We start from the raw sequence: 220,608 nt of genomic DNA on the forward strand, positions 1-220,608 counted from the left end.
GCCGCGGCTGGTGGTGAACTGGCCGTCGACGCAGACCTCCTCGTCCACGACCTCGGCGCCGGCGTTGCGCAGGTCGGTGCGGATGCTCGGCCAGGAGGTGAGGCGCTTCCCGCGCACGCAGTCGGCCTCGGCGAGCGTCCAGGGGCCGTGGCAGATCGACGCGACCGGCTTCCCGGTCTCCACGAACGAGCGGACGAAGGCGACCGCGTCGGGGTCGGTGCGCAGCTGGTCGGGGTTCATCGTGCCCCCGGGCAGGAGCAGCGCGTCGTAATCGTCCACCGACGCGTCGGAGACCTGCCGGTCCACCGGGAACGAGCCGGCCGGATCGAGGTCCATCTGCCGGGCGGCGATCTCGCCGTCGTGGGTCGACAAGAGCTCGGTCCGGGCGCCCGCCCCGAAGAGCGCGCCGCGCGGGGCCTCGAGCTCCACGCGTTCGACACCGTCGGTGGCGAGGATCGCGACCGTGCGGCCGCGCAGTTCGTCCGTCATGGAGATCGTCCTTCCGTTCGGGGGACAGCACCGGGTGGTGTGGGCGAGGTGGTTGCCTCGCCGTCCGGGCCGCGAACGGGGGTCGGGCGATCTCGTGCGTGCGGGTGGACGCCCCGCCGGTGATTCCGTCCCGTCGGGTCGTGGTGCCCCCGGAGGGCCGACCCCGGTACCGCGCCGCGAGGGGCACGCTCACCGTCGTGAACGCTCAGGAGCGCGGGCCCGACCCCCGACACGAGACGCACACGAGCCTGGCGTGGGCGCTGGCCCCGACAGCCGTCCTGCTCGCCGTCGTCGCGGTGATCCTGTCCGTCGTGCTGCGCCGGCCCGCGCCGTGGCAGGAGACGGCGGGGACGTGACGTCCGGTGGGGCCTCGGCCACCGCCCGATGGTGCACCCGTGACGGGCGCGTACTCCCGCACAGCGCTGGGCACCCCGGTTCTCGTTCAGGATTCCGCCACCGCCACCCGGACCCCACGAGGGCGTTCGTGGCCGACGCGGCAGGCCGGACCCACCGAGCGCCGACCCCAGGAGTGGATTGATGAGCAACCGCGTGCCCGAACGGGCGTCGCCGCCCGCCGAGCCGAGCGTCGGGGAGCTGATGACCCGGCTCTCCGAGCAGACCTCACGGCTGGTGCGCGACGAGCTCGCGCTCGCCCAGGTGGAGCTGAAGAACACCGCCAAGCAGGCCGGGAAGGGCGCCGGTCTGCTCAGCGGCGCCGGCGTGCTCGCCCTCTACGGCCTCGGTGCCGCGATCGCGACGGCGATCATCGCGCTGGCCCTGGTGCTGCCGCTGTGGGCCTCGGCCCTGATCGTCACGGCGGTGCTGTTCGTCGCCGCCGGCATCGCGGCGCTGGTGGGCAAGAAGGAGGTCGAGCAGGTGTCGCCGACTCCGCAGCGCACCGTCGACAACGTCGCCCGCGACGTCGAGCAGGTACAGGAGGCCCGTCACCGTGACCACACCCGGTCCTGAGACCCCCACCGGCGCCCGCACCCCGCCTCCGGGCCCGGACGCGACGCCCGAGGAACTGGTCGCCGACATCGAGGCCACCCGCGCCGAGCTCGGCGACACCGTCGAGGCCCTGAGCCAGAAGCTCGACGTCAAGGCGCAGGCGCGCCACTCCCTCGAGGACGTCAAGCAGCGCGGCACCGAGGCGTTCGCGCAGGCCCGGGACGCCGCGACCGACGACCACGGCAACCTCACCCCTGAGGCGCGCGCGATCGCGGTGCGGGTCGCGGCCGGCGTCGCCGCCGTGCTCGTCCTGCGGGCCCTCTGGAAGAAGGTGCGGCGATGAGTCAACAGACGGACACGACGGCCAGCACGAGCGCGAAGATCCTCTACCGGCCGGTCGGGATCGTCAGCTCGATCCTGGGCGGCCTGGTCGCCAACCTGGTCTTCAAGAAGGTGTGGCAGCGCGCCGCTCCCCCGCAGGCGCCGGACGACCCCCCCAACGCCCTGGACAGCGGCACCGACCTCAAGACGATCCTGCTCGCCGCCGGCCTGCAGGGCGCGATCTTCGCGGTCGTGAAGGTCCTCGTCGACCGGGGCGGTGCGCGCGCATTCCAGCGGTGGAGCGGCGAGTGGCCGGGGAACTGAGCACGAGCGGGTAATCCCCGGTCATGGCACCCACCCGCGCACGCAAGACCGGCGTCCTGCTCCGCCGGATCGTGGTCACGATCCTCGGCGTCGCGCTCGTCGCGGTGGGGGTGCTGCTGCTCGTCCTGCCGGGGCCCGGGCTGCTGCTCGTCCTCGCCGGGCTGGTCGTCCTCGCCAACGAGTACCCGTGGGCGCAGCGCCGGGTCGCCCCCGTGCGCCGGCAGGCGATCGCCGCGGCGCAGTTCAGCGTCGCGTCGCGCCTGCGCATCGCGTGGACCGCGATGGTCGGGTTGACGCTGGTCGTGGCCGGCGTCGTGTGGATGGCGGTGCCCTCGCTGCCGTTCGGCGGCGTCGGCACCGGCTCCAGCCTCGTGCTGTCCGGGCTGGTCCTGCTCGGCCTGCTCGCCTACAGCGCCTGGCGCTGGGGCGGCCGGCGGGCGGCCGCGGGCCGCGCACAGAGCCGGGTGGTGTGACGGCCCCGCCCCTGCTGGGGGGCCGGCAGGAGCGGGGCCGCTGGCATCACCGACGGGCGGACCCTTCTGCGAACCAGGAACCACAGCGTGGCGTGCCCGCCGGCCCCGTCAAGCGGTGCGTTCCGCCGGGGCGAACGCGACACCCGACGGCGGCGGTCCTCACCACGCGGGGGCGATCGGGACGCGGAGCCTGGTGTCGTGCTCGCCACCGTGTGCAGGACGCACGTCCCGCGAGAGCTGCCCCGGTAGCCGGCGGGAGCAGCGAACACGCAGCCTGCAGCGCGCCCCGTGGCCGACCTCCCGACGCCGAGGCGGGTCAGTGCTGGTCGAGCAGGATGCCCGCGATCTCCTCCGGTCGTTGGATCGGCACGAGGTGCCGCGCGCCCTCGAGCACCCGGAACGAGGCGGTCGGGACGGCCTCGGCGATCTCGGCCATGTGCTGCGGGACCGCGACCCCGTCGTTCTCCGCGGCCACCACGTCGGTCGGCACCGCGATCCCGGACAGCTGCGACAGCACGTCGAAGGACGAGATCATCTGCAGGGCGTCCGCCCATCGGGCGGGGTCGGCGGACCGTAGCCAGCTCCGCACCGTCGCGGCGACGCCGCCCGGCTCGGCCAGCTCCTCCGGGGTGAACCACCGCGAGAGGCTGGCCTCCACGTCCGCGGTCCCGTCCCGGAGGCCGTGCGCAACCGTGGCGAAAGGCGGGAACGGTGACGCCCGGGTGCAGATCAGCGAGAGCCGGTTCACCCGCCCCGGGTGGTCGAGCGCGACTCGCTGCGCGGTCTGCCCGCCCCACGAGTGTCCGACGAGGTGGACGTCGGGGACGTCGAGACGGTCCAGCAACGCCACGACGTCGCCGCCGAGGCGGCCGTAGCCCGGGACGGGGACGTCGACGGCGGAGCCGTGGCCGCGCGCGTCGAAACACACCGTGCGGACCCGTCCGCCCAGGGCCCGCACGACCGGCAGCCACGCCCGCAGATCGAACGGGGTGCCGTGCAGGAGGACCACGACCCGGCCCTCACCGCTGTCGAGCACGCTCGTGCGGTAGCCGGCCGCGATCTCGACCGAGGACTCTGCACCACCGGCTATGCTCACGGCCCCGCCTCTCGATCACGTCGTCACGTCCTGGCCGTTCCCGCCCGTCGGCACCGCACCGTCGTGTCCTCGGGCGAAGAGCTCGGCGACCTTGACCTGGTCGTAGTATCCGATCACCTCGACGATGCGGTCCTCGACGACCCGCCCCGGGGCCCTCCAACGCCGCTCCGACCGGGGTGCGCACCCCTCAAGCCGAGGTCGACCTGTCGGAGCTCCTCGGTGATCGTCGTAGGGTCCGGACCGAGGGTCCGGACGGCGAGGAGGCGACGCGGTGAGCGGTCCACGGGTGTTGGTGGCGGGGGCGAGCATCGCGGGGCCCGCGCTGGCCCACTGGCTGCGCCGGCGCGGGGCCGAGGTGACCGTGGTGGAGCGGGCCCCCGGGCTGCGTCCCGGCGGCCAGGCGGTGGACGCGCGCGGGGTGGCCAAGGACGCCATCGCGCGCATGGGGCTGGACGCGGCGGTGCGCGCGGCCCGCACCGACACCGCCGGCGCGTACACCGTGGACGCGGACGGCGAGGTGCTCGAGACCTACCGCGCGGACGACGACGGCGGCGACGGGTTCATCGCGGACATCGAGATCCTGCGCGGGGACCTGTCGCACCTCCTGTACGAGGACACCCGCGACGGCGTCGAGTACGTCTTCGGTGACCGGATCGCCGAGCTCACCCAGGACGCCGACGGGGTCGACGTGGCCTTCGCGGGCGGCGACCGGCGGCGCTTCGACCTGGTGGTCGGGGCGGACGGGCTGCACTCGGGCCTGCGCGCAATGGTCTTCGGCCCGCACGAGCGGTTCGTCCGCCACCTCGGGCTCGTCCTGGCCTTCTACAGCGTGCCGAACGAGTTCGGGCTGGACCGCTGGCTGATCCAGTACCAGCACCGGGAGTCCGGCCGCTCCGCGCTCCTGCGGCCCATCCAGGACGCCACCCGGGCGATGGCCATGTTCTCCTTCCCCGACGCCGACTTCGACGTCGATCCCCGCGACGTCGCCGCTCAGAAGGCCCTGCTGCGCGAGCGGATGGCCGGCACGGGCTGGTGGACCCCGCGCCTCCTCGCGCACGTGGACGACACCCCGGACTTCTACCTCGACCAGGTCGCGCAGGTCGTGATGGACCGCTGGTCGGACGGTCGCGTGGGGCTGTTCGGCGACGCGGCGTTCAGCTCGTCGCCCATGTCCGGCGGGGGCACCGGGCTGGCCCTGGTCGGCGCGTACCTGCTGGCCGGGGAGCTGGCCACCGCCGGCTGGGATCCGGAGGCAGGCTTCGCGCGCTACGAGGAGCGCATGCGCCCGTTCGTCGAGGCCAACCAGGAGATCGGCCGGATGCACGTCGAGAGCCTGCGCGCTCCGGAGCCGGGCGACGCGCCGGCCCCGGAGCCCGACATGGAGGCGCTCATGGCGCTGATCGGCCGGGCCATCCACGGGGTCGAGCTCCCCGACTACGCCGGCGTGCCGGACTCCGGGCCCCTGACCGGCTCGGTGCGCCCGTAGCCCTCACTGCGACCCGGCCGCCACCAGTCGCGCGGTGAGGGGCTCGAGTGCGGCGGCCAGCTCGTCGAGCTCGTCGGAGGTCAGGGCCTCGTAAGGCGGGGCGGCGAGGTCGTCGGTCAGGTCCTCGATGCGCCGCTTGGTCTCGCGGCCGGCGTCGGTGAACCGGCCGTCGGCGTCCACGAGGCCACGCTCGCGCAGGCCGTCCATCGCCGCGGCCAGCCGCTTCTCCGGCAGGTGGTGGATGCGCCCGAACGATTCCGCCGGGTGGATGCCCATGTCCAGCGCGCTCAGCACGTGGGCCTCGGTGCCGCCGATGCCCTCCCCGACGAGGGCGGCGACGTGACCGTCGCCGCGGTGCTCGCGCAGCATCGTCGCGGAGTGCCACAGCCGGGCGACCGGGTCGCTCGGCACGGGGAGGGTGCGCATCCCGGCGTACATCACGCGGCCGTTCGTGGGTGCGCTCGTGGCGGCCTTCGTCGTCAGGTCGGCGGCGCGCACCAGGCCCGGGGAGCCGGCCAGCTCGTCGCCGAGGATCCGCCGGACCGACGCCGCGCTGCCCCGCTCCCGCGCGGCCACGGACGCCTCGGGCGGGATCGTCTCCCACGCACTCGGGATGTGCCGCGCGGCCTCCCCCTCGGCGAAGCTGTAGAACGCCGCGTGCACCACCTGCGCCGGCACCCACCCCAGCGGCGCGGCGCGGCTGGCGAAGTACCCGTCCCAGTAGGTGCGGTGACCCAGCGCGGCCAGCTCCTCGTTGCACTCGTCGGCGAAGTAGGTGACCAGGCAGATCGGCTCCAGGAGCTCGAACATGCAACGGGCCGTACGGTTCATGGCGGGGCGCCTCTCGGTCGGGTGTCGGGGCCCTTCACCGCGACGACGAACCGGGTCCCCCCGTTTTCGACATCGGCCGTCGAACCGCCGCGACCCGTCGGGCACGATCGCGGCATGTGCCGCAACATCCGGGTCCTGCACAACTTCGAGCCCTCCGCCACCGACGCCGAGGTGCACGAGGCCGCCCTGCAGTACGTGCGCAAGATCAGCGGGTCGGCGCGTCCCTCGAAGGCCAACGAGGACGCGTTCGCCCGGGCCGTCGCCGAGATCACGGCGAGCACCCGCACGCTCCTCGACGAGCTGGTGACCACCGCCCCGCCGAAGGACCGCGAGATCGAGGCGACCAAGGCCCGGGAGCGGGCCCGCGAGCGCTACGCCCGCTGACGCGCCGGCTCAGTCCTCGCGCAGCGCGCGGCGCAGGATCTTGCCCGTCGTGGTGCGGGGCAGCTCGGCCAGGAACGCGATCTCCCGCGGGACCTCGTGGGCGGCCAGGCGCGCGCGGACGTGCGTGCGCAGCTCGTCCGCCAGCTCGTCCGACGCCGTGACGCCGGGCCGCAGCACGACGAACGCCTTGGGCACCTGCCCGCGCCGCTCGTCGGGCACGCCGACCACCGCGGCCATCGCGACGGCCTCGTGCCCGCCGAGGCTCTGCTCGATCTCGCCGGGCCCGATCCGGTAGCCCGCCGAGTTGATGACGTCGTCCTTGCGGGACTCGAACCACACGTAGCCGTCGGCGTCCTGCCGGGCGAGGTCGCCGGTGAGCAGCCAGTTCCCGTGGAACTTCTCCGCGGTCGCCTCCGGGTTGCGCCAGTACTCGAGCATCGTCGCCGCGTGCCGCCGGTCCACCGCCAGCTCGCCGACGGTGTCGATCACCGGTTCGCCGTCCTCGCCGAGCACGACGGCCCTGGTCCCGGGCAGCCCCTTGCCCAGCGATCCCGGGCGGATCGGGTACACGGACGCGCAGTTGCCGATGCAGGCGTTGAGCTCGGTCTGCCCGTAGCCCTCGTTGACCGTCGCACCGAAGAACTCCTCGCTCCACTTCAGCAGGTCGGCGCCGAGCGCCTCGCCGCCGGAGCAGATCGCCCGGAACGCGAAGCCGCCGCCCTCGAGGCCGGACGCGCGGATCACCCGCAGCGCGGTGGCCGGCAGGAGGGTGAGGGTGACCGCGAACTCGCGCATCAGCCACACCGCCCGCTCGGCGGTGAACGCCGGCTCGCGGTCCACCACCACCGGCAGGCCGTGGAACCATGCCGGCACGAGGATGTCCATGATCCCGGCGATCCATGCCCAGTCGGCCGGCGACCACAGCACGTCGTGCGGCTTCGGGAAGAACTCGTAGACCGCCTCGAAGGCCGGCAGGTGCCCGAACACGATCCGGTGGGCGTGCAGCGCGCCCTTGGGGTCGCCGGTCGTGCCCGAGGTGTAGATGAGGAACGCCGGGTCCTCTGCGGCCGTGTCCACCGGCGTGGACTCCGGAGACGCCGCGGCCAGGGCGTCCTCGAACGACTCCGGGCCCGCGCCACCGATGACCAGCAGCGGGACCTGCTCGCCGCCGTCGTCCAGCGCTTCGCGCACCCGGTCGGCGTTGGCCGCGGCCGTCACCACGGCCTTCGCACCCGCGTTGCGCAGCCGGTAGCGCAGGGCGTCCGGCCAGAACAGCGCGGACAGGGGCAGCGCGATCGCGCCCATGCGGAACATCGCCACGAAGGCGACGCCGGTCTCGAAGGACGCGGGGCTGACCAGGCCGACGACGTCGCCGCGCCCGATGCCGAGGGCGGCCAGCGCGTTGGCCAGCCGGTTCGACGCCTCGGTCAGCTCGCCGAACGTGTGGTCGTGCGAGGTCCGGTCGACCTCGACGACGGTGAGCGCCCGCGCGGCCGGGTCCTGCCGGTCGGCACACGCGACGCCGAGGTTGAACCGCTCCGGGATGTCCATGGTGGCGAAGTCGACCTGGCGCCAGAGCTCGTCGTAGCTCGAGGCCGGTCTGAGCAGCGGAGGCTCCACGACGACTCCCGCGGGTCCACGACGATGGGGATCCTCCACGGTAGGGCGGGGACCGGTGGCGTGGGTAGCTCCGATCGGCCGGGCTCACGGCAAGCGCGAGGCCTGACGCCGCCGCACCAACACGACGATCTCCCGTACGGCCATCAGCAGCGCGACCGCCCCGAAAATGAGGCCTAGCACCTCGGTCTCGAGGGCCAGCCCGAGGACGGCGCCGACGACGACCCCGGGCACCGCGGTCAGCCCGAGCAGCCAGCCCCACCACGCGGACGCGGTCCCCTGACGGACGTGGACCCAGCCGCCGACGACCGAGTTGGGGATGAAGACCAGCAGTGATGTCCCCGCGGCGACGTGCAGCTCGACCCCGAACAGCAGGACCATCGCCGGCACGGCCAGCAGACCGCCACCGAGGCCCATCGCCCCCGACCACGCCCCCACCACGAGCCCGGCCAGGAGCGTCGCCGGCACGAAGAACCAGAGGTCGGCGAGCACCCCGGCCGGCACGACGGCGTGGTCGGACAGCGCCGGCCCGAACGCGTCCAGCGCGAACTTCGCGGCGGTCAGCACCAGGATCGCGATGAGCAGGACGCGGAGCACGGTGTCCCGTGTCCGGGCGAGCAACCAGGGCCCGAGCAGGCCGCCGAACGTCGCCCCGACGAGCATGCCGAGCCCGACGCGCAGGTCGAGCGCACCGCCCCGGACGGCGTAGGTGGCCACACCCGCCACGCACAGGCCGATCTGCGCGATGGTGGACGTGCCGTGCGCCCGCGCCCGGGACATGCCGGTGAAGCGGTCCAGCGCGGGGACGTAGAGCACCCCGGCGCCGCCGCCGATCAGGCCGCCGACGATCCCGCCGACGAACCCGGTGCTCGCGATCACCCCGCGGGAGCCGCCCTCACTCCCGGCCGGGTCGACCGGGGGCTCCGCGGTCCGGGCCTCGTCCTGCCCGCGGCGGTCCACGGTGGCGAAGGTAGCCCGGGGGCCGTCGCCGTGCGGAGGTCGGAGGCGCCCGTGGTGGTGCACGATCTGGCGTCTGCCGGTGCACTCGGTGGCGGCCGCGGAGGCGCGGGGCCTCCTACAGTCGCTGCACGGGCTCGATCGCGTGCTCGGCTCGGCGGACCGGGAGGTGACGGATGAGCGCACAGGCTCCGGAGGACTCCGCTCCGTCCGCCCGTCACCTGGTCGCGGTGGCGGACGCCGGCGACGGCGCCCGGTTCGCCGCGCTCCTCGCCCCGTCGGTCGCCCCGGTCCGGGTCCGCCCGCTCGCCGACGGCATCTTCCACAGCTCGGTGCGGAGCGCCGTGGCGGGAGAGGTGCGGGTCTCCGTGATGAGCGGCAGCCCGTGCGTGATCCCCCGCGACCCCGACCTCATCGACCCGGCCGATTCCGCGTTCCTCACCGTCACCCTGCACCGCACCGGGCGCGCCGGGGTCGCCCAGGACGGGCGGCACTGCCTGCTCGGCCCCGGCGACCTGGTCAACTACGTCACCTCACGGCCCTACGAGGTGACGTTCTGGGAGCCGTACGAGGCCGTCGTCGTCTCGGTCCCGCTCGCGGCGCTGGGGTCGCACGCGGACACGCTGGCGGGGCGCACGGCCGTCGCCGTCGGCACCGACTGCGGGCCCCGTGACGTGGTCGGTGCGCTGTTCGAGGGCCTCGCCGCCAAGGTGGACGGCTGCACCCTGGGCGCGGCGAGCCGCAGCAAGGAGTACCTCGCGGACGCGATCGTCTCCCTCGTCATCGCCGAGCTGGTCGACATCGCTCCGCAGGGAGCGGGCGACGATCTCGCGGACAGGGTGCTCGCCCACTGCCTGGCCTCCCTCGCCGATACGGGGCTCACCGTGGAGTCGGTCGCGCGGGCCCACGGCGTGTCCGTGCGGTACCTGCACAAGGTGCTCGCCCCCACCGGCAGCACCCTCTCGGCCTGGATCCGACGCCAGCGGCTGGAGCGGGTCCGCCGCGACCTCGTCGATGAGTCGCTCCACGGACGCACCGCCGCCGCGATCGCCGCGCGGTGGGGCATCACCGACACCGAGCACCTGAGCCGGGCGCTGAAGGCGGAGTTCGGCGTGACCGCCAACGAGATCCGCCGGTCCGGCCGGTGGGAGCGCGGCGGGCCACGGCCGCCCCGCGAGTAAACCCGGGTCTCCCGCCACCCACCGATCCCCCACCCCGAGGCCGCCCGAGCGGTCCCGTCGATGACGCACGTCCGAGGAGAGTCCCATGACCACGAGCAGCCAGAAGGTCGTCATCGTCACCGGCGCATCGCGCGGTATCGGGGCCGGTGTCGTCGAGGGCTACCGCAAGCACGGCTACGCCGTCGTCGCCACCTCGCGCTCCATCGCGCCGTCCGACGACCCGCAGGTGCAGACCGTCCCCGGGGATCTCGCCGAACCCGGGACCGCCGACCGCGTGGTCGATGCGGCGCTGGAGCGGTTCGGGCGCGTGGACACGCTGGTCAACAACGCCGGGATGTTCCTCGCGAAGCCCTTCACCGCCTACACCGACGACGACTTCGCGGCGATGGTCGGCCTCAACCTCGCCGGGTTCTTCGGCATCACCCGGCGAGCGGTCGCGACGATGCTCGATCAGGGCGCCGGCCACGTGGTCACCCTGACCACCTCGCTCGTCGACCATCCGCTCAAGGCGGTCCCCTCCGTCCTCACGTCCCTGACCAAGGGAGGGCTCGACGCCGCGACCCGGTCGCTGGCCGTGGAGTGCGCCGGCTCGGGCGTGCGAGTGAACGCGGTGTCACCGGGGATCATCAAGACCCCCATGCACCCCGTCGAGGCCCACGACGCCTACGCCGGGCTGCACCCGGTGGGCCGCATGGGCGAGATCGAGGAGATCGTCCACGCCGTCCTCTACCTCGAGGTCGCGGCGTTCGTGACGGGCGAAACCCTGCACGTCGACGGCGGCCAATGCGCGGGTCACTGAGGACCGGGAGGAACGCGCCGTGACCGTCACCGAACCCGTCCGCACCGAGCAGAAGACCCTGCGCGCCCAGGCGCGCGAGTTCGCCGGCGACGTCCTCGCCCACGTCCGCGACGTCACGGACCCCCTGCCCACACCCACCGAGCGCTACCGGGCGACCCGCCCCTTCTACCGGCAGATGGTGGAGGCCGGGTTCCTGCGCCGGCTCGTCCCGCAGGCCCTCGGCGGGGACGGGACGGGGGCGTCCACGACCGCGGTCCTGGCCGAGGAGCTGGTCGCCGGCGATCCGAGCGTGGCCCTGCACCTGTTCTCGACCGGGCTCGGGCTGACACCCCTGCTGCGGGCCGGCAGCGCGGCGCAGCACCGGCAGTTCCTCGCACCGTTCCTCGCGACGACCGGGACGCCGCTCGCCTCCCTCGCCCTGTCCGAGCCCGGCGGCACCGCCAACCTCGACCAGCCCGATCCCGGCACGGGGTTGGAGGTGGGGCTGCGGACCACGGCACGCCGCGACGGCGGGGACTGGGTCATCGACGGGGAGAAGCACTGGGTCTCCCACGCGACCGGCTGGGACGGCGACGGGCCCGACCTCATGACCGTGGTGTGCCGGGCCGGGGCCGACCCTGATCCGCGACGGTCAACGGCGGTGCTCCTCGTCCCGGGCCCGATCGGGGGCCTGACGGTCACCGAGATCCTCGAGCCGCTCGGCCACCGCGCGCACCTCCTTCCCCGGTTCTCCCTGGCCGACGTCCGCGTCCCGTCCTCTCACCTCCTCGGTGAGGTCGGCGACGGGCTCGGCATCGTCGCCACGTCCTTCGGCGGCGCCCTGATCGGGGCCTGCTCGGCCGGGGTCATGCGCGCCGCGTTCGACGTCGCCCTGCAGTTCGCGCGCACCGATCGCCGCGGCGGACTGGTGCCGGTCGTCGAGCACCAGGGCGTCGGGTTCCAGCTCGCCGACGTGAAGACCCGGATCGAGGCCGTCCGCAGCCTCACCCGGGCGGCGTGCGCGGCGGTGGACAGCGGCTCACCCGGCGCCGAGGAACTGTCCGTCCACGCCAAGATCTTCGGGTCGGAGGCGGCCGTCCAGACCCTGGTCGAGCTCATGCGGGTCGTCGGCGTGGACTCCTACGGCCACCACCTGCCCCTCGCCGGCCTGCTCCAGGACGCCCTCGCCTATCCGCTCTTCAGCGGCGGCAACACCGGGTTCCGCCGACGCCGGTTGCACGCCCTCCTCGCCGACCCCAGCTACGACCCGTGGAGCACCGTCGAGGACTGACCTCGCCGGCCGCTCCCGCCCATCGGAAGGACCAGACCCGCCATGGCCACCCCCACCCCGACCTCGTCCCCGACCTCAGGAGCGCTCCTCACGGTCGAGGACCGACTCGACATCGACGCCGCCCTCGCGCGCTTCGCCGCGGGCATCGACGAGAACGACCCCGTGACGCTCGGCGCGGTCTTCACCGCCGACGCCACCCTCGACTTCGGGCCCGCCGCCCGGGCCATGGGCATCGACTTCCCGGTCCTCGACGGTCGCCAGGGCATCGTCGACGGCGTCGCGGTCAGCGTCGGACCCATGGACACCGTGCACATGGCGACCAACGTCCGCGTGCTCCACGCCGAAGGGGGCGGCGTCCGCGTCACGGCCCTGGTGAACGCCATCCACCACCCGGCCGGCGTCCGTGACCGTCACTGCACGATGCACAACCGCTACGACATGACCTTCGTCCGTCCCGACGGGACCTGGCGCATGTCGCGGCTCCTGATCGAGAACCGGCTCTGGTCCGGCGACCCGCAGGTGATGCTCGGCGAGTGAGGTCAGCGCCGCGGGTCCTCCGGCCACGCGTGCTTGGGGTACCGGCCGCGCAGCTCCGCGCGCACCTGCGGGTAGCCGGTGTCCCAGAACGACGCCAGGTCGGCGGTCACCGCCGTCGGACGGCCCGCGGGCGACAGCAGGTGGACGACGACGGGGACCCCCGCCAGGACGGGCGCGCGCTCCCACCCGAACGCCTGCTGGACCTTCAGCGCCACGAACGGCGCCCCGGGGTCGGTGTAGTCGACGCGGACGCGGCGCCCGGACGGGATCGTGACCGCGGTCGGCGCGAGCTCGTCGAGCCGGCCGGCCTCCGACCACGGCACCAGGTGGCGCAGCGCGGCGGCCACCCCCACCCGCGCGAAGTCGGCCCGCCGGCGCACCCGCGTGAGGTCGAGCCACTCGTCGAGCCGGGCCAGCAGGGCCTCGTCGTCGACGGCGGGCCACGGGTCGCCCCGCGCCGCGTGCAGGAACGCCAGCCGGGCCCGCAGCGCCGTCGCCGCGTCGTCCCAGCGCAGCAGCCCGAGCCCCTCGGCGGCCAGCCCGTCGCGCACCGCGGCCGCGACCGCCGCCGGGTCGGGGCGGCTCAGGGGCCGGCGGGCGAGGACGATCGCGCCGAGGCGCTCGCGGCGCTCCGCCACGACGTCGCCGTCCTCCCAGGCCACCACCGCGTCGTCGTGCCACCAGCCCGCCGCGGCCTCCCGGGCGCCGTCCTCGTCGATCGGCACGGCGAGCCGCACCCGCGCCACCCGGTCGCCCGGCGCGCGCACGGCGTCGGCCACGGCGATCCACGGGCTCCCCCGCAGCCGCGAGCCGACGGCGAGCTCGACCCCGGTGCCACCGGTCGTCAGGTACTCCCGTGCGTCGTCGCCGCGGGCCCGGGCGAGCCGGTCGGGATAGGCGAGGGCGACGACCGGGGCTGCGCTCCGGGAGCCCACGCCCTCGCCCCGCCGACGGGGGCGGCCGTCCGGGCGCAGCCTCCGGACCTCGGCCCGCCACCGCGGATCGTTCGTGGCGCGGGCCGCGCGCCACCGCTCGTCGAGGTCGTCGGTGTCGCCCGGCACGTCGGCGGCGAGCAGCGCCACCACCTCGGTCGCGGCGTCCGTCCCGACGGCCTCCGCGCCGTCGATCAGCGCGCGCCCGAGCCGGGGGTGGACCCCGGCCGTGGCCACCGAGCGGCCCCGTCCGGTGATGCGCCCGTCGTCGTCGACCAGCCCGAGGCCCCGCAGCACCTCCCGCGCGGCGTCGAACGCCACGGCCGGCGGCCGGTCGAGCAGCGCGAGCCCCCCGGCGTCCGGCGTGCCCCACCGCGCGAGCTGCAGCGCGAAGCCGGCCAGGTCGGCGTGCGCCACCTCGGGGGCGTCGTCGCGGTCGCGGTGCGCGTGCTCGGCCTGCGACCAGCAGCGGAAGACCGTGCCGGCGGCCTCGCGGCCGGCGCGTCCGGCGCGCTGGGTCGCGGAGGCCTGCGACGCGAGCACCGTGACCAGGGCGTCGAGGCCGCGGGCGTGGTCGGTCCACGGCCGCCGCGAGAGCCCGGCGTCGACGACGACCCGCACGCCCGGCACCGTCAGGCTCGTCTCGGCGATCGACGTCGTCAGCACCACGCGGCGCTCGCCGGTCGGCCCGCCCAGCACCGCGTCCTGGTGCGCCGCGTCCTGCCCACCGTGCAGGGTGAGGACCTCGGCCCCGACACGGTCGAGGCGGCGCGCGACGTCGTCGATCTCCCGGCGGCCGGGCAGGAACACGAGCGCGTCGCCCGTGCGCTCGGCCAGCGCCCGCCGCACGACCGCGGCGACGTGGTCGAGGAAGGCGGGCTCCACCCGCATCCCGCGCGGCGGCGGGACGGGGCGCGGCGGCGGGCTCCAGACGACGTCGACGGGGTGCAGCGGGTCGGGGGCGGTGACGACGGGACCGTCGAGGGCGACCGCCAGGTCGTCGGCGGCCGCCGTGGCCGACGTCGCGAGCAGGCGCAGGTCCGGGCGGAGGGCGGCGCGCGCGTCGACGGCGAAGGCCAGCGCGAGGTCGGTGTCGAGGTGGCGCTCGTGGCACTCGTCGAGGACGACGGCGTCGACGCCCGCGAGCTCCGGGTCGCGCTGCAGCCGGGCCACGAGCAGCCCCGTCGTGACGACCTCCACCCGCGTGTCCGGGCCGGTGCGGCGCTCGCCGCGGATCGCGTAGCCGACCCGCCCGCCCACCGGCTCACCGAGCAGCCACGCCATCCGCTGCGCGGCGGCGCGGACGGCGACGCGACGCGGCTCGGCGACGACGACCCGCCCGCTGACCGCCCCGGCCAGCGCGAGCGGCACCAGCGTCGTCTTGCCGGTGCCGGGCGGAGCGACGAGCACGGCGGCCCCGTGCCCGTCCAGCGCCGCCCCGAGCTCCGGCAGCGCCGCGCGCACCGGCAGGTCGAGGTCGACCTCGTCGATCACACCTGCCGGTCTACCAGGCGCGGCGCGCGGGCCGCGATTGACAGCGGGATCCCGCGCTGGTCAGGGTGGGCTCCCGCGGGGACGGCCGGGGTCGAGGGAGACCATGAGCGAGCGCTACGTGATCGGCGTCGACTGCTCGACCACCGCGACGAAGGCGGTCGTCTTCGACGCCAGGGGCCGCGCGGTCGCCGAGGCGCGCCGCACCTTCCCGCTCTCACGGCCCCGTCCGGGGTGGCACGAGCAGAGCGCGCGGGACTGGTGGACGTGCACCGCCGAGACGATCACGGAGGTCGCTTCGTCGGTCGACGCCGACGCGATCGCGGCGATCGGGCTGACCCACCAGCGCGAGACGTTCGTGTGCCTCGACGGCGCCGGGCGGGAGCTGCGGCCGGCGATCCTGTGGCTCGACGGCCGGGCCTCCGAGCAGATCGCCCGGGCGGGCACCGACGAGGTGCACCGGCTCTCGGGCAAGCCGCCCGACGTCACCCCCGCCTTCTACAAGCTGCTGTGGCTGCGCGACCACGAGCCCGACGTCCTCGACGCGGCGTCCCGGGTCGTCGACGTGGCCGCCTACCTGGCCCACGAGCTGACCGGCGAGTGGCGCACGAGCTGGGCCTCGGCGGACCCGCTGGGGCTGGTCGACATGAGCGGGTTCACCTGGTCGCCGACCCTGCTCGCCGCGGTCGGGCTCTCGACCGGTCAGCTGCCCGAGCTCGTCGCGCCCGGCTCGTCGCTCGGACCGCTGCGCGACGAGGTCGCCGCGCGGCTGGGGCTGCGCGCCGGCATCCCCGTCGTCGCCGGCGCCGGGGACGGGCAGTGCGCGGGGCTCGGCGCCGGCGTGACCGAGGCCGGGCTCATGTACGCCAACATGGGCACGGCCGTCGCCGCCGGCACCTGGTCGGCGGACTACCGCTGGTCACGCGCCTTCCGGACCCTCGGCGGCCCGCTGCCGGGCACGTACACGCTGGAGACGCTGCTGTCGTCGGGGACCTACCTCGTCTCCTGGTTCCAGGACACCTTCGGCGCGCCGTCGGTGGACGACCTCGACCTGTCCGCCGAGGACGTCCTGGAGGCCGCGGCCGCCCGCCTGCGGCCCGGCGCCGACGGGCTGATGGTGCTGCCCTACTGGAACGCGGCGCAGACCCCGTACTGGGACCCGCACGCCCGGGGCGCGGTCATCGGGTGGTCGGGCTACCACCGCAAGCGCCACCTCTACCGGGCGCTGCTCGAGGCCGTCGCCTTCGAGCTGCGCCTGACCACCGAGGGCGTCGTCGCCGACACCGGCATCGCCATCGAGCGCTACCGCGCCATGGGCGGCGGGTCGCGCAGCCCGCTCTGGACCCAGATCGTCGCCGACGTCACCGGGCGGCACGTCGACGTGTGCGCCGAGACCGAGACGACCGCCCTGGGCGCCGGGATGCTCGCCGCCGCGGCCGTCGGGCTCGACGACACCGACGACATCGCCACCACGGCGCGCCGGATGGCCCACCTCGGCACCACCGTCGAGCCCGACCCGGCGACCCGCGCCCGCTACGACGACCTCTACGCCGTCTACGAGCGGATCTACCCGTCCGTGAAGGACCTCTTCGCGCCGCTGACGGCGGCCGCGACGGACGACGGGGAGACGGGTGCGTGAGCGAGGTGCTGACGATCCTCGGGGCCGGGGCGATGGGCAGCGCGCTCACCGTGCCGGCGCTCGACAACGGCCACGAGGTCCGGCTCTGGGGCACCCGCCTCGACGACGACCTGCTCGACGCGGTCGACGCCGGGCGCGCCCACCCGCGCACCGGGGTCGTCGGCGACCCCCGCGTGCGCACGTTCCGCAGCGACCGGCTCGCCGAGGCGCTCTCCGGGGCCACCGCGGTGGTGCTCGCCGTGAGCACCGAGGGCTTCGAGGACGTGCTCGCCGCGACCACGCCGCACCTGCGCCCCGGGCAGTTCCTGGGCCTGACCACCAAGGGCTTCGGCGAGGACCGCGACGGGCGGATCATCGTCCTCACCGACCGCGCCGACGCCGTCCTGGGCGAGGCCGGGTGCAGGACGCCCATCGTGGCGATCGGCGGGCCGTGCAAGGCCAACGAGGTCGCCGCCCGGCGCCCGACCGCCGCCGTGCACGCGGCCGTCGACCCCGCGGTCGCCGCGCGCTCGCACGACCTGTTCAGCACGCCCGTGTACGCGGCCGCGGCCCACCACGACCGGACGGGCGTGGAGGTCGCCGCGGCGCTCAAGAACGTCTACGCCATCGCCCTCGGCGTGTGCCACGGCATGGCCGACGCCGGCGGGGAGCCGTTCCACGACCTCAACGCGCTCGTCTTCACCCGGGCCGTCGCCGAGATGGCGGCCCTGTCGGTCGCCCTCGGCGGCGAGACCGACACGGTCACCGGCCTGGCCGGCGTCGGGGACCTGCAGGTCACCGCGCTGTCCGGGCGCAACCGGGTCTACGGCGCGCGGATCGGCGCGGGCGAGCGGCCGGACGAGGCGCTGCGGCTCATGCGCGAGGCCGGCCAGACCGTCGAGGGCGTCCCCGCCGCGACGTCGGCCGCGCGGCTCCGCGACCAGCTGGTCGCCGACGGGGCGGTCGACCGCGACGGCTTCCCGTTGCTCGCGGCGATCGAGGAGCTGGTCACCGACCCGGCCGTCGACACCTCGGTCGAGGCGCTCGCCCGGCGGCTGGTCGTCGTCCCCTGAGCGTGCTCAGGACCCGGCCGGTGGCCCGTAGGCCTCGAGCGCCGGGGCGGTCGACCAGTCGGGCCAGGTCACCTCGTGCAGGCGCAGGATCCGGCCCTCGCGGAACACCGCGACGAACACGACCTCGAGCGGTTTGCGCGGGCTCGCCGGGCCGGCGGATCGTGATCCAGAGTCGCCCGGCGAGCCGGTCCCCCGACTCGACCCACGCGTCCTCGTCGTACTCCACGCGGTAGGTGATCGCGGTCGGGTAGACCCGCTCGTGGCCGGCGCGGAACGCCGCGAGGTCCTGGGTCTGGCCGTTGGTGGTGAGCACGAACTCCGGGTCGTAGTAGGCGTCCACGAGCGCGACGTCCTTGGCCTCGACCATGCGCGTGAACATCTCCCGCAGGCGCTCCTGCAGCGACATCTGCCCTCCTCGGCGCTCAGCCCACCCGCGGGACCCGGACAGCTGGTCACCGCGACGAGAAGGTATCCGGCGGTCCACGGGCTACCGTCGGGCGATGGGCGAGCCGGGGACGCGCGGCGGTACGGAGATCACGAGTCTCGAGCAGCTGCGAGCGGTGATCGGCGAACCGGGTGACCGCGCCCGGGACAAGGTCCGCACGTCGCTCGACGAGGTCGACCGGGCCTTCATCGAGTGCTCGCCGCTGCACTTCCTGGCCACGTCGGGCGGCGACGGCCCGCTGGACGTGTCCCCCAAGGGCGACCCGGCGGGTGCCGTCCACGTGGCCGGCGACCGGACCCTGCTGCTCCCGGACCGTCCGGGCAACCGGCGGGTCGACGGGATGACCAACATCCTGGCCGACCCGCGCGTGGCGCTGCTGTTCCTCGTCCCGCGGCGCGGCGACACGCTGCGGGTCAACGGGCGGGCGCGGCTCCTGCTGGACCCCGACGACGCCGCCGCGTTCGAGCACCGGGGCCACCGCCCGCGCATCCTCGTCGAGGTGTCCGTCGACGAGGTCTTCTTCCACTGCCCCAAGGCCTTCATGCGATCCCACCTGTGGGACCCGCAGGCGTGGCCGGACACCGATCTCCCCAGCGTCGCCGCGATCGCGCACCGGACCAGCCCGGCGTCGTCGCTCGACGAGCTGGAACGCCGCTACGCGCCGGACAACTACCGGCAGCTCCTGTACTGAGCGCGTCCCTCGGGCGAGGACGTCCTCAGCCCACCCGCGTGATCTCGACCGTCGCCTCGGCGCCCTCGACCCCGGTCACCCGGTTGTCGAGCTGCGCCTGCTGCCCGTCCAGCGTGCCGGAGCACGTCGTGGACGCGTCGACCTGGGCCGGCAGGTAGCCGGGGCAGATGACGTCGGTCGCGCCGGTCTGGGCGCCGACCTGCTCGGCCAGCGCCTCGCTCGGTACCTCCGGGCCGTAGTCGCCGTCGGCGACACCCACCGTCGCCGTGCCCGCCGGCCCGGTCGCCACCGGCCCGGACGGGTCCGCGGGCTCGGTCGGGTCCGCCGGCGCGGAGACCGCGGGCTGGTCCGGCACGTCGACGGGGACCGACGACGCGAACTGCGCGGCGAGGACGGTGAGGTACAGCGTGGCCGCGACGCCGACGACGAGGAACACGACCGACAGCACCAGGCCGAACGTGGCCAGTCCCCGCCCCGGCTGGCCGGTGCGCCGGGTCTGGCCCCGCCCGACGATCCCGAAGACGATGCCCAGCGGGGAGAACACGAAGGCGAAGACCACCGACAGGATCGCCATCAGGTTGGTGCCGGTGGGCGGCCCCGCCGCCGCGCCCCCGCCGTGCAGGGGCGGCGGGGGGCCGTAGGTCGCCGAGGAGCGCAGGGACACCGTCGGCGCCTCCTGACCGCCGGGGGCGTGCGGGTGGGGCGGCTGCTGGCTCATGGGCGGCGTCCTCGTCGGGGGCGGTGGGGGGTGCCGCGCACGCTAGGACCGGGGCGATCACCGGCGAAGGGCTGGCCGGGCGAAGCAGTAGCCGCCCGGCGGAAGGCAGTAGTGCCGGTGCCGCGCGGTCAGCCGTCCGGGGAGGGACCGTCGTCGGTCGCCACCGCGACGAAGCAGTAGCGGTTGACGGTGAACAGGTAGTCGGTGCCGCGGGAGCGGAGGTCCTGGCGCCACCGCGTCACGTCCTGCTCGGTGAGCCCCTGCCGTCCGGTCACGTAGTCCCCGATGACGTCGATCGTCCCGGCGCTGTAGGTCTCGTCGTCGTAGCGCGGGTTGAACAGCGGGATGAGCACGCGGTCGACGACGCGGAAGCCGGCGCGCTCCAGCAGCCCGGGCAGCACCCGGGGCAGGCGGGGGTGGACCAGGTGCTCCTCCCACGCCGCCATCACCCGCAGGTGCAGGTCGCGGTCGGCGGCGTGCCACACCACCGAGTCCCAGTCGGTGTCGAGGACCACGACGCGGCCACCGGGCCGCAGCACCCGCCGCACCTCGCCGAAGGCGGCGAGGACGTCGGTCACGTACTCGTACACCTGGGTCGACACCACGGCGTCGAAGGCGCCGTCGGCGTAGGGCAGCGCCTCGGCGCCGCCCTCGTCGACGCTCACCCAGTCCCGGTCCGCGCAGTGCGCCGCCGCGACCGCGTTCATCGCCGGGCTGGGGTCCAGCCCGTGCGCCGACCCCCCGGGCCCGACGGCGTCGGCGATCGAGGCCAGGAGGAAGCCCGGCCCCGACCCGACGTCGAGGACGCGCTCACCGGGGCTCGCGTCCAGCAGCGCCAGCACCCGGTCCCGCTGCCCCACGACGTCGGGCGTCGAGTAGACGCGCTGGATCCGCCGGGCCGCGTCGTCGCCGAACGGCAGCAGGGTCGGTTGGTCGGGCATGGTCGCTCCGGTGCTCGGGCGAGCGGTGTCGCGTGACTTGTACCACGCACGACGACACCGGGGTCAGGGCGACGGCACGACCAGGACCGGCCGGTGCGCGTGGTGCACCACGGCACGGGCGACGCTCCCGAGCAGCGCCTCGCGGATCATCGACCGTCCGCGGGAACCGACGACGATGACGCCGGCGCCGTGGTCCGCGGCCTCCTCGGCCAGGGCGTCCGCGATGGCCCGCGGGCCGAACGCCTCGGCGTGGAGCGTCCTCGCCCCGGCGGGCAGCGCCTCCGCGTCGGGGCGGTCGGACGTGCCGGGCGACCGCAGGTCGAGGGGGGCCTCCACGCGGACGACCACCTGGCTCCGCCCGGGCAGCAGCGCCGTGGCGGCCTCGCGGGCCCGCTCGGCCCCGGCCGACCCGTCGTGGGCGATCAGCACGGGACCGGCGACCGTGGCCGCGCGTTCCTCGGCGAGCATCGGGGGCACGACCAGCACCGGCACCGGGCTGTGGTTCACCGTGAGGTCCGAGACGCTGCCGAGCAGCCCCCGGAGCCCGCCGAGACCGCGCGACCCCACCACCACGACCGCGGCGCCGTGCTGCTCGGCCAGGCGAGCGAGCTCGATGCCCTCGCCGCCGTAGACGCCGACCACGAGCGGCTCGGCGCTCCAGCCCGCGGCCTCGGCGAGGACGACCCCGGCGGCGGCGACGTTCTTCGCCGCCGCCGCCACCTCCTTCTCGACCAGCGTGTCGAGGTGCTCGTCGGTCGCGGCCCGGTGCGCGAGCCGGCGGTGCAGGGCCGACCCGCGATCGGGCGGGCACCACAGGTGCGCCACCCGCGCGTGGCCGGCCGGCAGCAGGTTCGCCGCGAGCGAGATGGCCGTGGTCGCGCCCGCGGAACCGTCGTAGCCGACGAGCACGGGAGCGGGCACGGAGCTCATCCTGCCCGCCCGGGGGCCTCCCGGTCGGGGATGTCGCTCGGTGTCGACACGAACTCGACGCTGCTGAGGAACACGTACTCGACGAAACCGGCGAGGGCGATCGCCGCCGGCAGGAAGATCCCGGCCTCGTTGATGTCCCACGCCCCGTCCGGGTAGTACACGCCGCCGGCGACGAACATCGCCGTCGCCACCGTCGCGGAGACGACGGCCGCGCGGCGCAGCGCAGCCCGCGAGCGCAGGGACGCGAGGATCAGCACCCCGATCCCGGCGAGGACCGCGAACTGGGGCAGCCCCAGGCGGAACCCCGCCACCGCGACGGTCGCGGTGGCGGCGGTCGCGGCAGCGACGACCCCGGCGCCACCGAGGGCCACGGCCAGCGCGCCCTCCACCGCCATCACCGCGCGCGTCCGGCGCGTGAACCGCCGGGCCTCCTCGTCGAGGTGCTGCGTCGCGATCGTCCGCACGTCGCGTCCTGCTGCCGCCGTCGCCATCTCCTCACGCTCCTCCTGCTCGTCGACCCGTTCGGCTCCATGGTGCGTCGACCTCGGCCCGCGGAGGTTGTAACTTCCTGACAAGCGCAGCGCTCGTCCTTGTCGTCTTCGACCGAGGCGGACATGATCACGCTGGACCGGCTGGTGAACGTCCTCGCCGGCAGCGGTGCGCGTCTCGCCACCGGCGCCCACACACGCGAGGCGATGCTGCGGAGCGTGGTCGTGCACGACGCGACGGACCGGCGCACCACCACCGGCGACGTCTTCCTGGCGGTCGGCGTCGAGGAGCCGGCCGAGGCCGTCCGGCTGGCGGCGCAGGCGCGGGCGAGCGCCGTGCTGGTGCGCGCGCCGGCGCCGCTGGAGCGGGAGGTGGCGTCCGCGGCCGAGGACGCGGGGATCGCCGTGGTCCTGGTCGACCCCGACGTGTCCTGGAGCCACCTGACCGGGCTGGCCTACGGGCTGGTGCTCGAGGGCCGGGAGACCGAGTCGGGGCGGGGACCGACGGACCTGTTCGCCCTCGCGGACACCCTCGCCGCCGCGCTCGGGGGCTCCTCGGTGGTGATCGAGGACCAGCTCTCCCGGGTGCTGGCCTACTCGAGCTCCGACGAGGTCGTCGACGCGGTGCGATCCCGGACCATCCTGGGGCGGCGGATGCCCGACCGGGCGCGGGAGGTGTTCGCCGAGCGGGGGGTGTTCGGCCACCTCGCCGGCTCCGACGAGCCGCTGTTCGTCGAGCCGTCCCCCGCCCACGGGTTCGGCGGGCGGATGGTGGTCGCCGTCCGCGCCGGCCGGGAGCTCCTCGGGTCGCTCTGGGTCGAGACCGCGACGCCCTTCGACGACGTCCGCCGCGGTGTCCTCGAGGACGGGGCCCGCACCGCGGCGCTGCACCTGCTGCGCTCGAGGGCGAGCGCCGATCTCGAGCGCCAGGTGGAGTCCGACCTGGTCACGCGGCTGCTCGAGGGCACCGGCGATCCCCGGGCCATGATGAGCCAGCTGGGCCTGCCCGCCGCGGGGCTGCGCGTCGTGGCCCTGCAGGCCCACGTCGAGGACGAGCAGCACGCCGGGGTCCTGCTCGCCTTCGACCACGTCACCACGGGGTTCGGGTGGTCCCGCCCGGGGCGCAGCGCCCTGTTCGCGAACACCGTCTACACCCTGCTGCCGGCCCGGGACGACACGGTGGACGGCGCCCGGCGGTGGGTGGCATCGGTGCGGGCGGGCCTGCCGCCGCACGTCGGCCTCGTGGCCGGCATCGGCGGCGCCGCCGACGCGACGTCCCTGCCGGCGAGCCGCCGCGAGGCCGACGAGTGCCTCGCCCTGCACGCCTCCCACCCGGAGCTCCCGCCCGTGGCGTACGACGAGTCGTGGGACCGGATCGTGCTGCGCCGGCTCCGCGCGGTCACGGCGGCCGGGCGCGTGCCGGAACGGGGCCCCGTCGCGGAGCTCCGGGGACACGACCGGCGCCACGGCACCCACTACGTGCCGACCCTGCGGGCGTGGCTCGCGGCGCACGGCGACATCGGCGTCGCGGCCGCCGCGCTCGACGTGCACCCGAACACCGTGCGCTACCGGCTCCGTCGGATGGACGCGATGACCCACCTCGCCACGGACCACCCCGACCAGCGACTCGCCATGATCGTGGCGCTCGCCGCCCTGGAGGGCGACGGCGACTGACCGGCGTCAGGCCGCCGCGGTGTCCGTCCGGGCGGGGCGACCCAGCCGCCGGATCATCCACGCGGACAGGCCGGCGAGCGCGGCGAAGAACACCGCGGGACCCGGCGCGCCGGCCACGACCATGAGCACGGCCATGGCCGTCCAGACGACCGCCGCCACGACGTGGAAGGCCGTCTCGTGGGCCCGCTGGCGCGCCACCCGCGCCGCCGTCACGTCGAACGCCCTCGCCCACGAGGGGTCGTCGGCGACCATCCGGGCCTCGATGTCGCGCAGCGCGATGCGCTCCTGGTCACTGAGCATGATCGACCTCCTCGCCGGCCTCTGCCCTGGACGATCCCTCGACGCGGCGTCGTCGGCGTTGTCCCCGACGACAGGTCGCCCGACCGACGTTGTCGTCGGGGAACAAGGCGCTTCTGCGGGTTCCCGTCGACGATCGACGCATGGCACGGGAAGCGGTCGTCGTCGGGGTCGACGCGTCGGTCGGGGTCCTCGCCGCGGTGAGCTGGGCGGCCGCCGAGGCCGCGCGACGGGGAGCCCGCCTGCACCTGGTGGAGGTCCGTCCGGCCGCCGTGGGGACGACGGACGCCCACCGCTCGGCTCCGCTGCGCCGCGCGCGGGCCGTCGCCGCGGCGGTCGCCCCGGTGGCCGCGATCAGCGCGGAGTCCCTGTGCGGGCCGGTCGGACCGGCGCTGCGGGCACGGGCCCGGGACGCCGACCTGCTCGTGGTCGGGAGCCGTCGCCCGACCGACCCGTCGACCGCGCCGGACGGGACCACGGCGTACCTGCTCGCGGGCGCCGCCTGTCCGACCGTCGTCGTGCCCGCGCGGTGGGCCGGCTCGTGGGCGTCCACGCCGTCGGCCCGGCCGGTGGTCGTCGGACTCGCGGGCACCGCCGACGACCGCGACGTCCAGGAGCTCGCCGCCCGGGTCGTCCGGCGCCTCGGGGTCGAGCTCGTCTCGGTGTGGCCGCGACACCGCTGCTCCCGCGGCCGGGAGCAGGGCGGCGCCGACCTCACGGAGGCGCTGCTCGACGTGGGCCGCTGGGCCCAGCTGATCGTCGTGTCGCCATCACCCGTCGTGCGGCTGGAGAGGTTGCTCCGGCGCAGCCCCTGCGCGGTGGTGCTCCCGCCGAGCCTGCGCACCGACCGCCGCCCGGCACCCCGTGCGGGAGCTCACCGCGCGAGCGGCGCCGTCGTCGCGACGTAGACCGTGTTGGTCGCCTCGCGTCCCTGCAGCGGGTTGGGGAAACGGACGGCCTCCGCCACGGCGGTCGCGAACACCTCGGCCAGGACCGCGGTGAACGCCTCGTCGGGCGGGTCGTTCGACCACAGCGCGAACACGCCGCCGGGACGGAGGCGGGCAGCGAGGCGGGCGACCCCGGCCGGCTCGTAGAAGTCGGCGTGGCTCGGGTCGAGCACGTGGCGCGGCGAGTGGTCGATGTCCACCACCATCGCGTCGAAGAGCCGGCCGTCGAACGGGTCGCCGGGTGCCCGGAGCATCGCGAAGAGATCGCCGTGGGTCAGCGCGCACCGCGCGTCCGTCGACTCCGACGTCGCGGCGGGCACGAGGCCCCGCCGGTGCCAATCGATCACCTCACCGAGCGCCTCGATCACCGTGAGGCGACCCACCCGCGGGTCCTCGAGCACCGCCCGGGCGGTGTAGCCCAGCCCGAGGCCGCCCACCAGCACGTCGAGGTCGGCGCCCGACACCTCGCGCAGGGCGAGGCGGGCCATCTCCACCTCGGCGACGGTGAACATGCTCGACATCAGGAACTCGTCGCCGAGCTTGACCTCGTAGATGTCCACGTCGGACGACGGGGTCCGCCGGCGCCGCAGCACCAGCTCGCCCATCGCCGTCGGCTGCCAGTCGAGCTCCTCGAACCGGGCGCTCACCGCCCTGCTCGCACGCCGAGCAGGTGCTCGAGGGCGAGCCGCTGGACCCGGGCGAACCCGTAGCCCTGGGTGCGCGCCCGGTCGATGTCGAAGTCCTCGTACGCGCCGCGGTCGGCCACCAGCTCGGCGTAGCCCTCCCCGTCGCCGAGGGTCGGCCGGCTGAGCTCGAGGACCCGGGCGGACTCGAGCGCCTCCTGCACCTCCGGGTCGGCGCGGAAGGCACGGGCCTTCTCCCGCAGGGCGAGGTAGAGCTCCATGTTCGCCAGGGCCGACTCCCACACCCCGTCCATGTTCTCGGTCCGCAGCGGCTTGTAGTCGAAGTGGCGGGGGCCGTCGTAGCCCGGACCGCCACCGGGCGCGCCGTTGTCGAGCAGGTCGACGGTGGAGAACGCCTGGAGCAGGTCGCCGTACCCGAAGACGAGGTCCTGGTCGTAGCGCGGACCCTTCTGCCCGTTGAGGTCGATGTGGAACAACTTGCCGGCCCACAGCGCCTGCGCGATGCCGTGGGTGTAGTTGAGGGTCGCCATCTGCTCGTGCCCGGTCTCGGGGTTGATGCCGACCATGTCGGCGTGCTCGAGCTCGTGGATGAACGCCAGGGCGTGCCCGATGGAGGGCAGGAGGATGTCGCCCCGCGGCTCGTTGGGCTTGGGCTCCAGGGCGAACCGCATCCCGTAGTCGTTGTCGATGACGTACTGCGCCAGGGTGTCGATCGCCTCGCGGTAGCGGTCCAGGGCGGCCCGGACGTCCTTGGCGAAGTCGACCTCGGAGCCCTCCCGCCCGCCCCAGAACACGTAGGTGTGGGCGCCGAACTCGGCGGCGAGGTCGAGGTTGCGCATGACCTTGCGGATCGCGTACCGGCGGACGCTGCGGTCGTTGCTGGTGAAGCCGCCGTCCTTGAACACCGGGTCCCCGAACAGGTTGGTCGTGGCCATCGGCACCACCAGCCCGGTCTCGTCGAGGGCGCCCCGGAACTCCGCGACGATCCGTCGCCGCTCGTCGGGGCTGCTGCCCGGCGGGATCAGGTCGTCGTCGTGGAAGGTGATGCCGTAGGCGCCGAGATCGCTCAGCCGGTGCACGGCCTCGACCGCGGCGAGCACCGGCCGGGTGGCCTCACCGAACAGGTCGCGGGCCTGCCAGCCGACGGTCCAGAGGCCGAAGCTGAACTTGTCCTCGCGGGTGGGCGTGGCCATGGCCGTCCTTCCGGGACCGGAGATGCACCGAGCCCTCAGTCTGACGACCGCAGGGGCCACGGAGAACCCGCCGCCGCGGCCGGCGAGACGATGGACCGGTGGACCGCCTGGGACCGATCGACGCGAGCTTCTTCCACCTCGAGAGCCGCACGACCCCGATGCACGTGGGTTCGGTGTCGGTGATGGAGGGGCCGGCGCCCCGGTACGAGGAGCTCACGGCACTCCTGGCGACCACGCTCCCCCGGGTGCGTCGCTACCGCCAGCGGGTCCGCACCGTCCCCCTCGGCCTCGGGCGCCCGGTGTGGGTCGACGACCAGGACTTCCGCATGGACCAGCACGTCCGGCAGGTCTCCGTGCGCGAGCCGGGTGGCGACGAGCAGCTGCGCGACCTCGTCGCGCGGGTCGTCGAGCAACCCCTGGACATGGCCAGGCCGCTCTGGGAGGTGTGGCTGATCCAGGGGCTCTCCGACGATCGATGGGCGATCATCGCCAAGGTCCACCACTGCATGGTGGACGGGATCGCGGGCGCCGACCTGTTGCAGCTGATCTTCGATCAGGACCCCGGGGCCGGCGGCGGGGAGCCGGAGCCCTGGGTGCCCGACCCCGAACCCTCCACCGCCGCCGTGATCGCCGGGAGCGTGCGCGACACCGTCACCGACGCGGGGCACCACACGGTCGCGCAGCTGGGCGCGCTCCGCGCGCTCGCCTCCCCGGCGGAGTGGGTCCGCCGCACCGACGCCGTGGCCGCCGCGGTCCTCGACCTCACCCGCCAGGCCACCGCGCGCACGGCGTCCGGCCTGAACGGTCCTCTCGGACGACGCCGGCGGTGGGCGTGGACCGCCACCGATCTGGCGACCGTCCGCCGGACCGCCCGCCGGCTCGGTGGCTCGGCCAACGACGTGGTCCTCGCCGCGATCACGGCCGGCCTCCGCGACCTGCTCGCCGGGCGCGACGAGCTCACCGACCACCTGGTCGTCCGCACCCTGGTGCCGGTGTCGGTGCGGCGTGCGTCAGAGCGCGGCGAGGTCGGGAACCGGATCACCACGGTCCTGGTCGACCTCCCCGTCGGTGAGGCGGACCCTCTGGCCCGGTTCGCCGCCGTGCAGCGGCAGATGGACGACCACAAGCGCCGGGTCCTCGCGGTCGACGCCCGGACGCTGCTCTCGGCGGGCGACCTCGTGGCGCCGGCGCTGCTCGCCCTGGGCGCCCACGCGACGAGGTCCGCGCAGCCCGTCGCCCAGGCCGTGGCCACCAACGTGCCCGGACCGCCGAAGTCGCTCTCCGCGCTCGGCCGGCGGATGATCTCCCTCCACGCCCACGTGCCGATCGCGATGGGGTGCCGGCTCGCGATCGGCGTCTTCTCCTACGCCGGCCGCATGACCTTCGGGATCAACGCCGACCACGACGGTGTGCCGGACGTCGACGTGCTCGCCACCGGCATCGAGCGGGGGCTCGAGGAGCTCGTGGCCCGGGCCGGCGACGCGTCCGACGCGTGACGTGGCTCGGGCCGGGCCGATTCTGGCGCCGTCTTCCGAGGGCTCCCGAGGGTGTTGATGGGCGGGCCCGACGCGAGCACGCTCGTCCCATGGCGACACGCCTCGCCCGGTTCGAGTCCGGGCTCTCCGAGCTGCGCTACTTCCCGACCGCGAAGCACGTGCGCGCGACCATCGACGGTGCGACGGTCGTCGACTCCCACCGGGCGGTCCTGCTCTGGGAACCGCGACGCGTCGTCCCGCAGTACGCCGTCCCGGCCGCCGACGTCGTCGCCGACCTCGTCCCGGGCGCCCCCGGCGACGGCGACACGCGGGGCGGGCCGGTCCGGATGGGCGAGGAAGCGGTCGAGGTGCTCACGCCGGAGGCCGGCTTCGGCCACCACACCGCCCCTGGCGAGGTGCTGACGGTGCGGATTCCGCAGCAGGAACGGGTCGGCGCGGCGTTCCGGCTCGCGGACCCCGATCTCGCCGACCACGTCGTCCTCGACTGGGACGCCTTCGACGAGTGGTACGAGGAGGCGCAGCGCGTCATCGGCCACCCGCACGATCCGCTGGCCCGCATCGACGTCCTGCGCAGCGACCGGCACGTGCGCGTCGAGCGCGACGGGACGGTGCTCGCGGAGAGCTCCCGGCCGAGCCTGCTGTTCGAGACCGGGCTGCCGGTCCGCTTCTACCTGCCGCCCGAGGACGTGCGCTTCGATCTGCTGCGTCCGAGCGACACCCGGACGACGTGCGCCTACAAGGGCGTCGCGTCCTACTGGGCGGTGCCCGCCGGCGACGCCGCCGGGGCGCCGATCGACGTCGCCTGGACCTACCCCGACCCGTCTCCGGACGCGGTCCCCGTCACCGACATGGTCTGCTTCTTCGACGAGCGGGTGGACGTCGTGGTCGACGGCGAGCGTCGGGACCGCCCGCTCACCCCCTGGAGCTGAGGCTCCCCGACGCTGGTCCCGACGGGGGGTGTAACAGCACCCGACCGCCCCGTCGCTGACCACACGTGACCGAACAGCGGCAGGAGCAGGGGCGATGACCCGGGCGTTGCCGGACCGGCGGGCCGGCGAGCGGGACGGTGCCGGTGGGGGACCGTCGGCCGGCGCCGCGGCGCCGACGAAGAGCGTCGACGCGACGACGCGTGCGGAGCTCGGGGAGTTCCTCGACCGCTTCGCCGCCGCGTTCGCGCAGGGCGACCTCGCGACGCTCGCCGGCTGCTACGTCACCCCGGTGCTGTTCCTGACGGAGTGGGACGCGGCGACCTTCGACTCCACCCGGGAGCTCGCCGAGGGGTTCCGCCACGTCGTCGCCGAGCACCGGGACCGCGGGATGGTGTCGCTGTCGTACCGGGTGGAGACGGTCGTCAAGCCGGCCCCGCGGATCGTCGAGGTCGGGGTGCGGTGGACCTTCCACGACGCGGAGGGGCAGGCACTGCTCCAGGACCGGTACCGCTACCTGCTGCGGCGGGTCGACGACGAGGGTCTGCGCATCAACGCGGTCGTGGTGCTCGGCGGGTCCTCGGTGCCGTCGCCGTGAACGGCGACACCCCGATCTACGACGCCGTGTGCCGGGCCGTGGGTCCCCCTCCGCACGAGGACGACAGGCACGCGGAGCAGACTCGCGTCGACGACCCGACGACCGCCGAGCTCTCGGTGCCCGCCGGCGACACGGCACGCGACGCCCCCGCGCCGTGAGCGGACGTCGGGGCCGGTCCGCGCGGCTCGTCGGGGGGCCGCGCGGGCCGGGGACGGCGGGAGGAGGCGCGCTGTGGTGACCGGCCCTGCGCGCACCCCGCCGGCCGGTCTGCACCCCGACGGCGGCGACCCCGTCGAACCACCGTCGGAGCCGGCCGTGGGCGAGCCGGCCGACCTCGAGAACGCCCTGCAGCGGGCGATGGGGGGCGACCCCGCCGGGTTCGTGACGCTCTACCGCGAGCTCCAGCCGCGGCTGTTCCGCTACGCGCGGGCGCTCGTCGGGCAGGACGCCGACGACGTCACCGGCGAGGCGTGGCTGCAGATCGCCCGCGACCTCCCGACGTTCTTCGGTGACCTGGACGGGTTCCGCGGGTGGGCGGCGAGCATCACCCGCCACCGGGCGCTGGATCTCGTCAAGGCACGCAGCCGACGACGCGCCGAGCCCCTCGGCCTGCAGGTCCTGCCGGAGCTCGCCGACCTCACCGCCGCGGGGGACACCGCCGAGGCGGCGATCGCCGCCCTGTCCACGGCCCAGGCGGTGGAGATCATCGCCTCGCTGCCGCGGGACCAGGCCGAGGCCGTGCTGCTGCGCGCGGTCGTCGGGCTCAGCGCGCAGGCGGCGGGCACCGTGCTGGGCAAGCGGGCCGGGGCGGTCCGGGTGGCGGCCCACCGGGGACTGAAGACGCTCGCCCGGCAGATCGAACAGGCACCGAGCGGGCCGGAGGAGCGCACATGACGGGCGACCGTGCGCGCGGGCTCCGTCCGTCCCGCGCGGAGTCGGAGGACCTGCTCGACGGCGGGGGCAGCGGACCGCTGCGCGAGCTGCTCGTCGCGGCGTCCGCGCCCGCCCACCGCGAGGAGACCGCCGGGGAGACCGCCGCCGCCAGCGCGTTCGTGGCCGCCCGTCGCGACGGCACCCCGGCCGGGACCGCCGGCGACGAGGTGCCGGCGCCCGGTCCGGGGTCGAGGGGCGTCGCTCTCCGGACCGCGGGGTGGTGGCGTGCGCCGAGCCGGTTCGCCGCCGCGCTGGCGCTCGCCCTGGCCACCACGGGGGTCGCGGTGGGGGCCGCGACCGTGGTGCTGCGGGACGCGCCCCCCGCCGTGGCGCCGCCCGCCGCGTCGGCCCCCGCCCCCGTGCCGGAGGGCGACGGACGGGTCGCTGCGGGCCTGCCCGAGGACGTCCGGGTCGCGACCTGCGGCGCCTGGGGGGCCGCGGGCGCGAGCACCACGCCCGACCGCACGACCGACCCCGCGTTCGGCCCGCTGATCGACGCGGCCGGCGGTGCCCCGAACGTCGACGGCTACTGCGCCGCCCCGCCGGCGGCGCCGATCGCGCCGACGGCCCCCGGGTCGGCGGCCGAGTCCGGCGCGGCCACGTCGAGCACGCTGCCCACGGCGACCGCCCCGCGCGACGGAGCCGGAGCCGGAGCCGGAGCCGCACCCGGCACCGACGCCCCCGGTGCGGCCCGGGAGAGCGCCGAGGTCGGCCGCGGCGAGCCGGCCGAGGGCCGTTCGGTCGGACCCCCGGCCACCCCGCCGGGACGGGCGACGGACCGGAACGGCCGGGCCGAGGGCCGGTCCGTCGGGCCGCCGGCGGATCCGCCGGGCCGGGGTCGCGGGTCCGCGGGCGACGACGGGTAGACCCGGCACGTCACGCCGCGAGCGGTCGACGCTCCGACGTCGCCGCGCCGTCGGTCGCCGCGGTGCGCCACCAGCGGTGGAACGCCAGGGCGGCCAGCCCCGCACCGGCGGTGTTGAGCAGGACGTCGTCCACGGACGACACGCGGTCCAGCCGCAGGACGTACTGCGCGACCTCGATGAGCACCGAGCAGCTCGCGGCCAGCGCCAGGACCCGGGGCACCGATGCGAGCGCCGCCCACCGCACCGGCGCGAAGAACCCCAGGGCCACGAAGACCAGCAGGTTCCCGGCGATCCCGGGCCACCCCATCGTCGGCAGGTCCTCCAGCGGCACCAGGCTCAGGCGCCCCGGCACGGCGCCGGCGTGGCTGCCGGGGAGCATGGTCATCCACACCCACGGCAGCGTCCCGTGGACCATCCCCACGTCGGCCAGCGATGACCGCCACGCCCACGCCGCCGACGCGCCACGCGACCGGCGCCGGACGGCCAGGGCCCACACCACGAGGGCCGAGAACGGCAGGGCGACCACCAGGAGCAGCGCCTGGCCGGTGAACGTCGCGAGCCAGAAGTACCACGAGGTGATCTCCACGCCGCCCAGTCAACGAGACGCCGTGTTGCCGGCGCGTCTGCGGATTCCGATACGGCGGCGATAGGTGCCGCTCCCTAGCATCGGGTGATGCGGGTGCTGGTCGTCGAGGACGAGCCCTGGCTGGCCGAGGCCGTCCGCGACGGTCTGCGTCTCGAGGCCATCGCCGCCGACGTCGCCGGGGACGGCGACACCGCCCTCGACCTGCTCGCCACCACCACCTACGACGTCGCCGTCCTCGACCGCGACGTCCCCGGTCCCTCCGGCGACGACGTCGCCCGCCACCTCGTCGCGTCCGGCAGCGGGACGCCGATCCTCATGCTCACCGCCGCCGACCGGTTCGACGACCTGGCCTCCGGGTTCGGGCTCGGCGCGGACGACTACCTCACCAAGCCGTTCGACCTGCGCGAACTGGTGCTGCGGGTCCGGGCGCTCGACCGTCGGCGCGCCCACCACCGCCCCCCGGTCCGCGAGATCGCCGGGCTGCGGCTGGACCCGTTCCGCCGCGAGGTCCACCGGGACGGCCGCTACGTCGCGCTGACCCGCAAGCAGTTCGCCGTGCTCGAGGTCCTCGTGGCCGCCGAGGGCGGCGTCGTGAGCGCCGAGGAGCTGCTGGCCCGGGCGTGGGACGAGAACGCCGACCCGTTCACCAACGCCGTGCGCATCACCGTCTCGGCGCTGCGCAAGCGGCTCGGCCAGCCCTGGCTGATCGCCACGGTGCCCGGCGTCGGGTACCGCATCGACGCCGGGGGCGACGGCCGTGGCTAGGGCGCCGGGCGTGAGCGTCCGCCTCCGGCTCGCCCTCAGCTACGCCGGCTTCCTCGTGCTCGCCGGCGCCCTGCTGCTCGCCGTCGTGTGGCTGTTCCTCCTGCGCTACATCCCCGACACCGCGCTGCTCATCGTCCCCGGCGACGGCGGGCTCTCCCCCGGCGTCTTCCCGGTGCGGTCCCAGCTCCTGGACGTCTTCGCGCCGCGGGCCGCCGCCGTCCTGGTGCTCCTGGTGGTGGTCGGCCTCGGGGGCGGGTGGGTCCTCGCCGGCCGGATGCTCGCCCCGCTGGCCCGCATCACCGACGCCACCCGCACCGCCGCGGCCGGGTCGCTCTCCCACCGCGTCGCGCTCGAGGGCCGGCAGGACGAGTTCCGCGAGCTCGCCGACGCGTTCGACGGCATGCTCGTCCGGCTCGAGGCGCACGTCGCCGAGCAGCGACGGTTCGCCGCCAACGCCTCCCACGAGCTGCGCACCCCGCTGGCGATCACGCAGAGCCTGCTCGACGTCGCCCGCGACGACCCGGCGCGCGACGGCGGCGAGCTCGACGAGCGTCTCCGCGCGGTCAACGCCCGGGCGATCCGCCTCACCGAGGCCCTGCTGCTGCTCAGCCGTGCCGACCAGCGCGCGTTCATCCCCGAGGACGTCGACCTCTCGCTGGTCGCGGAGGAGGCGACCGAGACCCTCCTGCCGCTCGCGGAGGAGCACGGCGTCACCGTCGAGACCTCAGGCGACGTCACGCCCACCCGCGGCTCCCCCGCCCTGCTGCTGCAGATGGTCACGAACCTGCTGCTCAACGCCGTCGACCACAACCTGCCCGCGCACGGCAGCGTCCGGCTGCGCACGGCCACCGTCTCCGGGTCGGTCCTGCTCACGGTCGAGAACACCGGCGAGGAGCTCGACCCGGACGTCGTCGAGACCCTCACCGAGCCGTTCGCGCGCGGCACCGGGCGGGTCCGCACCGGCCACGCCGGAGTCGGTCTCGGCCTGGCCATCGTCGAGAGCATCGTCCGGGCCCACGACGGCGAGCTCACCCTCACGCCGGGCGCCGGCGGCGGGCTCTGCGTCGCGGTGCGCCTCCCCGGGTGACCCCGGTCGGCGTAGCCTCGAGCCATCAGCGGAGTTGGCCCCGGACCCCCGGCGAGCCCCGCCCCTCCTCGTCGGGCGGAGTCCCCTGTGAGTGCCGTCATCATCACGATCGTCGTCGCCGCGCTGATCGTCCTCATCGTCGCCGGTGCGAGCGTCCGCCTCGTCCAGCAGTACGAGAGGGGCGTCGTCCTGCGCTTCGGCCGCCTCCTACCGGAGATCCGCCGGCCGGGGCTGCGCCTCATGATCCCCTTCGCCGATCGCATGTCGAAGCTGTCGATCCAGATCGTCGTCCTCGACGTGCCGTCCCAGAGCGCCATCACCCGCGACAACGTCACGGTCGGGGTCGACGCGGTCGTCTACTTCCGCGTCAGCGACCCGGTGCGCGCGGTGATCAACGTGCAGAACTACCTGCAGGCGACCTCGCAGGTCGCCCAGACGTCCCTGCGGTCGGTCATCGGCCGCGCCGACCTGGACACGCTGCTCTCGGACCGCGACCGGATCAACGGCGAGCTCAAGAGCGTCATCGACACCCCCACCGAGGAGTGGGGCATCACCATCGACCGCGTCGAGATCAAGGACATCTCGCTCCCCGAGGGGATGCGGCGCTCGATGTCCCGTCAGGCCGAGGCCGAGCGCGACCGGCGGGCCCGGGTGATCAACGCCGACGGCGAGCTCCAGGCCTCGACCAAGCTCTCGCAGGCCGCGGCGGCCATGGGCGACACCCCGGGCGCGCTCCAGCTGCGGCTGCTGCAGACCGTGAGCGACGTGGCCTCGGAGAAGAACAGCACGCTGGTGATGCCCTTCCCGGTCGAGCTGCTGCGGTTCTTCGACCACATGAGCGGCGGGCCCGCGGCCGCCACGTCCGCCCCGGCACCCGCCGTGGAGGCCGCGCCGACCAACGGCGCCGTCGTCCCGACGCCCGGCACCGCGGTGCCGGACGAGGGCGATCAGGGCGGCGCCGCCCGCAACCCCGACTGACCCGAGCGGCTCCCGGGGTCCTCGCGGTCGCACCCCACCAGCGCACCGCGGACCTCGGCGATCAGGGCGAGCTCCAGGATCGCGGAGTACTCGGTGCGCGTCTCGCGGCTCGTCGGCACGAACCCGTCGAGGGCGGCGAGCACGGCGCCGGGGTCCAGGGCGACCCCGACGACGTCGCCGTGGGGCCCGACCAGGCCCTGGGCGAACCCCCGGGAGAGGACCGCGGCGGAGACGCCGGGGCACGAACGGCCGGACCCGTCGATGGCCACGAACACGAGGACGTCGTCGTCGGTCTCCACGGAACGCTCCCGGAATCGGTGTGGTGCCACGCGACTCCGGGTCCGGGGGGTCGTCTGCCGGTGATGGTCCACGACGGCCGCTCCGGGCACCAGTGCCCGATCCGTGGAGGCCGCCGTGGCCGTCACCCGGCGCGAGCGGCGGCGCGCTCCCGGGCGCGGTCGCGCTTCTCCTCGAACCGCACGGCCTGGGCCTCCAGACCGGTCAGGAAGTCGGCGAGCTCGGTGCGCGCCTGCTCGCCCTCGGCGTCGAGCCCCTCGAGCTCGAAGACCCCCCACTGACGCAGCAGCGGCCAGATGACCTCGTCGTGGTGGACACGCAGGTCGTAGATGCCGGCGTGGGCGATCTGCACGGCCTTGCGGGTGAAGCCCGGGATCACCGCACCCGGCATCTCGAAGCCGACCACCTCGTCGGTGATCGCCCGCACGGTCGCGTTCGGCGCGATCTGCAGGGCCGTCTTCGCGAGGTTGCGGTAGAAGACCATGTGGAGGTTCTCGTCGGTGGACACCCGCGTGAGCAGCTTCTCCGCGAGGGGGTCCCCCGCCACCTTGCCGGTGTTGCGGTGTGACACCCGGGTCGCCAGCTCCTGGAAGGACACGTAGGTGAGCACGTTGAGGATCGCCTTCTCCTCCGAGTCGAACCCCGTCTGCATCACCTGCATCCGCGCCTGCTCCAGCTCGTCGGGATCGACGCCCCGGGTCACGAGGAGGTAGTCGCGGATGCAGTAGGCGTGCCGGGCCTCCTCGGCGGTCCACCGGTGCACCCACGTCCCCCACGCGCCCTCGCGCCCGAACGCCCGCTCGATCTCGCGGTGGTAGCTCGGCAGGTTGTCCTCGGTGAGGAGGTTGACCTCGAGCGCGGTGCGGGCCACCGGCGAGAGCGCCGACTGCTCGGGCGCCCAGGCGTCCCCGCCGAGGTCGGCGAAGTCGCGCCCGAGGCTCCAGGGCACGTACTCGTGCGGCATCCACTCCTTGGCGACCCCCAGGTGCCGGTCAAGGTTCTCGGCGACCGCGGGCTCGAGATCGAGGAGGAGACGGGTGCTGTCGGAGATCGTCATGGTGTCGCTCTCAGCCAGCGGTTCGGACACAGGACCGCGCGGATGGGTCCCGCGATCTCGTCGGCGATGGAGCCGCGGCGTCTGGCAGGACCGAGGGTAGCCGCCGGCGGGACCGCCGGACGGCGTCAGGCGCTCGGCGGCAGGACGACGACCCGGCCGCGCAGGGTGCCCGCGTCGGCCTCCGCGTGGACCGCGGCCAGCTCGTCCAACGGCACCCGCCGGCCGACGTCGACGCGCAGCTCGCCGCGGTCGACGAGCTCCACGAGGTGCGCCAGCTGCTCCCGGTCGCTGCGGACGAAGACGCCCACCGTGCGCACACCGCGCCCGTCGTCGGCGGGCGTCGGCGTCTGGACCACGGTGTTCACCACGACGCCGCCGTCGCGCACCAGGGCGACGAGCGCGTCGAGGTCCGCCGGGGCGAGGTTGAGCAGGACGTCGACCGGCTCGCCGACCGCCGCGGCCACGTCGGTGGTGGTGTGGTCGACGACCTCGTCGGCCCCCGCCGCCGTCAGCCCCTCGCGGCTGCGCGGGCTCCCGGTGGCGATCACGTGGGCGCCGGCGTGCTTCGCGAGCTGCACCGCGTAGCCGCCGACGGCCCCGCCCGCGCCGTTGATCAGCACGCGCTGCCCGGCCGTCAGCTCCGCGTCGTCGAACAGCGCCTGCCACGCCGTCAGCGCCACCATCGGCATCGCGGCCGCGTCGGCGAGCGCGACGCCCGACGGCGCGCGCGTCAGGACCTCGGCCGGCGCGACGACGTACTCCGCGGACGCCCCGTCGGCCACCATCGGCAGGAAGCCGACGACCTCCTCGCCGACCTCGAGCCCGTCCACGCCCTCACCCAGCGCGTCGACCGTGCCCGCCACCTCGATGCCCGGGACGTGCGGCAGCGTCACCGGGAAGGGCCCCTGCAGCCAGCCCCCGCGGATGCCGTCGTCGACCGGGTTGAACGTCGTCCCGGCCACGCGCAGCCGCACCTCGCCCGCCCCGGGCGACGGCTGCTCCGCGTCCTCGTACCGGAGGACCCCGGGGCCGCCGAACTCGTGGAACCGCACTGCCTTCACGTCCGTGCCTCCTGGGAGCGGCATGGTGCTTCCAACTCGAAGCACCTACCGCGACAGTACTGATGCTTCGAGTTCGCAACAAGTAGACTCCCCCGATGCCCGAACCGCCGCACGCCGTCGACCCCGTCCGGCTCGGCGCCTACTTCGCGCTGATCGAGGTGTCGAGCCTGCTGCGGTACGCCATCGAGCAGCAGCTCAGCGAGGCCGGCGACCTGACCTTTGTGCGGTTCCAGGTGCTCATGCGCCTCGCGCAGACGCCCACCGGCAGCCAGCGCATGACCGACCTGGCCGACGCCGTCGTCGTGAGCCGCAGCGGCCTGACCTACCAGGCGGGGCTGCTCGAGAAGGCGGGGCTGGTCTCCCGCGCCCCCTCCCCCGACGACGACCGCGCCGTCGTCGTCTCCATCACCGACGCCGGGCGCGCGCTGATCGCGGAGGTGCTGCCCGGTCACGAGGAGGTCGTCGGCGACCTGCTCTTCGAGCCGCTCTCGCAGGACGACGCCCACGCCCTCGCCGACCTCCTGACCCCGATCCGCGACCACATGCGCGCGGCCCCGCCCCGCTCGTCGGCGTCCCGCCGCCGCTCCCGGCGCGGCGTGGGGAACACCGGCGCCGGCGGCCGTGAGGACCGGTGACCGGCCTGGGCGCGCCGGCGCCGCTGTCGATCCGGGCGACCCGGGGCCGGCGGTTCATCGGCGCCCTGTCCGCGCGCGCATCCTGCTCGGGACCGCCGAGAGCGCCGGGCTCCCCGCCCTCGACGCCGCGACCTGCCCGCGTCCGGTCCCGGGCGCCGTGTCCTGACACCCTGGCCGGTGACGTGAGCCTGCCCCGCCGGCCTGGAGGAACCCCGTGAGCAAGCCCCTGGTCGACCGCGACGACGCGCCGCCGGACTCCGAGCTGGTGGAGGTCAGCGAGGGCGTCCACGCGTACATCCAGCCCGACGGCAGCTGGATGATCAACAACACGGGGTTCCTCGTGGCCCGCGACGGTGTCAGCGCGATCGACAGCTGCGCCACCGAGCGCCGGACCCGGGGCTTCCTCGACGCGATCGCCCGCGTCACCGCGGCGCCGGTGCGCACGCTGGTCAACACCCACCACCACCCCGACCACACGGCGGGCAACGGGCTCTTCACCGGCGCCGCGATCGTCGCCCACGAGCGGGCTCGCCCCGAGATGCGCGCGCTGGGGCTGCCCCACAACTCCGGCATCTGGACCGACGTCGACTACGGCGACCTCGAGCTGACGCTGCCCTTCCTGACCTTCGCCGAGCGCATGACGCTGTGGGCCGACGACCTGCGGTGCGAGCTCCTGTACGCCGGCGGGCCCGCGCACACCACCAACGACGTGGTGGTCTGGCTGCCCGAGCGCTCGGTGCTCTTCGCCGGCGACCTCCTCTTCCACGGCGGCACCCCGTTCCTGCTCTCGGGCTCGGTGCTGGGCGCCATCGATGTCCTCGAGGGCTTCCTGCGCCCCCTCGGCGCGCAGACGATCGTCCCGGGACACGGCCCGGTCGGTGGGCCGGCGATGATCGACGACGTGCTGGGCTACCTGCGGTTCGTCCGCGACGTCGCCCGCGACGGCCACGCCGCCGGCGTCACGCCCCTCGAGCTGGCCCGCGGCACCGACCTCGGCGCGTACGCGGAGTGGACCGACACCGAACGGATCGTCGGCAACCTGCACCGCGCCTACGCCGACCTGACCGTGCCGGTCGCCGAGCGCGGCGGGCCGATCGACTTCCCCGGCGCGCTCGGCGACATGGTCGCGTTCAACGGGGGCCGGCCCCTGACCTGCCTGGCGTGACCACAGCCCATCGGGCGAGAGAGGAGGAGCGGGCATGGACCTGGGCATCGCGGGGAGGACGGCGCTGGTGTGCGCCTCGACGTCGGGCCTCGGGCTCGCCACCGCGTCGGCGCTGGCCGAGGACGGCGCGACGGTCGTGATCACCGGGCGGTCCGAGGAGCGCGTCCGGGAGGCGGCCGCCGGGCTGCCGGGCGCGGTGGGGATCGCGGTGGACCTCGTCGAGCCCGGCGGCGCGGAGCGGCTGTACGCGGCCGCTGTCGAACGGGTGGGCGAGCCCGACATCCTGGTGCTCAACGGCCCGGGCCCCACTCCGGGCACCGCCAGGGACGTCGGACCGGAGGGCGTCCGGACGGCGGTCGCGACCCTCGTCGTCCCCCACCAGGTGCTGCTGGGCCTGGCGCTGCCCGGGATGGTCGACCGCGGGTGGGGCCGCGTGCTGAGCATCAGCTCCAGCGGCGTGCAGGCGCCCATCCCCGGTCTCGCGCTGTCGAACCTGGGGCGGGCGGCACTGGCCGCCTACCTCAAGACCCTCGCGACCGAGGTGGCGCCGTCCGGGGTGACCGTCAACTCGCTGCTGCCCGGCCGGATCGCCACGGCCCGCGCCGGGCAGGTGGACACGGCGGCCGCGGAGCGCACCGGGCGCTCGCGCGAAGAGGTCGAGGCGGAGGTCCGCGGGACGATCCCCGTCGGCCGCTACGGGGACCCCGCCGAGTTCGGGGCCGCCGCCGCGTTCCTCTGCAGCGCCCCGGCCGCGTTCATCACGGGCACGACCCTGCGCTGCGACGGCGGGATGCTGCCGATCCCCTAGGAGGGCTGCCACGGCGGCGCGACGCCCCACCCCCAGCGGGGCACGGGAGCCCGCTCCACCACCTCGGCGGCGTGCTGGGAGTTCTGCAGCGCGAGGCGGGTGCCCCACTCGACGTAGCCCACGAAGGCCGCGCGGAACTCCGGGTCGTCCGGGAGGCCGGCGTCGTCCGCGGCGCGGTGCATGGTCTCGGCGAAGCGCCGGCGCTGGTCGGGTGTGATGTGCAGCTCGAGGTGGTGGGCGAGCATGCGCTCGTACCCGCCGAGTTGGTCGGTGTAGTCGCTCGGCCCGCCGAACACCTCGATCCACCACAGCGTGACGTGCGCGCGGTGATCCTCGGTGACCCCGCCCGGGAACAGCGGGGAGAGCAGGTCGTCCCGCTCGACCCGGTCGTAGAAGGCGTCGATGAGGCGGCGGAAGGCCTCGCGCTCGCCGGCCCACTCGTACAGCGTCGGTGGCATTGCAACAGCGTAATCACACGGGCGGGCCGTGGAGACGCTGTTCACGTCCTCGGGCCGCGGACGGGTCACGGTCTCGATAAGGTCCGGGACCCGTCACCGGCGACGCGCTCGCGTCGCACGACGTCGAGGAGGGCGGTCATGGCGGACCCGGCGTCCCCACCGCGCAGGATCGCCGGCCGCTACGACCTGGGAGCACCGCTCGGACGTGGCGGCTCGGCGGAGGTCCACCGCGCCACCGACCGCTCCCTCGGGCGCGAGGTGGCGCTCAAGCTCTTCCCGGCGACGCTGGAGCCCGAGGAACGCGTGCGGCAACGCCGCGAGCTCACGCTCCTGGCCGAGCTGCACCACCCCAACCTCGTCGACCTCTTCGACGCCGGCGAGGACGAGGCGGGGCGGCTCTACCTGGTGATGCGGCTGATCCCGGGCGAGAGCCTCGCCGGGCGCCTCGGACGCGAGGGCGCGCTCCCGCCCGACGTCGCCACGGGCATCGGCGCCGAGATCGCGGGCGCGATCGCCTACATCCACGGCCACGGCATCACCCACCGCGACGTCAAACCGGCGAACATCCTGCTCGGCGAACGCCCGATGCTCGGCGACTTCGGGATCGCCCGGGCCGCCGACGGCGCCCAGGCCACCAGCACGGGCTTCGTCATCGGGACGCCGGCCTACATGGCACCCGAGCAGGTCCGGGGCGAGGTGGTGGGGCCGCCCGCCGACGTCTACGCGCTCGGCCTGGTCGTCCTCGAGATGCTCTCGGGCCGGCGGGAGTACGACGGGACGGGCGTCGAGGCCGCGATGGCCCGCCTGGCGCGTCCCCCGGCCGTCCCCGCGCTCCCGCTCGGCCTCGACGACCTCCTGCAGCGGATGACGCACCTCGACCCGACCGTCCGGCCGACCGCCACCGAGGTCGCCGGCACGCTCGCCGACGCCGGCGCCCAGGTCCGGGGCGCGGACACGGTGGCGGGTACGCGCCCGCAGACCCTGGTCGCGCCCCTGCCGTGGTCGGGCGGCGACGGTGGGGCGGCGACGGTGGCGGGAACGGTGCCGGCCGGAGCCCACGCCGGGCGTCCGGCGACGGCTCCGCCCGCGGCGCGGGGTCGTCTGGTCGCGGTCGGGGCGATCGTGGCCCTCGCCCTCGCCGTCGTCGTGGCGCTCGCGCTCTCCGGCGGCGACGGATCCGCGCCGGCCCCGGGATCGACCGGCGCCGAGCCCACCACGGCGTCCGCCACCGCCTCGTCCGACCGGTCCACCGGCCGGACCACCACCTCACCGGTGCCCTCCGGCGCGGCCCCCGAGGCCGTGGACGGCGGCGGGGGGCCGGGACGGGGCGGGGAGGGCGGCCGCGGTGAGGGCGGGGGCGGCGGCGGCCGCGGCGGTGGCGGCGGCGGCGGTGGCGGTGGTGGCGGCGGTGGTGGCGGCGGTGGCGACGCCGGAGGCGGCAGCAGCGGGGGCGGGGGTGGCTCGAGCGGCGGTGGCGGCGGGGAGGGCGGCGGCGAGGGTGGCGGCGAGGGTGGCGGCGAGGGCTGACGTCGCGGCGCCCTGCGAGCTCAGAGCAGCAGCGGGACCACGGCGCCGAGCAGCCCGAGGACGGCGCAGACGCCCAGCGTGCGCAGGACCGGCCAGCCGCGCCAGAAGATGAGCAGGGCGGCGACCACGGCGATGACGACGGCCGTGGGCTGGAGGCTGGAGAGCACGGGCACCTCGAGGTCGAGCACGCCGAGCCGGACGCGCTGGTGCGCGGCGAAGAAGGTGTGCCCGGCGAAGTAGACCGCCAGGTTCGCGATCACGCCGACGACGGCCGCGGTGATCCCGGTCAGCGCGGCGGACAGGGCACGGTTGTGGCGGAGCTGCTCGATGTGGGGCGCGCCGAGGAAGATGAACAGGAAGCACGGCACGAAGGTCACCCACGTCGTGAGCAGGGCCCCGAGCACACCCGCGACCCACGGATCCATGCCTCCGGGGTGGTGGTACGCGCCGAGGAACGCGACGAACTGCACCACCATGATCAGCGGCCCCGGCGTGCTCTCGGCGAGCGCGAGGCCGCGGACCATGTCGCCGGCGGTGAGCCAGCCGTAGGTCTGCACGGCCTGCTGGGCGACGAAGGCCAGCACCGCGTAGGCGCCGCCGAACGTGACCAGCGCGGTGCCGGAGAAGAACAGGCCCTGCGTGGTGAACACGCTCCCGGCGCCGGTGAGGACGACGACCGCGAGCAGCGGCAGCCCCCACAGGAGCGCGCCGACCGCGAGGATGCCCACCGCGCGGCGCACCGTCGGCCGGGTCGCGTGCAGCGCCTCGTCGGCCACCACCGGGGCGGGCCCGTCGTCGGGACCGCGCTGCTCCTCGGCGGGCGCGCGGGGCCGGACGCGGTGCAGGAGCCACCCCAGGCCGGCCGCGACGGCGATGACGACCGGGAAGGGCACGCCGAAGAGCGTGAGCGCGAGGAACGACGCCACCGCGAGCGCGACGAGCCCGGGCCGGGTCAGGGCCCGCCGGCCGACCCGCCACACGGCCTGCACCACCACGGCGACCACCGCCGGCGCGAGGCCCGCGAACAGTGCCGTGACCAGGACCGTGTCGCCGGCCGCGACGTAGATCGCCGACAGCACGAGCAGGGTGAGCACGCCGGGCAGGACGAACAGCGTCCCCGCGGCGAGGCCGCCGCGGACGCCGTTGAGCAGCCAGCCGACGTAGATCGCGAGCTGCTGGGCCTCCGGGCCGGGCAGCAGCATGCAGTAGTTCAGGGCGTGCAGGAACCGGCGCTGGCCGATCCAGCGGCGGCGGTCGACCAGCTCGCGCTGCATCACCGCGATCTGGCCGGCCGGACCGCCGAAGGTCTGCCACGAGATCGCGAACCAGGCGCGCAGCGCCGCGCGGAACGGGACGAGGTCCGGCGACGGCGCGGCCTCGTCGGGCGTGCGGGGAGAGGGACTCGTGGACACGGGGCCTCAGGCGGGGTCGCGTCCGAGCAGGGTGGCGCGGCGGTAGTACTCATAGAGCCCGTCGAACAGCGGGCCGGTGTGGGCGAGCAGGGCGTCGTCGTCGCACACCAGGCCCAGCGCCCGGACGACCACGTCGACGCCGGGCGCCTCCGGGGCGTCGAAGCGCTCGTCGTCGAGGTCGGCCTCGTGCACGATCTCGGCGATGCGCCACAGCACCGGGTCGGTGACCTCGTAGCGGCGCAGGATCGTCTCGAAGCTGCAGTCGCCGCCGTGGTGGGACAGCGCGACCCCGCGCATGTCGAACGGCGTGGCGTCGCCGGGCACGTCGGCCGGGTCGGTGACGAAGACGAACTCCGGCGCCGGGTCGATCACCCGCCGGATCAGCCACGCGCACGCCACCCGGTCGATGTGCATGTGCGCCCGCGTCGCCCACCTCACGGACGGACCTCCTCGTCCTCGCCCGCCACCGGCGCGTCGGCGGCGGCCAGCTCGTCCACCGCGTGGCGTGCCCGGGCGCGCTCGTCGGGCGGGAAGTGGTCGCGCCGCCCGATCCGGCGCAGCTCCCCGCGCAGCCGGCGCACCACCGCGGCCCGCCCGGCGCCGTCGCCGGCGCGCGCCGCGCGGGCCTCGTCGATCACCGCCCGGTACTCCGCGGCGCGCGCCGCGCTCATCGCGGCGGCGAGGTCCCGCTCCGCGTCGCGACTGGACGGGCGGGCGTCCCACACCGCGGCGCTGCCCCCGCCCTCGATGACCTCCTCGGCCAGCCACTCGAGCTGCTCGCGGGTGCGGGCGTCGGCGGGCAGCGCCACCACGCCGTCGGCGAGCTGGGCGACCCCGAGCCGCTTGAGCTTGCGCCAGAGCGCCACCCGCGCCGTCGAGGGCTCGCGCGGCAGCCGGTGGGTCAGCAGCACCCACGCGCCGGGGGCGTCGGGCGGGCTCACCGCCGGTCCTCCGGCAGGCGCTCGCGCAGCAGCCCGCTGAGCCACCACGCCGCCCCCGCGGCGCCCAGCCACAGCGCGGCGAGCAGCTGCGCCGCGTCGGGCAGCGCGAGCAGCGACAGCCCGGTCACCAGCACGACCAGCACGGTGAGACGCTCCGGCACCATGCAACCACCGTTGCACAGCAACCGCGGTTGCACCAGAGATCGGAGCCGGGGCGCTCAGCTCCCGTCGAGCAGGGGCAGCACGTGCCGGCGGAAGAAGCGGCCGTCGACGGGGTTCGACAGCGTCCTCGCGACCGATACCCGGTCCACCCAACGGGCCTCCGGGTTGGCGGGGTCGAGGGGCTGCAGGGTCGCCTCGGGGCTCCGGAAGAGGAACAGCGTGATCGTCTTGCGCTCGGGCAGGCCGTACCGGAACCCCGGACGCGTGTACGACCCCAGCTCGCGCACCAGCTCCAGGTCGGTGAGCCCGCACTCCTCGTGGATCTCGCGCCGGGCCGCGTCGAGCACGTCCTCGCCGTCCTCGACGTGGCCCTTGGGCAGCGACCACGTCCGGGCCCGCTGGCGGACGACGACCACCCGGCCGTGTGGGTCGACGACCACCCCACCCGCGGCCTCGCTCCGGAGCATGGGCGCAGTCTGCCCGGACGGACCGCCCGCCACTCAGGGCGGCGTGGAGCGCCGCAGGTGGACGATCGGGAAGGGCGCCCCGTCGGCGTCGGTGGCCGAGCGCCCGATCTCGACGAAGCCCCGCCGCCGGTACCACGCCCGCGCCGCGGGGTTCTGCTCGTTGACGTCGACGGTGAGGATCGCGTGGTGGGCGGCCACCTCCTCGAGCAGCGCCGTCCCCGCGCCCCGGCCGTGGGTGTCCGGGTCGACGAAGAGCATGTCGACCTCGCCCCCGCGCGACCCGAGGAAGCCGACCACCGCGGCGTCGTCGGGATCGCACGCCACCCGGATCGCGGCGCGCGGCAGGATGCCGTGCACCTGCTCCTCGAACCCGTCGACGTCGGCGGCGGTCAGGAAGTCGTGCGTGGCCTCGACGGCGCGGCGCCACACGCGCACGAGCGCGTCGTGGTCGTCGGGCACGGCGTCGCGGAGGGTCCAGGGTGATCCGGCGCGGGACACGCCGGACACGCTAGTCAGCCAGGGGACCGGGACGCGGCGTCCTCCGTCCTCTCGACCGCGTCGTTGCGCACCGCGTTGCCGGTCGGGTCGACGTCGGTCGCGGACAGCGTGTCGTCCTCGGCGTCGTCGAGGGCCTCGTCGCGGCGCGCGTCGGGGTCGTCGGGGTGCTGGCCGTCGTCCATCGCTCGCTCCGTCCTGGTGCTCCGGGTCCGCGGTGTACCCGCGGGACGACGTCGGGCGAACCGCTCCTCCCCCAGGTGTACGGCGGCCGCGCCCCCGGGCACCACGTCCGGATGCGGACGGACGGGAGGACCAGCGCGTGAGCCAGCAGACCCAGGACCTCGACGGCGCGGCCCGTCGCGCGCACCACGACTTCATCGGGCAGCCGCACACCCCTGACGAGGGCCCGATCGCCCGGGCCGAGGCGTCGGCCGACGGCCTGAGCACCCCGGACGCGCCGCTGGGGCCGCTGGGTCCGCCGCTGGACCGGCGGTCGACCTTCCTGCGGGGCGCGGCCGCCGCGGCCGGCGTCGTGCTGGTCCTGACCGCCTCCTGGCTGGTCTACCTGGCCCGCAGCGAGCTCGTCCTCATCGGCCTGGCGCTCTTCCTGGCCCTGGGCGCGGAACCGGTCGTGTCGTGGTTGGTCCGGCACCGGTGGCCGCGGTGGCTCGGGGTCCTCGCGGTGGTGGTCGTGGGCCTGGCGGCCGCGACGGGTTTCGTCCTGCTGGTCGGGCCGCTGCTCGCCGACCAGGCCGCGCAGGCCCCGGCCTACCTGCGGGCGGCGCAGGACCGCGGCACCCTCATCGGCGACCTCAACGCGCGCTTCGGGCTCCAGGAGTACCTCACCGGCGACCAGGCGTTCGCGGTCGGACGCACCGTGTTCGGCGCTCTCGGCTCGACGGTGGTCGTGGTCGTGCTCGCCGTCTACTTCGTGGCCGACCTGCCCCGCATCCGGCGCACCGCCTACCGGTTCGTCCCCGCCTCGCGGCGGCCGCGCGCCGTGCTCCTCGGCGACGCGATCGCCCAGCGCGTGGGCGGCTACGTCCTCGGCAACGTGCTGGTGTCGCTCATCGCCGGCCTCAGCAGCCTCGCGGTGCTGCTCGCGCTCGGGGTGCCCTACCCGTTCCTGCTCGCGACCGTCGTCGCCGTGCTCGACCTGGTCCCGGTGGCGGGCTCGGTCACCGCCGGCATCATCGCGAGCCTGGTCGCGTTCACCGTGTCGCCCACGGTCGGCGGGCTGACCGTCGGCTTCTTCGTCCTCTACCGCTTCCTCGAGGACTACCTGGTCTTCCCGGGCGTCGTCGGCCGGGTCGTCAAGGTGCCCGCGCTGCTCACGCTGATCGCGGTGCTGCTGGGCGGCGCCCTCTACGGCATCATCGGCGTCCTCATCGCCATCCCGATCGCCGCGGCGGCCCACCTGCTGCTCCACGAGACCGTCTTCCCGCGGCTCGACGCCGACGACTGAGCGGTCAGGTCTCGGCCACCTGCACGAGGTGCTCGGCCAGCGGCTCCGGGTGGACCTGCACGCCGAGGTGGGAGCTGGGCAGGTCGACGACGCGGAACGGGCGGTCGGGCACCGCCGCGTCGGCCTCGGCGACGAACCGGTCCTGCAGGGCGGGCGGCATGACGCGGTCGCGGCCGAGGCGGACGTACGTGTGCGGCACACGGCCCCAGCGCGCCGGGTCGACCCGCACGGCGTCCTCGTCGATCACGAGGGCCTCGTCGGTGTCCATGCTGCGCAGCATCGCCAGCAGCTCGGCGCGGGTGCCGTCGGCGAGCAGCGCCCCGTGCAGGCCGTCGACGAGCTCCGGGTCGTCCAGCCCCCAGTCGACCCGCAGCGCGCCGAGCTCGGCGGGCGGCGCCGCCACCAGCCGCGGCAGGAGCGCGTCGAGGTCCGAGGCGTACTCCGGGGCGCCCTGGTAGGCCGTCGGACCGCCGGTCACGCAGCACCAGGCCGAGACGTAGACGAGGTGGTCGACGAGCTCGGGGGCGGCGTTGACGCAAGCCGTGGTGGTCAGCCCGCCGCGGCTGTGCCCGACGAGCACGACGGGCCCGTGCTCGTGGGCCGCCCGGACGGCCTCGAGCACGACCTCGACGTCACCCGCGGTCGAGCGGGCGACCATCCCGCTCGGCGACGTGGCCGGGTCGCCGACGACGACGCGGGCGTCGAGCCCGTGCCCGGGCAGGTCGACGGCCAGGGCGCGGTGGCCGCGGCGGGCCAGCCCCCGGGCGACGGGTCCCCAGTGCGCGGCGCAGGAGAACGCGCCGTGCACCAGCACGAAGGTCGCCGGTGCGGTCACGGCGCGGGAGTCTGTCAGCCGGGCGCGGACCCGATCACGTCCCGCGCGGGCCCCGCTCGAGGTCGAACCAGACGCGCTTGCCGCCGTCGCGCTCCTCGGAGCCCCAGCGGTGGGCCAGCGACGCCACGATCTGCATGCCGCGCCCGCGCGAGGCGTTGGGGTCGAGCTCGCGCACCACCGGACGGATCGAGGAGCCGTCGGCGACCCCGACCCGTACCCACGCATCGGCGGCGACCACGTCGACCTCGAGGGCGACGTCGCTGCCGGCGTGGTCGACGACGTTGGCCACCACCTCGTGCACCAGCATCGCCGCGTCCTCGACGACGCCCGAGTCGACGGCCCACGCGTTGAGCAGCTCGCCGAGGACCACGCGCGCCGTGCGGGGCGCGGACAGCGTCGGGGGCAGCTCGAACGACGCCTGCAGCGTGGACATCCGGCGCTCGCCCTCCCGTGGTGCCCGTCCCGGCGGTGCCCGGCTGTGCACCGCCCTGCAGGCACCGTACGGCGGTCCCCTGGAGCAGTCAGCTCCGGCCCGGGTCCGCCGCCTCCCGGTCGCCGGCCGAGCGCTCGGGCGGGAAGGGCATCCGCGGGTGGTGGGGCACCTCGGGCGACGACGAGTCGAGGGGCACCGAGGCCGACCGGACCAGGCCCAGCTGGGTCGACTGCCGCCGCAGGACGGCGTCGAGGAGCCAGTCCGTGGCGGTGCGCAGCCGGTTGCCGGGCATCGAGAGCAGGTGGTAGCCCCGGGTGACCGTCTTGGCGGGCAGCCCGGACAGGCGCAGGTGCAGCGGGTTGGCGGCGGCGTCGGTGCTGCCGAGGTCGACGAGGAACCCGAGGTCGCGGTGGCGGTAGCGGCGCAGACGTCCGCCCCGCAGCGAGGCCGCGACGTTGCGGCCGGCCAGCTTGCCCTGGCGCTCGGCGTGCTGGGCGGTCATCGCCGTGTACTCGCCCGGCCGGCCGGGGTCGGGGACGGCCGCGGCGTCGCCGCACGCGAACACCTCGGGGTGCCCGGGCACGGTGAGCGTCGCGTCGACGACCACCCGGCCCTGGGCGAGCTCGACGCCGACGTCCTCGATCAGCGGGTCGGGGCGCACCCCGACGCACCACACGAGCGTGCGCGTGGGGACGACCTCGCCGTCGCGCAGCCGGACGCCGTCGGCCGTCGCCTCCTCGACCGTGTCCCCGGTGCGCACCTCGACGCCGCGGTCGCGCAGGACGCGGTCGGCGGTGGCGCCGAGGTGCTCGTCGAGGCCGGACAGCACCCGGCCCCGGCTGACCAGCAGCCACCGCACCGCGTCGTCGCCCAGCCCCCGGGCGCGGGCGAGGTCGCGGGTGAACAGCACGCCCTGGGCGGCCACCTCGGTGCCGGTGTACCCCGCCCCGACCACGACGAAGGTGCACCGGGCGCGGCGCTCCTCGGGGTCGTCGGTGATCGTCGCGAGGTCGATCTGGCGGATCAGGTGATCGCGCATGTAGAGGGCCTCGGGGATGCCGCGGAAGCCGTGGGCGTACTCGGCGAGCCCGGGGATCGGCATCAGCTTGTGGACGCTGCCCACGGCCAGCACGAGGCGGTCGTAGGTCGTGGTGTGGTGGCGGCCCTCCGGGTCCATCCACCGCACGCGCCGCCCCGCGAGGTCGATGTCGTCGACCTCGCCCTGGGCGTGCGACACCGCGCGCGGCAGCGTGTCGGCCAGCGACACGGAGATGCGGCGGGGCTCCAGCACCCCGCTCGCGACCTCGGGGAGCAGGGGCAGGTAGAGGAAGTAGTTGGTCGGGCTGACCAGCACGATCTCCGCCGTGCCGCCCACCGAGCGGGCCAGGGACCGGGCCGCGTTGTACCCGGCGAACCCGCCCCCCACGACGACGACCCGGGGCCGGGCCTCCCCGGACTGGTCCGTGCGTTCGGCGCTGGTCACCGCGCAGGCTTCCCCCGCGGGCGGGCGCGGCGAAACCGGGTGATCAGGCGACCTCCTCGGACAGCGCCACGATGATCCCGCCGGGGCCGCGCAGGTAGCAGAGGCGGTAGACGTCCTCGAACTGCGCGACCTCGCCGACGAGCTCGCCACCGTGGGGCCGCAGCCGCGCGATCACGTCGTCGACGTCGTCGACGAGGAACATCAGCCGACGCAGGCCCTGGGTGTTGGCCGGGGCGCTCGGCTCGGCGGTGGTGGCCACCGGGTGGTGGAACGCCGTCAGCTCGAGGCGGCCGTGCCCGTCCGGTGTCTGGACGAAGGCGACGTCGACGCGGACGTCGTCGAGCCCGACGACCCGGTCCACCCACCGCCCCTCGACCGGCATCACCCCGCCCGCCCGCTCCATCCCGAGCTCGACGAAGAACGCGACGGCGGCCTCGAGGTCGTCGACGACGACGCCGACGTGGTCCATCCGCTTGATCGCCATGGTGCTCGGGTCTCCTCTGCTCCGTCGCGCGGCCGGGCGCCGCGCTCCCGCCCCGGGACGGAGCCGCCGCCGCGATCTCGACATCGGCCTACGCTGGGCGTGATGCCCCCCGCCCCGCCCGTCGCCCCGTGCGACGGGACGACCTGAGGCCCCGGTGCTCCGCGCCCGGTCCCGCCCCGCGACCACCTTCACCACGGCGTCCGTCTGCCTCGTCGCGGTCTGCGCCGCGGCCGGGGTGCCGGCGCCGCTCTACGTCGTCTACCAGCAGACCTACGGGGTCTCGACGGTCGCGCTCACGGGTGCGTTCGCGATCTACATCCTGCCGCTGCTCGCCGCGCTCCTGTGCTGCGGCAGCCTGTCGGACCACCTGGGCCGGCGACGGGTGGCCGTGCCGGCGCTGCTGGTGGGCGCGGTGGCGTGCCTCGTGCTCGCGACCGTGGACTCGGCCGCACCCCTGATCGTCGGGCGCGCGGCGCAGGGGCTGTCGGTGGGGCTCGCCCTCAGCGCGCTCGGGGCGTTCGTCGTCGACCTCGCGCCCGCCTCCCGTCCGGGCCTCGCCGGGGCGGTCACCAGCGGCGCACCGCCCGGGGGCATCGCGATCGGCGCGCTCGCCTCCGGCGCGGCGGTGCAGCTCGCCCCGGAGCGCGCGCCGGTGCTGTCGTTCGTGGTCACCGCCGCCCTGCTGACCGTCGCCGCGGTGGCGGTGGGGCTGCTGCCGGAGACGGTGACGAGGAAACCCGGGGCGGTGCGGTCACTGCGCCCCGAGGTCGCGGTCCCGGCGGCCGCGCGGGCGGTGTTCCCCGTGGTCTGCGTGCTCGTCGCGGCCACCTACGTGCTCGGGGGCTTCACCCAGGCGCTGGCCCCGTCGGTGTCGGTGTCCGTGCTCGGGCGCACCGACCTCTTCAGCGGCGCGCTCACCGTGGCCGTCTTCCACCTCGCCGGCCCGGTGGCGGGGCTCGCCGCGAGCCGGTGGCGGACCGCGCCGGCGCTGGCGGGCGGGTCGGCCGTGCTCGTCGTCGGCACCGGCGGCTTCATCGCGGCGATCGCGTTCGGGAGCTTCGCCACGTACCTCGTCGCCGCCGTGATCGCCGGGACGGGGTTCGGGGTCGCGTTCGCCGCCGCCATGCGCGTCCTGCTCGAGCGCAGCCCCGCGGGCGTGCACGCCGCCACCCTCGCCGCGGTGTACCTGTTCTGCTACCTCGCGGCCGCCGTCTCGAGCCTCCTGGCCGGCGTGGCCGTCGAGATCTGGGGCCTGGCCCCGGTGGCGTCGGTGCTCTGCGCCCTGGTGATCGTGATGGTCGCGGCCGGCGCCACCGGCTCCGTCCTGCGCACCCGGGCCACCTAGCCTGATGCGGTGCCGATGACCGCGAAGTACGACACCACCTGCGGGGTCTGCGCCGGCGCCGTCCGGCCCGGCGAGGAGATCGCGCGCGCCGGCGAGCGGTGGGCGCACGCAGCGTGCGCCGGGACGAGCCCGGCGGCCTCCGGCAGCGGCAAGAAGAAGCCGGCCAAGGCACCCCGTCCGGACATGCCGGCCGCCGAGGGCGCGCTCGAGGTGTGGACCGACGGCGCGTGCTCGGGCAACCCGGGCCCCGGCGGCTGGGCCTGGGCCACCCGCGACGGCCGGCAGGACAGCGGCGGCGAGTCCCCGACGACCAACCAGCGCATGGAGATCCGGGCCGCCCTCGAGGCCGTGCGGGCCCTCGACGGCCCGCTCGTGGTGGTCAGCGACTCGACCTACGTCGTCAACTGCTTCCGCGACGGCTGGTGGAAGGGCTGGCTGGCCCGCGGCTGGGTCACCAGCGCGAAGAAGCCGGTGGTCAGCCGCGACCTCTGGGAACCGCTGATCACGCTCGTCAACGAGCGCGGCGACGTGTCGTTCCGGTGGACCAAGGGCCACTCGGGCGACGAGATGAACGACCTGGTGGACCGGCTCGCCGTCGAGGAGTCGAAGGCCTCGGCCTGACCCTCGACGGCGACGCCGGTCCCGCCCGGACGACTCAGCGACCGGCGACCCGGTGGGCGCCCTGCTGCGCGGCGGCGGTGCCGCGGGTGGCGCCGACCCCGAACAGGTGCAGGCCGCCGGCGACGACCACGCCGAGGACGCGGCCGGTGATGCGCACCGGGTTGAGCGAGTGGGCGAGCTGGTCGAGCGGCGCGGCCACGGCCTCGGTGATGGCGTGGATCTGCTGGCCGACGCGGTCGGCGGCGCCCTCGGCCTCGTCGCCGACATCGGCGCCCAGGTCGGCCACGCGGTCGGCGCCGGTCACCACGGTCTCGCCGGCCTCGCGGGCGCCGGCGTCGACGCGGGCGGCGGCGCGGCGGCCCGCGGCGCGGGTCTCGCCAGCCACCTCGCGGGCGGTGCCCTCGGCCTGGCCCGCGATCTGCCCCGCGGTGGTCTGGGCGATGCTCGCGGCGTCCTGGGCGGCGGCCTCGAGGCCCTTCTCGCCCCCGGCGACGGCCTGGGCCTCGTCGCGGACCCCGGACCCGGCGGCCTCGGCGGTGGCCTCGGCCTTCCGTGCGGCGGTGCGGGTGTGGCCCGCGACCTTCTTCGCGGTGGTCGACGCCTCGTCGGCGACGTCCTCCGCGGCGTCGCCCGCCTCCGCCGCGGCGGTCTCGGCGGTGTCCCCGGCCTCCTGCAGCGTGGCGTGGGTCGCCTCGCGGAGCCCCTCGACGGAGCTGCCGTTGCGGCCGGTGTCGCCGCTGTCGGTGGTGGCCTCGTCGGTGGTGTCGTCGGTCCCGCCCACCTCGTGCACCGCGCCAGGGGTGTGGCCGGCGAGGTCCTCGCCGGCCGCGGAGGTACCGGAGGCGCTGGTGGCGGTGCCCTCACGGACCGCCTCGACGGTCTCGACCGCGCCCTCGATGCCGACGTCCTCCGCGATCTCCGCCGCGGTGCGGCTGGCGTCGGGGGTGTCGGCGTCGACGCGCCGGGTCTCGAGGATCTCCCCGTCGTCGCCGTGCACCACGACGTCGCCGCCGCCCTGCGCGGCGATGATCGTGACGGCGCGCTCGACCGCTTCGACCTCGGTGGCGGTCCGGGCGGTCACCTGGTCGTCCCCGGGGACGGTGACGGTCCACTCCTCGCCGTGGGGCTGCACGTGGCGGTCGGGCATGTCGGGCTCCTCGGTCGTCGATGACGTCCCTCGGGGCTTGCCCACCCGGGGCCCGGGATGCACGTCCCGGGTCGTGCCGGTGCGGTGACGATCGCCTCCGCATCCACCACCGAGCACCGTGCCCGCCGCCGGACGGGGGCTGTCGCTAGGCCGGACCGACCGCGCGCAGGTGCCGGCCCCGCCGGTGCGCCCCGGTCGCCCGGGGTCGCGGCGCGGTCGGGGTGGCGCGGACGGCCCCAGCGCGACGATCGCCGCGCGGCCGTTCGGAGACCGTGCCCGGGGCGGTGCGGCTCGCCATGGCGCGGCGCGTCTGCTCCGGGGACGGGCCGCGCAGCGCGTCGGTGGCCCCGCCGGCCACCATGCCGACGGCGTTGATCGCGCCGAACGCCAGCAGCCCGAGGCCGCCGACGTCGTCGGGGCCGTCCGGGGCGGCGTCGTGCCCGAGCTGACCGCCGTAGGGCTGGGGCGCGCCGGCGTCCGGCCCGTCGACCGCGACGGGTGCGTCGTCGCCGGTGCTCGCGTGCGCGGTGTGCGGGACGAGGACCGCCGACAGCCCGGCGACCAGCGCCAGGGAGCGCGTGCGGCTCCTGCCCGGCCTCGCGTGGCTCGGTCTCACGCGTCACCCCCCCGACGACGATCGCGTGCCGGGGGCTACCTCGGGGCGCCGCCGGTCAACCCCCCGTAGGTTCGTCGGGGCCGACACGCCGGGAGAAGGGCTGCTCATGGGCGTACCGCTGATCGTCGACACCGACCCCGGCGTGGACGACGCCTACGCGCTCGCCGTCGCGCTCTCCGACCCCGCCGTCGACGTGCTCGCGGTGTCGACGGTGTTCGGCAACGTCGACGCGGACACCACCACCGGCAACGCGGGCCGGGTGCTGGGCCTGCTCGACCGGGCCGACGTCCCCGTGGGGCGCGGTGCGTCGCGCCCGTTGGTGCACCCCACTCCCGAGTCGGCGGTCGCGGTGCACGGCGCCGACGGGCTCGGCGGGCGGGCCGGCGATTTCGGCGAGCCCGGCGCCGTCGCGGTCGGGCGCGCCCTCGACGTCATGGCCGCGGCGCTGGAGGCGTCGGCCGAGCCCGTCACCATCGCCGCCATCGGCCCGCTGACCAACGTCGCCCTGCTCCTCGCGACGCGCCCCGACCTCGCGGAGCGCATCCGGCGGGTGGTGGTCATGGGTGGCGCGGTGTCGGTGTCCGGGAACGTCACCCCGGTCGCGGAGTTCAACCTGCACTGCGACCCGGAGGCCGCCCGCCGGGTACTGGTGGAGGAGGACGTGCCGATCACGCTGGTGCCGCTCGACCTCACGCACCGGTGCACGGTGGACGAGGCGTGGCTCGACCGCCTCGCCGTCACCGGCCCGATCGCCCGCGTGCTGACGGGGACCCGGGACACCTACCTGCACCACTACCGGCAGGCGCTCGGTGTGTCCGCGATCCCCCTGCACGACGCCGTGGCCGTCCTCGAGGCCGTCGCCCCGGGCGCGCTGCGCACCTCCCCGCTGCCCCTGGAGATCGACACCTCCACCGGTGCGGGCCGCGGGGCGGTGCTCGCCGACCGCCGCCGCACGCGGCCCGACCCCCCGGCGCACCGGCCCGTCGACGTGGCGCTCGACGCCGACGTGGACGCCGTCCGCGCCGCCCTGCTCGACCGGCTCTCGCGCGCCGGGAGCGCTGCCCGCTAACGCAGCGCGTGCAGCTTGGGCAGCACGTGCTCGGAGAACTGGTCGAGGAAGCGCTGCTGGTCGTGGCCCGGCGCGTGGAAGACCAGGTGGTTGAGCCCGAGGTCGAGGTAGGGCTTGACCTGGTCGATCACCTCGTCGGGGTCCGACGTGACGATCCACCGGCTGGCGATCTTCTCGATGGGCAGCTGCTCGGCGGCCTGCTCCATCTCGGTCGGGTCGTCGTAGCCGCTCTTCTCCTCGGCCGAGAGCGCCAGCGGCGCCCAGAACCGGGTGTTCTCCAGCGCGCGGTCCCGGTCGAGGTCGAAGGAGAGCTTGATCTCGATGGTGCGGTCGTACCCGACGCCGTCGCGCTCGGCCTTCGCCAGGCCCTCGTCGACGGCGGGCATGAGCTTGTCGGAGTACAGCTCCATCCCCTTGCCGCTGGTGCAGATCATGCCGTCGCCGGCACGGCCCGCGTACCGGGCCACCTGCGGCCCGCCGGCGGCGATGTAGATCGGCACCTCGTGCTCGGGCTTGTCGAACACGGTGGCGTTGATCGTGCGGTAGTAGTCGCCGTCGAAGGAGACGTTGTCCTCGCGCCACAGCGTCCGGATCAGGGTCACGGCCTCGCGCAGGCGCGCGAACCGCTCCTTGAACTCCGGCCACTCCACGCCGGTCACCGACGTCTCGTTGAGCGCCTCGCCCGTGCCGACCCCCAGCATGACGCGGCCGGGGTAGAGGGAGCCCAGCGTCGCGAAGGCGTGCGCGACGACGGCCGGGTTGTAGCGGAACGTCGGGGTGAGCACGCTCGTGCCGAGCTGCACGTGCGACGTGCGCTCCCCCACCGCGCTCATCCAGACCATCGCGAAGGGCGCGTGGCCCCCGGTGCGCCGCCAGGGCTGGTAGTGGTCGCTGACCAGGACGCTGTCGAGGCCGGCCTCCTCCGCCCGGACGGACATGTCCACGAGCTCGCGCGGGGCGAACTGCTCCGCCGACGCCTTGAGCCCGAACTTCAACTCCGACACGCCGTCCACCTTCCATGTTGGCCCGCGCGCCCGCGCGGCTCTCGGGCCGATCCTCCCCCGCGTCCGGCGGGGGCGATACTGCGGTGTGGGCACTCCCGCAGGCGGACGACGGACGGTGGCGGTCGTCGGCGCCGTCAACGTCGACATGGTGGTCGCGACGGACACCCTGCCCGGCCCCGGCGAGACGGTGGTCGGACCCGGCGTCGAGCAGCACGGCGGCGGCAAGGGCGCCAACGCCGCCGTGGCCGCCGCCCGCGCGGGCGCGACGGTCCGGTTCGTGGGCGCGGTGGGGGCCGACGACCTCGGGCGCGGGGCCCTCGCCGAGCTCGCGGCCGACGGGGTGGGCGTGGACGACGTCGAGGTGGTGCAGGACGCCACCACGGGCACCGCGCTGATCGTCGTCGACGCCCGGGGCGAGAACCAGATCGCGGTGGGCGCCGGCGCGAACGGCCGGGTGGACCCCGAGCGGGTGCGGGCGAGCCTGCGGGCCGCCGGCGACGTCGGGGTGGTCCTGGTCAGCACCGAGATCCCCGGGGACGCCGTGGCGGCGGCCGTCGAGGTCGCGGGCGAGCTCGGGGCGACCTGCGTGCTCGACCCCGCCCCCGTCGTCCCGGTCGTCACCGACCTCCTCGGGCGCGGTCCCCTCCTGACGCCCAACACCCGCGAGCTCTCCGCCCTGGCGCACGCGGTCGGCGTCCCGTCGGGGCCGCCCGAGGACGAGGCGCAGGGTCTGCGGGAACGGACCGGCGCACCGGTCGTGGTGACCCTGGGCGGCGACGGGGTCCTCGTCGTGGACGCCGAGCCGCAGCGCCTGCCCCCGGAACCCGCGACGGTCCGCGACACGACGGGCGCCGGCGACACGTTCACCGGCGTGCTCGCGGCCCGCCTCGCCGCGGGCGACGACCTGCTCACCGCGGTCACCACGGCCAACCGCGCCGCCGCGCTCTCGGTGGCCTCCGTGGGCGCCCGGGCGGGGATGCCGAGCGCCGCCCGGCTCGACGAGACGGCCGACCCATCCACGCGGTCGATACCACCCCAGCGATCAGAGTGATTTCCGCCGGGCTTCCCGGCTCCCGACACTGACGGCAGGTGAGACGCCCCGCGATCTCGAGCCGACGTTGCCGGAGGAGCCCGACATGACCGACCAGACCGCCGACCCGCCGCCCGCGGTCGCCACCCGCCCGGACGACGAGGTGCAGGCCGACCCGCGCACCGGGCGGCGCCCGGGTCTGCTGCAGGTCGCGGTCCTCATGCTCTCGAGCTGCCTGCCGATCCTCGGCGCGGTCCTGCTCGCCCCGGTCCTGCCGATCATGCAGACGGCCTTCGCCGGCGTCCCCGGGTCCGCGGCACTGGTCCCGCTGGTGCTCACCGCGCCGGCGCTGGTCATCGGCCTGCTCGCCCCGGTCGCCGGGCGCATCGTCGACAGCCTCGGGCGCAAGAACCTGCTGGTCGGGGCCCTGGTCGTCTACGCGTTCGTGGGCACCGCCCCGCTGTACCTCGAGTCGCTGCCGATGATCCTGCTCAGCCGCGTCGGGGTCGGCCTCACCGAGGCCGCGATCATGACGTGCTGCACCACGCTCATCGCCGACTACTTCACCGGCCACGCCCGCGACAAGTACCTGGGCCTGCAGGCCGTCTACACGACGCTCGCCGCCACCGTCTTCTTCGCGCTCGGCGGCGCGCTCGGGGCCGCCAGCTGGCGCGCCCCGTTCTGGCTCTACCTCGTGAGCCTGCCGCTGGCCGTCATGACGGTCGTCGCCATCTGGGAGCCGGTGCGCCGCACCGCCGAGCGCGGAGCGCGGGCGCTGCCGTCGGTGCCGTGGCGCCGGCTGGCCGGGCCGATCGCGGTCACCCTGTTCGGCGGCATCGCCTTCTACACGCTGATCGTCGAGCTCTCCTACGCCCTCGCCGGCGTCGGCGTGACCTCCACGGGCACCATCGGCCTGGTCAGCGCCGTCTCGTCGCTGGCCACCGCGATCGGCGCCCTGACCTTCCCGCGGGTCGCCCACCGCGGCCCGGCGATCCTGCTCCCGGTGGCCTTCACCGCCATCGGCGTGGGCCTCGCCGTCATCGCGGCCGGCAACGGCGTCCCGGTCGTGCTGATCGGCGCGGTCATCGCCGGCTTCGGCGGCGGGCTGCTGCTCCCGAGCCTGCTGACCTGGACGATCGCGTCGCTCTCCCTCGAGCAGCGCGGACGCGGCACCGGGTTCTGGACCGCCGCCCTGTTCCTCGGCGAGTTCATCTGCCCGCTCGTGGTGCTCGCCCTCGCCGCGACGCTGACCGGCCTGTCCTCGGCCCTCCTCGTGCTCGCCGTGGCCTCGGTGGTCGTGGCGATCGCGGTGCGGCTCGCCCGCCCGGTCCGCCGGCAGTCCGCCGTCGACTGATCCGGTCACGCCCCGGTCCCCGCGCTCCTCCCGCAGAGGAGGAGCGCGGGGACGTCCGCGTCGGGGGGGATCGCGCGCGGACGACGCGAGGTGCCCTACCGGGAGTGGCCCAGCCACCAGTCGACGACGTCGCGCTTGGTGTGGCCGGCGCTCCCCGTCGCGACGGCCGGGGCGCCGTCCCCGGCCATCGCGCGGCGCAGCCCGTCGGCGAGGTCCTGCGGGTCCCCCGGCGTCGTGAGCGTGACCAGCGGGTGCCCGCGCAGATCCTCCGCGAGGCCCGTCTCGGTCGTCGTGACGACGCGGCAGCCGTGCGTCAGGCCCTCCACCAGCGGCAGCCCGATCTGCTCGCGCCACCCCGGGCGCCGCACCGAGGGCATGGCCACCACGGCCGCGCGGCGGAGCAGCGCGTGCACCTCCGGCCGGCTCGGCGAGGTGACCGACACGCCCGCGGGCAGGTCCCGGCCGTCCCCGCCGCTCGGGTCGGCCACCACGAGGCGCCACCCCGCGTCGGCGGCACCGCAGCGCTGCCACGCGTCGGTGAGCACGCCGAAGCCCTTGCGCTCGCCGGGCGCTCCCAGGAACAGCACCGTCCGCTCGCGCACGGCCCCGCCCGCGACCCCCGGCCCGCACACCCGGCACGCGTCGAGGCTCGGGGTCAGGACGGTGTGCCGCGTGCGCCGCAGCGCCCAGCCGAACGTGCGCCGGTAGTTCTCCGACGCGCCCGTCGTGCCGAAGACGACCGTGTCCAGCGCCAGGAGGGAGAGCCCGAGGGCGATGGTGGCGAGCCGAGTCGCCAGGGCCCCCAGGACCGGCCGGTGCGCGAGCGACGGGAAGGCCAGGCGCTCGCGGACGTCGAGGTTGTCGATGGCGTAGGTCGCGATCCACACCCGGCGGCGCGGCCGCAGCACGCGCAGCGCCCTGACGACCGCGACGACGCGCAGCGCCCGCACCCACTCGCCCAGCCAGAGCGGCTCGGCGACCTCGACCAGCTCGAGGTCGGGGTCCCGCACCGCCCCGACCAGGGTCGCCCAGGTGAACGGCCGCACGGCCGGGAGCGCCAGCAGCGCGGGGTCGGCGTCGTCGCGCTGCGAGGTGAACAGCAGCACCTGCGACGCGGGGGCCTCCTCGACGACCGAGCTCCGCAGGTCCGGGACGATCCGCAGCGTCTGCACCGGCACAGGTTCCCCGACGCCCCCGCGCCCGCGTCGTCCAGGGTTTGCGGGCGGGCCCGGCTGCCGATCAGTGCGCGGTGGACCACGATTACGGGCACTGGCAGGACGTCACGACGCGCTGGAACGACAACGACCAGTACGGGCACCTCAACAACGTGGTGCACCACTCGATCATGGACACGGTCGTGAACCGGTGGCTGATCGAGAACGGGTGCCTCGACCCGCACGAGGGCGACACGGTGGGCCTGGTGAAGCAGGTGCACTGCGAGTACCGGGCGCAGGCCGGGTTCCCCGACGTGGTCTCGGTGGGGCTGCGGGTCGGCGAGCTGGGCAACACGAGCGTGCGCTTCGAGGTCGGGATGTACCGCGGCGACGGCGAGCTGTTCTTCACCGGGCACTTCGTCCACGCGTTCATCGACCGCGCCTCCGAGGAGACCGTGCCCATCGAGGGCGATCGGCGGGCGGCGCTGGAGGGCCTTCAGCGCCCCTAGCCGGGCGCCGCCCGCCGACGGACCAGCGCGGCGATCTCCCGCACCGCCATGAGCAGGGCGAACACCCCGAAGACGAGGCCGAGCACCTCGGTGTCCAGCGCGAGCCCGAGCACGGCCCCGGCCACGACGCCGGGGGCCGCGGTCAGCCCGAGCAGCCAGCCCCAGCGCGACGACGCCGTGCCCTGGCGCGCGTGCACCACCGACCCGACCACCGAGTTGGGGATGAACATCAGCAGCGAGGTCCCTGCGGCCACGTGCAGCTCGACCCCGAACAGCAGCACCAGGGCGGGCACGGCGAGCAGCCCGCCGCCGAGCCCCATCGCGCCCGCCCAGGCCCCGACGACGACACCGACCACGATCGTCGTCGGCACGACGAACCACGGGTCGGCGAGCAGCGCGGCGGGCACGAGGGCGTGGGTGAACAGCGGCGAGCCGAGCGCGTCGACCGTGAACTTGGCCGCGGTGAGCAGCAGGATCGCGATCAGCAGCACCCGCAGCACCGTCTCGGAGGCGCGGGCCAGCAGCCACGGGCCGAGCAGGCCACCGAGGGTGCCGCCGATGAGCATGCCGGTGCCGACCCGCAGGTCGAGCGCACCGCCGCCCACGGCGTACGCGGCGGCCCCGGCGACGCACACGCCGATGTTGGCCACCGTCGAGGTGCCGTGCACCCGGGCCCGCGACATCGAGGTGAAGCGGTCCAGGGCGGGCACGAACAGCACGCCGCTCCCGCCGCCGATCAGGCCGCCGACGACCCCGCCCACCAGCCCGATGGCGGCGATGCGCGCACGGGAGCCGTGCTCGGTGCCCTCGTCGGTGTGCATGTGCTCCTGGTGACGCGACGGTGAGAGTCCCGGCGGTACGGGCCGCCGCAGGGCAGACTGTTTGTGTACGCAACTACTCGGACGGAGGTACCCGATGGCGGAGGCCGCACGCCGACCGTTGCTGCAGATCATCGTGGCGAGCACCCGACCCAACCGGGTCGGTGAGCCGATCGCGCGCTGGTTCGCCGGGTACGCGCGGGCCCACGAGGGGTTCGAGGTCGAGATCGTCGACCTCGCCGAGGTCGACCTGCCGATGTTCGCCGAGCCGGAGCACCCGCGCCTCGGGCGCTACACGCTCGACACCACCAAGGCCTGGAGCACCACGGTCGCCCGCGCCGACGCGTTCGTGATCGTCCACCCCGAGTACAACCACAGCTTCACCGCGCCGCTGAAGAACGCGCTGGACCACCTCAACCGCGAGTGGGCGAACAAGCCCGTCGCGGTCGTCGGCTACGGCGGCGTGGCCGCCGGCGCGCGCGCCACCGAGGCGCTGCTGCCCGTGCTGCTCGGCCTGCAGATGGTGCCCGTCGCGGGCACGGTGCCGATCCCGTTCGCGGGCCAGCGCGTCTCCGGCGAGGGCGACGAGCGGGTGTTCACCCCGGCGCCCGAGACCGAGGCCGGTGCGAAGGCGGCCCTCGACGGCCTCGCGGGCTGGCTCGGGACCCTGGGGCTGCGCGGCGTCCGCTGACCCGCTCGCCCCGCACTACCCTGGGGGTCGAGGGGAGGTCGCCGTGCGGGACGAGGAGCTCGTCGTGGCGTTCGCGCTGACGCGGCTCGACCACCCCGGTCTCGACCTCGAGGAGGTCGCGGCCCTGCTGGTCCGCCGGGTCGGCCCCGAGGGGATGCTCGAGCTCGCGGCGCACAACCTGGCCGACCGCGGGGAGCTGCGCGGCGCGCTGTTCGAGGCGGCCGTGGAGCGGGTCGTGCGCGTGGTGCTCGCGCTGCGGGACGCCCAGGACTGACCGGCCGCCCGCCCGTGCGGCGCTGAGACCGGCCCCACAGCGCCGGAGCGGCCCGGAGTGGGCATCACTGAGGTCCGGGCGGCGGTGCACCTCGCCGCCCGCCTCCGAGCCGAGCCCGTGCTCGTCCCCTCGACAGGCCGCGAGCCCGCGCGCTCGCGGCCGGGACGCCCGTGCTCCGCGGGCGCGCGGAGGTCGTGATGTCAGCGCTGCTCCTCGCCGTGGTGGCCGCCCTGCTCGCCGCCCTGGGTGACGTGTTCCAGCGACGGGTGACCCGGGTCCAGCCCGACCACCTCACCGGCACGTGGCGCCTGCTCGGCAACCTCGTGCGGCACCCCGTGTGGCTGGCGGGGGCCGTCCTGAGCCTCGCCGGGCTGAGCACGCACGTGGTCGCCCTGTCGCTGGGCGAGATCACCGTGGTCCAGCCGGTGCTGGTGCTGGAGCTGCCGTTCGCCGTGATCATCGCGGCGTGGCTGTCGCGGGAGCGCCTCGCCGCGCGCGACGGGTGGGCGATCGTGCTCATGGCGGTCGGTGTGGCGGTCTTCGTCTCCTGTCTCGCGCCCACCGGCGGGGACCCGGGCTCGGTGTCGCCGGGGGCGTGGGCGGTGGGGCTGGGCGTCCTGCTCACCGGCGCGGGGGTGCTGACGCTCGCCGGGGCCCGGACCACGGCCAACCGGCGCGCCGGGCTGCTCGGCGCCGCGGCCGGCGTGGGGTACGGGGCGACGGCGGTGCTCGTGTCCGCGGTCGGCGCCGTCGCGCACCAGGGGGCCGCCGCGGTGCTCGGCGCGTGGCCGCTCTACGGCGCGGTCGCGGTGGGCGTCGGGTCCTTCGTGCTGCTCCAGAACGCCCTGGCCGCGGGCAGGCTCATGGCGACCGCGCCCGGGCTGACCCTGGTGAACCCGCTGGTCGCGGTGCTCTGCGGCGTGCTGCTCTTCGGAGAGACCCCGCGGCCCGGGGTGTGGGTCGTGGGTGCGGTCGCCGGGGCCGCGCTGCTGGTCGCGGGCACGGTGCGTCTCGCCGGGTCGCCGGCCCTCACGGACGGGAGCGGGGACCGCCGGGCGCACAGGAACGCGCGTTTCGCGACGGTGACGCCGAGGGCAGCCCGTGCCACTCCCCGGGTGGCCGGCTCGACACGAGGGCCCCACGCGCTCCCTCCGTCGGAAGGCCAGATTCGATGACCAGCCCTGCCCCCGGCTCCACCCCCGGAGCCACCGCCGCCACGCCGCGCCGTCGCCGGCCCGTCTGGGCCTGGATCCTGCTGGCCCTGGTCGCGATCGCCATCGTGATCGCGATCCTGCTGCTCACCGGGCGCTGCGGCTCGGGCAGCACCGCCGGCGCGCCCCCGGCGTCCCCGCCCGTCGGCGCCCCGGCGGGTGCTCCCGGTGCCGCCCCCGGCGCGGGTGCGCCCGGAGCTCCCGGAGCTCCCGGAACTCCCGGCGCGGGGGGTGCGGGCGGGGCGGGCACCGCCCCCGGCGCCCCGGGCGGCGCCCCGACCGATCCGGCGGCCCTGCAGAGCCGGATCGACGAGATCGTCGCGGCGCAGCCGATCACCTTCCGGCCGAACAGCGCCGAGCTCACCGACGCGGGCAGCGAGAGCCTCGACCGCGTCGCGCAGGAGCTCACCGCCGCGCCGTCGGCGCGGGTGACGGTCACCGGCTACTCGGCACCCCTCGGCGGCGCCGGCACCCCGGACCCGCAGCAGCTCTCGGACCAGCGCGCGACCACCGTCGCCGACGAGCTGGCGGCCGACGGCGTCGCCCGCGACCGCCTGCAGACGCGCGGGGCGTCGGACACCGAGCCGCGGCCCGACCCCGCCAGCAGCCGCCGCGCCGAGATCGCCGTCTCCTGACGGCCGCCCGGGGGCGGGGCTCAGAGGTGGTGCGTCAGGGCGAGGTGCGTGCCCTGCGGGCCGGACTCGATGACGACGTCGTCGACGAGCTCGCGCATCATCGCGAGACCCCGTCCCCGGACTCCGGGCTCCGTCGGCGCCTCCTGCCAGCAGCCGTCGTCGGCGACGGTGATGACCAGCGTGGCGTCGGCGGCGTGCGCGGTCAGCGTCATCGTGCCGCTGGCCGAGGCCCCGTGGAAGGCGTGGTCGCAGCAGTTCTCGAGCGCCTCGGAGGCGGCCATGACCAGGTCGTCCACCACGTCGGGGTCCAGGTGGTCACCCTGCAGCCACCGTGAGAGGCGGCGCCGCACGACGCGGACCTGGCTGCCGTGGGCCGCGGCGCTGACCCGCAGGGGGTCGGGCCACTGGGCGACGTCGGTGTCGCCGAGGCTCTGAGACGTCGGCATGGTCCGGCCCGGATGCCCCGCACGGCCCGGTCGCCAACCCCGACGGTGAGCAACCACTCCCCCGCGGGGCCGGCCCCCGCTAGCGTCGCGATCACCTCCCCCCACCACCGGCCGGTCCCGAGGAGGACGACGTGCCCGCTCGCCCCCGCCTGCCCCTCGCGGGCCGCACCGTCGTGGTCACCGGCGCGGCCAAGGGGATCGGCGCCGCGACCGCGCGGATCGCCCATGCCCGCGGCGCGACGGTGGCGGCGCTCGACGTCGACGGGGTCGGCGCCCAGCGCCTCGCGCACGACCTCGGCGCCCGGGCCCTCGGCGTGCAGGCCGACGTCCGCGACGCCGAGGCGCTGGACGCCGCCGTCGCCCGCGTCCGCGCCGACCTGGGCGGCGTCGACGTGCTCGTGGCCAACGCGGGCGTGGCGCCGCCGACCACCACCGTGCTGGCGATCGACCCCGCCGAGTTCGAGCGCACCGTCGAGATCGACCTGCTCGGGCAGTGGCGCACGATCCGCGCCGCCCTGCCCGAGTCGTCGCCCGCCGCGGCCACGTGGTGGCGATCAGCTCGATCTACGCCTTCTTCAACGGCGTGCTCAACGCCTCGTACGCGGTGAGCAAGGCGGGCCTCGAGGCGCTGGTGCGGGCGCTGCGGGCCGAGCTCGCGCCGCACGGCGCGACGGCGGGCGTCGCCTACTTCGGGTTCGTCGACACCGACCTGGTCGACGAGGCCTTCGCGCGCCCGCAGGTCGCGACCTTCCGGCGGTCGCTGCCGGCGTTCCTCACCCGCCCCATCCCGGTCGAGGTCGCGGCCCGGGCGCTGGTCGACGGCGTCGAGGCCCGCGCACCGCGGGTCACCGCCCCCGCCTGGGTCCGGCCGGCGCTCGCGCTGCGCGGGCTCACCGACCCGCTCGCGGACCGGGTGATCGCCCACCGGGCGGCGCCGGCGGTCCGGCAGGCCGAGGCGTCGGAGGACGGGGCCTGAGCCGCGCCTAGGTCGCCCGGCCCCGGCGCGGGACGGCGCGGATGACCAGCAGCGCGGTGTCGTCCAGCGCTGCACCGGCGGCGTGGGCGTCGACGGCCTCGAGCACCGCGCCGGCGGTGACGTGCCCGTCGGCGGCGGGGTCGAGGCCGGCCACGACGTCGAGGAGCCCCTCCATCTCGAACTCGCGGCCGCCGACGGGGCGGGCCTCGGTGACGCCGTCGGTGAACAGCAGGACGCGGTCGCCGAGGTCCAGGGTCACGCGCTCGAGGGCGATGCGCGGCTCCGCGCGCACCCCCAGCGCGCGCCCGCCCGCCTGCAGCGCGGTGATCGAGCCGTCGCGGCGCTGCACCACGCCCGGGGGGTGTCCCGCGCTCGCCACGAGGATCTCGAGCCCCTCGGCGTCGGCGCGCGGACCCATGGCGGCGTAGACCGCGGTGACGAAGCTCGGGCGCTGGTCGAACCACACGTGCAGCACGCCGTGCAGGGCGGTGAGCACGGCGACCGGGTCGTCGTCGGTGTGCCCGAGCGCGCGCACGGTGGAGCGGGCCAGCGCGGTGGTGCGCGCGGCCTTCGGGCCCTTGCCGCACACGTCGCCGACCACCGCGCCCCAGCCGCCCGGGCTGGGGAAGAGGTCGTAGAAGTCGCCGAGCACCGACGCGCCCGTCCCGGGCCGGTAGCGGGCGGCCACCTCGACGCCGGGGAAGTCCGGGAGCCGCGCGGGCAGCAGGCTCTCGCGCAGCGTGGAGGCGAGCTCCTCGGCCTCGGCCGCGTGCTGCTCCGCGAGCCGGGCCAGCCGCTGGGCCTCGGCGGCGAGCTGGTCGGACGTCGCGGCCTGCACGCTGGCCGAGCGGGCCTGCTCGCGGTAGTACCGGGCGGCGGCGCCGGCCTCCTGCGCCTGCTCGCCGGCCTCCCGGGCCTGGCGGTCGGCCTCCTGGGCCACGTGGTCCGACGCCGCGGCGCGCTGCGCGGCCGCGGACCGGTCGGCGCGCGAGTCGGCGAGCGCGACGCGCAGCGCGACCTCCCCGGTGGCCGCCTGGGCCAGGGTCGCCAGCACGTCGCGCTGGTGGGGCGACCAGGGCCGCGCACGCGAGTCGATCGCGCCCAGCACGCCGATCACGACGCCCGCGGGGTCGCGGATCGGGTAGCCGGCCCACGCGCCCGCGCCCCAGGTGGGGGCGTCCACGGCGTCGCGCGAGCGGGGATCGGCGTCCACGTCGTCGACGCACACCGGCTCGTCGTCGGCCACGACGGCACCGCAGAGGGCCTGCGCGACGGGCAGGTCGCCGCCGTGGACGCCCCGCGAGACCCCGAGCCCGTGCACGCTGCGCAGGAGGAGACGGTCGTCGTCGGCGAGCCAGACGACCCCGATCGGCGCGCCCGTCAGCGACGTCGCGAGCCGCGCGAGGCGGTCGAAGCCGGCGTCCGCGTCCGCGTCGAGCAGTCGCGCCCGCGACACCGCCCGTTCCGGGGCGTCGAGCGCCCTCGTCCTGCTCGCCACCCGCCGCTCCCCCCGCACCGCTCACGCGTGTGCACACCGGAGGACCCGGTGGTGCCCAACCATTCTGCCGTCGATCGGGCGCCACCGACACCTCGGGACCCCGGCCTGGCGTGTCCGGCCGGTGTCGTCCGCCTCAGCGCCCGGTCGCCAGCACGGCGACCCCCGGCCCCGTGAGCTCCCCGGACGCCACCGGACGGCCGGACACGGCGAGCAGGAGCGCCAGTGCGCTGCCCCGGACGTCGGAGCCCTCGGGACCTCCGCCCAGGGACAGGTCGGCGTCGGTGGCGGTCAGACGGACATGCGTCGCCGCCTCCTTCGCCCCGCCGAACGACGCCGGCGTGCGCACCTGGAGCCGCAGGGCCCGCCCGACCGCCTCGGCCGGGTAGGCGCGCCGCAGACCGAGGGGCCGGCGGACGTCCTCGCCGTGCACGACCTCCTCGACGAGGCGGCTGTCCCGCGGCCCCGGCGGGGTCGAGGTGCGACGGGCGACCGCGCGCAGCCGGTCGAGGGTCTGCGCCGGGGTCGTGCCGCGCTCGCGCGTCACCCCGTGAGCGTTCTGCCGATCGAAGTCGAAGCCCGCGCGGGCCATCGCCACGACGAAGCCGAGGCGGGTGGTTCGGGCGCTGTGCACGAGGTGGGCGACGACGTCGTGCACGCTCCACCCGGGACAGAGCGAGGGCTCGTCCCACCGCGCCGCGTCGACGCCCTCGAGGTCGGCGATCAGCGCCGCGCGCTCCTCGTGCACCATCGCCCAGACGTCGTCTCCCACGGTTCCCTCCCTGTGGTCCGGATGCTCTCACCGGTGGGACGGGCGGCGGGACCGGAACTCATCGCGGCTCGGCCGACCCGGCCAGGAACGGCAGCAGGCGGGCGTGGACGGTCTCCCGGTCGGTGACGTAGATGCCGTGGCCGGCGTCGGGCAGCTCGACGAGCTCGGCGTGCCGGAGCAGCTCCGCGGTGGGTCGTCCGGTGATCTCCAGGGGCGCCGAGGCGTCGGCCGTGCCGTGGAACAGCAGCACCGGCACGTCGACCGCCGTGACGTCGGCGGTGAGGTCGGTGAGGGCCACCGCACGCAGGCACGGGATCTGCACCTCGAGCGGTGTGGCGAGGATGGTGCGCACGCCGTCGTCGACCAGCTCCTGCGACACCCAGGCGCCCGAGCCCTGCCGGGCGAAGTAGGCGGGTGCGCCGGCGCGGAACCACCCCGGGCGGTCGCGGCGCAGGTCGGCGATCACGGCCTCGACGGCCCCGGCCCCGGCCGCGCCGGCGAAGTGCGGCGTCATGGTCCCGAGCAGCGCGACGCGGGCGATGCGCCCGGCACCGTGCCGGGCCAGCAGCCGGACGGTCTCGCAGGTGCCCATCGAGTGGGCGACGACCCCGACGTCGCGGACGTCGAGGTGCTCGAGGAGCTGGTGGAGGTCATCGGCCAGCGTCGTCAGGTCGTAGCCGCCGCGGGAGGGCGCGGAGCGCCCGTGCCCGCGCCGGTCGGGCGCGAGCACGCGGAAGCCGGCCTCGAGCAGCGCGTCGACCTGGTACTCCCACATCTCCGCGGAGAGCGACCAGGCGTGGACGAGCTGGACGACGGGGCCGGTGCCGAGGTCCTTGTAGTGGATCGTGGTGCCGTCGGTGGTCTCGAAGGTGGGCATGCGTCGAGCCCACCACCGGGGCGCGGCGGGGGCGATGACCTCCGAGGTCAGGTGGTCAGCGCGGCCGGTGCGGGCGGCTGCAGGTGGTCAGCGCCTCCAGCAGCGGGGCCAGCCGGTGCCCCTCGGCCGAGAGCTCGTACTCGGTGCGCGGCGGCCGGGTGTCGAGCACACGGCGCACGAGCAGCCCCGCCGCCTCGAGGTCGGCCAGGCGCGCCGCGAGGGTCGCGGGCGGCACCTGGCCGAGGGCCTGCTCGAACTCCGAGAACCGGGCCGCCCCGAGGTGCGCGGCGTAGAGCACCGAGAGCGACCAGCGTCGCTCCAGCAGTGCCGTCAGCGCGCGCACCTCGGGCGGCACCGGTCCTCGTGAGCACATCTCAGGCGGCCACCTGCAGCGCCTCGACGGGCTCCAGGGCCACGTCGAGGACCTCGGTGATCGTCATCGACGGGTGGAACTCCAGCTGCGCGGCCACGTCGGCGGGGACGTCGTCGAGGTCGGCGCGGTTGCGCTCCGGGACGACGATCTGCGTCAGGCCCGCCGCGTGCGCGGCCAGCACCTTCTGCTTCACCCCGCCGATCGGCAGGACCCGGCCCTGCAGCGTCAGCTCACCGGTCATGGCGACGGTGTGGCGCACCGGTCGCCCGGTCAGCAGCGACACCAGCGCCGTGGCCATGGTGACGCCGGCCGACGGCCCGTCCTTCGGGATCGCGCCCGCGGGGACGTGCACGTGGAACGACCGTCCCTCGAACGCGTCCTCGGCGATGCCCAGCTCCGCGGCGTGCGAGCGCACCCACGACAGGGCGATCCGGGCCGACTCCTTCATGACGTCGCCGAGCTGGCCGGTCAGGACCAGGCCCTCGGTGCCGACCATCGAGGCGGCCTCGATGAACAGGACGTCGCCGCCCGCGCCGGTCACGGCCATGCCGGTCGCGACGCCGGGCACCGCGGTCCGCTCGACGGCCTCGGTGAAGAACCGCTGCCGGCCGAGGTGCTCGCGCACGACGTCGGTGTCGACGACGACCGGACCCGAGCCCGACGCGATCCGCGTGGCGATCTTGCGGGTCAGCTTGCCCAGCGAGCGGTCGAGCTGACGGACGCCGGACTCGCGGGTGTACTCGGACACCACGAGCCGGAGCGCCGCCTCGTCGGCGGTCACGTCGTCGGCGGTGAGGCCGGCGCTGGTGACCTGTCGCGGCAGCAGGTGGTCGCGCGCGATGGCGACCTTCTCCTCGACGGTGTAGCCGTCGAAGGAGATGACCTCCATGCGGTCGAGCAGCGGGCCCGGGATCGTGTCGAGCTGGTTGGCCGTCGCCAGGAACACCACCTGCGAGAGGTCGATCTCGACGTCGAGGTAGTGGTCGCGGAACGCGTGGTTCTGCGCCGGGTCCAGCACCTCCAGCAGCGCGGCGGACGGGTCGCCGCGCCAGTCGGCGCCAACCTTGTCCACCTCGTCGAGCAGGATCACCGGGTTCATCGTGCCCGCGTCGCGCAGGGTCCGCACCAGGCGGCCGGGCAGGGCGCCGACGTAGGTGCGCCGGTGGCCGCGGATCTCGGCCTCGTCGCGGACGCCGCCCAGCGACATCCGGACGAACTCGCGGTTCATCGCGCGGGCCACCGACTCGCCGATCGAGGTCTTGCCGGTGCCGGGCGGTCCCACCAGCGTGAGGATCGTTCCCTGGCCAGAATTGGACCCCGGCTTGTCGCCCTCGACGCCCCGGTCGCGGCGCAGCTTGCGCACGGCCAGGTACTCGACGATGCGGTCCTTCACGTCCTCGAGGCCGGTGTGGTCGGCGTCGAGCACGGTCCGTGCCGCGGTCGGGTCGAGCTGCTCGTCCGAGGCCTTCGCCCACGGCAGGGCCAGCAGCCAGTCGAGGTAGGTCCGGATCATCGAGGACTCGCCGGACTGCTCGCCGGTGCGCTCCAGGCGGGCGAGCTCGCGCTCGGCCTGCTCGCGCACGTGGTCGGGCATGCCCGCCGCCTCGATCTTGGCGCGGTAGCCGTCGGGCCCGTCGGCAGCGTCGTCGGAGCCCTCGCCGAGCTCCTTGCGGATCGCCTCGAGCTGACGGCGCAGCACGTACTCGCGCTGCTGCTTCGCCGCGCCGGACTCGACGTCCTCGCGCAGCGACTTGCGGACCTGCATCTCGGCGAGCCGCTCGCGCTGCAGGCGCACGGCGAGCTCCAGGCGCTCGCGCACGTCCAGCGTCTCGAGCAGGCTCACCTTCTCGTCGTAGGGAATCTCCGGCGACCAGCCGGCGGTGTCCGCCAGCGCGCCGGGCTCGTCGATGCCGCGCAGGAACGCGGCCACGCGGCCGTCGTCCTCGCGCAGTTCGAGGATCTCGTCCACCACCACGCGGTACGTGCTCTCCAGCTCGCGGATGCGCCCGTCGCGCTCGGTGCTGTCCGGGTGGGGCGTCACGTCGACGCGCAGGTGTCCTGCGTCGTCGGCGCTGCCCGTCCCGGCCTTCCCGCGGTGCACGCCGGTCAGCTGCACGGCGGTGACGCCGTTCGGCAGCCGGGTGCGGCCCGTGACGTCGGCGACGGTGCCGACGCCGGCGAAGTGCCCGTCGTGGCGCGGGACGAGCAGCACCTGCTCGCCCTCCTCGGCGCCGACCTCGGCGGCCGGGACCACGACGGTCATGCCCGGGAAGATCACGTTGTCGTCGACGGGGACCAGCAGCAGGTCGGTCATCTCGTCACCCCATCACTCGTACTCGGTAGCAGCTACAAGCATTGAAGTGGCTACGGATATTCCGGCGTCGCCGAGCGACGGTCCGCGACCCCGTTCGCTGTCGGGGGATCCCGTTGTCCTCGCCGCCATGACGGCTGCCGCACACCGCGACCGGGCTCCGCACCCGCTCGTCCGGGGGGGCCTCGCCCGCGGTCGTCCGGCAGTGGCTGCTCCCGCGCGGCGCGGAGCGGTTCGTGGCCGAGTACGAGGCCGCCCTCGACGACGCCCGCTCCTCCCTGGAGCTCGGAGGGGTCCACGACGTCGTCGACGCTGGCGCCGCATCGCGGTCCTGCAGACCGATCCCGACGCCTATCGGCGCACGATCCGCCGTGCGGCCGAGCTCGCGACCGGCGAGCCGTCACCCGAGGACGAGCCCCTCGAGGTCACCGGCGCCAAGGCCGGCGTGTAGCCCTACGGTCGGGCCATGACCACGGCTCCTCCCCGCGGCCGATGAACCCACTCCCCCTCGAGGGCATCACCGTCGTCGCGCTCGAGCAGGCCGTGGCCGGGCCGCTGGCCACGCGTCACCTCGCCGACCTCGGCGCCCGCGTCATCAAGATCGAGAAGCCGGGCGAGGGCGACTTCGCGCGGCACTACGACGAGGCCGTGCGCGGCCTGGCGACCCACTTCGTGTGGCTCAACCGCGGCAAGGAGTCGCTCGAGGTCGACCTCAAGACCGACGAGGGCCGCGAGGTCGTCACGGCCCTGCTCGCCCGCGCCGACGTCTTCCTGCACAACACCGCGCCGGGCGCGCTCGCCCGCCTCGGCCTGGAGCCCGCCACGCTGCGCGCCGCCGACCCGCGTCTGGTCACGCTCGCCATCTCCGGCTACGGCACCAGCGGGCCGCGCCGCGACCGCAAGGCCTACGACATGCTCGTGCAGGCCGAGGCGGGGATGGTCGCGGTCACCGGCACCCCGGACACCCCGACCAAGACCGGCGTGCCCAACGCCGACATCGCCGCCGGCTGCTACGCCGCGATGTCGGTGCTCTCCGCCCTGTTCCGCCGCGAGCGCACCGGCGAGGGCGCGGAGATCGACGTGTCGATGTTCGACGCCGCGGTGGAGTGGATGGGCCACCCGCTGCTCATGCAGCTCTACGGCGGCCGGCAGGTGCCGCGGATGGGCCTGTCCCACGCCGCCATCGCCCCGTACGACGCCTACCCCACCCGCGACGGCCAGGTGCTCGTCGGCGTGCAGAACGACCGCGGCTGGCGAGCCCTGGTCACCGAGGTGTTCGGTGCGCCGGAGCACGCCGACGACCCGCGGTTCGCCACCAACGTCGCCCGCGTCGAGCACCGCGCCGCGCTGGACGCGCTCGTCGCGTGCCACACCCGCCGGTTCACCACCGCCGAGCTCGACGCGCGCCTCGCCGCCGCCGGCATCCCCGCCGCCCAGGTCAACGGCACCGCCGACGTCCTCGAGCACCCCCAGCTCGTCGAGCGCGGCCGCTGGCGCCCGGTGGCCAGCGAGGTCGGCGAGCTGCGCGGCACCCTGCCGCCGATGGTGTTCGACGACGTCGAGCTGCCGATGGGCGCGATCCCGGCGCTCGGCGAGCACACCGCGGCGATCCTCGCCGAGCTCGGGCTGGCGGGTCGCCCGCGTCACGAGTGAACGGACCGGTGAGTGAGTACTCCTCCCGGACCGCCCATCCCGCGAGGAGGACCCCGTGCCCGCCCTGGACCGCCCGCTCGTCGTCGGCGTGACCGGCATCGCCGGCCACGCCCTCGCCACCCGTCTCGTCCCGCGCGGAGGGACCGTGCTCGGGCTCTCGCGCCGCAGCACCTCGTCGGTGTCCGGCGTCGAGTCGCTGCAGGCCGACCTCACCGACCCCGACGCCCTGGCGCGGACGCTGGCCGGCACCCGCCCCACCGCGGTGTTCCTCACCGCCTGGGCCCGCCAGGACAGCGAGGAGGAGAACATCCGGGTCAACGGCGCGATGGTGCGCGACGTCCTGGAGGCGGCGTGCGCGGACGGCACCGTCGAGCACGTCGCGCTGACGACCGGGCTCAAGCACTACCTCGGCCCGTTCGAGGCCTACGGCCAGGGCGAAATCCCGGAGACGCCGTTCCGCGAGGACAGCCCCCGCGTCGACGCTCCGAACTTCTACTACGCGCAGGAGGACGAGCTGTTCGCCGCCGCCGAGCGGCACGGGTTCGGCTGGAGCGTGCACCGCGCGCACACCATGGTCGGCTACGCGGTCGGCAACGCGATGAACATCGCGTCCACCCTCGGCGCCTACGCCGCCCTGTGCCGCGAGACCGGCCGCGCCTTCCGCTTCCCCGGCTCGGCCCAGCAGTGGCACGGGCTGACCGACATGACCGACGCCGGCCAGCTCGCCGAGCAGATGCTCTGGGCGGCGACCACGCCCGCGGCGCGTGACGAGCCGTTCAACGTCGTCAACGGCGACGTCTTCCGCTGGCGGTGGATGTGGTCGCGGCTCGCCGAGCTGCTCGACGTCACGCCCGAGGGCTTCGACGGCGACCCCGCTCCGCTCGAGGGACAGATGGCGGCCATGGGGCAGGCGTGGGAGCGCCTCGCGGAGCGCGAGGGCCTGCGCGAGACGCGCCTCGACCACGTCGCGTCGGCGTGGCACACCGACGGCGACCTCGGCCGGGACATCGAGTGCGTCACGGACATGAGCAAGGCCCGGCTGGCGGGCTTCACGGGCTACGTCCGCACGCTGGACTCGTTCGCACGCGCCTTCGAGGTCCTGCGCGAGGAGCGGGTCATCCCCCGCTGACCCCGCTGCCCCCGTCGGCCTCCCCGGCGACGGCGGGCAGGGCGACCCGGCTCAGGACGACCGTGCCCGCCACGATCCCCGCGACGCCGGCCGCGGCGCCGAGGAGCCACACGTCGACGACGACGCGCTCCCCGAACACCACGAACCCCCACACGATCGCGACCAGGGGGTTGGCGAGCGTGATGCCGGGCTGGGCCCAGATCAGGTCGCCGGCCTGCAGCGCCTGCTGGAGGAACACGAACGACACGGTGCCGCCGACGAGGACGCCGTAGGTCTGCCACGCCGTCAGCAGGCCCGACCAGCCCTCGATCCACACCGGGCCCAGCGCGGCCAGCAGGGCGGCGTTGTAGCCGTAGGTGACCCCGGTGGCGATCCCGAACCACAGGGCACGCCGCCGCGATCTGCCGGCGCGGCCCAGGAGCACGAGCGCGGCGAGCAGCACCAGCACGACGGCGGTGCCGACGAGCCATGCCGTCGAGGACGTCGCCCCCGGGTCGCCGCCCTCGGGGACGAGGCAGAAGAGGAACACCGCCACACCGCCCGCCATCGCCGCGATCGCCACCCAGGCGCGGCGGCCCATCGGTGTCCGCAGGACCAGCGCGCTCAGCACCAGGGTCAGCGGCAGCTCGACGACCAGCACGGGCTGCACGACCGTGATCAGCGTCAGACCGAGTGCCACCCCCTGCAGGACGAACCCCAGGACGTGCGCGGCGACGCCCGCCGACCAGGCCGGGCGGCGCAGGAGGTTCACGAGCGCCTGCCAGCGGCCGGCTGCCGGATCGTGGTGACGGGACGCCGAGCGCTGCAGCACCGAGCCGACCGCGTTGCTCGCGGCGGCGGCGATCGCCACCAGCACCCCGGTCAGGAGCACGCCGGAACCTCATCCCAGGTCGTTCGTGCGGAACGTGTTGCAGCGGGTGGGGTCCCCACTCGTGAAGCCCGTACTCAGCCACCGCTTGCGCTGCGCCGAGGTGCCGTGGGTGAACGAGTCCGGGTCGACGGTGCCGCCGCCGAGCTGGCCCTGGATGTAGTCGTCGCCGATGCGCTGGGCGGCGTCGACCGCGGTTTCGAGGTCGGCCTGCGTGACGTCGGTGATGAACGCGGGGCGCCCGTTCACCGGCTGCGACGCGTGGTTCATCCACACCCCGGCGTAGCAGTCGGCCTGCAGCTCGAGGCGCACCGCGTCCGACGCGGCGCCCTGCCGCGTGCGCACGGCGGCCTCGGTGCCGAGCAGGTCCTGGACGTGGTGGCCGTATTCGTGGGCGAGCACGTAGGCGTTGGCCAGTGGCCCGCCCTGCGCCCCGAACTGCTGGCGCAGCTGGTCGTAGAAGGTCAGGTCGATGTAGACGAGGTCGTCGGCCGGGCAGTAGAAGGGCCCGGCGCTGGAGTCGGCGCTGCCGCAGCGGGTGTTCACCGCGCCGGTGAAGAAGACCGTGTCGACGTTGGTGTAGCGCGGCTGCGCGCCGCGCACGGTGCGGGCGACCGTGACGTATCCCCCGCTCGACCAGTACGCCTGGATCGAGTTGATGTCCGCGACGATCGCGCAGTCGGGGTTGGTGTTGGCGTCGGCGCCGGTGCGGCACTCGCTCGCGAGCTCCGACGCGCCCGCCTGCGACGGCCCGCCCGGCTCGCCGAACCCGCGCGCGACCGGTGACGACGTGCCACCGCCGAGGAACTGGACGGCGAAGAAGCCGACGACGACCACGAGGATCAGGACCCAGCTGACCTTGCCGCTGCGCCCGCGGAAGAGCAGCCCGAGCAGCAGCGGCAGCAGGCCGCCACCCCCGCCGCCTCCGAAGCCGCCACCCCCGAAGCCGCCGGAGCCGCCGCCCTGGCCCCGCTGGTCGGTGACCTCGGACGTGTCGAGCTGGGCGTCGTCGTCGTAGCGCATCCGGTGCCTCTCGGGTGGGCGTGTCCCGGACCATCCTCGCCCAGCGCCCTCGACGGCACACCTCCGCCCGGCGGCCGACACCGGTCAGCGGACGTGGAGCCGCATCGGCAGCGAGCCCCAGGCGCGCAGGGTGTTGTTGTGGTGGCGCTCGGGCTCGCCGGCGAGCTCGAGGCGCTCGACGCGGCGCGCCAGGGCGCCCAGCAGGGCCTCCGCCTCGAGCCGGGCGACGTGCTGGCCGACGCACTGGTGCAGGCCCATGCCGAAGCCGACGTGCCCCGACGGGTCGCGGGCGAGGTCGAAGGTGTCCGGGTCGTCCCAGTGGCGCGGGTCGCGGTTGGCGGCGCCGAGCAGCATGAGGATCTTGTGGCCCTCGGGCACCACGGCGCCGCTGATCGGCACGTCGACGTCGGCGGTGCGGAAGAACGTCTGCACCGGCGACTCCCACCGCACGGCCTCGTCGAAGGCCACCCGGGCGAGGTCGGGGCGGGCGCGCAGCCGGTCCCACTGCCCGGGGTTGGAGGCCAGGGCGTAGAGGCAGGCGCCGAGCCCGTGCACGGTGGTGTCGACGCCGGCGGTGAGCAGGGAACGCACGATCAGCGGGGCCTGCGCCGGGGTGATGTCGCCGCGGTCGGACGCCGCCCAGATCGCCGCCCCGAACCCGTCGTCGGTGAGCACGTCGCGGGCGCACTGCGACGCGACCCACGCGGAGAGCTCGGCGACGCGCGGCGCGCCCTTCGCCACGAGGTCGTTGGCGGGGCCGAAGGCGTTGAACGCGTGGTCGCCGTAGGGCAGCAGATGCTCGCGACCCTCGGTCGGCAGGCCCACGGCGTCGGGGAACACGCGCAACGGGAACGCCTCGGCCAGCGCGGCGACGGCGTCGAGCTCCACGGTGTCCCCGGCGCCGTCGAGCAGCCCCGCGACGAGGTCGTCGGCGTCGCCGCACCACCGCTCGCGCAGCCGGCGCAGGGCGCGCGGCGACAGGATCGGGGCGAGCACCGCGCGCGGCGCGTCGTGGTGCGGCGGGTCGGCCTCGAGCAGCAGCGACGGCGGGCGCCAGGGCTCCTCGTACCGGAAGTTCGACAGGCCCACCCCGGCGCTCGACGGGAAGCGCTGCCAGTCGACGAGCGTCGCGCGCACCTCGTCGTAGCGGGCCACGGCGTAGAGGTCGTAGCGCGGGATCCACGCCACCGGGCCCGCGTCGCGCAGCGCGGCCTGCACGGGCAGCGGGTCGGCGAGGACCTCGTGGGAGAAGGGGTCGACGTCGACGGTGGGGATGGCCGGGGCGGTGGTGGTCATCGTGGATCTCCTAGAGGTCCAGCACGAGGCGGTCGGTGCACGACCGGGACACGCACGGGAACATGCAGTCGCCCGCGGCGCGCTCGTGGTCGGCGAGGATCGAGTCGCGGTGGTCGGGGACGCCCGCGAGCACCGAGGTCTCGCACGTGCCGCAGACGCCCTGCTCGCACGAGGACAGCGCCGTGGCCCCGGCGCCGCGGGCGGCGGCGAGCACCGAGAGCTGCGGCGGCACGGTGATCGTCGTGCCGGTGCGCGCCAGCTCGACCTCGAACGGCTCGTCGCGCACGGGCGCGCCCAGCTCGGCGGCGGCGAAGCGCTCGGTGCGCAGCCGGTGCGGCGGCCAGTGCGCCGTCGCGTCGGCGATGGCGTCCAACAGGGGTCCGGGACCGCAGCAGTAGACGACGGTGTCCTCGCGGGGCTCCGCCAGCCAGGCCGCGAGGGGCAGCAGGCCCGCCTCGTCCTGGGGATGCAGGTGCACGCGGTCGCCGTGGCGGGCGAGCTCGTCGAGGAACGCCATCGACGACCGGCGGCGGCCGCCGTAGAGCAGCGCCCAGTCCGCCCCGATCAGGTCGGCCTGGTGGACCATCGGCAGCAGGGGCGTGATGCCGATGCCGCCGGCGACGAACAGGTAGCGCGGCGAGGGCACCATCGCGAAGTCGTTGCGCGGCCCACCGAAGGCCACGACGTCGCCCACCGCGAGCTCGTCGTGGACGTGCGCCGACCCGCCGCGGCCGTCGATCTCGCGCAGCACGCCGACCCGGTAGGAGTGCGCGTCCCAGCGGTCGCCGCACAGCGAGTACTGCCGGGTCGCGCCGGTCGCGAGGGTCACGTCGATGTGCGCGCCCGGCGCCCAGTCCGGCAGGCGGCCCCCGTCGGGCCGGGCCAGCCCCAGCGTCACCACGCCGTCGGCGACGACCTCCTTGGCCGTCACCACCAGCTGGTCGCCCTGCGCGTCCCCCACGTCGGCCTCCTCGGGTCCCGGGTGCCGTCGAGCATGCGCAGCCGGGGGTGGCCGGCGGAACGGCGTTCTCACTCAATGGGACGATCGTCGAGCCGGCGCCCGATGCGCCGCGAGGCGGCAGTGAGGGCCGGGAGGTGCCCGCGGGCACGGTCGTCGTTCGGGACGATCACCGAGACGGCCGCGACGAGCTGGCGCCCCGCGCCGCGGACCGGCACCGCGATGCCCGTGGCGTCGGGGTGGATGTACCCGGGGCAGAACGCGAACCCCTGCCGGCGGACGTCGGCGAGCAGCGCCCGCAGCGGACCGGGCTCGACCACCGTCGTGGGTGTGTACCGGTGGCGCGCGGCGGCGATGACCCGCTCCTGCAGCACCGCCGACCCGTAGGCCAGCAGCACCAGCCCCGACGACGACGCGTGCAGCGGCAGGCGCATCGCGATGCGCGTGTAGTTGATGACCGCGCGCTCGGCGCTGAGGCGCTCGACGAACAGCACCTCGTCGCCGTCGAGGATGCCGAGCTGGGTGTGGTGGCCGACCGCCTGCTGCAGCTCCTCCATCACCGGCATCGCGGTCTCGCGCAGCGACAGCGTCGGCGACGCCCGCGAGCCCAGCTCCCACAGCCGCGTCCCGACCCGCACCCGCCGGTCGGCGTCGCGGGCGAGCAGGCCCTGGGCGACGAGGTCGGCGATCAGGCGCGACGCGGTGGCCACGGGCAGCCCGGCGCGGCGCGCGACCTCGGAGATCTGCAGCGCGGGCGTCTCCGGCGTGAACGCCTCGAGGATGCGCACCACGCGCTCGAGCACCGACTCGCCCGACGTCGACCGCGCCACGCGCCGAGTGTGCGCCGTTTCCGGCGCGGGCGGTCCGGGAAACGCCGCCGGGTCCCGCGCACCCCCGCCCGAGGAGCGGCATGACCACCACGGACCCGCCCACACCCCCGCCCGGCCCCGTCGACCGGTTCCTCGACGCCACCGCGGGACGGCTCGTCGGGCCGGCGTTCGGCGTCGGGTCGTTCGTCCGCCGCGCCCGCGTGTTCCACCCCCGCGGGCGGACCTTCGCGGTGACGGTGGACGTCCCCGGCGACGAGCGCTGCGCCGGCACCGTGTTCGGGGAGCCCGCGACCCACCACGGGCTCCTGCGCCTGTCCCGCGGCGCGGGCGTGCCCGAGCCGCTGCCCGACCTGCTCGGCCTCGCGCTGCGCCTCGACCTCCTCGGCGGGCCGCAGGACCTCCTGCTGATCTCCTCCGCGCCGGCGCCCGGGGCGCGCCACGTGCTCGTGCCCGCCCGCGACTACGCCGGCACCCACTACTCCTCGATCAGCGTGTTCCGCCTCGCGGGGCGGACCGTGGTGCTGGGCGCACGCCCGGCCGAGGGGCACGGGCCGCTCGCCCGCCTCGACGAGGTCAGCGACGCCGCCCGGACCGGCCTGCGGATCGACCTGCTCGTGGCCACCCCGCTCGGCCCGTGGACGACGGTGGGCACGGTGACCGTGCACGACCCGGTGCCCGCCGAGCATAGCGAGCGCCTGCGTTTCACGCCCTTCCACCGCGCCGGGGGCGTCGAGCCGGTCGGCCTCACCAACGTCGTGCGCCGCCGGGCCTACGCCGACAGCCAGGCCGCCCGCCCGTCCTGAGTGCAGCGAACCCGGAACCGTGTTCAGAGCACCGGGAGGGTCTGCGCCCGGCCGACGAGCGGGCGCAGCGGGTCGCCGGCCTCGTGCAGCCGGTCGAGGGCGGTCCGCACCGTCCAGCGGTCGGGGGTCAGGTCGGGGTCGTCGAGCTCGTCCCAGGTCAGCGTCATCGACACCGGGGCGTCCGGGGACGGCCGCGGGCTGAACGGCGCCACGAGGGTCTTGTTGATGGCGTTCTGCGTGTAGTCTAGCCGCGCCAGCCCGCGGCGGCGGTCGGTGTGCCACTCCCACGACACCAGCTCCGGGCGGATCTGCCCGACCGCGCGCGAGAGCTTCTCCACCCACGCGCGGGTGTCGTCGAAGGTGTAGCCGTCGGCGATCGGCACCCAGATCTGCACGCCCCGCTTGCCGGTGACCTTGGGCGCCGCGTCGACCTGCAGGTGCGCCAGCGCCGCGCGGTAGAGCCGGGCGAGGGCCAGCACGTCGGCGAACCCCACCGCCGGCCCGGGGTCGATGTCGATGAGCGCCCAGGTGGGCTGGTGCACGTCGGGCAGCCGCGAGGTCCACGGGTGCAGCTCGACCGCCCCGTAGTTGGCCATCCACACGAGCGCCGCGGTGCTGTCGAGCACGAAGTAGTTCTGGGTCTCGTCCGGCTCGGCCTCGGGGTTGTGCCAGCGCCGCAGCCACGTCGCCGCGTGGTCGGGCACCTCCTTCTGCCAGAACCCGGCGCGCGCCGTCGAGTCGGGGAATCGGTGCAGGTTCACCGGGCGCCCGGCCAGGTACGGCAGCAGGTACGGGGCGACGCGGGCGTGGTAGCGGACGAGGTCCCGCTTGGTCACGGGCGGCCCGGCGTCGCCGGGGAAGAGCACCTTGTCGAGGTTGGTCAGCACCAGCTCGTGCCCGCCCAGCACCCACGTGCCCTTGGCGCCGAGGGCGTCCAGCGCCGCCAGCTCGTCCGCGGTGGCCGCGGCCTGCTGCCCGGGGTCGGCGCCCGCCAGCGGCACCTCGGCGGTCGCGGAGGGCGAACCGCTCTGCCACATCGCCGCCGGCGCCGCGGCCACCTCGTCGTTGGTGCGCCCGGAGATCACCGACTGCGGGTGCTCCTCGGGGTCCCAGCCCTCGACGGCGTGGTCGTCGTGCTTGTGCACGAGCATCCACTCCTCCTTCGACGACCCGCCGTCGCGCGAGCGGCGCCGGACGAGGGCGAAGCGGCCGGCGAGCTTCTCGCCGACCAGGTCGAAGTGCAGCTCGCCCGCGGCGACGGCGGCCGCCGGGTCGTCGGTGCGCGCCGGGTGCCACGTGCCGCGGTCCCAGACGATCACGTCGCCGCCGCCGTACTGGCCCTTCGGGATCACGCCCTCGAACCAGGCGTAGTCCATGGGGTGGTCCTCGGTGTGCACGGCCATGTGCCGCGCCGACGGGTCGAGGGTTGGGCCACGGGGCACCGCCCAGCTGGCGAGGGCGCCCTCGATCTCCAGGCGGAAGTCGTAGTGCAGCCGCCGGGCCCGGTGCCGCTGCACGACGAAGATCTTCTCGCCGGGGCTGGGGTCGCCGCCGGCGGGTTCCGGGGTGGCCGCGAAGTCGCGCATGGCCTGGTACTTCGCGAGCCGGTCCGCCGAGCCGGGAGCCGCCAGCTCCGCGGCGAGCTCGGGCAGCTCGATCCGGACCTCGTCGGGCTCCCGGTCGGGCCGCAGCCCCCGCCACGTCGCGTGCCGCAGGCGGCCGTCGGGGGTGACGTTGCGGTACTCGACCTCGCCGACCAGCTGCGGCGCCACCCACCGCGCGTCGCGGGAGTGCTCGCGGGGCACGGTCTCGTCGAACGGGCTGTCCGGGCAGCGCAGCGGCTCGAGCCGCTCCTGCAGCGCTGTGAGCATCGCGTCGGTGAACCCGGTGCCGACGTGGCCCAGGTAGCGCAGCCGCCCTTCGCCGTCCCGGGCGCCGAGCAGCAGCGACCCCACCGTCGAGCCCCGGCGACCCTTCCCGGGCGTCCAGCCGCCCAGCACGACCTCCTGGGTGTTCATCACCGCCGTCTTCACCCACGCCGACGACCGCCGCCCGGTCTCGTAGCGCGCGCTGCGGCGCTTGGCGACGACGCCCTCCAGGCCCTGTTTCCGCGCCACCTCGAGCACCGTGGCGGGCGGGACGTCGGTGAACGACGGCGACACCGCGATGCGCGGCCAGGCGTCGGCGCCGAGCGCCTCGAGCCGCGCGCGCCGCTCGTCCCACGGGCGGTCGCGCAGGTCCTCGCCGTCCTCGACGAGCAGGTCGAACAGGTACAGCGACACCGGCACCGAGGTGATCAGCCGCTGGTTGGGGGCGCGGACGTGCATGCGCTGCTGGAGCCGGCCGAAGCTCGGGCGGCCCTGGGCGTCCATCGCGACGATCTCGCCGTCGAGCAGCAGGGAGCGCCCGTCGCCGGCGTGGGCGAGCTCGGGGTAGGACGCGGTGACGTCGTTGCCGTTGCGGCTGGTGATCCGCACGCCGTCCGGCCCGGTCGCCACCAGGGCCCGCACCCCGTCCCACTTGAACTCCGCCGCCCAGCCCGAGCCGGTCGGCGGGTCGCCCGCGACGGCGAGCATCGGGAGCACCGCCTCGGTCCCGTCGGCAGCCACGTGGACCCTCCCCGCTCTCGTCTCGACTGGAGTACTACCCGACGCGGTGGGGTGGAGCGGTCCCGGACGTGTGACGCGTCCCGCCGCGGGAGACGATGGCCCCATGCCGCCCGAGGATCCCGTCGAGCACCCGGCGGGCGCCACCGATGACGTCGTCGCCGCGTTCGAGGACATCCCCGCCGTCCTCTGGGCCTTCGAGGGCCCGGAGCACCGGGTGGTGGCCGCCAACCGGGCCGCCCGGGCGAGCATGGGCTTCCGCCCCGGCATCGTCGGGCGCCCCATCCGGGAGGTGGCGCCCGAGCTCGACGGCCAGCAGGTGTTCGAGACCCTCGACGAGGTGTGGTCCCGCGGCGAGCCGGTGATCGGCGACGAGCGCCGCATCCTCGTCGACCGCGACGGCGACGGCCGCCTCGAGGAGGACTGGTACTCCTACACGTTCGTCCCCACCCACCACCCCGACGGCTCGGTGCGCGGCATGACCGTGCACATCGCGCGCGTGACCGACGAGGTGCTGCGCCGCCGCCGGGCCGAGCTCTCGGCGGCCGAGTCGGAGGAGCGGCGGCAGGCCGCGCAGGACGTCGTGCTCACCCTGCAGCGCTCGCTGCTGCCCGCGGGGGTCCCGGTGCTGCCGCAGGCGCGCCTGGCCGCCCGCTACGTGGTGGCCGAGCGCGAGCTCGCCGCCGGCGGCGACTGGTTCGACGCCGTGCCGCTGCCCGACGGGCGGGTGGCGCTGGTGGTGGGCGACGTCGTGGGCCACGGCGCCGCGGCGTCGGCGGCGATGGGCCGGCTGCGCGCCGTCGCCGCCAACGCGCTGGAGGCCGACCGGGGCGTGCTCGGCACGCTCGCCGACCTCGACCGCTTCGCCGCCCGCGAGCGCGCCACCCGCGCGACCACGGTCTGCCTCGCCGTGCTCGACCCCGCCACCGGCGACCTCGAGCTCGCGGCCGCCGCCCACCCGCCGCCGCTGGTGGTCACCGCGCAGGGCACCGCCCGCTGGATCGCGGTGACCGCGGGCGCGCCGCTGGGGACCGGGGTGGGCGCCCCCGTGCCGGCCCGCGACGTGCTGGCGCCTGGCGACGTGCTGGTGCTCTACACCGACGGCCTCGTGGAGCGGCCCGGCAGCACCCTCGACGAGGGCCTCGAGGCGCTGGCGCGCACCGCCGTCGCCGCCGGCCACGAGCCCGTCGAGGAGGGCACCACGGTGCCGTCGGCGCAGGTCGACCGCATCGCCGCGCTGACCGTCGAGCGGATGGGGTGGACCGGCGGCGGCCACGCCGACGACGTCACCCTGCTCGCGGTGCAGCGCACCGCCGACCCGCTGCCGCCGCTGACGCTCGAGATCCCGCCCGACGCCCGGCGCCTCGGCCGCCTGCGACGCGGGTTCGCGGCGTGGCTCGACGACGCGGGCGTGGGCGAGGACGACGCGATGGCGCTGGTGCACGCCGTCGGCGAGGCCGCCACCAACGCCGTCGAGCACGCCTATCCCGAGCCGCCCCCGGACGGCGTCGGCGTGCGCCTCGGCGCGGTGCTCGACGCGGGCGGGCGGGTGCACGTCACCGTGGCCGACTCCGGACGCTGGCTGCCGGCCGCCGACGACGCGGGCGGGCGGGGGCGCGGGCTGATGATGATGCGCGGCATGGTCGAGCACGTCGACGTCAGCACCGGCCCCGACGGCACCGTCGTGACCCTCGTGGCGCCGGTGCACCGGGAGGCGACCGTCGGCACCTACGGCGACGAGGCCGCGGTGACGTCGGTGCGCGGCGTCGTCGAGGAGCTGACCAGCGAGCTGGCCGAGCCCCACGTGCTCACGCTGCGCGGGCCGGTCGACGCGCAGACCGTGGACCGGTTCCGGCACCGCGTCCTCGAGGCGGGCCGCGGCGGCGCCCGCGAGCTCGGCCTCGACCTCGACGGCGTCACGGTGTTCTCCAGCTCGGCGGTCCAGGCCGTGCACGAGCTGCGCCACGAGCTGCCGGGCCTGCGGCTGCGGGCGGGTCCCGCGAGCGTCGCGCGCCGGGTCCTCGCGCTGACCGGGCTCGACGACCTCCTCGACGAGACGCCGGCCCGGCACTGACCGCCACGCCGGGGCGCCGCGCGGTGTTCTCCCGGACATGGAGACGCTGACGTCCCTCGACCACCTGCCCTGGGACGCCCTGGCGGACCGGCTGGACCGCGAGGGCTTCGCGGTGACCGAGCCGCTGCTCACGCCCGACCGGTGCCGGGAGGTCATCGACCTCTTCGACGACGACGCCGCGTTCCGCTCGACGGTGGACATGGCCCGGCTCTCGTTCGGTGCGGGCCGCTACCGGTACTTCGCCGACCCGCTGCCGGCGCTGGTCCGGGAGCTGCGCACCCGGCTCTACCCGCCGCTGGCCGCGATCGCGAACCGGTGGGCGGGGCTCCTCGGCGAGGACCCCTTCCCCGACGACCACGCCGGGCTCGTCGCGGCGTGCGCCGCCGCCGGCCAGCACCGGCCGACCCCGCTGCTGCTGCGCTACGGCCCGGCGGGCTACAACTGCCTGCACCAGGACGTCTACGGCGACCTGACCTTCCCCCTGCAGGTGCTGATCATGCTCAACACGCCCGACGTCGACTTCACCGGCGGCGAGAGCGTGTTCGTCGAGCAGCGCCCCCGCCAGCAGTCCCGCGCGATGGTCGCGCGCCCGGGGCTCGGGCAGGCCGTCGTGTTCCCGGTGCGTCACCGCCCCAAGCAGGGGTCACGCGGCCACCACCGCGTGCAGATGCGCCACGGGGTGTCGGCGGTGCACACCGGCGAGCGCCACGTCCTGGGCGTGATCTTCCACGACGCGCGCTAGTCGCCGGAGGCGATGCGCGCGAGCCACTCCCCCAGCAGGAGCCGCTCGGCGTCGCTGAGGACCTCGAGATCGGGCACCGCCTCGGCCAGGGCGAGCGCGGCGGGCACGGGTCCGGGCCGCTCGGCCGGGGGCGCGTCGGTGGTGATCGCGGCGATCACCGCGTCGCGGGCCGTGGCCGAGAGCAGCGGCTCGCGGCGGTCCGCCGGGGCGTCGACGAGCGTCAGGACCGTGCCCCGCCCAGCGGCGTGCACCAGCCCGACGGCCCGCTCGACCGGCACGCGGAGCCGGCCCGCCCGCGCGACACGGGCGACGTGCCCTGCCAGGACGTCGACGGCGGCCGCGGCGGCCGGCGACGTGGAGCCGCCGTCGACCGCGCGCTCGTACATGAGCCGGTAGAGCGCCGGCTGCGCGAGGCCCATCTCGATGTGCGCGTCCCAGCCGTCGCGCAGGTCCTGCACCGGGTCGTCGGTGGGCTCCCGGCTCGCCTTGTCGGCGAGGTAGCGGCGGAAGCCCTCGCTGGCCACCACGTCGAGCAGGCCCTGCTTGTCGCCGAACAGCCGGTAGATCGTCGGCGCCTGCACCCCCGCCGCGGCGCTGACCGCGCGGGTGGACACCGCGTCCGGCCCGCCCTCGACGAGGAGCCCGAGCGCCGCGGTGACGATGCGCTCCCGGACACCGCCCTCGCTCATGGTGCCGACGTTAGCGCTTCGTTTCTTCCACCGCTAATAACGGTGCTAACGTCGAGCCGTCAGCACCGACAGCAGGAGGAACACATGATCGTCGTCAGCGGAGCCAGCGGTGCGCTCGGGCGCCTCGTGGTGGAGCGGCTGCTCGAGCGCGAGCCGGCCGAACGGATCGCCGTGAGCGTGCGCGACCCCGCGCGGGTCGCCGACCTCGAGCAGCGGGGCGTGCGGGTGCGGCGCGCCGACTACGCCGACCCGGACAGCCTCGCGCGGGCCTTCGAGGGCGCCTCGCGGGTGCTCGTGGTCTCGGCCAACACGGTCGGCGACGAGGCGGTGCGGCTCAACCGCGCGGGCATCGAGGCCGCCGTGGCCGCCGGCGCTCAGCACGTGCTCTACACGAGCCACATGGGCGCCGACCCGTCGTCGCCCTTCCCGCCGATGATCACGCACGCGGCCACCGAGGAGATCCTGCGCGGGTGCGGGGCCCCGGCCACCACCGCCCTGCGCCACGGCTTCTACGCCGCGACCGTGCCGCGCCTGGTGACCGGCGCGCTCGCGACCGGCGAGCTCCGCGCCCCCGGGGACGGCCCGGTGGCGTGGACCGCGCACGCCGACCTCGCCGAGGCCGCGGCCGTCGCGCTGACCGCCGACGCCCTGGCCACCGACGCCCCGGCCGACACCGCCACGCCGCCCTTGACCGGCCCCGAGGCGTTGACGCTGGTCGACGTCGCCGCGCTGGTCGCGGAGCTCGCGGGTCGCGAGGTGCGCCGGGTCGTCGTGTGCGACGACGCGTACCGCGCGGGTCTGGTCACCCACGGCGTGCCGGCGGCGGGCGCCGACATGCTGGTGGGCATGTTCGCGGCCGCCCGGCAGGGTGCCTTCGCGCCCGCGGACCCGGCCCTGTCGGCCGTGATCGGCCGGCCGACGACCCCGCTGCACGACGTCCTCGCCGACCACCTGGCGCCCGCCCACTGAGCCGCGCGTTCATCGGGCCCCGCCCGACGGGTACCTGCGGGGCCATGACCGAACAGCAGCAGCAGAGTCCCCAGGCCGGCATCGCGGGCGCGTTGACCGACCTCTCGGAGCAGACGCGGATCCTCGTCCGCGGCGAGATCGCCGCCGCCCAGCAGGAGACCTGGGACAAGCTCAAGGCGACCGCGCCCGCCCTCGGGCTCCTCGGCGGCGCGGGGGTGCTCGGACTGGCCGCCTCCGCCTCGGCCTACCGCGCGAGCCTCCGTCTCCTCGAGCGGTGGCTCCCGCCGTCCGGGGCCGCGCTCGTGGCCACGGCCCTCTACGGCGGCGGGGCGGCCGCCGCGGGCGCCCTCGGCGTGCAGCAGCTCCGGACGCTGCCCGTCCCCTTCCCCACCGACACCGTCGCCGAGACCGGGGCGCTGGTCGAGGAGACCGCGGCCGAGGTGCGCGGCGGAGCCGACACTGCCACGGCCCGGGGCGTCCCCGGGCCGACGCTCCCCACGCCCCGCGACGTCCCGCGCCCCTGACCGGCTGGACGCGGAGGCCGGCGACCGCGAGGCCGGCTGCGCGGCCGCGCGGCCGGGTCGGTCAGTCCTGCTGCGCGGCCTTCTCCAGCGGCTGCTCGACGGTCTTCCGGTCGCGGTGCGCCCGCTCGTGCTCCAGGGCCTGCTGCGCGGTGCCCGGGTCCATGTCGCGGGTGGCCTTCTTCGCCTCGTCGGCCTTCATCTCGTCGAGCTGCGCGACCTTGCGGGCGGACTTCGCCTCGCCGGTGTTCGGGACGTCGCCCTGTCCCTTCTTCGAGGCCTCCCGCTTGCGCTTCCGGGTCTCCTCCTTCTCCTCGTCCGACATCTCCTCCCAGGCCTTCTTCGGCAGGTAGCGGTCGGTCTCGCCGTCGCCGCGGGCCTCGGTGGAGCCGTCGGCGGTCTGCCAGTCCTCGTCGGTCCACTGCTTCAGGCTGCGCTGGCCCTCGGTGGGCTGGTCGGGGTGCTCGTAGCCGCCGCCGTGGCGCTCGTACTCCTGGGTGAGCAGCTGGCTCTTGCGCGCCGACCACTTGCCCGGCGCCCCGCCCTTGTCGGACTGCTTGATCTCCTCCTTGAGCCGTTCGCGCAGCTCCGGGTGGGTGTAGTCCTTCTCGTAGTCCTTCGCGCCCTTGGCCATGGGTGCGGATACCCGCCAGGCGGCTCGGCTCTACAGCCCGCCGCGCTGCACCAGTTGGCGCACGATGACGTTGCTCTGGATCTCGTTCGTGCCCTCGCCGACGATCATCAGGGGCGCGTCGCGGAAGTAGCGCTCGACGTCGAACTCGGTGGAGTAGCCGTAGCCGCCGTGGACGCGGATGGCGTTGAGGGCCACCTCCATCGCGGTCTCCGAGCAGAAGAGCTTGGCCATCCCCGCCTCCATGTCCGACCGGTCGCCGGAGTCGTAGGCGCGGGCGGCGTGCAGCAGCAGGCTGCGCGCAGCGGTGATCTTGGTGCCCATGTCGGCGAGCAGGTTGCCCACCGACTGGTGCTTCCAGATCGGCTGCCCGAAGCTCTCGCGCTCCTGGGCGTAGCGCAGGGAGTCGTCGAAGGCCGCGCGCGCGACGCCGGTGGCCCGCGCGGCGACCTGGATGCGCCCGATCTCGAGGCCCCGCATCATCTGCGCGAAGCCCTGGCCCTCGACCCCGCCGAGCACCGCGTCGGCGCCGACCCGGGCGTCGTCGAACGACAGCTCGCAGCTCTCGACGCCCTTGTAGCCGAGCTTGGGCAGGTCGCGGGAGACCGTGACGCCGGGGACCTTCTCGACCAGCAGCACGCTGATGCCGGCGTGCGCGGGCTCGGCCTGCGGGTCGGTCTTGCACAGCAGGGCGATGAGGTCGCTGCGGCGGGCGTTGGTGATCCAGGTCTTGCTGCCGTTGACCACGTAGCCGTCACCGTCGGGCTTCGCGACCGTGCGCATCGCCTGCAGGTCCGAGCCCCCGCCCGGCTCGGTGAGGGCCATGGTCGCGCGCAGCTCGCCCGTCGCCATGCGCGGCAGGTAGCGCTGCTGCTGGGCCTCGGTGCCGTAGGTGAGCAGGAGCTTGGCCACCACCGTGTGCCCGCCCATCGATCCCGCGAGGCTCATCCACCCGCGCGCGAGCTCCTCGGTGACCATCGCGTAGCAGGGCGTGCTGACCTGCACGTCGCCGTAGGGCTCGGGGATCGCCAGGCCGAAGACCCCGAGCTCCTTCATCTGCTCGATGAGCTTCTCGGGATAGGTGTCCGCGTGCTCGAGCTCCCGGGCGACGGGCCGGACCTCGTGGTCGACGAAGTCGCGGACGGTGTCCACGATGGCCTGCTCCTCGACGTCGAGGCTGCCCAGCGACATGTCCGCTCCTCCCGACCGGTGGACCCCCATCATCGCTCGATCATCGGCTCCGGCGCGTCCGGCAGGGCCGCCGTGCGCCGCGGGGTCGGGCGGTGGCCCAGGAACGCCGCCCGGTGCGCGTGCCCGAGCAGCAGCGGGAGGACGTCGCGCGCGGTCACCGCGCCGTACCAGCCGGCGTGGGCGGGCGCCTCGCCGAAGGCCGTGACGCCGTCGCGGCGCACGGTCGGCCCGGCGACCACGAGCGGGGTCGGGTCACCGGTGTGCAGCACGCCGCCGGTCGAGGGCGTGGCGTGGTCGCCGGTCACGGCGACGACCGCGTGCTCCGCAAGGTCGAGGAGCCCGGCGAGCCCCGGGTCGAGGGCCTCGAGCACCGCGAGCTTCGCCCGCGGATCCTTGGTGTGGCCGGCGTCGTCGGTGGCCTTGGTGTGCACGTGCACGAACGCGGCGCCCCCGTCCAGCAGGCCGCGCGCCGCGTCCAGGCGCGCCGTCAGGTCGGCGCCGTGGTCGGGGTCGGGCGCGAGGTGCTGCGCCGGCATCCCGAGCAGGGCCGCGAGCCCCCGGTAGAGCCGCGTGCTCGTGACGGCGGCGCCCGTGGTCCCGACGTGCTCGGCGAACGGTGGCACGGCCCTGAGCGCGCCCGACCACTTCGTGGTCAGCACGTCGAGCGCCGGGCGGCCCCGGCGGCGGCGGTCGGCGTTCACGGGGTGCGCCACCAGCGCCGCACGGGCCTCGCGCAGCAGGGCCGTCAGCGCCTCGGCCGTCGGGGCGGCCTGCGGCGCCTCCGCGCACGGGAGCACCCGCAGCCAGGGGTGGCGGTCCTCGAAGAAGGGGTCGGAGTCGGTGACCGCGCCGGACGCGCAGCCCGGCAGGAGCAGCACCGCCTCGCCGCGCCCGCCGAGCGGCACGAGCCGGTGACCGTGCGCGGTGGCGAGGCCGCCCACCGCCGCGAGCAGGACCGCGGCCTCGTCGGCGTCCTCCCGCGCCGTCCGGCCCGTGATCCACACCCGCCCGTCGGGGTCGACCGACGACGTGCGCAGCGCCGCGTGGGTGACCGCGACGCCGGGCGGCACGTCGACGCCCGCACCGAGCGCCTCGAGCACCGCCCGGCCGGGGAAGGCCACGTCGGCGTAGCCGAACAGCGCCCAGTGCGCGAGCTCCGAGGAGGGCGCACGACCCCAGCCGAACGGCAGGTGCCAGCCGGAGGCCCCGCGGGCGGCGAGGGCGTCGAGCACCGGGGTGTGCGCCGCCTCGGACGGCGTCCGGTCGCCGAGCTCGGGGATCGGCCGGTCGCCCAGGCCGTCGAGGACGACGAGCACCACCGGCAGACGGTCGTCGTCGAGCCGGGGCTGCGTCTCGCCGTGGCCGGGCGGTCTCACCGCGCGGCGAGGAGGTCGGCGAGCACCGGCACCGTCGCCTGCGGGACGAGCCCGGCCCACGTGGCGTCGGCGAAGCCCGCGCGGATGGTGGCGGCGTCCAGCTTCGTCGCGGGGTCGCCCTCGACGAGCACCACGCCGTAGCCGCCGTCCGCGAGCCGCCCGGCCTTGTCCTTCTCCCACGGCGAGAACGCGCGCACGTACTGCACGGCGGCGAGGGGCACGTACTCCGGCCACAGGTGCGGGCGGGTGAGGTCGAACGGGACGACCGTGGTGCGGTCGACGAGCCCCGCGCCGGCCAGGGCCGCGGCGAGCAGCCGCGCGCGTTCGTAGAAGGTGAACGGGTTGGCCTCGTCGGTGTGGCGGTGGGCCGAGGTCGTCGCCGTGTGCCGGGCGCCGGTGTCGGGGTTGGTGACGGCGACGACGAGGTGGTCGTGCTCGGCGAGGGCGAGCGCGAAGAGCTCCAGGTGCTGGGCGTGGACGGGCTGGAAGCGCCCGGTCACCGCGGCGAGGCTCACCGGGCCCCCGCCCTTCATCGTGGGCCCCGGCGCAGCAGCCCGCGCGCGATCGCGTTGCGCTGGATCTCGACGGTGCCCGCCGGGATCTTGAGGTTGCGGGCGAGGCGGAACAGCTTCTCCTCCGGCGAGCCGATCCGCAGCCCCGTGCCGCCGTGCACCTGGACCGCGCGGTCGGCGACGCGGAAGAAGGCCTCGTCGTTGATCACCTTCACCAGGCTCGTGAGACGCGGCGCGTCGGGGTGCAGCGGGACGCCGAACGCCCCGCCGGGCAGCGCGTCGATCTCGGCCTGCGCCTGCAGCGACGCCGCCCGCGCCGTGTACACGTCGGCGTCCATGTCGGCGAGCATGTGCTGCACCGACTGCAGCTCGGCGATCGGCGACCCGCCCGAGGTGCGCTGCTGCGCCCGGTCCAGGGCGCGGTCGAGCAGCCACTCCCCCCAGCCGGCGCACATGCCGCCCCGGCACAGCCGCCGCCAGTTGATCCACGCCATGGCCAGGGCGAAGCCGTCGCCGACCTCCCCGACGACGTCCTCGGCCGGCACCCGGACGCCGTCGAGGTGCAGCTCGCCGGTGAGCCCGTCGTCGAGCATCGTCGGGATGTCGCGGCCCCGGGAGAAGCCCGGCGCGGACGCGTCCACGAGGAACATCGACAGAGAGCGCGTGCCGGCGCCGGGCTCGGTGACGGCGACGACCTGGACGACGTCGGCGAAGTGCGCGTTGGTGATCCAGGCCTTGCTCCCGTCGAGGATCCAGTCGCTCCCGTCGCGCCGGGCCCGCGTCTCCATGGCCAGGACGTCGGTGCCCACCGCCGTCTCGGTGTTGGCGAAGGCCGCGGTGATCTCGCCGGCCATCAGCGGCTCGAGCCAGCGCGCGCGGGCCGCGTCGGAGCAGTGCTCGATGGCGGGGTTGGCGCCCTCGGTCCACGCCAGCGCCGCGAGCCCCAGCCCGAGACCCGCGCGCCGGTAGACGAACTCCTCGACGTGCTGCATCTCGGCGCGCGTGAACCCGCCGCCCCCGACCCCGGCGGCGACGTGCGGGTTGTAGAGCCCCGCCGCCGCCGAGCGCCGCTGCACCTCGCGCCGGGCCTCCCACACCGCGGGGTGCATCCGGCCGGCCTCGTCGAGCCGCGGGTTCGCCGGGGTGCCGACGTCCCGCGCGGCGAGGTCGGTCTCGAGCGGCGCGACGACGTCGTCGAGGAAGGCGGCGAAGCGCTGCGTGTGGTCCGCGACGCGGTCGGTGCGTCCGGGCAGGGCGGGAGCGGTGGTCACCCGCCCGCCCTACGGGGCCGGGCGACCCCCCGTCAACCTCGCGCCGACCGCCTGCGGGCACCTACGGTCGGTCCGTGCCGCTGCTCTCCGCCGAGTCCTCGGTCCTGCTCGTCGTCGACCTGCAGGAACGGCTCATGCCCGCGATCGCCGAGGGGCCGGCGGTGCTCGAGAACGCGGGGCGCCTCGTGCGGGCGGCGACCCGGCTCGGCGTGGCCGTGTGCGCCACCGAGCAGAACCCGGACGGCCTCGGCCGCACGGTCGGCGCCGTCGCGGAGCTGCTGCCCGCGCCCGCCGTGGCCAAGACGTCGTTCGCCGCCGACGTCGACCCCGGGCCCGGCACCGTCGTGGTCGCCGGGTGCGAGGCGCACGTCTGCGTCCTGCAGACCGTCCTCGGGCTCCGCGCCCGCGGACGCGACGTCGCGGTGGTGGCCGACGCCGTCGGCAGCCGCCACCCGAGCAACCACGAGCGCGCCCTGGACCGGATGCGCGCCCACGGCGTCGACGTGGTCACCACGGAGATGGTGCTCTTCGAGTGGCTGCACGACAGCGACAACACGGCGTTCCGCGAGGTCCAGCGCCTCATCCGGTGAGGGGGCTCGCCAGCGGCTTGCGTTTGCGCTAACGTTCGTCCTTGCTGACGGAGGAGGTGCGACGTGGCCGAGGACGACGATCCGGCGGGCGTCGCCCTGCGCGCGCTGGTGGAGCCCCGCCGCCGCTCGATCCTGCGCCTGGTCGCCCACGACGAGCTGTCCGCGGGCGAGATCGCGTCGGCGTTCGACGTCACGCGCCCGGCGGTCAGCCAGCACCTGACCGTGCTCAAGGACGCGGGCCTGCTCACCGAGCGACGCGACGGCACCCGCCGGCTCTACCGCGCCCGCCCCGAGGGCCTCGACGGCCTGCGGGAGTTCCTCGAGGACATGTGGTCCTCGTCGCTGGACACCGCCCGACGCCTCGTGGAGGCCAGCCACGGGACCGACCACCGAGGGATCGACGATGACGCGCACCACGCGGCCGGCTGAGCCCGCCACCGTCACGACCCTGCGCCGCCCGCCCATCCGGCAGTCGACGCTGGTGCGCAGCGACCGCGCGCACACCTTCGACGTGTTCGTGGCGACGATCGGCCAGTGGTGGCCGCTGCAGCCGTACTCGGCCGGCAAGGACCGGGTCCGCGAGGTGTGCGTGCAGCGCTGCGTCGACGGCCGCGTCTACGAGCGCTGGGACGACGGCACCGAGTGCGACTGGGGCCGCCTGCTCGCGTGGGACCCGCCGGCACGGCTCGTGATGACGTGGAACATGACGCCGGCGCCGACCGAGGTGGAGCTGACGTTCTTTGCGCTGGGCCCGGCACTGACCCGCGTCGCGGTCGAGCACCGGGGTTGGGAGGCCCTCTCCCCCGAGCAGCTCGGCGAGGACTGCGCCCGCCCCGGCGGCTACGCCGGCGGCGCCTTCGTCCGCGGGTGGACCGAGATCCTCGGCGCGCTCACCGCCGCCGCCGAGGCCTGATGGCCGCCGACACGGTCCGGGTCGAGCACCGCGGCCCGGTGACGATCGTCAGTATCGACCGGCCCGCGAAGCGCAACGCCGTCGACCGCGCCACCGCCGAGCGCCTCGCCGACGCCTTCCGGGCGTTCGACGCCGACGACGACGCGGCGGTGGCGATCCTGCGCGGCGAGGGCCCCTCGTTCTGCGCGGGCGCCGACCTCGCGGCCGTGAGCACCGGCGAGGGCAACCGCGTCGAGCCCGACGGGGACGGGCCGATGGGGCCGACGCGGCTGCGGCTGGGCAAGCCGGTGATCGCCGCGGTCCACGGCCACGCGGTGGCGGGCGGCCTCGAGCTCGCATTGTGGGCCGACCTGCGGGTGGCCGACGAGACCGCGGTGTTCGGGGTGTTCTGCCGGCGGTGGGGCGTGCCGCTGATCGACGGCGGCACGGTGCGCCTGCCCCGGCTGATCGGGCGCAGCCACGCGATGGACCTCGTCCTCACCGGCCGTCCCGTCGCCGCCGACGAGGCGCTGCGGATGGGCCTCGCGAACCGCGTCGTGCCGGCGGGCACGGCGCTCGAGGCGAGCCTCGAGCTCGCGGGGCAGCTCGCCGCGTTCCCGCAGATCTGCCTGCGCCACGACCGCGCCTCGCTGCTCGAGCAGGAGGGCCTCGACGAGGAGGAGGCGATGCGCCGGGAGCTCGCGCACGGGCAGGCGTCGCTGCGCGCCGAGACGGTCGCCGGGGCGACGCGGTTCGCGTCCGGCGCGGGGCGGCACGGCTCCTTCGGGCAGGTCACGGAGGCCCCCCCGGGTGCGATGCTGACGCCATGAGCGAGCCCGCGCCGCAGCCGGCGCCCCCTTCGCCGCGCATCGGCACCGCGGAGCGCGAGGCGGCCATGGCGGCCCTCGACGCGCACCTCGAGGCGGGGCGCCTCGATCCCGAGGAGTACGGCGAGCGCAGCGCCCACGTCACCGAGGCGCGCACGGCCGCCGAGCTGGAGCCGCTGTTCGCCGACCTCCCGGAGCCCCGGCCCCATGTCGGCGCCGCCGCGGTGCCCGCGCCCGTGACCGGTCCGGCGCCGCCGGCGCAGCGTCCGGCGCCGGGGGCCCTCGCGCGGTACGGGCCGGTGATCAGCGGCGCCCTGCCGATCATCGCCCTCATCCTGTTCTTCACGGTGCCGATCCCGCACGCGTGGGTGTTCTTCCTGCTCATCCCGCTCGGCGGGGCGCTGTTCGCCGGCTCCCGCCGCGCCGACGACGGGGCCGACCGCGACTAGCGCCGCGACCGTGCAGGCCTGGATGAGCTGGTCGGGCGGCAAGGACGGCGCGCTGGCGCTGGCCGAGGCACGGGACACGCCGGGCACCACGGTCGTGGGCCTGCAGACGACGGTCGTCGCCGGCGAGGTGTCCGCGAGCTGGGTGCCGCGGGCGTGCGTCGAGGCGCAGGCCGCGGCGCTCGGGCTGCCGCTGGAGACCGTCGAGCTGCCGTGGCCGTGCCCGAACGACGTCTACGAGCAGCGCACGGGTGCGGCGTGGGCCGCGCTGCGGCGCCGCGGCGCGACGGAGGTCGTGTACGGCGACCTCTTCCTCGCCGACGTCCGGGCCTACCGCGAGCGGGCCCTCGAGGGCACCGGCCTCACCGCGTCGTTCCCGCTCTGGGGACGCCCGACCGCGGAGCTCGCCGCCGGGATGCTCGACCGCGGGGTCCGCGCGGTGGTCGTGTGCGCCGACCCGGCACGGGTGCCCGCGGCGATCGTCGGCCGGGCGTGGGACGCGGCGCTGATCGCTGCGCTGCCCGCCGGCGTCGACCCGTGCGGCGAGAACGGCGAGTTCCACACGCTCGTCACCGACGGACCCGGCTTCGCGCACCCCGTCCCGGTGCGGGTCACCGGGACCGCGCAGCGCGACGGGTTCGTGACGGCGGTGCTCGGGACCTGACACGCTCGCCCGCATGGCGCCGCGCTTCCGGGAGATCGCCGACGGCGTCCACCTGGGCGCCCTCGCCCCGGCCGGTCTCCTGCACACCGTGCTGCTGGAGGGCCCGGACGGGGACGTGGTGGTCGACGCCGGGTTCCCGTGGTCGGGCCGCCGGCTCGCCGGGCTGCTGCGCGGGCGCCACGTCGCCGAGCACGCCGTGACCCACGCGCACGGCGACCACGTCGGCGCGAGCGCGTGGCTGTGCCGCCAGACGGGCGCGCCGCTGGCCATGGGCGCCGCCGACGCGCCGCGGTTCGAGGGCGGGCGGATCGACACGCACGCCGGGGCGCTCGGGCGGCTCGTGCTCGGGTCGCTGGCCCGGGAGCGCCGCCCGGTCGACCGGCGCCTCGTCGAGGGCGCCCGGGTCGCGGGCTTCGAGGTCCTCGCCGTGCCCGGGCACAGCCCCGGCACGCTCGCGCTGTGGCGGGCCGACGACGGGGTGCTCGTCGTCGGCGACGGGCCGGTCAACGTGTCCACCGACCCGGCCGCGCCCCGCTGGATGCCGCTGCCCCGGGGCCTGCACCACGACCCCTCGGCGGCTGACGCCTCGCGGCGCCGGCTCGCCGCGCTGCGCCCGGCGCTCGTGGTCGCGATGCACGGGTTCCCCGTCGCCGCGCCCGACCGGTGGGCCGAGGCCGCGGGCGCCTGAGAGGGATCCACCGCGGGCCGGGACGGCGTAGCGTCGCACGATGGCCAAGGACAAGAAGAACAAGAACGGTCACGACGCGGGCCAGGACGGCGGGCACGACGCGGTGGCCACCGCGCTGACGGCCCCGGACGCGCCGGCGGAGACGGTCGTCGGGACGGCGCCGGTCTCGGCGCACGCGTCCGTGGTGCCCCCCACCGCCCCGCCTGCGCGGCCGGCGGCACCCGCCCCGGCGCGTCCCGCCGCCGGGCCGCCCCGCAGCCTCGCCGACGACGCGGTGTCCGCGGTGTCGGACGTGGGGCGCGTGGTGCGCACCGTGCTGCCGAACCGCCTGCCCGCCTACCTCGGCGGGGCGGCGCTGCTCGTCCTCGGGGTCGTCGACCTGCCCGCGGTCGCGGGCGGCGCGCTGGCCTACGAGGCGATCCGCCGGTGGCGCCCGGTGCGCTGACGATCCGTCAGGGGCGGGCGCGCAGCAGCTCGTCGAGCCAGGCCGCGGTCTTGGTGCGCTGGCAGGCGGACTGGGCGGCGCCGTGCCGGGCGAGGAAGCCGCTGACGGCGCGGGCGACCGACGGCGCCTCGGCGGGCGTGCAGCGCGCCGAGAACTCCTCGAGCACGCGGCCCCCGGGGAAGCGGCAGCGCTCGTGGCGCGCGTGGGCCAGCCCGCAGCGCGGGCGCGGCACCACGGTGCGCTCGACGGTGAGGGGGCCGTGGACCACGAGGTCCTGGCCCGCGCGCAGGCTGGGCACGGCGCCCGCGAGCAGCGCGGCCTGCGGGGCGGTCATCAGCGCGTGCACGTCGAGCTGCCCGTCACGGCACGCGGCCGCGCGCTCGGGGGCGAGGGTCTCGCGCAGCTCGGCGCTGTGGAACGCGTGACCGGGCAGGACGTCCACCTCGATCCGGGCGTCGGCGGGGCCCGGCGCGTCGGCCGCCGTGCCCTCGACGCGGACGCGGACGGTGAGGTCCCAGCGGTCGCGGCCCCGGTCGCGCAGGCGGACGTGCACCCCGGCGCGGGCGAGCAGGAGGTCGGCGGTGTCGAGCAGGTAGAGCCGGCGCTGGCGGACCCGGCCCGCGTGGTGCCCGGTGAGGCGCCCCACCCCGGGCACGAGCAGGACCTTGAGCTCGACGCTGCCCGCGCCCCCCGCCACGATCGTCCCCCACAGGGGGTCGCCGGGCGGCGGGAACCCCGGGGAGACGCGGGCGGTGTCGAGCACGGCGGCTCCTCACGGGCTGGTCGAGGGACCCGGTGTCGGCGGACGGGCGGCCGGGGCGGTCCGTCGACGGTACCGATCGTGTGTCCGGCGGACAGACCGGACGAGGGAACACGCGCCGGACGGTCAGCGGCGGGGCAGGCCCGGAGGCTTCGGCGCGCTCTCCCACAGCTCGCCGCCGGTGAGCACGTAGACGAACGGCACGACCGGGACGAGCGCGAGGACGGCCCACACGATCTTCGCGGTGCCGCTGAGCCCGGGGCGCACGACGAGGTTGAGCCACACGAGCACCACGGCGATCGGGTGCAGGAAGCAGACCAGGAGCTCCGCGAGCTTCTTCATCGCCGTCCACCTCCACGGGCCGTCGGGGGACCGACCGTAGCGCCGGGTCCGGCGGCGGCACCAGCACCGGATGCGCCGGGCAGCAGCGCGCGCAGCACGTCCTCGCACGCGGCGGCGCTCCAGGGCGCGGGGTCGCACCAGCAGCGCAGGAACAGCCCGTCGACGCCGACGGCGGCTGCGGCCCGGGCGGTGCGGTCGGGCACGAGGGGGGCGAGCAGGGCGTCGAGGGCGCTGGTCCAGCGGACCCACTCGTCGCGCAGCGCCGGACGCCGCCCGGCCTGCAGGAACAGCTCGTACTCCGCCGCGAGCGCGTCGGTGCGGTCGGCGGCCTGCAGGGCGACCAGCTCGGCGAGGGCGCGGACCGGGTCGTCCGCCTGCGCGCAGCGCCCGAGCGCGGCGACGTAGGAGTCGTTGACCGCGGCCAGCGTCGCCGAGAGCAGCGCGTCCACCGTGGGGAAGTGATAGCTGACGAGGCTCGGCGTCATCCCGGCCTCCGCGGCCACCGCCCGCTGCGTCACCGCCGCGACCCCGCCGCGCCCGACGACCCGCATCGTCGCCTCGCGGAGCAGCCGGCGACGCTCCTCGCCCTTGCGCCGGCGCCCGTCGGTGATCTCCGCGGCGGCGGGCCCGCTCACGCCGGCCGCGCCCCGAGCTCGAGCGCCAGCACCCCGCCGATCACCAGCGCGATGCCCCCGATCTGCACCCAGGTCAGCGACTCGCCGAGCAGCACCGCGCCCGCGATCGCCACGAGCGCGACGCCCGCCGCGGCCCAGACGCCGTAGGCGACGCTGACCCCGAGGCCGCGGGTCAGCGCCTGGGACAGCAGCCCGAACGCCAGCAGGTAGCCCACGACCACCGCCACCGACGGCCCGAGCCGGGTGAAGCCCTCGGACAGCTTGAGCGAGACCGTCCCGACGACCTCCGAGACGATCGCGAGCGCGAGGAACAGGTAGGCCACGGTCGTCCTCCCGGAACAATTAGGTCAGATGGCCAGGATTCTACGCCCGTCCTCGGGCGCGGCGGGCGCGCCGAGGTCCGGTCGCGTCATACTCGATCGCGCACAACCAGGAGGAGAGTCATGGAGGCCGTCGTGGCCCGACCGCAGCCGGTGACGCGGTACCGCTGGGCGAGCACTGACCCGGACGAGGCCACGGAGTACCTGCGCGCGACCTACACCGACTTCCGCCCGCCGCGCCTGTCCCGCGACGGGTTCGAGTTCTGGACCGACGTCGCGTCCGCCGGCCCGTTCGCCATCGGCCGGTTGCGCCGCACCGGCGTGCTGCGGATGCCGGCCGAGCCCACGCCGGAGCTCGTGGTCGTGCAGACGCTCGCGGGCGGGCCGCACCACGTCGACGACGGGCGCGAGCAGACCGCCGGGACGCTCAAGCTCACGCCGACCTGGTCGGCGTACGACACCGGTTGGTCCGACGTCACCGTGCAGACCGTGGTGCTCGACCCCGTCGAGGTCGCCCGGGTCGGCGCCGACCTGTCGGGCCTCGACCCCGACGCGGTCGCCTTCGACGGGATGTGCCCGCGCTCGCCGACGCTGGCCACCTACTGGGCGCGCCTGTGCACCCACGTCCGCGAGACCGTGCTCAGCTCCGACGACCTCATGGCCGCCCCGCTGGTGCGGGCCGGCGCGCAGCGCCAGCTCGCCTCGGCGCTGCTGGCGACGTTCCCCAACACCGTCCGCGACGCGCTCGAGGACCCGGTCGCACCGGGCACGGGCCGCGCCGAGCCCGCGACGGTGCGCCGGGCGGTGGAGTACGTGGACGCCCACGCGCACGAGGACATCGGGCTCACCGACATCGCCACCGCCGCCCGCATCGGGCCGCGGTCGCTCCAGCTCGCCTTCCGGCGCCACCGGGACACGACGCCCGTGGAGTACCTGCGCCGCGTCCGGCTCGAGCGCGCCCACCGGGACCTGCAGCAGGGTGACCCCACGCGCGGCGACCGCGTCGAGGCCATCGCCGCGCGGTGGGGCTTCGCCCACCCCGGCCGCTTCTCGGTGCTCTACCGCGAGCACTACGGCCGGTCCCCCAGCGCCACCCTGCGGGGGTGACGCCGTGGCGGACCGTGCGGCTCAGTGGCTCCGGCCGGTGAGGGCGTCGCGGACGCGGTCGACGAGCCCGGCGCCGGGGGCGAGGGCCGCCAGCGCGCCGCCCTCGGACGGCGAGGCGGGGTGCGGGCGGGTCGGCGCAGTCTTCTCCGTCGAGAGGATCCGGTCGCCGATCTGCTCGCGGTCCTCCTTCGACACCGCGGCGGCGAGGCGGGGGAACAGGTAGAGCTCCTCCTCCCCCACGTGCTGGCTGATGAGGTTGGTGAGGATCCGGTAGGTCATCCAGAAGTCACCGCTCTTCGCGGGCAGGGACTCCAGGCGCTTCATGGTGCGCTCGGCCTCGTCGTGCTCGGCGATCTCGCGGTCGGCGAGGGCGTCGCCGTCGTCGAGGACCTCGCGCACCAGCGGGTAGAGGTGCACCTCCTCGGCGACGCTGTGCTGGACCAGCCGGGTCACGACGCGCGAGGCGAGGTCGTCGACCTCCGACGACGAGGAGCCGAAGCGGGCCTCGAGCTCGGCGAAGAGGGCCTCGACCTCGCGGTGCTCGGCGGCGAGGACGTCGATGAGGTCGGTCGACCCTGCGGTCGACGAGGCGGTCTGCTGCGGGGTGGTGGTCACGGGCGACTCCCGTTCTTCGCTGGTGCGATCCGGCGGCTGGGAGGCTCAACCGCGGGCGGTGTACCCGATCGACGACCCGGCACGCGCCGCGTCACGCCACGAGGAGGGAGACCGCGAGCGCGCTGACGGTCGCGGCCACGACGCCGCCGGCGACGGTCGTGCTCCGGCGGTTGACGTGCCGGCCCATCAGGGTGTGGTCCGCCGTGAGGTGCAGCAGGGGCACGAGCGCGAACGGCAGCCCGACCGCCAGCACCACCTGGCTGATCACCAGGGCGCGGGTCGGGTCGACGGGGAAGGTGAGCACGACCAGCGCCGGGACGACGGTGACCGCGCGGCGCAGGACGATCGGGATCCGCCGGCGCAGGAAGCCGGTCATGATCGCGTCGCCGGCGTGGACGCCGGTGCACGCCGACGCGAGCGCGGCCACGAGCAGCGCGCCGGCGAACAGGGTGGCGGCGCCGCCGTGCCGGCCGAGCACCGCGTACGCGCCCTCGATGGTGTCGGCGAGGGGCTCGGTGCCGGGCACGTGCAGCGCCGCGGCCGCCACGAGCAGCACCGCCATGTTGACGACCGCGGCCACCGACAGGGACACGACGACGTCGCGGCGGTGCCGGCGGGGGCGCACGGCCGCGTCCCGGGTGAGCGCGGAGTGCAGGTAGACCACGTGGGGCATCACGGTGGCGCCGACGATGCCGGTGGCCAGCAGCACGGCCCGGGGGTCGACGCCGCCCGCGCCGTCGGCGGCGAGCCCGGGCACGAGCCCGGTGGCGACGTCCGCGGCCGTCACGCCGACCTGCGCGGCCTGCACCGCGAAGGCCGCCACCAGGGCGAGGAGCATGATCGCGAACGCCGTGGCGAGGTGCCGGCGCCCGTCGGGCCGCAGGCCGAGGACGAGGACGCCGACGGCGGCGGTGACCAGCGCTCCGGCGAGCAACGGGACACCGAGGAGCAGGTGCAGCGCGATCGCGCCGCCCACGATCTCGGCGAGGTCGGTGGCCATGGCGACGACCTCCGCCTGCGCCCACAGCAGGCGCACGACGGGTTGCGGGTACCGCTCGCGGCAGAGCTCGGGCAGGCTCCGTCCGGTCGCCGCCCCGAGCTTGGCCGCCAGGTGCTGCACGAGCATCCCGGCGAGCGCCGCGAGCCCGACGACCCACAGCAGCGCGGGCCCGAACCGGGCACCGGCCTCGACGTTGGTGGCGACGTTGCCGGGGTCGACGTAGGCCACGGCGACGATCGCGCCGGGGCCGGCGAGCCGCAGCAGGCGCGGTCCGCGCCGCGTCGAGGGCCGCGGTGGCCCGCCGGGCGCGGGGGCGGGACTGGCCTGGAGCACGGGGAGCCTCCTGGAGGGGTCGCCCCGCGCCCCCGTGCGGGCCCGGGAGGTGCCGCACGGGGGACGCGGGGACGAGAGGACCGGCCGACCGGAGGTCCGGTCAGACGCCGGCGGCGCCGCGGCTGCCGTCGGGGCGCTGGCCGTTCGGGCCGCCCGGGACCGTCGCGTAGAGGTACGGGTCGGCCGACGGCGGCGTCGGCTCACCGGCCAGCGGCTGCGGGTCGGCGACGTAGCTGAACTCGCCGCGGCCGTCGGGGCGGGGGCCCTTGGCCCAGCGGCCCTGCGCCGAGTCGTCGCCCTGCGAGCAGCTCCACAGCTGCCCGGAGTACTCGTCGAACTCCTCGTCGATGATGCCGGCGGGCACCGGGTCGTACTCGAGGCCCTCGTCCTTGAGCTCCTCGATGGCGGCGAGCCACTGGTTCTGGTGCATCGAGTCGCGGGCCAGGTTGAACTTCAGCATCTGCTTGACGCCGGGGTCGTCGGTCATGTTGTAGACGCGCGCAGCCTGGATCTTGCTCTGGCCCTCGGCGGCCGCGTTCACGCGGAAGTCGGCGAGCAGGTTGCCGCTGGCGACGATCCACTTCCCGCTCCACGGCGTGCCCGCGGAGTCGGCGAGCACGGGGCCGCCGCCCGAGACGATCGAGTGCTGCGGGTTCTGGCCGCCGACGATCGCGGCGAGCATCGGGTTGTCCTCGCAGGCCCGCGCGGTCTGCTCGGCCGGGGCGCCCTCGAGCAGCTTCGCGATCATCGTCGAGATCATCTCGACGTGGGCGAGCTCCTCGGTGCCGGTGTCGAGCAGCAGGTCCCGGTACTTGCCGGGGATGCGGCAGTTCCAGCCCTGCATCAGGTACTGCATGGCCACCGTGAGCTCGCCCCAGTGGCCGCCGAGCAGTTCCTGGAGCTTCATCGCGAACACCGGGTCGGGGCGCTCGGGCGTGGACTCGAACTGCAGTCCCTTGTAGTGGAAGAACACGGTCTCTCCTGGTCGGTCGGGGCACGCCGACGCGACCGTCGGCGACGGGGGCGACGGTGCCGGGCGGCCGTGTGGCGCCCGTGGCGCCGACCGTGACGGTCCCCGTGCCCGTCCCCGTCACCGGCCCGTCACCGCCACGGTTGCGGGGCCGCCCGGGTCGGGTAGAACAATGAACGAGGGTTCAACACCGAGAGCCGTCCGCCGTGGGAACGGAGACGGAGGCGATCGGTGGAACCGACCGAGCTGAACGTGTTGGGCCGCTTCTCCTGCCGGGCCGCGGGACGGCCCCTGATCCTCCCGCCGCGCGGGGAACGGCTGCTCGCGTACCTCGCGCTGCACCGCGTGCCCGTCCGGCGCGACCAGCTCTACGGGGTGCTGTGGGGCGACTCGTCGGAGGACCGCGCGTCGTCCAACCTGCGCTCGACGCTCTGGCGCCTGCCGCGGTCGCAGGGCGAGTCGCTGATCGAGGCCGCCGACGGGCACGTCGGGCTCGCGGCCCACGTCGCGGTCGACCTGTGGCGGGTCGAGGGCGACGGCACCGACGAGCGCGAGTCGCACCTGCTCGCCGGCGACCTGCTGCCCGGCTGGGACGACGACTGGGTGGCCGCCGAGCGCGAGCGCTACCGGCAGCTGCGCCTGCACGCGCTGGAGGACCTGTGCGCGCGGCGGCGCGCGCAGGCCCGCTTCGCCGACGCGCTCCGGCTCGGCCTCATCGCGGTGCAGAGCGATCCACTGCGCGAGACCGCGCACCGCCAGGTGATCGAGGTGCACCTCGCCGAGGGCAACGCCGGCGAGGCGCTGCGGCAGTACGAGGCGTTCCGCCGCCTGCTGCACAGCGAGCTCGGGCTGCCCCCGTCACCGGCGATCCGCCGTCTGGTCGACGAGCTCCTCGACGCCTGATCGTGGTGCGCGTACGGCGCGGCACATCGGGTAGCCGACGCCTCTCGACCGATCGAACCTCTTGGGGGAGGTGGTGGCGATGGCCACCCGCACACCCGGCACGACCCGGCGCACACCCGTCCAGACGGTGGCGCTGATCTTCGGTGTGGTGTTCCTGCTGGTGGGTGTCCTGGGCTTCGTCCCGGGCATCACGCAGGGCGTCGACGGGCTCTCGTTCGCGGGCCCGGGCTCCATGGCGATGCTGCTGGGCATCTTCCACGTCTCGGTGCTGCACAACATCGTGCACCTGCTGTTCGGCGTGGCCGGCATCGCGATGGCCCGGACGCCGTCGGGCGCCCGGAACTACCTCATCGGCAGCGGCGTGATCTACGCCGTACTGACCGTCTACGGGCTGCTCGTCCCCGCCGACGGCGAGGCGAACTTCGTGCCCGTCAACACCGCCGACAACTGGCTGCACCTGGTGCTGACCATCGGCCTGCTGGCCGCGGGTCTCGCCCTGGGCCCGAAGGCCCGCCGCCGGTAGACAGCCTCGAGCGAAGGCGGCCCTGGCTGCGTGGCACGCAGTCGAGGCGTCCTTCGCCGCGGTGGCCGCCGGGCGCCGAGGGGCACGTTGTGCATGATCAACGGGCTCGTGAGCTGCGTAACGTGCCCCTCCCGCGCCGGAGCGTCCACTCCGGCGCCGCTGCCCGGGCGAAGGCGTCCCTCACTGCGTCCCACGCAGTCGAGGCGTCCTTCGCTGCGGGCGCCGGGGAGTCGCACCCCGGCGCCCGCGGCGAAACGTCCGTGCCCACCCACGGACCCACCCGCCCGGCCGACCGCGTCAGCCTCGCCGTCGGCCGCGGCCTGCTCGCCGGCCTGGTCGGCACCGCCGCGATGACGGTCTCGAGCACCCTCGAGATGAAGATCGACGACCGGGGCTCGAGCACCACACCCGCCCAGGCCGTCGCCGAGGTCACCGGCGTCCGGCCGGCCGACGACACCGCCCAGCAGCGGCTCAACACGCTCGCGCACCGGGGCTACGACACGGCGTGGGGCCTGGCGCGCGGCGCCCTCGACCTCGCCGGCCGGCGCGGCGATCATCACCACAGCGGGTGACCGGCCCCTCGCGCAGCAGATTCGCTACTCACGGCCGGAACATCCCCGCCCGCTCGCACCGTCACAGTGCCGAGAGCCCACCCACCGGGGCACCGAGCACACAGAGAGCGAGCACCCGCCATGAGCACCGACCGCCACTTCGCGTCCGACGGCAACATCTACGAGGCCGACGGCACCCAGGTGGGCACCTACCAGCTCGACGAGCACGGCCACCTCGAGTCCACCGCCACCGACGAGGACGGCAACGGCTACATCGACACCATCGTCGCCGACACCGACCACAACGGCAGCTTCGAGACCGGCGTCGTGGACACCAACGCCGACGGCTACGGCGAGACGATCCTCGTCGACACCGACAACGACGGCGACTTCGACTCCTCCGCGGTCGACACCAACGCCGACGGCAACTACGAGACCTTCGCCAGCGACCCCAACGGCTTCTGACCCCTACGTGCTCAGGGACGGTCGACCGAGAAGATCTGCAGGTCGTCGGGGGTGCCCTTGAGCCTCGTGTGCCAGCGCTTGCGGCGCACGCGCAGCGAGGACTCGTCGAGGCGGGCCAGGAGCTCGCCGCTGACGAGGATCTCGTCCTGCGCGGCCCGCTCCCCCAGCCGCGCCGCGGTGTTCACCGCGACGCCCAGGTAGTCGCCGCCGACCCGACGCGGGCGCCCGAGGTGCAGGCCCGCGCGCATCCGCGGGGTCCAGTCTCCGATCTCCACCTCGGCGAGCCGGGTGCGCGCCGCGAACACGGCCTCGAGCGCGGCGGTCGGGTCGGCGAGCGCCGCCATCATCCCGTCGCCCAGGCGCTTGACCACCGTCCCGCCGCGGTCGGTGACCGGCTTCTCCCACGCCTCGCTGACCGCCCGCATCGCGCGCTGGACCTCGTCGTCGCCGGCGTGCAGGGCCCAGCGCGAGAAGTCGACGAGGTCGGTGAACACCAGGACCACCTCGCGCTCGCCGACCCCGCCGCCGAAGCGCTCGAGCACCGACTGCCACAGCTGCAGGCCGCCCAGGCCCACCTCGCGGGTCACGCCGGGCCGGTCGCCGGTGAGCCCGACCACCGCGCGCCCCGCGAACTCCGCGTGCCGCGCCCCGCCGAGCGAGAGCGGGTCGCCGAAGTGCGCGTCGCCCGGCAGCACGCGGCGCACCCGCTGCACGGCGGTGCGCAGGCCCTCGGAGCGGTCGAGGTCCCGGGCCTGCCGGCCCGCGCGGGTCAGCGCCGCCCGGAACCGTGCGGCCCGCCCGCCATGGTCGGTCTCCGCGCTCTCGACCGGGGCGACCCCGTCCTGCCCGTCGGCGCGCTCGTCGGCCATGGGGTGATCCTCACGCACCCGGGGCCGCGCTGCGCTGCGGGGTCGTACACGCCACGTCGGCGGCGTCTAGATCTCCGCGCGCCGCTCGGCCAGCGTCGCGGCGACGTCGCGCAGCTTGACGTTGAGGTCCTGCGAGGCCCGGCGCAGCACGTCGAACGCCTGGTCCGCGGGCAGGCCCCGGCGCTCCATGAGAATGCCCTTGGCCTGGCCGATGACGTCGCGGGAGTCCAGCGCCACCTGGAACTGGGCCTCGCGCAGCTGCGAGGCCTCGGTGACCGTGATGTACGCCAGCGCGGTCGACACGTGCGCCGCCAGCAGCACGGCGGCCTCGCGGTCCACGACGTCGAACCCGCCGGGCGTGAGCGAGTACAGGTTCAGCGCGCCCCGCAGCGGGCGCGAATCGCCCACGGGGAAGAGGCCCACCGAGAACACGCTGCCGGCGCCCAGCTCCGCGGCGGCCGGGCCGAAGCGCGTCCACGAGTCGTCGCGGGCGAGGTCGTCGCTCTGCGCGACGCCCAGGCCACCCGCCTCGAGGGCCTGCACGCACGGGCCCTCCTCGTGCTCGTACTGCACCTCGTCGAGCTTCACGGCCAGCACGTCGGAGAACACCGGCGTCGAGTAGCCCTCGCCCTCCCCGCGGCGCAGGGTCACGCTGACGACGTCGGCGCCGCGGATCACCCGGCTGCCGACCGCCACCACGCGCTCGAGCACCTCGTTGACCCCGCCGGTGTCCGGCGCCTCGAGCAGCGCGCGGGAGATCTCGCCGACCGCCCGCGCGAGCATCGTGATCCGCGGGCCGCCGCTCGGCGACCCGTCGGCGGGGTAGCCGTCGTTGCCCCGGGCGCGCTCGGTGGCGTCCTCGGCCACGAAGGCCGAGCGCTCGGCCTCCCAGTCGACCTCGTCGCCCTGCTCGGTCACCGCGGACTCCTCCGTCCCTCCGGGTCGTGTGCGCACGTGCGCGTCGTCTTGCGTACCCGGTGCCCTTCCCCGGCACGCGTCGGGGGTCTCTACGCCGGGGCCGCCAGGGCGTGGGCCACGAGGGCGGCGAGGGCCACGTTGCCGCGGTACACCGCGACGTTGACCTCGAGACTCCGGCCCTCCGTGGCCTCGCGCACGCGCTCGAGCAGGAACGGCGTCGTGTCGTGGCCGACGACACCCCGGTCCGCGGCCTCGGCCAGCGCGGCGTCGAGCACCGCGCGGTGCTCGTCGACGTCGAGCTGGGCCTCGGCGGCCACCGGGTTCGCGAGCAGCACCGCCGCGCGCAGCCCGAGCGCGTCGCGGGCCCGCACGACGGCGGCCGCCGCCTCGGGGTCGTCGACGCGGGCGGGTACCGGCACCCCGGCGTCGCGCACGTAGAAGCCGGGGAAGGCGTCGGTGCGGTAGCCCAGCACTGTCACGTTGAGCGTCTCGAGGCGCTCGAGGGTGGCGGGCACGTCGAGGATCGACTTCACGCCCGCCGACACGACGAGGATCGGCACGCCCGAGAGCGCGACCAGGTCGGCCGACTCGTCGACCGTCGTCGACGCGCCGCGGTGCACCCCGCCGAGCCCGCCGGTGGCGAACACCCCGACGCCCGCGCGGTGGGCGAGCAGCGCCGTCGCGGCGACCGTGGTGCCGCCGCTGGCCCCGCGGGCGAGCGCCACCGGCAGGTCGCGGACGCTCAGCTTGTCGACGCCCGGATCGGTCGCCAGCCGTTCGAGCTGATCGGCGCCCAGCCCCACGACGACGCGGCCGTCGACCACCCCGACGGTGGCGGGGACGACGCCCGCCTCCCGCAGCTGCGCCTCGGCCTCGGCGGCCACCGCGAGGTTGCGCGGGCGCGGCAGGCCGTGGGTGACGATCGTCGACTCCAACGCCACGACGGGCCGGTGCTCGGTGAGCGCGGCGCGGACCTCCTCGGCGACGGTCAGCACGGTCCGGGCTCCTCTCGTCGGGATCGCCCGGAGTGTCGCCCGGTCCGCCCCGGGACCGCCCTCCGGCCACCCGTTCGGCCGCTGGCCTCCATCGACTGCCGCGGGGGACGGTACGGAGCGTGACGAACACGGCGACGCCCCCGACGCTGCGCCCGTCGATCGAGCTGGTCGTCGCCGCGCTCGCGGCCGCCGGGGACCGCGTGGTCCTGCGCCACCCCGACGGCGAGACCACCGGGGCCGAGCTCCTCGCGATGATCCACCGCTACGCGCGCGCCCTGGGCGGGCTGGGCATCGGGCCCGGCGACCTCGTCGCGGAGTACGGGCCCAACCGCCCCGAGGCGCTCGCCGTGCGCCACGCGACACACCTCCTCGGCGCGGGGTCCTGCTACCTGTCCGCGCCGCCCGGCGCCGACCGCCGCGCCCGGCAGCTCGCGCAGCTCGACCCGCGCCTGGTCGTCGTGTTCCCCGCGACGGCCCACCTGCTGCCCGGGACCACCGCACCGCTCGCCGCCGTCGGCCCCGTCCCGGGCATCCCGCTGCGCCTCGACGAGCTCGCGGCGCAGCAGAGCCCCGCCCCGCTGGACCCGGGGGCCGAGCTCGACGCCCTCGGCGTCCTCCTGTCCTCCGGCGGGACCACGGGCATCCCCAAGAGCAGCGTCCGCGACTTCGCGGCGTGGGCGCACGCCGTCGCCACCCCGCCGCGCCCGGAGCGCCGCCAGCTCGCGTCGGGGGCGGAGGCCTACCTGACGCAGATCCTCGTCACGCAGACGCTCGTCGGCGGCGGCGTCGTGGTCCTGCGCGACGACTCCGACCCCGCCGCCCTGCTCGCGGCGATCGAGGCCGAGCGGATCACCGACCTCTTCCTCGTCGAGCCCCAGCTGCTCGCGCTCGTCGACCACCCCGACGTCGACCGGCGCGACCTCTCCTCCCTGCGCGCCGTGACGCACATCGGCGCGTCGGCGCCGCCGGCCCTCCGTCGCCGCGCCCGCGAGCGGCTCGGCCCCGTCGTGGCGCACACCTACGGGGCCAGCGAGATCGGGATCGTCAGCGCGCTGACCCCACCCGAGTACGACCCCGACGGCGCGCACGGCGCGGGGCGCATCCGTCCGGGCGTCGAGGTGCGCTTCCGCGGCGCGGACGGCGCCCTCGACCCGTCGTCCGGGACCATCGAGGTGCGCTCGCCGGCGATGGCGCACGGCTACCGCCACCGCCCGCAGGAGCAGGCCGAGCACTTCGTCGACGGCTGGTACCGCACCGGTGACCTGGGCCGCCTCGACGCCGAGGGGTACCTGCACATCCTCGGGCGCGCGGCTGACTGCGCGGTGGTCGACGGCCGGCTGGTGACGCCGACCGGCGTCGAGGACACGCTGATGCGGGTGCCGGGGGTGCGGTACGCGGTGGTCGTGGTGGACCCGGCGCACGACCGCCGCGTGGCCGCGGTGGCGCCGTGGGCGGGGTCCGCGCCGGCCGCCGTCGCGACGTGCCGCGACGCGGTGGCCGCCGAGCACGGGGACGCGGTGGCCGCGGGCCTCGTGCTCGTGGCGATGGACGAGGTGCCGCTCACCGAGCAGGGCAAGCCCGACCGCGCCGCGATCCTGTCCCGCACCGGGTCCTGAATGGGAGTGTGCCGCCCGTGAGCGCACACACCGTCGCCGACCACCTCGTCGACCGGCTGGCGGAGCTCGGTGTCGACCGCGTCTTCGGCGTCCCCGGCGACTACAGCCTCGCCATGCTCGACCACGTCACGCACCACCCGACGGTCCGGTGGACGGGGTGCACCAACGAGCTCAACGCCGGCTACGCCGCCGACGGCTACGGGCGCCTGCGCGGGATCGCCGCACTGTGCACGACGTTCGGCGTCGGCGAGCTGAGCGCCATCAACGCGATCGCCGGCAGCTACGCCGAGCACGTGCCCGTCGTGCACGTCGTCGGCGCGCCGGCGCTGAGCTCGCAGGCCCTGCGGCGGCCCGTGCACCACACCCTCGGCGACGGGAAGTTCGGCCACTTCACCGCCATGCACGCGGACATCACGTGCGCGCGGGCGTCGCTGACCCCCGAGGACGCCGTCCCGGAGATCGACCGGGTGCTGCGCGCGGTGCGCGACCAGCGCCTGCCCGGCTACCTCGTCATCCCCGCCGACGTGGCCGCGCTGCCGGTGGAGCCGGCCGCCGCGGCGCTGCCGCCGCCGGTGGACACCACCGACCCCGAGGCGCTGGCCGGCTTCGTCGACGCCGCGCGCCGCCTGCTGGAGTCGGCGTCCTCGCCCGACGACGTCGCCGTGCTCGCCGGGTTGAGCGTGCACCGGCTCGGCGCGGCCGAGACCCTCGACCGCCTGCTCCTCGCCGGCCCGCTGCCGCACGCCACCACGCCGTGGGCGAAGAGCCTGGTCGACGAGAGCGCGCCCCGGTTCGCGGGCACCTACACCGGCGCGACGAGCCCGCCGGCCACGCGCGCCGCGATCGAGGACGCCGCGGTGCTCGTCGTCGCGGGCGTGCAGTTCACCGACCTCAACAGCGGCATGTTCACCCAGCACATCACCCGCAGCCGCACGATCGACGTCGGCCCGCGCTCGGTGACGGTCGGCGCGGCCACGTTCACGCCGGTGGAGCTGCCGACGGCGCTGGCCGCGCTGGAGCCCCTGGTCGCCGAGGTCGCCGCGCGCCGTACCGGGCCGGCGCCGACCGCGCCGCTCGCCGCCCCCGCGTCGGACGTCGCGGCGGCTCCGGACGACGAGCCGCTCGGGCAGACGACGCTCTGGCGCGAGGTCGGCGCGTTCCTGCGCAGCGGCGACATCGTGCTCGCCGACCAGGGCACGAGCTTCTACGGCATGGCCCCGCACCGGCTGCCCGCCGGCGTCACGTTCGTCGGGCAGCCGCTGTGGGCGTCGATCGGCTACACGCTCCCGGCGCTGCTCGGCACGTGCACCGCGCGGCCCGGGCAGCGCGGCGTGCTGCTGATCGGCGACGGCGCCGGGCAGATGACGGCCACCGAGCTCGCCACGGTGCTGCGCGAGCGCATCCCGGCGGTGATCGTCGTGGTCGACAACGACGGCTACACCGTCGAGCGCGCGATCCACGGGCCCGACGAGCCCTACAACGACATCACCCCGTGGGACTGGCCGCTGCTCGCGCGCGCCCTCGGCGGCGGAGACCAGGTGGCGGCCTCCCGCGTCACCACCGTCGGCGCGCTGCGGGCGGCGCTGGCCGACGCCGGCGCGCACCCGCAGCGCGTGACGCTCGTGCAGGCCGTCGTGCCGCGCGGCGACGTCCCGGAGCTGCTCGCGGCGCTCACCCGCGTGCTGGGCGCCCGGCCGGAACCGGCGCAGCACTGACCGCACGCCGTCTCTCGCGGGCCAGCTCGCGCCCGGTGCGGGCGTACCAGGCGGTCATGAGCACGACGGCCAGCGCGACCTCGACCACCGTGCCCCCGTAGTACATGACCTGGGCGCCGAGGCGGACCTCGTCGGGGCTGCCGGCGTGCGCGGGCAGGAGCCGCGCGTATATCACCTTGGCGAGCACGTCGTGCCCCGCGGCGGCGACCAGCAGCGCCAGCAGCGACCCGACCAGCCCGGGACGGTGCGGCAGCGGGTCGCGCCCGACGAGCAGGACGCTGAGCAGCAGCCCGGCCAGCACCATGTGCAGGTCGACCAGCGCCATCGGCGCGGGATGCGCGTGGGCCAGCGCGAACAGGTCGGTGAGGTAGAAGGCGTACATGCCGCCGAGCTCGAGGGCGAGCACCACCGGCACCCGCGTCAGCACGCGCACCGGGGCGCTGCGCAGCACCCCGAGCAGGCGCCGGCGCCCCGCCGGGGGCAGTGCGCGCAGGGCCAGCGTGACGGGTGCGGCGAGGGCCAGGAGCAGCGGCGCGACCATCGCGAGCAGGAGGTGGCCGGCGACGTGGACGACGAAGCCGGTGCGGGGCAGCAGCAGCGCCGCGGCCAGCGTCGCGAGGCCGGCGCCCGCGGCGAGGGTCCGCGCGAGCGACCACCGGACGCCGCGCCGGTGCAGGCGCACGACGCCGGCCAGGTAGAGGACCCCCACCGCCGCGACCGGGAGCGCCGGCCAGAGCGCGGGGCCGGCGGCGACGTCGTGGGTGCCGTGCACGGTCAGGACCGGGCCGCGATGGGGCGTGCGGGACCGAACAGCAGCACGGCGCCGATCACCGCGCCGACCGCGCCCGAGAGGTTCCAGGCGAGGTCGTAGGGCAGCAGCTCGACGCCGTAGCGGATCTGGTGCAGCCCGAGCACCTTGTGCTGGAAGAGCCCGTCGTAGACCTGGAAGAGGCCCCACCCGAGCAGCCCGCCGGCCCACACGCGCCTGGGGACGGTGGTGCGGCGCCGGTGCAGGTCGGCGAAGAGGAACAGGCCGACGACGATCGCGAGCCAGCCGCCGGCGTGGAAGACGCCGTCGGAGACCAGGCCGGCCTCGAGCGTCGAGCCGTCGTAGAAGTGGTGCCAGTGCAGGAGCTGGTGGAAGACGGTCTCGTCGAGGAAGGCCGCGACGCCGACCCCGATCAGCACCCCGGCGACGATCGAGCGCCCCGTCGCCGCCGGGCGCTCCGTGGTCGTGTCCATGGGGCGTGGTGCCCCGGGCGGCGGGGCCGCACACGCCCGCAGCACGAGCGGGTCCCCGTGCACGCGGGTCCCCTACCGTGGACGCCATGCCGAGCCTGTACGAGTTCGCCGGCGGCGAGGCGGCGATCCACCGCCTCGAGGAGCTGTTCTACGCGAGCGTGCTGCGCGACCCGCTCCTGGTGCAGCTGTTCGGGGCCGGGCGCCCGGAGCACGTCCCGCACCTCACGGCGTTCACCGCGGAGTCCTTCGGCGGCCCGGACCGGTTCTCCCGCGAGCTCGGGTTCGCGCACCTCATCGCGGTGCACCGGGGCCTGCGGATCACCGAGGAGCAGCGGCAGCGCTTCGTCGAGCTCTACCTCGCCGCCCTCGACGCCGCCGGGCTCCCGGACGACCCGCGGTTCCGGTCGGCCGTCGTCGAGCACGTCGAGTTCGGCAGCCGGGTGGCGATGCAGAACTCGCACGCCGAGACCGACGACGAGCTGCACCCGCTGCGCGAGGTGCCGCGGTGGACGTGGGTGGGCGACGACTGACCGTTCCCTTGACGAACGGCGCCATCTGGTCAATCGTGACGAGGTGTAACGACCTGACCGAGGCGGTGCCGTGACCACGACGCTCGCGTCCCCCGACGCACCGACCCGAACGCCCTCGTCCTGGCCGCGCGTCCTGTGGGTCGCCGGCGCGGCGTTGCTGGTGGCGATGGTGGTGCACCTCGTCGCGATGGTCGTGCTCGACGGACCCGTCAGCGGACCGGTGTCGCTGCGCAAGCCGGCGACGTTCGCCGAGACCGGCTGGCTCCTGTGCTGGTCGGTCGCCGCGGTGCTGCCCCGCCTGCGCACGAGGCCGTGGCAGCGCCACGTCGTCGGGGGCGCGGTGCTGGCGTTCGCGGTCGTCGAGACGGCGGTGATGGCCGTCCAGGCCTGGCGCGGCGTGCCCAGCCACTACAACTTCACGACCCCGCTCGACGCCGCCCTGGTGCGCGGGGGCGCCGCGGGCACCGCGGTGGTGTTCGTCGTCGGGATGGTCGTGCTGCTCGGGGTGGCGCTGCGCTCGCGAGGATCGGCGGCCGGGGTGCGGCTCGGCGTGGTCGGCGGCGTCGTGGTCGTGCTGGTCGGGGCGGCGACCGGCATGGTCATGATCTCGACGAACAGCGGGGTCTACCGGGGCGGGATCGGCAGCGGGTTCGGCGTCTCCGGCGCGTACTTCGGGCCCGAGGCCGCCACCGTCGGCCCCGACTACGCCGGCTTCCGTCCCGCCACCGCGGGCGGCGACCTCGTGCTCCCCCACGCCGTCGGCGTGCACGGGATGCTCCTGCTCGCCGTCCCGGCTGTCCTGCTCGCCGGGACGACCCTCGCCGCGCGGACCCGCCTGGCGCTGGTGGCGACGATGGGCGCGGCGGTCGGCCTGGGCCTCGCCGTGCTGCTCGTGCACGCCTTCCGGATGCTGCCGCTCGAGGCGCTGGGGCCGGCGGGCCTCACCCTGCTCGCGGGGTGCGCGCTGGCGTACCTGGGCGCGGTGGCGGTGACGGCGCGCGCGGTGCTGGCGGGGAGGTCGCCCGCCCCGGCCCGCGAGTGATCGAAGTACCGATACGGACACTCAACGTCAGCGACGCCACTTCGCTGACACTCCGGCCCGACTCAGCCGAGGTGCGCGAGCACGGCCCGGTGGTCGCTGCCGGGCAGGTCGAGCACGCGCGTGGCGCGCACCGCGATCCCGCCGCCGGCGAGGACGTGGTCGATGCGGAACCCGAGCCAGCGCGGCCAGCGCGACGGCCAGGTCGGCGGGTGTCCCGGCGCGCGCCCCTCGCCGAGGGCGGCCAGCGCGCGGTGCTCGACGGTGGTGTTGAGGTCGCCGGCGACGACGGTCGGGCCGCGCGCGGCCACCCGCCACGCCGTGACCAGCTCCAGCTCGCGGGCCCAGCGCCCGACCAGCCCGCGGACCGGGGCCACCGGGTGCGTCGCCAGCACGCGGACCCCGCCCAGCGCCCCGCCGCTGACCTCGAGCCAGCCGTAGAGCCCGCCGTCGGCCACCGGGGCGACGTCGACGTCCCCGAGCGACGGCGCGGTGAGCACCGTCGTCCAGGGGCCGTCGGGGTCGCGCGGGACGTGGCGGTGGGCGCGCGGCGGCGGGGCGGTGCGGGCGCGGTAGCCGAGGTCGGCGATCGCGGGCTCCAGGCGCGCGCGGAACCGCTCGCCGGCCTCGGGCAGCACGACGAGGTCGGGGCGCTCGGCGCGCACGATCGCCGCGAGTGCCGCGGTGTCGGCGCGGCCCTGCCACACGTTGGCGACGAGGACGGTCAGCCGGACGGGGCCCGGTGCCGGCGCGGTCGTCCGCGGCAGCCGGGCGACCACGAGCCCGGCGACGGCCGCCGCGCCGAGGGCGAGCGGGCGGGCCCGCGGGGACGCCGCCGCCAGCAGGCCGGCCGCGAGCCCGACGCCGCCGGCGAGCACGGGCCGGGCGGCGAGCAGCACGGGCCACGGCGACCGCCGCTCCAGCCCCGTCAGCTCGGGGACGAGCAGCGCGCCCGTGGCCCCGGCCCCCGCCAGGAACCCGGCCCACCGCAGCACGCGTGCTCCCCTCCCGATCGACCCGACCCCGACGACCCGATCATCGTCGCGGCGGGCCGGTCGGTTCGGCGTGATCAGGCCCCGGACCAGTCGGCAGCGGGCGTGAAGGCCCCCCGGACCGCGGCGGCGAGGGCGGTGCGGCGGCGCTCGTGCTCGGCCGGGTCGTCGCCCGTGCCGGCCGCGATGGTGACGCTGGCCGGCGACCAGGCCATCGACAGCGCGATGACCATGGAGTACACGTCCGCGGGCGCCGTGTCCGCGGTGACCAGCCCCCGGTCCTGGGCCTCGCGGATCGCCGCGAGCTTGCTCGCGACGTCGTCGGCGGCCGGGGTGAGCAGGTCGCCGGTCGGCACCCGCTCGAGGCGCGCCCACGTCGCGAGCAGCACGACCTCGGGCCGCTCGAGGTAGGAGTCGTAGAGCCGGACCGCGTAGCCGGGCAGGTCGGTGGCGTCGAGGGGGACGAGGTCGACGATCAGGGCCAGGTGCTCGGCGAAGACCGCGTCGAACAGGCCGTCCTTCGAGGTGAACCACGCGTAGATCTGCGCCTTGTTCGCCGGGGCGGCCGCCGCGATCCGGTCGACGCGCGCCCCGGCGATGCCGTAGCGCGCGAACTCGGCCGCGGCCGCGTCCAGCAGTCGGCGCCGCGTCGCCTGGCCGTCACCCATACCGAGAGACTAACCGTTTGGTTTGCGTCGGGCGAGGACGCGGCCTAGCGTGGGCGTCGGTAACCAACCAGTTTGTTTCGGAGGAGACACCGTGCACCAGGTGACGGGATGGGCAGCGAGTGCGCCGGGGTCGGCGCCGGCGCCGTGGACGTTCGCGCGCCGCGACCCGGGCGCCCGCGACGTCGTCGTACGGGTGACCTTCTGCGGGCTCTGCGCGAGCGACCTCGCGGCGCTGCGCCACGGCGACCCGGCGGCGTTCCCGCTGGTCGCGGGGCACGAGATGGTCGGCGAGGTCACCGCCGTCGGCCCGGACGTCGCGGCCTTCGCGGTCGGGGACGCGGTCGCCGTCGGCAACATCATCGGCTCCTGCGGCGTCTGCCCGGAGTGCCGCGCGGGCCGGGAGAACGACTGCCGGGAGTTCCCGACGCTGACCTACGGCGGCCCCGACCGCGTCTCGGGCGGCACCACCCAGGGCGGGTTCTCCGACGAGATCGTGGTCGACGAGCACTTCGTGTACGCCTCCCCCGCCGGCCTCGACCCGGCCGGCGTGGCGCCGCTGCTCTGCGCGGGGGCCACCACGTGGTCGCCGCTGCGCCGCTTCGGCGCGGGGCCGGGCACCACGGTCGGCGTGGTCGGGGTCGGCGGGCTGGGGCACCTCGCGATCCGCTTCGCCCACGCGCTCGGCGCCGAGACCGTCGCCTTCACCTCGTCGCCGGCCAAGGGCGACGCCGCCCGCGCCCTCGGGGCCGACGACGTCGTCGTGTCCTCCGACGCGAAGGAGATGGACGCCCAGCACCGGCGCTGCGACCTCGTGCTCGACACGACCGGCGCCGACATCGACCTCGCGCCCTACCTCGCCGCGCTGGCGGTGGACGGCACCTACGTCCTCGCCGGCATCCCGGGCCGGCCGCTGCGCGTCGACCCGATGAGCCTCGTCGTCGGCGAGAAGCGGATCGCCGGCACCGGGAGCGCCGGCGTGCCCGCGACGCGGGAGATGCTCGCGTTCTGCGGGGATCACGGGATCACCGCCGACGTCGAGGTCGTGCCCGCCGCGCGGCTCGGCGAGGCGATGGACCGGCTCGCGCGCGGCGACGTGCGCTTCCGGTTCGCGGTGGACCTGCGCTGAGGTCGGTGTCCGATCCGTCCACGACCCGCGCGCCACGGGGGTCCAGGATCGCCGACGTGACAGAGACACGGCTCGTGGCGACGACGATCCGGCGCGACTGGCGGGAGGTCTACGCGTACGCGGCGGACCCCCGTCACCTCGTGGAGTGGGCGTCCGGGCTCGCGGAGGCCCAGGTGTCCGAGGCGCCCGACCGGCCGGGCACGTGGCTCGCGGACTCACCGATGGGCCGGGTCGAGGTGGTCTTCGCGCCGCCGAACGACCTCGGCGTGCTCGACCACACCGTGCGCCTGCCCGACGGCACCGAGGTGCCCAACCCGCTGCGCGTGGTCCCGCTCGGCGACGGCGCCGAGGTCGTGTTCCACGTCCGCCGCCGCGACGGGATGAGCGACGAGGAGTTCGCCGCCGACGCCGACCACGTGGCCCGCGACCTGGAGAGCCTGCGGCGGATCCTCGAGGACGGCTGAGTCCTCGCCGCTGTCCTCACGGCGATGACCCACGGACGTCACTCCCGGGTACTACGGTCCCGTCACATGACCGACCGCGAGGTGGAGTCCGTCGCCTACCCCGGTCCCGGATCGCGCCCCTTCCGGCGCGACCTCGACCCGATCGCCCCGCACGTGATCGTCCTGTTCGGCTGCACCGGCGACCTCGCCAAGCGCAAGCTCCTGCCCGGGCTGGCCTACCTCGCGGAGTCGGAGCTCGCGCCGGCGATCCGCATCGTCGGCACGGCGATGGAGGACCTCGACACCGAGGGGTTCCGCGACCTCGCCCACGACTCGGTGCAGAACTACGGGATGCACAAGCTCGCCGAGGCCGCCTGGGACGACTTCGCCGCGCGATTGACCTACGTGCCCCACAGCGCGGGCCCGGAGGGCCTCACCGCGGCGGTGAAGGAGGCGCAGGCGCAGCTCGGCGACGGCACGCGGCTGCTGCACTACCTCTCGGTGCCGCCGAAGGCCGCGCAGGCCGTGGTGGAGATGCTGCGCGACGCCGACCTCGCCACCGGCGCGCGCGTGATCATGGAGAAGCCGTTCGGGCACGACTTCGAGAGCGCGGTGCGGCTCAACGCCTTCGTGCACGAGGTGTTCGCCGAGTCGCAGGTGTTCCGCATCGACCACTTCCTCGGCAAGGAGGCGGCGCAGAACATCCTCGCGTTCCGCTTCGCCAACGGGCTGTTCGAGCCGATCTGGAACCGGAACTTCATCGACCACGTCCAGATCGACATCCCCGAGTCCCTGGGCCTGGAGACGCGCGCGAACTTCTACGAGGCCACCGGCGCGTTCAAGGACATGGTCGTCACCCACCTCATGCAGGTGATGGCGTTCGTGGCCATGGAGCCGCCGACGGCGCTCGAGCCGCGGTCGATCAGCGAGGAGAAGAACAAGGTCTTCCGCTCGCTGCTGCCGATCCACCCCGGCGACGTGGTGCGCGGGCAGTTCGGCGGCTACCGCGAGCACGACGACGTCGCGAACGACTCCGACACCGAGACGTTCATCGCGCTGCGCGTCGGCGTCGACAACTGGCGGTGGGCGGGCGTCCCCTTCTACCTGCGCACCGGCAAGCAGCTCGCCGAGGGCCAGAGGATCATCTCGATCGCGTTCAAGGAGGCCCCGCGGACGATGTTCCCGCCGGGCTCCGGCGTCGGCACCCAGGGCCCGGACCACCTGACGTTCGACCTCGCCGACTCCTCGCGGGTGTCGCTGTCGTTCTACGGCAAGCGCCCGGGGCCCGGGATGCGGCTGCAGAAGCTCTCGATGCAGTTCTCCACCCAGGAGACCGGCGAGGCGTCCGACGTGCTCGAGGCCTACGAGCGCCTGATCCTCGACGCGATGCGCGGCGACCACACGCTGTTCACCACGTCGGAGGGCATCGAGTCGCTGTGGGAGCGCGCGATCCCGCTGCTCGCCGACCCCCCGCCCGTCAAGCCCTACCCCGTCGGCTCGTGGGGGCCGAACGCCATCCACCAGCTCATCGCGCCCAACGCCTGGCGCCTGCCGTTCGAGCGCGCCTGGCGGGAGAAGAAGATCTAGGGACGCTCAGGGCCTCGTCGATCGTCCGGTGCACGTAGCTCGGCGGCGCCGCAGGGTCCGGGCGCCAGGAGGGCACCTCGTCGGGCCTCTCGGACGGCGCGACGCTGTTGGGGCCGTACTCGAACAGCCACCAGAGGCCGCCCCACGGGTCGCGCAGCCGCGCCAGGCGCTGGCCGCCGTGGAACGGGGTCGGCTCCGTGACGACCTCGGCGCCGGCGGCGCGGGCCGCGGCGACGACCGCGTCGGCGTCGCGCACGTAGACCTGGAGCAGGGCCGGGGTGGACGCCCAGTGCGGCTTGGCGTCGCACACCATGATCGTCGAGTCGCCGACGCACACCTCGGCGTGGATGAGCAGGCCGTCGGCGTCGACGGTGTGGGCGGCGCGTGTCTCGCGACCGCCGAGGACGTCGGCGACGAAGCGCAGGAAGCCCTCGGCGCCGCCGGGCCCGCGCACCGCGACGAAGGGGTTGACGGTGCCGTAGCCGGGCGGGAGGTCGTCGCCGGTCAGGATGTCCATGCGCCCAGCGTGCCGTCCACGGCGGACAGGAACGGTCCGCCACCGACGATCAGTCGGGCAGCATCGGCATCTCGAGCCCCTGGTCGCGGCCGAGGAGGGTCGCGCGGGTGAGGGCGGTGAGGCCGTAGCGCTCGCGGACGTCGTCGACGGCGACGTCGAGCGAGTGCGGGTGCGCGTCGCCGGCGAACGGCAGCTCGAGCTGCGCCCCGCCCTCGTCGTCGAGGTTGCCGACGGCCACGCCGAGCATGGTCAGCCCGCGTTCGGCGATCAGCGGGGCGGCTGCGGCGGCGAGCAGGCGGACGGCGGCGAGGACCGCGTCGGTCTCGTCGGTGGCCGCGGCCAGGGTGTGCGAGCGGGTGGCGCGGGCGTAGTCGGCGAAGCGCAGCCGCAGCGTCACCGTGCGCCCGGTGCGCCCGGCCCGGCGCATCCGGCGCGTGACCCGGTCGACCAGCCCGATGAGCACCGCGTCGGCGCGCTCGGGCGAGACCGGGTCGCGCCCGAGCGCACGCTGCGCGCCGACGGAGCGCCGGCGGCGGCCGACCTGCACGCGGCGGGGGTCGCGCCCGTGCGCCAGCGCGTCGAGGTGCCGCCCGGCGGCGCGCCCGAGCAGCGACTCGAGGGTGGGCCCGCCGATGGCGGCGAGGTCGCCGACCGTGCGGACGCCGTGGCCGTGGAGCTTGCGCGAGGTCACCTCGCCGACGCCCCAGAGCACCTCGACGGGCAGCGGGTGCAGGAACTCCAGCTCGCGGCCGGGCTCGACCACGAGCAGCCCGTCGGGCTTGGCGACGCGGCTGGCGACCTTCGCGAGGAACTTCGTGGCCGCCACGCCCACGGTGATCGGCAGCCCGACGTCGTCGGCGACGGCCCGCCGCAGCCGCGCCGCGATCTCCGACGGCGGCCCCGCGATGCGCCGCAGCCCCGCGACGTCGAGGAACGCCTCGTCGATCGAGATGGGCTCCACCAGCGGGGTCACCGAGGAGAACACCGAGAACACGGCCCGGCTCGCCCCGCTGTAGGCCTCCATGCGCGGCGGGACCACCACCGCGTCGGGGCACAGGGCCCGGGCCATCCGCCCGCCCATGGCCGTGCGCACGCCGCGCGCCTTGGCCTCGTAACTGCAGGCGAGCACCACCCCGCCGCCGACGATCACCGGGCGCCCGCGCAGCGACGGGTCGTCGCGCTGCTCGACCGAGGCGTAGAAGGCGTCGAGATCCGCGTGCAGGATCGTCGGCTCGCTCGACACGAACACACGTTCGCACGCGGGACCGACCGCCGGAGATTCCTCCACGAAGTACTTGCGCAAACTTGTAGGTAGAGCTATAACTATCTGCGTCGGAACCAGCAAGAACGCAGTGCGGCGACGGAAGGAGATGACCGATCGTGCTGCTGAACTACGACCCCTTCGACACCTTCCGCGCGCTCGAGCGCCTCACGGGCGCCGCCCGCCACCAGGCCTCGAGCGGCATGCCGATGGACGTCTACCGGGCCGGTGACCACTTCGTCGCCTCGTTCGACCTGCCCGGTGTCGACCCCGGTTCGATCGACGTGTCCGTGGAGGGCAACGCGCTGACCGTCACCGCCGCGCGCACCGCGCCGAGCGGCGACGGCGACTACCTGGTCGCCGAGCGACCGCGCGGGCGCTACAGCCGCCAGCTGATGCTGGGGCGCGACCTCGACCTCGAGCGGCTGCACGCGTCGTACACCGACGGCGTGCTGACCCTGACGATCCCGGTGGCCGACAAGGCCAAGCCGCGCCGCATCGAGATCGAGCACGCCGCCGGCAGCACCAGCATCGAGGGCGCCCCCGGGCACCACGCGGAGGAGGCGCCCGCGAGCTGACCCGTCCGACCATCTCCCCCGCCGCGAGCACCCGCCGGGCCGACCCGGCGGGTGCTCGCGCACGTCGGCCGCACGTCCCCCAGGAGGGCCACCATGGGCGTCGAACGCCTCGACGACACCGACTACCCGGCCCTGACCATCGGGCGGGCCGCCGACCTCATCGGCGTCGCGCCGGCGTTCCTGCGCAGCCTGGACGCCGCCGACCTGCTGCACCCGCACCGCTCCGACGGCGGGCAGCGCCGGTACTCGCGGCGCCAGGTGGAGTTCGCCGCGCGGGTGCGCGAGCTGGCCGACGAGGGCCACACCATCGCCGGAGCGGCGTCGATCCTCGTCCTGCGCGGGGATCTCGCCGACGCGCAGCGCGACCTCGCGACGGCGCGGGCCGAGCGGGACGAAGCCCTCGCCGAACGCGACGAGGCGCGCGCGGACCTCGCCCGCCGGGACGCAGGCGGGTGAGCCTCAGCCCCGCAGCCGCAGGATCACGGGCGGCCCGGCCTGCCGCAGGACCACCCGCGGGTCGCGGCGCAGTCGCTCGACCTTGCCGCTCGACGCCGGGGTCGTGACGACGAGGGCGCCGTCCTCCCGTCGCGGGCCACCCACACCCGTGTCGCGACCCCCTCGCCGGTGCGCCGGAACGTCGTCAGCGATACGAAGGGCTCGTCGCCCAGGGCGGACGGTCCGGAGGGGGCACTCACCGACCCACCCCACCACCCCGGTGCCGCGCCCGCCCGACGAGGGGAAGAGTGGGCCCATGGCCAGGACCACCACACGGCCGGCCGACCTCGTGCTCGAGGGCGGCGGGGTCAAGGGCATCGGGCTCGCCGGTGCGGTCGCGGCGATGACCGACCAGGGCTGGACGCCGCACCGCGTCTCGGGCACGTCGGCGGGCGCGCTCGTCGCGGCGGTGACCGCCGCGGGCGCGACCGGTGAGCAGCTGGGCGAGATCACGGCGCGGCTGGACTTCCGCCAGGTCGCCGACCCCGGCGGCCTCGGGCGCCTGCCGCTGGTCGGCCCGGCGCTGGCGTTCGTCGGCGGGCAGGGCCTCTACCAGGGCGAGTGGCTGCACACCTGGGTCACCGACGAGCTCGCGGCGCTGGGCGTGCGGACGTTCGGCGACCTGCGCATCGACGACCCGTCCCTGCCGCCCGAGCAGCGCTACCGGCTGGTGGTGACGTGCTCGGACCTGACGCTCGGCCAGCTGGTGCGCCTGCCGTGGGACTACCGGTCGGTGTACGGGCTCGACCCGGACGAGCAACCGGTGGCCGACGCGGTCCGGGCCTCGATGGCGATCCCGTTCCTCTTCCGGCCCACCACGCTGACCAACCCGTACACCGGGCTGACGTCCACGCTGGTGGACGGCGGGATCCTGTCCAACTTCCCCATCGACTCGCTCGACCGCACCGACGGCCGCGAGCCCGGGTGGCCGACGTTCGGGATCACGATCACCACCGCCCCGAAGCCCGGCATCGGCGACCGCGTCGCCCTGTTCCACTCCCGCTGGTTCGACATCCCGCAGCCCGCCCCGCTGCGCCTGCTCGAGCAGCTGGTCACGACGATGCTCCTCGGCCGCGACCAGGCGGTGCTCAACCAGCCCTGGGTCGCCGCGCGCACCATCCACGTCGACGCCGGCGCGGTCGGGCTGCTCGACTTCGGCGTCAGCCCGGCACGTGCCCGCGGGCTCTACGACGCGGGCTACCGGGCGGCCGAGGAGTTCCTCGCCCGGTTCGACTGGGAGTCCTACAAGCGCCGCTTCCGCCGGGACGTGCGCGCCCCGTCGGTCAGCGGCGCCGGGTGAGCAGCCCGTCCACCGCTCGCGCCGAGCTCGCCGCCCGGGAACGCCTGGTCGCGTCGCTGCTGCGCGAGCTGGACCCGCCCGCCGACCGTGACGCGGGCGGGGACGGGCACGTCCTGCGGGTGACGCTGCCCGCCGGCACCCTCGGCGTCGCGCTCCGGAGCTGGTCGCCCACCGGGCACCACCGCCTCGGGCCGGGGGCGACGCTCGACACCGGGTCCGGGCCGCGGCCGGCCGCGCACGAGGACGTCGTCACCACGATCCTCGAGGCCGTTCTCGACGATGGCGGGGAGGGCCAGCCGGTCGACCGCCTCGCCGCGCTGGTCGCCCACAGCGTCGCCCGCACCGCCCGCTACCTGGACGCGCCACCGCGGGCCACCGGCGACCCCACGCGCGACGCCGAGCAGTCGCTGCTCCTGGGCCACCCATTCCACCCGACCCCGAAGAGCGCCGAGGGCCTGGGCGACGACGACCTCGCCGCCTGGGCGCCCGAGCTCGGCGCCGCGTTCGTCCTGCACCACCTCGCGCTGCACCCGCGCGTGGTCCTCGCCGCCGGCGCGCCCGGCGACCCGCCGCCGGCCGTCGCGGAACGCCTGCCCGCGGGCTGGTCCGCGGTGCCCGTGCACCCGTACCAGGCGCGCGTGCTCGCCGACGACCCGACGCTCGCGCGGCTCGCGGCCGAGGGTGCCGCGCGGTGGATCGGGCCGGTCGGCGCGCCGGTGTGGCCGACGTCGTCGGTGCGCACCGTCGTCGACCCCGCGGCCGGCGTGCAGTGGAAGCTGCCGCTGCGCGCCCGCCTGACCCACTTCGTGCGCACCACGCCGCCGGAGCAGGCGCGGCGCGCGGTGGACGCGGCCGCCGTCGTCGCGGGCCTCGGTCCGCTGCCCGCGGGCTTCGGCGTGCTCGCCGACACGGGCTTCCGCACCGTCGACCCCGCGGTCGGCGGCGAGCGCCTCGCCGCGGACCTCACCGTCATCACCCGCGAACCCTTCCCGCCGGGCGGGTGGCGGGTGCTGGCCGCGGTGCTCGAGGACGGCCCGGGCGGGCAGGAGCCGCCGCTGCTCGCGGACGTGCGCGCCGCGGGCGACGTCCACGGCTGGCTGCGGCGCTGGCTCGCGGTGTCGCTGGTGCCGCTGCTGGCGCTGTTCGGCCGGCACGGGATCGGGTTCGAGGCCCACCCCCAGAACACCCTGCTGCGCACCGGCCCCGACGGGTGGCCGACCGGGTGCCGGGTGCGCGACCTCGAGGGCGCCCACGTCCGCGCCGACCGCGTCCCGCCCGGCCTCGACCCCGCGTCGCCGCTGGTCTACACGCCGGCCGACGCGTGGCGGCGGCTGCGCTACCACGCGGTGGTGAACCACCTCGCCCTGCTCGTCGCCGTGCTCGGGCGGCACACGGTGGGCGAGGAGGCGCTGTGGCGCACGGTCGCCGCGACCCTCGCCGCGGTCGACGATCCCGACGCCGCCCCCGGGGCGCACGACCTGCTGACCAGCGCGACCCTGCCCGCGAAGGCGCACCTGCGCAGCTGGGCCGCCGGGCGCGGCGAGGACCCGATCTACGTGGGGATCACCAACCCGATCGCGGCCACGGGAGGATGGCGCGCATGAGCTTCACGCACGTGGTCACGTTCGCCTGGGCGCCCGACAGCGACGCCGCCCGGGACCCCGCCGTCGTGGACGGCATCGCCGCGTCGCTGCGGGAGTTCGTCGACGGCGCCGACCTCGCCGGCCTGCGGTCGTGGACCTGCGGGCGCGACGCCGGCCTCGCGAACGGCAACGGCAACGGCGACTTCGCCGTCGTCGCGGTGTTCGACGACGTCGACGCCTACGCCGCCTACCGCGACCACCCCGAGCACCCCGAGCACCGGCGGATCATCGACGAGCAGATCGCGCACCGGGTGGGGCAGCGCAGCGCGGTGCAGTTCGCCGGCTGAGGCGGCGCCGGCCGCGCAGGAGGAAGATCGGGTCCATGACGGGCTTCGAGCTCGGGACCGACGGCCCCGGCACCATCCTCACCGCGGTCGACGGGTCGATCACCTCGCTGCGCGCCGGCGCCTACGCCGCCGGCCTGGCACGCCGGCAGCACGCGCACCTGCTGGTGCTGACGGTGGCGACGACGTCCCCGCTCGCGGCCATGGCGCCCGGCGCGCTGCCGGTGCTCACCGAGGCCGCCGGAGAGCTCGCCGCCGACGTCCAGGGCGAGGCGCGTCGTTACCTCGAGGACCTCGAGCTCACGGGCGAACTGATCGCGCGCCAGGGCGACCCGTACACCGAGATCGTGCGCCTGGCCGACGAACGCCGGGTGGACGCCGTCGTCGTCGGGGCGTCGATGAAGGCCGGGCACCGGCTGGTCGGTTCGCTGGCCGGACGCCTGGTGCGCGCCGGGAAGTGGCCCGTCACCGTCGTTCCCTAGCCGAATCACTCGTCTGCACCAGCGAGGCCCGGCGGAAGGCACCTACAGTGACACGGGTCTCCGTCATCTCGCCCCTGAGGTCGCCGTGGCCACCCGTCTGACGCCCGCCAGCCCCACCCACCTCGCCCCGTCCTACGCGACGCCGGCCTGGCTGCTCCGCGCGCGCACCACCGTGCCCGGCGTGCTGAGCCTCTACGCGGGGCGCCTGCGGCTGGTCACCGCCGCCGGCGTGGTGTTCGACGCCCCGCTCGCCGCCGTCGAGCGGCTGGCGTTCCCCTGGTACGAGGGGTCCGCGGGGCTCCGGGTCACCGTGGACGGCCACCGGTACCGCGTCTCGCTGACCCGCCCGCGTGGCGCCGCCTTCCCCGCCGACCGGCTGCTCGGCGGCAGCGCCGACACCGCCCACGGCCCCGGCGGCGGCGCGGTGGACAAGACCGGCGCCGTCGCCGTGCACTCGGTGCTCGACGGCCGGGGCGCGGGGCGCGTCTGGCGCACGCTGCTCGGGGCCTAGCTCAGCTCATGTTCGGCTGACCGTTCGAGGCGCCCAGCCCCCCGTCGACGGGGATGTGCGCGCCGTTGACGAAGCGCGCGTCGTGGCTCGCGAGGAACGCGATGACGTCCGCGACCTCGGCGGGCTCGGCGGGCCGGCCCATCGGGATGCGCTGGCGGAACGCCGTCATCGTCGCGTCGTCCTCGCGGATGCCCTCGGACATGTCGGTGACGGTCAGGCTCGGGTGCACGGCGTTGACGCGCACGCCCTCGCCCGCGTGGTCGAGGGCCATCGAGTTGGTGAGGTTGGTGACCGCGCCCTTCGCGGCGTTGTAGGCCGCCATGCCCCAGTCGCCACCGAGCCCGGACACCGAGCCGACGTTGACGATGCTGCCGCCGGCCTCGCGCAGGCGGGGCAGCGCGGCCTTCGAGGCGTAGAAGACGCCGTCGACGTCGGTGGCCATCACCCGGCGCCAGGCGTCGGCGTCGAGGTCCTCGACCGTGCCCGGCTCGGCGACGGCGGCGTTGTTGACCAGCGTGTCCAGGCGCCCGTGCTCGGCGACGACCTCGGCGACCAGCGCGGTCACCGCCTGCTCGTCGGAGGTGTCGGCGACCCGCGCGTGCAGCGACGACCCGGCCGGCGCGTCGGCGACGACCTTGTCCAACTTCTCCTGCGTCCGCCCGGTGATCACCACCGTCGCGCCCTCGGCCCCGAAGCGGTGCGCGGTCGCGGCGCCGATGCCCGACCCCCCGCCGGTGACGATGACGACCTTGCCGGTGAAGCGGCCCTCGGCCACGTGTCCTCCTCGATCCGCGGATGCGTCCACCGGGCGTACCCGCTGCCCCGGCCGTGACCCGTCGTGTCGACGGGCTCACGTCGGGTGGCGCTCTCGCCGTACCTAGGTCACGCTGACCTAGGTGTGGGTCGACGTGCTGTTGCTGAGCCAGCTCGCCCGCCGGCCGTCGCACGGTTACGAGCTGCGGCGCCGCGTGGAGGCGGCGACGGGCTTCGTGCTGCACAACAACTCGCTCTACCCCGCGCTCAAGCGCTTCTCCGACGCCGGCGCGGTCACCCGCACCCTCGAGCCGCAGGAGGGTCGCCCGCCGCGGCACGTCTACGCGCTCACCGACGTCGGCCGCGAGCTGCTCCACGACCTGCTGGCCGACCTCCCCGACGACCTCGCCGGCGACGAGGCCGAGTTCCTCGCCCGGCTCGCCGGCTTCGCCCGCCTCACCCCCGACGAGCGCCGGGGCGTGCTCGACGCCCGGGCGCGCGTGCTGCGGGAGCGCCGCACGCGGGTCGCGGGGCTGGCCGAGGCCGCCGCGCCGGACGCCGACGGCGACCCCGGCGACCCCTGGGCCGCCCTCGTGCTCGACGAGGTGCTGCGCCGCGTCCGCGAGGAGCAGGCCTGGCTCGACCGCCTGGCGACCCGCGCCACCGACACGACCGCCCCCACGACCGACCGCACCGAGGAGATGCCGTGACCACCATCGCGACCTCGACCGCCCACGGCCCCGATGACGAGGGGGCGCCCGACCTGCCCCAGCTGCCGTTCCCGCGCGAGGGCGTCCTGCGCATCTCGCCGCTCTACGAGCGCCTGCGCGCCGCCGGACCGGTGACGCGGGTCCGCACGCCCGCCGGCGACGTCGCGTGGCTGGCCACGCGCTACGAGGAGGCCAAGGCCCTCTTCGCCGACCGCCGACTCGGACGCTCGCACCCGCGTCCCGAGGAGGCCGCCAAGGTGTCCGACGCCGGCGTCATGGCCGGCCCCAGCGGCGACCACGAGCACGAGGACGAAGACCACGCCAGCATGCGGCGCCTGCTCACCCCGGCGTTCTCGGCCAAGCGCATGCGCCGCCTGCACGACCGGGTCGCCGAACTGGCCGAGGGCCTCGTCGACGACCTCGTGGCCGCGCACGACGCCGGCACCGACCCGGTCGACCTGCACGCCGGGTTCTCGGTACCGCTGCCGATCTTCGTGATCTGCGAGCTGCTGGGCGTGCCCGTCGAGGACCGCGTCTACTTCAAGGGCCTCTCGGAGCGCATGGCGACGATGACCGGGGACGACCCGGCGATCGCCCGCGCCGAGTTCCAGCGCTACACCGGGCAGGTCGCCGAGGCCAAGCGCGCGGAGCCGGGCGAGGACGTCATCTCCGACCTCGTCGCCGCGCAGGCGCAGGACCCGCGACTCACCGACGAGCGCGTCGCCGAGCTGACCGCCGGGCTGCTGTTCGCCGGGCACGAGACCACGGTCAACCGGCTCTCGCTGGGTGTGCTCCTGCTGCTGGTCAACCCCGAGGCCCGCGACCGGCTCGTCGCCGACCCCGAGGGCGAGGTCGACGGGATCGTCGAGGAGGTCCTGCGCCTCGCCGAGCCCGGCGGGATGGGGCTGCTGCGCTACGCGCACACCGACGTCGTCGTGGGCGAGGGCGGTGACGACGGGGACCAGGTGACGATCCCGGCCGGCGACGCCGTCGTCATCGTCACCAGCGCCGCCAACCGCGACGAGGGCGCGTTCGGCGACGCCGACGACTTCGACCCCGACCGCGCCCCGAACCCGCACCTGTCGTTCGGCCACGGCCCGCACTTCTGCATCGGCGCGAGCCTCGCCCGCACCGAGCTGCGCGTGGGCCTGGCGACCCTGTTCCGGCGCCTGCCGGGGCTGCAGGCGGCGGTCGACCCGTCCGCGCTCACCCTGCACACCGAGCGCCTCACCGGCGGGCTCGACGAGCTGCCCGTCAGGTGCGCTCCGCGCACGTGAGCACTTCTCGGTGCTCCGGCACCGAGAAGTGCTCACCTGCGCGTCAGCGCACCCGGCTCACAGCTCGCTGCGGCGGGTCACGAGGGTCAGGGCCACCTCGCGGAGCTTGACGTTGAGGTCCTGCGACGTGCGGCGCAGCACGTCGAAGGCCTCCTCGGACGACAGGCCGCGGCGCTCCATGAGCACGCCCTTGGCCTGGCCGATGACGTCGCGGCTCTGGAGCGCCTCGAGCAGCTGGGTCTCGCGCAGCTCGGCGGCCGTGCGGCTCTGCACCGCGGCGATCGCGGTGGCGGCGTGGGCGGCGAGCACGAGGGCGAGATCGCGGTCGCCCTCGTCGAAGCCGTCCGCCGACCGGGACCAGAAGTTCAGCGCGCCGAAGCGCGGCGGCGAGCCGCCGGGGAACATGCCGGTGGACAGCACCGCGTGCAGCCCGAGCTCCTCGGCGCACCGCGCGCCGAACGTCGGCCACGGCGAGTCCGGGTCGCCGGTGCGCTGCAGGCACGCGCCGACGCCCTCGCGGTGCAGCACGGTGTGGCTCGGGCCCTCGCCCAGCTCGCCCTGCAGCGCGTCGGCCGCCTGGGCGTCCGGGTGGTTCGCCGACACCGTGTCGAGCCCGCCGTCGGGGCCGCGCAGCACCACCGAGACCAGGTCGGCACCCGGCACGACGGCGTTCGCCGCCTCGACGACCCGCTCGACCACGCCGAGCACCCCCTGCTCGCGCGGCACGGCGAACAGGGCGTCGGCGAGCTCGACGAAGGTGGTGGCGAGCCCGCCGTCGATCTCGTCGGTGTCCGACGGGCGGTCGAGGGGCATCACGGGGCAACCTCACGGCGAGCAGGACGGTCCGGACCCCGAGACTATCCGTGACGCGCAACCAACCGTGACAGCAGCCCGCGCGAGCGCTACCGCGCGATCAGCTGGCCGAGGCGCTTGGTCAGCTTGACGTTCTCCGAGTAGTCCACCGGCACCACGATCACCGACGGCTTGTCGCGGCGGTCGAAGGCCTCCTTGAGCGCGGGACGCAGCTCGTCGGCGCTGCCGAGGCGCCGCGCGTGGCAGCCCAGGCCCTCCGAAATCTTGACCAGGTCGGGTGTCTTGAACTCGGTGCCGAAGTGGCGGCCGAACTCGACCTCCTGCTTCCAGGAGATCAGGCCGTAGTCGTTGTCCTCCCACACCAGGTTGACCGGGGCGACGCCGAGGCGGGTGGCCGTGGCCAGCTCCGCGCCGTGCATGAGGAAGCCGCCGTCGCCGGAGATGGCGACGATCCGACGGTTGCCAGCGACCAGCGACGCCGACACGCTGCCGGGCACGGCGATGCCCATCGAGCAGAAGCCGTTGGAGATGATGCAGGTGTTGGGCGCGTACGTCGGGTAGTGCCGCGCGATCCACATCTTGTGGGCCCCGACGTCGCTGATGAGGATGTCCTCGTCGTCCATCTCCGCGCGCAGGTCGGCGAGGATCCGCTGCGGCTTCATGGGGAAGTCGCCGGTCTCCCGCTCGGCCGTGGCTCCGGCGTCGTTGATCTCCTCGGTGAGGTTGCGGCGGGCGCGCGCGTGGCCGTCGAAGTCGGGGAACCGGTGGGCGTCGGTGAGGCCCTCGTTGATCGCCCACAGGGTGGCGGCGATGTCGCCGACCATCTCGACGGTGGGCCGGTAGGAGGTGTCGACCTCGGCCGGGTCGAAGTCGATGTGCAGCAGGCGCTTGCTGCGCCCGATGTTCCAGCGCGCCGGCGGCCACTCGACCATGTCGTAGCCCACGGCGATGACGAGGTCGGCGGCCTCGAACACCTCGGTGACGTAGTCGCGCGAGCCGAGGCCCACCGCGTAGAGGCTGCGCTCGTGGCGGTCGGACAGCGCGCCCTTGCCCATGAACGTCATGCCGGCGTAGATGCCGGTCTCCTCGACGAACCGCTGCAGCTGGCGGCTGGCGCGGGTGCGCACGCAGCCCTGCCCGACGAGCAGGACCGGGCGCTCGGCCCGGGCGATGAGGTCCAGCGCCGCCTGGGTGCTCTTCTCGTCCGGGACCGGTCGGCGGACCTTCTCCGGCGGCACGATCGGGGCGGACTCGACCTCGTGCTTGGCGATGTCCTCGGGCAGCTCGACGTGCGTGGCGCCGGGCTTCTCCGCGACGGCGAGCTTGAACGCCTTGCGGATGACCTCGGGGATCGTGCTCTCGTCGCGCAGCGACGTCGTCCACTTGGTCAGCGGCGCGAACATCTCGTTGACGTTCATCGCCTGGTGCGACTCCTTGTGCAGGCGCGTGGTGGCGCCCTGCCCGGTGATCGCGACGACCGGCGAGTTGTCCATGTTGGCGTTGGCGACGCCGGTGACGAGGTTCGCGGCACCCGGGCCGAGCGTCGACAGGCAGACACCCGCCTCGCCGGTGAGCCGGCCGTAGACGTCGGCCATGAACGCCCCGCCCGACTCGTGGTGCGTCGGCACGAACTTCACCGACGACTCACGCATCGACATCAGCAGGTCGGCGTTCTCCTCACCCGGGACCCCGAAGACGTACTGGACGCCCTCGGCCTCGAGGCACTTGACGAACAGGTCGCTGGCCCTCATGTGTCGGTCCCACTCCCCCGGCAATCGGCGTCGGTGCACGTCGGACCACGGTCAGGTGCCCATGAGGACGGCTCGGCACACCCCCGGGACCATCCGGGCTCGTCCTTTCGCGATCACGGGCGCTGCTCACCCGTCCGCGTCACCCGGTCGGACGGCCCGACGCGCCCACCGCAGCGGTCGTGCGGGGGCGCGCCGTGCTCGACGTGCCCGTGCCCGCACCGGTGTTCGACGCGTCGGTACCCCCGCCGGGGTCGTCGGCGGGCGCGGCACCGGCGCCCGTGCCCTGCTCGGCGCCGGCGAGGTCGGACACCGACTCCAGCGTGTCGCCGATCTTGAGGTCGTTCAGGAAGATCGTCGCGGGCTCGGCCGGCCCGTTCGTGTCCCGGTAGATGCCGGTCTTGAGGAAGTCCGACGAGTCGATCATCGTGCCGCGCGGCGGCCGGAAGCCCTGCAGGACCTGCTGGCCCCCGCGGTACACGGACACCTCGCCGCCCCCGATCTCGAACCGGATGTCCATCTGCACGTCGAGGTTCCGCCCCGCCTGGACCGGCCCGAGGTCGCGGACGCGGTCGCCGACGTTCGCCAGCCACAGGTGGCCGTCGACGACCTCGAGGGCGACCGGCGGCGAGGTGTTGGTGCCGCCGTCGTGCAGCTGCCAGATCACCTGCCAGGTCGAGGTGTCGACGGGGAAGTCCTCCGGCAGGAAGGCGCTGTAGCCGAAGAACAGGTGATCGCCCTCGCGGATGTCCTGCGCCTCCTCGGGGCGGACCTCCGAGCGCTTCGCGCCGTCGGGCACCTCGAGCTTGACCACCCGGCGGCCCGGCACGTTGGGGCTCTCGACCTCCTCCGGGTCGAGCCCGCCGCCCTCGACGTTGCCGCCGTCGGAGTCCTGGAACCCGGCGAGCCCCGACGTCAGCGCCCACAGCGCGCCGGTGTCCGAGCCCGCGTTCCCGCCGGTGTCGGTGTCGGTCTCGCCGCCCGCCGCACGCGGGGTGGTCGTGGTGGTGCGGCCGGGCGTGGTCGTGGTGCCCGTCCCGCCGCCGCGGCCCGTCGCCGGGGCCTCGTCCGCGTCGTCCGGGGCCTCGTCGGGCGCCGTGGTGGCCGAGCCCGAGCCCGAGCCGGCGCCCGAGCCGGTGCCCGGCGTGGTCGTGGCGCGCGGCGCCGACCCGGTGTCCGGGTACGCCTCGTCCCCGGCGCCCGCGTCCGGTGTCGTGGTCGCCGCGCTGCCAGAGCCCGTGCCGGCGCCCGTCCCCGGGGCCGTGGTGGACGTCGGCCCGGGCGTCCCGGTGGCCGCCGCACCCGTGTCGCCGGTCGCGTCGGGACCGTCGGGGTAGGCCTCCTCGCCGGGGTACTCCTCGCCCTCGGGGTAGGCCTCCTCGCCCGGGGTCGCCTGCCCCGACGCCGCGGGGCCGGTGGTGACGGGCGCGGTGGTGCCGGGCGCGGCCGAGCTGCTGGTCGGGGCACTGCTGCTGCTCGTCGGGGCACTGCTGGTCGGCGTGCTCCCCGCCGCGGGCAGCGACGTGATGAGGCGCCCCAAGGAGTCCGACGCCCAGCGCGGCGCCGGCGTGCCCGGGGCCACGTCGAGCGTGGCGTAGCCGGTGTGCGCGGGGTCCGCGACCGCCTGGTCGAGCGGCGGGGCCGCGGTGCCTGCCCGGGCGGCGCACACCGGATCCTCGGGCGCGCAGACCTCGATGGTGCGGTCGGCGACCCTGCCGAAGCCGCCCTCGCGCGCCGGCAGTACGCCCTGGCCGGTGACGCCGTCGGGGACCGTGCGGACCGCGGTGTCCCGCGCCGGGTCGCCGAACAGCCCGACGGCCAGGATCTTCTCCGCCGGGATCCGCTGCTCCTGCCCGCCGCCGACGCGGGCGGCGAGGTCGCCCGCCACGTGCGCACCCTGGGAGTAGCCGAAGAGCATCGCCGAGCCGCCGGGGCAGGCGGCGAGCTGCGCGGCCACCTGGTCGGCGAGCGCGGTGACGGCCTGCTGCTGGTTGACCTCGTAGGACGCGCCGACCTCGGGGCCGGGCACCGAGACCACCGCGAGACGCTCGCCCACCCGCTGGACCAGCGGGTCGGTGACCGCCGCGAGCGTCTCGCCGCCGGCCGCCCCGGTGCCGTTGACCGCGAAGAGCGTCACGTCGCGGCACGCCGCGGGCGCCGCGAGGGTCACGACCCCGGTGGTGACCGCGCCGACCATCAGCGTCGCCGCGAGCGCGCCCGCCGCGGCCACCACGCCGACGGGCCGGCGCCGCGGCCGGCGGGCGACGCCGGCGAGCACCGGGGCCCGGACGGGGCGCCGGCGGGACCACGCGCTCTCCGCGGACACCGGCGGCGCGGCGCGGCCGTCGTCGACCGCGCCGTCGGGGTGGACCACCAGCGGCCAGGAGCTCCACGGGCTCGCCATCTCGACGCGCACCGGGCGCCCGAGCCCCCCGGCGCGGCGGGCGGCGGCGGCCAGCCCGGCGCGGTGGGGGTCGGCGCCCCGGTCGACCGGCACGGGGACCCCGTCGACCAGGAGCGGGACGCCGCCCTCGCGGCGGTCGACGCGCAGGTGCACCACCGGAGCCGCGGGCACCGGGCGCCCGCAGCGGTCGACGAGCCCGCCGGCGTCGCGCCGGACCCGGCTCACGCGCCCCCACCCCGTACCGCCCGCATGCTCGCCCTCCACCCGGATCGCCCTCGCGTCGACAGCATCGGCGGGCGTGGGAGCGCGTGGGTGCGGTTCCGGGCAACTCGGCGGAACTGTTCGCGATCGCGAAGACCGCAGGCGGGCCGCCTACCCGAGCGCGTCGCGCAGGAAGGCGACCTGGAGCAGCAGGAGGTTCTCCGCCACGACCTCCTGCGGGGTCATGTGCGTGACGCCCGACAGCGGCAGGACCGTGTGCGGGTGGCCCGCCGCGAGCAGGGCGGACGACAGCCGCAGGGTGTGGGCGGCCACGACGTTGTCGTCGGCGAGCCCGTGCACGAGCATCAGCGGGCGTGCCGGCGCGTGCGTCCCGGGGTCCTCGGTGATCGAGGACCGCGCGTAGGCCTCGGGCTGCTCGTCGGGGTGGCCGAGGTAGCGCTCGGTGTAGTGGGTGTCGTAGAGCCGCCAGTCGGTGACGGGCGCGCCGGCGACCGCGGCGTGGAAGACGTCGGGCCGGCGCAGCACCGCCAGCGCCGCGAGGTACCCGCCGAACGACCAGCCGCGGATCGCGACGCGGCCGAGGTCGAGGTCGTCGACCTGCTCGGCGGCCGCGTGCAGGGCCGTGACCTGGTCGTCGAGCACCGGCGTCGCGAAGTCGCCGTACACGGCGCGCTCGTAGGCCGGCCCGCGCCCGGGGGTCCCGCGGCCGTCGGCGACCACGACGGCGAAGCCCTGGTCGGCGAACCACTGGCTGGTGAGGAAGGCGCCGCGCGCGGCGAGGACGCGCTGCGAGTGCGGGCCGCCGTAGGGGTCGAGCAGCACGGGCAGGCGCCCCGAGCCCGGGGCGTGGTCGCGCGGCAGGAGCACCGCCACCGACGGCCCGCCCGCGCCCGTCGCCACCCGGCGCACCGCGGGCTCGAGGCCGGGCGACTCGGCGTGCGACGCCACCGGCACCGTCGACCCGTCGGCGCGCAGGACCGTGGTGCGGGTGCCGTCGGTGTCGAGGTCGCCGCCGGCGAGCACGGTGGTCCCGCCCGCCCGGCGTCCCGACCACACCCCGTGCTGCGGGCCCACCCGCGCGGCGCCGCCCGCCGGCGACCAGGTCCACAGCGTCACGTCCTCGGGGCGCTCGGCGGCGGTGAACAGCACGGTGTCGCCGTCGACGTCGACCACGACGCGCACCTGCAGCCCGGGCGGGGTCACGGCCTCGTCGCCCACCACCAGGCGGCGGGTGTCGTCGCGGTCGACGGTGCGCACCAGGGCACCGTCGGCCAGGTGCGCGGGCACGCCGCCCACGAGGTCGACCCACACGTCGTCGGTGTCGCTCGCCAGCACGGAAGCGTCGCCGGTGTCGGGGTCGACGCGGCGCAGGTCCACGCGGCGCTGGTCGCGGGTGGAGACGGTGACGAGCAGGTCGTGGGTGTCCCAGGTGACGCCCGCGAGGTACTCGGCGCCGTCTCCGAGGTCGACCTCGGCGCGCGTGCCGTCGATGTCCACGACGGCCAGCGACACGCTCGCGTTGGCGGTGCCGGCGGCGGGGTAGGCGGTCTCGGTCGGGGTGCGGTCGGGGTGCGCCGGGTCGGCGATCCACCAGCGCGCCACCGGGGCGTCGTCGACGCGGGCGACGGCGAGCTGCGTGCCGTCGGGCGACCACCAGTACCCGCGGTAGCGGTTCATCTCCTCCGCGGCCACGAACTCCGCGAGCCCCCACGTGACGGTCGGCCCGTCGTCGGGGTCCGGGCCGACGACGACGTGCGTGACCCCCGTGGCGCGCTCGTGGACGTGGAGCGCCCCTCCACGGACGAACGCGACGCGGGCGCCGGTCGGGTCCGGGCGCGGGTCGACCACGGGGCCTTCGAGCGGGAGCGCCTCCGGGTGCGCGCCGGGGGCGAGGTCGACGGCGAAGGCCCGACCGGAGAGCACGAACACCGCGAGGCGGCCGGCGGCGTCGAGGGCGTACTCGACGACCCCGCCCGACTGCTCGCGCACCCGCTCGCGGCGGGCGCGCTCCTCGGGCGGGAGGTCCTCCTCGCCGGGCACGTCGAGCTCGCGGGGGTCGACGAGCAGGTGCTCCTCCCCCGTCGCCACGTCGAGCAGCCAGAGGCAGGTCACCGGGTCGTCGCCGGCGCGGCTGCGCAGCAGCACGACCCGCGCGCCGTCCGGCGAGATCGACGGGCGGCGCGGCGCCCCGAGCGTGAACCGGCGGGTGGCGGCCTGGCGGCGCGGGAAGCTGGCCGGAGCATCGGACGCGGTCGGGTCGACGGGCACGGGCGCAGTCTGCCCGGCCGGGAGACGAAGCGGAGCGGAGCTCGACCATCGACCCACGCTCGTCGGGCCCGAAACCGCTCGGTGGCGGCCGATAGGCTCGACGACGTGGCGGAGACGGAACGGCGCAAGATCTCCCTGACCGGGATCAAGCCCAGCGGGGAGCCCCACCTGGGCAACCTCGTCGGCGCGATCCGGCCCGCGCTCGAGCTGGCGCGCACAGGCGACGCGGAGTCCCGCTACTTCATCGCCGACGAGCACGCCCTCACCGGCGGGCCGGCGCCCGGGGACATCGCGTCGTGGACGCGCGCGGTCGCCGCGACGTGGATCGCCGCCGGCCTCGACCCCGAGCGCACCGTGTTCTACAAGCAGTCCGACGTCCCCGAGACCTTCGAGCTGACCTGGATCCTGTCCTGCGTCACCGGCAAGGGGCTGATGAACCGGGCGCACGCCTACAAGGCGGCCCGCGACCGCAACACCGCCGCCGGCGAGGAGCCCGACGCCGGGGTCAACCTGGGGCTCTACAACTACCCGGTGCTCATGGCCGCGGACATCCTCGTCATGGAGGCCGACCTCGTGCCGGTGGGGCGCGACCAGCTCCAGCACGTGGAGATCGCCGCCGACGTCGCGGGCAGCTTCAACCACCGCTACGGCAGCAGCTTCCGGCTGCGCATCCCCGAGGCCGTGGTGCCGCCGGAGACCACGGGGCACACGCTGCCGGGGCTCGACGGCCGCAAGATGAGCAAGTCCTACGACAACTACATCCCGCTGTTCCTGCCGGCGTCCAAGCTCAAGAAGCTGGTGCGCCGCATCCCCACCGACTCGACGCCGGTCGAGGCCCCCAAGGACGCGGACTCCTCGGCGGTGTTCCAGATCCTCGCCCAGTTCGCCGAGCCCGACGTCGTGGCCGACACCCGCAAGCGGCTCGAGGCCGGCGGCGTGGGCTGGGGCGAGCTCAAGAACCAGCTCGCCGACGTGCTCGAGACCCAGCTGGCGCCGATGCGCGAACGCTACGAGGAGCTCGTGGCGCCGGGCAGCGAGCTCGACGCGATCCTCGCCCGCGGCGGCGAGGTCGCCCGCGAGCAGGCCGCGCGCGTGCTGCGCGGGGTGCGGCGTGCCGTGGGCGTCGGGGCCTGAGCGGTGTCCCGACCGAGGCGTCAGCCGATGGTCGTGCGGTCGGCGGGCGAGTCGGTGTGGCGCCGGGGCGCCGGCAGGCCGGCGACGATCCCGCCCCAGCCGCCGCGGCGGCCCATCTCCGCGGGCGTCTCGGGCACCTCGGGCAGGTCACCCAGCCAGAGGCGCAGGGGGCCCGTGTCGAGCGGGCGCAGCGCGCCCTCGGGGTCGGTGGCCGCCGCCCGCTGCCGCAGGTAGGTGCCCAGCGCCGCGGCGGTGATCACGGACGCGAAACACCAGCCGGCCACCAGGACGGCGACCCACATGAGCACCGGCACGGACACCTCCGAGATCGGGGGCGGAACGCGGTCACCGAACGTGCTCGTCAGTACACCGCGTGCGTTGGGAAAGAGGATGACAGCTTCCGGCGACCGGCGGGTAGCCACTCACTCGATCGGACGTCACACGCCGACCGCCGGTCGTCGTCGATCGACCATCTGCGGGCGCTGGAGACCGTTCGGCGCGTATTCTCCGCCGTTCGTCCTGTCGATCGCGGACTGCCTTCAACGGCCGGGCGTGTGGGCGGCCAGAGCAGCACCGATACTCCGTGCGACCTCTGCTGACTCGTCCGGGGAGCCGTAAGGGTGGCGGGGTCCGAGGAAGAAGCGCAGCCCGTCCTTCGGCCGTCGCGGGATCACGTGCAGGTGCAGGTGGGGCACCGACTGGCTGATGACGTTGTTGACCAGCACCAGCGACCCCGGCGCGTCCATCGCGGTCTCGACGGCCCGCTCGAGACGCTGCGCGAGCGCGGCGAAGCCGGGGAGCTCGTCGGCGGGCAGGTCGGCCAGCGTCGTCACGTGGGTCCGCGGGACCAGCAGGACGTGGCCGTGGAACACCGGCGAGGTGTCGAGGAACGCCATCGTCGACGGGCCGTCGTGCACGATGTCGGCCGGCGCGTCGCCGGCGATGACCGCGCAGAAGGCGCAGGGCTTGCTCACGCGCGGGGGCACGCGGCGAGGGTGCCAGGCAGGCCGGGACGCATCGGCGCCGCCCGTGCGTTGTACGGCGCATGGGTGCGACGAGGTTGCTGGTGATCGGTCACGAGGTCTCCCCCGAGACCGTCCTGGTCCAGGTGGGCACGCTGGGCTCGTGGGCGGCCGACCGCGGCGTCGAGGTCGTGCCCGGCGTGGCCGGCGAGCCGCTCCCCGACCCGACGACCGTCGACGCCGTGGCCGTGCTCGGTTCGGTGCGCGGCGCGTGGGACGACGACGTGCCCTGGCTCGCCGACGAGATCGCCTACCTGCGCGGCGCGGTCGACGCCGGGGTCCCGGTGCTCGGCATCTGCTTCGGCGGCCAGCTGCTCGCCCGCATCCTCGGCGGGACCGCCCACGCCGCCGACGGGCGCCACGAGAACGGCTGGCGCGAGATCACGACGCACGCCCCGGACCTCGTGGTGCCGGGCCCGTGGATGGAGTTCCACTTCGACACGTTCACCCCGCCGCCGGGGGCCGAGGTGCTGGCGGTCTCGGCGCGCTGCACCCAGGCCTTCCGCGACGGCGTGCACCTCGGCGTCCAGTTCCACCCCGAGATCACGCCCGCCGAGCTCGAGACCTGGATGGCCCGCTGGGCCGGCACCCCGCTCGAGGACCGGCTGCCGGAGCTCGGCGTCGACCCCGACGCGCTGCGCGCCGAGACCGCGGCGCGGGCCGAGGAGTCCCGCGCCGCGAGCTGGGTGCTCTTCGACGCCTTCGCCGTGCGCGCGGGCCTCGTCCCGGACGCCGCGCTGCGGTGAGCGCGCCGATGAAGGTGCGGCTCGGGATCGGCGCCGGGGCGTCGCCCCGGGACCCGGACACGGCCTCGCTCGTCGACGGCTGCGAGGCCCGCGGGATCGACTCGCTGTGGTTCCCCGACCGCATCGCCGCGCCCACCCCGGAGCCCCTGATCGCGCTCGGCTGGGCCGCCGGGCGCACCCGCTCGCTCAAGCTCGGCACCGGCGTCGTCGTGCTGCCCGGGCGCAACCCCGCGATCGTCGCCGCGCAGCTGGCGTCGCTCGCCGCGCTCGCGCCGCGTCGCATCCTGCCGGTGTTCGGGCTGCGCCCGGCCACGGCGGCGGAGCGCACCGCCTACCCCGTGACCGGGCCGCGTGCCGAGGTCTTCGAGGAGGCCCTCACCGTGGTGCGGCGCCTGCTCACCGAGGAGTCGGTGACGTTCCACGGCCGGTTCAGCACGCTCGAGGACGCCGTCGTGGCGCCCCGCCCCGCCCGGCCGCTCGACCTCTGGCTCGGCGGCCTCGTGCCGGCCGCCCTGCGCCGCGTCGGGCGCCTCGGCGACGGCTGGCTCGCCTCGTTCGTCACCCCGGCCGAGGCCGGCGCGGCCCGGGCGACGATCGCCGCCGCGGCCACCGAGGCCGGCCGCGAGGTCGAGGACGACCACTACGGCACCAACCTCCTCGTCCTCCCGCCCGGCGCCCCCGCCGAGGAGACGGACCGCGCCCTCGCCGCGGCCGCCCGTCAGCGGCCGGAGGTGGACCCCCACGACCTCGTCGCCGACGGCTGGGACGACGCGCACCGGCGGGTGGCGCGGTTCGTGGACGAGGGCATCACCAAGTTCGTGGTGCGCCCCGCCGTCGCCCCGGAATCCTGGGAGGGGTTCCTCGACGGGTTCGTCGAGCACCTCGTGCCGCTCGAGGCGGAGCTCAGCGGCTCCCCAGCACCCGGGTGATCGCGATCTCCAGCACCACCCGCCGCGGGTTCTCCCGCGGCACGCGGTAGCGCTGGGCGTAGCGGTGCTCGGCGTCGGCGACCGACGCGGGGTCGTCGCGGACCACCGCACGTCCCTCGAGCGTCGACCATCGCGCGCGGTCGACCTGGCTGACCGCCACCCGCGCGCCGTCTTCCCCCGCCGCGCGCACGTGCCGCGCCTTCGCGCTCGTGCCCGAGGTGATGATGCGCGCGGTGGCGGTGTCGAGGTCGAGCGTGACGCCGACCGGGACGACGTGCGGCGAGCCGTCGCGCCGCAGGGTCGTGAGCGTGCACAGGTGGTACTCGGACCAGAACTGCGCGAACTCCTCGCCCCGGGCGTGCAGGTCGGCCGGCGTGGTGCTCATGGCCGCGATGGTGCCCGGCCGCCCCGCGGCGACGATCAGCCGCCCTGCGTGTCCTGGGTCTGGGCGCGCTGCACTGTGTCGGCGACCCACGCCCAGAAGCGCGGGTCCATGGGCGAGGTGGTGGGGATCGCGGCCTGCGGCTCGACGTCGGCGGCGGTGATCGTCTCGCCGACCACGTTGCCGTCCTCCCCCGACTCCGCCGTCTCGCCGCCCGCCGTGGTGCGGCGCGACGTGGACCCGGAGGCGTCGTCGTCGCTGGTGGCGTCGCTGCTGTCGGCCGAGTCGTCGCTGCCCGAGGGCTCCTCGGTGCTCGACTCCTCGGACTCCTCGGTGCTCGACTCCTCGGTGCTCGACTCGTCGACGGTCGTCGTCGGGTCGTCCTGCGGCTCGTCCTCGGAGGTCACCCGGGTGCTCGACCGCGACGAGCTGTCCGCCTCCGTCGTGCTCTCCGTGGTGCGGGCCGACGACGATCCGTCTGACGACCGGTCCGACGTCTCGTCGGGCGCCGACGTCGAGGTGGGGTCGTCGAGGTCGGTCGGCAGGACCGAGCCGGAGTCGCCCTCCTCGGGCGCGACGGTGGTGGTGCGGGTGGTCAGCGACGCCCCCGTGGTGGGGTCGACGGTCGTCGTGGTGCCCGCCGCCCGGTCGGTGGTCGTGGTGACGCCGGTGGACGGGTCGGTGGTGGTGGTCGGCGCCTCGGTGAGGTCGGAGGCGTCGGTGAGGTCGGTGGGCAGCGGCCAGCCCTCCGGCGTGGTCCGCGGCGCCGACCGCTCCGCGGCGCCACCGCCGGACGTCGTGGTCGGCGCGCCGGTCCCGGTCGCGTCGGCCGCGGGGGCGTCCGCCGGGTCGGTGGCGTCGGTCGGCAGCGGCCAGCCCTCGGGCGTGGTCGCCGGCAGCGACCGCTCCGCCGAGCCGTCGGGCGTCGTGGTGCCCTCCGGCCGGCCGTAGGTCGGCCGCTCGTCCGGGGTGCTCGCCGGCGCCGCACCGGTGGGCAGCTCGAGGGTGGGGCCGCCGGTGGTCGACGGGGCCGCGCTGGACGGCGCACCCGTCGACGGCGCCGGCTCGGCCGCCGTCGTGGTGCCCGCGGGGCCGGGCGCTCCGGGCAGCAGGTCGGGCAGCAGGCCGCCGTCGCGCTCGCCGCCGTCGCGGTCACCGCCGCCACCACCGCCGTCGCGCCCGCCACTCCCGCCACCGTTGCCGCCGGCACCGCCGCGACCGCCGCCGTTCCCGTTGCCGGGGGCGTCGCCGCCGCGGGAGCCGGTGGGCTCGTCGCGCGTGGGGTCGGGGAGCAGGGGCAGGTCGAGGACGGGGCCGGCCTCGTCGGCCGTGGTGGGCGTCTCGCGCGGGCCGGTCTCGCGCGGCCCCGTCTCGCGCGGCACCGTCGGCGCGGGCGCGGCGTCCAGGTCGTCGCCGGGCAGGGTCGGCTCGACGAGGTCGGGCGAGCTGTCGGCGCCCGGCAGCGGCACGGGGTCGAGGCTCGGGGCCAGCTGGTCGAAGCCCGGGGGCGGCGTCACGGGCTGCTCGGCGCCGGGGAACGCCGGCTCGCCGGGCGAGGTCGACGGCGCACCCAGCGGACGCGAGCCCGGCAGCGGGATGGGCGTCAGCGGTGGGGCGACGTCGTCGGGGAGGGAGCCGTCGGGCAGGGGCGCCTCGCCTGCGTCCTCGGGGAGCGCGCGCACGTCGCCCGAGGGCGCGCCGTCGTCGCCGTAGCCGTCGCCCGTGCCGCCGAGCTCGCCGTCGGAGGAGCCGTCCACGTCCTCGGAGGTGGTGGGCGCGTCGGTGGCGCTGCCGGTGAGACCGGTGGCGTCGTCGCGGGGGCCGGGGACCACGGTGGTGCCGACGCCGAAGAGCGCGGCGACGAGCGCGACGGCGAACAGCGTGGTGACCACGATGTTGCGCGGAGTGCGGAACGGCCACGGTCGCGGACGCGGTGCCGGGTTCCAGCCTCGGGACGAGGTGGACGGCATGCAACCCCCTTCACGACTTGCCCGCCCCCGACAGCGGCCCGGGCCCCCTCGGCCCCGGAGATCCGTACGGTACGCGGCCGGTGTGTCCGGGGTCAGCCGTTTCGTGGTTCAGGTCCCCGAATCTGCGGGCACGATGGAGACGTGGGTGCCCAGCCCGGGACGCGCGACGTCGCGCGTTCCTCGACGACGGACGCGCCGACCCCGCACCTCGTGCTCGACCTGGCCACCGTGCGCCGTGCCTATCGCGCGATGCGCACCGCGCTGCCCGAGGTGGAGCTCTGCTACGCGGTGAAGGCCAACCCCCACCCCGACGTCCTCGCCCTGCTCGTGGCCGAGGGCGCCTCGTTCGACCTCGCGAGCCCTGGCGAGCTCGACCTGTGCCTGCTCGCCCGCGCCCGCCCCGCGGGGCTGTCGTGGGGCAACCCCGTGAAGAAGGTCACCGACGTCCGCGCCGCCCGGGCCGCCGGGGTCACGCGCTTCACCACCGACGCCCCCGGCGACGTCGACCTGCTCGCCCGCGAGGCCCCCGGCGCGGCCGTCGGCGTGCGGCTGGCGGTCGGGGACGACGGCGCCGCGACCCCGTTCGCGGGCAAGTTCGGCGCGACGCAGGACGAGGCCGTCGCCCTCCTCCGGCGCGCCCGCGCCGCCGGCCTCGCGGCGACCGGCGTCGGCTTCCACGTCGGCTCGCAGCAGCGCGACCCGCAGGCCTGGGCCCGCGGCATCGACGCCGCCGCCCGCGTGGCCGCGCGCCTCGGCGGGCAGGCGCCGGTCGAGCTGAACCTCGGCGGCGGCTTCCCGACCCCGCACGCCGGCGGCCCGACCCCCGACGTCACCGCCTGCGCGACCGCGATCCGCGCCGCCCTCGCCCGCCACGGGGCGTGGTGGCGCCCGCGGCTGGTGGCCGAGCCCGGGCGCGCCCTGGTCGCCGACGCCGGCGTGCTGCGCGCCGAGGTCGTCCTCGTCGCCGAGCGCGCGGGCCGCCGCTGGGTCTACCTCGACGTCGGCCGCTACCAGGGCCTCGCCGAGACCGAGGGCGAGATGATCGTCTACCGCCTGCACACGCCCGGCCGCGGCGGCGCGACCGGTCCCGTCGTGCTGGCCGGACCCACCTGCGACGGTGACGACGTCCTCTACCGGCACGCCGACGTGCGCCTGCCGCTGGACCTCGCCGCCGGCGACGTCGTGGAGCTCCTCGGCGCCGGCGCGTACACGGCGAGCTACGCCTCGGTCGGCTTCAACGGGCTGCCACCGCTGCCCACGCACATCCGTCCCGACACGCACGAGACCCCGGAGGAAGGTGGGAATTGACGACCACGTCCACGACCACACACCAGACCGCCCCGAGCGCCGCGTCGTTCGCCGGCCGCCACGTCCTCGCCGAGCTGCGGGGCGTCGACCCCGCCGTGCTCGGCGACGAACAGCGGGTCGTCGAGGCCCTGCGCCACGCGCTCGACGAGGGCGGCGCGACCGTCCTCGACGTCGTCGCGCACCGGTTCGAGCCGCAGGGCACGACGGTCGTGGCGCTGCTGGCCGAGTCGCACGCCTCGGTGCACGCCTATCCCGAGGCGTCGGCGGCCTTCGTGGACGTGTTCACGTGCGGGGTGGCCGCCGACCCGGAGCTGGTCGTCGGCGCGCTGGGCCGCGAGCTCGGCGCCACCGAGGTGCGCGCGCAGGTGGTCGCCCGCGGGGCGGGGCTGGCGCCGGCCGCCGGCGGGCGCGAGGTCGACGAGCCCCTGGCCTCAGGGATGCGGCGGCGCTGGCGCCTCGACGAGGTGATCTGGCGGGGCCGCACCGAGTGGCAGGACATGATGGTCGCGCGCACCGCGCAGGGCGTGTCCCTGTTCTGCGACGGCGAGCGCCAGTCGACCGAGGCGACCCAGCTCGTCTACCACGAGGCCCTCGCCGCCCCCCCGATGCTGCTGGCCGACGAGCTGCGCTCGGTGCTGGTCGTCGGCTCGTCCGAGGGCGTCGTGTCCCGCCTGGCCCTCGACGCCGGCGCCACCCGCGTCGACCACGTCGACATCGACGTCGAGTGCGTGCGCCGGTGCGCCGAGCTCCTCCCCTACGGCTACACGCCCGACGAGCTCGCGGCCGCCGAGGCGGGCGAGGGCCCGGTGCGGATGCACTACGCCGACGGCTGGCCGTTCCTCGCCGACGCCGCGGCCCGCGGCGACCGCTGGGACGTCGTGATCGTCGACCTGCCCGACGAGCCGGTGGAGGTCACCGACCCGGCGCAGCACGCCCGCCTCTACGGGGCGGCGTTCCTGCGCCGCTGCGTCGAGGTCCTCACCCCCGGCGGGGTCGTGTGCTCGCAGGCCGGTTGCCCGACGCTGTGGCGCAACGACACCCTCGGGCGCATGACGCAGCGCTTCGACGACGTGTTCACCACCGTGCTGCCGTACTGCTCGGACGAGCACGAGTGGGCGTACCTGACCGGACGCGTCGACCCGGTGGACGACCCGGTGGCGCTGGCGGTCTCGCGGCTGCACCGCTTCCCGTCCCTGACCTCGATCGACGCCGACGCCCTGCGCCGCGGCGCGGTGCTGCCCTTTGCGCTCCGCGCTCGTGCGCGCGTGCCCGTGTCCTGACACGGACGATCGCTCACGCGTCCGCCAGCGCCTCCGCCAGCCGCGACGGGATCGGCGTCTTCGTCCACGTGTCGGTCGCGAGCACGACGTAGACGTTGCGGCCGGTCACCGCGACCTCGTCCGCCGACCGGAACACGCGGAACGCCAGCGTGAAGCTCGTCGTCCCCTGCCGCTCGCACGCCACCTCGACGCGCGCGTCGTCGCGCCACCGCACCGGGCCGCCGTAGTCCAGCTCCGAGTGCACGACCATCACGTCGAAGCCCGACGCGATGAGCTCCGGGTAGGACAGCCCGACGTGGTCGAGGAAGCCGGTGAAGGCCTCGTCGAACCAGGTCAGGTAGTGGCCGTTGAACACCACGCCCTGCTGGTCGATCTCCGCGTAGCGCGGGACGACCGGGAACGCGAACGTCACTGCCGCAGCTCGGGGAAGTCCTCGTCCCGGTACTCGCCGTCCGGGGCCGCCGCGTCGGGGCCCGGGCGCAGCTCGTCCTCCCGGCCGCGGAGCTCGACCCGACGGATCTTCCCGGAGATCGTCTTGGGCAGCTCGTAGAACTCGAGGCGCCGCACCCGCTTGTAGGCGGGCAGGTGCTCACGGGCGTGCCGCAGGATCTCCAGCGCCGTCTCGCGGCTCGCCTCGTAGCGCGTCGAGAGCACCACGTACGCCTTCGGCACGGCCAGGCGCAGCGGGTCGGGCGACGGGACGACCGCGGCCTCGGCGACCGCGTCGTGCTCGATGAGCACGCTCTCCAGCTCGAACGGGCTGATCCGGTAGTCCGACGCCTTGAACACGTCGTCGGAGCGGCCGATGTAGGTGATGTAGCCGTCCGCGTCGCGGGAGCCGACGTCACCGGTGTGGTAGACGCCGTCGCGCATGACCTCGTCGTTGCGCTCCGGGTCGTCGCGGTACCCGACCATGAGCCCGAGCGGGCGCGCCGTCAGGTCGACGCAGATCTCGCCCTCGTCGCCGCGTTCGCCGCTCACCGGGTCGACGAGCACGATCGGGTAGCCCGGCAGCGGGCGGCCCATCGACCCGTCCTTCACGGGCTGGCCCGGCGGGTTGCCGATCTGCAGCGTCGACTCGGTCTGCCCGAAGCCGTCGCGGATCGTCATGCCCCAGGCGTCGCGGACCTGCTCGATGACCTCGGGGTTGAGCGGCTCCCCGGCCCCGACCAGCTCGCGCAGCGGCACCTGCACGCGCGTCAGGTCGGCCTGGATGAGCATCCGCCACACCGTCGGGGGGGCGCAGAACGTGCTGACGCCCTTCTCGACGACCACGTCGAGCAACTTGTCGGCGTCGAACTTGGTGTAGTTGTAGATGAAGATCGTCGCCTCGGCGATCCACGGCGCGAAGACGTTCGACCACGCGTGCTTGGCCCAGCCCGGCGAGGCGACGTTGAGGTGCACGTCGCCCGGCTGCAGGCCGATCCAGTACATCGTCGAGAGGTGCCCGACGGGGTAGCTCGTGTGCGTGTGCTCCACGAGCTTGGGCTTCGCCGTCGTGCCGCTGGTGAAGTAGAGCAGCAGGGTGTCGCTGCCCTTGGTGACGCCGTCGGGCGTGAACTCGGCGGGCGCGTCGTAGGCGGCGGCGTAGTCGAGCCAGGGCTCGGTGATCCGGGCCTCCGTCCCCGAGCCGACGGCGATGCGCGTGTACTGGCCGGGCACGTCGTCGAACTTGTCGACGTCCACGTCGCGGACCACGACGTGGCGGGCGTTGCCGCGCTCGATGCGGTCGCGCAGGTCGGCGGCCCCGAGCATCGGCGTCGACGGGATGAGCACCGCGCCGAGCTTCATCACCGCCAGGATCGTCTCCCACAGCTCGACCTGGTTGGCGAGCATGAGGATCACCCGGTCGCCGCGGGCGACGCCCTGGGCACGCAGCCAGTTCGCGACGCGGTTCGACCGCTCGCTCATGTCCGCGAAGCTGTACTTCGCCTCCCGCCCGTCCTCCTCGACGACCCACAGCGCCGGACGCTGCGCGGTTCCGGGGGCCGAGGCGATGGCGTCGAAGTGCTCGAGGGCCCAGTTGAACTCGTCGAGCTGAGGCCACGCGAAGTCGCGCAGCGCGGCGTCGTAGTCCTCGCGTCGCTCGAGCAGCAGATCCCGCGCCCGACGGAACTCGGACGCGGCCTTGCTCAGCTCGGGCACTGCGGTCCTCCTCGACTGGTCCGGCGGCGGAGCCGGTGGCGAGGCGGTTCTACCACCTCGCCACCGGGGCCGGACCTGCCTACCTGAAGAGCTTGCGCAGGATCAGGAGCCCCACGAGCGCGCCGGCGGCGTAGACGGCGTACTTGACACGCGGATCGGCCCACTTCTGGGCGGCCATCTCCTTGCCCTGCTCCGAGAGTCGCTGCGGGTTGGCCCGCTCGGAGAGCTCGTCGAGGGCTCCGGCCAGCGCCTCGCGTGCCTGCTGGATGTCCTTCTCGATGGCGTCCGTGTCCCGTGCCACGACACCTCCCGTTGGTCGTCGGTCGCGCTGACCGTCGCGCTCGTTCGCGACCGGCCGGTGGTCGGCGGCTATCCTGCCCGCCCGTGACCGCCGATACCCGCCTGGCCCCCGGTCAACCCGCGCCCGGCTTCTCCCTGACCTCCGATCGGGGCGAGACGGTGTCCCTCGCGGACCTCCGCGGCCACCGCGTCCTCGTGTACTTCTACCCGGCCGCCGGCACCCCGGGGTGCACGAAGGAGGCCTGCGACTTCCGCGACAACCTCACGACGTTCAACGACGCCGACGTCACCGTGCTGGGCATCTCGCCGGACAAGCCGGAGAAGCTCGCCAAGTTCCGGGACAAGGAAGGGCTGACGTTCTCGCTGCTCTCCGACCCGGACAAGTCGGTCATGCAGGCCTGGGGTGCCTGGGGCGAGAAGACGATGTACGGGAAGACGACCACCGGCGTCATCCGCTCGACCTTCCTCGTCGACGCCGACGGGACGATCGAGGAGGCGCAGTACGGGGTCAAGGCCACCGGGCACGTGGGCCGGCTGCTGCGGGATCTCAAGCTCTGAGCTGTACCGGCGACGGGATTCGAACCCGCACTGTGCGGCACCTAAAGCCGCCCTCTCTGCCAGTTGGAGTACGCCGGTGCGCCGTTAGGGCTAGTAGCTCCAGTCGGCGGTTCCGACGATACGAGCCCGCCGCGCGGTGGCGCGAGCAGGTTGAGCCATGATCGCTCCAGGTGCTCCTCCAGGCCCGCTCAGCGCGGTCCGCGGAGCACCGGGAGCGATCATGCTCTACAGGAACGCCCGCACCGCCGCCGCGACCTCGTTCGCCGCCTCCAGCGGCACGAAGTGCCCGACGTCCTCGAGGTGGTGCACGCCGCGCAGGTCGGTGAACGCCGCCTCCAGCCCCTCGGCCAGCCGCGGCGGGAAGAGCGGGTCGCGGTCACCCCAGAGCACCGTGGTCGGCACGGTGATCGGCGGCGCCGGGTCGTGGCCGCGCGCCGCGAGGGCGGTCGCCAAGGTGGCGGAACCGGAGCGGTACCAGTTCAGCGAGGTCGTGAAGGCGCCCGGCCGGGCGTAGGCCTCGACGAGCTCGTCGGTCACCGACGCGGTCCCCCGGTGGCCCCAGTGCGACCAGAAGTGTTCGAGGTACGTGCGGACGGCCGGAGCGGAGCCGTCGACCAGCCGCGACGCCAGCTCCAGCTGGTGGAAGTCCTGGTACCAGAACTCGGCACGGTGATCGTCGTCGAGCGCCGCGGACGCCGACCCCGGGTGGACCGCGTTGCCCAGCACGAGGGCCCGCACGCGCTCGGGCCGCGTCCGGGCGAGGTGCGAGGCCGTGGTGGACCCGACGTCGTAGCCGACCAGCACCGCGTCCTCGAAGCCCAGGTGGTCCATGAGCTCGAGGACCGCGGCGCCCTGCGCGTCGCGGCCGAAGTCGGTCGCCGGCCGCTCGGCGTCCCCGGGACGGAAGGACGCCCCGAAGCCGAGCAGCTCGGGCACGACCACCTGGGCGTCGCGCTCGAGCAGCGGGAGCAGCGCGCGGTAGTCGGACGCGGCGCCGGGCCAGCCGTGCAGGCAGACGACGGGCACGCCGCCGCCCTCGTGGGCATAAACGATCACGAGACCTCCAACACCCTGAATCCCGCATGCGACGACAACCGTGACGTCGGGTGGCCCTGCTCCCCCAGCCAGCGCGCGAGCGAGTCCGACCCGAGGTTCTTGCTCACCACCAGGTACGACGGCCCGTCGACGCGCGGCAGCCAGCGCAGCAGCAGCTCGTGCAGCACGGCCTTGCCCGAGCGGATCGGCGGGTTGGACCACATCTGCGCGAAGCGCACGTCCGCGGGCACCTCGTCGGGACGGCAGGCGCGGACGTTCGTCAGCCGTGCGGCCGCCGCGTTGGCCCGCACGAGGTCCAGCGCGCGGTCGTTGACGTCGACGGCCCAGACGGTGGACGCGGGGCGCTGCACGGCGAGCCACAGGGCGATCGGGCCGTAGCCGCAGCCGAGGTCCAGCAGGTCGCCGTCGGCGGGCTCCGGCGCGTTCTGGAGCAGCACGCGGGTGCCCTTGTCGAGCCGGCCGCGGGCGAACACCCCGGCGTCGGTGGTGAGGTCGAGCGCCACCTCGCCGATCTCGAGCCGGTAGGAGACGGGGTCGGACGCCGAGCCGGGCTGCTCGGAGAAGTACTGGTCGGTCACGACAACTCGGTCAACCTCGGCAGCAGCGCCCGCAGCGCCTGCGCGCGGTGGGACACGGCGTCCTTCTCCTCCGGCGCCATCTCCGCCGCCGTGCGCGACTCGCCCTCGGGCACGAACACGGGGTCGTAGCCGAAGCCGTTGGTGCCGCGCGGGAGCCGGATCAGCGTCCCGGGCCAGCGCTCGACGACGGCGACCTCGCGCCCGTCGGGGTGGGCGGCCGCGGCGGCGCACACGAACGCCGCGCCGCGGCGGGCCTCGGGCACGTCGGCCATCTGGTCGAGGACGAGCGCGAGGTTCCGCGCGTCCCGCTCGGTGCGGGAGCCCGTCCGCCCCGACCAGCGCGCGGAGAGCACGCCGGGCATGCCGTTCAGCGCGTCGACGGTCAGCCCCGAGTCGTCGGCGACGGCCACGAGCCCGGTGGCGGCGGCCGCGTCCCGGGCCTTGGCCAGGGCGTTCTCCTCGAAGGTCGCGCCGGTCTCGGGCGTCTCCGGGAACTCGGGGACGTCGGCCAGCCCGACGACCTCGATGCCCTGCGCGCCGACGAGTCGGCGCAGCTCGGCGAGCTTGGCGTCGTTGCGGGTGGCCAGCAGGACCTTCACGGCAGCTCCCCGGGATAGGGCGCGGCGAGGGCCGCGGTCTGCAGCTCGGTGAGCCGCGCGCAGCCGGCGAGCGCGTTGTCGAGCATCGCGTCGAGGGTGGCGCGGGTGTAGGTGGCGCCCTCGCCGGTGCCCTGGACCTCGACGAGCGTGCCGGTGTCGGTGGCCACGACGTTCATGTCCACCTCGGCGCGCGAGTCCTCCTCGTAGGGCAGGTCGAGGCGCACCCGGCCGTCCACGACGCCGACGGACACCGCGGCGATCGAGCACGACAGCGGCTGCGGGTCGGCGAGGCGCTTGTGGGCGCGCAGCCAGGTCACCGCGTCGGCCAGGGCGACGTAGGCGCCGGTGATGGCCGCGGTGCGCGTGCCGCCGTCGGCCTGCAGGACGTCGCAGTCGAGCTGGATGGTGTTCTCGCCCAGCGCGCGCAGGTCGATCGCCGCGCGCAGCGACCGGCCCACCAGCCGGCTGATCTCGTGGGTGCGCCCGCCGACCCGGCCCTTGACCGACTCGCGGTCGCTGCGCGTGTGCGTCGCCGAGGGCAGCATCGCGTACTCGGCGGTGAGCCAGCCGAGCCCGCTGCCCTGGCGCCACCGCGGCACCCCCTCGGTGACGCTGGCCGCGCACAGCACCGTCGTCTGCCCGAACGACACCAGCACCGACCCCGCGGGGTGCTGCTGGAACCCGCGCTTGATGCTGATCTCGCGGAGCTCGTCGTCCGCCCTGCCGTCGCTGCGTGCCACGAGCGACCACCCTAGGAGCCACCCGGCACGCGACGGTTCGTCGGGCTAACTTCGACGGTCGTGCGCACCGACGGCCGGACCGGGCTCGTGCTGTTCGCGAGCTGCCTCGCGCAGTTCATGGTGGTGCTCGACGTCTCGGTCGTGAACGTGGCGCTGCCGGCGATGCGCACCGCGCTCGGGTTCGACGCCGAGGGCCTGGCGTGGGTGGTCAACGCCTACACACTGGCGTTCGCGGGGTTCCTGCTGCTCGGGGGACGCGCCGCGGACCTGTTCGGGCGCCGCCGGGTCTTCCTCGTCGGTCTCGGGCTCTTCGGGCTGGCGAGCCTCGTCGGCGGGCTCGCGAACGACCCCGCGCTGCTGCTCGCCGCCCGCGCCGCGCAGGGCCTCGGCGGGGCCGTGCTCTCCCCCGCGTCGCTGGTCATCCTGCAGACCACGTACGCCGAGGGCGCGGCGCGCGCGAAGGCGTTCGGCTGGTGGTCGGCGATGGGCGGGGTCGGCGGCGCCGCGGGCGGGCTGGCGGGCGGGCTGCTCGTGGCCCTGCTGAGCTGGCGCTGGATTTTCCTGGTCAACGTGCCGGTGGTCGTGCTGACCGCCGTGCTGACCCTCGCCGTGGTCCGCGAGACCCGCGCCGAGGAGCGGCCCGGCCTCGACGTCACCGGCGCCGTGCTGGTCACGGGCGGCCTCGTCGCGCTGGTCTACGGGGTGGTGTCGCTGGAGTCCGCGCCGTGGACCTCGGCGCGCGTGCTCGGGAGCGTGGCGGCCGCGGTCGTGCTGCTGACCGCGTTCGTGGTGGTCCAGCGCCGCAGCCGCCACCCGCTGGTCCCGCTGGAGGTGTTCCGCATCCGGTCGGTGAGCACCGCCAACGTCGTCATCCTGCTCATCACGTCGGCCATGTTCTCGATGTGGTTCTTCGTCTCGCTGCACATGCAGGGCGTCCTCGGCTTCGATGCGCTGGCCGCGGGCCTCGCGTTCCTGCCGCAGTCGGCGTCGGTCGTGGTCGGCTCGCAGATCTCCTCGCGGCTGGTGTCGCGGCTGGGGCCCCGCGCGATGATCGTCGCGGGCGGCGCGCTCACCGCCGCGGGCTTCGCCTGGTTCTCGCTCCTGACCCCGACGACGAGCTGGACGGCGGGCATCCTCGGCCCGGGTATCGCGGTGTCGCTCGGGATGGGCGTCGTGTTCCCCGCGGTGACGACGGCGGCCACGAACGGCGTCGGCCCCGAGCTGTCGGGCCTGGTCAGCGGCCTGGTCACCACCTCGCGCCAGATCGGCGGCGCCGTCGGGCTCTCGGTGCTCTCCACCCTGGCCGCGGCGCACGCCGCCACCCTGAGCGCCGCCGGGGCGCCCGCCCCCGTCGCCTCGACCGCCGGGACGACGCTGGCGTTCACCGTCGCCGCGGTGGTGGTCGCGATCGCGGCCCTCGTGGCGCTGCTGATCCCCGCGCCGCAGCGGGAGCGGGCGTCCGAGCCGGCGAGGGTCTAGATCTCGTAGACCCCGTCGGGGACGACCAGCTCGGCCGGGCCCTCGAACTCCTCACGCGCCTCGGCGAGCAGCGCCTCGGCGTCGGCCCACGCCGGGACGTGGGTGAGCAGCAGCCGCCCGACCTCCGCGTCGCGGGCGGCGCGCCCGGCCTGGCGGCCCGAGAGGTGCACCCCGGACGGGCGGTCCGGGCTGTCGCTCCACGTCGACTCGCACAGCAGCACGTCGGCGCCCCGCGCCAGGTCGACCAGCTCGCGGCACGGGCCCGTGTCGCCGGAGTAGACCAGCGTGTGCCCTTCGTGCTCGAGCCGGACGCCGTAGGCCTCGCAGGGGTGGTCGACCGGCGAGGTCCGCAGCGCCATCGGCCCGACCGCGGTGGGGCCGAGCGCGAACGGCCGGTGCACGAAGACGTCCGAGAGGTCCGTGGCCACCCGCTCGTCCGACGACGGCGCGTACGCGACGGCGAGGCGCACCTCGGACTCGGTGGGGCCGTGCAGCGGGAGGATCTTCCCGGGGCCGTCGGGGTGGTAGCGCCGGTGGACGATGAGCCCGGAGACGTCGGCGCAGTGGTCGGGGTGGAGGTGGGAGAGGACGACGGCGTCGAGCTCGAAGGGGTCCATGTGCCGCTGGAGCACACCGAACGCCCCGTTGCCGAGGTCGAGCACGAGGCACGTGTCGCCCGCGCGCACCAGGTACCCCGAGGCCGCGGAGTGCGGGCCGGCACCGCTGCCGGAACACCCCAGGACGATCAGTTCCACGCGCGCACCCTACGGCCCGCACCTGCCCGATCGCACAGGGCAGTGAGCGGCCGTACCGGAGAGGTCAGGCGCCGGCGGGCCGCTCGACGGGGCCGACGCGGCGGCGGTCCGCGGCGACGGCGATGCGGGCGGCGAGGATGCCGCCGATCGCCCCGCAGAGGTGGGCCTGCCACGAGATGCCCGGGTTGGTGGGCAGCACCCCGAACAGCAGCCCGCCGTAGATCAGGAACAGCACGACCGCCAGCACGATCTGGCCGAAGGAGCGGGCGAAGAAGCCGCGGACCAGCAGGAACGCGAACCAGCCGAAGATGATGCCGGACGCGCCGATGGTGGAGCCCGGGCTGCCGATCAGCCACGTGCCCACGCCGCTGACCAGCCAGATCGTCGCGGTGACCGCGATGAACTGGCCGATGCCGCCGGCGAGCACCAGGAAGCCGAACACCAGCAGCGGGACGGTGTTGCTCGCCAGGTGGTCCCAGCCGCCGTGGAGCAGCGGCGCCCACAGGATGCCGCCGAGGCCGTCGAGGGAGCGGGGGACGATGCCGTCGTCGTCGAGCCCCTGCGGCGGGTCGAGCGAGACGAACACCGTGCGGTCGGCGAGCTCGACGAGCCAGAGCAGCGCGACGACGCCGAGCATGAACAGCGCGGCGCGCATCGGGTGGGCGGGCCACACGCGGGGCGCGGACCGGGCCGGGGTTCCGGACGGGCTGGTCACGCTCCCGAGGCTACGGCCGGTGACGCCGGATCCGCGTGGGGTCGACCCCGGACTTCGTCGGGGTCGACCCGGTCTCCGCCCGCTCGACCCGCGCACCGCTGTCACCCGCGCGACCGGACGCCTACCCTCCCGCCATGGTGGAGCCCGGCCCCCGCAGTCAGGTGCTCGACCTCATCGTCGCGTTCCGCCAGACGCAGTGCCTCCGGGTCGCCGCCGAGCTCGAGCTCGCCGACCACCTCGCCGACGGCCCCTGCTCGCTGACCGCCCTCGCCGAGGCCACCGGGGCGTACGAGCCGTTCCTGGGCCGGTTGCTGCGCGCCCTCACGGGCCTCGCGATCGTGGAGACCGTCCCGGAGGACCGGTACCGGCTCACGGCGCTCGGCGAGCAGCTCACCGCCCCGAACCTCCGCGCCGTCGCGCGGATGTACGGATCGGAGCCGTTCTGGTCGGCCTGGGAGGGGCTCGAGCACGCCGTCCGCACGGGCGAGCGCGGCATCGACCACGCCTTCGCCGCGGACGCGTGGGAGTACTTCGCGGCGCACCCCGCCGACGCGGAGCGCTTCGACGCCGGGATGGCCGCCCTGACGGGCGGCTCCGCCGGCGCGATCGTCGAGGCCTTCGACTTCGGCCGGTTCCGGCACGTGGTCGACGTCGGCGGCGGCGACGGCACGCTCCTGGCCGCGATCCTCGGCCGGGTCCCGCACGCCCGCGGCGTGCTGGTGGACATCGGCGACGTCGTCGCCCGCGCGCGTCGCACCCTGGAGACGGCGGGCCTGGGACACCGCGCCGAGGTGCTCGACGGGGACTTCCGCGCGTCGGTGCCGGCGGGGGCGGACTGCTACGTCCTCAAGTGGATCCTCCACGACTGGGACGACGAGCAGGCCACCGTGATCCTCCGCCGGTGCCGTGCCGCGGCCCCGGCCACCGCGCGTCTCGTGGTGGTGGAGCGCGTGCTCCCGGAGCGCGTGGGTCCGGCGGACGCCGAGGCGGTGCTGGCCGACCTCAACATGATGGTCCTCACCGGCGGGAGGGAGAGGACCGGCGCCGAGTTCGCGGAGCTGCTCCGGGAGGGCGGGTGGCTCCTCGAGCACATCCACCCCACGGGGACGGGCCTCGGCGTCATCGAGGCGGCGGCCTCACCGGCCGTCTAGGCCCAGAGCTGGCCCTCGAGCGCCTCGGCGGCCTCCTCGAGCGTGCCGGTGTAGGCGCCGGTCGACAGGTACTTCCAGCCGCCGTCGCAGACGACCATGACGATGTCCGCCTCGTCGTCGGCCCCGGCCGCCTTCTCGGCCTGGGCCAGCGCGGCGTGCAGGATCGCGCCCGTCGAGATCCCGGCGAAGATGCCCTCCTGCTCGACGAGCTGGCGGGTGCGGCGCAGCGCGTCGTAGGCACCGACCGAGAACCGCCCGGTGAGGACGTCGGGGTCGTAGAGCTCGGGCACGAAACCCTCGGCGATGTTGCGCAGGCCGTAGACGAGCTCGCCGTAGCGGGGCTCGGCGGCGATGATCTGGCAGTCGGGCTTGTGCTCGCGCAGGTAGCGCCCGGTGCCCACGAGCGTGCCGGTGGTGCCGAGGCCGGCGACGAAGTGCGTGATCGTCGGCATGTCGCGGAGCACCTCGGGGCCGGTGCCCTCGTAGTGCGCGAGCGCGTTGCCCGGGTTGCCGTACTGGTAGAGCATGATCCAGTCCGGGTTCTGGGCGGCGATCTCCTTGGCCGTGGCGACGGCCTGGTTGGAGCCCCCGGCGGCCGGCGAGAAGATGATCCGCGCGCCGTACATCTCGAGCAGCTGCCGCCGCTCGGCCGAGGTGTTCTCGGGCATGACGCAGACCAGCTCGTAGCCCTTGAGCTTCGCGGCCATCGCCAGCGAGATGCCCGTGTTGCCCGACGTCGGCTCGAGGATGGTGCAGCCCGGCGTGAGCCGCCCCTCGTCCTCGGCCAGCTGGATCATCCGCAGCGCCGGCCGGTCCTTGATCGACCCCGTCGGGTTGCGGTCCTCCAGCTTGGCCCAGAGCCGTACGTGGGGCGCCGGCGAGAAGGACGGCAGGCCCACGAGGGGCGTGTCGCCGAGGGCGTGGATCAGGGACTCGTACCGGGCCATCGGCCTCTCCTGGTGCGCTCCGCGGTGGTGGAGTCGCGCGGGTCTAGCGGGCCCCGCCCGCGACCGCGGGCAGGATCGTCACCGTGCCGCCGTCGGGCACCTGGGCGTCGAGACCACCGGCGAAGCGCACGTCCTCGTCGTTGACGTAGACGTTGACGAACCGGTGCAGCGAACCGTCGGTCACGAGCCGGTCCTTGATGCCGGGGTGGTTGACCTCGAGGTCGGTGATGACCTCCTGCAGCGTCGTGCCCTCGGCCTTGACCTGCTTCTCGCCCCCGGTGTGGGTGCGCAGGATGGTCGGGATCGAGACGGTGGCGGACACGGAACCCCTCCGGGTGTGGCGGACGTGTGGACGGACGTACTGCGCTGGACAGCGTCCCACGGGGACGCGGCATTCCGCTGAGGTCGCGCGGGGAGGACGTACCCCGGGACGTCAGGCGCGCGGCGCGGGGTCCGGGACGTCGTCGGTGCCGGTGTGGGCGAACATGTAGTTCTCCACCACCTGCACCTCCTCCTCGGTGACCTCGCCGTCGACGATCCGGTAGGACCGCAGCTCGTGCTGCTCGGGGTCACGGGTGCCGATCAGCACGTAGTGCGCGAACGGCTCCATGGCCAGCGAGATGTCGGTGCGCGACGGGTACGGCTCGGTGGCCGTGTGCGAGTGGTAGACGACCACCGGCACCTCGTCGTCGCGGTCCATCTCCTGGTAGACCCGCAGCTGCTCCATCGAGTCGAAGCGGTAGAACGTCGGCGAGCGCTCGGCGTTCTCCATCGCGACGAACCGCTCGGGCCGGCCGGAGCCGTCGTCCGGGCCCGCGAGGATGCCGCACGCCTCGTCCGGGTGGTCCCGGCGGGCGTGCGCGACCATCTGCTCGACGAGGTCGGCGCGGATCACCAGCACGCCCACCACTCTACGGACCAGCGCGCGCCTCAGCCCGTCAGCGTCGTCACCCCAGCACGGTCGTGACGAGCGAGTCCTGCAGCCACGTCAGCCAGTGGTAGACGGGCAGGTGGTCGGCGCGCGGGTCGTCGGCGGGCAGGTGCTCGGGCATGTCCTCGCTGACGTCGAGCGCGACACCCAGCGCGAGCCGCACGTCGTTGACCGCGGCCAGCCACTCCTCGGCCTGCGCGGGCGCCAGCTCGATCCGCCCGCCGCCCGCGGGGCACGTGGCGAGCACCGTGGCGATCGCCGCCTGCTTGGCCTCGATCAGCTCGGGCTCGCGCACCGAGCGCAGCGCGGCGGACACCTCGTCGGCGTCCCCCTCCGACGACGACGCGAAGTCGGGCAGCAGGCGTGCGAGCACCGGGTCGTCGGGCGGGGTCGAGGGGCCGGTGCGGATGCCGGTGATCGCGGCGAGCTCGTCCTCGGTCCCGGCGGCGCCGCGGCCGGTGAGCATCTGGTCGACCTGGCCCATGAGACCGCGCAGCACCTGGGCCTCCGGGCGCTCGAGCACGGCGACGTAGCGCGTACGGTCACCCCGGCCCTGCCGCTTCCAGGTCTTCAATCAGCTCGCCCGCTGCATGGTCGCCCACAGACCCATGGCGTGGAGGCGCGCGACGTCGCCCTCGACCTTCTCGCGGCTGCCCGACGACACCGTCGCCCGGCCCTTGTGGTGCACGTCCAGCATCAGCGCGGTGGCCTTGGCCTTGTCGTAGCCGAAGAGCTTCTGGAACACGTAGGTGACGTACGACATGAGGTTGACCGGGTCGTTCCAGACGATGGTCTGCCACGGCGTGTCGGTCAGCGTCGCCTCGTCGGCGGCCTCCTCGACCCGCTCGTCGACCTCCGGCTCGGCCGGAGCGGACAGACGCACCTCCATCGCTCCATCGTGACACCTCGGGCGTCGGCGCCGCACGGGGGCGCTCCGGCCCCCCTTAGGCTGGTCCGGTGACGTTCCCGGGGCTCAGCACCGCGCTCCTGACCGACCAGTACGAGCTGACGATGCTGGACGCGGCGCTCGCCGACGACACCGCGTCGCGGCACTGCACGTTCGAGGTGTTCGCCCGCAGCCTGCCCCACGGGCGCCGCTACGGCGTCGTCGCCGGCATCCCGCGGCTGCTCGAGTCGCTGTCGCGGTTCACGTTCGGGCAGGCCGAGATCGACGTCCTGTGCGAGGCGGGCGTGCGGGACCGGGTGGCCGAGTACCTGTCGGGCTACCGCTTCGGCGGCGACATCACGGCCTACCCCGAGGGCGAGCTGTACTTCCCGGGGTCGCCGGTCATGTCGATCACCGGGACGTTCGGCGAGTGCGTGCTGCTCGAGACCCTCGTGCTCTCGGTGCTCAACCACGACTGCGCCGTCGCCTCCGCCGCGGCCCGCATGACGATGGCCGCGAACGGGCGCCGGCTGATCGAGATGGGCTCGCGGCGCACCCACGAGGAGGCCGCCGTGGCCTCGGCGCGCGCCGCCTACCTCGCCGGGTTCTCCGCGACGTCGAACCTCGAGGCCCGCCGCCGCTACGGCGTGCCCACCACGGGCACCAGCGCGCACGCGTTCACCCTGCTGCACGACAGCGAGGCCGACGCGTTCCGCGCGCAGGTCGATGCCCTGGGCCCCGGCACCACGCTGCTCGTCGACACCTACGACATCACCCAGGGCATCGCGACCGCGATCGAGGTCGCGGGCACCGAGCTGGGTGCGGTGCGCATCGACTCGGGCGACGTGGGCGTGCTGGCCCAGCAGGCCCGCGCCCAGCTCGACGGCCTGGGCGCGACGAAGACGCGCGTGGTGATCTCCGGCGACCTCGACGAGTACGCCATCGCGGCCCTGCGCGCCGAGCCGGTCGACGCCTACGGGGTGGGCACGTCCGTGGTCACCGGGTCCGGGGCCCCGGCGGCGGGCATGGTCTACAAGCTGGTCGAGGTCGAGGGCCGGCCCGTGACCAAGCGCAGCTCGTCGAAGGAGTCGCGTGGCGGCGCGAAGTCGGCCGTGCGCCGGCACCGGCCCACCGGCACGGCGGTCGAGGAGGTCGTGCACCTCGTCGGCGCCGACGTCGAGATCGGCGAGCACGACCGCGTGGTCCCCGTGCCCCTGCTGACCAAGGGCGAGCCGGCGGGCGAGCAGCCGACCCTCGAGGAGTCCCGCGAGCACCTGCGCCGCGGACTGGTCGCCGTGCCGTGGGAGGGCCTGAAGCTCTCCAGCGGCGACCCCGCGATCCCGACGACGTTCCTGCTCTGAGGCTCGGTGCCAGCGTGGGGGCCATGCTGGCGTTCAACGTCAGCAAAGCCCCCTCGATCATGGTCGGCGCACGCCTACCCTCGGGCCCATGGCGACGGCACTGATCGTGGTGGACGTGCAGCTCGACTTCTGCGAGGGCGGCTCGATGGGCGTCGACGGCGGCGCGGCGACGGCGGCCGCGATCAGCCGGTTCCTCGGCACGCACGAGGCCGACTACGCCCACGTCGTCGCGAGCCGCGATTACCACGAGGACCCGGGCGACCACTTCTCCGCGACGCCCGACTTCGTCGACACCTGGCCGCCGCACTGCCGCATCGGGCACGCCGGCGCCGCCTTCCACCCGGACCTCGACGTGGGCGTGATCGAGGAGGTCTTCTCCAAGGGCCGCTTCGAGGCCGCGTACTCGGCGTTCGAGGGCCACGCCCGCAGCGGCGAGCACCTGGCCGCGTGGCTGCGTGAGCGTGACGTCGACGCGGTCGAGGTCGTCGGCATCGCCACCGACCACTGCGTGCGCGCCACCGCCCTCGACGCCGTCCGCGCGGGCTTCGCCACCACCGTGCACCTCGACCTCACGGTCGGCGTCCTGCGCGAGACCACCGACCGCGCGCGGGCGGAGATGGCCGGCGCGGGCGTGACGCTCACGGGCGCGCGGTGAATCCCGCGAGCCGCGAGGGAACCGATCGGGCCGCTCCGTAGTCTGAACCGTCGTGGGAGCGAGCACGGACACGGTCACCGGGCCGCCCCCGGTGGCCGAGCTGCTCGCGGCGGCGGTGTCGGCGCTGGGTGGCAGCGAGCGCGAGGGCCAGCAGCAGATGGCCGCCGCGGTCGAGCGCGCCCTGCGCACGGGCGAGCACCTGGCCGTCCAGGCCGGCACGGGCACGGGCAAGTCGCTGGCCTACCTCGTGCCGGCGATCCGCCACGCGCTGGCGGGCGAGCAGGCGGTGATCGTCGCGACGGCCACCATCGCCCTGCAGACCCAGCTCGTCGACCGCGACCTGCCGCGCCTGACCAAGGCCCTGCAGCCGGTGCTCGGGCGCGAGCCGACGTTCGCGATCCTCAAGGGACGGGCGAACTACCTCTGCAAGCACAAGATCGAGACCAGCGCGCAGGCCGAGGACCCGGTCGACGAGCAGCTCTTCGACCCGTTCCAGGTCTCGGCGCTGGGCCGGCAGGTCACGCGGCTGCACGAGTGGGCCGAGAAGACGCGCACGGGCGACCGCGACGAGCTGGTCCCCGGCGTCCCGGACCGGGCGTGGCGCCAGGTGTCGGTGAGCGCCCGCGAGTGCCTCGGCGCCGCCCGCTGCCCCGTGGCCGAGGACTGCTTCTCCGAGCACGCCAAGCGCGCCGCCGGCGCCGCGGACGTCGTCGTCACCAACCACGCGATGCTCGCGATCGACGCCATCGAGGGGCGCGCGGTGCTGCCCGACCACGACGTGGTGGTCGTCGACGAGGCCCACAACCTCGTCGACCGCGTCACCTCCGTGGCCACCGGCGAGCTCACCGGAGCGGCGGTCGGCGCTGCGGCCCGGCGCTGCGGCAAGCTCGTCGACCAGGCCCTGTCCGACGCGCTGCTCGACGCCGGCGAGGGCCTCGACACGATACTCACCGACGCGGTGCCCGGGCGCTGGGAGCGCCTGCCCGAGGGCGTCGGGCGGATGCTCGCGGCCATTCGCGACGCCTCGTGGTCGTGCCGGCAGGCCCTGGGGCCGGACCGGGAGAAGGGCGGCGGCCGGGACGACGACGCCACGGCGCGCAAGTTCGCCCTCGCGCTGGTCGAGGAGGTGCACGACGTCGCCGGGCGCCTGCTCACCGCGTTCGACCGCGAGGACCCGGCGACGCGCCCGGACGTCGTGTGGTGCTCGGACGTCGAGCGCGGGTCGACCACGACGCGGACGCTGCACGTCGCCCCGCTGTCGGTCGCGGGGCTGCTGGCGAGCCGGCTCTTCGGCCGCTCGACGGTGGTGCTGACGTCGGCGACCCTCGCGCTCGGCGGGTCGTTCGACGCGCTGGCCCGGCAGTGGGGGCTGCCCGCCGGCGGTTCCGGGAAGATCACCGAGCCGATCCCCGACGACGTGTCCGGCCACGATCCGACACAGCACGCCGATAGGGACCCGGCGACCAACCTCGTCTGGCACGGCCTCGACGTCGGCTCGCCGTTCGCACACGGCAAGGCCGGCATCCTCTACGTCGCGCGACACCTTCCCCCGCCGGGTCGCGACGGGCTCTCGCCCGCGTGCCTCGACGAGATCGAGGGCCTGGTGCGCGCCGCCGGCGGGCGGGCGCTCGGGCTGTTCTCGTCGATGCGCGCGGCGAAGCAGGCCGCCGAGGACCTGGGCACCCGCTGGGACGGCACCGTGCTCTGCCAGGGCGACGACGCCACGGGCACGCTCGTCACGAAGTTCGCGGCGGACGTGGAGAGCGTGCTGTTCGGGACCCTGTCGCTGTGGCAGGGCGTCGACGTGCCCGGCGAGTCGTTGCAGCTCGTGATGATCGACCGCATCCCGTTCCCGCGCCCTGACGACCCGCTCGGCTCGGCCCGCCAGCGCGCCGTCGACGCGCGCGGCGGCAACGGCTTCCTCACCGTCTCGGCGACCCACGCGGCGCTGCTGCTCGCCCAGGGCGCGGGGCGGCTGCTGCGCGGGACGGGCGACCGCGGGGTCGTCGCGCTGCTGGACTCCCGCGTCGCCACCAAGCAGTACGGCGGCTTCCTGCGGGGTTCGCTGCCGCCGTTCTGGACGACGCAGGACCCGGCGGTGGTGCGCGGGGCGCTGGAGCGGCTCAGGGGCGCGTGAGCACCGGGCGGGCGATCTCCGTGCGCCACGCGGCGGCGTCGCCGGTGTCGCGGGGCCGACCAGGTAGGTCTCCTGCACGGGGCCGTCGACGTCCACGCCGTGCTCGACGAGGTGAGTGCCGAGCTCGCCGTAGGTGACGTCGATGTCGTGGTGCGGGCCGGCGTGCACGGTCACCGCGAGCTCGCGGGCGGGCACCTCGTAGGGCCGGACGCGTCCGTGGGTCGGGGGCGTCGCGGTCGGCAGGTAGACCACCGCGCGGCCCCGCCCGCCGGCGAACAAGGCGTCGTCGTAGAGCCCGCCGGGCGGCCCGTCCGCGGTCAGGCGGTGGGCGGCGAACGCCGCGTCGAGCTCGGCCATGGCCTCGCCGTACCACGTCTCGGCCGCGTCCCCGTCGACGTCGGCGACGACCGCGGCGACGCAGCGGGCGGGCTCCGCGCGGCGGGCCACGTCGACCCGCGGGCGGGCGGGGTCGAGGAGGCGGCGCAGCGCGGCGACCGCGTCCCGGGTCGCGGCCAGCTGCGCCTCCAGGCGGTGGAGGTGCCCGATGAGCAGCGCGTGGCGGGCGTCGGCGTCGGTGGTCGCGAGGAGCTCGGCGATCTCGGCCACCGGCATCCCGAGCTCGCGGAAGCGCCGCACCACCTGCGCGGTGCCGACCTGGTCGGTGCCGTACCAGCGGTAGCCGGTGTGCGGGTCGACGCGCGCGGGCTCCAGCAGGCCCGCGTCGTGGTAGCGGCGCAGCGTCCGGACGCTGAGCTGGCTGACCCTCGCGAACTCGCCGATCGTCATGCGCCCGGTCACGCCGACAGCCTGGACCCTCCCCCCGGGAGAGGGTCGAGGCTGGTCGTCATGGACACCACCGAGCTCGTGGAGCAGTACTTCGCCCTGGCCGTCGACGACGACCCCGAGCGCTACCTCGCGCAGTTCGCCGACGACGCGGAGGTCGTCGACGACGGGCAGCGACGCGACGACCTCCGTGCCTGGCGCCGCGACGTGCCCGCGGTGACCTACGGCGTCGAGGCCGTCCGGCCCCACGCGGACGGCGCCGACGCGGACGTCCTGCTCGCCGGCGACTTCCCCGGCAGCCCGGTGCGGCTGGCGTTCGACTTCGGGTTCGACGCCGACGGGCGGATCGCGCGGCTGGGCATCGCCCCCGCGCGGTGATCGTGGGGCCTTTCCTGGCGGTGAACGCCAGCGTGGCCGCCACGCTGGCACATGCCGGCCTTCAGCACGGGCCTCAGCCCAGGGCGGCGAGGAGGGCGTCGGCGAGGCGGGCGGGGGCGGCGGGGGCGCGGCGCAGGAACAGTTCGGGCTCGATGAGCTCGAGCTCCATCACCACCGGCTCGCCGTCGAGGCGCACGAGGTCGACGCGGGCAGCGGCCACCGGGCCCGGCGCCGCGGCCAGGGCCTGCTCGGCGACGGCCACCTCGCGGGTGGTGGGCAGGTGGTCCTCGAGGCGCCCGCCGTGCTTCTCGTGCACGAGGAAGCCGCCCGCGGCGGGGAGCTTGCGCACGGCGTGCGACCACTCCTCGCCGAGCCGGATCAGCGAGACCTCGCCGTCGCGCCCGATGCTCCCGACGGCCGGCTGGACGAGGACGTCGCCGACCGCGAGGAGGTCGGCCACGGGGCCCCGCAGCTCCTCGGCGTGCCCGAGGCGGGTGCCGCGCCCGCCCGCCGAGACCGCGGGTTTGATCACCAGCGGGCCCTCGCCGAGCGCGTCGGGCACCGGCCCGCCGGCGTCGAGCAGCACGGTCGGCACCACCGGCACCCCGGCGGCCGCCAGCTCGGTGAGGTAGCGCTTGTGGCTGCTCCAGGTCAGCACCGGCAGCGGGTTGACCAGGCGCGTCGCCGCGTCCACCCGCCCCGCCCAGGCCAGGAAGTCGTCGCGGCGCTCGGTGTAGTCCCAGGTCGTGCGCACGGCGACGAGGTCGGCGTCGGCCCAGGCGACGGTGTCGTCGTCCCAGGGTGCGAGGTCGGCGTCGACGCCGCGGGCGGCCAGCGCCTCGAGCAGCGGGCGGGTCTCGGCGTCGGAGCGCTCGCTGCGCACCCGCGAGCCGGCGAGGACGACCCGCGTCACGGCGCGGACGATGCCCGGGCGCCCAGGCAGGTCACGGTGCCCGGCGCGACCTCGGTGAACCCGGCGTCGCGCACCGGGGCGATCCCGTGCTCCTCCCAGGCCGCGCGCCCGCTCGTATCGGCGTCGAGCGACCCCGCCCAGCGGGCCCAGTCGTCGCGCGACGCGGTGCGGACCGCGGCGTGCAGCGCCCCCGACGGGTCGTCGCCCGCGGCGGCGAGGACCGTGCCGAGGATCATGCTCGCGTGCCCCACCTGGGCGGCGGCCTTGCCCAGCGTCTGCTCGACGCCGGGGTTGAGCCAGATCACCGGGGCGCCCGCGGGCGGGGGGTCGGGCTCGTCGAGCGGGAGCTCGGTGCCCCCGATCTGCAGGCGACGGACCTCGTGGGGCACCTCGTCGACGGGCCCCGGGACGAGCGCGCGCACCTCGGCACCCTCGGCGCCCAGGGTGACGCCGTCGATCTCCTGCACGGCGCGCCAGTGCGACGTCCGCGCCCGGCGGGCGAGCTTGCGGATGCGCCCGGCGTCGGCCCACGCCGCGACCGCGTCGAACCACGGCCCGTCGGGCCCCGCGCGCTCGTCGAGGCACAGCGCCAGCGCCGCGTCCGCCGCCGACTCCAGCACCGCCGTGCGCGCCGGGGCGTCCCGCTCGAGGCGGAGCACCAGCGTCATCGCCCGCACGACGCCGTCCTCGGGCTCGTCGCGCTCCGGCGCCGGGCTGCCGTCGACCAACCAGGGACAGACCCGGGCGGCGAGCGGTGCCAACGCGGGTGTGAGGGCTTGTCCGTGCTCTAGCACGGGCAAGCACTCACCAGAGCGGAGCTCAAAGCGGCACCCGACGGAGCAGCCCCTCGGCTGCGTCGGCAAACTCGATCTCGTCGCGGGTCACGCCCAGGATGAACAGCACCGCGTCGAGGTAGGGGTACGAGAGGGCCGTGTCGGCGGCCGCGGCCACCACCGGCTTGGCGTTGAACGCCACCCCGAGCCCGGCGGTGGCCAGCATGTCGAGGTCGTTGGCGCCGTCGCCGACGGCCACGGTCTGCTCGAGCGGCACCCCGGCCTCGGCGGCGAAGCGCTTGAGGGCCTCGGCCTTGCCCGCGCGGTCGATGACCGTGCCCACGACCCGCCCGGTGAGCCGGCCGTCGACGACCTCGAGGTCGTTGGCGGCGGCGAAGTCGAGCCCCAGGTCGTCGACGAGCCGGTCGATGATCGCGGTGAAACCACCGGACACCACACCGCAGCGGTAGCCCAGGCGCTTGAGCGTGCGCACGGTGGTGCGGGCGCCGGGGGTGAGCTCCAGCTCGTCGGCCACCTCGTCGAGGCAGCTCACGGGCAGCCCGGCGAGGGTGCCGACGCGGCGGTGCAGCGACTCGGCGAAGTCCATCTCCCCGCGCATGGCCTGTTCGGTGATCGCGCGGACCTCGTCCTCGCAGCCGGCGCGGGCCGCGAGCATCTCGATGACCTCGCCCTGCACCAGCGTCGAGTCGACGTCGAACACGATCAGGCGCTTGGTGCGCTGCGCGATCCCCACGCGCTGCACGGCGACGTCGCACTTGGCGCGCCGCCCGGCCGCGGCGAGGGCCTGGCGCAGGCGGGTGTCGCTCGGCGGGTCGTGGGCGGGCAGCGAGACCCGCAGCTCGAGGCCGGTCACGGGGTAGTCGGCGATCCGCCGGACCCGGTCGATGTTGACGCGCATGGCCGCCAGCCCCCGCGCGACCTCGGCGAAGTCGGCGGCGGTGATCGGGCGCCCCAGCACCAGCACGATGTGGCTGGAGTACGGGTGCACCGACGACGCGTCGCCGCCGGTCTCGACCGTGACCGTGAGGCCCAGCGACGGCATCGTGATGTCCAGCGCCGCCTCGAGCTTGGCGGGGTCGCCGGGCAGCGTGACGAGCGCGCTCAGCGTGATCCGCCGGTGGATCGTGGCCTGCTGCACGTCGAGCATCGCCGCCCCGTGCTCGGCGAGCACCGCGAACAGCGCGGCGTTGACCCCCGGGAAGTCCGGGCCGGTGACGGTCACGAGGACCGGCACCGCCCCGGGATCCACGGAGGGGTCGCCGGCGGGGTCGGCGACGACGGTCAGGCCCTCGGGGGCCTGATCGTCGGGCTGGTCGTCCGGGACGGCTCGGGTCACTTGTTCCGGGGGTCGGAGCCCGGGATGTGCTCCTGTCCGGTCTGCCCGGCCGCGGCCTCACCGATGCTCGAGGAGCTCGAGCCCACGTGCGCCTCCAGGCGGATGCGCTCGGTGAGGTGCGGGTAGTGCAGCTCGAACGCCGGGCGCTCCGAGCGGATGCGGGGCAGCTCGGTGAAGTTGTGCCGCGGGGGCGGGCACGACGTCGCCCACTCCAGCGAGTTGCCGTGACCCCACGGGTCGTCCACCTCGACCGGGCGGCCGTAGCGGTAGCTGTGGAACACGTTCCACAGGAACGGCAGCGTCGAGGCGCCGAGGATGAACGCGCCGATCGTCGAGATCGTGTTGAGCACGGTGAACCCGTCGGTGACGGCGTACTCGGCGTACCGGCGCGGCATGCCCTCGTTGCCCAGCCAGTGCTGCACCAGGAACGTCAGGTGGAAGCCGAGGAACGTGGCCCAGAAGTGGAACTTGCCCAGGCGCTCGTCCATCATCCGGCCGGTCATCTTGGGGAACCAGAAGTAGATGCCGGCGTAGGTCGCGAACACGATCGTGCCGAACAGCACGTAGTGGAAGTGCGCGACGACGAAGTACGAGTCCGAGACGTGGAAGTCCAGCGGCGGGCTCGCGAGCAGGACGCCGGTCAGCCCACCGAAGAGGAAGGTCACCAGGAAGCCGATGGCGAACAGCATCGGGCTCTCGAGCGTGATCTGCCCGCGCCACATCGTGCCGATCCAGTTGAAGAACTTGATGCCGGTCGGCACGGCGATGAGGAACGTGGTGAACGAGAAGAACGGCAGCAGGACCGCGCCCGTGGCGTACATGTGGTGGGCCCACACGGCCACCGACAGCGCCCCGATCGCGAGCGTCGCGTAGATCAGCGTCTTGTAGCCGAAGATCGGCTTGCGGCTGAACACCGGGAAGATCTCGGTGACGATGCCGAAGAACGGCAGCGCGACGATGTAGACCTCGGGGTGGCCGAAGAACCAGAACAGGTGCTGCCAGAGGATCGCGCCGCCCGACTCGGGCGCGAAGAGCTGGGCGCCCAGGTGGCGGTCGGCCGCGAGGCCGAGCAGCGCCGCGGTGAGGATCGGGAACGCCAGCAGCACCAGGATGACCGTCACCAGGATGTTCCAGGTGAAGATCGGCATCCGGAACATGGTCATGCCCGGGGCGCGCATGCAGACGATCGTGGTCACGAAGTTGACGCCACCGAGGATGGTGCCGAGACCGGAGACCACCAGGCCGATGATCCAGACGTCGGCGCCGAGGCCCGGCGAGTGCACGACGTCGGAGAGCGGGGTGTAGGCGAACCAGCCGAAGGCGGCGGCGCCGTCCGGGGTGAAGAACCCGGACAGGACGATGATGCCGCCGAAGAGGAACAGCCAGTACGAGAAGGCGTTGAGCCGCGGGAACGCGACGTCGGGGGCGCCGATCTGCAGCGGGACGATGTAGTTGGCGAAGCCGAAGAGGATCGGCGTCGCGTACAGCAGCAGCATGATCGTGCCGTGCATGGTGAACAGCTGGTTGTACTGGTCCACCGACAGGATCTGCAGCCCCGGCTGGGCGAGCTCGGCGCGCATCAGCAGCGCCATGAGCCCGCCGGCGAGGAAGAACCCGAACGACGTGACCAGGTAGAGGATCGCGATGTCCTTGGGGTCCGTCGTCTTGAGCATGCGCCCGACGAACGACCCGCGCTTCGACTCCCGCGCCGGGTACGGCGTGGTCGCGATCGGCTTGGGTGCGACGGCGGTCACGAAGGCCTCCTGCTCACGGTGCGTCTCCTCCACCCCGGCGGCCAGCTGGCCGCACGTCCGCGGACGACAAGGATCGTAACCGCCCTCGCGCCCCCTGGCTCGCCGGGTGACGTCCCCAACGACGACCCGTCGTAGACGAGGGCGGGCGGACCCGGGTGAGGCGCCGTCCGGGAGACTGCGCGCACCGCTTTCACGAGAGGGGCCGCATGGCTGGGACGTCCACCACCGCGACGACGGGCACCGCGCGGGCCGTCCTGGACCCGGACGTGCCCGCGCTGCTGCTCAAGGTGGGGAGCTACCCGCTGCACCACGGCGGGCTGGGCGTGGTGCGCAGCCTCGCGCGTGCCGGCGTCGACGTGTACGCCGTCACCGAGGCCCGGTGGACCCCCGTCGCGGTGTCCCGCCACCTGCACGGGCGGCTGTCGTGGCCGACCACCGGCACCGAGGAGCCCGAGGAGCTCGTCGACGGCCTGCGGGCGCTGGGCCGGGCCATCGGGCGGCGGGCGGTGCTCGTGCCCACCGACGACGAGGCCGCGGTGGTCGTCGCCGAGCAGGCCGACGCCCTCGCGGACACCTTCCTGTTCCCGCGCTCCGCCGACCCCGGCCTGCCGCGCCGCCTGGCGAGCAAGCAGGGCCTGTTCGAGGTCTGCCGCGCGCACGGCATCCCCACCCCCGACGCCGAGTTCCCCACGGGCCGCGAGGAGATCGAGCGGTACGCGGAGGGCGGGGCGTTCCCCGTGGTGGTGAAGGGACGGGACGCCTTCGGGCGCAAGCGGACGCCGACCGTGCGCACGAGCACCGTCGTCACCTCCGGCGACGAGCTGCGCCGGCTGGCCGCGGACTGGCCCGACACCGCCTCGGTGATCCTCCAGGAGTACATCCCCCGGGAGGACGCCGAGGACTGGTTCTCCCACGCCTTCACCGACCGGGGCCGGTCCGGCGTGACGTTCACCGGCGTCAAGGTCCGGTCCTGGCCGCCGCACGCCGGGATGACGACGTACGCCTACGCGACGCACAACCCGGAGCTCGCGGCCCTGACCGAGCGGCTGTTCGCCGCCACCGGCTTCTCCGGCATCGCCGATCTCGACTGGCGCTACGACCGCCGCGACGGCCGCTACAAGCTGGTCGACTTCAACCCGCGGACCGGGGCCCAGTTCCGGCTGTTCGAGGACGCCGCGGGGGTGGACGTGGTCCGGGCGCAGCACCTGGCGCTCACCGGCCGGCCGATCCCGGCGGCGCCGTTCCCCGAGGGACGGCGGTTCGTGGTCGACGACTTCGACCTCGCGGCCCGCGTCGCCTACCGCGGGGACGCCCCGCCCGCCCTCCCCCGCCGGTCCGGGACCGAGCACGGCTGGTGGGCCCTCGACGACCCGCTGCCGGTGCTGGCGCTCGCCGCGGGCCGGTTCCTGCCCGCGGTGAAGAAGGTCGGGGCGCTCGCCGGGCGGTCGCGCCGGCGCTGACGTCAGCCCGGCCGCTCGTCGCGGACCGACCCGGCCCGGCCCACCGGGGCCGCCGGGTCGTCGCGGTCGCGGTCGGGTGCGGTGCCGCGCGCCGTCTCGAGCCGCTGGCCCGTGCGGATGACCGGTGAGCGCTCCACGGCGCCCGACGCGCCGGCCAGCGCCTGGTCGACCGCTCCGAGCACGCCGGCGCCCCGCCCGCCGAGGACCTCGCCGAGCTGCTGGAGCCGGTCGCGGGCGCGGTCGAGGACGGTCAGGGGCAGCGCCGAGAGCACCTGACCCGGGGGACGGCGCGAGACCACGGGGTGGGGCCGGGTCGGCGAGGTCAGGCGCAGCAGGCCCCACTGCAGGCCGAGCAGGCGCAGCGCCGTCCCGTCGAGCTCCTGCTGCAGGCGCGGGAGCAGCTCGTCCTCCTCCGAGCGCACGTCCTCGTCGAGCGCGGCGAACGTCTGCTCCAGGAGCGCGGCGTGCTCGGGGTCCGACGGGTCGGACCGGTCGAGGCGGGTGACCAGCTCGTTGACCTCCTGGTGCTCCTGCTCGATGTGCAGGCTCAGCGGGTCGCCCTCGGGCAGCACGCGCCGGGCGGCGGGGAAGAGCACGGCCTCCTCGGCGAAGGCGTGGGTGAACACCAGGCGGGCGATCGCCCGCAGGGTCACCTCGTGCTCGACGCCGCCGGTGGCGAGCGTCGCGCGGGCGCGGTCCATGAGGCGGTCGAGCCGCACGTGGTCGCGGCGCTGGAGGGTCAGGATGCTCAGCGGGCCGCCCAGCTGGGCGTCGTCCTGGCGTGCGATCGAGGTCGTCACGGGGCCTCCTCGGGATGCGAGTGGCGGGACGCGGTCGGCTCCGGGCTCGGCGCGACGCGTACGACCCGTCGGCGTTACCCGACCCGGGCCTCCTGTGAACGACCCTGTCGACGACGAAGGGCCGTCGCTGTCAGCCCACATGCGTCCGGCGGGCGACGGGATACCACTCGTCCCCGGCGGGCTCACCGGCGAGATTCCAGCTCCACGAGGTCGTCGGCGTGATCCGCATGTAGGTGCCCGGCCCGATCATGCCGACGCGCTCGAAGGGCTGCTCGGCCTCGCCGTCGATCCGGACGCCGCGGGCCACGAACGGCTCCATCGACGGCAGATCGTCGAAGACGACGCTGACCCGAGCAGAGCCACGAGCGACGTTGCGGAACTTCCGCGTCCGGACGACATCACCCGGGCCTCCCACCCACAGGTACTCGCCGTCGAACTCGACCGCGACGGGCACGACGTCCGGCTGCCCGCCGGGCCCAACGGTCGCGAGGCGTCCGATGCCTTGGGACTGGATGAACTCGATCTCCGCATCGGTGAACGACACGAGGCCTCCCCCTTCGGTCCCGCGCAGTATCGGGCAAAGCGCCCATGGTCGACAGCGGTCCTCGGCACGGCGTCGGGCCCGTGGTCCCCGAAGACCACCAGGCCGGCTTCGTGGGCTCTCCCTCGGCGGCGCGGGCTTGCCCCTGCCGGGCCGGTCGTGGCGGGGCCACCCTGACGAGGTCCGACACCGACAGGCACCTCGGTAGCTGGTGGGTTGCGCCGCTGCGGGCGGTCTGGCAGTCCACCGGAGCGCCGTCGTGGGTGAGTCCGCGTCGTCACCACCGCTGCCTCAGCTCGCGCGCTCCCTCGCCGGTCGGCTGCGCAGGCAGGACACCGACTACGTGTTCACCTCGACGGTCGGCACGCCACTGGAGCCGCGCAACGTCTCGCGCGACTTCCGGGCGCTGTGCCGCGAGCACGGCTTCCGCCGCGTCCGGCTCCACGACATGCGCCACACCTGCGTGACGCTGCTGCTCTCCCTCGGGGTGCACCCCCGGGTCGTCACGTGAGCCTCGATGTGCAGCGCCAGGCCCTCGACGTGCTGAACGCCGAACTCGACCGCGAGAGCCCGAGGAGTGATCCCGTTGCTGTCATCGCCCGCTGTCAACGACACGACGAAGGCCCGCCGACCGGGGTCGACGGGCCTCTGTCCTGGGGTGGAGCTGAGGGGACTCGAACCCCTGACCCTCACACTGCCAGTGTGATGCGCTACCAGCTGCGCCACAGCCCCAACGCCGCGAAACGGTACACGGCGGAGGTCCGGTGCCGGACGCGGGGGTGACTAGAAGGTCTCGCGGTGCTGCTCCTGTTCCAGCACGGCGTCGAGGTCCTTCAGCCGCTCCATGGTCGCCACCGACCGCGCCGTGCGCTGGTTGGCGCGCAGCAGGTCCTGGTGGCGGTGCACGAACTGCCAGTAGCCCGCGCTGAACGGGCAGGCCTTCTCCCCCACCCGCACCTTGGGGTCGAAGGCGCAGTCGCCGCAGTGGTCGGACATCTTGTTGATGTACGCGCCGCCCGAGGCGTACGGCTTCGTCGCGAGCTTGCCGCCGTCGGCGTGCTGGCTCATGCCGACGACGTTGGGCGGCATCACCCAGGCGAAGCCGTCGACGAACGTCGTGGCGAACCAGTCCGAGAGCGCCTGGGGCCCGTACTCGCGGTGGAGGGCGTGGTTGCCCAGCACCATCAGGCGCGGGATGTGGTGCACCCAGCCGCGGTCGCGCACCCCGTTCAGCGTCGAGGACAGGCACGCCGCGGTGACCGCGTCGCCGTCGAGCTCGCTCCACCAGTCGGGCAGCGGCGTGTGGTGGCCCATCTCGTTGCGGCGGACGTAGTCGGGGCCGAAGTGCCAGTACAGCTGCCAGATGTACTCGCGCCAGCCGAGGATCTGGCGCACGAAGCCCTCGACGGAGTTCAGCCGGGCCTCGCCGTCGCGGTGGGCCTGCTCGGCGGCGTGCACGGCCTCGAGCGGGTGCAGCACCCCGAGGTTCTGCGGCACCGAGAGCAGCGAGTGCGACATCCACGGGTCGGCGGCCAGGATCGCGTCCTCGTGCGGCCCGAACGGGTCGAGGCGGTGCTCGACGAAGCGCCGCAGGGCCGCCCGGGCCTCGGCGGCGGTGACCGCGAACAGCCGGGGGCCGTCGCGCCCGACCGTCGACACCTCCATCGCGTCGATGTCCCGGCGCACCTGCGCGTCGACCTCGTCCTCGGTCGGCCACCACGGGTCGGGGACGCCCAGGGTCCGCTGCTTCTTCGGCGGGGGCTCCCGGTTGTCGTGGTCGAGGTTCCACTTCCCGCCGACGGGGCTCTCGCCGTCGGTGAGCACGTCGAAGCGGCGGCGCTGGTTGCGGTAGAAGTTCTCCATCGTGAACGAGTCCTCGTCACCAGCCCACGCCGTGAACTCGGCCCGGGGGCGGGCGAACGTCGTGGTCGGAAGCACCGCGGCGACCAGGCCCTCGTCGCGCAGCCGCTCGACGAACGCGAGGGCGGCGTGCGACGTCGGCTGGTGCACGACCACCGGACGCCCGACCTGCTCCAGCGCCTCGCGGTAGGTGTCGGTGCGCCGGTAGGTGCTGCGCTCGCCGAGCTCCTCGTCGAGGTGGCGCATCCCGGAGAGCACCAGGTGCAGCTTCTGCCGGTGGAAGCGCTTGCGGCGCAGGACCGCCGACGACTCGATCAGCACGACCTCGCGGTCGGCGTGCTGCGGCAGGGCGTGCACGGCGGGCCCGAGCTGATCGCCGAAGAGCCACAGCGGCGCGTCGGCGGGGGCGCCGGCCTGCTCGAGGGCCTCGTCGATGCCGGGCCCGTGGGTGTCGAGGACGCCCTCGGGCACCGGGCTGCGCGTCATGGCGCGCGGGTGCCCGCGCCCTCGGGCGGCGAACCGGAGGTCTCGGGCATGCGCACCCAGACGAGGAGCGCGGCGAGCGCGATGGCCGCGGACAGCCCGAAGGCGACGCCGAAGGAGGCGTTCTCCGCCAGCGCCCCGGCCGCGATCGGGCCGATGATGGCGCCCACGTCGGCGGCCATCTGGAACCCCGAGAGCGCCGGGCCACCCGAGCGGCGGGAGCCCACGAGGTCGGCGACCGCCGCGCCCTGCGCGGGCTGCAGCAGCCCGGCGCCCGCCCCGGCGATCCCGGAGGCGACCAGCAGCACGACGAGCCCCGCGACGCCCGGCAGCACCGCGAGGGCGAGCGACGCCGTGCCCAGCGCGACGAGCCCGAGCCCGGCGACGATCACCGGCCGGCGCCCGCGCCGGTCGGACAGGCCGCTGGTGGCGAGCAGGACGAGGCCGTCGCCGACGGCGAAGACCGTCAGGGCGATGCCCGCCCACAGCGGCTCGCGGCCCAGGGCGACGGCGACGAACAGCGGGACGAGGGCGACGCGCACGCCCTGCACCGCCCAGCCGGTGGCGAGCGACGAGACCAGCGACGCACGGTAGACGGGCAGGCGCAGCGCGGCCCCGAGGGTCAGCGGGCTCTCCTCGGGCCCGTCGCGGCGCACCCCGACCTGGCGGGAGCGGGCGAGCAGCGCGCCGACCACGATCGTCGCCACCACCAGGGCCACGGCGTAGACGACGAACGGGGCGCGCAGGTCGACGGCCACGAGCGCGCCGCCGAAGGCCGGCCCGCTGATCCCGCCGAGCAGGAACGCCCCGGTGAACAGGCCGCTGGCCTGGCCGCGGCGCCCCTCGGGGGCCAGGCGGAAGAGCAGCGAGAACGCGGAGACCGTGAACATCGTCGACCCGATGCCGCCGAGGCCCCGGAAGACGAGCAGCTGCACGTAGCTCGTGGCCAGCGCGCAGGCGCCGGTGGACGCGGCGACGACCAGCAGGCCTGCCAGGTACATCGTGCGCTCGCCGACGCGGGCGACGAGCCGGCCGGACACCGGCGCGAACACCAGCCGCATCACCGGCAGGGCGCTGACCACGGCCGACGCCGCGGTGACCCCCACCCCGAAGCTGCTGGCGAACACCGGCAGGGCGGGCGCGACGATCCCGTAGCCCAGGGCGACGAGGAAGCTCCCCGCCAGCAGCGCCCAGACCTCCCACGGCAGCGCCGCGGCGGGGGGTGTGGGGTCACCCGGCGTGCGCTCCCGCTGCGGTGCGGCACCCATGGGGCGTGGGGCTCCTCACGACGGGGACGGGGCGGTCGACGTGCTGGTCCCAGTCTCCCCCTCCCCCCGACGCGGCCGCGATCAGGGAGGGGACGGGTCAGGGTGCGGCGAGCGTCGCCGTGCCCGGGCTGCCGGGCGCCGGCGCCGTGGTCGTCGTGGTCGTCGTGGTGGTGGGCGCGGTCGTGGGACCGGTGGGCCCGGTCGGCACCGTGGTCGTCGGCGGCACGGTCGGTGGGACGGTCGGCGGCACCGTGGGCGGGACGACGGGCGGCACCGTGGTGGTCGCCGGCAGCGGCGCCACCGGCAGCGGCGCCTCGACCTCGGGACGCGTGGTGACGTCGGAGACGGCGCTGCGCGACGAGGTGTCGCGGGCGGAGGTCTCGCCGTCGTCGGCGGCCGGGCTGCCCGCGGGCCCGGAGGGCGAGCCGCCGGCCGGCGGCGCGACGGGGCGCTCCGGCGTCGTCATCCCCGAGACCCCGATCTCCTGGGTCCCCGTGCCCTCGGCGGCCAGCAGCACGACCCCGGACGCGGTGGCCAGCGCCAGCGCGGCCCCGCCGAGCATCGCCATCCGCACGCCGCGACGGGCCCGCCGCCCGTGGCGCGCGGGAGCGCGGCCAGCGCTGCCGGCACCGGCACCGGCGACGACCCGGGCCCTCGCCGCGCCGGTCGGTGCGGCCGCGGGCACGCCGGTGAGCGCGCCGGGCGCCGCGGCCACGCCGGGCGCCACCGCCACCGGGGCGGGCCCGGCGACGACGAGCGGCACGAGGCCCGTCTCGTCCTCGTCGAGATGGCGCAGCGCCTCCGCGGTGCGCGCGAGCGTCTCGGCGGCGCCGCGGGCGGAGCCCCGGCCGGCGACCATGTCCGCGAGCACCGCGTCCAGCGCCGGGGCCGCGGGCGCCGTGGGGTCGAGGACCAGCAGCAGCGCCCGGCCGAGGTCGGCGAGGTCGCCGTCGGGGTGGGCGGGCGCGGCGGGGACGGCCGTCAGCGCCGGGTCGTCGGGCGGCGACGGGTGCAGCGCCGCGGTGAAGCCGGTGAGCCAGGCGTAGGGCGCGGCGGGGGTGCCGCCGACGACGATGCTCTCGGGCCCGATGCGTCCGTGCACCACGCCGCGGGCGTGGGCGTGGGCCAGCGCGGAGGCGCACTGCGCGCCGATCTCGGCGACGGCCAGCGGCGACCAGGCCGCCCGGTCGGCGTCCTGCCCGAGGCCCCGGCCGTCGACGCTCTGCAGCACCAGCGTGCTCTCGGTGTCCTCCGCGAGCCCGTCGACGTCGAACACCTCGACGAGGTGGGCGTGGTGCAGGCCCGCGAGGCGCCGCACCTGTTCGGTGCGCACCACGAGGTCCTCGCCGCGCACGGGCGGCAGCGTGACCATCGCGACCTCGCGGCCGAGCACGGCGTCCAGGCCGCGGGTGGCGGCGTCCACCGCACCGGCCGGCAGCGCGTCCACCCCGGGCGGGCGACCCTCGTCCGGGGTGTGCCCGGGCGTGACCCACCCGTCTCCCGACGCCGTGGTCATGCCCGCACCTCCCAGCCCGCTGACGCTCAGCCGGTCGGGTGAGCGCGAGGGACCACGGTAGCGCCCGGGGTGACGCTGAGTCGACCGGCCCATCGGTCAGAGCCGAACGGACGAGGGGCTCGGACAAGAGAACGGGCCGGAGAGCGTCGCTCTCCGGCCCGTCGCTACCTCGGTGGAGGTGCCGGGAATCGAACCCGGGTCCTCCGATCAGCAATCAGGACTTCTCCGTGCGCAGTCCGCGTCGTCTCTGCTCGGATCCACCGGGCCTGCGGACAGGCCGGTGTGACGATCCCAGTCGCTGTGCGGTGTCCCGCCGGGCCCCGCGACCGGGCCCGACGGTGAGTCCCCTAGCTGATGCCGGTACCCGGGTCGGGAACGAACCCGGGCCGACAGACCTCACCTCTCGCTGTCAGGCAGCGAGAGCGAAGTCGCGCTGAGTATTCTCGGCGCTTAATTCATTGCGACGGATGGTTAACGAGATCATCGTCGCCTTCCTCGGCACGCTTCTCCTGATGAACCACTCGGAGTCGAAACCAGTCACCCCCTCGGCGCCGCACCCTGCGGAACGGCCACCGATCATAACGCGTCCGGTCGCCCGGTTCATCCCACCCGGTCGGGCCGGGTCAGGCCGGCCGGACCGCCGTGAGGGTGCCGAAGACGATGACGTTCGACAGGTAGCTGTGCTGCGACTCGTCGAGCGTCCCGCCGCAGGTCACGAGGCGGATCTGGGCGTCGGGGGTGTTGCCGTAGACCTCGGTGGTCGGGAACGCGGTCTTGGGCACGGTCGTGACCCGGTAGACGGTGAACACCGCGGTGCGCCCGTCCTCGCGGTCGACCTCCACCTCCTGGCCGGGACGGACCCGGGAGAGGTCGGCGAAGATCCCGTCGCGCCCGTTGCCGTTGACGTGCCCGAGCACCACGGCGGGCCCGACCGCGCCCGGCGTGGGGCTGCGCGAGTACCAGGCGGCCTGCATCGGCTGCGACGCCGGCGGCACCGCGACGCGGTGCCGGGCGTCGAGCCCCACCGGCACCAGCGACGAGTCGGCCCCGATGGCGGGCACGCGGACCCGCGTCGGTGCGGACGACGCGACCGGACCGCTGGCCGGCGGGGCCGGGGTGGCCCGGGGCGCAGCGACGGGCGCCGCGGACGGGGCCGCGAGCGGCCCGACCGGCGGGGCGACCGGCTCGGCGCCGCCCGACAGCGTCACCACGGCGAGCACCGCGACCGTCGCGACCACCGCCAGCGCGATGACCAGGCGCAGCCGCCACCCGCCGCGCGCCGGGTCCGCCGCGGGGGCGGGGTCCGGGCGCTCGGCGAGCGTCGTCGTGCCGTGCGGGTCGGTCACGGGGCGGCCGGGGTGTCGGAGCCGCCCGTCTCGATCCCGCCGCTGGGCACCGCCGAGACCTGGCCGAAGCCGCCCGCCGGGAGCGAGCCGGCCGGGGCCGTGGTGGCGTACGGGTAGTCCTCGCAGGCAACGCCGTTGCGGTTGCGGTCGAGGCGGTCGGCGTTGCGCGCCGCCGAGCCGCCGATCGAGGTGAAGTAGGCCTGGGCCTCGGCCTGGGAGCCGAAGTCCGGGCAGTCGAGGTCGCCGGAGGCCGCGGTGGCCCCGGGCGCGAGGCCCGCGGCGGCCGGGGCGGGCAGCCCGGTGCCGGTCAGCGCCGGGGCGGTGGCGGCGCAGGCCTCCGCGACCCGCGCGGTGAGCTGCTCGACCGTGTCCTGCGCCGCGGCCCCGCCCAGCGCGCCGAGTGCGTCGGTCAGGGCCTGCTGCGCGGTCGCGAGCTGCCCGGTGAGCTGCTGGCACTCGGCCGACGGCGCGGCCGGCGCCGGGGCGGTGCCGGTCGGGTCCTCGTCGGCCAGCGCGGCGCCCGTCCACGCTCCCGCCAGCAGCACGGCGCCGGCGGCGACCGCCGCCAGCCGACCCAGAGACGTCGTCGTCCGACCCGTCATGGAACTCCCTCGTCGCGCGGTGGCGGTGACCTCGCGCCCCCGTGGTCTCGACGGCCCTGCTCAGGTCTCGCCCGCACAACGAGCGGATGACGAGGGGGTTGCTGCCCTTCCGGGGGTCAGCGGACGGGTCAGCGGACCCCGAGCAGCCGGCCCGGCACGTCGTGCAGCACCGCGCGCAGGAACGGCAGGCCCAGGCGCTCGTCGGCGGCGGCCCAGGACGCGATCGCGGCCAGCTGCTCGTGGTAGCCGTAGGGGATGTTCGGGAAGTCGGTGCCGAGCGCGACGCGGTCGGCGACGCCGGCGAGCCGGGCGGGCCAGTCGGCGGGCACCGGCGCGAACGCCTCGGTGTAGGGCGTGCCGACCATGGTGGTGTCGAGGTGGACGTTCGCGAAGCGCTCGACCAGCCGCAGCGCGCCGTCGTAGTCGGGCAGTCCGGCGTGGGCGAGGACGGCGGTCAGGCGCGGGTGGCGCTCGAGCACCTCACCGAAGATCTCCATGCCGGTGTGCGCGCCGGGGATCGGGCCGTCGCCGCAGTGCACGATCGCGGGCACCCCGGCCTCGGCGACCAGGCCCCAGGCCGCGTCCAGCAGCGGGTCGCGCGGGTCGTAGCCCCCGACCTGCACGTGGGCCTTCACCGCGCGGGCGCCGTGGTCCAGCGCGTCGCCGAGGTAGGTCGTCACCGACTCCTCGGGGAAGAGCGTGGCGGTGGGCACGGCCTCGTCGACCTCGGCGGCCCACTCCAGCGCCCACGACGTCAGCCACGCGGCCATGCCGGGCTTGTGCGGGTAGACCAGCGGCGCGAAGGTGCGCACCCCGAAGCCGCGCAGCAGGTCGAGCCGCGTCTGCTCGGGCTCGCGGTAGTGGACCGGCCACGCCCGGCCGTAGTGCTGCTCGGCCTCGTCGAAGTACGCCCAGACCTTCTGCAGCATGCGGTCGGGCAGGAAGTGGACGTGCAGGTCGACCAGCCCGTCGACCCCCGTGGCGGCCACCCACGCCGGGACGTCGGCGTCGTCGACCGGCGGCGACGCCAGCGGATCGCGCAGCGGCGCCGCCATCACCAGCCCTTGATCCGCCGCCCGACGACCCGCTCCGCCTCGCGCTTGGCGTCGCGCTCGGCCATCGCCTCGCGCTTGTCGTGCTTGGCCTTGCCGCGCGCGAGGGCGAGCTCGACCTTGCACTTGCCGCCGCTGAAGTAGAGCGAGAGCGGGACGAGGGTGTGGCCGGTCTCGCGGGTCTTGCCGACCAGGCGGGCGATCTCGGACTTGTGCAGCAGCAGCTTCCGGACGCGGCGCGGCTCGTGGTTGGTCCAGGACCCGTAGTCGTACTCCTGGATGTGCAGCCCGCGCAGCCACACCTCGCCGTCGGTCACGAGGGCGAAGGCGTCGTTGAGCGACACGTGCCCGGCGCGCAGGCTCTTGACCTCGGTGCCCTGCAGGGCGATGCCGGCCTCGTACACGTCGAGGATCTGGTAGTCGTACTTGGCCTTGCGGTTGGTGGCGACGATCTTGCGACGCTGCTCGGGCCGGTTGCTGCTGGCCTTCGCCGGAGCCGTCTTCGGTGCCATCAGCCCTCCCTCACGTCCGTACGTAGAGCCGCAGGGTGACGTACCCCGTCAGCGTGGCGATCACTGCACCGACGACCACCAACACCGGTCCAACGTAAAGGAGGAGGTCGCTCATCCCGACCGGCGGGATCGTGTTCGCCAGCAGGCGCCCGGACAGCAGCCGGTCGAGGAAGAAGAGCTTCCCGAGGACGAGGCCGCCGGTCGCGAGGACGGCCCCGACCAGGCCCGTGACCACCGCCTCGATGAGGAACGGCACCTGCGTGTACCAGCGCGTCGCGCCGACCAGGCGCATGATCCCGACCTCGGTGCGCCGGGTGAACGCCGAGAGCTGGATGGTGTTGGAGATCAGCAGCAGCGCGGCGAGCGCCTGCACGATCGCCAGCCCGAACGTCGCGTTGCGCACGCTGCCCAGGAACGAGAACAGGTCCTGGACGGTGCTGCGCTGATCGACGACGTTGCGCACGCCGGGGCGGCCGGTGAACTGCTGCACGATCTCGGCGCCGCGCAGCGGGTCGGCCATCGTCACGCGCAGCGTCGCGGGCAGGCTCTGCGGGCGCACGAGCTGCAGGATCGACTGCCCGGCGTAGATCCGCTGGAAGCGCTCGAACGCCGCGCCGCGGCTCTCGTACTCGACACCGGAGACCAGCGGCGACGCCTCGAGCTCGTCGCGCAGCCCGGTGCACACGGGGCTGGAGCAGTCGGGGTCCCCGGCGCTCGTGGGCTCGTCGAGGGCCACCTGCACCGCGATGAGCGAGTAGTAGAGCTCCTCGGTGCGGTCGATCGTGCGCACCGCGAGCAGGCCCGCGCCGAGCAGGCCCAGGGAGATCGCCGTGGTGATGACCATGGCGATGGACATGGTGAGGTTGCGCCGCAGGCCGGCGAAGGCCTCACGCCAGACGAACAGCATCGGCTACCGGCCCGTCCCGTAGACGCCGCGGCTGTCGTCGCGGGCGAGCTTGCCCGACGACAGCTCGACCACGCGCCGGCGCATGCTGTCGACGATCTGGCGGTCGTGGGTGGCCATGACCACTGTGGTGCCCGTCCGGTTGATGCGCTCGAGCAGCGTCATGATCCCGGTGGAGGTCTCCGGGTCGAGGTTGCCGGTGGGCTCGTCGGCGAGCAGCACCAGCGGCCGGTTGACGAACGCGCGGGCGATCGCGACGCGCTGCGCCTCGCCGCCGGAGAGCTCGGAGGGCATCCGGTCCGCCTTGCCCGCGAGGTTGACGAGGTCGAGCACCTCGGGCACCACCGTGCGGATGGTGTGCCGCGGCTTGCCGATCACCTCGAGCGCGAACGCGACGTTCTCGGCCACCGTCTTGTTGGGCAGCAGGCGGAAGTCCTGGAACACCACGCCCATGCGCTGGCGCAGGCGGGGCACCCGCCGGCTGGCCAGGCGCCCGACGTTCCAGTTGGCCACGAAGACGTTGCCCTCGTTGGGCACGTCCTCGCGCAGGAGCAGGCGCAGCAGCGTCGACTTGCCCGACCCGGACGGACCGATGAGGAAGACGAACTCGCCCCGCTCGACCTCCATGGTCACGTCGTCGAGCGCCGGCCGCGTGGAGGTCGGGTAGACCTTCGTGACGTTCTCCAGCCGGATCACGGCCGGGGATGCTACTGCCGGGTCGGCGAGGCGCCCGTCAGGCGGCTCCGCTACGCGGCGGTCTCGTTCTGCTTGCGCCAGCGGATCCCCGCGTCGAGGAAGCCGTCGATGAAGCCGTCGAGGACCTGCCCGGTCTGGTTGGTCTCCTGACCGGTCCGCAGGTCCTTGACCATCTGGTACGGGTGCAGCACGTAGGAGCGCATCTGGTTGCCCCAGCTCGAGCCGGAGTCCTTGAGCGCGTCGAGCAGCGCCCGCTCCTCCTCCTTGCGGCGGGCCAGCAGCTTGGCGGCGAGCACGGCCATCGCCGACGCCTTGTTCTGCAGCTGCGAGCGCTCGTTCTGGCAGCTCACGACGATGCCGGTGGGCAGGTGGGTCAGGCGCACCGCGGAGTCAGTGGTGTTGACGCCCTGCCCGCCGGGGCCCGACGAGCGGTAGACGTCGACGCGGAGGTCCTTCTCGTCGATCTCCACGTGGTCGGTGGACTCGACGACGGGCGCCACCTCGACGCCGGCGAAGCTCGTCTGCCGCCGGCCCTGGTTGTCGAACGGCGAGATGCGCACCAGGCGGTGGGTGCCCTGCTCGACGCTCAGCGTCCCGTACCCGAACGGCGCCGAGACCTTGAACGTGGCCGACTTGATGCCGGCCTCCTCCGAGTACGAGGTGTCGTAGACCTCGGTCGGGTAGCCGTGGCGCTCGGCCCAGCGCAGGTACATCCGCATGAGCATCTCGGCGAAGTCCGCCGCGTCGACGCCGCCGGCCTCGGCGCGCACGGTCACCAGCGCGTCGCGGCCGTCGTACTCGCCGGAGAGCAGCGTGCGCACCTCGAAGGAGTCGACGTCGGCCCGCAGCGCCGCGCGCTCGGTGTCGGCCTCGGCGCGCAGGTCGGTGGAGTCCTGCCCGGCCTCCTCGTCGGCCATCTCGTAGAGCGTGCCCAGGTCGTCGAGGCGCGAGCGCAGCGACTCGGCGCGGCGCAGGTCGGCCTGCTTGTGCGTGAAGTCGCTGGTCAGCTTCTGCGCGGTCTCGACGTCGTCCCAGAGGTCGGGGGCGGAGACCTGCTGCTCGAGCTCGGCCACCTCACGCCGCAGACCGTCGAGGTCCATCGCCGCCTCGACGCTGTCCAGGGAGGCGGCGAGGTCCTTCAGCTCGGTCGCGGTCGTGTCGTCCACTCCCCCAGGGTAATGGGCCCGCCCCCGTGGTCCCCCGGGGCGCAGACGATCTCCGAGAGCACTGCTCTTGCCCGGGGTACCGTGGCCCCCGAGCAGCGAATCGTGACCGTCTCGTGACCTAGACCGCGGCCTCCGCGCCCCGTTGTCGGCCCGGCGTTGTCGGGGGTCGGGGCTAGCGTCCTCGACGTGAGCACCGACCAGGATCTGCGCCCGGGAGTGGCTGCGGTCCTGGACGGTCTCGGGGCCGGCCCGCAGCTGGAGGCAGCGGTGGAGGAGCTGTCGCCGGCGGCGTTGACCGGCGACGACCTGGCCGCCTACCTCCGGGCGTGCGCGCGACAGCAGGCCCGGGCGGATGCACGGGTCTTCGAGGCCATGCACCACCTGGGCCGCGCCCGCGCGGGAACCACCGAGCGGTTCTCGCGCGGTGACGAGTTCTCCGGCGACGAGGTCGCGGCGACGCTGTGCTGGTCGCGCACCATGGCCTCTCGCAAGCTCGGACTGGCCGACGATCTGGAGGAGCGACTGCCTGCGCTCGGTCAGGCGTTGTGGGAGGGCCGGATCGACCAGGCGCGGGCCGTGCGTCTCTGCGAGTGGACCAGCGACCTGCCCGACGACCTGGCTCGCCATGTGTGTGCGGTGCTGCTGCCCGAGGCTCCCGACTTGCCGGTGGGCGAGCTGATCGCGCGGATCGAACACGTCGCCACGGAACTGGATCCGGAGTGGGCGGCGCGGCGGGCGAAGAGAGCCGAGCGCAACGGGCGGCTGATCCTGACGGCGAACCCGTCGGGCACCGCGACGTTGTCGCTGTGCGACGTATCGGCGCCCTCGGGGCTGGCGATGCGGGACCGGGTGGACGCGGTCGCGGCGGCGGTTCGCGGGCTGGGGGTGCTGATCCCTGTCGGGACGCTGCGCAAGGACGTGGCTGAGCGGTTGCTCGACGGGTCGATGGCCGGGCTCGACGACCACCGCGTGGCGTTGATCCTGGCCGCCGAGTACCACGCACGCGACGGGGCTGACGGTGACGACCCCGGATCGCACGAGCCGGATGGCGGCCCCGGCGACGACGGGCCGGACGACGACGGGCCGGACGACACCGGCCCCGGTGATGGCGCCGACCGCAGCGGCCCCGACGACTCCGGCGACGACGACTCCGGCCCCGAGGACATCGCGGACGACCCCGCGGCGACGCAGGGCGCGCTCGATCTGCCCGGCCTGCCCGGCCTGCCCGAGAAGCCGTCCGGATGGACCGAGTCCCAGCCGTTCCCGCCGACGCTGGAGTGCCTCGAGCCCGGGCCAGGGCGAGTCCGTGCCGGCATCGGCGAGGTCCGGCTCCGCCTCACCACCGCGATGGGACTCGACGACGTCCCCGGCTCGGTGCCCGGCTACGGCACCGTGCTCGCCGGTCATGCTCGGGCCCTCCTCGCCCGGTACCGCGACGGCGAGTGGCGCGTGGTGTGCACCGACGACCAGGGACGGCTCCAGCACGTCCTGATCGCACGGCGACGACCCCACCCCCGACCACCGGGTGGGTCGGGGCAGCCGTGCCGGGCGATCGTCGAGCTCCAGGTCCCCACGACGCTGCTGGCCGCCCTCATCCCGACCGACCACGGCGCGTGGGCGCCTCTGCTCTCCGAGCTCCGGCGCCGCCTCGCCGATCTGTCTGTGCGTGGCGGGCCGCCGGCGGAGACCTCCGCCGATGCGGTGCGGCGGCTCCCGCGGGTCGAGATCGCCCGCTGGGTGCGGGTCCGCGACCGGTGCTGTGTCGCGCCCGCCTGCCGGCGCCCGGCCCGCACGGCCGACATCGACCACACCCGCGACCACGCCGCGGGCGGCCCGAGCCTGAGCTGGAACCTCGGGGTGCTCGACCGCCACCACCACCGCGCCAAGCACCACGGCGGCTGGACGCTGCGCCAACCGTCGCCGGGCCGCTTCGAGTGGCGCACACGCGCCGGGGTCCACCACACCACCACCCCGAGGAAGGTCCTCGAGGCACCCGTCGCGCCCCGGCCCGCCGTCCGACCCCGACCACTGCCCGACGATCCGCTGGCACCCGTTCCCGAGGACGATCCCGACTGGCGCCGCCGCTACCTCCGCGCCACCGGATCCGGGCCGTCGACCCGCACTCCGCCGCCCCCGACCAGGCCGGCCGTCCATCCCGAGGACGACCCGCCCCCGTTCTAGTCGTGGGTCGGGACGCCCAGCACGAACGCCTCGCGCTCGGCGGCCGTGCCCTCGCGCATCGCGAGCACGGCGGCGAGGGTCACGAGGCAGACGACCACCATGTAGACCGACACCGACAGCGACGTCCCGGTGGCGCCGATCAGGGCCTGGGCCACCAGCGGCGCGAACCCGCCGCCGATCACGGCGCCGACGGAGTAGGCGAACGAGGCCCCGCTGTAGCGGATCGGCGCGGGGAAGAGTTCGGCGTACGCCGCGGCCTGGGGCCCGTACGTCAGGCCCAGCCCGACGCCGAGCCCGATCACCGCGAGCAGCATCCACGGCAGCGCCGCCGTGTCCAGCAGCAGGAAGAAGGGGAACGACCAGACCAGCAGGCCGAGCGTGCCCCAGAGGTACACCGGCCGGCGCCCGACCCGGTCGGACCAGATGCCGCTGGCCACGATGGCGACGCCCCACACCACCGCGCCGACGATCCCGACCGCGAGCATCGTCGAGCTGGAGACGCCGAGCACGCGGGTGCCGTAGGACGTGATGAACGCGATCAGCAGGTAGCCGATCATGTTGTTGGCGACGAAGAGCCCGATGGCGACGAACACGGCGCGCGGGTGCCGGCGCAGCACCTCGGCCATCGGCGCGGACCGCCGGACCCGGTTCGCGCGCAACGCCTCGAACACCGGGCTCTCCTCCACCCGGGCGCGCACGAAGAACCCGACGCCGACGAGCACGATCGACAGCAGGAACGGGATGCGCCAGCCCCAGCTCGCGAACTGCTCCTTGGTCGTCGACAGCGACGTCACGAGGAACACCAGGTTGGCGAGGACCAGGCCGATCGGGACGCCGATCTGCGGATACGTGCCGAAGAAGCCGCGGCGTCCGGGCGGGGCGTGCTCGACGGCCATCAGCGCGGCGCCGCCCCACTCGCCGCCGGCCGACAGGCCCTGCAGCAGGCGCAGCACCACGAGCAGGATCGGGGCGGCCACGCCGATCGTCGCGTAGGTGGGCAGGAGGCCGACGCCGACCGTCGAGACGCCCATGAGCAGCAGCGTCGCGACGAGCATCCCCTTGCGCCCGAGCCGGTCGCCGAGGTGGCCCGCGATGATGCCGCCCACCGGGCGGGCCACGAAGCTGACGCCGATCGTCGCGAACGACGCGAGCAGCGCCGCGCTCGGACCGAGCGGGGTGAAGAACAGCTGCCCGAACACCAGGCCCGCGGCGCTGGCGTAGATGAAGAAGTCGTACCACTCGACCGTCGTGCCGACGAGGCTCGCGAGGGCGACCCGGCGGACGGCGGCGGGATCCGAGGTCCTCGGGGTCGGCGGGCTCTGCGTCATCGCGGGCTCCCTCGTCCGATCACCGGCGGCGGTCGCCGGACGGTAGCCAGCCGAACCGTCGTTCGGGAAGCCCTCTAGCCGCCGGCGACGGGCTCGTAGCGGCTGAACCGGCGGGTGAAGCTCGCGGTCCCGGCGGTGAGCGCGCGCAGGTCGACGGGGTAGCGCAGCAGTGCGGACTCGGGCACCTCGGCGCGCACGCACGTGCGCCCGCTCGCGTCCGGCTCGGTGCCGACGACGCGCCCGTGGCGGGCGGCGAGGTCGCCCAGCACGGCGCCGAGCTGGGCGTCGTCGACGGTGACCTCCACCTCGTAGAGCCGTTCCATGACCACCGTGCCCGCCGCGGCGACCGCCTCCCGCACCGCCAGCGCACCGGCGGTCTGGAACGCCTGGTCCGACGAGTCGACGCTGTGCGCCTTGCCGTCCACCAGCGTGACCCGCACGTCGACGACGGGGCGCCCGGGTGTGACGCCCGCGTCGAGCTGGGCGCGCACGCCCTTCTCGACGCCCGGGATGTAGGCGCGCGGGATGACGCCGCCGACGATCCGGTCGACGAACTCGACCCCGGACCCGCGGGGCAGTGGCTCGAGCGCCAGGCGGCACACGGCGAACTGGCCGTGCCCGCCGGACTGCTTGACGTGGCGCCCCAGCCCGGTCGCGGGCCCGGCGACGGTCTCGCGCTCGGGGACGGCCACCTCGGTGACCTCCACCGTGGCTCCGGCGGCACGCAGGCGGGCGAGGACGACGTCCGCGTGCGCCTCGCCGGTGCACCACAGCACGACCTGGTGGGTGTCGGCGTTGCGCTCGACGCGCAGGGTGGTCTCGGTGGCGCTGAGCCGCGCGAGCCCGCGGGCCAGGGCGTCCTGCGCGGAGCGGTCGGCGGCGGTCACGGCCACCGGGAGCAGCGCCTCCGGGAGCTCCCACCCGTCGAGCCCCACCGGGTCGTCGGCGGCGCAGAGCGTGTCGCCGGTGGCGCCGACGCCGAGGCGGGTCAGCGCGCACAGGTCGCCGGCGACGCACCACGGCACCTCGCGCAGCGTCGCGCCGAGCGGGGCGTAGACCCGGTTGACCCGCACCGTGGCGGCCGCCATGTCGGGTGGCGGGCCGGTCGGGTCCTCGCCGTCGCGGGGTGCGGGGATGCGCATCGGGTCCGCGCAGACGGTGAGCGCGGTGTCGGGCCGCAGGCGCCCCGAGAACACGCGCACCAGCGAGACACGGCTGCCCTGGGCGTCGGTGCCGGTGTGGACGACCTCGGCGACGAGCGGCCCGTCGGGGTCCGGCGCCACCGGGTCGTGCCCGGCGCCGTCGGGGGCGTGCGCGGGCAGCGGCGGGTGCGCGGTGGGCGTCGGGACGGCGTCCACCACGAGGTCGAGCAGCGCGTCGAGGCCCACGCGGGCGGGCGCGCACACCCCGACGACCGGCACCAGCGCCCGGGCGGCGACCGCCGCGGCGAGGGCCTCGCGCAGCGCGGCCGTGGCGACGGGCTCGCCGCCGATCCAGCGCTCGAGCAGCGCCTCGTCCTCGGCCTGCTCGATGAGGGTCTCGACGAGGTCGCGACGCTCGTCGTCGAGGTCCTCCGCGGTGGGGTCCGGCCCGTCGAGCAGCGACGTCACCGCGAGGGTCCCGTCCTCCGCGCGCGTGGTGCGGGTGACCGGGACGAGGACCTCGCCGGTCTCCCCCACGGCCGCCCGGCACGCCGCGAGCGCCGCCGCCTCGTCGGCCCGCGCGTGGTCGAGGCGCCCGAGCACCAGCACGGCCGGGAGCCCGGCGCGGCGGCACTCGGCGAGCAGCGCGGAGGTCGGCGCGGCCGCGCCCTCGGCCACGTCCGCCGCTCCCACCACGAACAGCACCGCGTCCGTCGCGCGCAGCCCGGCGCGCACCTCGGCGAGGAAGTCCGGGCAGCCCGGGGTGTCGACGAGGTTGACCTTGACCCCGCGGTGGTGCAGCGACGCCACGGCTGGCGCGACCGAGCGCTGCTGGCGGCGGGCGTCGGCGTCGTGGTCGGTGACCGTCGTGCCGGCGGTCACCGAGCCGGCGCGCGGGATGGTGCCGGTGGCCGCGAGCAGCTCCTCGACCAGCGTGGTCTTGCCCGCGCCCATCGGCCCGACCACCGCGACCGACCGCAGGGCGGCCGGGTCGTCGGGCGCGAGCCCCCCGAGGTCCGTGCCAGTCCGCCCGCCCCGTGCTCTGCGGGCCGGCTCGCCCGCCGTCCGTCCACCCATCCCCTCAGTCCACCGGAGTGACCGAGATCACGACAAGGGGCAGCGCGGAGTCAGCGGTCCATCGTCAGCACGGCGAGGCGCTCGCGGTGCTCGTCGGCGGTGCCGAACAGCGGCGCCCGGCGCCGGGCCCGCTTGTAGAAGAAGTGGGCCTCGTGCTCCCAGGTGAAGCCGATCCCGCCGAAGAACTGGATCATCGCGCCGGTGGCGGCCCAGGCCGCGTCGGCCGCCTTGGCCTTGGCCACCGCGACCGCGATGTCCGTGGCCGGATCGCCGGCGTCGTTGCTGTCCACGGCGTGCGCCGCGAACAGCACGGCGTGCTCGGCCATCGTGACCCCGACGTGCAGGTCGGCCATCGTGTGCTTGATCGCCTGGAACGAGCCGACCGGCACGCCGAACTGCTTGCGGTCGCGGTCGTAGTCGACGGTGCGGGTGAACGCCTCGCGCGCCAGGCCGACGAGGTCGGCCGCCGTGAGCACCGCGCCGCGGGCGAGCACCGCGGACACCGCGTCGGCGCCGGACAGCGTGCCGCCGGTCAGGGCCTCGGCCGGGGTGTCGGCGAGCTCGACGGCGCCGACGCGGGCCGTGCCGTCGTAGGTGTGCTGGTCGCGCACGGCCAGGCCCTGGGCGCCGGGCTCGACGAGGAAGAGCCCCGGGGCGCCGGCGTGGTCGGTGGCCGCGACCACGATCAGCCCGGCGACGCCGGGGTAGTCGACCGGCGACGCGGTGCCCGAGAGCCGCTCGCCCGACGCGTCGACCGTGATGCCGCGGCCGTCCCACGACCCGGCCTCACCGCGCAGCGCGACCGTGCCGACGGTCTCGCCCGCCGCGAGCGCGGGCAGCCAGCGCGCCTGCTGCTCGGGCGACCCGGCCAGGCGCACCGCCTCGGCGGCGAGCACGGTCGTCGTCCACGGCCCCGGCGCGACGCCGGCCCCCAGCGCGCGGGCGACCACCTGGGCGTCGAGCAGCCCGAGGCCCAGCCCGTCGTGCTCCTCGGGCACGAGCACGGCCAGGGCGCCCTGCTCGGCGAGGCCCTTCCAGAGCGTCAGCGGGTGGCCGTCACCGTCCGGGTCCTCGACCACGCCCCGCACGGCGTCGAGGTCGAAGCGGTCGGCGAGGAACTCGCGGACGGTGGCGGCGAACGCCTGCTGGTCGTCGGTGAGCGCGAAGAACACGCTGTGGACTCCCTACCGGGGCAGGCCGAGCACGCGCTCGGCGACGATGTTGCGCTGGACCTGGGACGAGCCGCCCCAGATGGTGACCGACCGCGACCACATGGCCTGGTGCTGGAACGGCGTGAGGTCGACGTCGGGACGCGGGGCGGCGAGCGACGCCTCCGGGCCGAGCACGTCGTCGAAGGCCTCCCAGAGGTCCTGGAACGTCTCCGACCACTGCAGCTTGGTCATCGACGACTCGGCGCCGAGGTCCCGGCCCTGCTCGACCTGGGTGAGGATGTGCATCGCGTGGTAGCGCAGGCACTCCAGCTCCACCAGGCAGTTCGCCAGCTTCTGGCGCGCCACCGGGTCGTCGGAGCGGCCGAAGTGCCGGGCCTGCTCGACGATCTCGTCGTACTGGCGGCGGAACTCGGTGTACTGGCCGACGCCCGAGGCGCCGCGCTCGAAGCTCAGCAGCAGCATCGCGGTGCGCCAGCCGTCGCCGATCTCGCCGAGGCAGTCCTTCGCCGGCACCCGGGCGTCGGTGAAGAACACCTCGCCGAACTCGCTGGCCCCGCTCATCTGCTTGAGCGGGCGGGCCTCAACGCCGGGCTGGTCCATGTCGATGAGCAGCATCGACAGGCCCTTGTGCCGCTCGGAGCCCGGCTCGGTGCGGACGATCGTGAAGATCTTGTCGCCGTGCATGGCGTTCGTGGTCCAGATCTTCTGGCCGTTGACCACGAAGTCGTCGCCGTCGCGCACGCCGCGGGTCGAGACCGCCGCGAGGTCCGAGCCGGCGCCGGGCTCGGAGAAGCCCTGGCACCAGATGACCTCGTTGCGCAGCATCGGGCCGATGATCTCGGCGCGCTGCTCGGGCGTGCCGATCGCCATGATCGTGGGCGCGAGGAAGGTGAGGCCCAGGACGTTGACGGTCTGCGGGGCGCGCGCCCGCACCGTCTCCTCGTCGTAGATGGCCTTCATCCCCGGCGTGCCGCCGCGGCCGCCGTACTCGGTCGGCCACTGGATGCCGGAGAAGCCCGCGGCGGTCTTGCTGGCCTCCCACTCGCGCCGGAGCCGGAACGACTCGTCGCTGTCGAGGGACTCCCAGAAGCCGGGCACCGTCCACTCGGCCGGGATGTTGTCCGCGAGCCAGGTCCGCAGCTCCGTGCGGAACTGCTCCTCCTCGGCGGTGTAGCTCAGGTCCACGCCGCCAGACTGGCAGAAGCTCCAGGCCGGTGCAGGACAGGACTACCCGCCGGTAGGAGACTCCGAGCACCGCACGAGGCCGCGCGCCGACTTCAGCGTGAGGATGCGCCGCGCGCTCTGCTCCAGACGCCCCGAGAACTCCGGGTCCCCGTCCGCCTCGCGGGCCAGCGCGGTGACCATCGGGTCCACGTCGGCGGCGCGCACGGTCAGCACCTGGTCTCCGCCCGCCTGGACGAAGCGCACGGCCCGCTCGCCCACCGGGACGTCGGCGAGCGCCGCGGCCGCGCCGACGTCGTCGGTGGTCACCACCCCGTCGAACCCGAGCCGGCCGCGCAGGAGGTCGGTGACGACGGTGCGGGAGAACAGCGCCCGGTCGTCCGGGTCGATGCGCGCGTAGACCGCCGAGGACATCATCACGACGGGCGCGCCCGCGGCGATGCCCGCGCGGAACGAGTCGAGACCCGGGTCGTCGACCGTGGTGACCTCGTCGGCGGCGTCGCCGAAGTCGGTGTTGTCCCGCACCCGCCCCAGGCCCGGGAAGTGCTTGAGCGTCGTGGCCACGCCGCCCGCGTCCATCCCCTGCACGAAGGCGGTGACGGCCGCGCCCACACGCTGCGGGTTCGTGCCGAAGCCGCGGTCGAGGGCGCCGACCGGCGCGTTGTCGTCGCCGAGGGCCGGGTCGACGACGTCGGCGACGGGCGCGAGGTCGAGGGTGACGCCGGCGTCGGCCATCTCCCGGGCCCAGCCGCGGGCGTCGTCGCGCAGCCCGGCGACGTCGCGGCCCTGCGTCGCCGCGGCCGGGATGCGCGAGAACCCGTCGCCGGCGAGGTCCTGCACGCGCCCGCCCTCCTGGTCGGTCGCGATCGTGACCGGGATGGGGGCCGTCTGCTGGATCTCCCGCACGGTGGCGGCGACCTGGTCGCGGGAGGCCTCCCCGCCCGCGGCGTCGGTGAGGATCACCCCGCCGACGCCCCGGGCCAGCGCCGCGCGGCCGCCGGCCGTCAGCCCGTCGGCGGGCACCCCGGCCATGACCAGCTGCGCGGCGCGCTCGCGGACGTCGAGTCGGCGCAGCACGCCGTCGACGCAGGCGGCGGCCGGGTCGACGGGCGCGGCTCCCGTGGCGGGCGCCGAGCGAGCGGCCGGCGGCGCGGAGGTGGGGATCGCGGGCGGTGCGGTGGGCTCGGCGGGCTCCTGCGCGCACGCGGCGGGGGCGAGGGCCAGGGCCGCCGCGAGCGCGACGATCACCACACGAGCAGGGGCGGGGGTGTCCCCGCGGCGGGCACCGGGCATCGTGCCGGGATTGTGCCGTACGGCCGGGGGGCACCACTGCACCACCTGGATTCGGAGGACGACGCCGGTGAGCACCACACGCCAGACCCGCACGCTGCACGGTGCCCGCATGTCCTACGTCGAGGCGTGCCCGGACGCCGTGCGCGACGAGGACCCCGAGGTCGTCGTGCTGGTGCACGGCATCGCCGGCAGCGCCGAGACCTGGACGCCCGTCCTGCAGGAGTTCGAGCGCACCGGGTGCGACCGGCTGCTGCTCGCCCCCGAGCTGCTGGGCCACGGCGAGTCCGCAGGCGTCGGCGGGGACTACTCGCTCGGTGCCTACGCCAACGGGCTGCGCGACCTGCTCGCGGTGCTCGGCCACCGGCGGGTCACCGTCGTCGGGCACTCGCTGGGCGGCGGGGTGGCGATGCAGTTCGCCTACCAGTTCCCGGAGATGTGCTCGCGGCTCGTGCTCGTCTCCTCGGGCGGGCTCGGGCGCGGGGTCAGCCCGCTGCTGCGCCTGGCCTCGCTGCCCGGCGCGGAGTGGGTGCTGCCCGCGCTCGCCTCGTCGGGGCTCCTCTGGCTCGGCGCGCGGGGCCTGCAGCTGGCCGCGGCACTGCCGGCGCTCACCGAGCACTCCGTGTCGCTGCGCGAGACCGCGCGGCACGCCGCGTCGCTGACCGAGCGCGCCCACCTCGACGCCTTCGTCGACACCGTGCGCGCGGTGATCGGCCCGGGCGGGCAGCGCGTCAGCGGCACCGACCGGCTCTACCTGACCGAGGGCCTGCCGACGATGGTCGTGTGGGGCGCGCGGGACCCGGTGATCCCGGTGGGCCACGCCCGCCGCGCCGAGACGCTCATCCCGCACGCGCGCCTCGAGCTCTTCGAGAAGGCCGGGCACTTCCCGCACTGCGACGAGCCCGACCGCTTCGCGGCGCTGCTCACCGAGTTCTGCGACGCCACCGCGCCCGCCGACCTCGACGTGACGAGCATCGGCCCCCGGGTCGCCGCGCGGGGCGCCTGAGCAGCGGCCTACGCGCCGTCCGGGCGCGGGTGCCGGCACTGGTAGGCCAGCGCCGGGGGCAGGTTGCGCCACACCGTCGGCGTGACGTGCACCTCGGCGAAGCTCTCCTCGAGCACGCCGCGGAACCGGCGCTGGGTGGGCAGCACCCGCACGTGGCTGTAGGCGAACGTGGTGAACGGGGCGCCGGGGGCCAGGACGCGGGTGACCTGCTCCATGATCCCGCGCTGCGCCGACTCCGGGAACAGCGTCCACGGCAGCCCGCTGACGATCGCGTCGACGCGGTCGACCCCGACGTCGGCGAGCAGCTTCTGCAGGTCCGCCGCGTCGCCCTGGACGACCTCGAGCCACGGCCGCGTGCGGCGCAGGTGCTCGACCATCCCCGGGTCGATCTCGACGGCGATGTGGCGCGCGCCCTCGGGCAGGCGGCGGCGCAGCGCGGCACTGACCACCCCGGTGCCCGGTCCGAGCTCGACGACCACCGGGCGGCCCTCGGCGGGGGCCACCGAGGCGAGGAGGTCGGACAGCGCCCGCCCGCTGGGGGCCACCGCGCCGATGACGCCCGGGGAGCGCACGGCGGAGGAGATGAAGGTGACGAGGTCGCGAACGGGACTCACAGGCGACACAGTGGCAGCTCCGCGCGCTGATCGCCCACTCGGGAGGGCCCGGGTGGGCGCACGTCTCGGCCCAGATCTCAGCGCGGGTCGACCACGCGCATGAGGATGAAGGTCACCAGCAGCAGGATCATGATCGACAGATCGAGGCTGACGTTGCCGATGCGCACCGCGGGGATGATCCGGCGCAGCAGCTTGACCGGCGGGTCGGTGACCATGAACAGCACCTCGAGCCCGGCGGCGGTGCCCCCGACGGGGCGCCAGTCGCGGGCGAAGCTGCGCACGATCTCGACGACGAGCCGCCCCACGATGAACAGCCACAGCAGGAAGAGCGCGTAGTAGACGACCAGCAGGACGGGCTCCATGGCACCAGGGTGCCTGACGTGACGCGTTCCCGGTCACGCCGGGCTCCGCGGGGTGGCGGGTCCGCTCCCGGCCGTCGCCGCCACCGGCTACGGTCGCTGGTCGGTCGTCGGGTCGCGGGATGGAGGTGTCGTGGTCATCCTGGTGCCCGTCGACGAGCGGCTGACCGCCCCCGGCGCGCCCGGCCTCGCCGAGATCGGCACGGCGGGCGTCGAGACGCTGGTGGAGGCCGTGCTGCGCTCCGAGACCGAGGCGCCCGACCCTCCCGGCAGCGCGCCGGCCGCCCGCGACGACGTCCTGCACCCGCGCACGTTCCTGGCCGTCGACCCGCAGAGCCGCCAGGTGGTGGGCACGTGCGGCTTCCGCGGCCCCGTGCGCGCGGGGCGGCTCGAGATCGCCTTCTGGACGTTCCCGCCCTTCGAGGGCCGCGGTTGGGCCACGGCGATGACCCGGGCGCTGGTGACCCGCGCGTTCACCGATCCCTCGGTGCACACCGTCGTCGCCCACACGCTGGCCGAGCGCACCCCGGCGGGCAGCGTCCTGACCGCCAACGGCCTCGTGCGCGTGCAGGCCCGCCGCCGCGACGAGTCCGGCCCCGACGGGGCCGTGCGCGGCAAGGTGTGGCGCTGGGAGACCCACCGGCCGGCCCGGGCGGACATCCCCGCCGCGGCGTCGTCGATCCGGCGCTGAGCCCCGGGAGCACCGCGCCGTGATCCTCCACCTGTGCACGCGCGACGAGCTCGCCGTGGCGCAGGAGCAGGGCGCGCGCCGGCCGCCCTCGCTCGACGAGGTCGGGTTCGTGCACTGCTCCGACCCCGGCACCGTGCACCTGCCGGCCTCGCGCCTCTACGCGGGGCGCACCGACGTCGTCGTGCTCGTCGTCGACCCCGCCCGGCTCGCGGCCCACGGCGTGGCGGTGCGCTGGGAGCCCGGTGTCAGCAACGGAGGTGGCGAGGACCCGCGGGGGCCGTGGTTCCCGCACGTCTACGGCCCGCTCGTGCTCGACGCCGTGGTGGCGGTGCACGACCTGGTGCCCGAGGCGGACGGGACGTTCCGCCCGCCGCTGCCCGTGACCCGGCGATGACGTGACGACGGCCCCCGACCGTGTGGTCGGGGGCCGTCGTCGTCGCGTAGCGGGGACAGGATTCGAACCTGTGACCTCTGGGTTATGAGCCCAGCGAGCTACCGAGCTGCTCCACCCCGCGCCGTGCCCGTGGCCCTGGGCTGGGGATCCCGCTGTCCGGAACGATCTCCGGCACCGGTGTCGTAGCGGGGACAGGATTCGAACCTGTGACCTCTGGGTTATGAGCCCAGCGAGCTACCGAGCTGCTCCACCCCGCGCTGCGTTGTGGCTCCCACGGTACACACCGCCCCGCGGCGGCCCCGGGGCGGGGGGTGAGCCCTCCAGAGCCCGGCCCACCCCCGCCGCGGAGATCAGCCGCCGGTCGGCGTCGCGGCCGCGCCGGTGGCGTTGCGGAACCGCTGGATGGCCGCGTCGAGGGCCGCCTCGGCGTCCCCGATGCCCCGGTAGTCCCGGGCCGCCTGGGCCTGGGCGAGGCGGTCCAGGGCGTCGTTCATGCCGGTGACGGCCTCGGAGAGCTCGGGGCTCAGGGCCTGCCCGGGCACCCCGGACGGCAGCGGACCGCCACCGGTGTTGGCGCCGGGCGTGGCCTGCGACGGCTGTGACGGCGTCGGGCCCAGCCCCGGGACCGTCAGTCCCGGCGGCAGCGGGACGCCCTGGAACGCGGCCTGCAGGGCGCCCTGCAGCGTCGGCGCGTAGCCGATGTCGCCGTTGTTGAAGCGGGCGATGACGCCGAACAGCTGCGGGAACGAGGTCTGCGCGTTGCGCTCCACGTAGATGGGCTCGACGTAGAGCAGCCCGCCGGCCACCGGCAGCGTCAGCAGGTTGCCGTACTGCACCTGGACCGGCGTCCCCGACTGGCGCAGCGGGAACAGCCCCTGGTTGACCGAGTTGCTGGTCAGCAGCTCCGCCTGGACCTGCTGGGGACCCTGGGGTCCACGCTGGTCACCGGTGAGCTGGGCCGGCAGCTCGAGCACGGTCATCTGGCCGTAGGTCTCGGGCTCCGAGCTCACCGACATGTACGCCGAGAGGTTCGGTCGCGAGAGGGCCAGCAGGGTGCTCGTCATCTGGAACTGGGTGTCCGGGATCGCGCCCGGCCGCGGGTCGCCCGCGAGCAGGTAGTACGGCGGGATCGACGCGTTGCTCTCGCGCGTCGGGTCCTCCGGGATCGTCCAGAAGTTCTGCGTCGAGAAGAAGTCGCGCGGGTTCTCGACGTGGTACCGGGTCAGCAGCTCGCGCTGGACCTTGAAGATGTCCTCGGGGTAGCGGAAGTGCGCCCGCAGGCTCGGGCTGATCTCCGACGCCGGCCGCACGACGTCCGGGAAGACGCCCATCCACGTCTTGAGCACCGGGTCCTGCTCGTCGATCTGGTACAGCTTCACCTCGCCGCTGTACGCGTCGACGGTGGCCTTCACCGAGTTGCGCATGTAGCCCGCCGAGCCCGCCGGCGTGGCCGGGCGCAGCGAGTCGCTGGTGGCCTGGCCGAGGTCGACCTGCTGGGCGTACGGGTAGCGCGGCAGCGTCGTGTAGCCGTCGACGATCCACTGCAGGCGCCCGTCGACGACCGCGGGGTACGGGTCGACGTCGGTGCGCAGCCACGGCGCGACCTTCTCGACGCGCTCGATCGGGGTGCGGTTGTAGATGATCCGCGAGTCGCTGCCGATGGAGCCGTTGAACAGGATGTTCCGCTCGCCGTAGGCCGCGGCGAAGATCAGCCGCTGCGCCCAGTTGCCCAGCGAGACGCCGCCGGGGCCGGTGTACGCCGACGCCGGCCGGCCCGGTCCGTCGAACTCCCGCGGGGCCAGCCCCGGGTTGCCGCCGACGATGGCGTAGTCGTCGGTGCCGCCGAGGAACTCGCCGTAGTAGATGCGCGCGCCGTCGGGGCTGATGTTGAACGGCCCGGGGTTGCTCGAGTCGCTCACGTCGAACGCGGGCAGACCGCCCTGGCTGGCCTCGGCGTTGCTGGGCACGTTCACCCGGTCCGCCGGCGCGGAGACGATGCCCTGGCCGTGGGTGTAGACGAGGTGGCGGTTGATCCAGTCCTGCTGGTTGCCGATCAGCGCGTCCGGGTTGATCTCCCGAGCCGCCAGGACGAAGTCCTGGCGCTGGTCGCCGATCGGGTATCGGTCGATGTCGAGCTGTGGGGAGAACGCGTAGAAGTTGGTCAGCTGCTGCTGGACCGCGAACGTCCGGTTCAGGCGCGACGGGTCCTGGATGCGGATGTTGTTCAGCGTCGCCTGGCTGTTGGCGACGTCCTGCGGCGGCACCGCGGCGTTGCCCGCGGCCGACGCGACCTGCGGGGCGTAGGGGATGACGCCGACGTTGTTGAGCGCGAAGGCCTGACGGGTCGCCGCGATGTTGCGCGAGATCGAGTCGGCCTCGCGGTCGATGGCGTTGGGGCGCACCGAGAACTGCTCGAGCACCGCGGGCCACGCCGCACCGACCAGCACGCTGGAGAGCACCAGCAGGGCCAGCGCGATCGCCGGGATCTGCAGGTTGCGCAGCACCACCGCGGAGAAGAACGCCGCGGCGCAGATCAGCGCGATGATCAGCAGGATGAGCTTGGCCGGCATCGCCGCGTTGAGGTCGGTGTACGTGGCGCCGAAGAAGTTGGCGCCGCCCTCCGCGGCCTTGCGGTCCGAGAACAGCAGCTCATAGCGGTCGAAGAAGTAGGCGACGGCCTTGAACAGCACGAACGTGCCGACCAGCACCGCGAGGTGGGCCCGCGCGGCCGGGGCGACGGCACCGTTGCGGCCGGCGAGGCGGATGCCGCCGAAGAGGTAGTGCGCCACCAGCGCGGCGACGAAGCTCACCGCGATCGCGACGAACAGCCAGCTCAGCAGCCACCGGTAGAACGGGAGCTGGAAGACGTAGAACGAGATGTCGTGGCCGAACACCGGGTCCTCCACCCCGAACGGGGTGGAGTTCAGGAACAGCTGCACGGTCTGCCAGTCGGCCTGCGCCGAGAGGCCGGCGATGAGCGCGACGACCGCCGGGATGCCGATCGCGAACCAGCGCGGCCGGGCGAGCACGACGGTGCGGTAGCGGGCGACGGGGTCCTCGGCGCCGGCGCCGGCGACGGGCACGAACACCGGGCGCACCCGGTAGGCGATGACGAGGTTGAGCGCCAGCAGGCCGCCCATCAGCAGCGCGGCGACGACGAACTGCAGCACGCGCGTCCACAGGATCGTCGTGAAGACGCCGCGGAAGCCGACCTCGCCGAACCACGCCCAGTCGACGTAGACGTCGACCAACCGCGCCCCGCCGAGCAGCACGACGAGCGCCACGGCGGCGACGATCAGCAGCGTCTTGGTCCGTCGCGACAGCTGGGGGGTCGCCGTCGGGGGCCGGTTGGCCACGGGGTCACACTCCTGGGTGGGTCCTGCGCAGGCGCAGAGCCGCGCGTGCGGACGCCACTCTACGAACACCGTGTGGGATCGCCGTGGCCCGGCATGTCCGGATCCGTGGCGACCCGTCAGCAGGGTGCCGGCGGACGGCCCTCGCGGACGGCCTGCAGCGCGGTGATCCCCTCGGACAGCGTGCCGACCCGGGCGAGCTGCAGGCCCTCGGGCGCCGCGGTGACCGCCTCGGCGCAGTTGCCCGCCGGCACGAGGAACACCGTCGCCCCGTCGTGCCGCGCGGCGTCCATCTTGAACTGGATCCCGCCGATGTCGCCGACGCGGCCCAGCGCGTCGATCGTCCCGGTGCCGGCCACCACGTGCCCGCCGGTGAGGTCGCCGGGCGTGAGCTTGTCGACGATCGCCGACGCGAAGATCAGCCCGGCCGACGGGCCGCCGACGTCGCCGAGGCTGATGTGCACGTCCACCGGCGAGTCGACGATGTTGGTCGGGGTGACGCCGAGGAAGCCGCGCGGGTCGCCGTCGGGGCGGGCCGCGGCCACCACGCGCACGTCGGTGCGCGGTCCGGGCGCCCCGAGCGGCCCGCGCTGCACCGTGACGGTGACGGTCTGCCCCGGACGCGTCGGCGCCAGCGCGTCGACGACCTCCTGCGGCGTGGTCACCGGGCGCCCGTCGACGGCGACGATCCGGTCGCCCGGGGCCAGCAGCCCCGCCGACGGCGAGCCGTCGAGCACGGCGCCGACCTGCACCGCGGTCGGGTAGCCGAGGTAGCGCAGCGCCGCGGCCTCGGCGTCGGTCTCGGACTGGGCGAACTGGCGGGTGTTCTCCTGGTCGACCTGCTCGCTCGAGCGCCCCGGGGGGTAGACCGACTCGCGCGGCAGCACCTGCTCCTCGCCGGACGCCCACATGACCATCGCGCCGAACAGGGTCACCTGCGTCGTCACCGCGACCGTCGTCATCCGCAGCTGCCCGCCCGCCGGGTAGACGGGCACGGGCCCGTTGACCTCCACCACGGTGCGGCCGTCGGCGCCGGAGCCCAGGACGTCGAACGTCGGGCCGTCGCCGAGCGCCACGAACGGCACGCGGACCGTCGCGCCGAGCAGCCCGAGCACCCCGGCCAGCACGAGTCCGAGCGCCAGGGTCGCGCGCAGCCGGGTCACGGGCGCAGAGGGTAGTGATCGGGTGTGTGCTTCCGGTCCGGGGCCGGGCGCACCGACCTGTGCATTCGCCGTGGGCGTGCGCGCGCGACCCCGATCAGCCCTGCGTCCGCGTACCGTCGGCACCATGAGTGACCTGCCCTTCGGCTTCGGGCCGTCCGACCCCGACGACGAGTCGTCCCGCCGCTCCGGCTCCGAGGGTTCCGGCCCGGGAGGCCCCGGTGGCCAGGGAGGCTTCGGCGGCGGCATGGGCTTCGGCCTGCCCGGCATGGGCGGTCTCCCCGGTGGCGCCGGCGGCCCGGGCGGCTTCGACATGGGCCAGCTCGGTCAGATGCTCACCCAGCTCGGGCAGATGCTGTCCCAGTCGGGCGGGCCGGGCGCCGAGGGGCCGGTCAACTACAAGCTGGCCACCCAGATGGCGCACCAGCAGCTCGGCGCCGAGGGCGGGACCGCGCCGACCGCGGAGCAGCAGCGCGCGGCCGAGGAGTCGGTGCGCCTCGCCGAGCTCTGGCTCGAGGACGCGACCACGCTGCCCTCGGGCACCTTGCAGGTCGCCGTCTGGTCGCCCGCGCAGTGGATCGACACGACGATGCCGACCTGGCAGCGGCTGTGCGACCCGGTCGCCCGCCGCGTCGCCGGCGCGTGGGTCGACGGCCTGCCCGAGGAGGCCCGCCAGATGGCCGGGCCGATGCTCGGGATGATCTCGCAGGTCGGCGGCATGGCCTTCGGCTCGCAGCTCGGGGCCGGGCTCGCGCAACTCGCCCAGGAGGTGCTCAGCTCCACCGACGTCGGCCTGCCGCTCGGCCCGGAGGGCACCGCGGCGCTGCTGCCGAAGGCGGTCGCGACGTTCACCGAGGGGCTCGACCGCCCCGCCGGCGAGGTGCTCGTCTTCCTCGCCGCACGCGAGGCCGCGCACCAGCGGCTGTTCGGCCACGTCCCGTGGCTGCGCCAGCGGCTGCTCGCCACCGTCGAGGAGTTCGCGCACGGCATCACCATCGACACCTCCCGCATGGAGGAGCTGGCCCGCGAGGTCGACCCCACCAACCCCGAGTCCCTGCAGCAGCTCATGAGCTCGGGGATGTTCGAGCCGCAGACCACCGAGTCGCAGCGCGCGGCCCTGCGCCGCCTCGAGACGCTGCTCGCCCTCGTCGAGGGCTGGGTGGACGTCGTCGTCGCCGACGCGGTGGGCGACCGCCTGCCCGGGGCGGGCGCGCTGGGCGAGACCCTGCGCCGCCGCCGCGCCTCCGGTGGGCCCGCCGAGCAGACCTTCGCCACGCTCGTGGGGCTCGAGCTGCGCCCGCGCCGGCTGCGCGACGCCGCCGCCCTGTGGCGCCGGCTCACCGACGAGCGGGGCATCGACGGCCGCGACGCCGTCTGGGCGCACCCGGACCTCATCCCCACCGCCGACGACCTCGACGACCCGTCGACCTTCCTGGCGGGGCGCGGTCGCGTCGCGGGCGGCGCGGCGTCCGAGGACGCGGAGAGCTTCACCGACCTCGACGACCCGCTCGCCCGGCTCGAGGCCGAGATGAAGGCCGAGCAGGAGAAGCCGGGCGGGGAGCCGGGCGAGGAGCCCGGCGAGGGCAAGGCCCCGTAGGTCAAGCCTCGTCGGCGTCGTCGGTGCCGGTGATCTCCAGACCGGCACCGGCGGAGAGCCCCTCGAGGTAGCCGATCGCGCGCTCGCTGCGCGGGTAGGCGGCCTCGGCCGCGCGGAACGCGGGCCCGTGGTGCGGCTCGCGCAGGTGCACCAGCTCGTGGACGAGCACGTGGTCGAGCACCCAGCCCGGCACCTCCCGGAGGCGCTCGCTGATCCGGATCGTGCCCTCGGTCGGCGTGCACGACGCCCAGCGCGTGCGCATCGGCGCCGTCCAGCGCACCGACGCCGGGCGGGGCCAGGCACCGTCGGGCGCGATCGGGTCGAGGTGGGCGCGCGCGAGGGCGTCCGCGCGGGCCGCGAGGTCCGCGTCGCCCGCGCGGCGCCCGGGCTTGCGGCGGGCGTCGCTGCGCTCGAGGCGCTTGAGTGCCTCGTCGACCCAGTGCCGCTCCTCGGCCCGCGACATCGACGCCGGGATGCTGACGACGACCGTCGCGCCCTCGCGGCGCCACGAGACCGTGCGCCGGCGCCGGGCGCTGCGGCGCACCTCGACCTCCGGGCGATCCGGGCGCTCGGAACGCTCCGGGGGACGGGGGTCGGGCACGGGACGAGCGTAGGCGTGCGCCGCTCCGGCCCGGTGGTGCGGGAGATGCTCCGGATTCCGGAGCATCTCCTCTGGCCGAGACGTCCTCGACGGGAGCGGGATCCGGACGGGCCCCTGCTGCGTCCAAGCCGGTGTGCTCCCAGCTCCCGAGACCCTCCCCGCTCCCCCGCCCGCCCGCGCCGCCCTCGTCGCTGCGCCCGACCTGCTGCCCGACCCGGCACTCCCGGCGCGCCCCCGCCTGCGCCACCCCGCCCTGCACCGCGCGCCCGACGTGCTGCAGTTCGGCGCCGACCCCGCCGGCGCGCTCGTCGTCGACGGCCTGACCCCGCCGCTGGCGCGGATGGTCGACGCGCTCGACGGCTCCCGCCCGCTGGCCCGCGTGCTGGCCGACGCCGTCGCCGCCGGGGCGTCGCCCGCGGCCGCGCGCTCGCTGCTCGAGCGCCTGCACGCCGCGGACCTCCTCGCCGTGCCCGAGCACACCGACGCCCTGGCCGCGGCCCGCGTCGTGGTGCAGGGCAGCGGGCGGGTGGCGGTGGCCGTGGCGTGCCTGCTGGCCGTGGCCGGCGTGGGGCGCGTGCTCGTCGAGGCCGCCGGCACGGTGGTGCGCGAGGACACGGGTACCGGCCTGCTCGCGGCCGACGTCGGACGGCCCGCGCAGCTGGCCGTCGAGGAGGCCGTGTCGCGCACCGCGGGCCGTCCCGTGCCCGACCGCCGGCCCGGCGCGCGCCGCGGTGCCACCGCCCGCGCCGACCTCGTCGTGCTCGTCGACGCCGCCCGCCCCGACCCCGTCGCGGCCCACCGCCTCGTGCTCGACGGCCGCCGTCACCTGCCGGTCGCGGTCGCCGACGGCGCGGGGTCGGTGGGGCCGCTCGTCGTCCCCGGGCGCACGGCGTGCCTGCGCTGCGAGGACCTCGTGCGGGCCGAGGAGGACCCCGCGTGGCCCCGCGTGGCCGCCGAACTGAGCGCCCGGCGCACGCCCGCGTCCCCGGCGGCGGCGACGGCCACCGCGGCCCTCGCCGTCACCGAGGTGCTGGCGCTGCTGCACGGGGCGACGCCGGCGTCGTGGGGCACGGCGCTGCACCTCGGGGCCGACGGCACCCGCAGCGAGCGTCCGGCGCGTCGTCACCCGGGCTGCGGCTGCGACGCGCTGGGTCCCCGGGGACGCCCGGAGGTGCCGCGCGTGACCGTCCCCGCGGCGCGCGGGCTGGTCGGGGTCGCGTGACCTGACCGCGCCCCGCGCCCCGCGGCGGGGGAGAATGGAGCCGTGCCCGACGACATCCCCCGGAGATCGGTCCAGCGGTCCGCGCGGCTGGCCTCGCTGCCGCTGGGCTTCGCGTCGCGGACCGCCGCCGGGTGGGGTCGACGCCTCGCCGGGGGCGACCAGGGGGAGATCTCCGCCGACGTCGCCCGCAAGGGTGCTGAGCAGCTCTTCGCGGTGCTGGGCGAGCTCAAGGGCGGGGCCATGAAGTTCGGCCAGGCCCTGTCGGTGTTCGAGGCCGCGGTGCCGCCCGAGCTCGCCGAGCCGTACCGCGAGGCGCTCACCCGGCTGCAGACCGCCGCGCCGCCGATGCCCGCCGCGCGCACCCACCGCGTGCTCGCCGAGCAGTTCGGGCGCGGCTGGCGCGACCGCTTCCGTGAGTTCGACGACACCCCCGCGGCCGCCGCCAGCATCGGCCAGGTGCACCGCGCGGTCTGGCACGACGGCCGCGACGTCGCGGTGAAGGTGCAGTACCCGGGTGCGGACGAGGCCGTCATGGCCGACCTGCGCCAGCTGCAGCGGTTCAGCCGCATGGTGCAGCCGCTCGTGCCGGGCATGGAGATCAAGCCGCTGCTGGCCGAGCTGCGCGACCGCATGGCCGAGGAGCTGGATTACCGCGACGAGGCCGACGCCCAGCGGGCGTTCGCAGCCGCCTACGACGGCGACGAGCACGTCGTCGTCCCGCGGGTCGTGGCGTCGGCGCCCAAGGCGATGGTGTCGGAGTGGATCTCCGGTACGCCGCTCTCGGCGATCATCCGCTCCGGCGAGCCCGAGGAGCGCGATCGCGTCGGGATGCTGCTCTCGCGGTTCCACTTCTCCTCGCCGGAGCGCGTCGGGCTGCTGCACGCCGACCCGCACCCCGGCAACTTCCAGCTCCTGCCCGACGGGCGGCTGTGCGTCATCGACTTCGGGGCCGTGGCCCGGCTGCCCGACGGGCTGCCCTACGAGCTCGGGCACATGCTGCGGCTGGCCGTCGAGGACCGGGCCGAGGAGCTGCTGGAGCTGCTGCGCGAGCTCGGCTTCGTGCTCCCCGGCGTCGACATGGGCTCCGACGAGGCGATCACCTACCTCGGGCCGCTGACCGACCCGTTGCGGACCGAGAAGTTCCACTTCACGCGCGCGTGGCTGCGCGGGCAGGCCGAGCGGCTCGGCGACCTGCGCCGCCCCGAGTTCACGACGGGGCGCGGGCTCAACCTGCCGCCGCAGTACATGCTCGTGCACCGCGTGACGCTCGCGTCGGTGGCGGTGCTGTGCCAGCTCGACGCCGAGATCCCGCTGCGCTCGGTCTTCGAGCAGTGGCAGCCGGGGTTCAAGGCGGCCTGACACCCGGGTCCGGGGCCCGGTGCGCACAGCACGCGCACCGGGCCCCCTCTCCCCCTCGTGGGGGTCTCGGGCCGGGGCTCTCCCCGGCGATCGGGCAGGTTCAGGCCACGCCCGCGGCGGCCCGGGCCGCGGCGAGCTCGGCGTCCCGGGCGAGGTCGGCCTTCGACGGCCGGCCCCGGGGCCGCTTCCGGGCGATCACGGCACCCCGGTCGAAGATCTCGCCGCCCCAGACCCCGCAGTACTCCCGCCGCTCCAGCGCGCCCGCCAGGCAGGCCCGCCGCACGGGGCAGTCACCGCAGAGCTCCTTGGCCCGCTCGAGGTCGGAGGGGGCGTCGGAGAACCAGAGGTCCTCCTGCGCCCGCCGGCACGGCAGGTCGACGAAGGTCAGCGCGTCGAAGAGGTCGAGGTCGGGGATCTCGGGAGCGGGCGGGGGGGCGAGTCCGACGGGGGACACGGTCTACCTCCGGTGGGCGGGTCGGCGGGGGCCGGGAGCCGCGGAGGTCCGTCGTCGGTGCGGAGACGACGAAGGCCGCGGTCCCTGGAGCGGGTCCGCGGCCTCGTGGGTCGTACCGGTGGGTTCCTGGTGCTCAGGGGCTCCACCGTCGAGGCGCGGACGGTCGCTGCGGGTCGGTCGGGAGGTCCAGATCGCGCTGGCGCAGGCGGGCGCTCTGCTGGAGCAACCCCTGCGGCTCGCACACGACGACGACGCCGTGGAACGGCGCGACCGCGTACGAGGGCCAGCCCGCGACGGGGCGACCGGTGCCCGCGAACGTCACGATGTCCATCTCGACGGGCCCCCTTCCTGGCGCCTCGTGCGGTGTCCTGCCCGACCGGCAGCCTCGTGCGCCGGTGTGCGTTCGACCGTAGGGGGACCTCCACACCGCGGGCAACGTCTTTTCCGGCGATTTCCTCGGACGGCCCGGAGCCGGTCCCCCTATGACGCGTGCTCGCGCAGCAGGGTCAGGACCTCGGTGCCGTAGCGCTCGAGCTTCGACGACCCGATGCCCGGGATCGCGACGAGACCCGAGGGGTCGTGCGGCCGCTGCTCGGCCAGCGCGATCAGGGTGGCGTCGGTGAAGACGACGTAGGCGGGCACCGAGCGCGCCTTCGCCTCGGTGGAGCGCCACGACTTGAGCGCCTCGAGCAGCGACTCGTCGATGTCGGAGGGGTGGGTGCTGCAGCGCCCGAGCTTGGTCGACGCGGGCTCGGTGAGGGGCTTGCCGCAGATGCGGCAGACCGGCTTGCCCCGGGCGCCGCCGCCGTCGCGGCCGGTGGGCACGCGGGCGGCCGGGTGCTCCTCGGGCACGAGGCCGTAGAGGAAGCGGCTGCGTCGTCGCGACCGGCGCCCGCCCGCCGAGCGCGACAGCGCCCACGACATCCGCAGGTGCACCCGGGCGCGGGTGACGCCGACGTAGAACAGCCGCCGCTCCTCCTCGATCGCGGCGTCGTCGCCGTCGGCGTGCTGGATCGGCATCGTCCCGTCGGTGAGCCCGACGAGGAACACGGCGTCCCACTCCAGGCCCTTCGCGGCGTGCAGCGACGCCAGCGTCACGCCCTGCACCGTCGGCGGGTGCTGGGCCTGCGCGCGGGCGGTGAGCTCGGCCTGGAACGCGCCGAGGTCGGCATCGGGGACGCTCGCCACCAGCTCCTCGGCCAGCTCGGCGAGCGCCCGCAGCGACTCCCAGCGCTGGCGCGCGGCGCCCTGCCCGGCGGCGCCCGCGGGGGGCTCGGTGGTGAGGCCCTGCTCGCCGAGCACCGCGCGGACCAGCGACACCATGCCGGGGCCCACGGCGTCCGCGGGGGCGCGCGCCGCCGCGGTGCGCAGGGCCGCGACGGCGGTGCGCACCTCGGTGCGCTGGAAGAAGCGCTCGCCGCCGCGCACCTGGTAGGCGATGCCGGCGTCGCCGAGCGCCTGCTCGTAGACCTCCGACTGCGCGTTGACCCGGTAGAGCACGGCGATCTCCGCCGGCGGCACGCCCTCGTCGATCAGGTCGCGGATGGCGCCGGCGACGGCCACGCCCTCGGCGGGCTCGTCGTCGTGCTCGGAGAAGTCCGGCGCCGGGCCGGGCGGGCGCTGCCCCTCGAGGCGCAGCCGGGACCCGGCGGCGCGGCCGCGCGCGGCGCCGATGACGGTGTTGGCCGCCGCGACGACCTGCGGGGTGGAGCGGTAGTCGCGCACCAGGCGCACGACCGTGGCCTCGGGGAACGTGCGCGGGAAGTCGAGCAGGTAGGACGGGCTGGCCCCGGCGAACGAGTAGATCGTCTGGTTGGCGTCGCCGACCACCGTCAGGTCGTCGCGCCCGCCGAGCCAGGCGCGCAGCAGACGGTGCTGGGCGGGGGTGACGTCCTGGAACTCGTCGACGACGAAGCAGCGGTAGCGCTCGTGGAACTCGTGCGCGACCTCGGGGTGCTCCTCGAGCGCGGCGGCGGTGTGCAGCAGCAGGTCGTCGAAGTCGAGCACCTCGGCGCGGTTCTTCAGCGCCTCGTAGGTGCTGTAGACCTGCGCCACCTGCTCGGCCGGCGCCGGCACGTCGCGGGCGTCGCGGGCGGCCGCGGCGGCGTAGTCGTCGGCGGGCACGAGCGAGGCCTTGGCCCACTCGATCTCGCTCGCGAGGTCGCGCAGCGACTCCCGCGTCGTGGGCGCCCCGGCGCGCTGGGCGGCCTGGCCGACGAGGCGCAGCTTGCCCTCGAGCACCTCCCACGGCGCGCCGCCGACGACGCGCGGCCAGAAGTAGCGCAGCTGGCGCAGCGCGGCGGCGTGGAACGTGCGCGCCTGCACCGGGGGCTGCCCGGGCCCGTCGACGCCGAGGGCGCGCAGCCGCGTGCGCATCTCCCCCGCCGCGCGGGCGGTGAACGTCACCGCCAGGACCTGGCCGGACCCGACGTGCCCCGACGCGACGAGGTGGGCGATGCGGCGCGTGATCGTGCGGGTCTTGCCGGTGCCGGCCCCGGCGAGCACGCACACCGGCCCGCGCGGCGCGAGCACCGCCTCGCGCTGCTCGGGATCGAGACCCTCGGTCGCCGCGTCCTCTCTCCTGCCCACCCCGCCATGCTCTCAACACGGCCCGACGGCCGGGGCGCGGACGGGTCGGTCCCCGAAATCCGTACGACGACTGTCGGACCCCCGTGCCACGGTGGACGAGTGCCACCAGCCATCGAGGCCGAGGGTCTCGTCAAGCGCTTCGGCGCCACCACCGCGCTCGCGGGCGCGAGCCTGTCCGCGGCCGAGGGCACCGTGCTCGGGGTGCTCGGGCCCAACGGGGCGGGCAAGACCACGGCGACGCGGGTGCTCGCCACGCTGCTGGCGCCCGACGAGGGACGTGCGACGGTCGGCGGCTACGACGTGCGCACCGAGCCGCACCGGGTGCGCACGCTGATCGGGCTCACGGGGCAGTACGCGGGCGTCGACGAGGCGCTCACCGGCGTCGAGAACCTCGTGCTCATCGCCCGGCTGCTCGGCCAGTCCCGCGCGGAGGCCCGCGTCCGGGCCGCCGCCCTGCTCGAGCAGTTCGGGCTCACCGACGCCGGTGGGCGCGCCGCCCGCACCTACTCGGGCGGCATGCGCCGCCGGCTCGACCTCGCGGCGTCGCTGGTCGGGCGCCCGCGCATCCTGTTCCTCGACGAGCCCACCACGGGGCTCGACCCGGTCAGCCGCAACGAGTTGTGGGGCATGGTCCGCACGCTCACCGACGACGGGGTCACCGTGCTGCTCACCACGCAGTACCTCGAGGAGGCCGACCAGCTGGCCGACGACATCGTGGTCATCGACCGCGGGGCGGTGGTGGCCACCGGCACGCCCGACGAGCTCAAGGCCCGCGCCGGCGCCGCCGTGCTGCAGATGCGGCCCACCGCGCCCGAGCAGGTGCCGGTCGTGGTGCGCGTCGTCGGCGACCTCGCCGGCGCCGTGCCCACCGTCGAGCACGGCACGGTGTCGGTGCCCGCGGGCGACGAGGCGCTGATGCCCGCCGTGGTCCGCCGGCTCGACGACGTCGGGGTGCGCCTCGCGGAGCTGACGCTGCGCCGGGCCACCCTCGACGAGGTCTTCCTCGCCCTCACCGGCCACCGCGCCGAGGCCACCGAGAACGCGAAGGAGGCGGTGTGAGCACCACCCGCGACCTGCCCGGCACCGCGGCGCCGGCGCCGGCGGGCGACGCGCCCCGGCGGGTCACCCCGGCGCAGTGGGCGTCCCAGTCGGTCACCATGGCCTGGCGCAGCATCGTCCAGATCAAGCACAACCCCTCCGAGCTGCTCGACCTGTCGATCCAGCCGATCATGTTCGTGCTGCTGTTCACGTTCGTATTCGGCGGTGCGATCGGCGGGTCCACCGACGCCTACCTGCAGTTCTCCCTCGGCGGGCTCATCGCGCAGAACGCGCTGTTCCTCACCGTCTACACGGCCACCGGGCTGGCCACCGACCTGCAGAAGGGCACGTTCGACCGCTTCCGCAGCCTGCCGATCGCCCGCTCCGCGCCGCTGACGGGCCGCATCCTCGGCGACGTGCTGCGCCAGCTCTGGTCGCTGGTGGTGCTGCTCGCCGTCGGGGTGCTCCTCGGGTTCCGCATCACCACGAGCCCGCTCGCCGTCGTCGCCGCCTTCGGGCTGCTCGTGGCGTTCACCGTCGCGTTCTCGTGGACGTCGGTGCTGCTCGGCGTGCTGGCGCGCGACCCGGAGAAGGTGCAGATCTACGGGTTCACGGTGCTGTTCCCGCTGACGTTCGCCAGCAACGCCTTCGCGCCCACCGAGACGATGCCGAGCTGGTTGCAGGCGTGGGTCTCGATCAACCCCGTGACGCGGATGGCCGACGCCCTGCGCGGGCTGCTCGTCGGCGGGCCGGTGGCGGCCAACGCCGTCGCCACGCTGCTCTGGGGCGTGGCCTTCGCGGCAGTGTTCGGCCCGCTGGCGGTGTGGGCGCTGCGCACCCGCGTCTGACGGGTCGCACGGGGAGACCGGAGGCGTCGCGAGGGCCACCATGGAGACATGACCGAGCAGCTCGCACCGGCCCCCGGGAGCACCGGCATCCCCGACGACCTCGTCGAGCGGGCGGTCGCCCGGGCCGACCAGTGGGCCCGCGCCGGGTCCGCGGAGACGGCCACCGGGCCGTCGGCGCAGCTCGCGGCGCTCATGCACGACCCGGCGGGCGTCGACTTCACGCTGCGCTTCGTCGACCGCGTCGCCCGCCCGGCCGACGACCACGCCGCGGCGCGCGAGCTGGCGCGGCTCGCGGGGCCGGGCGCGCCGCTGCCGGCGTTCGTCGGCGGGGCGGACAAGGCCCTGCTGCGCGCCGGGGCGGCGCTGGCGCCCCGCGCGCCGCGGGTCGTGGTGCCCCTGGCGCGCCGGCGGCTGCGGCAGCTGGTCGGGCACCTCATCGTCGACGCCGACGGGCGCGGCCTGACCCGGCGCCTGCAGGAGGCCCGCGACGAGGGCTTCCGGCTGAACCTCAACCTGCTCGGCGAGGCGGTGCTCGGCGACGACGAGGCCGACCGGCGCCTCGAGCGCACGATGGAGCTCCTGCGCCGCGGCGACGTCGACTACGTGTCGGTCAAGGCGTCGTCGGTGGCGAGCCAGCTCGTGCCGTGGGACCTCGAGGGCAGCCGCGACCGGCTCGTCGAGCGCCTGACGCCGCTGTTCCGCCTGGCCCGCGACACCGGGTCGTTCGTCAACCTCGACATGGAGGAGTACAAGGACCTCCACCTCACGGTCGCGCTGTTCACCACGCTGCTGGCGCGCCCGGAGTTCCACGACCTGCCCGCGGGGATCGTGCTGCAGGCCTACCTGCCCGACGCGCTCGGCGCCCTCGAGGAGCTGGCCGCCTTCGCCCGCGAGCGGACCGCGACGGGCGGCGCGCCGATCAAGGTGCGGCTGGTCAAGGGCGCCAACCTGTCGATGGAGCAGGTCGACGCCGAGCTGCACGACTGGCCGCAGGCCCCGTACGCCACCAAGGCCGAGGTCGACGCGAACTACGTGCGGCTGCTCGACCGCGCGATCGGCGGCGACCTCGTCGACGCGCTGCGCCTCGGGGTCGCGAGCCACCACCTGCACCACGTCGCGCTGGCCGTCGAGCTCGCCGCCGCCCGTGGGGCCGAGCGCCAGGTCGACGTCGAGATGCTGCAGGGCATGGCGCCGGCGCAGGCCCGGGTGGTGGCGCGCGACGTCCGTGAGCAGCTCGTGCTCTACACGCCCGTGGTGCACAGCGGCGACTTCGACGCCGCCGTCTCCTACCTCGTGCGCCGGCTCGAGGAGAACGCGTCGCCGGAGAACTACCTCTACGCGCTGTTCTCCGACGCGGGCCCGGCCTCGTACGAGGACCGGTTCCGGGCGTCGGTGCGCGACCGCGACGCGGTGGCCGCGACGCCCCGGCGGACGCAGGACCGGGCGACCGAGCACGTCGAGCTCCCCGACCGCTTCCGCAACGAGCCCGACACCGACCCCTCCCTGCCGGCCAACCGCGCCTGGGCGCTGCGGGCCATCGCGACCGACCCCCCAGCGGTCCGCGAGCCCGAGCTCACCGATCCCGCCGCCGTCGACGCCGTCGTCAACCGGGCCGCCGGGTCCTCCTGGGGCGAGCGCGCCCCCGCCGAGCGCGCCGCGGTGCTGCGCGAGGCGGCGCGGGCCCTGGCCGCCGCGCGCGGGGACCTGCTGACCGTGATGGTCGGCGAGGCCGGCAAGACGATCGCCGAGGCCGACCCCGAGATCTCCGAGGCCGTCGACTTCGCGGCGTACTACGCCGACCGCGCCCAGGAGCTCGATGGTGCCCCGTTCACCGCGGACCGGGTCGTCGTCGTCACCCCGCCCTGGAACTTCCCGATCGCCATCCCGCTCGGCGGCTGCGTCGCGGCGCTCGCGGCCGGCGCGTCGGTGGTGATCAAGCCGGCGCCGCAGGTGCGGGCGTGTGCCGAGGTCGGCGTCGCCGCCCTGCACCGCGGCGGCATCCCCGCCGACGCGCTGCAGCTCGTGCACACCGACGAGGGCGACGCCGGGCGGCGGCTGGTCACCCACCCCGCCGTCGACCACGTCGTGCTCACCGGGGCGTCGCAGACCGCGGCGCTGTTCCGCTCGTGGCGCCCCGGCCTGCGCCTGGTGGCCGAGACCAGCGGCAAGAACGCGCTGGTCGTCACGCCCAGCGCCGACCCCGACCTCGCGGTCGCCGACCTCGTGCGCTCGGCCTTCGGGCACGCCGGGCAGAAGTGCTCGGCGGCGTCGCTGGCGATCCTCGTCGGCCCGGTCGCCTCGACCCGGACCGCGGCCGGCCAGCGGTTCCACCGCCAGCTCGTCGACGCCGTGCGCACCCTGCGCGTCGGCCGGGGCAGCGACCCGTCGGTGACGATGGGCCCGCTGATCGGGCCGCCCGGCGCGGAGCTCGAGCGGGCGCTGACCCGGCTCGACCCGGGCGAGCGCTGGCTCGTCGAGCCCCGGCGCCTCGACGCGACCCTGTGGACGCCGGGCGTGAAGGAGCCCGTGGCGGCGGGGTCGTGGTTCCACCGCACCGAGTGCTTCGGGCCGGTGCTGGGGCTGGTGCACGCGGCGACGCTGGACGAGGCGATCGAGGTGCAGAACGCCACCGGCTACGGGCTCACGGGCGGCCTGCACGCGCTCGACCCGGACGAGATCGCGCACTGGACCGAGCGCGTCGAGGTCGGCAACGCCTACGTCAACCGCCACATCACCGGCGCCATCGTGCAGCGACAGTCGTTCGGGGGCTGGAAGGGCTCGGTCGTCGGAGCGGGCGCGAAGCCGGGCGGCCCCAACTACGTCGCGCAGTTCGGGACGTGGCACGACGGCGCCCTCGATGCGCTGCCGTCGGCGCCGCTCTCGCCGGCCGTCGCCGGGGTGCTGGCGGACGCGGCCCCGGGCTTCGCCGCCGACGACCTGACCTGGCTGCGCGCGGCGGCCGGGTCGGACGCGGCGGCGTGGCGCGACGAGTTCGCCGTCGAGCACGACCCGACGGGCCTGCGGGCGGAGGCCAACGTGTTCCGGTACCGGCCGCTGCCGTCGCTGCGGCTCGTGGTGGCGTCGGACGGCACGGCGCGCGACGTGCTGCGGGTGCGGCTCGCGGCGGCCTGCGCGGGCGTGCCACTGTCGGCGATCGGGCCGGACGACGTCGACCCCGGTCCCGCCGAGCGCCTCCGTGTCGTCGGGACCGCGCCCGAGGCGCTGCGGCGCGCGGCGGCGTCGGCGGGCGCGTCGCTGCTGGACGCGCCGGTGGTGGCCGACGGGCGCCGGGAGTTGCTGACCGTGCTGCGTGAGCAGGCGATCAGCCGCACCCGGCACCGCTTCGGTCACGTGGAGGACTGAAACCGGGCCGTGATGCGTTGGACCGGACATGGCGCAGATGACGATGTACACGACCAGCTGGTGCGGCTTCTGCCGACGTCTGAAGATGCAGCTCGACCGCGAGGGCATCGGCTACGACGAGGTCGACATCGAGCGCACGCCCGACGCCGCGGAGATCGTGATGAAGGTCAACGGCGGCAACCGCACCGTGCCGACCGTCGTCTACCCCGACGGCAGCGCGGCGACCAACCCGAGCTTCGGCGAGGTCAAGGAGACCCTGGCGCGCGTCGAGGCCGCCTCCTAGTCGTCCCGAGCCCGCCTCAGCCGGCGGCGGCCCACGCCTCGAGCATCGCGCGGGCGATGGACACGCCGCCGGGGAGGATGAGCTCGCGCCCCGCCCCCGCCTCGAACGCGGTGCCCCCGACGCCCTGGGCACCGCGCGCGGCGCCGTCGCGGTGCGACCACTCCCCCGCGTCGAGCGCGGCCTGCAGCTCGGTGCGGGTGACCCAGCGGGCGCTCTCGATCTCGCCCTCCTGGAGCTTGATGGGCTGGTCGGGGTCGGCGACGGCCGCGAAGCCGATCATCAGCGACCGCGGGAACGGCCACGGTTGCGACCCGAGGTACGAGACCGTGTGCACGTCGACCCCGACCTCCTCGGCGCACTCGCGGGCGACGCACGCCTCGAGCGACTCGCCGGCCTCGACGAACCCCGCCAGCACCGAGTAGCGGCCCGCCGGCCAGATCGGCTGGCGGGCGAGCAGGACCTGGTCGGCCCCGTCGTGCACCAGGCAGATCATCGACGGGTCAGTGCGCGGGTACTCCTCGTGGGAGTGCGCGGTGCACAGCCGCGCCCACCCCGACTTGATCGGGTACATCTCCGAGCCGTCGCGGGCGCAGAAGCCGTTGCGCTCGTGCCAGTTCAGCAGCGCGACCGCGGTGGTCAGCAGTCCCGCGCCGCGGGCGTCGAGGTCGGCGCCCGACGAGCGCAGGTCGGTCCAGTTCTCGTGGTCCGGCCCGCCCCCGCTGCGCGCCCACTGCTCCTCGGTGAGGAACCCGGACCCCGCGTCGTTCCCGTGCGCCTCGGCGGGGTCGGGGACGCGCAGCGCCCAGTAGGCGGTGCCGTCCTCCTCGCCGAGCAGCACCGCGCCCTCGGGCACCGCGGCCCCGACCTGCGGGGACGCGGCGAGGGTCAGCGCGAGGGTGCCGTCCTCGCCACGCTCGACCGGCGTGCGGCCGTGCGGGTCGACGAGCACCACCTGCGCCTTCGGCCACAGGGCCGCCACGTGGTCGGCGTCGACGCGCAGCTGCTCGCGGCGGTCGACCGTCGAGCGCGACAGCGCCGGGTCGGCGTCGAGGTGGAACGCGGCGCGCAGGTCGGGGCCGGAGGTCCCTGACGTCACGGGATCTCCACCCCGCCGAGGGCGCGCAGCCCGGGGCCGGCACGTCCGGCGTCCGCCACGACGACGCCGGTGAACCGGGTCGGCGCGAAGAACTCCGCTGCGGCCGCGGCCACCTCGTCCACACCGACGGCCTCGATCCGCGCCGGGTGCTCGCGCACCCACGACGACGACAGGCCCTGGGCGGCGAGCGCGGCCACGGTCGACGCGTAGCCGGCCTGCGTGGTCATCGAGATCAGCAACGACCCGACGAGGTAGCGCCGCGCCGACTCGACCTCGTCGGCGGTGGGCGGCACCACCGCGAGGCGGCCCAGCTCGTAGCGGGCCTCGAGCAGCGCCGGCGCGGTGACCTCGGAGGCGACGTCGGTCTCGACGCTCAGGACCGCGCCGTGCGGGTCGAGCTCCAGGCTCGACGACGCGTGGTAGGTGTAGCCCTTGTCCTCGCGCAGGTTCTCGACCAGCCGCGACGAGAAGTAGCCGCCGAGCGTCAGGTTTGCCAGCTGCAGCGCGGGATAGCGCGGGTCGGTCCGGCCCACGGCGGGCGCCGAGAGCCGCAGCTGCGACTGCACCGAGCCCGGCCGGTCGACCAGCAGCAGGTCGCGCGGCGTCAGCGGCGGCAGGGCGTCCAGGCCGACGGCCTGCCCCGTCGACCACCCGGACAGCGCGCGCTCGACGCGGCCGACGGCGTCGGTCGGGTCGAGGTCGCCGACCAGCACGAGCACCGAGCCGCCCGGGCGCAGCGCCGAGCCCTGCAGCGCGCGCACCGCGTCGGCGGTCACCGCGGTGACCTCCTCGGGCCGCGGCATCTCGCGCGTGACCGGGTGGTGGCCGTAGCGGCGCTCCTGCAGCGCGCGCCGGGCGATCACCGACGGCTGGGCGGACGCCAGCTCGATCCGCTCGACGAGCCGGTCCCGCTCGCGGGCGAGCTCGTCGTCGGGGTGGGCGGCCGCCACCAGCAGGTCGGCGAGCACCTCGAGCAGCGTGTCCGTGCCCTCGGCCAGCGCGTGCCCGGACACCGACAGGCGCTCGGGGTCGACCGAGAAGCCGATCTCGGCGCCGACGCCGGCGAGCTCGTCGTCGACCGCGACGCGGCTGCGGCTCGTGGTGCCCGAGAGGATCGTGGTGGCGAGGACCTCGGCGACCGCGGCGTGGTCGGAGTCCTCCTGCCCGCTGTGGTCGGCGAACGGCACCCGCAGGCGCAGCTCGACCATCGGCACCTCGGCGCGGCGCACGGCGATGACGCGCAGGCCCGAGGCGAGGACGGTGTCGACCTCCTCGGGCGCGGGCACCGTGCGCTGCGGGCCCAGCGCGGGCAGCGGGCGCGGGCCGGTGGGCGTGCTGCCGATCTCCTCGGCGTTCCGTCGCGTCGAGGTGGTCACGCGGCACCTCCCGGCGTCACGGTGAGGACGGCGCGGGCGTCGGGACGCAGCCGCGCGGCGGCGGCGGCGACCGCGGCCGGCTCGACGGCCGCGATCATGCCGGGCAGCTCGTCGGCGAGCTCCGCGCGGCCCTGGACCAGCTCCGCGGAGCCGAGGGCGAGCATGCGGCTCATCAGCCGGTCGTGCTCGCGGTGCAGCGAGGACGCCCAGCGCGCGGTGACGCGGCGCAGCTCCTCGGGCTCGGGGCCGTCGGCGGCGAGGGTCGCGAGCTCCTCGTCGACGGCGGCGGTGATCCGCTGCGGGTCGACGTCACCGGGGTGCACGGCGGTGATCGTGAACGTGTCGGGGTCGCGCGCGTCCAGCGGGGCCCCCATCAGCCCGCACGAGGCCGAGACGTCGGTGACCAGCTCGTCGCCGTAGACCAGGCGCTGGGTCAGCCGCGCGGCCTCGCCGTCGGTGAGCAGGCTCGCCAGCACGGCGTGGGCGAGGTAGCCGTGCCGGTCGGTGTCCGGGTCGGGCAGGCGGTGACCCAGGGCCAGCGCGGGCAGCGGGGCGTTGACGTCGACGACCTCGTCGCGGCGCTCGGCCGTCGGCTCGGGCTCCGCGAAGCTCGGGCGCTGCGGCACCGGGCGCGCGGGGATGTCGCCGAAGTGCCGCTCGACGAGCTCGGCGGCCTCGGCGGGGTCGAGGTCGCCGACGACGGTGAGCACGGCGTTGCCCGGCGCGTAGTAGGCGTCGAAGAACGCGGCGGCGTCGTCGAGGTCGGCCTGCTCGAGGTCGGTGAAGTCGCCGTAGCCGTTGTGGGCGTTCGGGTAGGTGTCGTAGAGCACCGGCGGCAGCAGGATCCAGGGGAAGCCGCCGTAGGGCCGGTTGAGCACGTTGAGGCGGATCTCCTCCTTGACCACGTCCACCTGGTTGCGCAGGTTCTCGGTGGTCAGCTTCGGCGCGCGCAGCCGGTCGGCCTCGAGGAACAGCGCGCGCTCGAGCGCCGCGGACGGCAGGACCTCGAAGTAGTTCGTGTAGTCCTGGTGCGTCGAGCCGTTGAACACCCCGCCCGAGGACTGCACGTGGCGGAAGTGCGCGAGCTTCTCCAGGCTCTCCGAGCCCTGGAACATCAGGTGCTCGAAGAGGTGCGCGAAGCCGGTGCGCCCCTCGGGCTCGGAGCGGAACCCGACGTCGACGTGGACGGCGACGCCGACCACCGGGGCGGCCGGGTCGGGCACCAGGAGCACGCGCAGCCCGTTGTCGAGCACGTGGCGGTAGAGCCCCTGGTGAGGGGCGGTCACGCTGGAGGTCACATGGAGAGACCCTATCCGCGGTGTGGTCCGGCGGCCGGGCGGCGCGTCCCGGTGCCGCTGCCGCGGGCGCTGCGCGACGTCCCGGCGCGCTGGGCGGGCAGGCGGCGCCCGGCGTCGAGGCCGGCGGGACGCCCCGCCCGCGGGGCGCGCGCGGGGCGCGACGCGGGCCGGTGGGTGCGCTCGGCCGCAGGAGCGGGCTCGGTGGTGCGCTCCGTCTCGCGGCGGCGGGCGGGGGCCGCGGGACGCGAGGCCGTCGTGGTGACGGGGCGGCGGCGGGCCGGCGGCGAGGTGCGCGGTGTCGCCGTCCGGCGGCGGCGGTCGTGCACCACGGCGACGAGCAGTCCCGCCATGCCGAGGGCGGCGACACCGGTGAGCAGGATCGCGAGGCGACCCGTCAGCGGGGAGGCGCCGGCGTCGTCCTCGTCGACGAGCGCGGCCGACGAGCCGGTGCCGAGCACCCGGGCCGGCGCGTCGGCGGGCTCGCCACCGACGAACGCGACGCGCACCGTCATGCGCGCGCCCATCGGGCTGCCGCACCCGTCGAGCGGGACGAGGCGGCGACCGGCCGGACCGTCGACCGCGACCGTGTCGCGGGGGTCCTCGCCGACGCACGAGCTCGACGCCACGACCGTCGCCGGGCCGACGACCTCGACGGGCCCCGGACCCGCGGGCGCGGGCCCGACGGCGTCCGCGCGGGCGCCGACCGGGAAGGCCGCGAGGATCAGCCACACCGCGACACCGGCGCCGACCGCCAGCGCGAGCAGGATGCCGAGCACGGGGCCGCCGCGTCGCGTGCGCGTCGGCCGCACCGGGGCGCGGCGGGCGCCGCGCACCAGGTGGGAACGATCCAGAGCCGACCCCGCCGCTGCCCTCGTGGATGACACGGACGGGATTCAAACACCCGCGACGCCCCCACGATCGAGGCATCTCCGCTGCTCACGATCCGGCGTCTGCTAGGCGATCCGGGGACGTCCGACCGCTCCGCGACCGGCCCGACACCCGCTCGCCGACCCCGCCGGGTGACACCGCGCCGGTTCCCTGGGACGGGTGGGTGACGGGCGGCCCGCGAGCCGACACGCCGCCGCGGCCGTCACACCTTTGGCTGACGCCTCGTGCGCGCTTGCCCGTGCCCAGGCACGGACAAGCGCGCACACGCCGTCAGGCAAACGCGTCCACGCCCGGCGCTCCGCGGAGACCGCCCACGGGCGGGCGGCGTCGGGGTCGAGCGCGTAGGCCCGCACACCCCGGCGGCGGGTCGAGGACTCGTCGGCGACGCTCGAACGCAAGCGACTAGAGCCCGCGCGACCCCAGCAGCCGCCACAGGTGCGCGGTGGCCTCCGCACCCGCGAGCAGCAGGGGCAGGACGGCGCGCTCGTCGGGGGCGTGGATGCGGTCCGAGGGCAGCATGACCCCGAGGAACGCCAGCGGGGCGGCGAGCTCGGTGGACAGCAGGGCCTCGGGACCGCTGCCGCCCTCGCGCGCGGGCAGCACCTCGGCGCCGAGCGCCGCGCCCATCGCCTCCCGGATCGTCGTGACCAGCGTGGAGTCGACGTCGCAGATCAGCGGCGGGACGCCGGGGCCGCCGGCGATCACCTCGGCCTCGACCCCGGGCGGGGTGTGCGCGGCGACGAACTCCCGCACGCCCGCCAGCACGCGCGCCGGGTCCTGGTCGGCGACGAGGCGGAACGTCAGCTTCGCGGTCGCCGCGTGCGGGACGATCGTCTTGTGCCCGGGGCCGCCGTAGCCGCCGTGCAGGCCGTTGACCTCGGCGGTCGGACGGGCCCACAGCCGCTCATAGGTGCTCCAGCCCTCCTCGCCCGCGGTGGCGCGGGCCCCGGCGGCGGAGCCCGCCAGCCACGCCGGCTCGTCGAACGGCAGCGCGGCCCAGGCAGCGCGCTCGCGGTCGGTGGGCGGGCGCACGTCGTCGTAGAAGCCGGGCACCTGCACGCGGCCGTGGTCGTCGTGCAGCGCGGCGACGAGGCGCGCGAGCTCGGTGACCGGGTTGGGCACCGCGCCGCCGAACTGCCCGGAGTGCAGGTCCACCGACGCGCCGCGGAACACGACCTCGGTGTCGACCATCCCGCGCATGCCCGTGCACACGGTGGGCGCGTCGCGGCTGACCATGCCGGTGTCGGTGACGACGATCGCGTCGCACGCCAGCGCCTCGCGGTGCGCGGCGAGCAGCGACGCGAGGTGCGCCGAGCCCGACTCCTCCTCCCCCTCGGCGAGCAGCTTGAGGTGCACCGCCGGGGCGTCCGCGCCGGTCGCGGCCAAGTGCGCGGCGATGCCGAGCCGCACCATCGCGAGGTGGCCCTTGTCGTCCGAGGCGCCGCGCCCGCGCAGCTCCTCCCCCACGACCTCGGGCTCGAACGGCGCGAACGACCAGCCGTCGGCGAGGTCCGCGGGCTGCACGTCGTGGTGCCCGTAGACGAGGACGGTCGGCGCGGCCGCGTCCTCCGAGGGCCACGACGCGTACACCGCGGGCAGGGCATCGGTGTCATCCCACACCTCGACGTGCGGCCACCCCTCGGCGCGCAGCCGGTCGGCGAGCCACGCCGCGGACCGGGCGACGTCGCCGTGGTGGGTCGGGTCCGCGGAGATGGACGGGATGCGCAGCCAGGTCTGCAGGTCCTCGACGAACCCCTCGGCGCGGACGGCCACCTCGCGCGCTTCGGCCGACGTCCCGGCCGCCGTACTGGTCATGCCCGCACGCTAGCGGGCCCCCGGGACCACGCGACGACGGCGAGCAGGACACCGAGGATCACCGGCGTGTACCAGAAGCCCTCGGACAGGAAGAACAGCTGCGCGACCGTTGCGCCGACCATGAGGGCGATCAGGCAGACCGCCGCGAGCCGCGTGAGCCGCGGGACCAGCAGGCCGATGCCCCCCGCGATCTCGAGGACCCCGACGACGTAGCGCAGCCACTGGCCGGCCCCCAGGTCGGTGAAGAGCTGCACCGCGTAGGCCTCGCCGAACAGCTTCGGCGCCCCGGACGCGACGACGAACATCAGGGCCAGCAGCACCTGCAGCGTCCAGAGCCCGATCTCGGCGCCGCGAGAACGTGCGGGGGCGTGCGGCGCGGCGGTCGCGGTCATCGGGGTCTCCTCGGAGAGCAGGGGCGTCTGGTGGGGAGCCTGGCGGAGTTCGAGTAGCTCGTCAATACTCTTCGATATGAAAAGAGGACTCTTCCGTCCGCCCCGCCGCGTCGGCTCTCCTGGTCCCGTGACGCCTACGGGATGGACCCCGCCCCCGGACTTCACCACGCGCCCCGTGCTCGAGGGCACGGTGGGGATGGCCGCGTCGACGCACTGGGCCGCGTCGGCCACCGCGATGGGCGTCCTCGAGCGCGGCGGCACGGCGTTCGACGCCGCGGTCGCCGCCGCCTTCGTCCTGCACGTCGTCGAGCCGCACCTCAACGGGCCCGGCGGCGACATGACGGCGGTGTTCGCCACCGCGGACGACCGGACGCCGCGGGTGCTCGACGGCCAGGGCCCGGCGCCCGCCGGGGCCTCCGCCGCGCACTACCGCGCCGAGGGACTCGATCGCGTGCCCGGTGCGGGGGCGCTCGCCGCGGCGATCCCCGGCGCGGTCGACGCCTGGTGGCTGCTGCTGCGCGACCACGGGAGCTGGGAGATCGGCGACGTCCTCGCGCCCGCGATCGGCTACGCCCGCGACGGCGTGCCCGCGGTGCCGCGGGTCGCGAGCACCATCGGCGCCGTCGCCGACCTCTTCCGCCAGCACTGGCCCACCTCGGCCGCGCTGTGGCTGCCCGGGAACCGGCCGCCGCGCCGCGGCGAGGTCCTGCGCAACCCCGCCTGGGCGGACACCCTCACCCGCCTCGTCGCCGCGGCGCAGGGCCCCGACCGGGCGGCGCGCATCGACGCCGTGCGCACCGTGTGGGCCGAGGGGTTCGTCGCCGAGGCGGTGGCCGCGTCGGTCCGCGCCCCGCACCGCCACTCCTCGGGCACCGACCACGCCGGCGTGCTGACCGTCGCCGACACCGCGGGCTACCGGGCGCGGGTCACCGACGCCGCGGTCGGCGAGTTCCGCGGCCGGCGCGTCGCCAAGACGCCCGCCTGGGGCCAGGGGCCGGCGCTGCTCGCGGCGCTGGCGGTGCTCGAGGGCTTCGACGACGCCGACCTCGACCCGTCCTCCGAGACCGGCGCGCACCTCGTGCTCGAGGCGACCAAGCTCGCGCAGGCCGACCGGGACGCGTGGTTCGGGGAGTCCGGGGACCCGGTCGACGTCGGCGCGCTGCTGGCCCCCGACTATGTCGCGGAACGCGGGGCGCTGATCGGGGAGACCGCCTCGCCCGACCTGCGCCCGGGACGCCTCGACGGGCGCGACCCGGTGCTCGCCGACCTCGCCGTCGCCGACTCCGCGCCCGCGCTGACGGGCGGCGCGGCGGTCGGCGAGCCCACCGTCACCCTCGCCGGC

General features: G+C 75.5%; 232 protein-coding genes, 4 tRNA genes, 1 other RNA gene and 3 pseudogenes (2 of these 240 only partly in view). 105 read left to right on the forward strand and 135 right to left on the reverse strand.

Translation table 11 applies throughout. From position 1 onward, the window contains the following. Positions 1 to 489 carry the 5' portion of a type 1 glutamine amidotransferase domain-containing protein gene (locus tag ACQPX6_RS22685; RefSeq protein ID WP_433782663.1) on the reverse strand. 72 nt of this gene lie to the left of the window's left edge, so only the first 489 of its 561 coding nucleotides appear in the window; it begins with the start codon at positions 487 to 489; its stop codon lies off the left edge, out of view. Between the two features lie 197 nt (positions 490 to 686). Between ACQPX6_RS22685 and ACQPX6_RS22690 the strand changes: the two genes are divergently transcribed. From ACQPX6_RS22690 to ACQPX6_RS22710, 5 genes are all read left to right on the forward strand, one after another. After that, positions 687 to 845, forward strand: a complete 159-nt coding sequence (locus ACQPX6_RS22690; protein ID WP_433782664.1) for a hypothetical protein — start codon at positions 687 to 689, stop codon at positions 843 to 845. Between the two features lie 181 nt (positions 846 to 1,026). Next, positions 1,027 to 1,458, forward strand: coding sequence for a phage holin family protein (locus ACQPX6_RS22695; protein ID WP_433782665.1), 432 nt, complete (start codon positions 1,027 to 1,029; stop codon positions 1,456 to 1,458). Continuing rightward, a complete protein-coding gene (locus ACQPX6_RS22700; RefSeq protein ID WP_433782666.1) occupies positions 1,439 to 1,780 on the forward strand; it encodes a DUF3618 domain-containing protein in 342 nt (113 codons plus the stop codon). The genes ACQPX6_RS22695 and ACQPX6_RS22700 overlap by 20 nt, the downstream gene beginning before the upstream one ends. Continuing rightward, on the forward strand, positions 1,777 to 2,082 hold the full coding sequence (locus ACQPX6_RS22705; protein ID WP_433782667.1) for a DUF4235 domain-containing protein: 306 nt from the start codon (positions 1,777 to 1,779) through the stop codon (positions 2,080 to 2,082). The genes ACQPX6_RS22700 and ACQPX6_RS22705 overlap by 4 nt, the downstream gene beginning before the upstream one ends. Before the next feature lie 23 nt (positions 2,083 to 2,105). Then, the gene (locus ACQPX6_RS22710; protein ID WP_433782668.1) at positions 2,106 to 2,555 is read left to right on the forward strand and encodes a PGPGW domain-containing protein; all 450 of its coding nucleotides are present in this window, start codon (positions 2,106 to 2,108) and stop codon (positions 2,553 to 2,555) included. Between the two features lie 316 nt (positions 2,556 to 2,871). On the opposite strand, the gene ACQPX6_RS22715 is transcribed toward ACQPX6_RS22710, so the two are convergent. Next, on the reverse strand, positions 2,872 to 3,651 hold the full coding sequence (locus tag ACQPX6_RS22715) for an alpha/beta fold hydrolase (RefSeq protein ID WP_433782669.1): 780 nt from the start codon (positions 3,649 to 3,651) through the stop codon (positions 2,872 to 2,874). Between the two features lie 271 nt (positions 3,652 to 3,922). Here ACQPX6_RS22715 and ACQPX6_RS22720 point away from each other — a divergent pair, with 271 nt between their 5' ends. Further along, complete coding sequence (locus ACQPX6_RS22720; RefSeq protein ID WP_433782670.1) at positions 3,923 to 5,137, forward strand: FAD-dependent monooxygenase; 1,215 nt, start codon at positions 3,923 to 3,925, stop codon at positions 5,135 to 5,137. Positions 5,138 to 5,140: 3 nt separating this feature from the next. On the opposite strand, the gene ACQPX6_RS22725 is transcribed toward ACQPX6_RS22720, so the two are convergent. Further along, the gene (locus ACQPX6_RS22725) at positions 5,141 to 5,968 is read right to left on the reverse strand and encodes an SCO6745 family protein (RefSeq protein ID WP_433782671.1); all 828 of its coding nucleotides are present in this window, start codon (positions 5,966 to 5,968) and stop codon (positions 5,141 to 5,143) included. 114 nt (positions 5,969 to 6,082) lie between these two features. Here ACQPX6_RS22725 and ACQPX6_RS22730 point away from each other — a divergent pair, with 114 nt between their 5' ends. Next, complete coding sequence (locus ACQPX6_RS22730; protein ID WP_433782672.1) at positions 6,083 to 6,352, forward strand: DUF2277 domain-containing protein; 270 nt, start codon at positions 6,083 to 6,085, stop codon at positions 6,350 to 6,352. A gap of 9 nt (positions 6,353 to 6,361) precedes the next feature. Here ACQPX6_RS22730 and ACQPX6_RS22735 read toward each other — a convergent pair whose 3' ends face one another. The 3 genes and pseudogenes from ACQPX6_RS22735 to ACQPX6_RS22745 form a co-directional block, all read right to left on the reverse strand. Beyond that, positions 6,362 to 6,790 carry an AMP-binding enzyme gene (locus ACQPX6_RS22735; RefSeq protein ID WP_433788329.1) on the reverse strand — a complete coding sequence of 143 codons (429 nt, stop codon included), beginning with the start codon at positions 6,788 to 6,790 and terminating at the stop codon, positions 6,362 to 6,364. After that, positions 6,788 to 7,903: pseudogene (locus tag ACQPX6_RS22740) on the reverse strand (AMP-binding protein); the annotation flags it as partial. The pseudogene ACQPX6_RS22740 and the gene ACQPX6_RS22735, both read right to left, overlap by 3 nt. Before the next feature lie 153 nt (positions 7,904 to 8,056). Then, positions 8,057 to 8,929 carry a sulfite exporter TauE/SafE family protein gene (locus ACQPX6_RS22745; protein ID WP_433782673.1) on the reverse strand — a complete coding sequence of 291 codons (873 nt, stop codon included), beginning with the start codon at positions 8,927 to 8,929 and terminating at the stop codon, positions 8,057 to 8,059. Between the two features lie 173 nt (positions 8,930 to 9,102). On the opposite strand from ACQPX6_RS22745, the gene ACQPX6_RS22750 reads away from it, so the two are divergent. The 4 genes from ACQPX6_RS22750 to ACQPX6_RS22765 all read left to right on the forward strand — a co-directional run bounded on the left by ACQPX6_RS22750 (position 9,103) and on the right by ACQPX6_RS22765 (position 12,713). Further along, complete coding sequence (locus tag ACQPX6_RS22750; protein ID WP_433782674.1) at positions 9,103 to 10,107, forward strand: helix-turn-helix domain-containing protein; 1,005 nt, start codon at positions 9,103 to 9,105, stop codon at positions 10,105 to 10,107. Between the two features lie 85 nt (positions 10,108 to 10,192). Then, positions 10,193 to 10,906, forward strand: a complete 714-nt coding sequence (locus ACQPX6_RS22755) for an SDR family NAD(P)-dependent oxidoreductase (protein ID WP_433782675.1) — start codon at positions 10,193 to 10,195, stop codon at positions 10,904 to 10,906. Between the two features lie 19 nt (positions 10,907 to 10,925). Further along, positions 10,926 to 12,176: an acyl-CoA dehydrogenase family protein gene (locus tag ACQPX6_RS22760; RefSeq protein ID WP_433782676.1), complete on the forward strand. Its 1,251-nt coding sequence runs from the start codon at positions 10,926 to 10,928 to the stop codon at positions 12,174 to 12,176. 42 nt (positions 12,177 to 12,218) lie between these two features. Further along, positions 12,219 to 12,713 (forward strand): nuclear transport factor 2 family protein, encoded by a 495-nt coding sequence (locus tag ACQPX6_RS22765; protein WP_433782677.1) that lies wholly within the window; start codon positions 12,219 to 12,221, stop codon positions 12,711 to 12,713. Between the two features lie 2 nt (positions 12,714 to 12,715). On the opposite strand, the gene hrpB is transcribed toward ACQPX6_RS22765, so the two are convergent. Continuing rightward, positions 12,716 to 15,139: an ATP-dependent helicase HrpB gene (gene hrpB / locus ACQPX6_RS22770; protein ID WP_433782678.1), complete on the reverse strand. Its 2,424-nt coding sequence runs from the start codon at positions 15,137 to 15,139 to the stop codon at positions 12,716 to 12,718. Between the two features lie 103 nt (positions 15,140 to 15,242). Between hrpB and ACQPX6_RS22775 the strand changes: the two genes are divergently transcribed. Both ACQPX6_RS22775 and ACQPX6_RS22780 read left to right on the forward strand, forming a co-directional pair. Continuing rightward, positions 15,243 to 16,775, forward strand: coding sequence for a xylulokinase (locus ACQPX6_RS22775; protein ID WP_433782679.1), 1,533 nt, complete (start codon positions 15,243 to 15,245; stop codon positions 16,773 to 16,775). After that, complete coding sequence (locus tag ACQPX6_RS22780) at positions 16,772 to 17,827, forward strand: NAD(P)H-dependent glycerol-3-phosphate dehydrogenase (protein ID WP_433782680.1); 1,056 nt, start codon at positions 16,772 to 16,774, stop codon at positions 17,825 to 17,827. Before ACQPX6_RS22775 ends, ACQPX6_RS22780 begins: the two co-directional genes overlap by 4 nt. Positions 17,828 to 17,972: 145 nt before the next feature. Here ACQPX6_RS22780 and ACQPX6_RS22785 read toward each other — a convergent pair. After that, positions 17,973 to 18,233, reverse strand: a pseudogene (locus ACQPX6_RS22785) (nuclear transport factor 2 family protein); the annotation flags it as partial. 94 nt (positions 18,234 to 18,327) lie between these two features. Between ACQPX6_RS22785 and ACQPX6_RS22790 the strand changes: the two are divergent. Beyond that, positions 18,328 to 18,963 carry an MSMEG_1061 family FMN-dependent PPOX-type flavoprotein gene (locus tag ACQPX6_RS22790; protein ID WP_433782681.1) on the forward strand — a complete coding sequence of 212 codons (636 nt, stop codon included), beginning with the start codon at positions 18,328 to 18,330 and terminating at the stop codon, positions 18,961 to 18,963. Between the two features lie 25 nt (positions 18,964 to 18,988). On the opposite strand, the gene ACQPX6_RS22795 is transcribed toward ACQPX6_RS22790, so the two are convergent. The 4 genes from ACQPX6_RS22795 to ACQPX6_RS22810 form a co-directional block, all read right to left on the reverse strand. Beyond that, the gene (locus ACQPX6_RS22795) at positions 18,989 to 19,681 is read right to left on the reverse strand and encodes a DUF4190 domain-containing protein (RefSeq protein ID WP_433782682.1); all 693 of its coding nucleotides are present in this window, start codon (positions 19,679 to 19,681) and stop codon (positions 18,989 to 18,991) included. A 128-nt stretch (positions 19,682 to 19,809) separates the two neighbouring features. Beyond that, complete coding sequence (locus ACQPX6_RS22800) at positions 19,810 to 20,622, reverse strand: methyltransferase domain-containing protein (RefSeq protein ID WP_433782683.1); 813 nt, start codon at positions 20,620 to 20,622, stop codon at positions 19,810 to 19,812. Positions 20,623 to 20,685: 63 nt separating this feature from the next. Further along, a complete protein-coding gene (locus ACQPX6_RS22805; protein ID WP_433782684.1) occupies positions 20,686 to 21,543 on the reverse strand; it encodes a universal stress protein in 858 nt (285 codons plus the stop codon). A 5-nt stretch (positions 21,544 to 21,548) separates the two neighbouring features. Then, positions 21,549 to 22,016, reverse strand: coding sequence for a hypothetical protein (locus ACQPX6_RS22810; RefSeq protein ID WP_433782685.1), 468 nt, complete (start codon positions 22,014 to 22,016; stop codon positions 21,549 to 21,551). A 150-nt stretch (positions 22,017 to 22,166) separates the two neighbouring features. On the opposite strand from ACQPX6_RS22810, the gene ACQPX6_RS22815 reads away from it, so the two are divergent. Next, entirely contained in the window at positions 22,167 to 23,714 is a 1,548-nt protein-coding gene (locus ACQPX6_RS22815; RefSeq protein ID WP_433782686.1) for a PucR family transcriptional regulator, read from the forward strand. A gap of 6 nt (positions 23,715 to 23,720) precedes the next feature. Here ACQPX6_RS22815 and ACQPX6_RS22820 read toward each other — a convergent pair whose 3' ends face one another. After that, a complete protein-coding gene (locus tag ACQPX6_RS22820) occupies positions 23,721 to 24,014 on the reverse strand; it encodes a DUF3040 domain-containing protein (protein WP_433782687.1) in 294 nt (97 codons plus the stop codon). 140 nt (positions 24,015 to 24,154) lie between these two features. Here ACQPX6_RS22820 and ACQPX6_RS22825 point away from each other — a divergent pair, with 140 nt between their 5' ends. Next, on the forward strand, positions 24,155 to 24,919 hold the full coding sequence (locus ACQPX6_RS22825; RefSeq protein WP_433782688.1) for a universal stress protein: 765 nt from the start codon (positions 24,155 to 24,157) through the stop codon (positions 24,917 to 24,919). Here the strand turns inward: ACQPX6_RS22825 and ACQPX6_RS22830 are convergent. Beyond that, the gene (locus ACQPX6_RS22830) at positions 24,886 to 25,605 is read right to left on the reverse strand and encodes a spermidine synthase (protein ID WP_433782689.1); all 720 of its coding nucleotides are present in this window, start codon (positions 25,603 to 25,605) and stop codon (positions 24,886 to 24,888) included. The two genes, ACQPX6_RS22825 and ACQPX6_RS22830, sit on opposite strands and share 34 nt — an antisense overlap. Further along, entirely contained in the window at positions 25,602 to 26,795 is a 1,194-nt protein-coding gene (gene xylA / locus ACQPX6_RS22835; RefSeq protein WP_433782690.1) for a xylose isomerase, read from the reverse strand. Before xylA ends, ACQPX6_RS22830 begins: the two co-directional genes overlap by 4 nt. Positions 26,796 to 26,893: 98 nt before the next feature. On the opposite strand from xylA, the gene ACQPX6_RS22840 reads away from it, so the two are divergent. From ACQPX6_RS22840 to ACQPX6_RS22865, 6 genes are all read left to right on the forward strand, one after another. Beyond that, on the forward strand, positions 26,894 to 28,291 hold the full coding sequence (locus ACQPX6_RS22840; RefSeq protein ID WP_433782691.1) for a wax ester/triacylglycerol synthase family O-acyltransferase: 1,398 nt from the start codon (positions 26,894 to 26,896) through the stop codon (positions 28,289 to 28,291). Between the two features lie 89 nt (positions 28,292 to 28,380). After that, complete coding sequence (locus tag ACQPX6_RS22845; RefSeq protein ID WP_433782693.1) at positions 28,381 to 29,220, forward strand: DUF427 domain-containing protein; 840 nt, start codon at positions 28,381 to 28,383, stop codon at positions 29,218 to 29,220. A gap of 94 nt (positions 29,221 to 29,314) precedes the next feature. Next, positions 29,315 to 29,815 carry a hypothetical protein gene (locus ACQPX6_RS22850; RefSeq protein WP_433782694.1) on the forward strand — a complete coding sequence of 167 codons (501 nt, stop codon included), beginning with the start codon at positions 29,315 to 29,317 and terminating at the stop codon, positions 29,813 to 29,815. Continuing rightward, complete coding sequence (locus ACQPX6_RS22855; protein WP_433782696.1) at positions 29,812 to 29,973, forward strand: hypothetical protein; 162 nt, start codon at positions 29,812 to 29,814, stop codon at positions 29,971 to 29,973. Before ACQPX6_RS22850 ends, ACQPX6_RS22855 begins: the two co-directional genes overlap by 4 nt. A 76-nt stretch (positions 29,974 to 30,049) precedes the next feature. Continuing rightward, positions 30,050 to 30,709, forward strand: a complete 660-nt coding sequence (locus tag ACQPX6_RS22860) for an RNA polymerase sigma factor (RefSeq protein WP_433782698.1) — start codon at positions 30,050 to 30,052, stop codon at positions 30,707 to 30,709. Next, a complete protein-coding gene (locus tag ACQPX6_RS22865) occupies positions 30,706 to 31,614 on the forward strand; it encodes a hypothetical protein (RefSeq protein WP_433782699.1) in 909 nt (302 codons plus the stop codon). Before ACQPX6_RS22860 ends, ACQPX6_RS22865 begins: the two co-directional genes overlap by 4 nt. 10 nt (positions 31,615 to 31,624) lie before the next feature. Here the strand turns inward: ACQPX6_RS22865 and ACQPX6_RS22870 are convergent, their stop codons facing one another. After that, positions 31,625 to 32,200, reverse strand: a complete 576-nt coding sequence (locus tag ACQPX6_RS22870; RefSeq protein ID WP_433782700.1) for a VanZ family protein — start codon at positions 32,198 to 32,200, stop codon at positions 31,625 to 31,627. An 87-nt stretch (positions 32,201 to 32,287) separates the two neighbouring features. Between ACQPX6_RS22870 and ACQPX6_RS22875 the strand changes: the two genes are divergently transcribed. The 3 genes from ACQPX6_RS22875 to ACQPX6_RS22885 all read left to right on the forward strand — a co-directional run bounded on the left by ACQPX6_RS22875 (position 32,288) and on the right by ACQPX6_RS22885 (position 35,030). Continuing rightward, the gene (locus ACQPX6_RS22875; protein ID WP_433782701.1) at positions 32,288 to 32,965 is read left to right on the forward strand and encodes a response regulator transcription factor; all 678 of its coding nucleotides are present in this window, start codon (positions 32,288 to 32,290) and stop codon (positions 32,963 to 32,965) included. A 10-nt stretch (positions 32,966 to 32,975) separates the two neighbouring features. Continuing rightward, entirely contained in the window at positions 32,976 to 34,052 is a 1,077-nt protein-coding gene (locus ACQPX6_RS22880; protein ID WP_433782702.1) for a sensor histidine kinase, read from the forward strand. A 108-nt stretch (positions 34,053 to 34,160) separates the two neighbouring features. Beyond that, positions 34,161 to 35,030 (forward strand): slipin family protein, encoded by an 870-nt coding sequence (locus tag ACQPX6_RS22885; RefSeq protein WP_433788330.1) that lies wholly within the window; start codon positions 34,161 to 34,163, stop codon positions 35,028 to 35,030. Here ACQPX6_RS22885 and ACQPX6_RS22890 read toward each other — a convergent pair. The 3 genes from ACQPX6_RS22890 to ACQPX6_RS22900 form a co-directional block, all read right to left on the reverse strand. Continuing rightward, entirely contained in the window at positions 35,000 to 35,329 is a 330-nt protein-coding gene (locus ACQPX6_RS22890) for a hypothetical protein (protein ID WP_433782703.1), read from the reverse strand. The genes ACQPX6_RS22885 and ACQPX6_RS22890 overlap by 31 nt on opposite strands. A 122-nt stretch (positions 35,330 to 35,451) precedes the next feature. Then, positions 35,452 to 36,384 carry an acyl-ACP desaturase gene (locus ACQPX6_RS22895; RefSeq protein WP_433782704.1) on the reverse strand — a complete coding sequence of 311 codons (933 nt, stop codon included), beginning with the start codon at positions 36,382 to 36,384 and terminating at the stop codon, positions 35,452 to 35,454. 125 nt (positions 36,385 to 36,509) lie between these two features. Next, positions 36,510 to 37,445 (reverse strand): NADP-dependent oxidoreductase, encoded by a 936-nt coding sequence (locus tag ACQPX6_RS22900; RefSeq protein ID WP_433782705.1) that lies wholly within the window; start codon positions 37,443 to 37,445, stop codon positions 36,510 to 36,512. Between the two features lie 95 nt (positions 37,446 to 37,540). On the opposite strand from ACQPX6_RS22900, the gene ACQPX6_RS22905 reads away from it, so the two are divergent. The 3 genes from ACQPX6_RS22905 to ACQPX6_RS22915 all read left to right on the forward strand — a co-directional run bounded on the left by ACQPX6_RS22905 (position 37,541) and on the right by ACQPX6_RS22915 (position 40,053). Then, a complete protein-coding gene (locus ACQPX6_RS22905) occupies positions 37,541 to 38,080 on the forward strand; it encodes a MarR family winged helix-turn-helix transcriptional regulator (protein WP_433782707.1) in 540 nt (179 codons plus the stop codon). Between the two features lie 214 nt (positions 38,081 to 38,294). Next, positions 38,295 to 39,245, forward strand: a complete 951-nt coding sequence (locus ACQPX6_RS22910) for an MBL fold metallo-hydrolase (RefSeq protein ID WP_433782708.1) — start codon at positions 38,295 to 38,297, stop codon at positions 39,243 to 39,245. A gap of 34 nt (positions 39,246 to 39,279) precedes the next feature. Then, positions 39,280 to 40,053, forward strand: a complete 774-nt coding sequence (locus ACQPX6_RS22915; RefSeq protein ID WP_433782709.1) for an SDR family oxidoreductase — start codon at positions 39,280 to 39,282, stop codon at positions 40,051 to 40,053. On the opposite strand, the gene ACQPX6_RS22920 is transcribed toward ACQPX6_RS22915, so the two are convergent. Continuing rightward, positions 40,050 to 40,511, reverse strand: a complete 462-nt coding sequence (locus tag ACQPX6_RS22920; protein ID WP_433782710.1) for a group II truncated hemoglobin — start codon at positions 40,509 to 40,511, stop codon at positions 40,050 to 40,052. The two genes, ACQPX6_RS22915 and ACQPX6_RS22920, sit on opposite strands and share 4 nt — an antisense overlap. A 138-nt stretch (positions 40,512 to 40,649) precedes the next feature. On the opposite strand from ACQPX6_RS22920, the gene ACQPX6_RS22925 reads away from it, so the two are divergent. Continuing rightward, complete coding sequence (locus tag ACQPX6_RS22925) at positions 40,650 to 42,038, forward strand: protein kinase domain-containing protein (protein WP_433782711.1); 1,389 nt, start codon at positions 40,650 to 40,652, stop codon at positions 42,036 to 42,038. Between the two features lie 20 nt (positions 42,039 to 42,058). Here ACQPX6_RS22925 and chrA read toward each other — a convergent pair whose 3' ends face one another. From chrA to ACQPX6_RS22960, 7 genes are read right to left on the reverse strand one after another with little or no spacing between them, the layout of a single operon-like run. Beyond that, the gene (gene chrA / locus ACQPX6_RS22930) at positions 42,059 to 43,450 is read right to left on the reverse strand and encodes a chromate efflux transporter (protein WP_433782713.1); all 1,392 of its coding nucleotides are present in this window, start codon (positions 43,448 to 43,450) and stop codon (positions 42,059 to 42,061) included. 6 nt (positions 43,451 to 43,456) lie between these two features. After that, the gene (locus ACQPX6_RS22935; RefSeq protein ID WP_433782715.1) at positions 43,457 to 43,888 is read right to left on the reverse strand and encodes a chromate resistance protein ChrB domain-containing protein; all 432 of its coding nucleotides are present in this window, start codon (positions 43,886 to 43,888) and stop codon (positions 43,457 to 43,459) included. After that, positions 43,885 to 44,391 carry a Chromate resistance protein ChrB gene (locus ACQPX6_RS22940; protein WP_433782717.1) on the reverse strand — a complete coding sequence of 169 codons (507 nt, stop codon included), beginning with the start codon at positions 44,389 to 44,391 and terminating at the stop codon, positions 43,885 to 43,887. The genes ACQPX6_RS22935 and ACQPX6_RS22940 overlap by 4 nt, the downstream gene beginning before the upstream one ends. Then, a complete protein-coding gene (locus ACQPX6_RS22945) occupies positions 44,388 to 44,555 on the reverse strand; it encodes a hypothetical protein (protein ID WP_433782718.1) in 168 nt (55 codons plus the stop codon). The genes ACQPX6_RS22940 and ACQPX6_RS22945 overlap by 4 nt, the downstream gene beginning before the upstream one ends. Before the next feature lie 54 nt (positions 44,556 to 44,609). Next, a complete protein-coding gene (locus ACQPX6_RS22950; protein ID WP_433782720.1) occupies positions 44,610 to 45,020 on the reverse strand; it encodes an NUDIX domain-containing protein in 411 nt (136 codons plus the stop codon). A gap of 33 nt (positions 45,021 to 45,053) precedes the next feature. Then, entirely contained in the window at positions 45,054 to 45,518 is a 465-nt protein-coding gene (locus tag ACQPX6_RS22955; protein ID WP_433782722.1) for an acetyltransferase, read from the reverse strand. Between the two features lie 14 nt (positions 45,519 to 45,532). Further along, a complete protein-coding gene (locus ACQPX6_RS22960) occupies positions 45,533 to 45,700 on the reverse strand; it encodes a hypothetical protein (protein WP_433782723.1) in 168 nt (55 codons plus the stop codon). 137 nt (positions 45,701 to 45,837) lie between these two features. Here ACQPX6_RS22960 and ACQPX6_RS22965 point away from each other — a divergent pair, with 137 nt between their 5' ends. After that, complete coding sequence (locus tag ACQPX6_RS22965) at positions 45,838 to 46,983, forward strand: AI-2E family transporter (RefSeq protein WP_433782725.1); 1,146 nt, start codon at positions 45,838 to 45,840, stop codon at positions 46,981 to 46,983. 4 nt (positions 46,984 to 46,987) lie between these two features. Here ACQPX6_RS22965 and ACQPX6_RS22970 read toward each other — a convergent pair whose 3' ends face one another. The 4 genes from ACQPX6_RS22970 to ACQPX6_RS22985 all read right to left on the reverse strand — a co-directional run bounded on the left by ACQPX6_RS22970 (position 46,988) and on the right by ACQPX6_RS22985 (position 50,218). Then, complete coding sequence (locus tag ACQPX6_RS22970; RefSeq protein WP_433782727.1) at positions 46,988 to 47,818, reverse strand: alpha/beta hydrolase; 831 nt, start codon at positions 47,816 to 47,818, stop codon at positions 46,988 to 46,990. Positions 47,819 to 47,852: 34 nt separating this feature from the next. Further along, positions 47,853 to 48,251, reverse strand: a complete 399-nt coding sequence (locus ACQPX6_RS22975; protein ID WP_433782728.1) for an ATP-binding protein — start codon at positions 48,249 to 48,251, stop codon at positions 47,853 to 47,855. Between the two features lie 88 nt (positions 48,252 to 48,339). Further along, positions 48,340 to 49,734 (reverse strand): NAD(P)/FAD-dependent oxidoreductase, encoded by a 1,395-nt coding sequence (locus ACQPX6_RS22980; RefSeq protein ID WP_433782729.1) that lies wholly within the window; start codon positions 49,732 to 49,734, stop codon positions 48,340 to 48,342. Positions 49,735 to 49,777: 43 nt separating this feature from the next. Further along, positions 49,778 to 50,218 (reverse strand): VOC family protein, encoded by a 441-nt coding sequence (locus tag ACQPX6_RS22985; RefSeq protein ID WP_433782730.1) that lies wholly within the window; start codon positions 50,216 to 50,218, stop codon positions 49,778 to 49,780. Positions 50,219 to 50,372: 154 nt separating this feature from the next. On the opposite strand from ACQPX6_RS22985, the gene ACQPX6_RS22990 reads away from it, so the two are divergent. Next, the gene (locus ACQPX6_RS22990; RefSeq protein ID WP_433782731.1) at positions 50,373 to 51,563 is read left to right on the forward strand and encodes an MFS transporter; all 1,191 of its coding nucleotides are present in this window, start codon (positions 50,373 to 50,375) and stop codon (positions 51,561 to 51,563) included. 15 nt (positions 51,564 to 51,578) lie between these two features. Beyond that, positions 51,579 to 52,184 carry a ribonuclease H family protein gene (locus tag ACQPX6_RS22995; protein WP_433788331.1) on the forward strand — a complete coding sequence of 202 codons (606 nt, stop codon included), beginning with the start codon at positions 51,579 to 51,581 and terminating at the stop codon, positions 52,182 to 52,184. Positions 52,185 to 52,218: 34 nt separating this feature from the next. Here ACQPX6_RS22995 and ACQPX6_RS23000 read toward each other — a convergent pair whose 3' ends face one another. Together ACQPX6_RS23000 and ACQPX6_RS23005 are read right to left on the reverse strand one after the other, a co-directional pair. Next, a complete protein-coding gene (locus ACQPX6_RS23000) occupies positions 52,219 to 53,331 on the reverse strand; it encodes a DUF2188 domain-containing protein (protein ID WP_433782732.1) in 1,113 nt (370 codons plus the stop codon). A gap of 145 nt (positions 53,332 to 53,476) precedes the next feature. After that, on the reverse strand, positions 53,477 to 53,947 hold the full coding sequence (locus ACQPX6_RS23005) for a hypothetical protein (protein WP_433782734.1): 471 nt from the start codon (positions 53,945 to 53,947) through the stop codon (positions 53,477 to 53,479). Positions 53,948 to 54,053: 106 nt separating this feature from the next. Here ACQPX6_RS23005 and ACQPX6_RS23010 point away from each other — a divergent pair, with 106 nt between their 5' ends. Then, positions 54,054 to 55,016, forward strand: a complete 963-nt coding sequence (locus ACQPX6_RS23010) for a nucleoside hydrolase (protein ID WP_433782735.1) — start codon at positions 54,054 to 54,056, stop codon at positions 55,014 to 55,016. Here ACQPX6_RS23010 and fgd read toward each other — a convergent pair. Next, a complete protein-coding gene (gene fgd / locus ACQPX6_RS23015; protein ID WP_433788332.1) occupies positions 55,013 to 56,011 on the reverse strand; it encodes a glucose-6-phosphate dehydrogenase (coenzyme-F420) in 999 nt (332 codons plus the stop codon). The genes ACQPX6_RS23010 and fgd overlap by 4 nt on opposite strands. A 124-nt stretch (positions 56,012 to 56,135) precedes the next feature. On the opposite strand from fgd, the gene ACQPX6_RS23020 reads away from it, so the two are divergent. Together ACQPX6_RS23020 and ACQPX6_RS23025 are read left to right on the forward strand one after the other, a co-directional pair. Then, complete coding sequence (locus ACQPX6_RS23020; protein WP_433782737.1) at positions 56,136 to 57,071, forward strand: PfkB family carbohydrate kinase; 936 nt, start codon at positions 56,136 to 56,138, stop codon at positions 57,069 to 57,071. Between the two features lie 85 nt (positions 57,072 to 57,156). Then, on the forward strand, positions 57,157 to 58,404 hold the full coding sequence (locus ACQPX6_RS23025; protein WP_433782739.1) for an MFS transporter: 1,248 nt from the start codon (positions 57,157 to 57,159) through the stop codon (positions 58,402 to 58,404). Between the two features lie 95 nt (positions 58,405 to 58,499). Here the strand turns inward: ACQPX6_RS23025 and ACQPX6_RS23030 are convergent, their stop codons facing one another. Next, positions 58,500 to 59,576 (reverse strand): glycosyltransferase family 4 protein, encoded by a 1,077-nt coding sequence (locus ACQPX6_RS23030; protein ID WP_433782740.1) that lies wholly within the window; start codon positions 59,574 to 59,576, stop codon positions 58,500 to 58,502. A 77-nt stretch (positions 59,577 to 59,653) separates the two neighbouring features. Here ACQPX6_RS23030 and ACQPX6_RS23035 point away from each other — a divergent pair, with 77 nt between their 5' ends. Next, entirely contained in the window at positions 59,654 to 60,067 is a 414-nt protein-coding gene (locus tag ACQPX6_RS23035) for an acyl-CoA thioesterase (RefSeq protein WP_433782741.1), read from the forward strand. Here the strand turns inward: ACQPX6_RS23035 and ACQPX6_RS23040 are convergent. After that, on the reverse strand, positions 60,064 to 60,888 hold the full coding sequence (locus ACQPX6_RS23040) for a TSUP family transporter (RefSeq protein WP_433782743.1): 825 nt from the start codon (positions 60,886 to 60,888) through the stop codon (positions 60,064 to 60,066). The genes ACQPX6_RS23035 and ACQPX6_RS23040 overlap by 4 nt on opposite strands. Before the next feature lie 94 nt (positions 60,889 to 60,982). Here ACQPX6_RS23040 and ACQPX6_RS23045 point away from each other — a divergent pair, with 94 nt between their 5' ends. From ACQPX6_RS23045 to ACQPX6_RS23060, 4 genes are all read left to right on the forward strand, one after another. Beyond that, positions 60,983 to 61,576, forward strand: a complete 594-nt coding sequence (locus tag ACQPX6_RS23045) for an NADPH-dependent FMN reductase (protein WP_433782744.1) — start codon at positions 60,983 to 60,985, stop codon at positions 61,574 to 61,576. A 43-nt stretch (positions 61,577 to 61,619) separates the two neighbouring features. Further along, a complete protein-coding gene (locus tag ACQPX6_RS23050) occupies positions 61,620 to 61,850 on the forward strand; it encodes a hypothetical protein (RefSeq protein WP_433782746.1) in 231 nt (76 codons plus the stop codon). 197 nt (positions 61,851 to 62,047) lie between these two features. Then, the gene (locus tag ACQPX6_RS23055; protein WP_433782748.1) at positions 62,048 to 63,025 is read left to right on the forward strand and encodes a DMT family transporter; all 978 of its coding nucleotides are present in this window, start codon (positions 62,048 to 62,050) and stop codon (positions 63,023 to 63,025) included. Then, positions 63,022 to 63,696, forward strand: coding sequence for an OmpA family protein (locus ACQPX6_RS23060; protein ID WP_433782750.1), 675 nt, complete (start codon positions 63,022 to 63,024; stop codon positions 63,694 to 63,696). Before ACQPX6_RS23055 ends, ACQPX6_RS23060 begins: the two co-directional genes overlap by 4 nt. Positions 63,697 to 63,716: 20 nt before the next feature. Here the strand turns inward: ACQPX6_RS23060 and ACQPX6_RS23065 are convergent, their stop codons facing one another. After that, entirely contained in the window at positions 63,717 to 64,142 is a 426-nt protein-coding gene (locus ACQPX6_RS23065; RefSeq protein WP_433782752.1) for an ATP-binding protein, read from the reverse strand. Between the two features lie 131 nt (positions 64,143 to 64,273). Between ACQPX6_RS23065 and ACQPX6_RS23070 the strand changes: the two genes are divergently transcribed. Beyond that, positions 64,274 to 64,750 carry an SDR family NAD(P)-dependent oxidoreductase gene (locus ACQPX6_RS23070; protein ID WP_433782753.1) on the forward strand — a complete coding sequence of 159 codons (477 nt, stop codon included), beginning with the start codon at positions 64,274 to 64,276 and terminating at the stop codon, positions 64,748 to 64,750. Further along, positions 64,690 to 65,118: an SDR family NAD(P)-dependent oxidoreductase gene (locus ACQPX6_RS23075; protein WP_433782754.1), complete on the forward strand. Its 429-nt coding sequence runs from the start codon at positions 64,690 to 64,692 to the stop codon at positions 65,116 to 65,118. Before ACQPX6_RS23070 ends, ACQPX6_RS23075 begins: the two co-directional genes overlap by 61 nt. A 7-nt stretch (positions 65,119 to 65,125) precedes the next feature. Here the strand turns inward: ACQPX6_RS23075 and ACQPX6_RS23080 are convergent, their stop codons facing one another. From ACQPX6_RS23080 to lon, 5 genes are all read right to left on the reverse strand, one after another. Next, positions 65,126 to 66,616 carry a PP2C family protein-serine/threonine phosphatase gene (locus ACQPX6_RS23080; protein WP_433782755.1) on the reverse strand — a complete coding sequence of 497 codons (1,491 nt, stop codon included), beginning with the start codon at positions 66,614 to 66,616 and terminating at the stop codon, positions 65,126 to 65,128. A 133-nt stretch (positions 66,617 to 66,749) separates the two neighbouring features. After that, entirely contained in the window at positions 66,750 to 67,385 is a 636-nt protein-coding gene (locus tag ACQPX6_RS23085) for a maleylpyruvate isomerase family mycothiol-dependent enzyme (protein ID WP_433782756.1), read from the reverse strand. Positions 67,386 to 67,443: 58 nt separating this feature from the next. Then, positions 67,444 to 68,262 (reverse strand): alpha/beta fold hydrolase, encoded by an 819-nt coding sequence (locus ACQPX6_RS23090; protein WP_433782758.1) that lies wholly within the window; start codon positions 68,260 to 68,262, stop codon positions 67,444 to 67,446. Between the two features lie 55 nt (positions 68,263 to 68,317). Then, the gene (locus tag ACQPX6_RS23095; RefSeq protein WP_433782759.1) at positions 68,318 to 68,617 is read right to left on the reverse strand and encodes a winged helix-turn-helix transcriptional regulator; all 300 of its coding nucleotides are present in this window, start codon (positions 68,615 to 68,617) and stop codon (positions 68,318 to 68,320) included. Positions 68,618 to 68,636: 19 nt separating this feature from the next. Further along, positions 68,637 to 70,949, reverse strand: a complete 2,313-nt coding sequence (gene lon, locus ACQPX6_RS23100; protein ID WP_433782761.1) for an endopeptidase La — start codon at positions 70,947 to 70,949, stop codon at positions 68,637 to 68,639. Positions 70,950 to 71,155: 206 nt separating this feature from the next. Here lon and ACQPX6_RS23105 point away from each other — a divergent pair, with 206 nt between their 5' ends. From ACQPX6_RS23105 to ACQPX6_RS23115, 3 genes are read left to right on the forward strand one after another with little or no spacing between them, the layout of a single operon-like run. Then, positions 71,156 to 71,416 carry a DUF6247 family protein gene (locus ACQPX6_RS23105; protein ID WP_433788333.1) on the forward strand — a complete coding sequence of 87 codons (261 nt, stop codon included), beginning with the start codon at positions 71,156 to 71,158 and terminating at the stop codon, positions 71,414 to 71,416. Positions 71,417 to 71,438: 22 nt separating this feature from the next. Then, the gene (locus ACQPX6_RS23110; protein ID WP_433782762.1) at positions 71,439 to 72,599 is read left to right on the forward strand and encodes a CaiB/BaiF CoA transferase family protein; all 1,161 of its coding nucleotides are present in this window, start codon (positions 71,439 to 71,441) and stop codon (positions 72,597 to 72,599) included. Between the two features lie 55 nt (positions 72,600 to 72,654). Continuing rightward, positions 72,655 to 73,728, forward strand: a complete 1,074-nt coding sequence (locus ACQPX6_RS23115; protein WP_433782763.1) for an SDR family oxidoreductase — start codon at positions 72,655 to 72,657, stop codon at positions 73,726 to 73,728. Here the strand turns inward: ACQPX6_RS23115 and ACQPX6_RS23120 are convergent. The 5 genes from ACQPX6_RS23120 to ACQPX6_RS23140 all read right to left on the reverse strand — a co-directional run bounded on the left by ACQPX6_RS23120 (position 73,715) and on the right by ACQPX6_RS23140 (position 78,703). Further along, entirely contained in the window at positions 73,715 to 74,599 is an 885-nt protein-coding gene (locus ACQPX6_RS23120; RefSeq protein ID WP_433782764.1) for a DMT family transporter, read from the reverse strand. The genes ACQPX6_RS23115 and ACQPX6_RS23120 overlap by 14 nt on opposite strands. A gap of 9 nt (positions 74,600 to 74,608) precedes the next feature. Next, positions 74,609 to 75,619 carry a KPN_02809 family neutral zinc metallopeptidase gene (gene ypfJ, locus ACQPX6_RS23125; RefSeq protein ID WP_433782766.1) on the reverse strand — a complete coding sequence of 337 codons (1,011 nt, stop codon included), beginning with the start codon at positions 75,617 to 75,619 and terminating at the stop codon, positions 74,609 to 74,611. Positions 75,620 to 75,703: 84 nt separating this feature from the next. Beyond that, entirely contained in the window at positions 75,704 to 76,915 is a 1,212-nt protein-coding gene (locus tag ACQPX6_RS23130) for a cytochrome P450 (RefSeq protein WP_433782767.1), read from the reverse strand. Positions 76,916 to 76,925: 10 nt separating this feature from the next. Further along, positions 76,926 to 77,876: a PDR/VanB family oxidoreductase gene (locus ACQPX6_RS23135; RefSeq protein WP_433782769.1), complete on the reverse strand. Its 951-nt coding sequence runs from the start codon at positions 77,874 to 77,876 to the stop codon at positions 76,926 to 76,928. A gap of 68 nt (positions 77,877 to 77,944) precedes the next feature. Continuing rightward, on the reverse strand, positions 77,945 to 78,703 hold the full coding sequence (locus ACQPX6_RS23140; protein ID WP_433782770.1) for an IclR family transcriptional regulator: 759 nt from the start codon (positions 78,701 to 78,703) through the stop codon (positions 77,945 to 77,947). An 80-nt stretch (positions 78,704 to 78,783) separates the two neighbouring features. On the opposite strand from ACQPX6_RS23140, the gene ACQPX6_RS23145 reads away from it, so the two are divergent. Then, a complete protein-coding gene (locus ACQPX6_RS23145; RefSeq protein WP_433782771.1) occupies positions 78,784 to 79,506 on the forward strand; it encodes a hypothetical protein in 723 nt (240 codons plus the stop codon). Positions 79,507 to 79,529: 23 nt separating this feature from the next. Here the strand turns inward: ACQPX6_RS23145 and ligD are convergent, their stop codons facing one another. Then, on the reverse strand, positions 79,530 to 82,115 hold the full coding sequence (gene ligD / locus ACQPX6_RS23150) for a non-homologous end-joining DNA ligase (RefSeq protein ID WP_433782773.1): 2,586 nt from the start codon (positions 82,113 to 82,115) through the stop codon (positions 79,530 to 79,532). Positions 82,116 to 82,218: 103 nt separating this feature from the next. Between ligD and ACQPX6_RS23155 the strand changes: the two genes are divergently transcribed. Continuing rightward, on the forward strand, positions 82,219 to 84,186 hold the full coding sequence (locus ACQPX6_RS23155) for a SpoIIE family protein phosphatase (RefSeq protein ID WP_433782775.1): 1,968 nt from the start codon (positions 82,219 to 82,221) through the stop codon (positions 84,184 to 84,186). A gap of 37 nt (positions 84,187 to 84,223) precedes the next feature. After that, positions 84,224 to 84,928 carry a 2OG-Fe(II) oxygenase gene (locus ACQPX6_RS23160; RefSeq protein ID WP_433782777.1) on the forward strand — a complete coding sequence of 235 codons (705 nt, stop codon included), beginning with the start codon at positions 84,224 to 84,226 and terminating at the stop codon, positions 84,926 to 84,928. Here the strand turns inward: ACQPX6_RS23160 and ACQPX6_RS23165 are convergent. Continuing rightward, positions 84,925 to 85,617 (reverse strand): TetR/AcrR family transcriptional regulator, encoded by a 693-nt coding sequence (locus ACQPX6_RS23165; RefSeq protein WP_433782779.1) that lies wholly within the window; start codon positions 85,615 to 85,617, stop codon positions 84,925 to 84,927. The genes ACQPX6_RS23160 and ACQPX6_RS23165 overlap by 4 nt on opposite strands. A gap of 84 nt (positions 85,618 to 85,701) precedes the next feature. On the opposite strand from ACQPX6_RS23165, the gene ACQPX6_RS23170 reads away from it, so the two are divergent. Further along, positions 85,702 to 86,586, forward strand: coding sequence for an NAD(P)H-binding protein (locus ACQPX6_RS23170; protein WP_433782780.1), 885 nt, complete (start codon positions 85,702 to 85,704; stop codon positions 86,584 to 86,586). A 44-nt stretch (positions 86,587 to 86,630) separates the two neighbouring features. Next, positions 86,631 to 87,110 (forward strand): phage holin family protein, encoded by a 480-nt coding sequence (locus tag ACQPX6_RS23175; RefSeq protein WP_433782781.1) that lies wholly within the window; start codon positions 86,631 to 86,633, stop codon positions 87,108 to 87,110. Positions 87,111 to 87,171: 61 nt separating this feature from the next. On the opposite strand, the gene ACQPX6_RS23180 is transcribed toward ACQPX6_RS23175, so the two are convergent. From ACQPX6_RS23180 to ACQPX6_RS23200, 5 genes are read right to left on the reverse strand one after another with little or no spacing between them, the layout of a single operon-like run. Continuing rightward, on the reverse strand, positions 87,172 to 87,741 hold the full coding sequence (locus tag ACQPX6_RS23180) for a hypothetical protein (protein WP_433782782.1): 570 nt from the start codon (positions 87,739 to 87,741) through the stop codon (positions 87,172 to 87,174). A gap of 30 nt (positions 87,742 to 87,771) precedes the next feature. Further along, positions 87,772 to 88,929 (reverse strand): acyl-CoA dehydrogenase family protein, encoded by a 1,158-nt coding sequence (locus tag ACQPX6_RS23185; RefSeq protein WP_433782783.1) that lies wholly within the window; start codon positions 88,927 to 88,929, stop codon positions 87,772 to 87,774. 29 nt (positions 88,930 to 88,958) lie between these two features. Continuing rightward, a complete protein-coding gene (locus ACQPX6_RS23190; protein ID WP_433782784.1) occupies positions 88,959 to 90,305 on the reverse strand; it encodes an alkaline phosphatase family protein in 1,347 nt (448 codons plus the stop codon). Then, a complete protein-coding gene (locus ACQPX6_RS23195; RefSeq protein ID WP_433782785.1) occupies positions 90,302 to 90,838 on the reverse strand; it encodes an adenylyltransferase/cytidyltransferase family protein in 537 nt (178 codons plus the stop codon). Before ACQPX6_RS23195 ends, ACQPX6_RS23190 begins: the two co-directional genes overlap by 4 nt. After that, the gene (locus tag ACQPX6_RS23200; RefSeq protein ID WP_433782787.1) at positions 90,835 to 92,088 is read right to left on the reverse strand and encodes an acyl-CoA dehydrogenase family protein; all 1,254 of its coding nucleotides are present in this window, start codon (positions 92,086 to 92,088) and stop codon (positions 90,835 to 90,837) included. The genes ACQPX6_RS23195 and ACQPX6_RS23200 overlap by 4 nt, the downstream gene beginning before the upstream one ends. A gap of 74 nt (positions 92,089 to 92,162) precedes the next feature. On the opposite strand from ACQPX6_RS23200, the gene ACQPX6_RS23205 reads away from it, so the two are divergent. The 8 genes from ACQPX6_RS23205 to ACQPX6_RS23240 all read left to right on the forward strand — a co-directional run bounded on the left by ACQPX6_RS23205 (position 92,163) and on the right by ACQPX6_RS23240 (position 96,640). Further along, entirely contained in the window at positions 92,163 to 92,678 is a 516-nt protein-coding gene (locus ACQPX6_RS23205; RefSeq protein ID WP_433782789.1) for an isochorismatase family protein, read from the forward strand. A gap of 63 nt (positions 92,679 to 92,741) precedes the next feature. Continuing rightward, positions 92,742 to 93,107, forward strand: coding sequence for an ArsR/SmtB family transcription factor (locus ACQPX6_RS23210; RefSeq protein ID WP_433782790.1), 366 nt, complete (start codon positions 92,742 to 92,744; stop codon positions 93,105 to 93,107). Beyond that, on the forward strand, positions 93,082 to 93,591 hold the full coding sequence (locus ACQPX6_RS23215) for an SRPBCC domain-containing protein (protein ID WP_433782791.1): 510 nt from the start codon (positions 93,082 to 93,084) through the stop codon (positions 93,589 to 93,591). The genes ACQPX6_RS23210 and ACQPX6_RS23215 overlap by 26 nt, the downstream gene beginning before the upstream one ends. Then, complete coding sequence (locus tag ACQPX6_RS23220) at positions 93,591 to 94,400, forward strand: crotonase/enoyl-CoA hydratase family protein (RefSeq protein WP_433782793.1); 810 nt, start codon at positions 93,591 to 93,593, stop codon at positions 94,398 to 94,400. The genes ACQPX6_RS23215 and ACQPX6_RS23220 overlap by 1 nt, the downstream gene beginning before the upstream one ends. Then, complete coding sequence (locus tag ACQPX6_RS23225; protein WP_433782795.1) at positions 94,397 to 94,846, forward strand: DUF1707 SHOCT-like domain-containing protein; 450 nt, start codon at positions 94,397 to 94,399, stop codon at positions 94,844 to 94,846. Before ACQPX6_RS23220 ends, ACQPX6_RS23225 begins: the two co-directional genes overlap by 4 nt. 22 nt (positions 94,847 to 94,868) lie before the next feature. Then, positions 94,869 to 95,507, forward strand: coding sequence for an ATP-binding protein (locus tag ACQPX6_RS23230; protein ID WP_433782797.1), 639 nt, complete (start codon positions 94,869 to 94,871; stop codon positions 95,505 to 95,507). Positions 95,508 to 95,520: 13 nt separating this feature from the next. Continuing rightward, a complete protein-coding gene (locus tag ACQPX6_RS23235; protein ID WP_433782799.1) occupies positions 95,521 to 96,195 on the forward strand; it encodes an MBL fold metallo-hydrolase in 675 nt (224 codons plus the stop codon). Positions 96,196 to 96,235: 40 nt separating this feature from the next. Continuing rightward, positions 96,236 to 96,640 (forward strand): hypothetical protein, encoded by a 405-nt coding sequence (locus tag ACQPX6_RS23240; protein WP_433782800.1) that lies wholly within the window; start codon positions 96,236 to 96,238, stop codon positions 96,638 to 96,640. A 7-nt stretch (positions 96,641 to 96,647) separates the two neighbouring features. Here the strand turns inward: ACQPX6_RS23240 and ACQPX6_RS23245 are convergent, their stop codons facing one another. From ACQPX6_RS23245 to ACQPX6_RS23260, 4 genes are all read right to left on the reverse strand, one after another. Next, positions 96,648 to 97,403 (reverse strand): hypothetical protein, encoded by a 756-nt coding sequence (locus tag ACQPX6_RS23245; protein WP_433782802.1) that lies wholly within the window; start codon positions 97,401 to 97,403, stop codon positions 96,648 to 96,650. A gap of 123 nt (positions 97,404 to 97,526) precedes the next feature. Further along, the gene (locus ACQPX6_RS23250) at positions 97,527 to 97,742 is read right to left on the reverse strand and encodes a hypothetical protein (RefSeq protein WP_433782804.1); all 216 of its coding nucleotides are present in this window, start codon (positions 97,740 to 97,742) and stop codon (positions 97,527 to 97,529) included. Beyond that, the gene (locus ACQPX6_RS23255) at positions 97,739 to 98,377 is read right to left on the reverse strand and encodes a TetR/AcrR family transcriptional regulator (RefSeq protein ID WP_433782806.1); all 639 of its coding nucleotides are present in this window, start codon (positions 98,375 to 98,377) and stop codon (positions 97,739 to 97,741) included. The genes ACQPX6_RS23250 and ACQPX6_RS23255 overlap by 4 nt, the downstream gene beginning before the upstream one ends. Continuing rightward, positions 98,374 to 98,700: a DMT family transporter gene (locus ACQPX6_RS23260; RefSeq protein WP_433782808.1), complete on the reverse strand. Its 327-nt coding sequence runs from the start codon at positions 98,698 to 98,700 to the stop codon at positions 98,374 to 98,376. The genes ACQPX6_RS23255 and ACQPX6_RS23260 overlap by 4 nt, the downstream gene beginning before the upstream one ends. Positions 98,701 to 98,820: 120 nt before the next feature. On the opposite strand from ACQPX6_RS23260, the gene ACQPX6_RS23265 reads away from it, so the two are divergent. After that, on the forward strand, positions 98,821 to 99,804 hold the full coding sequence (locus ACQPX6_RS23265) for a helix-turn-helix transcriptional regulator (protein WP_433782809.1): 984 nt from the start codon (positions 98,821 to 98,823) through the stop codon (positions 99,802 to 99,804). A 21-nt stretch (positions 99,805 to 99,825) separates the two neighbouring features. On the opposite strand, the gene ACQPX6_RS23270 is transcribed toward ACQPX6_RS23265, so the two are convergent. The 3 genes from ACQPX6_RS23270 to ACQPX6_RS23280 form a co-directional block, all read right to left on the reverse strand. After that, entirely contained in the window at positions 99,826 to 100,419 is a 594-nt protein-coding gene (locus ACQPX6_RS23270) for a hemerythrin domain-containing protein (RefSeq protein WP_433782811.1), read from the reverse strand. A 91-nt stretch (positions 100,420 to 100,510) separates the two neighbouring features. Then, the gene (locus ACQPX6_RS23275; protein WP_433782813.1) at positions 100,511 to 101,752 is read right to left on the reverse strand and encodes an Nramp family divalent metal transporter; all 1,242 of its coding nucleotides are present in this window, start codon (positions 101,750 to 101,752) and stop codon (positions 100,511 to 100,513) included. 100 nt (positions 101,753 to 101,852) lie between these two features. Then, positions 101,853 to 102,725 (reverse strand): manganese catalase family protein, encoded by an 873-nt coding sequence (locus ACQPX6_RS23280; protein WP_433782815.1) that lies wholly within the window; start codon positions 102,723 to 102,725, stop codon positions 101,853 to 101,855. A gap of 228 nt (positions 102,726 to 102,953) precedes the next feature. Here ACQPX6_RS23280 and ACQPX6_RS23285 point away from each other — a divergent pair, with 228 nt between their 5' ends. The 4 genes from ACQPX6_RS23285 (at position 102,954) to ACQPX6_RS23300 (ending at position 105,164) form a co-directional block, all read left to right on the forward strand. Then, complete coding sequence (locus ACQPX6_RS23285; protein ID WP_433782817.1) at positions 102,954 to 103,625, forward strand: AfsR/SARP family transcriptional regulator; 672 nt, start codon at positions 102,954 to 102,956, stop codon at positions 103,623 to 103,625. A 79-nt stretch (positions 103,626 to 103,704) separates the two neighbouring features. Further along, positions 103,705 to 104,148 carry a DUF4383 domain-containing protein gene (locus ACQPX6_RS23290; protein ID WP_433782819.1) on the forward strand — a complete coding sequence of 148 codons (444 nt, stop codon included), beginning with the start codon at positions 103,705 to 103,707 and terminating at the stop codon, positions 104,146 to 104,148. 260 nt (positions 104,149 to 104,408) lie between these two features. After that, positions 104,409 to 104,720, forward strand: a complete 312-nt coding sequence (locus ACQPX6_RS23295; protein ID WP_433782821.1) for a hypothetical protein — start codon at positions 104,409 to 104,411, stop codon at positions 104,718 to 104,720. A gap of 120 nt (positions 104,721 to 104,840) precedes the next feature. Continuing rightward, entirely contained in the window at positions 104,841 to 105,164 is a 324-nt protein-coding gene (locus ACQPX6_RS23300) for a hypothetical protein (protein ID WP_433782823.1), read from the forward strand. Between the two features lie 11 nt (positions 105,165 to 105,175). On the opposite strand, the gene ACQPX6_RS23305 is transcribed toward ACQPX6_RS23300, so the two are convergent. From ACQPX6_RS23305 to ACQPX6_RS23315, 3 genes are all read right to left on the reverse strand, one after another. Further along, positions 105,176 to 106,033, reverse strand: a complete 858-nt coding sequence (locus tag ACQPX6_RS23305) for an adenylate/guanylate cyclase domain-containing protein (protein WP_433782824.1) — start codon at positions 106,031 to 106,033, stop codon at positions 105,176 to 105,178. A 66-nt stretch (positions 106,034 to 106,099) separates the two neighbouring features. After that, positions 106,100 to 106,951: a GAF and ANTAR domain-containing protein gene (locus tag ACQPX6_RS23310; protein ID WP_433782826.1), complete on the reverse strand. Its 852-nt coding sequence runs from the start codon at positions 106,949 to 106,951 to the stop codon at positions 106,100 to 106,102. Between the two features lie 89 nt (positions 106,952 to 107,040). Continuing rightward, positions 107,041 to 107,943: a pseudouridine-5'-phosphate glycosidase gene (locus ACQPX6_RS23315; protein ID WP_433788334.1), complete on the reverse strand. Its 903-nt coding sequence runs from the start codon at positions 107,941 to 107,943 to the stop codon at positions 107,041 to 107,043. Between the two features lie 122 nt (positions 107,944 to 108,065). On the opposite strand from ACQPX6_RS23315, the gene ACQPX6_RS23320 reads away from it, so the two are divergent. Both ACQPX6_RS23320 and ACQPX6_RS23325 read left to right on the forward strand, forming a co-directional pair. Continuing rightward, positions 108,066 to 109,562 carry a class I adenylate-forming enzyme family protein gene (locus tag ACQPX6_RS23320; protein ID WP_433782828.1) on the forward strand — a complete coding sequence of 499 codons (1,497 nt, stop codon included), beginning with the start codon at positions 108,066 to 108,068 and terminating at the stop codon, positions 109,560 to 109,562. A gap of 17 nt (positions 109,563 to 109,579) precedes the next feature. Further along, entirely contained in the window at positions 109,580 to 111,277 is a 1,698-nt protein-coding gene (locus ACQPX6_RS23325) for an alpha-keto acid decarboxylase family protein (RefSeq protein WP_433782830.1), read from the forward strand. Here the strand turns inward: ACQPX6_RS23325 and ACQPX6_RS23330 are convergent. After that, positions 111,234 to 112,049: a cytochrome c oxidase assembly protein gene (locus ACQPX6_RS23330; RefSeq protein ID WP_433782832.1), complete on the reverse strand. Its 816-nt coding sequence runs from the start codon at positions 112,047 to 112,049 to the stop codon at positions 111,234 to 111,236. The two genes, ACQPX6_RS23325 and ACQPX6_RS23330, sit on opposite strands and share 44 nt — an antisense overlap. A gap of 2 nt (positions 112,050 to 112,051) precedes the next feature. After that, positions 112,052 to 112,519, reverse strand: coding sequence for a DUF2243 domain-containing protein (locus ACQPX6_RS23335; protein ID WP_433782834.1), 468 nt, complete (start codon positions 112,517 to 112,519; stop codon positions 112,052 to 112,054). Positions 112,520 to 112,605: 86 nt separating this feature from the next. Between ACQPX6_RS23335 and ACQPX6_RS23340 the strand changes: the two genes are divergently transcribed. Both ACQPX6_RS23340 and ACQPX6_RS23345 read left to right on the forward strand, forming a co-directional pair. Then, positions 112,606 to 113,049 carry a group II truncated hemoglobin gene (locus tag ACQPX6_RS23340; protein WP_433782836.1) on the forward strand — a complete coding sequence of 148 codons (444 nt, stop codon included), beginning with the start codon at positions 112,606 to 112,608 and terminating at the stop codon, positions 113,047 to 113,049. Between the two features lie 70 nt (positions 113,050 to 113,119). Then, complete coding sequence (locus tag ACQPX6_RS23345; RefSeq protein ID WP_433782837.1) at positions 113,120 to 114,091, forward strand: hypothetical protein; 972 nt, start codon at positions 113,120 to 113,122, stop codon at positions 114,089 to 114,091. Between the two features lie 62 nt (positions 114,092 to 114,153). Here the strand turns inward: ACQPX6_RS23345 and ACQPX6_RS23350 are convergent, their stop codons facing one another. Together ACQPX6_RS23350 and ACQPX6_RS23355 are read right to left on the reverse strand one after the other, a co-directional pair. Then, positions 114,154 to 115,083 carry an endonuclease/exonuclease/phosphatase family protein gene (locus ACQPX6_RS23350; protein ID WP_433782839.1) on the reverse strand — a complete coding sequence of 310 codons (930 nt, stop codon included), beginning with the start codon at positions 115,081 to 115,083 and terminating at the stop codon, positions 114,154 to 114,156. 74 nt (positions 115,084 to 115,157) lie between these two features. Continuing rightward, positions 115,158 to 115,748 carry a TetR family transcriptional regulator gene (locus ACQPX6_RS23355; RefSeq protein WP_433782841.1) on the reverse strand — a complete coding sequence of 197 codons (591 nt, stop codon included), beginning with the start codon at positions 115,746 to 115,748 and terminating at the stop codon, positions 115,158 to 115,160. Positions 115,749 to 115,848: 100 nt separating this feature from the next. Between ACQPX6_RS23355 and ACQPX6_RS23360 the strand changes: the two genes are divergently transcribed. The 3 genes from ACQPX6_RS23360 (at position 115,849) to zwf (ending at position 118,904) form a co-directional block, all read left to right on the forward strand. After that, a complete protein-coding gene (locus ACQPX6_RS23360; RefSeq protein WP_433782843.1) occupies positions 115,849 to 116,874 on the forward strand; it encodes an NAD(P)-dependent alcohol dehydrogenase in 1,026 nt (341 codons plus the stop codon). Positions 116,875 to 116,930: 56 nt separating this feature from the next. After that, positions 116,931 to 117,338: an SRPBCC family protein gene (locus tag ACQPX6_RS23365; protein WP_433782844.1), complete on the forward strand. Its 408-nt coding sequence runs from the start codon at positions 116,931 to 116,933 to the stop codon at positions 117,336 to 117,338. Between the two features lie 66 nt (positions 117,339 to 117,404). Continuing rightward, positions 117,405 to 118,904: a glucose-6-phosphate dehydrogenase gene (gene zwf / locus ACQPX6_RS23370; RefSeq protein WP_433782846.1), complete on the forward strand. Its 1,500-nt coding sequence runs from the start codon at positions 117,405 to 117,407 to the stop codon at positions 118,902 to 118,904. On the opposite strand, the gene ACQPX6_RS23375 is transcribed toward zwf, so the two are convergent. Then, entirely contained in the window at positions 118,843 to 119,421 is a 579-nt protein-coding gene (locus ACQPX6_RS23375) for a VOC family protein (protein ID WP_433782848.1), read from the reverse strand. The two genes, zwf and ACQPX6_RS23375, sit on opposite strands and share 62 nt — an antisense overlap. Before the next feature lie 49 nt (positions 119,422 to 119,470). After that, complete coding sequence (gene dinB / locus ACQPX6_RS23380; protein WP_433782850.1) at positions 119,471 to 120,670, reverse strand: DNA polymerase IV; 1,200 nt, start codon at positions 120,668 to 120,670, stop codon at positions 119,471 to 119,473. A 131-nt stretch (positions 120,671 to 120,801) separates the two neighbouring features. Here dinB and ACQPX6_RS23385 point away from each other — a divergent pair, with 131 nt between their 5' ends. Together ACQPX6_RS23385 and ACQPX6_RS23390 are read left to right on the forward strand one after the other, a co-directional pair. Further along, positions 120,802 to 121,260, forward strand: coding sequence for an Hsp20/alpha crystallin family protein (locus tag ACQPX6_RS23385; protein WP_433782851.1), 459 nt, complete (start codon positions 120,802 to 120,804; stop codon positions 121,258 to 121,260). A 93-nt stretch (positions 121,261 to 121,353) separates the two neighbouring features. Further along, positions 121,354 to 121,716 carry a MerR family transcriptional regulator gene (locus ACQPX6_RS23390; protein ID WP_433782853.1) on the forward strand — a complete coding sequence of 121 codons (363 nt, stop codon included), beginning with the start codon at positions 121,354 to 121,356 and terminating at the stop codon, positions 121,714 to 121,716. A 3-nt stretch (positions 121,717 to 121,719) separates the two neighbouring features. Here the strand turns inward: ACQPX6_RS23390 and ACQPX6_RS23395 are convergent, their stop codons facing one another. Then, positions 121,720 to 121,860 (reverse strand): hypothetical protein, encoded by a 141-nt coding sequence (locus ACQPX6_RS23395; RefSeq protein WP_433782855.1) that lies wholly within the window; start codon positions 121,858 to 121,860, stop codon positions 121,720 to 121,722. 151 nt (positions 121,861 to 122,011) lie between these two features. On the opposite strand from ACQPX6_RS23395, the gene ACQPX6_RS23400 reads away from it, so the two are divergent. The 5 genes from ACQPX6_RS23400 (at position 122,012) to ACQPX6_RS23420 (ending at position 125,975) form a co-directional block, all read left to right on the forward strand. Next, positions 122,012 to 123,055 (forward strand): patatin-like phospholipase family protein, encoded by a 1,044-nt coding sequence (locus ACQPX6_RS23400; RefSeq protein ID WP_433782857.1) that lies wholly within the window; start codon positions 122,012 to 122,014, stop codon positions 123,053 to 123,055. Continuing rightward, positions 123,052 to 124,659, forward strand: coding sequence for an IucA/IucC family protein (locus tag ACQPX6_RS23405; RefSeq protein ID WP_433782859.1), 1,608 nt, complete (start codon positions 123,052 to 123,054; stop codon positions 124,657 to 124,659). The genes ACQPX6_RS23400 and ACQPX6_RS23405 overlap by 4 nt, the downstream gene beginning before the upstream one ends. Continuing rightward, complete coding sequence (locus ACQPX6_RS23410; protein ID WP_433782861.1) at positions 124,656 to 124,985, forward strand: Dabb family protein; 330 nt, start codon at positions 124,656 to 124,658, stop codon at positions 124,983 to 124,985. Before ACQPX6_RS23405 ends, ACQPX6_RS23410 begins: the two co-directional genes overlap by 4 nt. Before the next feature lie 35 nt (positions 124,986 to 125,020). Then, complete coding sequence (locus ACQPX6_RS23415) at positions 125,021 to 125,464, forward strand: universal stress protein (protein ID WP_433782862.1); 444 nt, start codon at positions 125,021 to 125,023, stop codon at positions 125,462 to 125,464. A gap of 85 nt (positions 125,465 to 125,549) precedes the next feature. Beyond that, positions 125,550 to 125,975, forward strand: a complete 426-nt coding sequence (locus ACQPX6_RS23420; RefSeq protein WP_433782863.1) for a hypothetical protein — start codon at positions 125,550 to 125,552, stop codon at positions 125,973 to 125,975. A gap of 1 nt (position 125,976) precedes the next feature. On the opposite strand, the gene ACQPX6_RS23425 is transcribed toward ACQPX6_RS23420, so the two are convergent. Then, entirely contained in the window at positions 125,977 to 126,750 is a 774-nt protein-coding gene (locus ACQPX6_RS23425; RefSeq protein ID WP_433782864.1) for an SDR family NAD(P)-dependent oxidoreductase, read from the reverse strand. 121 nt (positions 126,751 to 126,871) lie between these two features. On the opposite strand from ACQPX6_RS23425, the gene ACQPX6_RS23430 reads away from it, so the two are divergent. Both ACQPX6_RS23430 and ACQPX6_RS23435 read left to right on the forward strand, forming a co-directional pair. Then, positions 126,872 to 127,438, forward strand: a complete 567-nt coding sequence (locus tag ACQPX6_RS23430; protein WP_433782865.1) for a PadR family transcriptional regulator — start codon at positions 126,872 to 126,874, stop codon at positions 127,436 to 127,438. Between the two features lie 5 nt (positions 127,439 to 127,443). Continuing rightward, positions 127,444 to 128,715, forward strand: coding sequence for a cytochrome P450 (locus ACQPX6_RS23435; protein WP_433788335.1), 1,272 nt, complete (start codon positions 127,444 to 127,446; stop codon positions 128,713 to 128,715). 57 nt (positions 128,716 to 128,772) lie between these two features. Here ACQPX6_RS23435 and ACQPX6_RS23440 read toward each other — a convergent pair whose 3' ends face one another. The 4 genes from ACQPX6_RS23440 to ACQPX6_RS23455 form a co-directional block, all read right to left on the reverse strand. Next, positions 128,773 to 129,528, reverse strand: a complete 756-nt coding sequence (locus tag ACQPX6_RS23440; protein ID WP_433788336.1) for an ANTAR domain-containing protein — start codon at positions 129,526 to 129,528, stop codon at positions 128,773 to 128,775. Between the two features lie 89 nt (positions 129,529 to 129,617). Then, on the reverse strand, positions 129,618 to 131,279 hold the full coding sequence (locus ACQPX6_RS23445; RefSeq protein WP_433782866.1) for an acetolactate synthase large subunit: 1,662 nt from the start codon (positions 131,277 to 131,279) through the stop codon (positions 129,618 to 129,620). Between the two features lie 139 nt (positions 131,280 to 131,418). Next, a complete protein-coding gene (locus ACQPX6_RS23450) occupies positions 131,419 to 133,905 on the reverse strand; it encodes a heparin lyase I family protein (RefSeq protein ID WP_433782867.1) in 2,487 nt (828 codons plus the stop codon). Positions 133,906 to 134,052: 147 nt separating this feature from the next. Continuing rightward, positions 134,053 to 136,170, reverse strand: a complete 2,118-nt coding sequence (locus ACQPX6_RS23455; RefSeq protein WP_433782868.1) for a prolyl oligopeptidase family serine peptidase — start codon at positions 136,168 to 136,170, stop codon at positions 134,053 to 134,055. A 105-nt stretch (positions 136,171 to 136,275) separates the two neighbouring features. Between ACQPX6_RS23455 and ACQPX6_RS23460 the strand changes: the two genes are divergently transcribed. Beyond that, a complete protein-coding gene (locus tag ACQPX6_RS23460) occupies positions 136,276 to 137,304 on the forward strand; it encodes a tryptophan--tRNA ligase (RefSeq protein WP_433782870.1) in 1,029 nt (342 codons plus the stop codon). Between the two features lie 20 nt (positions 137,305 to 137,324). Here ACQPX6_RS23460 and ACQPX6_RS23465 read toward each other — a convergent pair whose 3' ends face one another. Both ACQPX6_RS23465 and ACQPX6_RS23470 read right to left on the reverse strand, forming a co-directional pair. After that, complete coding sequence (locus ACQPX6_RS23465; protein ID WP_433782872.1) at positions 137,325 to 137,618, reverse strand: hypothetical protein; 294 nt, start codon at positions 137,616 to 137,618, stop codon at positions 137,325 to 137,327. Positions 137,619 to 137,843: 225 nt separating this feature from the next. Continuing rightward, the gene (locus tag ACQPX6_RS23470) at positions 137,844 to 138,290 is read right to left on the reverse strand and encodes an HIT family protein (protein WP_433782873.1); all 447 of its coding nucleotides are present in this window, start codon (positions 138,288 to 138,290) and stop codon (positions 137,844 to 137,846) included. Between the two features lie 80 nt (positions 138,291 to 138,370). On the opposite strand from ACQPX6_RS23470, the gene ACQPX6_RS23475 reads away from it, so the two are divergent. After that, complete coding sequence (locus ACQPX6_RS23475) at positions 138,371 to 139,072, forward strand: type 1 glutamine amidotransferase (protein ID WP_433782874.1); 702 nt, start codon at positions 138,371 to 138,373, stop codon at positions 139,070 to 139,072. Continuing rightward, a complete protein-coding gene (locus ACQPX6_RS23480; RefSeq protein ID WP_433782875.1) occupies positions 139,069 to 140,001 on the forward strand; it encodes a TIGR03854 family LLM class F420-dependent oxidoreductase in 933 nt (310 codons plus the stop codon). Before ACQPX6_RS23475 ends, ACQPX6_RS23480 begins: the two co-directional genes overlap by 4 nt. Here ACQPX6_RS23480 and ACQPX6_RS23485 read toward each other — a convergent pair. Both ACQPX6_RS23485 and ACQPX6_RS23490 read right to left on the reverse strand, forming a co-directional pair. Beyond that, positions 139,976 to 140,386 carry a TIGR03618 family F420-dependent PPOX class oxidoreductase gene (locus ACQPX6_RS23485; RefSeq protein WP_433782877.1) on the reverse strand — a complete coding sequence of 137 codons (411 nt, stop codon included), beginning with the start codon at positions 140,384 to 140,386 and terminating at the stop codon, positions 139,976 to 139,978. The genes ACQPX6_RS23480 and ACQPX6_RS23485 overlap by 26 nt on opposite strands. A 35-nt stretch (positions 140,387 to 140,421) precedes the next feature. After that, positions 140,422 to 142,353, reverse strand: a complete 1,932-nt coding sequence (locus ACQPX6_RS23490) for a hypothetical protein (protein WP_433782878.1) — start codon at positions 142,351 to 142,353, stop codon at positions 140,422 to 140,424. Positions 142,354 to 142,494: 141 nt separating this feature from the next. On the opposite strand from ACQPX6_RS23490, the gene ACQPX6_RS23495 reads away from it, so the two are divergent. Further along, positions 142,495 to 143,661, forward strand: a complete 1,167-nt coding sequence (locus ACQPX6_RS23495) for a type III PLP-dependent enzyme (RefSeq protein WP_433782879.1) — start codon at positions 142,495 to 142,497, stop codon at positions 143,659 to 143,661. Next, positions 143,658 to 144,941, forward strand: a complete 1,284-nt coding sequence (gene speD / locus ACQPX6_RS23500) for an adenosylmethionine decarboxylase (RefSeq protein ID WP_433782880.1) — start codon at positions 143,658 to 143,660, stop codon at positions 144,939 to 144,941. The genes ACQPX6_RS23495 and speD overlap by 4 nt, the downstream gene beginning before the upstream one ends. Positions 144,942 to 144,954: 13 nt before the next feature. On the opposite strand, the gene ACQPX6_RS23505 is transcribed toward speD, so the two are convergent. The 3 genes from ACQPX6_RS23505 to ACQPX6_RS23515 all read right to left on the reverse strand — a co-directional run bounded on the left by ACQPX6_RS23505 (position 144,955) and on the right by ACQPX6_RS23515 (position 147,387). Beyond that, complete coding sequence (locus ACQPX6_RS23505) at positions 144,955 to 145,353, reverse strand: acyl-CoA thioesterase (RefSeq protein WP_433782882.1); 399 nt, start codon at positions 145,351 to 145,353, stop codon at positions 144,955 to 144,957. Then, complete coding sequence (locus tag ACQPX6_RS23510) at positions 145,350 to 147,077, reverse strand: AMP-binding protein (RefSeq protein WP_433788337.1); 1,728 nt, start codon at positions 147,075 to 147,077, stop codon at positions 145,350 to 145,352. The genes ACQPX6_RS23505 and ACQPX6_RS23510 overlap by 4 nt, the downstream gene beginning before the upstream one ends. A gap of 88 nt (positions 147,078 to 147,165) precedes the next feature. Beyond that, positions 147,166 to 147,387, reverse strand: coding sequence for a DUF3618 domain-containing protein (locus tag ACQPX6_RS23515; protein WP_433782883.1), 222 nt, complete (start codon positions 147,385 to 147,387; stop codon positions 147,166 to 147,168). Positions 147,388 to 147,470: 83 nt separating this feature from the next. Here ACQPX6_RS23515 and bcp point away from each other — a divergent pair, with 83 nt between their 5' ends. Next, positions 147,471 to 147,944, forward strand: a complete 474-nt coding sequence (gene bcp / locus ACQPX6_RS23520) for a thioredoxin-dependent thiol peroxidase (RefSeq protein ID WP_433782885.1) — start codon at positions 147,471 to 147,473, stop codon at positions 147,942 to 147,944. 4 nt (positions 147,945 to 147,948) lie between these two features. On the opposite strand, the gene ACQPX6_RS23525 is transcribed toward bcp, so the two are convergent. From ACQPX6_RS23525 to rph, 5 genes are all read right to left on the reverse strand, one after another. After that, positions 147,949 to 148,022: transfer RNA gene (locus ACQPX6_RS23525), tRNA-Leu, on the reverse strand. A gap of 147 nt (positions 148,023 to 148,169) precedes the next feature. Next, positions 148,170 to 149,000 (reverse strand): alpha/beta fold hydrolase, encoded by an 831-nt coding sequence (locus ACQPX6_RS23530; RefSeq protein ID WP_433782887.1) that lies wholly within the window; start codon positions 148,998 to 149,000, stop codon positions 148,170 to 148,172. Then, positions 148,997 to 149,578: a class I SAM-dependent methyltransferase gene (locus ACQPX6_RS23535; protein WP_433782889.1), complete on the reverse strand. Its 582-nt coding sequence runs from the start codon at positions 149,576 to 149,578 to the stop codon at positions 148,997 to 148,999. Before ACQPX6_RS23535 ends, ACQPX6_RS23530 begins: the two co-directional genes overlap by 4 nt. Further along, positions 149,575 to 150,177, reverse strand: coding sequence for an RdgB/HAM1 family non-canonical purine NTP pyrophosphatase (rdgB, locus tag ACQPX6_RS23540; RefSeq protein WP_433782890.1), 603 nt, complete (start codon positions 150,175 to 150,177; stop codon positions 149,575 to 149,577). Before rdgB ends, ACQPX6_RS23535 begins: the two co-directional genes overlap by 4 nt. Then, on the reverse strand, positions 150,174 to 150,917 hold the full coding sequence (gene rph, locus ACQPX6_RS23545) for a ribonuclease PH (protein WP_433782891.1): 744 nt from the start codon (positions 150,915 to 150,917) through the stop codon (positions 150,174 to 150,176). The genes rdgB and rph overlap by 4 nt, the downstream gene beginning before the upstream one ends. 60 nt (positions 150,918 to 150,977) lie before the next feature. Between rph and ACQPX6_RS23550 the strand changes: the two genes are divergently transcribed. Continuing rightward, positions 150,978 to 152,396, forward strand: coding sequence for a DHA2 family efflux MFS transporter permease subunit (locus ACQPX6_RS23550; RefSeq protein WP_433782893.1), 1,419 nt, complete (start codon positions 150,978 to 150,980; stop codon positions 152,394 to 152,396). Here ACQPX6_RS23550 and ACQPX6_RS23555 read toward each other — a convergent pair. After that, positions 152,393 to 153,151 (reverse strand): MBL fold metallo-hydrolase, encoded by a 759-nt coding sequence (locus ACQPX6_RS23555; protein ID WP_433782895.1) that lies wholly within the window; start codon positions 153,149 to 153,151, stop codon positions 152,393 to 152,395. The two genes, ACQPX6_RS23550 and ACQPX6_RS23555, sit on opposite strands and share 4 nt — an antisense overlap. A gap of 64 nt (positions 153,152 to 153,215) precedes the next feature. After that, positions 153,216 to 153,806: a rhomboid family intramembrane serine protease gene (locus tag ACQPX6_RS23560; RefSeq protein WP_433788338.1), complete on the reverse strand. Its 591-nt coding sequence runs from the start codon at positions 153,804 to 153,806 to the stop codon at positions 153,216 to 153,218. 194 nt (positions 153,807 to 154,000) lie between these two features. Here ACQPX6_RS23560 and ACQPX6_RS23565 point away from each other — a divergent pair, with 194 nt between their 5' ends. Continuing rightward, positions 154,001 to 155,017, forward strand: coding sequence for a methyltransferase (locus tag ACQPX6_RS23565; protein WP_433782896.1), 1,017 nt, complete (start codon positions 154,001 to 154,003; stop codon positions 155,015 to 155,017). Here ACQPX6_RS23565 and ACQPX6_RS23570 read toward each other — a convergent pair. The 5 genes from ACQPX6_RS23570 to clpS all read right to left on the reverse strand — a co-directional run bounded on the left by ACQPX6_RS23570 (position 155,014) and on the right by clpS (position 157,784). Continuing rightward, positions 155,014 to 155,964: a PLP-dependent cysteine synthase family protein gene (locus ACQPX6_RS23570; RefSeq protein ID WP_433782898.1), complete on the reverse strand. Its 951-nt coding sequence runs from the start codon at positions 155,962 to 155,964 to the stop codon at positions 155,014 to 155,016. The genes ACQPX6_RS23565 and ACQPX6_RS23570 overlap by 4 nt on opposite strands. Before the next feature lie 43 nt (positions 155,965 to 156,007). Further along, the gene (locus tag ACQPX6_RS23575; RefSeq protein WP_433782900.1) at positions 156,008 to 156,286 is read right to left on the reverse strand and encodes a MoaD/ThiS family protein; all 279 of its coding nucleotides are present in this window, start codon (positions 156,284 to 156,286) and stop codon (positions 156,008 to 156,010) included. Between the two features lie 111 nt (positions 156,287 to 156,397). Then, positions 156,398 to 156,865: a Mov34/MPN/PAD-1 family protein gene (locus ACQPX6_RS23580; RefSeq protein WP_433782901.1), complete on the reverse strand. Its 468-nt coding sequence runs from the start codon at positions 156,863 to 156,865 to the stop codon at positions 156,398 to 156,400. Positions 156,866 to 156,911: 46 nt separating this feature from the next. Beyond that, positions 156,912 to 157,469, reverse strand: coding sequence for a DUF2017 domain-containing protein (locus tag ACQPX6_RS23585; protein ID WP_433782903.1), 558 nt, complete (start codon positions 157,467 to 157,469; stop codon positions 156,912 to 156,914). Next, positions 157,470 to 157,784, reverse strand: a complete 315-nt coding sequence (gene clpS, locus ACQPX6_RS23590; protein ID WP_433782904.1) for an ATP-dependent Clp protease adapter ClpS — start codon at positions 157,782 to 157,784, stop codon at positions 157,470 to 157,472. 122 nt (positions 157,785 to 157,906) lie between these two features. Between clpS and ACQPX6_RS23595 the strand changes: the two genes are divergently transcribed. The 3 genes from ACQPX6_RS23595 (at position 157,907) to ACQPX6_RS23605 (ending at position 161,934) form a co-directional block, all read left to right on the forward strand. Further along, positions 157,907 to 159,142: a nicotinate phosphoribosyltransferase gene (locus ACQPX6_RS23595; RefSeq protein WP_433788339.1), complete on the forward strand. Its 1,236-nt coding sequence runs from the start codon at positions 157,907 to 157,909 to the stop codon at positions 159,140 to 159,142. Positions 159,143 to 159,230: 88 nt separating this feature from the next. Further along, positions 159,231 to 159,797: an isochorismatase family protein gene (locus tag ACQPX6_RS23600; RefSeq protein ID WP_433782906.1), complete on the forward strand. Its 567-nt coding sequence runs from the start codon at positions 159,231 to 159,233 to the stop codon at positions 159,795 to 159,797. 52 nt (positions 159,798 to 159,849) lie between these two features. After that, a complete protein-coding gene (locus ACQPX6_RS23605; protein ID WP_433782907.1) occupies positions 159,850 to 161,934 on the forward strand; it encodes an ATP-dependent DNA helicase in 2,085 nt (694 codons plus the stop codon). A 105-nt stretch (positions 161,935 to 162,039) separates the two neighbouring features. On the opposite strand, the pseudogene ACQPX6_RS23610 reads toward ACQPX6_RS23605, so the two are convergent. Continuing rightward, positions 162,040 to 162,720, reverse strand: a pseudogene (locus tag ACQPX6_RS23610) (MerR family transcriptional regulator); the annotation flags it as partial. Positions 162,721 to 162,780: 60 nt separating this feature from the next. Here ACQPX6_RS23610 and ACQPX6_RS23615 point away from each other — a divergent pair. Beyond that, the gene (locus tag ACQPX6_RS23615; RefSeq protein ID WP_433782908.1) at positions 162,781 to 163,095 is read left to right on the forward strand and encodes a hypothetical protein; all 315 of its coding nucleotides are present in this window, start codon (positions 162,781 to 162,783) and stop codon (positions 163,093 to 163,095) included. A gap of 73 nt (positions 163,096 to 163,168) precedes the next feature. Here ACQPX6_RS23615 and ACQPX6_RS23620 read toward each other — a convergent pair whose 3' ends face one another. The 4 genes from ACQPX6_RS23620 to ctaD all read right to left on the reverse strand — a co-directional run bounded on the left by ACQPX6_RS23620 (position 163,169) and on the right by ctaD (position 167,892). Beyond that, complete coding sequence (locus ACQPX6_RS23620; protein ID WP_433782909.1) at positions 163,169 to 164,008, reverse strand: ATP-grasp domain-containing protein; 840 nt, start codon at positions 164,006 to 164,008, stop codon at positions 163,169 to 163,171. Then, the gene (locus tag ACQPX6_RS23625) at positions 164,005 to 164,736 is read right to left on the reverse strand and encodes a peptidyl-tRNA hydrolase (RefSeq protein WP_433782910.1); all 732 of its coding nucleotides are present in this window, start codon (positions 164,734 to 164,736) and stop codon (positions 164,005 to 164,007) included. Before ACQPX6_RS23625 ends, ACQPX6_RS23620 begins: the two co-directional genes overlap by 4 nt. Before the next feature lie 91 nt (positions 164,737 to 164,827). Further along, on the reverse strand, positions 164,828 to 166,051 hold the full coding sequence (gene serB, locus ACQPX6_RS23630) for a phosphoserine phosphatase SerB (protein WP_433788340.1): 1,224 nt from the start codon (positions 166,049 to 166,051) through the stop codon (positions 164,828 to 164,830). Positions 166,052 to 166,134: 83 nt separating this feature from the next. Next, entirely contained in the window at positions 166,135 to 167,892 is a 1,758-nt protein-coding gene (ctaD, locus tag ACQPX6_RS23635; RefSeq protein WP_433782911.1) for an aa3-type cytochrome oxidase subunit I, read from the reverse strand. 206 nt (positions 167,893 to 168,098) lie between these two features. On the opposite strand from ctaD, the gene ACQPX6_RS23640 reads away from it, so the two are divergent. Next, positions 168,099 to 169,352 carry an ATP-grasp domain-containing protein gene (locus ACQPX6_RS23640; protein WP_433782913.1) on the forward strand — a complete coding sequence of 418 codons (1,254 nt, stop codon included), beginning with the start codon at positions 168,099 to 168,101 and terminating at the stop codon, positions 169,350 to 169,352. A gap of 2 nt (positions 169,353 to 169,354) precedes the next feature. Here ACQPX6_RS23640 and ACQPX6_RS23645 read toward each other — a convergent pair whose 3' ends face one another. Continuing rightward, positions 169,355 to 170,152: a hemerythrin domain-containing protein gene (locus ACQPX6_RS23645; RefSeq protein WP_433782914.1), complete on the reverse strand. Its 798-nt coding sequence runs from the start codon at positions 170,150 to 170,152 to the stop codon at positions 169,355 to 169,357. Between the two features lie 130 nt (positions 170,153 to 170,282). Continuing rightward, positions 170,283 to 170,696, reverse strand: a complete 414-nt coding sequence (locus tag ACQPX6_RS23650; protein WP_433782915.1) for a PPOX class F420-dependent oxidoreductase — start codon at positions 170,694 to 170,696, stop codon at positions 170,283 to 170,285. Between the two features lie 256 nt (positions 170,697 to 170,952). Between ACQPX6_RS23650 and ACQPX6_RS23655 the strand changes: the two genes are divergently transcribed. Then, positions 170,953 to 171,204: a tyrosine-type recombinase/integrase gene (locus ACQPX6_RS23655; RefSeq protein ID WP_433782917.1), complete on the forward strand. Its 252-nt coding sequence runs from the start codon at positions 170,953 to 170,955 to the stop codon at positions 171,202 to 171,204. 148 nt (positions 171,205 to 171,352) lie between these two features. Here ACQPX6_RS23655 and ACQPX6_RS23660 read toward each other — a convergent pair. The 12 genes from ACQPX6_RS23660 to prfB form a co-directional block, all read right to left on the reverse strand. Beyond that, positions 171,353 to 171,425 (reverse strand) — tRNA-Ala (locus tag ACQPX6_RS23660). A gap of 51 nt (positions 171,426 to 171,476) precedes the next feature. After that, a complete protein-coding gene (locus ACQPX6_RS23665) occupies positions 171,477 to 173,039 on the reverse strand; it encodes a cryptochrome/photolyase family protein (RefSeq protein WP_433782919.1) in 1,563 nt (520 codons plus the stop codon). Continuing rightward, positions 173,036 to 174,304 (reverse strand): MFS transporter, encoded by a 1,269-nt coding sequence (locus tag ACQPX6_RS23670; protein ID WP_433782920.1) that lies wholly within the window; start codon positions 174,302 to 174,304, stop codon positions 173,036 to 173,038. The genes ACQPX6_RS23665 and ACQPX6_RS23670 overlap by 4 nt, the downstream gene beginning before the upstream one ends. Positions 174,305 to 174,401: 97 nt before the next feature. After that, positions 174,402 to 175,820 (reverse strand): hypothetical protein, encoded by a 1,419-nt coding sequence (locus tag ACQPX6_RS23675; RefSeq protein WP_433782922.1) that lies wholly within the window; start codon positions 175,818 to 175,820, stop codon positions 174,402 to 174,404. Between the two features lie 170 nt (positions 175,821 to 175,990). After that, positions 175,991 to 176,365: a transfer-messenger RNA gene (ssrA, locus tag ACQPX6_RS23680) on the reverse strand. 78 nt (positions 176,366 to 176,443) lie between these two features. Then, positions 176,444 to 177,166 carry a class F sortase gene (locus tag ACQPX6_RS23685; protein WP_433782923.1) on the reverse strand — a complete coding sequence of 241 codons (723 nt, stop codon included), beginning with the start codon at positions 177,164 to 177,166 and terminating at the stop codon, positions 176,444 to 176,446. Further along, the gene (locus ACQPX6_RS23690; protein ID WP_433782924.1) at positions 177,163 to 177,768 is read right to left on the reverse strand and encodes an excalibur calcium-binding domain-containing protein; all 606 of its coding nucleotides are present in this window, start codon (positions 177,766 to 177,768) and stop codon (positions 177,163 to 177,165) included. The genes ACQPX6_RS23685 and ACQPX6_RS23690 overlap by 4 nt, the downstream gene beginning before the upstream one ends. A gap of 128 nt (positions 177,769 to 177,896) precedes the next feature. Next, the gene (locus ACQPX6_RS23695; RefSeq protein WP_433782926.1) at positions 177,897 to 178,823 is read right to left on the reverse strand and encodes an amidohydrolase family protein; all 927 of its coding nucleotides are present in this window, start codon (positions 178,821 to 178,823) and stop codon (positions 177,897 to 177,899) included. Next, the gene (gene smpB / locus ACQPX6_RS23700; RefSeq protein ID WP_433782927.1) at positions 178,823 to 179,332 is read right to left on the reverse strand and encodes an SsrA-binding protein SmpB; all 510 of its coding nucleotides are present in this window, start codon (positions 179,330 to 179,332) and stop codon (positions 178,823 to 178,825) included. Before smpB ends, ACQPX6_RS23695 begins: the two co-directional genes overlap by 1 nt. Before the next feature lie 10 nt (positions 179,333 to 179,342). Beyond that, positions 179,343 to 180,239: a permease-like cell division protein FtsX gene (gene ftsX, locus ACQPX6_RS23705; protein WP_433782928.1), complete on the reverse strand. Its 897-nt coding sequence runs from the start codon at positions 180,237 to 180,239 to the stop codon at positions 179,343 to 179,345. A gap of 3 nt (positions 180,240 to 180,242) precedes the next feature. Beyond that, positions 180,243 to 180,932 (reverse strand): cell division ATP-binding protein FtsE, encoded by a 690-nt coding sequence (ftsE, locus tag ACQPX6_RS23710; RefSeq protein ID WP_433782929.1) that lies wholly within the window; start codon positions 180,930 to 180,932, stop codon positions 180,243 to 180,245. A gap of 50 nt (positions 180,933 to 180,982) precedes the next feature. Further along, positions 180,983 to 182,098 (reverse strand): peptide chain release factor 2, encoded by a 1,116-nt coding sequence (gene prfB / locus ACQPX6_RS23715; protein ID WP_433782930.1) that lies wholly within the window; start codon positions 182,096 to 182,098, stop codon positions 180,983 to 180,985. A 186-nt stretch (positions 182,099 to 182,284) separates the two neighbouring features. Between prfB and ACQPX6_RS23720 the strand changes: the two genes are divergently transcribed. Beyond that, complete coding sequence (locus ACQPX6_RS23720; protein ID WP_433782932.1) at positions 182,285 to 184,279, forward strand: DUF222 domain-containing protein; 1,995 nt, start codon at positions 182,285 to 182,287, stop codon at positions 184,277 to 184,279. Here ACQPX6_RS23720 and ACQPX6_RS23725 read toward each other — a convergent pair. From ACQPX6_RS23725 to ACQPX6_RS23745, 5 genes are all read right to left on the reverse strand, one after another. Next, positions 184,276 to 185,607 (reverse strand): MFS transporter, encoded by a 1,332-nt coding sequence (locus ACQPX6_RS23725; protein WP_433782934.1) that lies wholly within the window; start codon positions 185,605 to 185,607, stop codon positions 184,276 to 184,278. The two genes, ACQPX6_RS23720 and ACQPX6_RS23725, sit on opposite strands and share 4 nt — an antisense overlap. 74 nt (positions 185,608 to 185,681) lie before the next feature. Next, positions 185,682 to 187,826, reverse strand: a complete 2,145-nt coding sequence (locus tag ACQPX6_RS23730) for an elongation factor G (RefSeq protein ID WP_433782936.1) — start codon at positions 187,824 to 187,826, stop codon at positions 185,682 to 185,684. Positions 187,827 to 187,876: 50 nt separating this feature from the next. Further along, entirely contained in the window at positions 187,877 to 188,998 is a 1,122-nt protein-coding gene (locus tag ACQPX6_RS23735; RefSeq protein WP_433782938.1) for an acyl-CoA dehydrogenase family protein, read from the reverse strand. A 12-nt stretch (positions 188,999 to 189,010) separates the two neighbouring features. Further along, the gene (locus ACQPX6_RS23740) at positions 189,011 to 190,183 is read right to left on the reverse strand and encodes an acyl-CoA dehydrogenase family protein (protein WP_433782939.1); all 1,173 of its coding nucleotides are present in this window, start codon (positions 190,181 to 190,183) and stop codon (positions 189,011 to 189,013) included. A gap of 42 nt (positions 190,184 to 190,225) precedes the next feature. Then, on the reverse strand, positions 190,226 to 191,473 hold the full coding sequence (locus tag ACQPX6_RS23745; RefSeq protein ID WP_433782941.1) for a glycoside hydrolase family 3 N-terminal domain-containing protein: 1,248 nt from the start codon (positions 191,471 to 191,473) through the stop codon (positions 190,226 to 190,228). A gap of 67 nt (positions 191,474 to 191,540) precedes the next feature. On the opposite strand from ACQPX6_RS23745, the gene ACQPX6_RS23750 reads away from it, so the two are divergent. Beyond that, the gene (locus tag ACQPX6_RS23750) at positions 191,541 to 192,476 is read left to right on the forward strand and encodes an alpha/beta fold hydrolase (RefSeq protein WP_433782942.1); all 936 of its coding nucleotides are present in this window, start codon (positions 191,541 to 191,543) and stop codon (positions 192,474 to 192,476) included. A gap of 8 nt (positions 192,477 to 192,484) precedes the next feature. On the opposite strand, the gene ACQPX6_RS23755 is transcribed toward ACQPX6_RS23750, so the two are convergent. Together ACQPX6_RS23755 and ACQPX6_RS23760 are read right to left on the reverse strand one after the other, a co-directional pair. Next, complete coding sequence (locus ACQPX6_RS23755) at positions 192,485 to 193,090, reverse strand: class I SAM-dependent methyltransferase (RefSeq protein ID WP_433782944.1); 606 nt, start codon at positions 193,088 to 193,090, stop codon at positions 192,485 to 192,487. 77 nt (positions 193,091 to 193,167) lie between these two features. Next, entirely contained in the window at positions 193,168 to 193,452 is a 285-nt protein-coding gene (locus ACQPX6_RS23760; protein WP_433782945.1) for a YggT family protein, read from the reverse strand. 130 nt (positions 193,453 to 193,582) lie between these two features. On the opposite strand from ACQPX6_RS23760, the gene ACQPX6_RS23765 reads away from it, so the two are divergent. Both ACQPX6_RS23765 and ACQPX6_RS23770 read left to right on the forward strand, forming a co-directional pair. Next, positions 193,583 to 194,140 carry a GNAT family N-acetyltransferase gene (locus ACQPX6_RS23765; RefSeq protein ID WP_433782947.1) on the forward strand — a complete coding sequence of 186 codons (558 nt, stop codon included), beginning with the start codon at positions 193,583 to 193,585 and terminating at the stop codon, positions 194,138 to 194,140. A 19-nt stretch (positions 194,141 to 194,159) separates the two neighbouring features. Beyond that, the gene (locus tag ACQPX6_RS23770; RefSeq protein ID WP_433782948.1) at positions 194,160 to 194,534 is read left to right on the forward strand and encodes a DUF952 domain-containing protein; all 375 of its coding nucleotides are present in this window, start codon (positions 194,160 to 194,162) and stop codon (positions 194,532 to 194,534) included. Positions 194,535 to 194,581: 47 nt separating this feature from the next. On the opposite strand, the gene ACQPX6_RS23775 is transcribed toward ACQPX6_RS23770, so the two are convergent. The 4 genes from ACQPX6_RS23775 to ACQPX6_RS23790 form a co-directional block, all read right to left on the reverse strand. Then, a tRNA-Met gene (locus ACQPX6_RS23775) sits at positions 194,582 to 194,655 on the reverse strand. 62 nt (positions 194,656 to 194,717) lie between these two features. Continuing rightward, a tRNA-Met gene (locus ACQPX6_RS23780) sits at positions 194,718 to 194,791 on the reverse strand. Between the two features lie 93 nt (positions 194,792 to 194,884). Continuing rightward, positions 194,885 to 197,890 (reverse strand): UPF0182 family membrane protein, encoded by a 3,006-nt coding sequence (locus tag ACQPX6_RS23785; RefSeq protein ID WP_433782949.1) that lies wholly within the window; start codon positions 197,888 to 197,890, stop codon positions 194,885 to 194,887. Positions 197,891 to 198,006: 116 nt separating this feature from the next. After that, complete coding sequence (locus ACQPX6_RS23790; RefSeq protein ID WP_433782950.1) at positions 198,007 to 199,050, reverse strand: YlbL family protein; 1,044 nt, start codon at positions 199,048 to 199,050, stop codon at positions 198,007 to 198,009. A gap of 124 nt (positions 199,051 to 199,174) precedes the next feature. Here ACQPX6_RS23790 and ACQPX6_RS23795 point away from each other — a divergent pair, with 124 nt between their 5' ends. After that, entirely contained in the window at positions 199,175 to 200,644 is a 1,470-nt protein-coding gene (locus tag ACQPX6_RS23795; RefSeq protein ID WP_433782952.1) for a zinc-dependent metalloprotease, read from the forward strand. Between the two features lies 1 nt (position 200,645). On the opposite strand, the gene ACQPX6_RS23800 is transcribed toward ACQPX6_RS23795, so the two are convergent. Continuing rightward, the gene (locus tag ACQPX6_RS23800; RefSeq protein ID WP_433782953.1) at positions 200,646 to 201,245 is read right to left on the reverse strand and encodes a M48 metallopeptidase family protein; all 600 of its coding nucleotides are present in this window, start codon (positions 201,243 to 201,245) and stop codon (positions 200,646 to 200,648) included. 133 nt (positions 201,246 to 201,378) lie between these two features. Here ACQPX6_RS23800 and ACQPX6_RS23805 point away from each other — a divergent pair, with 133 nt between their 5' ends. Together ACQPX6_RS23805 and ACQPX6_RS23810 are read left to right on the forward strand one after the other, a co-directional pair. Then, entirely contained in the window at positions 201,379 to 202,467 is a 1,089-nt protein-coding gene (locus ACQPX6_RS23805) for a hypothetical protein (RefSeq protein WP_433782955.1), read from the forward strand. A gap of 42 nt (positions 202,468 to 202,509) precedes the next feature. Then, a complete protein-coding gene (locus tag ACQPX6_RS23810; protein ID WP_433782956.1) occupies positions 202,510 to 203,826 on the forward strand; it encodes an ABC1 kinase family protein in 1,317 nt (438 codons plus the stop codon). Positions 203,827 to 203,926: 100 nt separating this feature from the next. Here the strand turns inward: ACQPX6_RS23810 and ACQPX6_RS23815 are convergent, their stop codons facing one another. From ACQPX6_RS23815 to ACQPX6_RS23825, 3 genes are all read right to left on the reverse strand, one after another. Further along, positions 203,927 to 204,241 (reverse strand): WhiB family transcriptional regulator, encoded by a 315-nt coding sequence (locus ACQPX6_RS23815; RefSeq protein WP_433788341.1) that lies wholly within the window; start codon positions 204,239 to 204,241, stop codon positions 203,927 to 203,929. 172 nt (positions 204,242 to 204,413) lie between these two features. Beyond that, complete coding sequence (locus ACQPX6_RS23820; protein WP_433782957.1) at positions 204,414 to 204,611, reverse strand: hypothetical protein; 198 nt, start codon at positions 204,609 to 204,611, stop codon at positions 204,414 to 204,416. Positions 204,612 to 204,760: 149 nt separating this feature from the next. Next, the gene (locus tag ACQPX6_RS23825) at positions 204,761 to 206,869 is read right to left on the reverse strand and encodes an ATP-dependent DNA helicase UvrD2 (RefSeq protein ID WP_433782959.1); all 2,109 of its coding nucleotides are present in this window, start codon (positions 206,867 to 206,869) and stop codon (positions 204,761 to 204,763) included. Positions 206,870 to 206,968: 99 nt separating this feature from the next. Between ACQPX6_RS23825 and ACQPX6_RS23830 the strand changes: the two genes are divergently transcribed. Genes ACQPX6_RS23830 through ACQPX6_RS23845 form a run of 4 tightly spaced genes read left to right on the forward strand, consistent with a single transcriptional unit; the run spans position 206,969 to position 212,401 of the window. Then, a complete protein-coding gene (locus ACQPX6_RS23830; RefSeq protein WP_433782961.1) occupies positions 206,969 to 207,928 on the forward strand; it encodes an ATP-binding cassette domain-containing protein in 960 nt (319 codons plus the stop codon). After that, positions 207,925 to 208,755 carry an ABC transporter permease gene (locus ACQPX6_RS23835; RefSeq protein ID WP_433782962.1) on the forward strand — a complete coding sequence of 277 codons (831 nt, stop codon included), beginning with the start codon at positions 207,925 to 207,927 and terminating at the stop codon, positions 208,753 to 208,755. Before ACQPX6_RS23830 ends, ACQPX6_RS23835 begins: the two co-directional genes overlap by 4 nt. 48 nt (positions 208,756 to 208,803) lie before the next feature. After that, entirely contained in the window at positions 208,804 to 212,118 is a 3,315-nt protein-coding gene (locus tag ACQPX6_RS23840; RefSeq protein WP_433782963.1) for a proline dehydrogenase family protein, read from the forward strand. 28 nt (positions 212,119 to 212,146) lie between these two features. Further along, entirely contained in the window at positions 212,147 to 212,401 is a 255-nt protein-coding gene (locus tag ACQPX6_RS23845) for a mycoredoxin (RefSeq protein ID WP_433782965.1), read from the forward strand. 16 nt (positions 212,402 to 212,417) lie between these two features. On the opposite strand, the gene nudC is transcribed toward ACQPX6_RS23845, so the two are convergent. The 6 genes from nudC to ACQPX6_RS23875 form a co-directional block, all read right to left on the reverse strand. Then, positions 212,418 to 213,470: an NAD(+) diphosphatase gene (nudC, locus tag ACQPX6_RS23850; protein WP_433788342.1), complete on the reverse strand. Its 1,053-nt coding sequence runs from the start codon at positions 213,468 to 213,470 to the stop codon at positions 212,418 to 212,420. Between the two features lie 23 nt (positions 213,471 to 213,493). Then, positions 213,494 to 214,873 (reverse strand): M16 family metallopeptidase, encoded by a 1,380-nt coding sequence (locus ACQPX6_RS23855; protein WP_433782966.1) that lies wholly within the window; start codon positions 214,871 to 214,873, stop codon positions 213,494 to 213,496. After that, a complete protein-coding gene (locus ACQPX6_RS23860) occupies positions 214,870 to 216,159 on the reverse strand; it encodes a M16 family metallopeptidase (protein ID WP_433782968.1) in 1,290 nt (429 codons plus the stop codon). Before ACQPX6_RS23860 ends, ACQPX6_RS23855 begins: the two co-directional genes overlap by 4 nt. Positions 216,160 to 216,182: 23 nt before the next feature. Continuing rightward, entirely contained in the window at positions 216,183 to 217,004 is an 822-nt protein-coding gene (locus ACQPX6_RS23865; protein WP_433782970.1) for a hypothetical protein, read from the reverse strand. A 457-nt stretch (positions 217,005 to 217,461) separates the two neighbouring features. After that, positions 217,462 to 218,874, reverse strand: coding sequence for a M20/M25/M40 family metallo-hydrolase (locus ACQPX6_RS23870; RefSeq protein ID WP_433782972.1), 1,413 nt, complete (start codon positions 218,872 to 218,874; stop codon positions 217,462 to 217,464). Then, positions 218,871 to 219,266: a DoxX family protein gene (locus ACQPX6_RS23875; RefSeq protein WP_433782973.1), complete on the reverse strand. Its 396-nt coding sequence runs from the start codon at positions 219,264 to 219,266 to the stop codon at positions 218,871 to 218,873. The genes ACQPX6_RS23870 and ACQPX6_RS23875 overlap by 4 nt, the downstream gene beginning before the upstream one ends. 196 nt (positions 219,267 to 219,462) lie before the next feature. On the opposite strand from ACQPX6_RS23875, the gene ACQPX6_RS23880 reads away from it, so the two are divergent. Next, positions 219,463 to 220,608, forward strand: the 5' portion of a protein-coding gene (locus ACQPX6_RS23880) for a gamma-glutamyltransferase family protein (RefSeq protein ID WP_433788343.1). The gene runs 594 nt beyond the window's last position; 1,146 of the gene's 1,740 nt are visible here — the first part of the coding sequence; its start codon is at positions 219,463 to 219,465; its stop codon lies beyond the right edge, outside the window.

Source organism: Actinomycetospora sp. CA-101289 (genome assembly GCF_050955895.1).
In the GTDB taxonomy this organism is placed as follows: Bacteria; Actinomycetota; Actinomycetes; order Mycobacteriales; family Pseudonocardiaceae; genus Actinomycetospora.

Bases quoted from the DNA above. Each gene is read 5' to 3' on its own strand.
- ACQPX6_RS22895 (WP_433782704.1), bottom strand. From the start codon at position 36,384: ATGACGATCTCCGACAGCACCCGTCTCCTCCTCGATCTCGAGCCCGCG.
- ACQPX6_RS23155 (WP_433782775.1), top strand. From the start codon at position 82,219: ATGCCGCCCGAGGATCCCGTCGAGCACCCGGCGGGCGCCACCGATGAC.
- ACQPX6_RS22755 (WP_433782675.1), top strand. From the start codon at position 10,193: ATGACCACGAGCAGCCAGAAGGTCGTCATCGTCACCGGCGCATCGCGC.
- ACQPX6_RS23340 (WP_433782836.1), top strand. From the start codon at position 112,606: ATGCCGAGCCTGTACGAGTTCGCCGGCGGCGAGGCGGCGATCCACCGC.
- ACQPX6_RS23725 (WP_433782934.1), bottom strand. From the start codon at position 185,607: ATGACGCAGAGCCCGCCGACCCCGAGGACCTCGGATCCCGCCGCCGTC.
- ACQPX6_RS23670 (WP_433782920.1), bottom strand. From the start codon at position 174,304: ATGGGTGCCGCACCGCAGCGGGAGCGCACGCCGGGTGACCCCACACCC.
- ACQPX6_RS23840 (WP_433782963.1), top strand. From the start codon at position 208,804: ATGACCGAGCAGCTCGCACCGGCCCCCGGGAGCACCGGCATCCCCGAC.
- ACQPX6_RS23795 (WP_433782952.1), top strand. From the start codon at position 199,175: ATGAGTGACCTGCCCTTCGGCTTCGGGCCGTCCGACCCCGACGACGAG.
- ACQPX6_RS23170 (WP_433782780.1), top strand. From the start codon at position 85,702: ATGATCGTCGTCAGCGGAGCCAGCGGTGCGCTCGGGCGCCTCGTGGTG.
- ACQPX6_RS23870 (WP_433782972.1), bottom strand. From the start codon at position 218,874: ATGACCAGTACGGCGGCCGGGACGTCGGCCGAAGCGCGCGAGGTGGCC.
- ACQPX6_RS22915 (WP_433782709.1), top strand. From the start codon at position 39,280: ATGGACCTGGGCATCGCGGGGAGGACGGCGCTGGTGTGCGCCTCGACG.
- ACQPX6_RS23615 (WP_433782908.1), top strand. From the start codon at position 162,781: ATGGACACCACCGAGCTCGTGGAGCAGTACTTCGCCCTGGCCGTCGAC.
- ACQPX6_RS23175 (WP_433782781.1), top strand. From the start codon at position 86,631: ATGACCGAACAGCAGCAGCAGAGTCCCCAGGCCGGCATCGCGGGCGCG.
- ACQPX6_RS23110 (WP_433782762.1), top strand. From the start codon at position 71,439: ATGAACCCACTCCCCCTCGAGGGCATCACCGTCGTCGCGCTCGAGCAG.
- ACQPX6_RS22920 (WP_433782710.1), bottom strand. From the start codon at position 40,511: ATGCCACCGACGCTGTACGAGTGGGCCGGCGAGCGCGAGGCCTTCCGC.
- ACQPX6_RS23820 (WP_433782957.1), bottom strand. From the start codon at position 204,611: ATGGACATCGTGACGTTCGCGGGCACCGGTCGCCCCGTCGCGGGCTGG.
- ACQPX6_RS23410 (WP_433782861.1), top strand. From the start codon at position 124,656: ATGAGCTTCACGCACGTGGTCACGTTCGCCTGGGCGCCCGACAGCGAC.
- ACQPX6_RS23305 (WP_433782824.1), bottom strand. From the start codon at position 106,033: ATGGCCGACGAGCGCGCCGACGGGCAGGACGGGGTCGCCCCGGTCGAG.
- ACQPX6_RS23215 (WP_433782791.1), top strand. From the start codon at position 93,082: ATGACGCGCACCACGCGGCCGGCTGAGCCCGCCACCGTCACGACCCTG.
- ACQPX6_RS23595 (WP_433788339.1), top strand. From the start codon at position 157,907: ATGCTGGACGCGGCGCTCGCCGACGACACCGCGTCGCGGCACTGCACG.
- ACQPX6_RS23165 (WP_433782779.1), bottom strand. From the start codon at position 85,617: ATGAGCGAGGGCGGTGTCCGGGAGCGCATCGTCACCGCGGCGCTCGGG.
- ACQPX6_RS23130 (WP_433782767.1), bottom strand. From the start codon at position 76,915: ATGACCACCACCGCCCCGGCCATCCCCACCGTCGACGTCGACCCCTTC.
- ACQPX6_RS22695 (WP_433782665.1), top strand. From the start codon at position 1,027: ATGAGCAACCGCGTGCCCGAACGGGCGTCGCCGCCCGCCGAGCCGAGC.
- xylA (WP_433782690.1), bottom strand. From the start codon at position 26,795: ATGGCCACGCCCACCCGCGAGGACAAGTTCAGCTTCGGCCTCTGGACC.
- zwf (WP_433782846.1), top strand. From the start codon at position 117,405: ATGACCGACCGCGAGGTGGAGTCCGTCGCCTACCCCGGTCCCGGATCG.
- ACQPX6_RS22995 (WP_433788331.1), top strand. From the start codon at position 51,579: ATGACCGCGAAGTACGACACCACCTGCGGGGTCTGCGCCGGCGCCGTC.
- ACQPX6_RS22875 (WP_433782701.1), top strand. From the start codon at position 32,288: ATGCGGGTGCTGGTCGTCGAGGACGAGCCCTGGCTGGCCGAGGCCGTC.
- ACQPX6_RS23675 (WP_433782922.1), bottom strand. From the start codon at position 175,820: ATGACCACGGCGTCGGGAGACGGGTGGGTCACGCCCGGGCACACCCCG.
- ACQPX6_RS22765 (WP_433782677.1), top strand. From the start codon at position 12,219: ATGGCCACCCCCACCCCGACCTCGTCCCCGACCTCAGGAGCGCTCCTC.
- ACQPX6_RS22795 (WP_433782682.1), bottom strand. From the start codon at position 19,681: ATGAGCCAGCAGCCGCCCCACCCGCACGCCCCCGGCGGTCAGGAGGCG.
- ACQPX6_RS23225 (WP_433782795.1), top strand. From the start codon at position 94,397: ATGAGCGAGCCCGCGCCGCAGCCGGCGCCCCCTTCGCCGCGCATCGGC.
- clpS (WP_433782904.1), bottom strand. From the start codon at position 157,784: ATGGAGGTGCGTCTGTCCGCTCCGGCCGAGCCGGAGGTCGACGAGCGG.
- ACQPX6_RS23665 (WP_433782919.1), bottom strand. From the start codon at position 173,039: ATGACGCGCAGCCCGGTGCCCGAGGGCGTCCTCGACACCCACGGGCCC.
- lon (WP_433782761.1), bottom strand. From the start codon at position 70,949: ATGACCGACCTGCTGCTGGTCCCCGTCGACGACAACGTGATCTTCCCG.
- ACQPX6_RS23730 (WP_433782936.1), bottom strand. From the start codon at position 187,826: ATGGGTGGACGGACGGCGGGCGAGCCGGCCCGCAGAGCACGGGGCGGG.
- ACQPX6_RS22905 (WP_433782707.1), top strand. From the start codon at position 37,541: ATGCCCGAACCGCCGCACGCCGTCGACCCCGTCCGGCTCGGCGCCTAC.
- ACQPX6_RS23290 (WP_433782819.1), top strand. From the start codon at position 103,705: ATGGCCACCCGCACACCCGGCACGACCCGGCGCACACCCGTCCAGACG.
- ACQPX6_RS23060 (WP_433782750.1), top strand. From the start codon at position 63,022: ATGACCAGCCCTGCCCCCGGCTCCACCCCCGGAGCCACCGCCGCCACG.
- ftsX (WP_433782928.1), bottom strand. From the start codon at position 180,239: ATGCTGTTCGTCTGGCGTGAGGCCTTCGCCGGCCTGCGGCGCAACCTC.
- ACQPX6_RS23400 (WP_433782857.1), top strand. From the start codon at position 122,012: ATGGCCAGGACCACCACACGGCCGGCCGACCTCGTGCTCGAGGGCGGC.
- ACQPX6_RS22925 (WP_433782711.1), top strand. From the start codon at position 40,650: ATGGCGGACCCGGCGTCCCCACCGCGCAGGATCGCCGGCCGCTACGAC.
- ACQPX6_RS23695 (WP_433782926.1), bottom strand. From the start codon at position 178,823: ATGGCGGCGCCGCTGCGCGATCCGCTGGCGTCGCCGCCGGTCGACGAC.
- ACQPX6_RS23560 (WP_433788338.1), bottom strand. From the start codon at position 153,806: ATGCGCGCCGCGCTGTTCATGCTCGGCGTCGTCGCGCTGCTCTGGCTC.
- ACQPX6_RS23600 (WP_433782906.1), top strand. From the start codon at position 159,231: ATGGCGACGGCACTGATCGTGGTGGACGTGCAGCTCGACTTCTGCGAG.
- ACQPX6_RS23090 (WP_433782758.1), bottom strand. From the start codon at position 68,262: ATGCCCACCTTCGAGACCACCGACGGCACCACGATCCACTACAAGGAC.
- ACQPX6_RS22775 (WP_433782679.1), top strand. From the start codon at position 15,243: ATGAGCGAGCGCTACGTGATCGGCGTCGACTGCTCGACCACCGCGACG.
- ACQPX6_RS23220 (WP_433782793.1), top strand. From the start codon at position 93,591: ATGGCCGCCGACACGGTCCGGGTCGAGCACCGCGGCCCGGTGACGATC.
- ACQPX6_RS22750 (WP_433782674.1), top strand. From the start codon at position 9,103: ATGAGCGCACAGGCTCCGGAGGACTCCGCTCCGTCCGCCCGTCACCTG.
- ACQPX6_RS22865 (WP_433782699.1), top strand. From the start codon at position 30,706: ATGACGGGCGACCGTGCGCGCGGGCTCCGTCCGTCCCGCGCGGAGTCG.
- ACQPX6_RS23445 (WP_433782866.1), bottom strand. From the start codon at position 131,279: ATGAGGGCCAGCGACCTGTTCGTCAAGTGCCTCGAGGCCGAGGGCGTC.
- ACQPX6_RS23760 (WP_433782945.1), bottom strand. From the start codon at position 193,452: ATGGAGCCCGTCCTGCTGGTCGTCTACTACGCGCTCTTCCTGCTGTGG.
- ACQPX6_RS23055 (WP_433782748.1), top strand. From the start codon at position 62,048: ATGTCAGCGCTGCTCCTCGCCGTGGTGGCCGCCCTGCTCGCCGCCCTG.
- ACQPX6_RS23335 (WP_433782834.1), bottom strand. From the start codon at position 112,519: ATGGACACGACCACGGAGCGCCCGGCGGCGACGGGGCGCTCGATCGTC.
- ACQPX6_RS22790 (WP_433782681.1), top strand. From the start codon at position 18,328: ATGGGCGAGCCGGGGACGCGCGGCGGTACGGAGATCACGAGTCTCGAG.
- ACQPX6_RS23045 (WP_433782744.1), top strand. From the start codon at position 60,983: ATGGCGGAGGCCGCACGCCGACCGTTGCTGCAGATCATCGTGGCGAGC.
- ACQPX6_RS22815 (WP_433782686.1), top strand. From the start codon at position 22,167: ATGATCACGCTGGACCGGCTGGTGAACGTCCTCGCCGGCAGCGGTGCG.
- ACQPX6_RS23355 (WP_433782841.1), bottom strand. From the start codon at position 115,748: ATGGGTGACGGCCAGGCGACGCGGCGCCGACTGCTGGACGCGGCCGCG.
- ACQPX6_RS23160 (WP_433782777.1), top strand. From the start codon at position 84,224: ATGGAGACGCTGACGTCCCTCGACCACCTGCCCTGGGACGCCCTGGCG.
- ACQPX6_RS22985 (WP_433782730.1), bottom strand. From the start codon at position 50,218: ATGGCGATCAAGCGGATGGACCACGTCGGCGTCGTCGTCGACGACCTC.
- ACQPX6_RS23375 (WP_433782848.1), bottom strand. From the start codon at position 119,421: ATGGACATCCTGACCGGCGACGACCTCCCGCCCGGCTACGGCACCGTC.
- ACQPX6_RS23065 (WP_433782752.1), bottom strand. From the start codon at position 64,142: ATGCCGACGTCTCAGAGCCTCGGCGACACCGACGTCGCCCAGTGGCCC.
- ACQPX6_RS22730 (WP_433782672.1), top strand. From the start codon at position 6,083: ATGTGCCGCAACATCCGGGTCCTGCACAACTTCGAGCCCTCCGCCACC.
- ACQPX6_RS23415 (WP_433782862.1), top strand. From the start codon at position 125,021: ATGACGGGCTTCGAGCTCGGGACCGACGGCCCCGGCACCATCCTCACC.
- ACQPX6_RS22820 (WP_433782687.1), bottom strand. From the start codon at position 24,014: ATGCTCAGTGACCAGGAGCGCATCGCGCTGCGCGACATCGAGGCCCGG.
- smpB (WP_433782927.1), bottom strand. From the start codon at position 179,332: ATGGCACCGAAGACGGCTCCGGCGAAGGCCAGCAGCAACCGGCCCGAG.
- ACQPX6_RS23025 (WP_433782739.1), top strand. From the start codon at position 57,157: ATGACCGACCAGACCGCCGACCCGCCGCCCGCGGTCGCCACCCGCCCG.
- ypfJ (WP_433782766.1), bottom strand. From the start codon at position 75,619: ATGCGCTACGACGACGACGCCCAGCTCGACACGTCCGAGGTCACCGAC.
- ACQPX6_RS23040 (WP_433782743.1), bottom strand. From the start codon at position 60,888: ATGCACACCGACGAGGGCACCGAGCACGGCTCCCGTGCGCGCATCGCC.
- ACQPX6_RS23565 (WP_433782896.1), top strand. From the start codon at position 154,001: ATGGTGGAGCCCGGCCCCCGCAGTCAGGTGCTCGACCTCATCGTCGCG.
- ACQPX6_RS23240 (WP_433782800.1), top strand. From the start codon at position 96,236: ATGGCCAAGGACAAGAAGAACAAGAACGGTCACGACGCGGGCCAGGAC.
- ACQPX6_RS22725 (WP_433782671.1), bottom strand. From the start codon at position 5,968: ATGAACCGTACGGCCCGTTGCATGTTCGAGCTCCTGGAGCCGATCTGC.
- ACQPX6_RS22975 (WP_433782728.1), bottom strand. From the start codon at position 48,251: ATGTCCACGCTGCAGGCGTCGTTCGAGCTGCCCCCGACGCTGTCCGCG.
- ACQPX6_RS22825 (WP_433782688.1), top strand. From the start codon at position 24,155: ATGGCACGGGAAGCGGTCGTCGTCGGGGTCGACGCGTCGGTCGGGGTC.
- ACQPX6_RS23440 (WP_433788336.1), bottom strand. From the start codon at position 129,528: ATGCCCCTCGACCGCCCGTCGGACACCGACGAGATCGACGGCGGGCTC.
- ACQPX6_RS23490 (WP_433782878.1), bottom strand. From the start codon at position 142,353: ATGCCGTCCACCTCGTCCCGAGGCTGGAACCCGGCACCGCGTCCGCGA.
- ACQPX6_RS22960 (WP_433782723.1), bottom strand. From the start codon at position 45,700: ATGGACGACGGCCAGCACCCCGACGACCCCGACGCGCGCCGCGACGAG.
- ACQPX6_RS22705 (WP_433782667.1), top strand. From the start codon at position 1,777: ATGAGTCAACAGACGGACACGACGGCCAGCACGAGCGCGAAGATCCTC.
- ACQPX6_RS23745 (WP_433782941.1), bottom strand. From the start codon at position 191,473: ATGCCCGGTGCCCGCCGCGGGGACACCCCCGCCCCTGCTCGTGTGGTG.
- ACQPX6_RS23195 (WP_433782785.1), bottom strand. From the start codon at position 90,838: ATGAAGGGCGGGGGCCCGGTGAGCCTCGCCGCGGTGACCGGGCGCTTC.
- ACQPX6_RS23690 (WP_433782924.1), bottom strand. From the start codon at position 177,768: ATGACGGGTCGGACGACGACGTCTCTGGGTCGGCTGGCGGCGGTCGCC.
- ACQPX6_RS23235 (WP_433782799.1), top strand. From the start codon at position 95,521: ATGGCGCCGCGCTTCCGGGAGATCGCCGACGGCGTCCACCTGGGCGCC.
- ACQPX6_RS23265 (WP_433782809.1), top strand. From the start codon at position 98,821: ATGGAGGCCGTCGTGGCCCGACCGCAGCCGGTGACGCGGTACCGCTGG.
- ACQPX6_RS22850 (WP_433782694.1), top strand. From the start codon at position 29,315: ATGACCCGGGCGTTGCCGGACCGGCGGGCCGGCGAGCGGGACGGTGCC.
- ACQPX6_RS23875 (WP_433782973.1), bottom strand. From the start codon at position 219,266: ATGACCGCGACCGCCGCGCCGCACGCCCCCGCACGTTCTCGCGGCGCC.
- ACQPX6_RS22945 (WP_433782718.1), bottom strand. From the start codon at position 44,555: ATGGTGCCGGAGCGTCTCACCGTGCTGGTCGTGCTGGTGACCGGGCTG.
- ACQPX6_RS23000 (WP_433782732.1), bottom strand. From the start codon at position 53,331: ATGCCCGACCGCCACGTGCAGCCCCACGGCGAGGAGTGGACCGTCACC.
- ACQPX6_RS22735 (WP_433788329.1), bottom strand. From the start codon at position 6,790: ATGCTCGAGTACTGGCGCAACCCGGAGGCGACCGCGGAGAAGTTCCAC.
- ACQPX6_RS23250 (WP_433782804.1), bottom strand. From the start codon at position 97,742: ATGAAGAAGCTCGCGGAGCTCCTGGTCTGCTTCCTGCACCCGATCGCC.
- ACQPX6_RS23390 (WP_433782853.1), top strand. From the start codon at position 121,354: ATGGGCGTCGAACGCCTCGACGACACCGACTACCCGGCCCTGACCATC.
- ACQPX6_RS23570 (WP_433782898.1), bottom strand. From the start codon at position 155,964: ATGGCCCGGTACGAGTCCCTGATCCACGCCCTCGGCGACACGCCCCTC.
- ACQPX6_RS23845 (WP_433782965.1), top strand. From the start codon at position 212,147: ATGGCGCAGATGACGATGTACACGACCAGCTGGTGCGGCTTCTGCCGA.
- ACQPX6_RS23485 (WP_433782877.1), bottom strand. From the start codon at position 140,386: ATGAGCACCACGCCGGCCGACCTGCACGCCCGGGGCGAGGAGTTCGCG.
- ACQPX6_RS23300 (WP_433782823.1), top strand. From the start codon at position 104,841: ATGAGCACCGACCGCCACTTCGCGTCCGACGGCAACATCTACGAGGCC.
- ACQPX6_RS22800 (WP_433782683.1), bottom strand. From the start codon at position 20,622: ATGCCCGACCAACCGACCCTGCTGCCGTTCGGCGACGACGCGGCCCGG.
- ACQPX6_RS22845 (WP_433782693.1), top strand. From the start codon at position 28,381: ATGGCGACACGCCTCGCCCGGTTCGAGTCCGGGCTCTCCGAGCTGCGC.
- ACQPX6_RS23640 (WP_433782913.1), top strand. From the start codon at position 168,099: ATGGCTGGGACGTCCACCACCGCGACGACGGGCACCGCGCGGGCCGTC.
- ACQPX6_RS23185 (WP_433782783.1), bottom strand. From the start codon at position 88,929: ATGTCGCTGGGCAGCCTCGACGTCGAGGAGCAGGCCATCGTGGACACC.
- ACQPX6_RS23230 (WP_433782797.1), top strand. From the start codon at position 94,869: ATGAGCTGGTCGGGCGGCAAGGACGGCGCGCTGGCGCTGGCCGAGGCA.
- ACQPX6_RS22710 (WP_433782668.1), top strand. From the start codon at position 2,106: ATGGCACCCACCCGCGCACGCAAGACCGGCGTCCTGCTCCGCCGGATC.
- ACQPX6_RS23180 (WP_433782782.1), bottom strand. From the start codon at position 87,741: ATGGCCAAGGGCGCGAAGGACTACGAGAAGGACTACACCCACCCGGAG.
- ACQPX6_RS23010 (WP_433782735.1), top strand. From the start codon at position 54,054: ATGGGCGTACCGCTGATCGTCGACACCGACCCCGGCGTGGACGACGCC.
- ACQPX6_RS22950 (WP_433782720.1), bottom strand. From the start codon at position 45,020: ATGCTCCGGAGCGAGGCCGCGGGTGGGGTGGTCGTCGACCCACACGGC.
- ACQPX6_RS23145 (WP_433782771.1), top strand. From the start codon at position 78,784: ATGACCACCACGGACCCGCCCACACCCCCGCCCGGCCCCGTCGACCGG.